This window comes from uncultured Kriegella sp. (genome assembly GCF_963975415.1).
Classification (GTDB): domain Bacteria; phylum Bacteroidota; class Bacteroidia; order Flavobacteriales; family Flavobacteriaceae; genus Kriegella.
Genome location: NZ_CAXBGN010000001.1, coordinates 519,043 through 749,728, shown reverse-complemented (window position 1 = coordinate 749,728; position 230,686 = coordinate 519,043). Strand labels below are relative to the sequence as shown.

The following is a 230,686-nucleotide window of genomic DNA, read 5'->3' as shown; positions in this document are numbered from 1 at the left end:
ATAAGAAGTACCAAAGAAAAGTTATTCCCATTCAAAATGAAGCGTTTTTTATGGGAATTGAAGAACATAGAAATTTTGTTCCATCGCATGAAGATGATCTTATTCATGCCGAAAAAGCCAATGAAAAAAGTGTGAAGTTGGTCGATGCTCTGAGTACACTTACCAAAAAACAAAAAAAAGGCTTGTTTTTGCGTTTCAATCAAGACCGGCCTTACGAAGAGATAGCCGAAATTATGAATGTCTCCGTTGCTACGGCCAGAACTATTATATATAGGGGTATCAAATCTTTAAGAAAATACCCACTTTCCCTATTGTTTTTATTCAGTATACTCTTCTTCTTATAAAAAGTCGCTTTTTTTTGTCTATAAATAGTAAATCGATTACTTATTGAAATTGAAGGGCTTGTTGAGTACCATTAGGTAATCTCAAGAAGCATGAAAATTTCGTTTGGTTTGAACTATTCTCTCAAATTTGTCAAAATACCGGCAATACTGGCCATATGCTGTATCTGTATGTCTTTCATTGTACTGGAAAAGAGTGCTAAAAAAAGGGTAGAAAAAGCGTTTACAGCTTATATAAAAGATTCGGTGCAAGTTGAGGTGGCTTTGATGTACAATCGAGAGAATCTGCCCGATCGTTATTTTAGTCCTGTTGTAACGCCTGTTTGCGAAGAGGGTATTTGCTATGAGCTAGTGGTCGATGTCTATTGGGACTTGTTAGGCAATTTCTTGGAATATAAAGAATCAAAAGAAGACCCTTTTACCAAGTTTGACCACATTCGGTTTACAGCTTCTGATCATCAAAAAATGAAAGATATCTTGGCAGATAAGACGTCGCTGTTGGCGAATTATGAAGCTAAGGATTTGGTGGACCCTAGGGTTGAGATTAAATCCGACGTCATTGACGGGGTGACCGGTGCAACCTACAAATCACTCAGTGGGGCGGTTGTTAAGGGAGCCGTATATAGTTCGCACACCTTGTGGCATATTGTTAATGGTATTATTTCAGCTAAAATTTTTGAACATACCGAAAAATTGCTGAATGATGATTTATTAGTTCAAATGCTACAATCGAGCAATTACAATCAGCAATTTTATGCCTTGAATAAAATCGATGTAGAAAAAAAAGAATTTCAACCTTATCTTTTTGATTTGCTTGCCAAAGGCGAATCATATGTTCCATTTTTTGCCATCGAAAAATTACCTGAAAGTATATGGTCATCGGCCGAATATCAAGAGCGGTCGGCAGAACTTCTGCCAGAATTGGAATTTAAAATGCAAAATGAGGTGCTCAATAAACTAATGGGTAAGGCTGTGGTAAGGGAGGCCTTAAGGTCTTTGATTAAAAATAGTAAGGGGCTGAGGGATAATCAAATTGAAAAGGTCTTTACTATCCTTCGTGAAAACCGAAAGAACCTTGAAAACAAGGAGATGGATAAGTTGGCCGATATATTGTACTCTGAAAACACAACATTGTCAAAAAACGCTTACCGAATATTATCCGAAATAAAGCCGCAAAACAAAAAGGTAAATCAGAAGGTTAAAAGCTACGAAAGACGAATAAACTAACATCAAAATAATTCAAATGGCAAAAAGAAGAGATTTTATGAAGGCTTTGGGGCTAGGCTCCGGTACTTTTTTAATGAGCCCTATTACCCTATTTGGGAATTCTACGGAAGATGAAATTCAAAAATTCATTGCGAACAATGGAAAAGACCCCAAAGATTTTACTATTGATAAAGATGTTTATCATAAAAAAGAATATAAAACCGACATTTTAATTGCCGGTGGTGGTATGGCAGGTATTTGCGCGGCATTGGCCGCAGCAAGAAATGGAAGTAAGGTTATCTTGATGCAAGATCGTTCCCGTTTGGGCGGAAACGCAAGCTGTGAAATACGAATGCATATTTCTGGGGCAAGCCAGCTGAAGCAAGTATGGCGCGAAACTGGAATATTGGAAGAATTGGTATTGACCGAAGCGGTGACCAATCCGCAACGATCCTATGAAATGTGGGATTATGTCTTGTACGACAAACTAGTTTCGGAAGAAAATATCACCCTACTTCTTGATACTGCCCTGTACGATGCCGAAGTTGTCGATGGTCAGATTAAAAAAGTGTGGGGCCTTTGTTCCCCAACTGAGGAAATTTCGATTATCACAGCCGATTTTTTTGCAGATTGTACTGGTGATGCAACCTTGGCCGCTAAAGCAGGGGCAGAGTATATGAGGGGCAGGGAGGCGAAATCACTGTGGGGAGAATCACTTGCCGTTGATGTTGCCGACCAAAAAACAATGGGCAACAGTTTGTTGTTCATGTCTAAAAAGTATGATAAGAAAATGCCGTTTACACCACCGAAATGGGCAAGGAAATATACCACTAAAGATTTTATCCATAGAAATATACAGACCTATGAATATGGGTATTGGTGGCTTGAGTTGGGGGGCGAAATTGATATCGTGCGCGACGGACAACAAAATAGGCATGATTTAATGAGTGTACTCTTTGGAGTTTGGGATTATATCAAAAATTCAGGAAATCATCCCGATTCTGAGAATTGGGCATTGTCGTGGGTAGGAATGATTCCAGGTAAACGGGAAAGTAGAAGGGTTGTAGGTGACTATATCATGAAACAAGAAGATGTTCAGGGGGCCAAGTTATTTGAAGATCGTGTGGCCTATGGCGGATGGCCTTTAGACGACCATCCACCTGGAGGTATGGATACTACAGGAGAAGTACCCTATGTTTCTATTCCATTAAAGGGGCCGTACTCCATACCTTTCAAAACCTTGTACAGTAAGAATATTGGTAATCTATTGATGGCCGGTCGTAATATTAGCGTGTCGCATGTGGCCCTTTCATCGACCAGGGTAATGGCCACTTGTGCTACTTTGGGGCAGGCAATTGGTACCGGCATGTTCTATTGCAAACACAAGAATCTGCTTCCTTCCCAACTTGGCAATGATAAGACGCATATGGGGAATCTTCAACAAATATTGCTAAGGCAAGATCAAGCTCTTTTGGGCGTAGCTAACACCGACACAAATGATTTGGCAAAATCAGCGACGGTAAAGGCATCCTCTGAAACCGAAGATGGTAAGGCTGCCAACATACTTGATGGCATTAATCGAGAGATTAACGACGGCAAATCACACAAATGGTGCGGTGATATGAATAAAGGGAAACAATGGATTGAACTAAGTTGGAAAAAACCTGTAAAAATTAACACCGTGCAGTTGACTTTCGATACGGGCCTAGAGCGGTTTTTGCGTCTTTCCGGACAAGATTGGGTCAATGATCAACAGGTTAGGGGGCCACAACCAGAAACCATTGCTGACTATACCATTGAAGCCATCTTGTCAGATGGTAAAAAGATAGTTGTCGAAAACGAATTTAACTTTTTGAGAAGGGTCGAACACCGTTTTGACACTTTAGAGGTAAAAGCTATAAAATTGAACATACAAAAAACACATGGTGATCCTTTGGCCAAGGTTTTTGAAGTGCGCTGTTATCAGGAGTAGGAGCTATTATTTCTGAAAAAAGGCCACAGTTTCACCGTATGTTTTAAAGAAAATTTAAAAAAACATATTTTTTTGTCTATAAACGCAGAAGTGACTACTTATCTAAGTATAGAAGTGTTTTAGCAGTTCAAAAAATTGGGTTTTTAGGAAAATGGAATTCCCCTGATATAGTCTAAAATTGCGAATGGCTAAATAATAATAGATATGAAAAATAAGAAAACAACCAACATAGATTTCACTTCGCTCAGCGATACCGAAAAGGTTGCCTTGAAGGGTAAAATCTATAAGTCCGTTGACAGGTTGAAACAAAGAAGATTGCGTATTCGCTATGCAATGGGCACGGCTGCTTCGATTGCCTTTTTTTTAGCATTGGGCCTGTATTTTTTTAATAGTCCTGTCGAGTCTTCGATCACCGATTTTGTGAAGTCTGCCAAAAAAGTAGATGTTAACGCTTCTGACAAGGTGGTATTGATTCTTGACGAAGGTGAAAATGTCAAAATTGATGAAGACTCAACGGACATATCGTATTCTGCCACGGGACAAAAAGTAAATGTGGGAGGGTCTAAAGTTGTTGATCAGAGAGCTTCTTCAGAAAAGGAAACAGTGTATAACACTGTCTTGGTGCCCTACGGAAAACGATCGAACCTTAAACTTTCTGATGGTAGTATGGTTTGGTTGAATTCGGGTTCAAGATTAGTATATCCCACTGTTTTTAGAGGGGAGAAAAGAGAAGTCTATTTAGAAGGAGAAGCTATTTTTGAGGTGGCACATGATGCGAACCATCCGTTTATGGTGCTTTCCGAGAGTCAGGAAATTGAGGTTTTGGGTACGGTGTTCAATGTGAGCAACTATTTAGATGACAACCAAGTAAACACCGTATTAAAGAGTGGTAGTGTTCAAATTCGGTATAAGCCCGATACTGCGGGTGCTACTACGAACGAAATGAAAATAGCCCCTGGTACTTTGGCCAGTTACGATAAGAAAAATAAAACGGTTACTTCTGAAAAAGTGAATGTCGACCACTATTTTTCATGGCGAAAGGGGGTCTTCATCTTTAAAAACAACAATCTTGATCATATTATGAAAAGACTTGCGCGCTACTATAATGTGAACATTGAAATAGAAAATCAAATCTTGGCCGAAGAGACTTTTTCCGGTTATCTCGACCTGAGGGAAGACGTGGAAAAGGTTATAGGCATTATAAAAGAAACAACACCCTTACAATACACGAAAATCAACGAAAGAAGAATAAGTATTAACTAAAAAGCGGAGACTATATGATATAATGATCAACTAACCAATTTTAAAAAAAGCCAGAAGATGTTGGCCCATCTCCTGGCCGGAAAATTAACATGCCAAATACTTTGGCATTATTAACTCAACTAAAAACAAAATTATGAATAAAATCGTCAGTGGCCCTGCTCTCGGGGTCAAAAAGACACCGATATGTAACCTTTTCACCCTTATGAAAATATTTGCTTTGTTTATTTGTATCGGTCTTGGTTCGGTATATGCGAACAATACCTATGCCCAGACCAAAATAGATATAGATGTTAATGAGGTGACCTATGAAGAATTGTTCGAAGAAATTCAAGAACGCAGTGAATTCATATTTTTCTATAAAGATGAAGTGTTGGATGTAAATAGAAAGGTGTCTATTCGATTAAAAGAGGCAGAACTCTCTTCCATTCTAAATCAAGCTTTTCAAAATACAGATTTAGATTATAAAATTGACGACCGACAGGTGGTTATCAAGAAAAGACCCAAATCACCAGTTGGGGTCGACGGTACCAAATTGCAAAATGTTGTTCAGGAGTTTATGGTAGCCGGTACGGTTACCGATGGTGACGGAGTTCCGCTTCCGGGGGCCAGTATTGTTGAAAAAGGAACTTCGAACGGAACACAGACCGATTTTGATGGAAATTTTTCCTTGGCTGTTGATAATCAAAATGTTTTATTGACAGTGTCTTATATCGGTTTTGCCACTGAGGAAATATCGGTCAACGGACAAGAGAATCTAAAAATCGTACTTAAAGAGAGTGCAGCGGGTCTCGAAGAGGTTATTGTTGTGGGTTACGGCACGCAAGCTAAAAAAGATCTGACTGGTTCGGTAAGTGTTGTCGAGGGTGATGAAATTGCTGCACGTAGCACCACAAATGTTTCCAACGCTCTACAGGGAACCGTTGCTGGGGTCAGCGTTACAAGAAGTAATTCAGAACCAGGTTCTGGTAATGAAATACGGGTAAGGGGCGTAACCACATTACAGGGGGAAAGTGCGCCACTGATATTGGTAGACGACGTACCAGTTTCAAGCATCAATGATGTAAATCCAGATCAAATAGAAAGTATTTCCGTGCTTAAAGATGGGGCCTCTGCCGCTATTTACGGATCAAGGGCCGCAGCCGGCGTTATTATCATAACAACCAAAAGGGGTAAAAGTGGCGTCTTTAATATGGGGTACAGTGGTGAGTATATTATCAACACACCTACCGAAACAAGACAAACTGTAGGAGCAGTGCGTTATATGCAAATGGATAATGAGAAAGCATGGAACGACAATGGCAACGATAATAATGAATATCCTACTTGGTCAGAAGATCTGATTGCCAATTATCCTACAAATAGTGTTTTGAACCCTGATCAATTTCCCGATACGGATTGGCGCAGTTTAATACTTCGCAAATCAGCTACAGGGTACCGTCACAATATCTCTTTAAGTGGAGGCTCTGATAGATTGAAAACCAATGCGAGCTTCGGTTACGAATATCAAGATGCACTATATGACGGGCGCGATTGGAAACGTTATACCGCTAGAGTAAATAACGATATCAAGATTTCCGATAAAATGGGAGCCAATTTAGATTTCGCACTTAAGATAACGAGAGATGATCGCCCCACATTGGATCCAACGGAAAGAGCGATACGCTCAGCACCGGTTTATGCGGCTTTATGGCAAGATGGTAGAATTGCCGAGGGTAAATCTGGTGATAATGTTTATGCTGAATTACAGCAAGGAGGGTATAGCAATAGTGATACCTATCTGTTCTATGGGAAGGTTGGACTATTTTATAAGCCTATTGAGGATTTGAAAATATCCGTAAATATGGCACCGAATTTTCAATTCAACAAGTACAAGCTCTTCAATAAATCGATTCCTTATTGGGCCTTTAACGACCCGGAACAATTGGCCAATCCTAATTACATCTCGAGTCATAATGCCACACAAACTTATCTTAATGAGGTACGAACGAACGACAACACGTTGACTACCCAGGCCTTGGTCAATTATGATAAAATTCTAGGTAACCACAATATTAGTGGTGTTTTGGGGTATGAGGAATTCTCTGCGGAATATGAAAGACTAGACGTTAGGGGTACCGAGTTTGTCACTGCCGACTATCCGTTTTTAAACCAAGCTCCCGTCGATAAAGTTTTTGACGATGGATCTAGTATTTCAGAAAATGCCTATTCTTCCTATTTTGGTAGGTTGGCCTACAATTACAATAGCAAATATTATATACAGGGAACGGTTCGTCGAGATGGCTCTTCGCGTTTTGGTAAAGAGTATCGATGGGGTTCTTTTCCTTCGGTGTCTGCCGGCTGGGTTGTTTCAAACGAAGGGTTTATGGAATCATTAGAGTCGACAATTTCATTTTTGAAGCTTAGAGCTTCCTATGGTAGCTTGGGTAACGATCGTTTGGGTAATTACCTGTACCTCTCTGTACTGCAGTTCAGTAATACCTTAATTGCCAACGGAAACGACGTAGAGGCCGTGAGGTCTTCTGCACAACGATTTTTAGCGATTGAAGATGTAACCTGGGAAACCACTACATCATTGAACTTGGGTCTCGATTTGAACATGTTCGATAGCCGTTTATCGTTCACAGGTGATTATTTTAAAAAGGAAACGACCGATATGTTGCTCGATTTGAGTATTCCGGCATTCGGCGGCTATGATGATCCGACGGTAAATGTAGGAAGTATGGATACCGACGGATGGGAGATGTCTCTTTCATGGCGAGATAATTTAGGCGACGTTAAATACGGAGCCTCGGTTAATGTTTTTGATTCCAAATCGATCATTGGGGATGTCAATGGAAAACGTCTTTTTGATGGTAATATCCTTTCCGAAGAGGGTAGTGAGTTTAGGTCGTGGTACGGCTATCAATCCGATGGTATTTATCAAACCCAAGCTGAAGTAGATAACTCTGCGGTAACCAGTGACGTAGTGAGTCCGGGAGATATAAAGTACAAAGACATTAGTGGGCCTGATGGAATACCAGATGGCGTCATCAATGAATTGGACAAAACCATTTTAGGGGGGTCGTTGCCCAGGTACCAATATGGCGGTAACCTGAATTTGGAGTATAAGAAATTTGATTTTGGCCTCACTTTTCAAGGGGTGGGTGAACAGAATTTTTATCTGTCCCAAGGGTTTATTAGACCCTTTCAAGAAAGTTGGCAATCGCCTTCGTTCTTATATGCCAGCAGCTATTGGAGTACATATAACTCCACTGCGCAAAATCAAAATGCCAGTTATCCCAGGCTTTCCGAAAATGCGGTGGGAAACAATTATACTTTCTCCGATTATTGGCTGATCAATGGAGCATATCTTAGAATCAAGAACATTACTTTGGGGTATACCTTACCCACCGATATGCTGGGCGATAGTGGTTTTTCAAGACTACGGGTCTATATCGCGGGTAACGACTTGTTCACATTTGATAACCTTCCTAAAGGCATAGATCCCGAACAAGGTAGCGGATACCTGATCACCAAGTCTTTCTTAGTTGGAGTAAAAGCTAATTTCTAAACGTAAAACAATGAAAAATACTATATATAACATAATTGTCGGGATTGCTATTTTGCTGACCGGCTTTTCATGTACCGAGTTAGATCTTGTGCAGGAAGATGCGGCCAGTTCCGCTACTTGGTACCAAAATAAAGATCAATTCAGACAGTCGTTGAACGAGGGCTACCGTGAAGTTTTTTGGCCCACCGATGAATCTGCGGCCGGTCTTACAGATGACTGGCAACGGAGAGACGCATTAGATGCTATAAAGGCGGGTACGGTAAGTTCTGAATACAGCAAAGCGGAAGACGATTGGGAAAATGTATATAAGGCCATTACTCGAGTGTTGGTTGTTATCGAACAGTTGGAAAATCAAACTGTACTATCAGACGATGACACCGCGCTTTTTATGGGCGAAGCCAATTTTTTAAGGGCATCGTATTGGTCATACCTTATTTCCCATTATGGCGACGTTCCGTTTTATGAAAAGGAGCTTACCGTCGATGAATCTTTTGAAATGGGACGTACCGACAAGGCTGAAATACTCCAAAAAATATATGGCTATTATGACAATGCAGCACTAAATCTTCCAGTGTCTTACAATGGTTTAAAATACGCCACCAAAGGTGCTGCCTATGCCATGAAAGCTCGAATAGCACTATATATGGGCGATTTTGCCGTGGCCGCCGAGGCTTCCGAAGACTGTATGGACTTAGGAGAATATGAGTTGCACTCAGATTTTGCCGAGTTATTTCGTTCAAGCACTAAAAATTCGAACGAAACCATATTTCATATCCCTAGAAGTTCAGATTTAAATGTAATCAGGAACGATAATGTTAGAGATTTTCTACCTCGAAACCATGGAGGTTGGGGTGCAAGAAACCCTACTTGGGAACTCTTGGCTTCTTTTGAGTGTACCGACGGATTGCCCATAGACGAGTCACCGTTGTTCGACCCTCAAAATCCATTTAAAAATAGAGACCCCCGATGTAACATGACCATCGTACCCTTTGGCTCTTTGGAAGATGGCGATGGTTTGTCTTCGGCCGATGGATCCAATTTTATGGATATTGAATATACGCCCCATCCAGAGAAAAAAGAAGTACTCGATTTTGCTTCCGGTGATTTACGTCGAAATGACGATACGCCCTCAGTGGCCGCCTTTGCATCTTTCAACGGGTTGGCATGGAAAAAAGGCATTGACGAAGATTGGAAAGATTATCGCACCGATCCCGATTTGATTGTCATACGCTATGCAGATGTATTATTGATGTACGCCGAATCAAAGATCGAACTCAATCAAATCGACCAAAGTGTATTGGATGCTATGAACCAAGTACGGGACAGGGCTTACGCCAATTCAGGAATACCAAATCCTGAAATAGTAACTACCGATCAGACCGAACTGCGTTATAAGGTGCGCAACGAAAGACGCGCTGAACTAGCCTTTGAAGGGCGCAGGTATATGGACTTGATTCGATGGCGATTGGCACAAAAAGCACTGACCGGAAATTCTTATGGCATGCTCAACGTATCGACCGATGCAAATGTTGGGGCTGCGCCAACCGGGCCGTTGGTAGATGACGTGGTCGCACCAGGGCTTTGGTTTTGGGGAATGACCCCTGAGATAGGGGCAGATGGGCTTCCTGATTTTTCTGCGTTATTGAATGCAGGACTCTGTCGATCCCTGAATACAATCAATTTTCCCGAAAGACAATATTTATGGCCCATACCGGCGTCTGAACGCTTGTTGAATCCAAACCTCACACAAAATGAGGGGTACTAATAGATAGTTTTGAGTTTAGTTAGTTTTTGTAAAGCCCCGAAAAGTAATTTTCGGGGTCTTACAATGCATGAGCTTTAAAAATTTATAACTAGTGCAAATTTTAGAAGAGATGAAAAAAATAGTATTGTCGCTTTGGATACTGGTCTTGGCAATGGCCTCCTGTAAAAATCATGAAGAATCAGCCGTGGCACCCATGCAAAAGTCCGCAGAGGTTACGAGCAAAGACGGCGAAATCACCCAAGTTTCCGGAGATTTGAAAATAAGCGGGGTCTATCCGCATTTGACCACCTATGCCCACGGCAGATTAGATGGAACGTATGGCTTCGGAAACGAATGCGGTATCGGTGCCTTGGCCGAATGGAACGATAAGCTATACATGATCAATTATGCAGCACATCAGCCCAAAGGCAGTGAGCATAAGCTCTATATTATCGATGAGGATATGAATATGGAGATTTTTGAAGGCAGTATTGGAGGTACTCCGACCGCTAGAATGGTTCATCAAGAATCAAATCAGTTGTTGTTGGGCCCCTATGTTATTGATAGCACGGGAAATATTAGGGTGGTACCTTATAGTAGAATGGAAGGTCGCCTGAACGCCTATGCCCGTCATTTGAAAGACCCCGAGAATATGGTCTATATGTATGACATGGAAGGAATGCTCTATGAGTTGAATGTAAATACCTTGGAAGTGAACAAGCTTTTTGATGATCCGTTGCCCGGATGGCATGGAAAAGGAGGCTATACGAGTCAGGGTAGATTGGTGGTCTCCAACAATGGGGAACATGCCAGTGAAGGCAGGGTGACACATGATACACAAGACTGGGCGAACGAACACTATAAGTGGGAAGAAAGCTGGAAGGTGGAAAAGGAGGGCATATTTGGTTCGGATAATTTGGGTATTCTGGCTGAATTCGATGGAGATAATTTTAAAGTTATCGAACGCAGTCAGTTCACCGATATCACCACCAAACACGGTATTTACGCCGTTCCCAATGATGATTCTCCACTATGGGCCATTGGCTGGGATAAAAAGTCGCTTCGCTTAAAAGTGCTTGACCATGGTGAATGGCATACGTTTCTGCTTCCAAAAGCGACCTATAACAATGACCCTCCACATGGTTGGTTTACCGAATGGCCTAGAATCAGGTCGGTCGGTAATGATAAAATGATGATGGATATGCACGGAATGTTTTATGATTTCCCTGAAAGCTTTTCTGCATCGAACACGGCAGGCATTAAACCTATGGGGTCACATTTACGATATATTCCTGATTTTCTGAACTGGAACGGTCAAATTGTTCTGGCTACGGATGAAACCAGTATTCAGGGAAATCCCTTGGCTGGGCAACCACAATCTAATCTTTGGTTTGGCGATTATGAAGAATTGTCCGAATGGGGACCTTCATCGGGGTACGGAGCGGTGTGGTTAAAAGAAAAGGTATCCGCAAGAACACCCTCCGATCCTTACCTAATTTCCGGATTCGATAATAGAATTCTACATCTTCAAAATTCTGGTAACAGTCAGGCGACCATCACTCTTGAGATTGATGAAAAAGGGGATAATAGTTGGAAAAAACTTGCGACAATAACACTTAAAAAAGGAGAATATGCCAACCATATTTTCGATAAAGCCCTCAAAGCGGAATGGATTCGGTTAACTTCCGATAAATCATCTGAATTGACGGCAGCTTTTCATTTTACCGATGATAATTTAAAAGATGGTTCTGAAGGGGACCGTCTGTTCGATGCTTTGGCAGATATTGATTACACGGGAGCGGTAAATCATGCAAAACTGTACAGTAATAAAACTAATTTTAACCTTAGTGTCTATGCCGGTGCGATAGAGAATGGTAAATTCACGAAAAAAGAAGGTCTCGAGTTTACGAAATTCGATTTCCAATTTGTAAAGGGTATAAAAGATACGACTTCGCAAGAGGCCCTAACGATTGAAAGTGTTGGCTCGCAGGTAGATTTTAATAATAAAAAGGTTGAAAACGATGCGCTTTCGGAAAATGTAGATCGCCATGTTTGGTCAGAAGACAAGGCTTCAATAATCGTACATGCCGAAGAATATGATTTGAGGTTGCCAAAAGGAAAAGTTGATTATCAAGATATTTTACCTCCAGGAACTACACGGTTTCGAAGAGAAGTGGAATCGGAGCGTGAATTGGCCAATGTGGGCGGAACGTTTTACGAACTTCCCTTGTTCAAAGTGGGGCAGGAGCCACGATACAAAATGATGAGGCCAGTAGCTACCCATAACAAACAAATATCCGATTTTAATACGTGGAATGGTTTATTGGTGTTGAGCGGAATAAAGAATGAGGCATCCGATTCAAAACATATTTACCAATCGGATGACGGAACAACAAGTCTTTGGTTTGGTGGTATTGATGATTTGTGGAGTTTTGGAAAACCGGTAGGGCAAGGCGGCCCTTGGAAAGATTCAGTGGTGAAAGCAAATGAACCATCCGATTTATATTTAATGACAGGCTATGATAAGAAAACGCTTAAATTAAAGGCTGATAAAGATGCGAAAATTACGCTCTTGATTTATGTGAATCACTATCTTGACGAGCCAATGGAATATAAAACTTTTGAGGTGAAAGCAGGTGAGGAACTAACCTATGAATTTCCCGATGGTTTTAGCGCGCATTGGGCGCAAATGAAAATAGATAAAGACGCTACCGCAACAGCTTGGTTTGTATATGAATAATCAAAAAAATAAGAACATGAGATATTTGCTTTCAATTTTAGTACTAATGTGTTGTACCATAACGGTAGCTGCCCAAGACCTTTTGGTAGAAGCCGAAAGTTTTGACAATCCGGGGGGGTGGGTCGTTGATCCACAATTTGTAGAACAAATGGGGTCTCCCTACCTAATGGCACACGGCATTGGCAAAAAAGTCAAGAACGCTAGTACTGAAGTGACTTTCGAAAAAGGAGGACAGTACCATATCTGGGTGCGTACCATGAATTGGGCTCCCGGTGAATGGGACGCTCCTGGTCGTTTCAATTTAAAGGTCGGTGATTTGGCTTTTGATAAAACTCTGGGACTTCGTTCAGGCTGGGGTTGGGAATATGTAGGTAAAACTAAAATAGGAAAAAAGGAAAGTGTCGCTCTCGAACTCATCGACCTTACCGGTTTCAATGGAAGGTGTGACGCCATTTATTTTTCTACGTCTCAAAAAGAACCTCCTTCATCACCTAAGAAATTGGCTGAATGGCGTAAAACAATTACTGCCGAACCCAATGCACCTAAAGAAGAGAATACATATGACCTTGTAGTCGTTGGGGGCGGTCTTGCAGGTTGTGCTGCGGCTATTGCAGGTGCCGAACAGGGCCTAAAAGTAGCACTTATTCATGATCGCCCACTTTTGGGCGGTAATGCCAGTAGTGAGATAAGGGTGCATACCTTGGGTATTTATGGGCATTTTGAGCGCATTTTAAAGAAAATTGATACCGAGCATTACCCCAACGGTTCTGCAGAGGCCGAATTGGATCAAGTAAAACGGGATAATAATGTAAAAAGTTACGATAATATTGATTTGTTTCTGAATTGGAGGGCTTATGATGCCAAAGCGGAAGACAACACCATAAAATATGTTGATGCCAGACAGACCGCAACGGGAGAGCGGAAAAGGTTTACAGCTCCTTATTTTGTAGATTCTACTGGTGATGGATGGATCGGTTACTGGACAGGGGCCGAATTCTCGTACGGTCGCGAAAGTGTTGATACCTACGGGGAAGCTTGGGAAGAACATGGTGAACTTTGGAGCCCCAAAGAAGCCGATAATGCCGTAATGGGGTCTTCGGTATTGTGGGGTTCCAAGAAAACCGAGACACCACAACAGTTTCCAAAGGTGCCTTGGGCCAAGCCCGTGGCCAAAGAACATGAGGCCATAAATGGCGAGTGGTATTGGGAGTTCACACGAAACGATTTAAATCAAATAGACGATGCTGAAGAAATACGTGATCATATGTTACGCGCTATTTTTGGGTCATTTAGCAATGCGAAGCAAAATCCCGAGAACGATAATGTAGCTTTGGAATGGGTTTCTTATTTGGTCGGTAAACGGGAATCTCGAAGACTGGTCGGGGATCATATTTTTACTTTTAACGATGCCAAAGAAGGAACAAGGTTTCCTGATGCGGTAGTTATAGAAACCAGAGAGGTCGATGTACATTATCAGACCGTGCTCACCGATGAAAAGAATCCTGATTTTATTTCAAAGGCCCTTTTCTATAAAACCCCGGAATATTACATTCCATATCGAAGCCTTTATTCCAAGAATATCAACAATCTTTTTATGGCCGGGCGTAACTTTAGCTGTTCACATGCCGGTTTAGGCGGTCCTCGGGTTATGCGAACAACGGGTCAGATGGGTGCTGCCGTAGGTTTTGCCGCTGCACTCTGCAAAAAGTACGATGTAAACCCACGAGACATCTATAAGGGATATTTAGACGAATACCTAGATTTGATCGAAGAACAAAAATATCCTAAGATCCCAGAGTCAAAACAATGAGAATCGGCCTTGTGGGCATAGTGTTTTTTATGTTGGCCGTGTGCAGGGCGCAGATTGGGTCATCCATCCATACATTGTATGAGAACAATGAAAATGGAGTCTTGAAGCATCCCCCAGAGTTCTATTTGCTGGAATGGGAAAAGGACGGCAAGCTTCAGGAAAAAGAGACCCCCCTGTCGATTGTGGTAGATTCCATGGGGCGACAAGAAGTTCGTATGTTGGTCAATGAAGCGTCAAACCCTGTGCTGTACACATCGAATATCGAAACACCGGTGTGTGCAGATGGGGAATGCCGTTTAATGCACATTCGGTTGTATTGGACCCTCTTAGGGGAATATGCAGGTTTTGACCGTTTCCCCGGTCTTCCTTTGACGAAACATGACCATGATGAATTTTTACAGGCAGACTATCTTAAGTTACACCATTTGTTAAGTGATAAATTGTCTATACTGGAAAGAAGATCGATAGACGAACTTGTTGAGAAACCCAAACAACCTGAGGTAGAAGGTGCCGATGCCCTTTCTGGAGCCACAATAAAAGAAGTGAAGGAGTCCGTAGTCGGTGGGGCGCTCTATTCGTGTTATGTAGCTTGGCACTTGGTTCATGGCGCTATTAAAGAGGATATTAAAGAACATACCATGTCATTGATCAATGATGCTATGGTGAGGGAAATGTTAAATAGTAATTCTGTAGATTATCAAATGTTCGCATTGAACCAATTGGAAATGGAAAAGTATGCCGAACAGGTTGATCGAATAAGCGAAATTTTTGAATCGAGTATTCCCATGGTCCGCACTTTTATTATCAAAAACCTGCCCGATGTTTTTTGGAGTACCGAAAAGTTGCAACGCCCTTTTTGGAATAATTTTGCAAAAGTTGACATCAATAGCCGCAGTCTCTTGCTCGACCATTTGCAGTATGCGTCAAAAGACACATTAGAAGACTTGTCTTCAGAACTTAGCGTAATGACAAAGAACCAGCTGAGGGCCTATTTACAACATTTGGAAGAACACAAAATGACAAGCAAAAGCCTTCGTAAAAATCTTGAAGCTTTTTCAAAAAATGATTCTGAGAAGTATGCTTATCTTGTAGCACAATATTTGGAGGAATAATACAATTAATAGGAAGCAACACCATGATTTCATTTATAATTTCAATACTGGTTTTGATTTTGGGTTATTTTACCTACGGTAAGTTTGTCGAAAAAATATTCGGCATTGATCAAAAAAGGGAAACTCCGGCGGTTCGACTAAGAGACGATGTAGATTTTATGCCTTTACCCGCTTGGCGTATATTTTTAATCCAATTTCTAAATATCGCAGGATTGGGACCTATTTTTGGTGCTATTGCTGGAGCCATGTTTGGTCCGGCTGCTTTTTTATGGATTGTTTTGGGAAGTATTTTTGCAGGAGCCGTTCACGATTATTTTTCAGGAATGTTGTCGGTGCGTCATGACGGACTCAGTATTAGTGAAGTAGTTGGTATCTATCTCGGCCCCAATGTAAAACAGGTAATGCGCGTGTTTACCGTAGTATTGCTGATTTTCGTAGGTACGGTATTTCTCATGGGTCCGGCCAAGATAATCGACGGTATGACCGGTGGAGTTTGGAATCTTTGGGTGTGGGTCGGTATCATTCTGGGGTATTATGTGTTGTCTACCTTGCTTCCTATTGATAAATTGATTAGCAAATTATATCCCATTTTCGGAGTGGCCATGCTCTTGATGGCCGTAGGCCTTCTGATTGCGTTGGTCTTTGGCGATTATGCCATCCCCGAGATTGTACCTTCCAATTTGAGGAACATGACTTCGAATCCGGAAGAAACCCCGCTTTTTCCCATCCTTTTCGTCACCATTGCCTGTGGTGCTATTTCGGGTTTTCACGCAACGCAATCCCCATTGATGGCACGCTGTATGCAGAACGAAAAATTAGGAAGGAAAATTTTTTATGGCACTATGGTCACCGAAGGAGTCGTAGCCTTAATTTGGGCCGCCGCCGCCATGACCTTCTTTGGTAATGTAACCGACTTAAATGGGGCGATGCTGGCGAACGGAAATAATGCCGCTTGGGCTGCTAATGAAATATCATTAAATATGTTGGGGGGTGTTGGCGGAATTTTAGCGCTATTGGGTATTGTTGCCGCTCCCATAACTTCGGGCGATACTGCGTTTCGGTCGGCACGATTGATTTTAGCGGATATTTTTAAGGCGAGCCAGAAAAAAATAAAGAGTAGACTGTACATCAGTTTACCCTTGTTCGTAATCGCATTCGCATTGACACAAATAGACTTCGGAATTATTTGGCGCTATTTTGCATGGAGCAATCAAACCTTGGCAACTGTAGTATTGTGGACAATAACTGCCTATTTAATTTATGAGAATAAGGCTTATTGGGTAACGCTCATACCCGCACTTTTTATGACTATGGTGTGTAGCACCTATATACTTGTCGCCCCCGAAGGCTTTGGTCTTGCAAATGACATTGCGTATATCGGAGGTGGTCTTACAACAATTGGGGTATTGGTCTTGTTTTGGATCTATGCGACCCAACGTAAAAAAGTTTTGGCATCAATATGATCAAGAAAAATAAACGGAAACTATTTCTAAGTATCTTTCCTTTTTTTTTAGTGCTTGCTGTGGCCTGTTCCGAGAAAAAACGGCAGACCCATGCAGACAATATCAAAGAACCCTTGTTTACGGTTTTAGATGCCAATGATACTGGACTCAATTTTGTGAATAAATTGGAGGAGTCCACCACCATGAACGGATTCTACTACGAGTATTTTTATAATGGCGGCGGAGTAGGGGTAGCCGATTTTAATAATGACGGCCTTCAAGATGTCTATTTTATTAGTAACCTTCGTACAAACAAGCTATACCTGAATCAAGGCGGACTGAAGTTTAAGAACGTTAGCGTGAAAGCCAATGCCCAAGGTAACGGAGGGTTTCCGACCGGGGTATCCATCATAGATATCAACAATGATGGTCTAAAGGATATCTACATCCTTAAATCGGGTCGTTTTGAAACGGACGATTTACTTCGAAATGAACTGCTGATCAATAAAGGTGTCGATGCCGAGGGTGTTCCCGTATTTGAGGAAAATGCCGCGGCTTATAACTTAGATTTGCCCCATTATTCCACTCAAGCCGCTTTCTTTGATTATGACAAGGATGGAGATCTAGACATGTTTTTGATCAACCATAATATCGAAATGTATGGTATTGAAGAATTGGATAAGGTGGCAGAGGGCAAGTCGGATAAAATAGGTGAAAAACTGTATCGAAATGATAACGGGAAGTTTATCAACGTAACGGAAACTGCAGGAATTATAAGTAACAATATCGGGTTTGGCTTGGGCGTCGCCATTGGTGATGTCAACAACGACGGGTGGCCCGATGTTTATACCAGTAATGACTATTACGAAAAAGACCATCTCTATCTGAATAATTCCGATGGAACATTTACGGAAAGCGCTTTAAAGGCCTTTAACCATATTTCGACCTTTTCTATGGGGAATGATATGGCCGATATCGATAACGACGGTTTTCTCGATATTGTTTCTTTGGATATGATGGCGGAGGATAATTATACCCAAAAGACGAGCATGAGCGGTATGAACGTTGCCAATTTCTATAAGATTGAAAATTTGGGGTTGCACCGACAATACATGTACAACGCCCTGCAAATCAACAATGGGGTCTATCCTGGGTCAACGATTCCAATTTTTTCCGATGTTGCCCAATTGGCGGGCGTATCAAGTACCGATTGGAGCTGGGCACCGTTATTATTTGATATGGATAATGATGGCCATAAAGATCTGTTTGTAACCAACGGCATTAAAAGAGACTTCCGAAACAACGATTTTTCAATTTATCTGGAAGAGAAATACCAAGAAAATATTCGTCGGAATAAAGTCGATTTGGCAAAACATGTAGACGATTTGTTAGATAAAATGCCAGGACGTAAAACAAAGAATTACCTATTTCTAAATAATAAAGACCTGCGTTTTCGTCCATTGGAATTGGAGCAGCCGACATCCTTCTCCAACGGTGCCGCCTATGCCGATTTTGATAACGATGGTGATTTAGATATCATCGTAAACAATATCGATGATTTCGCCCATCTGTATCGAAACAACTCAAAAAACAACGCGTATATTGATATCGATCTTAAGGGTCCTAAAGAGAATAGGGATGGTTTGGGAGCTCGAGTTGTGGTAACAGCAGACGGTAAGGAATATTTGAGCGAGAACTATTTTAGCAGAGGTTTTCAATCGGCCATGGCCGTACCCTTGCATTTTGGTTTGAACGATATTCAAAAAATAGAGACCGTTAAGGTCATTTGGCCAGACGGGAAAAATCAAGTGCTTCACAATGTAATGGCGAATCAAGTTTTGGATGTTGTTTATGAGCCTTCCGGAATAGCGGAAATAAACGCTTCAAAGGGCGATTTTTTATTTCATGATATCACTGAAAGTTCAGACATTTCATTTAGGCATAAAGAGAATATGTATAACGATTTTGAAATGGAGTCGTTGTTGCCCCATAAAATGTCACAATTCGGTCCGAGCTTGTCCGTTGCGGACGTAAATGGTGATGGTCTTGAGGATTTCTTTATTGGAGGGGCCATGGGCCAGCCAGCAGCGCTTTTTCTTCAGTCGAACATAGGGAAGTTTGTTCGAAAACAGGTAGCATCCTTTGAGAAAGACGGCCATCACGAAGACACCGCTTCACTTTTTTTTGATGTTGATGGCGATGGCGACCAAGATTTGTATGTGGTCAGTGGAGGGAACGAAAAACCGACAGATGATGAATACTATCGAGATCGGTTGTATCTGAACGATGGTTCTGGCGATTTTAGGCGTGATGTGCAAGCACTTCCGGCTATTGTCGCAAGCGGCCAGGCAGTCACGGCGGCCGATTATGACAATGATGGTGATCTTGATTTGTTTGTTGGATCTCGGGTACGCCCGTTGAATTATGGTGTACCTGTTAAAAGCTACCTCTTGGAAAATAGATATTCTGATGGCGAAGCGAAGTTTGTTGACGTTACTGAAACCCTTTGTCCAGATTTATTGGAGCACGGTATGGTGACTGATGCACTTTGGGCCGATATCGATAGTGATGGTAATTTAGAACTTGTAATCGCCCAAGAATGGGGTAGTATTGAAATATTTAAAAAGACAGACGGGCGGTTCATAAACAAATCGGAGCAGTATGGCGTCGCCGGTCAAATTGGCTGGTGGTCGGGCCTTGCAGCCGATGACATCGATAATGATGGGGATCTGGATTTGGTTGCCGGTAATCTTGGGTTGAATTATAAATACAAAGCTTCCGAAGCTGCACCCTTTCATTTGTACGTAAACGATTTTGACAAGAATAATTCCAACGATATCGTTTTGGGTTATGAGCAAGACAGTGCCTTGTATCCCCTAAGGGGAAGGGAATGTACGTCAAATCAAATGCCGTTCATTAAGAAGAAGTTTAAAACCTATGATGCTTTTGCTAAAGCAGATTTGAAGGAAGTCTATGGAGAGGGATTGGATAATTCTTTACACTACGCCGCCAATAACTTTGCCAGTTGTATTCTTGAAAACAAGAACAACAAAACATTCGAATTCAAACCATTGCCGAACCGGGCTCAGATTTCATCGGTTAACAAGATATTGGTATCCGATAGCGCTGAAAGTACAAAGAAAGATTTAATTGTATTAGGTAATTTGTATGCATCAGAAGTAGAAACCCCAAGAAACGATGCGGGTTACGGACTCTACCTAAAAAATAATGGAAAATTGCAATTCAGTGCGGTAGCCCCTGCTGAATCAGGGTTATATGTTCGAGGTGATGTACGGGGAGCTTCCTTTATTGGGTTAGGCGCCGAGAAAAAGAAAGGAATACTGGTGGCACGTAATGACGATACCTTGATGTTATTGCAAATGTAGTGTGTCAGTACTGAATCACTTGAATACCTCGATTAAAGATTATATAGGTTAAATACGAATGGGCGGTATGTTGAAAACATACCGCCCATTCGATTAGGTGATAAACATTTGTTTTACGATGAGGAAACTACCCCGAGCGTATACAATTGCTCCAGCGTTGGTGATTCGCTACCCCCGGCAGGTTCTAAGGTGATTCCGAAAGCTTCGGTATCGTTAGGGTTTGCTAGTGCGAAAACCTTGTTCTCATCCGAAATAAAATCTTCTAAAAGCCCCATACTTGTAGGGGTAAGAGGATCCAATTTTAACGACCAGACTTGGTATACGAAACCATCGGGTGGTTCGGGCAAGCCTTTTGCATCGATATAGACTTTTTCTTCCGTCTTGTTCCAATAGGCCTTTGCATAAGATTCGGGAGCGACTTCCTGACCGCCCAAGGCAACAACGGTAACGTTTTGATCGCGAAGTGTCTCGAGTAATTCTTGAGATTTCTCAAGCGACGAATCTGAATCGGCTATTTGCTGCTCCAACTGACTGTTGGTCTGATTTACAACTTCTATTTGAGATTTTAAGTCTTGATTTTGGGTGTACATCCATACAAGACCGGCAATTAATAAAAGAGAAGCGGCCCATCCCACATACCATATTGGGTTCACCTCTTTTTTAGTCATTGGAACTACCTTGGTTTCGGAGCTTCCCATTCCTATTTTTCTTTTAACACCATTAAAGCCGTTTGTAAGGCCTGGTGAGAGGGCTTTGGTCACCGCTAATATAGATTTTTCGATTTCTTCGATTTCTTGTTTTATCCTAGGGTACTTTTGAGCATTCTCATACACCTCTAGATTTTCTTTCGCTGAAAGCAATCCGGCTACGTAGAGCTCTAAAATGCCTGATGCTATGTATTTTTCTTCGTCCATATTACAACTGCATATTTTTCCTGAGTTGAGAGATGCAACTTCTATTCCTAGTTTTTACAGTTCCCAACGGAATCTCCAATTTTTCTGAGGCTTCCTTTTGAGTGAAACCTTTAAAATATAGCATATCGATTAGCTGTATACACTTATCTTTAAGCTCTTTGATCAATTTGGTAAGACCAATACTATCAATATTGCTATTGGCGGCACTGTCATCTTCAAGCATACCTACGAAGTAATCGGCAGACAGGTTTTTTTTGTTGTTTTTATAGGATTTTGAGCGCACTTCATCGATCGCAGCGTTGCGGGCAATGTTCAAAATCCATGTAAAAAAGCGTCCTTTTGAAGAATTGTAACTTTCTGCATTGTTCCATACTTTAACAAAAACATCTTGACAAATTTCTTCGGCAAGGTCATTATTACGTACGATGGTATTAATTACGCCACATATATTCTCAGAATACATGTGGTGTAATTTTTCAAAGGCGGATAAATCCTTTTGCTGAAATCGTTCCACTAGGGGGTCTAGTTCCATAGAAAATTTTAGGGTTATGAGACTGTTCTGAATTGCATGACCATCGTTTTTATCAATCGGTTTTGATACAAAATTTTTTAACATAGCCGTAGCCACGGATTATCCCGAACGTTCGGGATAAGCAAAATAATGTATCAAAAAGGAGCATCAAAAAATAATCGGTATATTTCAAAATGGACTCTAGGTTAAATATAAAAAATAGCGGTCTAAAAAGCCGCTATTTTCTCAACTATTATTCGGTGCTATTGAATTATACCAGTACAACTTACACGTGTGCCTGCATCACCACTAGGCTGTGAAGTGTAATCATCAACGCCATCGTGTACTATGACCGCTTTGCCCACAATATTCTTGGTAGCGTCGTCACAATCGATACACCATTGATTTGTTTCAAATTCAACAGTGGCGTTACCCTCGGCATCAGCGGGGAAATTACCAATGTCACCTCTGTGATATCCTTTTGAATCGCCCCATTTCCCATGGGGTTCATTCGTGGGATTCCAATGCCCGCCCGTTGATTTTCCGTCATCCGAAGAACAGTCCGCTTTTTCATGAATATGAATAGCATGTTCGCCTTCACTAAGTCCAGACAATTCGGCTATCATTTTTACGCTCCCATTTTCTTCGGTGAAATTGACAACGCCCTTGACGGTACTGCCACTTTTGGGTTCCATAGAAAATTGTAGTGATTCGGCGCTGACCTCTTCGTTCATTTCACTCATGGTCTGCTCCATTTCACCGGTCGTTTCCTTAGTCTCTTTTTTTTGGTCTTTGCAATTGTAGGAGAGACTTACCATCAATGCAATTACCCAAATACTTATACTTCTCATTTCTTAGGTTTTTTTGATGAATTCTAAACGTACCAATTAATTTAGGGGATATCAAATTCAGAAATGATATGCGTCATCTTTTACTTTTATTGGGTTAAAAATGGTGGGTAGGAATAAAAAAATCCCGATTTTGACCGAAATCAAAACCAGGAATCTTTTTTTCTATAACTGTTTTCTAATTTTCTTCTACCTGCATATGCCGGATTTAAATCAGAAAATCAAACCTTTGAAGTAAGCGGAAAGATGATATTAGTTTTTTTGTAAAAGTACATCTGCTTTTACGGCAACTTCATTCCAAGTCTTGCTCACACCATCAGGACCGGTATGTAAGACTTCACAAGCTTTATTGATGGAAGCAACGGCATCTAGCGCATCCCAGTCTTCCAAATTCATTATACCGGCAAAAGAAAAGTTGTTTTCATCGATAACTGTCCGGTTCAACGGAATTGTACCGGTTTGTCCGTTTAGGGTAACGTCGATGGAATACTTATCGTCACCTGAAACTTTGAAAACCCCGGAAATGAGCTCGGTGTCTTTCATAACACCGAAGAAGAACTCCAAGATTTTAGGGTCTCTCGTTCCGGTCGCATCATTGGTAAATAAGCTGCTAACAGGAATACTGAATTTGGTGCCATTAAGGGCCTCCATGGCCGTACCGCCTTCATTAGAATCAGTAATGTTTATTGTTGTGAATTTGCCACCAACAGGAAGTTTTTCAGTGGTCTTGTAAGCCGTGAAACTAACTTTGGTAGAATCTTTGACTAAATTAAATTTTTCTGAGGATGCTGCCTGAACCGTTGTGGCTTCTCCTTCTTGCCCTTTCTTTGCATCTTTACAACTTACCCCGGTAATTAAAAGTAGGCCTAAACATGCAAAAGCTAATTTTTTCATGATATTCTTATTTTAAATTTTAGGTATAAAGTTACATATAAAATGCCACCTCGAACAATTCTTAAAATGAATTAATCCAAATTTTAAATGACATCTTACTTTCCGATTTTATAGGAAACAGGAAGCTATTTGTTCAAAAGTGAAGTGATAACCCTGGTTTCGCTATGTAATGTTTTGTGTACAGGGCATTTATCGGCAATTTCCAAAACACGCTTGATCTGTTTGTCGTCTAATTTAGAGGTCAGTTTTATCGCTCGGTTAAACGTGTCAATTTTTGCATTCGGATTTTCACAATCCAAACAATCTTCCGCATGTTCTTTGCTATAAGAAGTGTGTACTTCAACATTATCGATTTGCCAGCCTTTTCTTTTGGCATACATTTGAATAGTCATGGCCGTACAGGCCGATAAACCCGCCGAAACGAATTCGTAGGGTGATGGCCCGAATTCATTGCCACCAACCTCGCTGGGTTCGTCGGCTACCATATAATGGCCACCTACTTTCATTTGTGTGGTGAATCCGTCTTTGGCATCAAGACTTGCCACGACTTGATGTTTGGTTTTCGGTTCTTTTTGAACAAGATCAATATGGAGGTATCGCTGTGCCCAACCTGCTATGACCTTACCAACATACATCGAATCTTCCTTTTTCATCAGTAGGTGGTCGGCCCCATCTAAAGAAACAAAGCTCTTAGGATGATGTGCCGCGACATAGATTTCCTCTGCATTTTTTATGCCTACGGTGTCGTCTTGTGGCGAATGCATGATGAGTAGTGCCTTTCGCAACTTTTTTACGGTTTCAGGTAGGGGATTCGTCTCTAGGTCATCTAAAAATTGCTTTTTTATGGTGAAATCTCGACCACTTAGGTTGATCGTCGCTTTTCCTTCCGAAGCTATTTCGTCAAGACCACTTTTAAGTAAATGGCGTATATGGGTAGGGGTAGCGGGAGCCCCAATGGTTGCCACTGCTTTTACCGACGGTATTTCGGCTGCTGCAAAAATGGCCGCAGCACCGCCCAAAGAATGCCCGACCAAAAGCGTGGGCGCACTAAAATTCTGTGCCAAATAATCTGCTGCCACAACAAGGTCTTGTACATTGCCTGAAAAATTGGTATCGGCAAAATCACCTTCGCTTTCCCCAAGTCCGGTAAAATCGAAACGTAAAACTCCAAAGCCATTCGAAGTCAGCTCTTTTCCGATATTCCGTATAGCCGATAGGTTCTTATTGCAGGTAAAACAATGGGCAAACAGTGCAAAGTTGTGTGGATGTTGATCGGCGGGCAATTCTAACCGACCGACAAGCGTCTGGCCTTCTTCGTTTCTAAAAGTGACTTTTTGTAAGCTCATGTCTTTTCCTTTTTGAATATACCTCTTAAGTCGGGATTATAAATAACTCCTATCTGTAGACGGTCAAAATTTGCATTGGGGAAATGGTTTTTCATATAACCGACCTGAGCACTAAGGTTACTGGTGACATTGATTCCCAAGGCCCCATACAATCGGTTTTGGCCGAATACGTCATCTTGCAGGTTCAGAAAAACTTCGTCATAAAAATTCAAAAAGAAAATGTCGGTCAAGGGCAAGGTCACCTGTAGTCGGTATCGCGCTCGATGCTGTGTATCGGTTCGATCACCAAAATCGATAAAACGCTGTTCCAGTCGATACCGATGCTCGAAAAGGAATTCCCCAACCTTGTTTTTCAGAATAAATTGTTCAAAAATTCGATGTTCTATCGAATTGGTTTCGTCCGGGAATTCTTCAAAAGTGCCGTCAGTGGTAATATGACCATACCCTAGCGTAGCAATCGCATGCGGATTGATGTGATAGTTCAGGCCTGTACGTAACAACAGTTGGTTGAAATTTTTTCCGTTTTCGTAGTACCGTAATTGTGCTTCGGTATGTATGCTCAATTTGTCGGATATCTTGTTGGTGCCAAAATACATGTGCCAAGAGCCTAGGGAATTTTCACCCGTTTCTTGGGCCATACTTAAAAATGATGAACAGAATAGGATACTAACAAGTAAGCTTCGAATCATTGCGATTTTTTTTAGGATTTTGGCTAAATATACCAAAACAAAAAAAAAAGAATAATCCAAAAGATGTTATTTTTTATTGGAAATGGATTGTAATCTTTCATCAATCGCTTCCTTGCTCAACCATTTTCCCTGTACCATAACCCCAGAAACTTGCTGTAGCGCCTTTAAGTTTTCCAATGGATTGCCATCGATTAAAATAAAATCGGCCGCCAACCCTGCTTTGATTTCACCAAATTTATCTTGCATATCGAAATATCGGGCCGGGTTTAGGGTGCCCGATTGAATGATTTCCAAGTTCGTCATACCGGCATCGGCCATATCCTGCATTTCCTTATGGATCGAGAATCCGGGTACATTGAATAGTTGGGGGGCATCGGAACCCAGTAAAATTCCATGACCGTTTTCACTTAATTTTTTAAGCAATTCTTTACGAATGGCATCAAAATTTTTCCATTGTTCCGCATCAAAGCTGCTGTCTTCGCCTGTCGATGCTATTTTCCGCCGTTTCCAATCTTCAAGTGTGCTTGCGGGCATGTATTTCATTTCAGGGAGTGCTAACAAGTCATCAACATCGGCCGGAGCAAACCACTTGGTAAAAAGACTTTGTGTCGGTACGATCCAGACCTCTTTTTCTTTAGACAGTTGTACCAATTCATCAATTTTGGAAGTATCTGCCAAGGGTGTGAAGTTATAGCCGAAAAATCCGTTTTCGTTTGGCTTTACATTTTCAGATTCAGGTACAAGGCCTTCTAAAAATCCATCAACATGGTCGATAGAGGCATATCTGCTCTCCAAGGCATGACGGATGCCGACAGCTACAGGTACGTGGCCGGCAAAAGGAATGCCCACTTCATTTGCGGTCTTTACCATTTGGTCAAAGACCTCTCGTTGAACGCCCGGATGGATTTTTAAAAAATCGTACCCCTCGTTCTTATATGCCGTCACCATTTCAATCGCTTCTTCTTTGGTCTTTACCGAATTACCGTTAAATGACGGACTCGAAGTAAAAATACGTGGACTCAAAACCGCACCGTTTTTAGCCTTTTCCCGAAGTTCTAAATGGGTCGGGTGGCCCAGCATCCCCCGTATTGTGGTAATTCCGTTCGAGAGATATAAAAAAAGAACATCTTCAGTTCGCTCCGGGGAGGTTGGCGGTTGCGGAATATGGGCGTGCATCTCTGCCAGGCCCGGGACTACATATTTGCCTTTCCCATCGATTTTAGTTGCATATTTATCTGCATTTTCAATGGCTGTTGAAAGCTGCTTTATTTTTCCCGAATCAACGACGATTTGCCGGTCATTCAGAATTTCGCCGTTCGTTACATCGATAATGGCCACATCGGTAATCAGTGTGGCCGTAGTACTTACAGTATCTTGAGCCTCATTACAGGCCAAAAACAATAACATTGCCAGACAAGTGATACAGCTTTTCATAATAGTGGTTTTAATTGCGTGATTTTATATTTTGTGCGCATAGTTGAATAATTTCTACGATGCGCTTTTTTCGAGTCGCTTCCCGTTTAGCCTGGTTTAGCCAAGCCAAATAACCTTTTTGATAGCTCGAGCTGAAGTTTTGATAATTTGAAAAGGCAATTGGGTTAGCATCGAAAGCCGCTTGTAAATCGGTCGGTACAATACCATTTTCGACATCATCAAGTGCTGCCCATGACCCATCATTTTTGGCATCTTCTATTTTGGCCAAACCGCTTTCGTGCATGAAATCGTTGGCTATCAATTCTTCAATATGGGTTTTGTTTACTTTGCTCCAAGCACTTTTGGCATTGCGCGGGCAAAAGTACTGCCGACGTTTGCCTTCGCCCAAACGTTTTACGGTACTGTCGATCCAACCATAGCAGAGTGCTACTTTTACGGCTTCTTCCCAGCGCATGCTTTCTTTTTCGTGGTCGACCTTATAAAAAATCAAGTAGACGCCTTTTTGCTTGTCATGGTTTTGATGCAGCCAATTGCGCCATTCCGAATCGGTTTTAAAATAGAGCATGGGCATTTCCTCCATAAGGGTAAAGTTTATCTAAAATTACTATTTGGTCAATAGCACAAACAATGCTTACATTTATAGGCTTGGATTTTTACGGATTAAATAAAGATAAAATATTTAGATTAATGAAGAAGCATTTTTTGTTGACGTTTACCGTCATTGCCCTTGTGTTTAGCTTTTCTTGCACCGATAAATCAAAAAGGGAGGGGAAACCGAAAGTGTTGGTTTTTTCAAAGACTATGGGGTTTAAGCACAGCTCAATTCCAAAGGGAATGGCAGCTTTACAGCGGTTGGGCGCCGAAAATGGTTTTGAAGTAGACACCACAAAGAATGCCGACCTTTTTAACGAAGACAACCTGAAGCAATATTCCGCTATCGTATTTTTAAATACGACGGGCAATATACTTGATGCGCAGCAAGAAGCTGCCTTTGAACGCTATATGCAAGCCGGGGGAGGTTTTGTCGGCATTCATGCGGCAACGGACACCGAATACGATTGGGGCTGGTACAATAAATTGGTGGGTGCCTATTTTTCGGGCCACCCTGCAGGAACTCCTGAAGCCGATTTTGTGATTAAGGATAAAAACTTTGCCGCGACCAATTTTTTTACAGATTCCATCTGGCACAGAGCCGATGAATTGTACAACTTTAAAAAAATCAATCCGGATGTCAACGTTTTGATGACTGTCGACGAATCGACTTATAAAGGGGGTACAAATGGGGATTCGCACCCAATGAGCTGGTATCATGAATATGATGGAGGGCGTGCCTTTTATACCGCTGCCGGACATACCGATGAGAGCTACGCCGAAGAAAACTTTCTAAAACATGTTTTGGGTGGAATTCAATATGCGATTGGCGAAAATAAAAACTTAAACTATGAAAAGGCGGTAACTCAAATACCACCCGATGTCGATCGTTTTTCGAAAAAGGTATTGGTCAATGGTGAATTTTTTGAACCTACCGAAATGGCGGTGCTTCCCAATAACGACATATTGGTTTCCCAAAGACGAGGTGAAATAGTTCATTATGATGCAGAGACCAAGGAACTTAAAGAAGTTGCAAAGCTCGATGTATATCACAAAACGCTGAACACCCCGGGGGTGAATGCCGAAGAGGGATTGATGGGACTTCAGAAAGACCCTGATTTTGCAAATAATCATTGGATTTATGCGTATTATGCCCCAACAGGTGACAAATGGGTCAACCGTTTGTCCCGTTTTAAATTTATTGATGACACTTTCGACTTGGCTTCGGAGCAAGTGATTTTAGAAGTGGATAGTCAACGTGAGATCTGCTGCCATACAGCAGGTTCCATAGCTTTCGGACCCGACAATATGCTGTATCTGTCGACTGGCGATAATTCAACACCTTTTAATGAAAAAGGCGCGAAGTATGTCAATAATGGGTTCGCACCGTTGAACGATCTACCCGGGAAAGAGCAGTACGATGCACGACGATCTTCAGGTAATACAAATGATTTAAGAGGAAAAATTCTACGGATAAAAGTAAATGAGGACGGAAGTTATGATATTCCCGAGGGCAACTTGTTCCCCGAAGGAACCGCTAAAACCCGTCCTGAGATATTTACGATGGGACACCGAAATCCGTATCGCATTTCCGTTGACCCCAAAAAAGGCTGGGTCTATTGGGGCGACGTCGGGCCCGACGCACGCGAGAATAAATGGGATACCCGCGGAACTCGGGGCTATGATGAAATGAACCAGGCCAGGGAAGCCGGAAATTTTGGTTGGCCATTGTTCGTAGGTGGTAATTATGCATACCGTGACTATGATTATGCAACTGGAGAGTCCGGTGATTTCTTTGACCCCGAACACCCGATCAACGATTCAAAAAACAATACGGGACTTACCGAACTTCCGCCCGCGCAACCGGCGTATGTGTATTATCCATACGTCGAGACCCCGGATTTTCCACAAGTTAAAACAGGAGGTCGAAATGCGATGGCCGGTCCGACGTATTATTCCGATATGTACCCCAATGGCGGAACTTTGCCGGCGTATTATAATGAAAAAGTCATTATTTACGATTGGATCCGTGGTTGGATGATGGCCGTGACCCTGTTCGAAGACGGCACTTTTAATAAAATGGAGCCTTTTGGATCCGATATCGACCTAAACAACCTGATCGATATGGAAATGGGCCCCGATGGTACGGTTTATCTTTTGGAATATGGTAGCGGTTGGTTTTCGCAAAATGACGATTCGGCATTAAGTTATATCGAATACAACGCCGGAAATCGACCTCCATTGATCGATAATATTATTGTAGACCATACAGCGGGAAAATTACCGTTGAATGTTACCGCCAAGGTCGAGGCTCGTGATCGCGAGGATGATGCGATTACTTATCTCTGGGACTTTGGTAACGGGGAGACCAAGGAAACATCGACTCCCGAGGTATCTTATTCGTATACAGAAGCTGGCGATTATAAAATTTCGGTGGAAGCCAAAGATGCTAAGAATGCAATGACCAAAAGCGAGATTGTTTCCGTGGTTGCCGGAAATTCACGACCTGAAGTTGCTATTGATTTAAAAGGAGGGGATGCTTTTTTTCAAGAGAATGTTCCTGTGGCGTATGCGGTTTCTGTGACCGATGCAGATGGCAGTGCGATAGACCAGAAGAATATTTTTGTCTCTGTCGATTATATGGAAAGCCTGGATGAAGCCAACAAATCGTTGGGGCACCAACAGGTTTCGGCCGCGATTACGGGTAAGGCGCTTACCTTGGGTATGGACTGTAAGACCTGTCATAAGGAAAATGAAAAGTCCATCGGTCCAAAATATATCGATGTAGCGAACAAATACCAAAAGGATAAAAAAGCCAAATCATATCTGCAAAAGAAAATTGCAACTGGAGGTAGCGGTGTATGGGGCGAGGTAACGATGCCTGCCCACCCGAATATTACAAAAGATGAAACCCGGCAGATCACAGAGTATATCATGTCATTGGCGGCCAATACCGCCAAAGAGAAATCATTGCCTGTGGCGGGAACCATTCGCCCCAAACCGACCAAAGATGCCAATGTAATGGTGCTTACGGCTAGTTATACCGACAATGGGGAAGAGGGAACCATACCGTTGACAGGCGTAAAATCGATTGTTTTAAAGAAAAATAAGGATAAGCCTCAGGGCAAATAGAAATGTATCCAGTTGTATTGTTATTGTTGGTTTTATGAAAAGATTTCCGCTTAACGTAGTCTTGCTATGTGTGGTGGGCGTCTTATCGATTTCTTGTAGCACGCCAAAATACACCTATCTCTTTGATACGGGAAAGCACTTGGATTTTAACGAGGGAAAATGGATATTGAACAAAACGACCTCCAACTCAAAAATTTTTGATACGGAATTAAAATCGGCCGTAAGAACGCATTTTAAAGCAATTATTGGCGATTCACTGTTGGAAATCAACGATTTGCGATAAACCAAATTGATCGGGCCCGATATCGCTTTTGAGTTGAGCCCGGCTAAATTAAAGCAACTAAAAGCAGATACCGACTGTGATTATCTGATAAATGTCAAAGGAAATATTATAAACGAAGGTATCGGGGGACTTTCAATACCCTCTGACGAACCTGATTATTATGCGAGCAACGAATCATCGGTGTCGATAGTTATTTACGACTTAAATAGTGGTATTTTGATTAGCTCGTCGCAGGTATATGCGAAGTTGACCGAAGAGGGTTCCCATTTCGATAATGCAAGCAAGGTGCCCACTCTGGCCACCAGTGCCCAAACGGCGATGCTTGTAGGGGCAAAAAAACTAATAGCGAAATACGATAAATATCGTTTGGATAACTAAAGGGCTATCGGACCATTAGCGTAAAGGCGAAGTAGCGATAGCCGGAAGTTGTACTTAATTTAATCAACTTTTAAAGACAAATGACAGTTAATTAAAGTATGCTGGTAAAAAAGAATTCTATTTTGAGGCACTTACCTAATATGGAAGAAAAGCAATTACTGACTTTAGACTCTTTGCGGTTCACCTTAGAAACAATTGACTATTCGTATCATAATATTCTTAAACATGTTACACGCATTTCCAAAAACCCAAGTCAAAGGAACTATCCACAACTTTTTCATTACACTTGGACTTTTTTAGATAGTATTAGAAGGTTTGTAAAATTATACAAAGTTTTGCCCTCAAATAATGGACACGCAATAATAAAATCAATAGAAAATATAAGTTCACCTAGAAATACTTACCAGCACTTGGATGAACGAGTTGATGAATCTATTATTAACTCCCGAAGACCGTTCTACGGTGCTTTAAAATGGACATATCATGATCCTGATGCTAATGATGCTTTTACATTTGTAGCAATAAGTGGACTGCTCTACGGAAATCCCGGAGTAGTGAATTTTGAGGATTTCGATAAATCTAAGCCTATCGACTCAATAATCTTAGAAACTGTTGATAGAAAAAAAGAAATGGACATAAACTTATCCGAGGCATTTAATAATGTTTCCAAAGTTGTTGAAAATTTGGAGAAAGAAATAATGGAAAAAGTAGCAGAAAACAATTATCAATTGGTAGACTGGGAATCGAAGCGGGACGTTATTCTTAAATTAAAAAGAAATATACCGGAATAAGAACTAAGTACAACATTGGCTATACTCAATGCGCGCGTAAGTGAGTAAACCAAAGGTCTGGGCGTGTCGAGCCGCACCGCAAAATCTTTTGGATTTGGCAATTAAAAAAGATAAAATAATTACAAAACAAAAAGCTTTGGCTCGCAGACCAGACGGAAACGAAAAGGTTTCCTTACTGCCCTACTTGCCGAGACGTTAGCCTTTATGAAAAAAACAACCCAAATGGAAATAAACTATCGGAATTTAGGTTACATTTTTTTATTAATTATTCCTTTAACCGTTATCGGATTTTACCCTAGTTATTTTGGTTTATTCCCAGAATTTAATGAACATATTGACACTCTTGTTCATTTACACTTTTTCTTATCTGCATTATGGATTGCTATATTAATTACGCAACCGTTTCTTATTGTAAATAAAAAATATAAATGGCACAAAATTATTGGAAAGAGCACTTATGTAATTTTCCTATTATGGATATTGAGCTTTCTCGTAATGATTTATAAAGTCATTGAAAAGGAAGATTATGATTATTTGGTTTTTCCAATTGGAAATATGCTCATTTTGATTGTTCTATATTTTCTGGCTATCAAGCACCGAAAAAAAACTGCTAAACATATGCGATATATGATTGCGTCAGCAGTGGTTCTTATTGACCCAACTATTGGAAGGTGGACATTTAATATTTTTGGAAATGACTTAATAGCAATGCCAATTACATATGCTATTATGAATTTAATATTAATAGGCCTAATTTGGATGGACAAACGGAATGGGAAGGATTACAAACCTTATGTTGTCGCTTTAATATGTTTCTTATTATACAACATAGCCTTTTTTATTGTGTATCTGACTTAAAATTATAATGAAAATAATGAAATAACAAAGGCTAATACCGTATATAAGCTATGGCTTGGTCTGTGTCCACTTGGAAAATCCGCAGGATTTTCCAAAGCCAGTTTTTATTTGGCGAGGATTGTTGCGAGACACGCCACAGCTCATATACATTAACGTTGGCAAAAATTTGGAAAGACCTTATGAAAAAAAGAAAAATTATTTCATTATTGTTTTTGCTGTTTGGCGTTGTTTTAAGTGTTGCCTTTATATTAGGGATTGAATTTCCTCAAGGATTTGAGGCCTATTTTAAAAGGGAATATTATAACCAATTTGGTCCTTTGGCCATAAGTGTTGAACTTTTAATAGCAGGTTACTACTTCTTTGTAGGCCATTAAAAACGAATTTCGCTTTAGCTATTTTTGGATTTACAGCCTTGCTAGACCCTCTCTTTGATCAAATAGGTCTTTTCGACAGCATCGTACCTTTATACGGAACAATAATTTTATCGCTTTGTGGGCTGTTATGTATATGGCTAGCATTTGCAAACCCATTTGAATTAAAACGTTTATCTCGTTTGGTAGCCATATTAAGTCTTGTCCTTGGTATTTTTGTTGAGCTGTTCTTCAACTATTTCTGATAAAAATATTTGCTAAGATAGTAACCGTTGCACAAGCCGTTAGTTCATAAAAAACGGATCCATTCAAGCCTCTTTAAGAGGCTTTTTCGGTGTCAAGTCAGAAATGGAAAGCTAATTTTCCGTTTTTATGTTTATCAACTAATATGAACATCATAGATATAAATGTCAGCGCGAAATCTTATAATCTCCTTGTTTTAATATAAAAATTACGATCAACGGTAAAGGTCGATAGATTGCCATCCAATTTTTCTGTTTTCCATTCCGAAGTAGGGCTGAGCCATTGTGGTTTTTTATCCACAAAAACCCGAAGGGGGAAATATAAGCAATGAAAACAAGCTAAAAATTAAAAAAAGTTACCAATTCGGTAACTTTTTTTGTTATCTTTGTTTCAAACTAGGGTAAAGTGAGGGTAATTGCAAAACGGACCTTACGAGATTTTTGGGAAAAACACGCAGATTGTGAAGCGCAATTAAAGTCGTGGTATAGTGAAACCGAAAAATCCGAATGGAAAAACATAAACGATTTAAAGAAAGAATATCCCAGCGCGAGTATTCTAAAAAACAACAGAATTGTTTACAATATCAAAGGGAACAACTATCGCTTAATTGTAAAATTCAACTTTGAGTTCCAAATATGTTGGATACGATTTATTGGGACTCACGCAGCATATGATAAAATTGACGCAAATAACATTTGATTATGAATATTGTACCTATTAGAAACGAAAAAGACTATCAAAATGCCCTCGACCGACTTGAAGGGATTTTTGATGCAAAAATGGGCACGGTAGAAGGAGACGAACTCGAAATACTTTCCATTCTGATAGACCGATATGAAAACGAAAATTTTCCGATCGGCATGCCAGACCCAATCGAGGCCATTAAATTCCGTATGGAACAAATGGGAATGAAGCAAAAAGATTTAGCTAAAGTTGTTGGGTTTAAAAGCAGGGTAAGCGAAATATTGAATAAAAAACGAAAACTTACTTTAGATATGATACGAAAACTAAATACGACGCTTCATATTCCGACCGAAGTTCTAGTTCAAGAGTATTAAAAAAAGGCGCGTAACCCCTCCACGAACTGGTTTGCTAGAAATGTTATAACCTCCTTGTTTTAATATAAAAATTTTGATCCACGGTAAAGGTCGATAGATTTCTTGCGCCCTTCCCTAAAATTCGTGGCCTCAATTAAACCTTTTACAAAAGCATTCGTCTAAAATATTACAATAAAAGAGCAGATTGGGGATGCCTAAAATTAGTCTATTTATACTTTCTTTTCTATTTCTGGGTTTTACAGCCCAAAGCGATTTAGGTATTGCGGACGAGAACTCAAGTACCGCAGAGATTCCTATCCATGACTTTGAATCGTTGGAGCCCTTGTTATATACCAAAACCAATAAAACCCATATCATAAATTTTTGGGCCATGTGGTGCGCGCCTTGTATCAAAGAGCTACCCGTTTTTGAACAGTATCAAAAAGACCATCCAGAGGTAGAAATGCTATTGGTAAGTCTCGATTTTCCCGAAGATATTGAAACAAAGCTAAAACCTTTTTTAAAGAAAAGAGGCATCACCACAGACGTGGTCTTATTAGACGATCCCGATGCCAATAGCTGGATCGACAAAATTGACCCCAATTGGTCGGGTGCCATTCCGTTTACCATAATTTTCAATAATAAAGAGCGCGCCTTTTACGAGCGCCCATTTGATAACAATGAAGATTTACAACAAGAAATCAATACTACAATACATCCAAAAAAATGATTAAAAAAATGAATGTCGCTTTGACACTGTTCCTATTGTGTGGTTTTTTAACCACTACGACCATAAATGCCCAAGACAGAAAAGGGCCACCGCCGAACGGCGAACGTAAAGGCCCTCGAGGTGGCGGTCACAGTCCCGAACAAACCAAAACACTGGATGAAATCGGGGGGTATAAAATCGGAGATGTCGCTACCGATTTTAAACTCAAAAATGTAGACGGTTCAATGTTTTCGTTGTCGGATATTAAAAATGCCAAAGGGTACATCGTAGTCTTTACCTGTAATGAATGCCCTTTTGCCAAAATGTATGAAGACCGTTTAATTGCAATTCATAACGAATATGCCGCACAAGGGTACGCTGTGGTTGCCATTAACCCCAATGTAAGTGAAGGTAGTCAAAGGGAAAGTTTTGAGGCGATGCAAAAAAGAGCCAAAGAAAAGGAGTTTCCATTTGTCTATCTAGCCGATGAAAAACACGAAGTATTCCCAAAATATGGCGCCGTACGAACACCGCATGTTTTTCTGTTAGACCAAGAAAGAAAAGTACAGTATATCGGTACCATAGACGATAACGCACGCTCTGCCACTGATGCAAAGGTCAACTATCTTGAAAACGCCATACAGGCACAGCAACAAGGCGAAAAGCCCGAAATTACTTTTACCAAAGCTATCGGGTGTCCGGTAAAAGCGATTTAAAACACGTGAGGGTTTTGCTAGAAATCTTATAGTCTCCTTGTTTTAATATAAAAATTTTGATCGACGGTAAAGGTCGATAGATCGCCTTCCAATTTTTCTGTTTTCCATTCCGAAGTAGGGCTGAGCCATTGTGGTTTTTTATCCACAAAAGCTCGAATGGGTATGGCAAAACCTTCTACGCTATCGGTGTATCGATATTTTATGGAATTGCCATCCAATTTATATTCCAAAAAAGGAATTTGATTTGTGCGTAGGTATTGGTCAAAGAAAACCGAAAGGTCTTGCCCCAATTGCGCACTGATATAATTTTCGATCTGTGCTGTAGTTACGGTTTGATGGTAAAATTCTTTATTGAGTCCGCGTAGGGTCTGCCGCCATTTTTCGTCATCGTCGGCCAGCTGTCGTAAGGTATGTATCATATTCGCCCCTTTATAATACATGTCGCCAGAGCCTTCCGCATTTACATTATAGGTTCCTATGATGGGTTTGTCGTTTTTGATATTCTTACGTGTTCCGATAACATACTCCGAGGCCGCCTCTTTTCCGTAATAGTAATCTACAAATAGGTTTTCGGAGTAAGCGGTAAAACTCTCATGGATCCACATATCTGCCACATCCTTATAGGTAATATTGTTGGCAAACCATTCATGCCCTGACTCGTGAATGATGATAAAGTCAAATTTTAGACCCCAACCGCTTCCGGAGAGGTCCCTGCCCAAATAGCCATTTTTATATTGGTTGCCATAGGTTACCGAACTCTGGTGTTCCATACCCAAATAAGGCACTTCTACCAATTTATATCCGTCTTTATAAAAAGGGTAGGGGCCAAACCAATGTTCAAAAGCCTTCATCATTTTTTTGGCATCTAAAAACTGCTTATGGGCCTTATCGAAATTTTGTGGAAGCACATAATAGTCCATCGTCAACGGCCCGGCCTCACCTTGATATACTTCATCGAAATGGGCATAATCGGCGATGTTTACGTTGACGCCGTAATTGTTGATAGGGTTTGCCACAAACCAATGGTAGGTTTTGGTATCAGCGTTTTCCTCTATACTTCTCAGTCTTCCGTTGGAGACATCCATCAGGTTTTTGGGCACGGTCACACTGATGGCCATACTATCGACTTCGTCGTACATATGATCTTTGTTGGGCCACCATACACTGGCGCCCAGGCCTTGACAAGAGGTAGCGACAAAAGGTTTGCCGGTACTGTCTTCTTTCCATGAGAAACCACCGTCCCAAGGGGCACGTACCGCTTCTTTCGGGTGACCGGAATAGTGTACGACGACTTCGTTGAAATCCCCTTTATGCTGGGGTTTTTCCAGTTGCACAAAATGGGCATTTCCGTTAGACCGTACTTTTAACGTCTTTCCATCTTGCGTAACTTTTTCGATGTTCAGCGGAGGTTGCAAATCGACCTGAAGTACCTTATTTTCCTCCAAAACCTTATACCGAATGGTATTGCTGCCCGAAATAAACTTTTCGTCAGGCTTTATTTCAACATTCAAATGATAATAATTAAGATCCCACCAGGCACGCTCGGGGGTAATACTACCACGAAGGGTATCTTGTTCGGTGAAACTTTGGCCGAAGGAAGCTATCGATGATCCTACGGTCAATATACAGGCAACAAGTACTTTCCTTTTCATAGTTTTCAATTTCAAAAGCTAAATCTATCTTTTTAATGGACCAAATTCCAAAGAATAATTGAAATTTAGAATTTTTTTAGCAGCATTTAACGAAAAACCCCATTGGGAAAGACTACCGGACTTTCAAATCCGTCTTTTCCCACCGCGGCCACACCAAAAAAGAAATTATCAATAACCACGCCAGTCAAGGTGTGTTCCGTTACATCGCCAACATACCTGCTGTGGTCCCAGGTGGGTGCCGTCGTATCACGCCAATATATCTTATAGCCAATGACACCGTCGACTTTACTCCATTGCAATTTGGCCGATGGCGCTACGATGCCGCCTATTTTTACTTCTTTTGGTGCCGGTGGTGCCCATGCCAAGGAAGCCAGATTAATGGCGTTGACCGCAGTCAATTTTTTGGCGTAAGCAAAATTCACATGTTCCAGCACATCACCGTAATCGATTCCGTTTTCAGAACGAATGTCTTGATGCTGCTGCGTATAATTTTCATGGGCTTCCATAATACGAATCCCTGCAAAGCCTGCATCGTTGAACGGTCGATGATGTCCACCACGACCAAAGCGGTCCAGCCGATAAATAAGCATCGGGTTCATTTCAGGCATATAGGTACGGGTGTTTTTGTGCACATACCGGGCGAGCTGGCGTGAAATACCATCGACTTCACCACCATAAAACCGTCGGGCCCTGCGCTCTTTTTCTGTTTCGGTAGGGGGAACAGGTTCGGAGAAAATTCTAAAATCGACGTTGCTGACAATGCCATCGACCCCGGAAATATTGCCAATCATATCATTATTAAAAATGCCGATAATATCCCAGCCCTGTTCTTTGGCATAGGCCGCTAAACCTTGGCCGCCATAAAGGCCCTGTTCTTCCCCAGAGAGTCCTAGATAGATAATACTATTCTCGAATTGGTATTTTGAAAGCACCCGCGCAGCTTCGAGAGTACCTGCCATTCCACTGGCGTTATCGTTGGCCCCGGGCGAATCGGATGTAAAATCGTTTTCGTCGCTGACACGTGAGTCGATATCCCCGCTCATAATGATAAAGCGATTGGGGTGGGTTTTACCGCGCTGAATAGCGACCACATTGACAATTTCTACATCTTTTACAATGCGGTTACTGTGTCCCTTTTTTATAAAATTCTTTTGATAAGATACCTCCAAACAGTTACCACAGGATTTTCCTATTTTTTCAAATTCCGATTTGATCCAACGGCGTGCCGCCCCGATGCCCCGGGTTTGCGAAATCGTATCGCTTAATGTATGGCGGGTACCAAAATTAGCCAATTGGGTCACGTCTTCCTTTATCCGTTTCTCCGATACGGCGTCGATAATGTCGTAGATTCTAGAATCGGTTTGAGACCAAATCGAAGTAGTTATAAAAAGGGCGAGAAGGTTGATTGATTTTTTCATTTGTATCACTGATAAATATTAGAGATAGGTGTTCTTTTTTAAAAGGTAGGCGGTTCCCAATGCCGGTCCTACCAATAAAATCAAAAAGACGTAGCTAGGATTGATTTTCTCTGCGCTAAAAGACAATAGTTGAATACTGACAATACTTATCGCAAAGCCGATGCAATTGACCAAGGTTAGGCCTGTGCCCTTAAACTCTGGTGCCACCGCAGAAGCGACCATATTGGAAAACTGGGGAGAATCGGCGGTTACGGCCATTCCCCATATACACCATCCGAACAAGAATAGGAGGGGAGGCAATTGAAACAGTAAGGGAGACAATAAGCAAAATGCACCTGAGACCACTAGCGAACTTGTGGCGACTTTGTAACTTCCGAACTGTTCCGATAAAAAACCTCCTAAAATACAGGAGAGGCCACCTAAGGCTATGGTAATTCCTGTCCACATTGGAACGGATAAGGAAGCCTCGTTGAGATTATTGAATGTTTGGATGGCCAAGGGGGTAAACGCCCAAAAAGCGTATAGCTCCCACATATGGCCAAAATAACCAAGGGTCGCTTTTCGAAACCCGGCAATCTTAAAAAGTGCTGGCCCGGCCTTTAATTGCAGTTGTTTGGATGGCTTTCGAAAGGGACCGTTCGGTACGAGGATCCACAGGAGAAATCCTCCGAATACGGCTAGGCCAGAGGTAGCTTTGATAATGACCGTATAATTGTTTCCCCAAGTTGTACCTCCCATCAAATAGGGAAAAGCCGTACCGAAAACCAGGGCACCAACCAGAAAACCTAAAGCTTTTCCCAGCCCCGATTCGTAATAATCGGCTGCAATTTTCATTCCGACAGGATAAATTCCGGCCAAAAAGAAACCTGAGCCAAAACGGCCCAGGATCAACAGTGAGGTCGTAACGGTATTCGATAAAAGCAAAAGGTTGCAGGCCGCAGCCAACAATGCACAGATCATAAAAACCCGTGATGGAGGATACCGATCGGCTATCATCAGGGCCGCAAACACCAAGGTGCCAATTATAAACCCTAAATTAACCGATGAAAGTACATAGCCGATAATCTCGGCACCCAATCCTGTTTTTATGGCAAGGTCATCAACTATTGCATTGCCTGCAAACCATAATGAAGTACAGGCAAATTGTGAACTAATAATTGTGGGCAGAATATAGGGTCTTCGTTTCAATTAAAATTGCTCGGGAGTTCAAATGATTGCTTTATCTATCTATTTCAAAGACACATGGTCAATAACGACATGCTGTTATTTCAGTTTCGCAAAACGGCCTAAAAGTTCCCGAACTTTCTGCGTATTCTCAACATAGTACTTCGCATGGGTTTTTTGTCTACTGACCTTTACCGTTACCGTACTTTCAGGAAGTTCTTGGAACATGAATTCATCCGTCCAATCATCGCCAATCGCAAAAACGAAGTCGTAATCATCTTCACCTAAAATCCGTACAGAAGCGCGACCCTTGTTGACATTACTACTTTTAACCTCCATCACTTTATTTCCGTTGAGAACACTAAGGTCATCAGTGCCTATCAGACTGGTTAGCACTTCAGATAGCTCTGTCGCCCTTAAACTCCCAAAATCGGGATCTGTCTTTCGGTAATGCCAGGCAAGGGAGTAATTTTTTTCTTCAATGAAACTTCCCGGTGTACGGTCAACAAAAGATTCCAGCACAGGACGAATTTTTACCATCCAATCGTTTTTTACATTCTCCAACAGGTGAAAATCTTCCCCGCCTGTTGATATCCATACCCCATGCTCCACGATCATATTGTATTTTTTTGGAAGAAACCACTTTGTAAAGGTTTCCTTATCACGGCCGCTGATCAAGTAGACATCTGTGCCCGGTTGATTACTCAGTGTATCTAGCAACTCGTAGAGTTCTTCATCGGGACCCGCTTTTTGGGGGTCGTTGTGAAAGCCTGCCAAAGTACCATCATAATCAAGAAACAATAACCTTTTCTTGGCCTTCGAGTAATCTTCTAAAATGGAACTCAAGCGATTGTCGGTCAACCGTTTTGATATATTTTCAGAATCTCTTTCCTTTTGAGCTTTCAATGAATTCATAAAGCTATTTGCCCATTTTTCAACATTGTATCGCTCCAGTCTATTTTGTAGTAGTTCGTTTCTTGACTGTTGTTCTTCCCTGGGCATATTAATCGCCTCGTACAGTGCGTCGGCGATTTGCTCGAAGTTATTGGGGTTTATTAAAAGTGCCTCGTTCATTTCATTTGCCGAGCCGGCCATTTCACTTAAAATAAGCACCCCGGTCTTATCGGTACGGGTAGCGATATATTCTTTGGCAACAAGGTTCATACCATCACGTAATGGGGTCAACCAAGCAATATCGCTCGAAGTATAGAGGTCGATAAGGTTCTCGAACGGCATAGATCGGTAGAAATACCATATGGGTGTCCAATTTACCGTTGAGAATTCACCGTTGATACGGCCTACTAATTCGTCGATTTCTTTTTTTAGCAATTGGTACTGTGGTACGTTCGAACGCGATGGAACTGCAAGAATAATAAGTCTAACCTTCTCTTTGTATTGCGGATATTTACTCAAAAAATATTCAAATGCATACAACCTTTTAGCGATACCCTTTGAATAATCTAAGCGATCTATCGATAAGAAAAACTTCGCTTCAGGGTCTGATTTTTTATGGGTGTTCAGGCGTTGTTGCAGTTCCGATTGTTTCGATGCCGGCTTTTGGTAATGTTCTTGTGCCGCTTCACTGAATTTTTTGTAGTCAATACCCATTGGGAACGAGTCGACTTTGATGACCCTATTGTCAAGATAGATTTCATTAAAGCTCACTTCAAGACCCAATAGTCGGCGAACCGAACTTAGAAAATGGCGCTCATAATCATAGATGTGGAAACCAATAAGGTCTGACCCCAATAATCCCTGGAGAATTTCCTCACGCCAGGGCAGGGTTCTAAAAATTTCAAAGGAAGGGAATGGAATATGCAAAAAGAAACCTATCGATATGTTCGGGCGTTTTTCCCGAACCATTTGTGGTACCAACATCAATTGATAGTCATGTACCCAAACAATGTCATCATCATCCGCTTTTTCTAAAATGGCGTCGGCAAATTTTTGGTTTACGGTCTTGTAGATATTCCAGCTATCCAACTCAAACTCTGAGTATTCTAAAAAATAATGAAAAAGTGGCCATATCGTTCGATTGCTAAAACCGAAATAGAAGCCTTCGACCTCTTCGGTAGTTAGATTTACTTTTGAAGAACCGTGTTTGGCAAGTGCTTTGTCAATTTTCGGAACCAACTCTTCGGGAATCTCCTCGTCGGTAAGTCCGCTCCAGCCAATCCATACGCTATCACTGCCGGAGTGTACCGATTTCATTCCAGTAGCCAACCCTCCAACACTTGGAATCGCAGTGATGTCGCCATTGCTAATTTGTAACTGAACGGGTAGTCTATTTGAGATTATGATAGTTTTGCCCATAAATCGGAAATTTTACTTGGTTTTGAATATTATTTCTCTAAATTTCGTTAAAACAAAGGGTAAAAACAATTGTAAAAGTAATTGTGTTAAGATTTTTATTGAATGGATAATTTAGACTACGGAATAATAGGGAATTGTAGAAGTGCTGCATTAATTTCAAAAATGGGTGCGATTGAATGGTGTTGTTTGCCCGAATTCGATTCGTCTTCTGTATTTGCGAAGCTATTGGACGAGGAGATTGGGGGAAGTTTTGAAATTCTTGTCGATGATTCTTATACAATTACGCAACGGTATAAAAAAAATACGGCACTATTGATTACCAAGTTCTCCGATGGTGAGCATGTGTTTGAAGTTTATGATTTCATGCCACGCTACCATAAAGAAAAAGGCGGGCACCATTCTCCGCCAGAGATTATTAGGTATGTTAAGCATCTTTCGGGAAAGCCCAAGTTTCGTGTTCTTTACAATCCAAAGTTGGAATACGCCCTAGGACAGACCAAATCATATATCAAACATAATTTCGTAGCAAGCCTTACACATGCAGAAAAGTTTGATACCGTATTCTTATACACCTCCTTTAATAAGAATGCCGTGGTCGAAGGTCGTGAAATAGAATTGGATGATGATGGCTATTTTTTAATCGGTTATAATGAAAAGATCTTTTTGCCCTCGACGAAGAAAGTCTATTTGGAAATGGAACGTACCAAGGTTTATTGGCTCAACTGGAGCAATAAAACACCTGCCTATCGAAAATATAATGACGAAATAAGACGTAGCGCAATTACCTTGAAATTGTTAAGTTATGACAAAACGGGAGCGGTATTGGCCGCTCCGACCACTTCCTTGCCAGAAACTATTGGGGAAGTACGTAATTGGGACTACCGCTTTTGTTGGATACGTGATGCCTCAATGGTGGTCAAGGTCATATCGGAACTTGGTCATAAAAATGTGGCCAGACGATATTTACAGTTCATAATCGACCTCATTCCTGATAAAGATGAAAAGCTGCAGATCATGTACGGGATCAATAAGGAGAAAAAGCTTACCGAAGAGACCTTAGAGCATTTGAGTGGTTATAAAGGGTCAAAACCGGTTCGTATCGGGAATGCGGCCTATGCCCAAAAGCAGAATGACATCTATGGTATTTTAATGGATGTAATTTACGAACAGTTGATGAAATTCAGCACCGATATTGAAAATGGTGAAGAATTATGGACGATTACCAAAGGCATCGTTTGGATCGTGTCAAAACATTGGCAAGAAGCAGATAAGGGTATATGGGAATTTCGAACAGAAGATCGTCATTTTACTTTTTCGAAAGTATTATGTTGGGTAGCATTGGATAGAGCCATTAAAGTGGCGCGTATTTTTAAGAAAAACCATAAACTTGAAAAATGGACCAAGCTTGAACAGGAAATAAAGGCCGATATTCATGACAATGCCTGGAACCCCGAGGTCAATGCATTTGTTCAGTCGTATGGATCATCACATTTAGATGCCTCGGTGCTTTTAATGGAATCATACGGATTTATACCAGCCAAAGACCCCAAGTTTATCGGAACGGTAAAAGCGATAGAACGGGAATTGAGCAATGACGGCCTTCTTTATCGTTACAAGAACGAGGATGATTTCGGGCTACCTTCTTCCTCTTTTACAATTTGTACATTCTGGTTTATTAATAGCCTCTTCAAGATTGGGGAAGAAGAAAAGGCAATGGACCATTTTAATAAACTTTTAAGCTACAGTAACCATTTGGGTCTTTTTAGTGAAGACATCGATTTTAAGACCAAAAGACTACTAGGGAATTTCCCTCAGGCCTATTCACATTTGGCCCTGATCGAATGTGCCATTAATTTTTCTAAAAAGCATACTGAAGAAACGATTTTGGAATCGATGCGATAAATAAACGATTTTGGGCTGGGAAATATAAACCCCGACTGATTCGACGATGAGTTAGGGAAGCTAAGATTCTCGATTGCCGTAAATTGAATACAATAAAAAAACCGTCCAAAAATTGGACGGTTTTTTCTGTCGAAACAGCACTATTGATCTGAGTTAGACATTCTTTAATTAATCGAATGTGTACTTATTATCCGTAGCAACCTTATTGGCAATTTCTTCGCGTAGCGCTACCACGTTCGGATTGTTTGTATATTTTGTAAATCGTTTTAAGCCCATTAACATCATGCGTTGCTCGTCTCCTTCGGCGAAAGATGTAATAGCCTCTTTTCCCTTTTGAATAATCGTATCGACGGCATTGTACAAATACAACTTCGACATAGCGGTTTGAACGGCCTGCGATTCTTCCCCAAAACGTTTGGCATTTTTCTCGGTTCTTAAAACGGTCGATTCGGCCATATAGATTTTGATTAAAATATCGGCAGCCGCCAGCATTAACTGTTGGTGTTGCTCAAGTTCTGGACCAAATTTCTGTACTGCACTTCCGGCTACCATCAAGAATACCTTCTTCAATCGGGATATCAAATCCTTTTCTTCAGCAAAAAGTTCAGAAAAATCAGGCGTGTCGAAAGATGGTATTCCCATCAATTCTTCCCCGACTGCGGTTGCAGGCCCTAACAAGTCAACATGGCCTTTCATGGCTTTTTTGACCAGCATGCCAACCGCGAGCATCCGGTTGATTTCATTGGTGCCTTCATAAATTCGTGCAATTCTAGCATCGCGCCATGCTTTTTCCATGGGGGCGTCGGCACTGAAGCCCATGCCTCCAAAAATTTGAATGCCCTCATCCGTTGTTTCTTGTACGTCTTCAGATGCGGCAACTTTTAAAATGGAGCATTCTATAGCATATTCTTCAACACCTTTTAACTCAGCTTCTTGATGTGAATTTCCCGCTGCTTCGCGTATCGCAATCCTATCTTCGATATTTTTTGCGGCGCGATAACAGGCCGATTCATCAGCATAGGCATTGGTGGCCATTTGTGCTATTTTCGACTTTATTGCACCAAAATTGATAATCGGTGTCTTAAATTGTAACCGCTCATTGGCATAGTTAACGGCCTCGTTGATTACTCTTCGTTGTGCTTCTAAACAGGCCGCGGCTAGCTTAATACGACCGATATTTAAAGCATTCATCGCGATTTTAAACCCATTGCCTCTTTCTGAGAGCATGTTTTCGACCGGAACTTTCGTATCATTAAAAAACACTTGACGCGTAGAGGAGGAGTGAATGCCCAATTTTTTTTCTTCCTCTCCAAAACTAATTCCGTTCTCGGGGTCGTTCTCTACAATAAAACCGGTAATATATTTATCATCTTCTATTCTGGCAAAGACAATGAACATATGGCAGAAACCTGCATTGGAAATCCACATCTTCTGTCCAGTTATGCTATAATGCTTGCCATCTTCCGATAATACTGCTTTGGTTTTGCCCGAATTGGCATCGGAACCCGCGCCAGGTTCGGTTAAACAATAGGCACCAAACCATTCGCCCATAGCCAACTTGGGGACATATTTTTGTTTCTGCTCTTCGCTGCCATATAGGGTTATCGGCATGGTACCTATTCCCGTATGTGCGCCAAAAGCGGTACTAAAGGAACCAGTAGCCCCAGATATATAATCACAGACCAACATGGTAGAAACAAAGCCCATTCCCATACCACCGTAAGCTTCGGGTACGGCCACGCTCAACAGACCGAGTTCACCTGCCTTTTTCATACATTCTTCGGTATAGGCATAGTCTTTTTTCTCAAAGCGTTCCCAATGTGCCCAAAGTTCACGATCTACGAATTCTTTGGTACTGTCACGCATCATTTTCTGCTCTTCCGATAGGTCTTCCAAAGTAAAAATGTCTTCACATTTGGTCTCTTTTACAAGGAACTGCCCTCCACGCAGGATATCCTTATTCGTAGTTTCTGTACTCATGTTGATGATTTATTATACTAATTTAAAAATTCATAGATACCTGCGGCTCCCTGCCCTGTACCAACGCACATAGTGACCATTCCGTACTTTCCCTGCATATTTCTTTTACGCATTTCATCGAAAAGCTGAACGGATAATTTAGCCCCTGTACAACCTAGCGGGTGCCCTAAGGCAATTGCACCACCATTGACGTTTACGATATCAGGATTTAGTTTCAGTTCCCGTATTACGGCGATGGACTGCGATGCGAAAGCTTCGTTAAGTTCGATCAACTCGACGTCATCTTGCTTCAAACCAGCTTGTTTTAATGCCTTAGGAATTGCTTTGACCGGTCCAATCCCCATAATTCTTGGGGGCACCCCGGCAGCGGCATAATTGACCAGTCGGGCAATAGGTTCTAATTTTAGTTCTTTGACCATCTCTTCACTCATGACCATAACAAATGCGGCACCATCGCTCATTTGCGACGAATTACCGGCGGTTACACTACCCCCGGCAGCAAATACGGGTCTTAGTTTGTTCAACACTTCGACCGAGGTTCCTTTTCTTGGTCCCTCATCTTTGGTTACGGTGTATTTTTTTGTGGCCCTTTTCCCATTTTCATCGACATATGTCTGTTCTACTTCAATGGGCACAATTTGGTCTTGAAAACGGTCTTCCGCTTGTGCTTTTAAGGCTTTCATATGAGAGTTATAGGCAAACTCGTCTTGATCTTCTCGTGATACCTTAAATTCGTTTGCTACGGCCTCTGCCGTATTCCCCATTCCCCAGTAATAATCTTCATGACCTTCATGAACCAAATCATAGTTCAATTCAGTTTTGTAGCCCGTCATGGGGACGGCACTCATACTTTCAGCTCCTCCGGCGATGATACAATCGGCCATCCCGGATTGAATTTTGGCCGTTGCTATACCAATGGTTTCGATTCCTGAAGAACAAAAGCGATTAACGGTTACACCAGGTACATCAACGATATTCAAGCCCATTAATGAAATGAGCCGGGCCATGTTAAGGCCTTGGGATCCTTCGGGCATGGCATTGCCAACAATAACATCATCGATTCTTTTTTTATCGAAATCAGGCAGTTCTTTCATCATATAATCGATGGTTTCGGCTGCCAGTTCGTCCGTTCGCTTAAAGCGGAATACACCCTTGGGAGCTTTTCCTACGGCCGTTCGATATGCTTTAACTATATATGCAGTTTTCATTTTTTTAATTTCTTAGCGGTTTACCTGTTTTTAACATGTGTTGAATACGCTCCAATGTTTTTCTTTCGGTACAGAGTGATAAAAATGCCTCGCGTTCCAAATCCAATAAATACTGTTCGTTGACCAAAGTGGGTTCCGATAAATCTCCACCTGCCATAACATAAGCTAGTTTATTGGCGATTTTTTTATCGTGTTCACTTATGTAGTGACTAGCTTCCATAGAATCGGTACCTACTAAAAACATACCTAGCGCCTGTTTTCCCAAGACTTTAATGTCTTTGCGTTTGGGCGGTTGTGTATAGCCCGCTTCCGCCATTAATTTGGCATGGGCCTTAGCGGTTGCTATTTGTCGGTCTTTATTGATGACGACAATATCTTTTCCGTGCTGAAGAATTCCTAAATCATAGGCTTCGTGGGCAGAAGTTGATACCTTTGCCATTCCGATGGTCAAGAAATACTCTTGAAGTACGTTCAATTCAACATCATTTTTTTTGAACGTATCCTGTGCCCTAAGAGCGAATTCTTTTGATCCACCACCACCTGGGATTACCCCGACTCCAAATTCCACAAGTCCGATATAAGTTTCAGCTGCAGCCACTACTTTGTCGGCATGCAATGAAAGCTCACAACCTCCTCCCAAACACATGCCATGAGGCGCTGATATAGTTGGAATTGCCGAATAGCGCATTCGCATCATGGTGTCTTGAAACATCTTTATAGAATGATTCAATTCGTCGTATTCTTGTTCGACGGCCATCATAAATATCATACCGATGTTGGCGCCCACCGAGAAGTTGGCTCCTTGATTACCTACGACCAACCCTTGAAAATCTTTTTCAGCTAGGTCAATAGCTTTGTTCAAGCCGACCAAGACATCGGCTCCTATGGTATTCATTTTCGATTGGAATTCAATATTCAAGATACCGTCGCCCAAATCTTCAATAACAACTCCTTTGTTTTTAAAGACTTCGTTTGATTTTCTAATGTTATCTAAAATAATAAAGGCATCTTGGCCAGGGACTTTTTCCATAGAGTTACGAGGAATGTCGTAATAATACGTTGCTCCCTCTTTTACTGTATAAAACGATGAGGTACCTCCGGATTTCATTTCGTTCACCCAATCGGCTACTTGTAAGCCTTCCGCTTGTATGAGTTCCAATCCTTTTTCTAGTCCAATGGCGTCCCAGATCTGAAAGGGTCCATGCTCCCAGCCAAAGCCAGCTTTCATGGCATCATCGATTTTATAGAGCTCGTCGGTGATTTCAGGAATTCTATGTGAGACATATGCGAACAACTGGCCGAAGCTCTTTCGGTAAAATTCACCGGCTTTGTCTTTTCCTTTGACGAGCACAGTAAAGCGATCAACTACCTTGTCAATAGTCTTGGTAAGTTCTAAAGTAGCAAATTTGGCACTCTTCTTCGAACGATAGTCCATCGTGTCCAAATCCAATGTCAAAATTTCGGTTTTACCTTCCTTGTCTTTTGATTTTTTATAAAAACCTTGTCCTGTTTTACTGCCTAACCATTTGTTGGTCATCATGGTATCAATAAAACCAGGAAGTTTAAATAATTCTATACGTTCATCCTCTTTGCAGTTTTCAAAGATACCGTTGGCCACATGTACTAAGGTGTCTAAACCTACGACATCAACAGTTCTGAAAGTAGCCGATTTTGGTCGACCGATAACCGGTCCTGTTAATTTATCAACTTCTTCAACGGTCATTTCCAAGTCTTTTACCATATGGAAGAGACTCTGAATGCTAAATATGCCAATGCGATTTCCTATGAAAGCAGGAGTATCTTTAGCGACAACCGATGTTTTTCCCAAAAATTGCTCCCCATAACTATTAAGGAAGTCCAATACTTCCGGGGCAGTTTCCGGTCCGGGGATAATCTCGAACAATTTTAAATAACGGGCAGGATTAAAGAAGTGGGTACCACAAAAATGTTTTTGAAAATCTTCGCTTCGTCCTTCGGACATAAATTTTATAGGGATACCGGAAGTGTTCGAGGTAATCAAGGTGCCTTTGGTTCGATACTGTTCAAGATTTTCAAATACCTTTTTCTTGATATCCAACCGCTCTACAACAACCTCAATAATCCAATCTACGTTGGCGATTTTAGAAATATCATCTTCCAAGTTTCCGGTAGCAATTCGATTGGCGAACTTTTGATGGTAAATAGGGGAGGGCTTTGACTTTAGTGCCGCTGCCAACGAATCATTTACCAACCGGTTGCGCACCACCTTGTCTTCGAGTGTAAGCCCTTTGGCCTTTTCCTTGTCGTTGAGTTCCCTGGGCACAATATCCAATAGCAATACTTCAACTCCAATATTGGCGAAATGGCAAGCTATGCCACTGCCCATAATACCGGAACCTATTACCGCTACTTTTTTAATATGCTTGTTCATTGATTCTATCGTATTAGGTTGTTAAGTTTAAAATGCTAAGAAATTACTATACTAATGGCTTTTGTTTGCTAAAAACGTGTAGTGGAATTATTTGAGGAGTTCGAGTGTTGAAAAAATATTCCAACCCTTTTTTACAAACAGTTTCTATATATTTCAAGATTGCTTTCATGATATTTCTATTGATTTTCTAATTTTTTTCTAGTTTCAACCGACCGACACCCTGTATCATTTTGAAGCCATAAACACTACTCATTAATTTCACTGTATATTTTTTTCTCACTTATGAGTTGTGTAATTACCTCCATAACCTCAAAAAAGACCTCTATTTGTTCTGTATTGATATTTTCTCGAATAGCCTCGTTGAAACGAAGCACTGCCGCTTTGGAGTCATTTCGTTTTTCTAAGCCGAAATCAGTCAAATGTATGAGCACTCCCCTGCCGTCTTTCGGGTTTGGCTTACGCTGAATAAGTTCTTGTTCTTCCATTCTTTTTAATATGCGGGACAGACTGGTAGCTTCCATGCCCATTTTCGGCCCTAAGGCCGTTGATGGCGTACCGGTTTTAGGGTCAATACTCAATAGGGTAAAACCCACGGCCATGGTCGACCCGTAATTCTTAGCCTGTTCATTGTACATTCGTGCAACTGCCTGCCAGGTAGCACGCAATGCATAATCTATGGTCATCTCTTTCATCAAAAGTGGTTATTCACTTTCAAATATAAGAAAATATATTATGCACGCATAATATATTTTAAAAAAAATAGCGGAATTTGTTTTTAATTTCTTTGATTGAAATAAGGTGTCAAGTCAGAAATTATTAGAATTTAATGACCATAAATATCATTATACAGTGCGATGTAAATTTCCTTTATAACCTTGCGCTTAAGTTTCATGGTGGGGGTAAGGTGGCGTCCTTCAACGCTCCATGTGTCTGGTGTAAGACGAAATTGTTTAACCTTCTCCCATTTGGCAAAGTTCTCGTTCGCGACGTTGACCTCTTCTTGGAACCGATCGTGTACTTTTGGATTTTTTATAAGCTCTTCATCGGATGAATACGATATTTGATGTCGTTCTGCCCAACTCCTTAAAAAATCAAAATCTGGCTGAATAAAGGCCGCTGGCATTTTTTCTCCCTCCCCGATAACCATTATTTGTTCGATAAAACGTGACTGTTTGAAACGGTTTTCAAGCAATTGTGGAGCCACATATTTACCGCCGGAAGTTTTGAACATCTCTTTTTTACGATCGGTTATTTTAAGAAACCCGTCCGCATCGACTTCACCGATATCACCAGTATGAAAATATCCATCTATTAGTACTTCACTTGTTTTTTCTGGATTCTTATAATAACCGATCATTACCTGAGGACCTTTTACGCAAATCTCACCGTCATCGGCTATTTTCACCTCGGTTCGGTCAAGAAGTTTCCCGACAGTGCCGATACGGAATCCGCCATCCCGCATGTCGTTTACTGAAACCACTGGTGAGGTTTCTGTAAGGCCATAGCCTTCCATTACCCCGAATTCAGCTGCATTGAATATACGGGCCAATCGAGGTTGCAGGGCTGCACTCCCGGAGGAAATTAACGAAAGGTTTCCCCCAAGACCCTCTTTCCATTTACTGAAAATAAGCTTTCGCGCCAATGCCAACTTTTGTTCGTACCACCAACCGTTTTGTCCGTAGGGTTCATATTTCAATCCTAATTCTACCGCCCAAAAGAATAATTTCTTTTTGATACCTGATAAGTCAGTACCTTTTGCTATGATCTTATCATAAACTTTTTCCAACAAACGGGGTACGGCAGTCATTACGTGGGGTGCCGCTTCTTTTAGATTTTCACTGATTTTATCCATTGATTCGGCAAAATATATCGTGACGCCGGCATATTGATAGAGGTATATCATCATACGCTCATAAATATGACAAACCGGTAGAAAGCTTAGGCACTTGGTTTTGCCGTAATCAATGGCGAGTCTTTTGGCACTTTCAAGTGCATTGCTGACAACATTGCTGTGGGATAGCATTACTCCTTTCGGCCTGCCCGTTGTACCCGATGTGTATATCAAGGTGGCCAAATCATCAGGTTTCACCTTTTCTTTAAGTGCCTCCACTTCGTTTTGATTCGATGGATCGGCGCCCAATTCAAGTATTTCATTCCAATTCTTACAATCATGTAACTGATCGAAGGAGTATACCTCTACCAACGTAGGAACCTGATCTTTTACGGCCATTACCTTTTCGTAGACTTCGGCACATGAAACAAAACAATATTTTGATTCGGAATGATTAAGTACATAGGCATAATCATCTTTCGAAATCGTGGGGTATATCGGTACGTTTTGGGCACCCAATTGCAGAATACCAATGTCCATGATGTTCCACTCGGTTCTATTTGTCAAAGATATTAGGGCAATTTTGTCATTTGGCTCGATCCCTAATCTTAGTAATGCTCGACTGATTGCGTTTGCCTTGTCGATATATTCCCGTGTTGATGTGGCAATCCATTTTCCATCGTATTTGGTAACTAGGGATTTTTCCAAATTATATTTCTCCAATTGATAATATGGGAAATCGAAAAGACGAGTGATATTTTGCATAATCGAGTTTTGATACGTTCTTGCAAAATATGAAAAGCAGATGGATTTTAAAATAAGATCACTAAAATTAATCGAGGTCTTTTGTCAAATCATTAAAAATTAAATGCCAGCGCCAGTACCTTTACCTAATTGTGACCGAGGATTACAATAAATTAAGCGTGAACTAGTTATATCTATGAATTAGTTAGACGTAAGAAAAAACTTTAGCTTTTTTTTGCTATAAACATCCCAAATGTTACTGTTCACCTTGATTATTTTATATTATGGCCAAAAACTACTCAAAACGCTTCTCTTGGATTAAAAATATTAGTTATTTAATGTTTTTGCCAGGGCTTATGTTACAGGCACAATCAGATCCTTTTGAATGTGATTACAATGCCTACCTTTTTCAATACAACGATATTTATGCCTTAGATCTGGCTTCTGGTAGTTCGTACCTTGTTGCTGAAAATATTACCAGTGGAAATGTAAATGCTGCTGCCTATAATTCTTTGGATGGCTATATTTGGGGTTATTTGTCCAGTCCCCAAAAATCAATTGTGCGGATCGGAAAAGATTTTAGTGCCGAACAATTTACCATACCCGAACTGCCTACTGGCAATAAGTATGTTGGCGATATCTCAACTGATGGTATTTACCATTTTAAGGCTGGGGGGGCTTCTTACTATAAAATCGACCTAAATCCTGAATCTGAGAATTACCTCGAATATCTTGGGAAGTTTACATTGAGTAAAAGTCTCAGTATACACGATTGGGCGTTTAATGCCCAAGACAATAAATTGTACACTGTTGAAAAAGGTACGAACATACTTTATAGAATAACGGGTGAAACAGGTGAAGTAGAGGCGCTTGGGGTAGTACCCATTCTGCAAGGATTAAACTATACTTTTGGCGCTGTCTATTTTGATTTAGATGGTAATTTTTATGTTTCGGCCAATCAGACAGGTTCCGTTTATAAAATAGAAAGAGCACAAGACATTTCCCTTGGCATCATACAGTCGAATATCTTTGCTTTCGGGCCCGCAGCATCAAGTAATGATGGTGCGAGATGTCCTACGGCTCCTGTTCCCCAGGAAGATTGTATCAATGGCTTGGATGATGACGGAGACGGTCTTGTAGACTGTGACGACCCTTCTTGCTCCGGGGTTGCGACTTGTCCTGAAATAACCCTGACCTCAGGGGCGAACAGTGGAGGGTTGGAGAGTAATGACCGTTTGTCAACTCTGATAAGTAATCGCAACTATAATAGAGCTAAGAACAATTATGTTTTTGATAAGAACGTCGCTAAGAAGCTTAAAAAGGGTGCAACCTATGCCAAGAAAAGTGGTAAAGTTTCCGTAAGTGCTATTCCGCTTTCGAGTTTGGTTCCTTTGGGTGTAGTAGGGGAAACCAGTACCATTGAATCTTCTCCCAGTGATTTATTGGATTTGACAAATGCTTCGGATATTTATTCGGTAGATTACCTCAAAGATTCAGATAATATTGGAGCCTTGATGGTTATAAAGACCGATGAGAAGGTCTATGAACATAGCAAGTTTATTTGTGATCGATTTTTGGGGGCGCAGTTATTATCTGTTTCAAACCTACAACTCCGTGAAAAGGATTTTATAAAATCAATCATTAAACAGCCCGATGGTAATACCGAATTTGCATTGACCTTTTCTGCACGATTGGATGCAGATGATAAGTTTATTGTCGAGTCGCATTGGAATATTGATGCTTATGCCGACAATACATCGTATTACAATTTTCAGATTTGGTCGAACACGATCGATGATTTATTGGCCCTAGCCGATGAAATATTGAATCTTTTGGAGGTGTATTCTCCAATCGCTACATATAAAGGGTCTACCCCGCCGCCTGTATTTGTGAAATCGGCAAAATACGAAAAAGGAGAGGTCTTGTTGAATTTGGTGAACAACAATAAATCTGAACAGATCAGCCTCGAAGGCGGTATGAAAAAAACCGAGACCAGTGACACTGAAAGTATTGGTTTGGCAGCGCCTATTGAGGGATATTTAGATGCTGTATCTCTAAAAACCGGCGGTATTTTTGACTTCGGTTTCAGGGTCAGTAATAATAACGGTGATACACCCGATGATTTATTTGTGGCAGATGCTCCCTGGGGTCTTGATGATTCTGCAGAAGGTACATTAACTCAGACCTATCAAGTTCTAGCGACTGAAACTCCTTATACAGAGAACGGTTACCCGGTCGAACGTAATATAGAATTAAGTGGAACTACCTCCAATTATATAGGAGTATATAGGGCTATGAGTCCGAGATTTACTCCCGTCGATTTATCCGATTATAAGAAATTATCTTTTGAAGCCTCCGGCACGGGTACTTTAGAGGTGAAATTAACTACAGGTGATGGGGCGATTTTTACAACGACCGTTAACCTGACTTCAGATACCGAGATTTTCGATATACCCGCTGCGGAGTTTAAAGACATCAATGAGGCTGCCACTGATTTTTCGAGTATAAAAGTTATTAATTTTAATTTAATAGCTGAAAATGGATATGCGGAAGAAAAACAGATGAAATTATCGAATGTCTCCTTTAATAATAAAGAGGAATCGGCCGCTTTTCTAAGCGATGACCTCACAAAATCTTTTCTATACCCCAATCCTGTGGATACGGAGGCGAAACTTTATTTTTACGAAGAATCTGCTGGAAAATTCACGTTTGAACTGTTCAATATTACAGGTAAAAAAATGATATCACATGATATGCAGGGCGACACTAAACCAGGGCAGAATATGATTGTAATAGATAGGAACAACCTGTCTTCTGGACTGTATTTCTATAAATTGAAAAGCACGAACGATAAAATTTGGAGCAATAAGTTGATGATTAAATAATCTTATTCTCTGGTTCCTCTATTAACGTCGATGCAGTGTTTATAGTTAAGTAGGAATATTATAGATGCAGCTTTAGCCCTTCATGGGTAGCCGAAAAACCTATGTTTTCATAAAATCGAATCGCATCGGGGCGTTGCTTGTCAGAAGTTAATTGTATGACATGAGCGCCCTTTTGCTTGGCCCTTGCTACAATCCACTCGAACATTTGTTTGCCGATACCCTTCCTAGTGTAATCATCCCTGACCCTTACATTTTCTACTTGGCAGCGTATGCCGCCTTGGTAGGTGAGATAGGGAATAAAACTCAACTGAAAAGTGGCTATAGGCTCTTGATCCTCATTTTCTACGGTCAGCAGTTCTTGATTTTTATCCGCGACAATGCGTTCAAAGGCTTTATAGTATACTTTGGGCAAAGGAGTTTGAAAATCTTCCCGAAGGCGGCCCAGTTTGTCATTGGCCAACATTTCAACGATAGCGGGAAGGTCTTTTTCAGTGACTGGTCGGATATTCATTTATATTCTTAAAAAACTAGGTAGTTTTGTTAAATGACTTTCAATAAAGAGTTTTGTAGTATTGGAATTTTTTTCATAGATCGAAGTTATAAAAGTGCCAATCGCGAAATAAATTGTGCTCAAATACGTTATAAAAAGCCAAAAATTTAAATGGATGAAAACCAAAATGTTCAAAATTATTTTTACAATATTAACGTGTTTGTTTCTAGGGATCTCTATTTCCGGCTGTACCGCTGAAGATGGTGTGGACGGTATCGATGGTGTAGACGGTGTCGATGGTACGGACGGTGTCGATGGTGCGGACGGAGCAGATGGTATCGATGGTACAGACGGTGCGGATGGTGAGGTTAATTCAGGGAAGACCCACATTGTATTGACAGGCAATATAACCGATTCCGAGGCTAGCCAGATTATATTGGATGATTTTGGAAGTAATACCCAATATGTTACTGTTCAGAATACAACAAATCTGACCAACCTTGACCTAAGTATGGTTGGTGATTCCATAGAGTTAATAAGTTTGGTAATTTTTGAAAATTCTGCCCTCACTAGTGTAACGATGCCAACTTTGACTGAAGTTAGGCAAGATGTCCGGATTTTTGATAATCACGCGTTGCTCTCAGTATCTTTTGGCAATTTAAATCGGATTTATGGGTTTACTACTATCACTGGTAATGTGGTGCTAAAAAGCATTGATTTTCCCTCATTGGAAAACTCTGGCTATATCAATATTTATGGAAATACGGCCTTGGATAGTATTGATTTTTCTGTGCTAAAGACCTCGTACGCTATTGGAATCTCGGAAAGCAACTTAACAAGTGTAGATTTTCCGATGTTGATTGAAATTACCAATTTTTTTAGTTTTTATAAAAACGATAGCTTAGTAAGTATTAATTTTCCATTATTGGATGCCGGGGGGCACATGGAAATTACATTCAACCCCATAATTACAAGTATAGCATTCCCTCAATTAGCGGCTCTAGATAATCTAGATATAGCCTACAATGACGCATTGCAAACTATCTCTCTGCCCGCATTGTCCAGAATAAGTCCTCAAAGCCAATATATTGACCTTAGTTCAAATATGCTCTCCGTGTCAAGTGTTAATGGGCTTCTAAGTCAATTAGCGGGCCTCACCCCTTCTTTAACCGAAAGGATAATATTCATTCAACAAGCCCCTGCAGCTGCACCCACGGGTCAGGGTATTACCGACAAGAATACGCTGATATCAAACGGAAACACGGTTAATACGGACTAATTGTTTTAGGGTTTAAGGCAATTATTGAATTAATAATGGCTGTCTGAAAGCTGGCCTTTTTAAGTTCTAGTATGGTTACTGATACCAAAATAAGCTACCCATTAAGCGTCTGAAGCTAAATTGCCACGCAGGTACCCCTGTAGTATAATCCACCGTATTTGCCTGTGCGGCATCTCTAAACATGAGATTTCAATACTTGTAGTTTCGCACCTCGCTAAAAACCTCTAGGGGGCTAGATGGAGTTTCATTCCTTCATGTGAAGCTGAAAATCCTAACTTTTCATAAAATCGAATCGCATGAGGGCGCTGTTTATCAGAGGTTAATTGTACGACATGAGCGCCTTTTTGCTTTGCCCTTTCTATAATCCATGCGAACATTTGTCTGCCGATACCCTTCCCTGTATAATCGTCCCTGACCCTTACATTTTCTATTTGGCACCGTATACCGCCTTGGTAGGTGAGATAGGGAATAAAACTCAACTGAAAAGTGGCTATAGGCTCTTGCTCCTCATTTTCTACAGTCAACAGTTCTTGATTTTTATCCGCTTTAATTCGTTCAAAGGCTTGAACGTATACTTTGGGCAAAGGAATCTGAAAGTCTTCCCGTAATCGTCCCAGTTTGTCATTGGCCAACATTTCAACGATAGCGGGAAGATCTTCTTTGGTTACTTGACGTATTGTCACTGTATTATACTTTATTACCTTCAATCCATTTTCTGGCATTAATAAAAGCTTCTAGCCATGGCGAAACATCATCAGTGTTATCTTTCGGATAATATGCCCAGTTCCATGGGAAGATAGAACGTTCGATATGGGGCATTGTCACCAAATGTCGCCCCGTTTTATCACAAAGCATAGCGGTGTTAAAGTCACTGCCATTCGGGTTGGCGGGATAGTTTTCGTACCCATATTTACCAACGATTTCATAGTTTTCTTCGGAAAGTGGTAATTGAAATTTACCTTCTCCGTGGGAAATCCATACCCCTAAAGTGGTACCTGCCAAACTGGAAAGCATTACTGAATTGTTTTTTTGGATCTTGACCGAGGTAAAATTGCTTTCGTGTTTGTTCGAGTCGTTGTACGTCATTTTTCCATGGACTTTATGCTCGGGGTTGATCAGATCCAACTCCATAAACAATTGGCAACCATTACAAATGCCAATGGATAATGTATCAGGACGTGCAAAAAAGTTCCTTAAAGCGGTATTCGCCTTTTCGTTATACTTAAAAGCACCTGCCCAACCTTTGGCACTGCCCAAGACATCGGAATTTGAAAATCCGCCAACGGCACCAATGAATTGAATATCTTCCAAAGTTTCACGCCCCGAAATAAGATCGGTCATGTGTACGTCTTTTACATCAAAACCCGCCAAATACATGGCATTGGCCATTTCCCGTTCCGAATTACTTCCTTTTTCCCTTAAGATGGCCGCTTTGGGCCTTGCGGTTTGAGTAGGATATACAGGGCGTTCATTGACAAAGTTTTTAGGGAAAGTGTACGCAAGCGATTGCTGCTTGTAATTTTTGTAGCGTTCTTTGGCTAGTCCGTTCGCCGTTTGTTTAGCATCCAACAAATAGGAAGTTTTAAACCAGACATCACGTAGCGATGCAATGTTCAAGCCCATTTCCATACCCCCATTTTTAATGGTCAGCGTACTCTCGAAAACTACTTTTCCTAATTTTTTGAAATCTATCTGGGCATCAGTTAAAACTGTTTCAACGGACTCATTTTGAGCCTGAAAGACAATACCTGCATTTTCGGAGAATAATAGTTTAATGGTATCTTCTTCACCCAAAGTTGTTAAATCAAGGGTCGCCCCCAAATCGATGTCTGCAAAGCATAACTCCAATAACGTAGTTATTAAACCTCCGGAAGCAACGTCATGACCGGCAACGATTGCTCCGTCTTTGATTAAATTTTGAAGCGTATTAAAGACTGTTTTGAAATAGTCCGCATTGGTAATCGTTGGTGTTTCTTGACCAATTGAATTTCGTACTTGCAAAAAGGAAGAACCTCCTAGTTTATAAGCATCTTTGGATAAATTGATATAATAGATGGCCCCACCGTCTTTCTGAAATACCGGCTCTACGACCTTGGTGATGTCATCACAATTTCCAGCGGCTGAAATAATAACGGTTCCTGGCGAGATTACATCGCCATCTTTGTATTTCTGTTTCATGGAAAGTGAGTCCTTTCCGGTAGGTACATTGATGCCGAGTGCGATGGAAAAATCCGAAACGGCCTGAACCGCCTCATAGAGTCTGGCATCTTCCCCTTCATTTTTACAAGGCCACATCCAGTTCGCGGAAAGGGACACGGATTGTAATCCGTCTTTTAAGGGTGCCCAAATAATATTGGTCAAAGCTTCGGCAATACTGTTTTTGCTTCCGGCAGCAGGATTGATCAATCCAGAAATGGGGGAGTGGCCGATACTGGTCGCAATTCCTTCCTTCCCTTTAAAATCTAGCGTCATCACGCCACAATTGTTTAGCGGAAGTTGCAAAGGACCGGCGCATTGCTGCTTGGCGACCCGGCCACCGACACAACGATCTACTTTATTCGTAAGCCAGTCTTTGCAGGCGACAGCTTCAAGCTGTAAAACTTGTTCTAAATAGTGGTGAAAGAATTCCAAGGTGTATTCAGGGTTCTTATAGTCCCTCTTGATGGTTTTATCGGTCATCACTGTTCTTGGAGAACTTCCGAACATATCCTCCAAATCCATATCCATGGGTTTGTCACCTTTGCTTTGTGACTCGAAAGTAAATCTATGATCGCCTGTTACATCGCCTACCTCATACATCGGCGACCTTTCCCTATCAGCGATACGGTGTAATAAAGCAACATCTTTTTTGCCGATTACGAGCCCCATTCGTTCTTGAGATTCGTTACCGATAATTTCCTTTGCAGAAAGCGTAGGGTCGCCCACCGGTAATTTGTCTAGGTCTATTTTTCCACCTGTATCTTCGACCAATTCAGAGAGGCAGTTAAGGTGACCGCCTGCCCCGTGATCGTGAATGGATACAATCGGGTTTGTTTCACTTTCGACCATACCTCGCACGGCATTGGCTGCCCGTTTTTGCATTTCAGGATTGGAACGTTGTACGGCGTTCAGTTCAATGGCAGAACTGAATTCCCCCGTGTCTGCACTGGAAACGGCCGCTCCGCCCATACCTATCCGATAGTTGTCGCCACCAAGAATCACAATTTTATCACCGTTTTGAGGCGTGTCTTTAAGGGCTTGGTCCGTTTTGCCGTAACCGATACCACCGGCCTGCATGATGACCTTGTCGTAACCCAATCTACGTGCTTGTGCTGCGGTACTAGAACCACTATCATTAGCTTCATCGTGTTCAAAGGTAAGTACCGAACCTGCAATTAACGGTTGTCCGAATTTATTGCCAAAATCAGAAGCTCCGTTTGACGCTTTTATCAAAATGTCCATGGGGGTTTGATAAAGCCATTCGCGTGCATCCATTTGTTTTTCCCAAGGCCTATCTTTTTCTAGTCGTGAATAGGCTGTCATATAAACAGCTGTTCCTGCGAGTGGTAGAGAGCCTTTCCCTCCAGCCAAACGATCTCGTATTTCACCACCGGATCCCGTAGCGGCACCATTAAAAGGTTCGACCGTAGTAGGGAAGTTGTGCGTCTCCGCTTTTAGAGAAATGACCGAATCAAATTCTTTTTCTTGATAAAAATCAGGTTTATCGGCTGTTTTTGGAGCAAATTGCACCACTTTCGGACCTTTTACAAAAGCTACATTGTCTTTGTAGGCCGATATAATGTTGTTCGGATTTTCTTGTGAAGTCTTTTTAATCAATTTGAAAAGCGATGAGGGCATTTCTTTTCCATCGATTACGAATGTGCCATTAAAAATTTTATGGCGACAATGTTCGGAGTTTACTTGACTGAACCCGAATACTTCCGAGTCGGTCAATTTTCGTCCAATTTTTTCAGAGAGTTTCTCTAAATAGAGAACTTCTTCTTCGTTCAGGGCCAGTCCTTCTTGCGAATTGTAGGCCGCAACATCATCGATTTGACGTATCGGCTCAGGGGTAATTGCTATGCTGAAAATCTCTTGGGAAAGTCCGTTGTACTTTTGGGATAGCATGGGGTCAAAATTTGATGAGTTTTCCTTTGCAGGTTCGAACTCTTCAATACGTATGATTCCCGAAACCCCCATGTTTTGGGTGATTTCAGTGGCATTGGTACTCCAAGGGGTTACCATGGCTGCCCGTGGCCCAATAAAAAAGGCGTCAAGTGACGCCGCATTTATTTTGGGTTGGTTGCCAAACAACCATGTTAATTTTTCTGTGTCTATTTTTGAAAGTTCTTGGCTCGTTTGTACTGCAAAAACTTTGGTATCTGCATCCCCGAAAAAGTGAATCATTGACTTTTTGAATTACTAGGTTAAGAAAGCGCAAATTTACGGCTTTTTGGTCAATCTTTTTTGTTGAATAATCAACATGTTTCTGGCGACATTGTTGATAATCTTATTCAGGCCCAGCAAATTTTTAATCCTAATTTTTATGAAGTAAGGCCATATAAAATCCATCAAAACCGCTTTTGGAAGCGTAAATTTTCTTTTCCTCGACCAATTTAAAATCCTTACCCTCTTCCGAGGCCAAAAAGGCGACCACTTGATCGCTGTTTTCCTGCGGAAGGATAGAACAGGTGGCATAAACCATTTTTCCACCTGGTTTGACTATTTTACTATAGCTACGAAGAATTTCCTGTTGTGTCTTGGTAATTTTTTCCAGAAAATCGGGTTGTAACTTCCATTTCGTATCCGGATTTCTTCGAATAACACCAAGTCCCGTACATGGGGCATCGATTAGCACCCGATCTGCGGTGCCATAGAGTTTTTTAAATACTTTTGTGGTGTCAATTTCCCTGGGTTCGATGTTGTGGGCGCCATTTCTTCGGGCCCGACGTTTTAATTCTTTCAATTTACTGCCATAAATATCCATGGCAATCAATTGACCTTTATTTTCCATTAGGGCGGCCAAATGCAGTGATTTTCCCCCTGCACCAGCACACGTATCTACAACACGTTGGCCGGGCTTCACATCTAAAAATTCAGCGACCAATTGCGATGAGCCATCTTGTACCTCAAAAAAACCGTTTTTAAAGGCTTGGGTAACAAAGACATTGGCCCTTTCGGGTAATTGTAATGCCAACGGGTATCCTTTCACGGGTTCGGCAACTATTCCCTCTTCCAAAAGTGCCTTGCGCAGTTGCTCTTTTTTAATTTTCAACGTATTGGTACGCAAAACAACTGAAGCAGGTTCGTTTAGTGCCGCTATCTCTTTTGACCATAATTTATCGCCCAAAGCCTTTTCACAAACTTCGTCGATCCAATCAGGAACGGCTTCCCTGAACTTTCTGATTTTGGAAAGTTCATCAAATTTACCCTTGATACGTCGCTCTGGTGTCGGTTCGATTTGTTTCCAATCGGGAAGCTTGATACCTTTTAACACTGCCCAGACGGCCCACATACGAAACAAGTCAGGCCTGCTGAAGGGTGCTTTTACGTCGGCGATTTCGGCATATAACCTTTTGTAGCGTACCATTTCATAGGTTGTCTCAGCAATAAACCCTCGATCGCGGGCGCCCCAGCGCTTATCAAATTTCAATACTTTTTGTACGACCTTATCGGCATATTCTCCCTCATTGAAAATCAAGTTCAATGCATCGACTACGGCAAATACTAAGTTTCTATGTAATTTCATTAAAAAAAAATTAAGGATGTAAAGGTATGGTATTGCTGCGGAATCCCTTTATTTTTGAAGAAATTTATACGTATGCGCTACTTCTTGATTGCTCTAATACTTTTAGCGGTTGTTTCTTGTTCCGTGGATAAGAAAAACGAACCGTTTACATCGGTACAGGTTGAAACACTTTTCGAAGACTCCTTAAGTATTCGTGCTATTGAAATAATGGGGAACAGTCTTGCTTTTGCAGCCAATAAGGGGGCATTCGGCACTATTGATCTTACTACAGGAAAAGTGAGGCTGAATATTCAGAAGTACCATACCAATATTCCAGAATTTAGGGCGGTTGCGCATACTTCGACAGATTTCTTTATGCTTTCAATCGCCAATCCGGCCTTACTCTATAAAACGGGGGACAGTGGGAAAATGGAGCTTGTATATAAAGAGGAGGATGAGGGGGTTTTTTATGATGCCATGACCTTTTGGAATGACAAAGAAGGAATCGCAATGGGGGATAGCATGAAGGGATGTCTGTCGATCATTATTACAAGGGACGGTGGAAATACATGGGAAAAAGTGCCATGTTCCCAGTTACCAAAAAGTGGGGAAGACGAGGGGGCTTTTGCCGCTAGCAATACCAATATTAAAACGGTAGGCGAAAAGACATGGATAGCTACGACAAATAGCCGTATTTATTTTTCGCCGGATAAGGGAACGACCTGGCAGGTTTTTGAAACCCCTATTGTTAAAGAGCACCAGACCCAAGGGATATATTCTATAGATTTTTGGGATGAAAATTTAGGAATTGCCGTGGGTGGTGACTATACCAAACCGAAAAGTAACAGGGCCAATAAGGCCATGACAAAAGATGGCGGGAAAACTTGGCAGCTAATTTCCGATGGTCAAGCCCCAAATTATAAGGGTTGTGTTCAATTTGTGCCCAATACCAAAGGGAATGGTGTTGTAGCTCTAGGATTTACTGGTATTTCCTATTCTTTCGACATGGGGGGTAGTTGGCAACAGCTTTCCGAAGAAAGCTTTTTTACATTTCGATTTTTAAATGACTCTGTAGCTTATGCTGCGGGGAAAGGTAGAATCGCAAAGTTGACATTTAGTGCAAAATAACGTAGTGTTCTGTCGCGTAGAATGGAATTACCTGCCCTTGCCGTCACCTTTTTTTTGATGGTACCGTCTTATTAGTTGTCTTTTGAATTCTTCCTCGGAACGAATTAATAGCAATGATTTTTTTGCAGAAATTATTTTAGCTGCTTTTTTAAGGAATATTTTGTCCAATTCTTCCTCTTCTTCCTCAAAACTAAGGTATTGATCCAATAGCTCGGAAGCAGCCTTTTCCGAAAGGTTCGAAGCATCTTTTATTTTATCGCGTATTTGGTTATGCTCTTTTCGCCGTAATGCATATCGGCTTGCTTCATATTCATTGTATAGAGGCCAAAACGACTGCGCTTCTTGACTTGTTAAGCTTAGCTGTTCGGTAATAAAGGCAACTTTTAAAGCTTTGATCTTATCCCAGTCTTGCTGGCTCTTTTGGCCATAGAATAATGATACGGTAAGCAAAATGGCAAGTGTTGTTATTTTTTTCAATCTATTCATTGTTTTCAAGATTTAGTGCCTCAAAATCATCAATATTGTCATTAAGGTAATCTAAAACATTTTCTTGGTCTAGATGACCTTCAAGCATATCTCCATATTCCAATTCATCAACGGGAATCAATTCAGCAAGTTCATAAGTGGATAGCCCCAAATCGGTATTCTCAAAATAATTTTCAATATCTGAATCGGCAATATTATCAAAACTAACTTCGTTCGCGGCGTTCCAATTAAATATAGAGGCCAGCGTTACTATAGCTGCCACTGCAGCTGCGGTCGCATAATACTTTTTAAAAGACCTTAGGTGAACTATTTTTGTTTCAGAATGAACTGATTTTTCAAGAATACGTTGATTAACTCCTTCGAAATAACCATCGGGAACTTTAAACCCCTCATTCTTGGGAAAGCGGTCATTCTGGGCAGATTGATTATCGGATAACCTGCCCAAAAGCCGTTCGGAAAAGCTTTCGAAATAGCCTTCCGGGGTTTTGAAATCGTTATTTTGGTTATCTTTTTTCATTCTTTTTATTTGACTATCAATGTCTTGAAAGGTTTAATCGTTCTTTAAGTATTCTTCAATTTTCTTTACTGCTAAGTGATATGAGGCTTTTAAGGCTCCAACAGAGGTTCCTAATATCTCTGACATTTTTTCATATTTAAGCTCTTCAAAATATTTCATGTTGAAGACCAATTTTTGCTTTTCAGGTAGCGTGGCAATTGCCCTTTGTAAATTTAATTGGATTTCATCCCCTTCGAAATATATATCGGCTTGAAGGTTATTGATCATGTTGTTTTGTAGCTCCCCGTCGCTGATTCCCAATTTTTTCGATTTACTCTTAAGAAAACTAAGGGCTTCATTGGTGGCGATACGGTACATCCAAGAAAACAATTTGCTATCTCCTTTAAATCCATCTATATTTTTGTAAACTTTAATAAACGTATTTTGCAATACGTCATCGGCATCGTCATGATTGAGTACAATTCGGCGTATATGCCAATATAACCTTTGTTTATAGGTGTCTACCAACACTTCGAAAGCCCGTGATTGGGTTTCTTTCGACTGTAGTTCTTCTACTAAAGTTTTTTCGGCAATCAATAGGTCTTACTTAAGTTATTTCTTTGACTAAAGTTAGGCAAAAAGGTTTAAGTGACCGTTGAAAAATAATCATCTCCCAACAGACGATTCTCCCTTTTTGGGGATAGAGGATCTTTCGTATAGGTGCGAATTCTAAGAGGCTAGTGACTGCAAGTCGACAAGTTTTTTATATGCTCCTTTTTTAGCAAGTAATTCGATATGGGTACCCTGTTCTACAATTTTCCCTTTTTGGAGTACTACGATGGTATGGGCATTTTGAATGGTCGACAAGCGATGGGCAATAACGATTGATGTTCTACTTTTCATCATCTTCTCCAGCGCGTCTTGAACCAAACGCTCACTTTCTGTATCCAAGGCTGAAGTTGCTTCATCCAATATCATAATGGGCGGATTTTTCAGTACTGCCCTGGCTATTGAAAGACGTTGCTTTTGTCCCCCGCTCAATTTATTACCGCTATCTCCGATATTGGTATTATAGCCTTGCGGAAGCTGTGAAATAAAATCGTGCGCATTGGCAATTTTGGCCGCTTCTATAATTTCTTCTTGAGAAGCATTTTCTTTTCCTAATGAGATGTTCTTTGCCACTGTGTCATTGAACAGAATGGAGTCTTGTGTTACCAGCCCCATTAAATTGCGCAACGATTTTTTTGTAAATTCCTTGATACTTGTACCGTCGATTTTGATATCGCCATCGTTAACATCGTAAAAACGGGTAACGAGATTGGCTATCGTGCTTTTGCCACTTCCCGACTGGCCCACCAAAGCAACTGTCTCACCTTTAGGAACGTTCAAACTGAAATTTTTCAAGACCAAATCATCCTCATACTTAAAGGAAACATTTTCTATGGAAATACCATTGACAAAATCGGTTTTTACCAAGGCATTTTTCTTCTCGACTATCGGATTTTCAGTTTCAAGTATTTCAAGCACCCTTTCTGCCGCTGCATTTCCCTTTTTGACTCCATAAGAGGCTTTGCTAATAGCTTTAGCAGGGGTTAGAATCTGATACGCGAGCCCCATGTAGGTGATGAAGAGTTCCGGTTGCAGGGTTTTTTCGACAAGAACCATTTGCCCACCGTACCAAAGAATGACGCCAATTGCGGCAATACCAAAGAATTCACTCGTCGGAGATGCCAAATTTTGCCTGTTGAGCAGGCTGTTCGAAAAATTGTAAAATCTTTTGGTAGAATTCTGAAAAGTCTTTGCAAATCTAGATTCTGCATTAAAGGCCTTGATTACCCTTAGTCCCCCTAAAGTTTCTTCTAAAATGGATAAAAATTGACCTTGCTCATTCTGAACTTTATCGGACTTTCGCTTTAGGGATTTTCCGATCAATGAAATTAAAAATCCGGAAAGAGGTAGAAATAAAAACACGAACAATGTCAGTTTCGGACTAATGGACAACATGGCCGCGATTGTGAAAATAATTGTCAGGGGCTCCCTTACAATAAGTTCCAATATAGATAAAAAGGAATGCTGAATCTCGAGTACATCAGACGTTATACGCGCTATAGTATCACCTTTTCTTTTTTCCGAATAATAGGAAATAGGCAGGTCTATAGTTTTGTTATATAGTTCGTTGCGCAGATCTTTCAACACACCATTTCGCAAAAAAGTAATGAAATACATGGCAAGATAGCCGAAAAAATTCTTCAAAAAGAACATGGTGATTACCAGTACTACCATGAGCATTAATGCATCACCTGGGCTACCGCCTTCACTTCTTTCGGTCACAAAAAAATTCAGGTATTCCATGACATACTCCTTGCCTTGGGAGAGTCCGTTCCATTGCGGTTTTTCAAATACCGGCTCTGTTTGGTTGAAAAGAACGGCCAACATTGGAAACAACGAAACCATTGCCAACGTAGAAAACAAAGCGTAAAGAATATTCGCTAGAATATTTAAAATAGCATATAGTTTGTAGGGCTTCGCAAAGCGAAGAATCTTTTTAAAGTAATTCATTAACCCAAGTTCAGTTCACTGAGAATACGGTCAATTTTAGCATCAAGTTCTTGAGAGACCTTTTTGAAATCTTCCGCTTTTCCCAATTTGGCATTGGTGCTGATATAAAATTTAACTTTGGGCTCTGTTCCACTGGGTCTTGCCGCGATTCGGGTGCCGTCTTCGGTTTCATAGATCAAAACATTACTTTTAGGTATGTCAATGGATCTTTCTTCCCCGGTCATGACGTTTTTGGCAATGGAAGTATTGTAATCTTCAATCCATTTTACCTTGGAGCCCGCAACCGAAACCACAGGATTTTCCTTGAAATCAACTAGCATTTGTTTGATCTCTTCGGCACCTGACATTCCTTTCTTTGTCAAAGAAATAAGTTTCTCTTTATAGAATCCATATTGTACATAACAATCGATAAGATCCTTGTAGAATGAACTGCCATTGGCCTTGGCCTGTGCGGCTATTTCACATGCAAGTAGGGTAGAGGTTACGGCATCTTTATCACGCACAAAGTCGCCGACCATGTACCCAAAACTCTCTTCCCCTCCACCGATAAAACTAGATTCTGGGAAGTCTTTGATCATTTTTCCGATCCACTTAAAACCGGTAAGTGCCGTTTTGAATTCAACGCCGTAAGCGCCCGCCATCACTTCCATCATTGGGGTGGATACAATGGTAGTCGCTACAAATTCGTTGCCTTTAAAACCTTTTTCCTTTTGTTTTTCCAATAAGAACTTGGTCATTAAGATCATCGCTTGATTACCGTTGACGATTTCCATTTCTCCCTCCAAGTTGCGAACGGCAATACCCAAACGATCGCTGTCGGGATCTGTACCTACAACCATATCAGCATTGATTTCCTCTGCTTTTTTTACTGCCATTGACAAAGCTTCGGGTTCTTCGGGATTAGGTGATACCACAGTAGGAAATGCTCCGTCAGGTTTAGCCTGGGCTTCAATGACGGTTACGTTTTTGTATCCGGCGCGACTCAATACTTCGGGAATAGCGGTAATCGATGTGCCGTGAAGTGAGGTGAAGACGATTTTAAAATCATCTTTGCCCTTGGCGTCAAAGTTTCCATTGGCGATAGAGGCTTCAATAAAGGCCTCATCGACATCTTTGTCGATCAATTCAATTAGAGCGTCGTTCGAATTAAAATTGATATCCTCAAAAGAAAGCGCATTGATTTCAGATATGATCTCGCCGTCTTGTGGGGGCACAATTTGTCCGCCATCTGTCCAGTATACTTTATAGCCGTTATATTCAGGCGGATTATGGGACGCCGTCAAAACAATACCGGCATGGCAGTTTAAATGCCTAACTGCAAACGAAAGTTCAGGTGTAGTGCGTAATTCAGAAAACAAGAATACTTTTATACCATTGGCGGCAAATACTTCTGCCACAATTCTGGCAAGGGTATCACTGTTATGTCTACAATCATAGGCGATGACTACCTGTAAATCTTGGCCGGCATATACCTTTTTTAAATAATTGCTCAAGCCCTGAGTACTTTTTCCTAGGGTATACTTGTTGATTCTATTGGTGCCAACTCCCATAATACCGCGCATTCCCCCCGTACCGAATTCCATATTCTTATAGAAACGATCTTTCAGTTCTTCAGTGTCGTTATCGATTAAGTTTTGAACTTCCTTTTGAACTGCTGGATCGAAAAAATCGGTTAACCAGCTTTTGGCGGTGTTTAGTATGGCATCCATATATAGTGTATTATTTTAAAATTTAAATTTATGAAGAAATTTGCTCTTCTTTGGGTTCTAGGTTCATTTCTTCGGATATAAGATAGCGTGATTCATTTTTTCGTGAACGCACCAATATTTCTCCTAAAAAGCCTGACAAAAACAATTGGGTACCTATTATCATGGCTGTAAGTGCAATAAAAAACTGAGGGCGCTGGGTAATCAGTCTCCCTGTAGGATTGATAAAAAGCTTATCAATGCCCAAATATACGGCAAATCCGAAACCGATAATAAACATAAGTACTCCCAAAGCCCCAAATAGGTGCATGGGGCGCTTTCCAAATTTCGAAACGAACCAAATGGTAATAAGGTCTAAAAATCCGTTGATAAATCGTTCCATGCCAAATTTTGTTTTACCGTGTTTTCTGGCCTGATGTTGAACGACTTTCTCCCCAATATTGCTAAACCCTGCATTTTTTGCCAAAACGGGTATGTAGCGATGCATTTCGCCCGAAACCTCAATGCTCTTAATTACTTCGTGGTTAAAAGCTTTCAGTCCGCAATTGAAATCGTGAAGTTTTACCCCGGAGGTTTTTCGTGCCGCCCAATTGAAAAGTTTCGAGGGCATATTTTTAGAAAGTACAGAATCGTACCTTTTTTTCTTCCAGCCAGAAATAAGGTCAAAACCATCAGCCGCTATCATTTTGTACAATTCGGGAATCTCTTCGGGATTGTCTTGCAAATCGGCATCCATAGTAATGATCACATCACCTTGAGCCGACTTGAAACCTGCATGAAGCGCTTGTGATTTTCCAAAATTCCGTTGAAACCGAATACCCTTTACATTGGCGTCTTGCTTTGCAAGTCTCGCAATGAGTTTCCACGAGCCATCGGTACTGCCATCATCAATAAATAGAATTTCATATGAAAACCGATTGGACCGCATTACGTTTGCGATCCAATCGTATAATTCTTGTAAAGATTCTTCTTCGTTAAGTAATGGAATTACTATTGATAATTGCATGAAATACTTCTGAAATGAGCACTACATTCGGCAGGGCCAAATGATCTAATGTTCGTCAATCACATTTTCTCCTTAAAATCAAATATAAGGAATGGGGTTAAAATCTGTTCAAAAGTACGAATATTAATAATCAGGTTTTTGTTTTTTGGCAATAAGCCCAGTGATTAATCCGATTACCAAGCCTATAATAATTTGCATCAATAGCATTATAGGGTAAGTGATCCAAGCAAAGTCTTTTTGCATGGCAATACTTTTATCTATTTGTTCTTCGGTAAGTTTCGGGTTGTCGACCAGGGCTTTCTGTTTTCCGATTTCATACATCTTATCCATGAAATCCGGTTCGATCACATTGGAAAGTAAAAAGAAATAAACAAGCCCAATAATACCTGCGACGAGTGCGGTTCCCGCCCCAATTTTGAGGGCTTCCGAGATTTTTAGATAACCTTGGTTGGCTTTCTTGAATTGTACAATACCTAGTGCGATTGCCACGGCAGCCAAAGCTATGTTTACACCTTGTATGGCAAAACTTTGTTCGTAATGCATCTCCATGGAAAAGAGCATGAGCGCGAATAAAACGTATGCCCCACCTAATAATAGGCCAAAGTTTAGGGCGTATTTTCCTGTTTTTGGTTGAATGTCTTCCATCTTTAAACTTATTTTTTTTAGGTTGTTATTAATTAGTTGGTTTCAAAGTTAGTTTGTTACATTTGAATGCGATAAGTTTTTCATTTTCTTTTTATGATTTTAGATTGTGGTTTAAATAAAAATAATTAAATTTGCAGGCTTAAAATGAGCGCCTGTCGGAATGGGTGCGTTAAATTTGTTATAATGAAAAAAGGGATTCACCCAGAAAATTATAGACTGGTAGCTTTTAAGGATATGTCTAACGAAGATGTATTCGTTACCAAGTCAACAGCGAATACCAAGGAGACTTTAGAGGTCGATGGTGTTGAGTATCCATTGGTAAAATTGGAAATTTCAAGAACTTCACACCCTTTCTATACTGGTAAGGCTAAATTCTTGGATACCGCCGGTCGTATCGATAAGTTCAAGAACAAGTATCAAAAATTCAAAAAGCCCGCTCCTGCTGCAAAAAAGGAAGAAGATAAGGCTCAGAAGACAGAAGCAAAAGGAGAGTAAGATTTCCTGATAAAATATAAAATTGCGCCTCCGATGACCTCGGGGGCGTTATTTTTTTAATTTTGTTCAAAATCTGACTACAAGATGAACTACATCCTTTTTGACGGAAAGGTTAGAAACAATCTTTTGCCATTTACCTTTACGAGGCCCGTTGCCGATATTAGAGTGGGAATTTTAACCATTCGCGAAAAATGGGAAAAATATTTAGACCTAAAAACTTCGACGCTAACAGAAGCCTATCTTTCTGAGAAATATCCATTAATCTTAAAGGATTCGAATATATTCATCAACGCTTCGTTTTTACCTACAGCTAGATCTGTTGAGCTTATTCAAAGTTTGCGTGAAGGTCAAGTAGCTTATTGTGGAAAAGAGGTGCTTGCTTTTTCTTCGAAGACTGAGCCGCAAGATTTTGATTTTGAAGCATACGAACGACTTGATTTTGAATATAGTATGCTTCGAATTGTAAACACTTGGGATATCTTTTCTAAAAATGAAGAAGCCATACAAGCTGATTTTGACTTTATTACAAAGGGTAGGAAGAGTGCTCCTATTTCTGCGACCAACACGCTTATTAATCCGGATATAATTTTTGCGGAGGAAGGTGCAACGGTTGAGTATAGTATTCTCAATGCTACAGACGGCCCTATTTATTTGGGAAAGGATTCTGAAGTTTGGGAAGGAAATTTAATTCGTGGCAATTTTGCACTCTGTAATAATGCGGTGGTGAAAATGGGAGCGAAAATATACGGAGCGACTACTGTGGGGCCGCACAGTAAAGTATGTGGAGAAATAAGTAATGCCGTTATTTTCGGCTATTCGAGTAAAGGTCACGAGGGGTATTTAGGAAACGCCGTATTGGGGGAGTGGTGCAACATTGGCGCCGATTCCAATAATTCAAATCTAAAGAACAATTATGCCAAAGTACGTTTATGGAATTACGCTACCGAAAGTTTTGAACAAACAGGGTTGCAGTTCTGTGGACTTATGATGGGAGATCATAGTAAAAGCGCCATTAATACCATGTTCAATACCGGTACGGTAATAGGGGTAAACTGTAATATTTATGTGCCGGGCTTTCCTCGAAATTTCGTGCCAAGTTTTAGTTGGGGTGGTGCCTCGGGGTTTTCGGCCTACGCTACCTCCAAGGCTTTTGAGGCGGCTAAGGTGATGATGGCCCGAAGAGGAGTCGAGTTTGATGATAAAGAAGCCCGTATTTTAGAACATGTATTCAAGCTTACTAAAAAGTGGCGTAATTATTAATATTGAATAACCGGTGAAACAGCATATGAAGAAAAAAGTGGCGTTTTATACTTTGGGTTGTAAACTCAACTTTTCCGAAACTTCTACCATAGCACGAGGTTTTGTTGAAGAGGGGTTTGAGCGGGTTGATTTTTCTGAACCGGCAGATATGTACGTAATCAATACCTGTTCGGTTACGGAGAACGCCGATAAACGTTTTAAGACGATCGTAAAGCAGGCCCAAAAGAAAAACGCCGATGCCTTTGTTGCCGCCATTGGTTGCTACGCCCAATTGAAACCAGAAGACTTGGCTGTGGTTGATGGTGTCGACCTCGTTTTAGGGGCTACCGAAAAATTCAAGATTACCGACTATATCAATGATTTAACGAAAAATGATTTTGGAGAGATACATTCCTGTGAAATAGCAGAAGCTGATTTTTATGTCGGTAGTTATGCTATCGGCGATCGTACGCGAGCTTTTCTTAAGGTGCAAGATGGTTGTGATTATAAATGTACGTATTGTACAATTCCCTTGGCACGTGGAATTTCGCGTAGCGATACCCTTCGGAACGTTTTAAAAAATGCCGCTGAAATATCAGCTAAAGATATTAAGGAAATCGTTTTGACCGGTGTAAACATTGGTGATTATGGCAAAGGGGAGTTTGGTAACAAAAAACACGAACATACCTTTTTAGACTTGGTGCAGGCTTTAGACAGGGTAGAGGGTATTCATAGGTTGAGAATATCATCTATTGAGCCTAATCTCTTAAAAAACGAGACCATTGATTTTGTGGCACAAAGTAACTCTTTCGTTCCTCATTTTCACATTCCTTTACAGAGTGGTAGCGATGTGATTCTAAAATTAATGCGTAGGCGTTACTTGACGCACCTCTATATTGATAGGGTGAATAAAATAAAGCAGGTGATGCCGAATGCCTGTATCGGGGTTGATGTCATCGTGGGGTTCCCAGGAGAAACGGATGAACACTTTTTGGAAACCTACCATTTTCTTAATGAACTCGATATTTCCTATCTTCATGTATTTACCTATTCCGAACGTGATAATACTCCGGCCGCTAGTATGGAGGGGAGGGTTCCAAAAAACGTGAGAAACAAGCGAAGCAGAATGCTAAGAGGGTTATCGGTCAAAAAGCGAAGGGCCTTTTATGAAAGTCAAATAGGCACTGAGAGAACGGTGCTCTTCGAAGGAGAGAACAAGGAGGGTTATATTCACGGATTTACCGAGAATTACGTAAAGGTAAAAGCACCTTGGAATCCGGAGTTAATAAATACCTTGCACGAAATTGTGCTTACCGAAATCGATGAAGATGGGCTTGTACGGTTCGATTTTGTTAAAGAGGATGTTGGAATATAGGCTGTATTTCCTATTTGTTATAAGACCATAAGAAAGTGAAGAATCAATGGTTTTTGTTGCAATATGGTCTTGTATTCTAAATAGATACTACGAAAAGAGAAAGCAAAAAAAACCCTAACATTTGTTAGGGCTTGATTCTTTTTAGATTCTGATGCCGACGGGGAGCATCTCTTTGTATTGTCTGTTTTTTCTTAAAAATCCAGCAATCTGAGGACTTGTTGGTACCACACGTAGATTTTGATCTTGTATGTGGTGAAGTACTGATTTAATAAAATCTTCCTTAAAACCGGCCTGAGTGATTTCTTCAGGTACAACCAATTTTGTCAAAAAAACCTTGCGTTCTTGAGAAGAATATTCAATCTTAGCAAGGTGCCCGTCAACCCTTGTTTCAAATTGGCGCAAAAAACTGTTGTCGTTAATCTCAACTTCATTCATATTTGTTTGATTTTAATATTGGCTTTAAACAAAAAAAATTACGATGTTCCCAATCGCAATTTTATGACACTTTTATAGAAAGAATAGTAATTGTACACATTATCCACATGATAGTTTACAAAAGTAGTAAAAAAAAAGCTTATTTCCCAACAAAATACAAATATAGGGCGTTATGACTGAAGATATTATACATGTCTATTTTATGCCGGGAATGGCTGCCAACCCTTCAATTTTCAAAAATATAGTATTGCCCGAAGAAAAGTTCGAACGTCATATGCTCGAATGGTCGATTCCTAAAAAGAACATGACCTTGTCAGAGTACGCCATTGAAATGAATAAAAAAATCCTTCATAGAAATCCAGTGCTTGTGGGTGTATCATTTGGGGGGATATTGGTACAGGAAATGGCCAAATTCATCGAAGTGAAAAAAATAATCGTGATTTCAAGTATTAAGCATGAGTCTGAATTGCCCAAACGTATGATTTTTGCCAAGTACACCAAGATTCACAAACTTTTGCCTACGGGATTGGTGAATAATATGGAGCTTTTGGCAAAATATGCTTTTGGCGAAACTGTTAACAAACGTTTAGAGTTGTATGAGGAATATTTGTCTGTAAAAGATAAATATTATATTGATTGGTCTATTGACCAGATTGTAAATTGGAAACAGACTGAAAAGCCTTTAGATTATCTTGTGCATATTCATGGTGAAAAAGATCCTGTTTTTCCTATGGTCAATATAAAGGATTGTATTTCGGTTAAAAATGGTACGCATACGATGATTATTCACCGGGCAAAATGGTTTAATGAAAACCTGCCCACAATTATTTTGCAATAAGACAGTTATTCAAGTGAAGTGTTTCTTCACTATCTTTGAATTGTAAATAAATCTACAGACATGAAATTTTTAAAGAATATTCTGATGCTTTTGGGCGTTGTTTTGGTCACAAGTACCTTAATTTTTGCCGTACAGGGAAGCGGTACGGAAAGTAGCCAAATTGATACCGAGAATGAAGTTGTTGAAAATGATGTGATTGATAAAAATGTGGCTGAAGGATATCGAATATCTGCTATCGATATTCCTGAGAACCTGAATTTTGCGGGTGAATCGGTACCTCAAGAAGACCCGGAGATCATGGAGCGTATCGACCGAGAGTTTCTGGTAAATACTTATTGGCAATCGAATGCTGTTCTACTGATCAAACGCGCCAATAAATATTTTCCTATTATTGAGCCGATTTTGGCGAAGAACGGGGTCCCCGATGACTTCAAATATTTGGCGGTAGCCGAAAGTGGACTTCAAAATGTGGTTTCTCATGCCGGGGCCGCCGGTTTTTGGCAGATTATGAAAGGAACGGGAAGGGAGTATGGCTTAGAAGTCAATAGCAATGTTGATGAACGGTATCATTTGGAGAAATCTACCGAAGTAGCCTGCAGGTACTTGAACAAATGGAAAAAAAAATACGGTAGTTGGACATTGGCTGCGGCATCTTACAATGCCGGACCTGGTGCTATAAACAAATATTTAGGCATTCAACAGGTCGAGGGTTACTACGATTTGTTGTTGGGGCAAGAAACCGGTAGGTATGTTTTCAGGATAATGGCCATAAAGGAAATTTTATCCAATCCGGAAAAGTATGGTTTCGATATTGGTAAAGAAGATATGTACAGCGCTGTACCCACATTTAAGGTTGAAATTGACGAACCGGTTTTCAGTTTTGCAGATTTTGCCCAGAAGTATGAAATCAACTATAAAATTCTTAAAAGACACAATCCGTGGTTACGTGAGCCTCATTTGAACAATAGTTCAAAAAAGAAATATACCATTGAAATACCTAATAAGGGGTATTATAGAATTGGTACATAATGTGGGCGTTTGTTGAGCAGAATATATGGTTGTTTCTAATTGGTATCAATTATATTCTGGTCATCTTTTTTTCCGGACTCATTCTTTTAAAGAATAAAAACCCGGTAAAAACACTATCTTTTCTTTTCGCCCTGGCAGTACTTCCATTTTTAGGAATGCTGGTCTATTATTTTTTTGGCCAAGATTATAGGAAATCAAAAATTTTTGAAAAGAAGTATATTTTTGACAACGAGAGAATTAGAACTTGGCGCAAAAACTTCCGTTTAGACCAACAAGCAAGGGAAGATTTTGTCGGTCAATTCGGAGAAGGTGTTTTTAAAATATACAAGTTGTTGAAAAACAACGAGAAAGCTGTTCTTACCTTCGATAATAAAGCGGAAATTCTGGTCAATGGAGAACAAAAATTCGAACGGCTGAGGACGGATTTGAAAGCGGCTAAAAATCATATTCATTTAGAATATTTTGTGCTTTTTGATGATGAATTGGGTAGTGGAATTATCGATATTCTATGTGAAAAAGCAAAAGAAGGTGTTGCTGTTCGATTAGTTTATGATGATGTCGGGAGCAATATATCTTCAAAAAACAAAAAGAAACTAACTGCTAACGGTGTAGAACACTTTCCCTTTATGCCGGTCCTTTTTTCAAACTCGACCAGTAAGTTGAACTATAGGGATCATCGAAAGATTGTGGTTATTGACGGGGCCATAGGTTATGTTGGTGGTATAAATTTGGATAAAAAATACGATAATACCTTTAAAAACGAACGATTTTGGAGGGATACCCATTTGCGTGTGGAAGGGGGTGCCGTTGGTTCTTTGCAATCGTCTTTTCTTTTAAGTTGGAATTTTGCCTCGAATGACGAGATGAAAATCGAGGAAAAGCTTTTTCCGAAAACACCACCTGAAAATGAGCGACCTGTGGCAATACAAATGGCTGCAAGCGGTCCTGATACCGACTGGGCTAATATTATGGAAGCCATGTTCTGTGCGATAAATTCGGCTCGAGAACGAGTTTATATCACAACTCCTTATTTTATGCCGAACGATGCCATATTAACGGCTTTGACTACTTCGGCACGTAGTGGGGTAGATGTACGGGTAATCGTGCCTTATGAATCTGATTCTTGGGCTGCCCAATATGCATCTGATTCTTATATAGAACAATGTTTAGAATCGGGTATACGTATTTATCGCTATACCAAGGGGTTTGTTCATGCGAAAACGATGGTGATCGACGATAGGCTTACCATTATCGGAACTGCAAATCTTGACTATAGGAGTTTCGCCCTTAACTTTGAAATCAATGCATTGATTTACGACAGAGACATCAATGAACAAATGGAGGCAATTTTTCGATCTGATTTGATCGAATGTGATTTGGTCGATTTTGAAAGGTGGAAAAAGCGGGGCTTAAGACGTAAGCTAGTGGAGTCGTTCAGTCGGCTCTGGGCCCCCTTGCTATAAAATTCGAATTATAAATCTTTCAAAAAAGAGAAAATATAGAAAGGGGTTGAACCTTTTTCCCTATATCTTCTTCATCTGTTGCTGCATCATTTTGATCTGTTCGGTAAGCATATTGTTCTTATCCAACTTTTTTGCTTCATTTAAAAGTGTGGTAGCCTCACGTTTGCGTCGTTTTTGCATAGCAATGCCCGCAAGGCTTAATTTGGCCATAGCAACATCATAATCCATTGTCAAACCAAGCTTTAGCGCCTTTTTAAAGTATTTTTCCGCTTGAGTAAGGTTTTTTTGGGAGTGTATGATGCCGTGAAGGTAGTTGTAGTATCCTTGCTGTTTGGTTACCAAGGCAGCTTCGGGATTCTTAATTTTAGCAAGCCATTTTTGAGTACCCTCCAAATCTTGCTTACGCATTCTGAGAAAGGCTAGTAAAATCATCTCGTTTCTGAAATAAAGGAAAATAAAAATAAGGGAAAGTAATATTAAAAATATTCCGTTCCCGATATTTCCCTCGACAAATTGGTATCCCGAATAGGCTAAAATAAGTCCGGCAATGATTAGTTTAAAAATTTTATTGAACATAATTGTTAGTTTATTAATTCGTAGGTGATTGTTGATTTTATATGCGTTGGTATTTGCTGGTCCCCCATTTGTACGATGGTAGAAGTGCCTTCAGATTCTCCTTCCACTTTCATTTTCTGAATAAATCCCGAGGTTTTGTCCGCTGTTATTTGGGTTTCCTGCTTTCCGGTAAGCTTCATCGTAGTGGTAGGCTCTTTAATATCCATAGTTATTTCCGATTCTCCGGTTATACTGGCACTTGAAGCGGTAAGTTCTTTCAAGGTCCAATTGTTTTTCGTGCTTAATTTTCCGGAATACTCATTCTCCCAGGTATCGCCTACCTTTATTTTTTTTGAAGGATAGATATAGGTAAGCTGCTTGTAGCTATTGGAAAGTGCTTCAGAGCCAAATTCTTTCTCAAGTGATTTTTTCATCATGTTCAATGAGAATTCATCGGTAAGCCCAGAAGCATTGGTCATTTTTAAAACGAGACTATCGCCTCCACGAACCTCAAGTATATCGCCCGTTTTAGAAAGCGTCATTTGTACGGGATTGTTAAGAAGACTATTGAAAATTTGCGATTGAACATCCTCGGCAGTGACTTCTTTGGCATGAACATTCATTAACTCTCCTTGTATACTGGAATTTATTCTTAGGTTTAGGTCTTTGAAGATGAGTTCCATATTGTAATTGTCTTCCTGTTGATCTAGTACCTTAAATTGCAAAATTCCATTAATGGTATTGGTCAATTCATGGGTCGCACCGTCTAAATTTTGCGTGATAATTTGTTGGGCATTCTGTTTTATGGTAAAAATATCACCTTTATTTAGCTTGTATCCCAACGTCGATTGACCAAAAACAGTGTAGTTCAGGGTAATCAAGACGAAAAGTGTCAAAGCCTGTTTCATATATTTGCTGTGGTTTTTAAAATGTTCTGACCTGCCGTTCTTCACAACAAGTGCTTGTGTTTTTGATTGTTAGAGCAATCATTTACGCTAGATATACCAATTCCCTTAATGGGAAAATCACGTACTATTTTTGATTCGATTGCCCTGCGGCCGCAAAAGTAATAAAAACAATCTAGAACATTTTTTTGATTAGGTTTGCCAAAGCAAAAACTCTTCGTATATTTGCGCCCAGATTTTGTAAAAAATCAGACTAATTTTTTAATTAAAGCACCTTAAAGGTTTTCAAGGATGAAAAGGACATATCAGCCATCAAAAAGAAAGAGGAAGAATAAACATGGGTTTAGAGAACGCATGGCAACCGTCAATGGCAGAAAAGTGCTATCAAGAAGAAGGGCTAAAGGAAGAAAGAAATTATCTGTATCTTCAGAGCCGAGACATAAGAAATAATGATTAGATCATTTAAAATAACGGTGTTACTTTTTCGGAAGTAACACCTTTTTTTTGCTCATTTTCGATTGCCGTTGGCCAAATTGATCGGATATGCCGGTTTAACAAGTATAAAATCACCATAATATAGTACGTAAAGAATGCCGAAAAGAAAAGATTTAAAATCCATTTTGATTATAGGTTCAGGTCCGATTGTTATAGGTCAGGCCTGTGAATTCGATTATTCAGGTTCTCAAGCACTTCGTAGTTTGCGCGAAGATGGTATCGAAACTGTTTTGATCAATAGTAACCCTGCTACGATTATGACCGACCCCACCATGGCCGATCATGTATACCTAAAACCATTAACTACCAAATCGATTTTAGAGATATTGAAAGAACATCCGCAAATTGATGCGGTATTGCCGACTATGGGTGGTCAAACCGCATTGAATCTTTGTATCGAAGCGGATGAAAAAGGTATTTGGGAAGATTTTGATGTGGAAATAATTGGTGTTGATATCGATGCGATAAACATTACGGAAGATCGTGAGAAGTTTCGTGAACTGATGCTGAAAATAGGCATAGGGATGGCTCCACAGGCGACGGCAACATCTTTCTTGAAAGGAAAGGAGATTGCCCAAGAATTTGGTTTTCCCCTGGTTATACGTGCTTCATATACCTTAGGAGGTGCCGGAGCCTCCATCGTTTACAAACCTGAAGATTTTGATGAGTTATTGAGTCGTGGCCTTGAAATATCACCAATTCACGAAGTGATGATCGATAAGGCGCTGATGGGGTGGAAAGAATATGAGTTGGAGCTCTTACGTGATAAGAATGACAACGTTGTTATTATCTGTACCATTGAAAATATGGATCCGATGGGTATACATACGGGAGATTCAATAACCGTAGCTCCTGCGATGACATTATCTGATCGTACTTTTCAAAAAATGCGCGACATGGCCATCAAGATGATGCGCAGCATTGGTGATTTTGCTGGAGGGTGTAATGTGCAATTTGCGGTGAGTCCTGATGAAAAGGAAGATATTATTGCCATTGAAATTAACCCAAGGGTTTCGAGATCATCTGCATTGGCTTCTAAGGCCACGGGGTATCCCATAGCCAAAATAGCTTCAAAATTAGCTATTGGTTATCATTTAGATGAGTTGGACAATCAAATTACCAAGTCAACATCAGCTTTATTTGAACCGACTTTAGATTATGTAATTGTAAAAATTCCACGATGGAACTTTGATAAGTTCGAAGGCTCAGACCGTACTTTGGGGCTTCAGATGAAGTCTGTAGGTGAGGTGATGGGTATTGGCCGATCTTTTCAAGAAGCATTGCATAAAGCAACACAATCTCTTGAGATTAAAAGAAATGGATTGGGTGCCGATGGAAAGGGTTACACAGATTACGACCAGATTATCAGTAAGTTGACCATTCCAAGTTGGGATAGGGTCTTTGTTATCTATGACGCCATACAGATGGGAATTCCACTTAGTAGAATTCATGAGATTACGAAGATAGATATGTGGTTCTTGAAACAATACGAAGAATTACACCATCTTGAAAAGGAAATTTCAACGTATACTATCGCCTCACTTTCAAGGGATTTAATGCTAGAGGCAAAGCAGAAAGGCTTTGCCGATCGCCAGATTGCGCATATGCTTGATTGCTGGGAAAGCGAAGTTTATAACAAGCGTGTCGAGATGAATATCAACCGGGTTTATAAATTGGTAGATACTTGCGCCGCTGAGTTTAAGGCTATGACACCTTATTATTATTCAACTTTTGAAGCTGAAATTGAAACGGCTGATGGCGAACGTTATGTTGAAAATGACAGCATTGTCACGGAGAAGAAAAAAATAGTAGTTTTAGGATCTGGGCCTAATAGAATAGGGCAGGGTATAGAGTTTGATTACTGTTGTGTGCACGGTGTTCTGGCAGCTGCGGAATGTGGTTACGAGACGGTAATGATCAATTGTAATCCCGAAACCGTTTCTACTGATTTTGATACGGCAGATAAGCTTTATTTTGAACCTGTTTTCTGGGAACATATCTACGACATTATTCGACATGAAAAACCAGAAGGTGTAATTGTTCAGTTGGGTGGACAAACAGCTTTAAAACTTGCAGAGAAACTTGACAAGTATGGTATAAAGATTATTGGTACAAGTTTTCAATCTCTTGATTTAGCTGAAGATAGAGGAAGTTTTTCAGAGTTGTTGAAAGATAATAACATTCCTTTTCCAGAATTTGGCGTTGCAGAAACTGCGGATGAAGCCTTGACTCTAGCCGACCAATTAGATTTTCCTTTGCTGGTAAGACCATCCTATGTTTTGGGCGGACAAGGCATGAAAATCGTTATCAACAAAGAAGAATTGGAAGAACATGTAGTAGACCTACTGCGTAAGATTCCAAACAACAAATTACTTTTAGATCACTATTTAGATGGTGCCATCGAAGCGGAGGCAGATGCTATTTGTGATGGGGAAGACGTGTATATTATCGGTATTATGGAGCATATTGAACCTTGTGGTATTCACTCAGGGGATTCAAATGCCACTTTACCCCCCTTTAACTTGGGTGAGTTTGTAATGCAGCAGATTAAAGACCATACCAAGAAAATTGCCTTAGCCTTGAAGACAGTAGGCTTGATCAACATACAGTTTGCGATTAAAGACGATATGGTTTATATCATCGAAGCAAATCCACGGGCTTCTAGAACCGTGCCTTTTATTGCCAAGGCGTACAAAGAACCTTATGTGAATTATGCGACAAAGGTAATGTTGGGTGAAAAAAAGGTAAAAGATTTTACTTTTAATCCTGAACTTCAGGGATTTGCCATTAAACAACCGGTGTTCTCTTTCAATAAGTTTCCGAATGTGAATAAAAATTTGGGACCGGAAATGAAAAGTACCGGGGAAAGCATCTTGTTTATTGATAGTCTGAAAGATGATCAATTTTATGATTTATATACACGTAGAAAGATGTATTTGAGTAAATAAAAAGCATCTGAATAAGTGCTGCTAAATGTAGTTGTTTGAAAGATTTTTTTATTGTTTGGAAGGAAATTGGATGTGCTGGTCAAGGTCGACCGTTTATCATTTGAACGAGTTTCAGTCGACTGCTAATTCCAATTTTCGTATAGATTCTGTGTGTGTGGTCTTTAACGGTTTGAAGGCTTATAAAAAGGGTATCCGCTATTTGTTGGTTGGTCTTGCCTTGACACATCTGTTCTATAATTTCCTTTTCCCGTTTTGTGATTTGGTATTTCTCGAATAGTAGTGTTTTTTTCTCATCGCTAGGGTGTTTCGCATAAACTGGTACAAATGCAATATCTGCAGTGCGGTATAAGTATAGTAATGGACCAAAATTAGTGAGAAAGTAAAGCAATACTAAAGGAATAAGAAGCCAAGGCCAAGAATCTATGAACATAAAAAGAAGGACAAATCCTCTTATAAAGCTTCCTAAAACCATAAGTGCCATAAATTTTTTCGCAATTTTTTTCTTCGGCGTATTTCCCTTTTTTGAATACCGTACGATTGTTCTAGCGAAAAAGAACATATAGGATAACTCTATTACAGTCATTAACCCGATTTCACCATATATCAATCGTTGAGGGAGTATTTTGGTATCGGTATCCCATAGAAAATAGAGGCATCCTATTAAAAAGAGGAATAGTGCCAAAATACCAAGATGAATTTGTACTTCTATTCTCTTCGTTTTGATTTCTGTTAGGGAATAGCCCATTTTAATAAGCATAACCCATGAAACAATTAGGAATGGAGTACTCAATATGGGAAGAAAATTCACAATCGTACCAATGATTTTTTTATCCGAATCAATAAAGGGCAGTAGGGTGTGGATTAAAATCTGAGACAGAATGCCATAAAATGCAAATGCAAAAAATGTAATAAGGTAATAAAAATAATTCCTGTGAAATTCGGCATTATAGGTGTTCGTAAACTTGTGGCCAATCAAAAGACTTGCCACGGCGATGGCCAGGCAGAAAATGAACAGAACAATAAAGGTTAGGCTAATCAAGTAGTAAAATTTTGTTGGTTAAAAGTATAAAAATGTAGGCCAAGCAACCTCCTACCTTAGTAGTGAATTTTAAAACACTACTAAAGTTGGAGCATTCTTTTGTGATGTCGTTCTACATTTACATTACAGAATTTCAGAATTTAAAACGATAGTCAATGGAACTCATAAAAGAAGAACGGAAACCGAAAGCAACCTTGTCAGGAAGTTATCGATATGCTTGGCAGCAAATGTGGAAATACTTTCTATATTTATTTCTTATCGCAATTATTGTGGGGGTTTCGGAAAGTCCGACATCCATTTTAAAACAAACGGAAAATGTCGATCCCACGGCAACAGCGCTTGTGTTACAGCTTTTAGCTGCGGCCTATATGTTGTTGTTTCTTCCTGTAATTAAGTACGGAGCTGATTTGTTGGAATTGCGTGCCATTCGAAACGAAAAAATGGATATCGTTGAAATTTTTGATGGCTTTAAAAGAAAATACCTCAATATTATTCTTGCCAATTTACTCACGTTCGCATTGATTGGTTTCGGGTTCGTTTTTCTAATTGTACCCGGAATTATCTTAGCGTGTAGGCTTGTGTTCGTTTCCTTTTTGGTAATGGATAAAAATATGGAACCCATAGCCGCAGTTGAGAAAAGTTGGGAAATGACCAAAGGTCATGGGTGGCGCATATTTGGAATGGCGCTGTTCGCAATTCCTGTAATTATTGCAGGGCTGCTCTTTTTTGTCGTGGGTATAGTTATTTCGTTGATGCTTATCTCCCTGGCTTTTGCAGCACTTTACCATGCCATCGATTCAGACCCGAATGACGATTTACTGATAGACGAGTCATAAGAAATCATAACTGATTTCATAAAGAGTGGAATAAACAAAATGGCGGGGACAAAGGGGTTATTGATTCTCCCCGTCGGAAATCTCAGTGTTTGCTTCAGTTACTTCTTCGCCTTCTTCAAGCTCTTTGTTAAGGTTGTTTTCCATTATATTGAGCTTCTTTAATTTGGCTTTCCAAGTGGCCAGGGCATCTTTGTGGTTTTCTACTTTTTTAATTACTTCCTGAACCATAGGATTGTCTTCAGAGGCATTTGAGAAGAACTGTAGATTGGTCTCTAATTGGCGGACCTCATTTTTACTCTCGTCGATTTTCTTACGAATGAAACTGCGCTCTTTGGAAATAGCATATTCGTCATCGGCATTGGCCAAACGTTGAATTTTATTTCCGTATTTTAAAAGTTCTGCCTCTTGCCGACTTATTTTCAGCTTTTTGAAAATTGCATCTAAAATTTTGTCGAACTTTTGGTTGATGTGTTTTTTATTAAAGGGCACTCTGCCGTATGAGCGCCAAGTCTCAATAAAAGACTTAAGCGTCGCTAAATCTTTTTCGCGATTTCCCGTCAGTTCAAAAGTTTTCAATTCTTCAAAACAAGCGACCTTTTTTTCTAGGTTTTCTTCCTCTTCCTTATGACCTTTGTTTTTTAGTGCATGCAAACGATCAAAATAATGATTGCAGGCATTTTTGAATTCTTTCCAGATTTTATCGGAATATTTTCTAGGAACATGACCGATTTTTTTCCATTCGCTTTGTATGCGCTTCATCTCGGAGGTTGCCATTTCCCATTCCTCACTGTTCTCTAGCTCATGCGCCAACTTGATCAATGACCTTTTTTTATCAAGATTATCGTGCTGCTCTTTTTTTAGGTTTTTATAATAAGCATTTTTACTTTGGTTAAAGCTTCGTGTAGCCTGTTTAAATGCCGCCCATGTCGGGCCATTATCTTTTTGAGGTATTCTGCCTGCATTGAAGAAAGTTTCACGCAGTTCTTGAACCTGTTTGATCTGCTGCTGTAAACCTTTGTGATTATCAGAAACATGCTCGGCTATCGCATTGATTTTATTTATAAGCTCTTTCTTTTTCTCTAAATTTTGTTCGTACAGTTTGTCAAGTTCCTTGAAATGCTCTTGGCGTCTTTGATGAACAATTTTTGTGGCGTTACTAAAACGTTCCCAAATCTCTTCTCTGTGTTCTTTGCCCACGGGGCCGATATCTTCTTTCCAAATTTTGTGCAATGCCTGTAATTCGCGAAAAGCCATGGACAAATCTTCATGGTTGGCCAATGCCTCGGCCCGTTCGGCCAATTTTTGTTTCTCTTCTAGGTTGTGCTTGAAATCAAGGTCACGAAGCTCGCGATTGAGATGTAGAAAATCATAAAATATTTCGACATGGTGGTGGTATGTTTTCCAGACATTATTGTAGTGGGCACTGGGAACCGGACCAGCATGACGCCACTGTTCTTGAATGTCTTTAAAACTTTTGTAAGTGGTGTTCATATCCTCTTCAATGCTCACCAAGCCTTTTAACGACTCTATAAGGGCCAATCTTTTAGCTAGATTATCTTTATGGCTTTTATCAAGGTTTTTGTAGTGTTGGTTGCGTTTTTCCCGGTAATCGGCATATACTTCCTTAAATTGTCTTTTTGCCACGGAATTATAGCGAAAATCTATTTCATTACCACCGTTGGCGATGAACTCTTCTTTTTTTCCTTCTAAAAATTCTTGAAATTTTTGATCGAATTCATATTTTATACCATCGACATGGCTTTTGATAGCTTGTACTTTCTCGTTACGAACCAATCGCTGTAGTTCACCGACCAAATTTTCCATTGACATGGCATGGTAGTCCAATATAGGTATTCGGTGTCTATGATGGTTATCTGCATCTTCTGCATCTTCGGCATTGGATTCGTCAATTTCATCAAGAACGTCTTCTTCCTTTTTTTTAGGATGTGCTACGGGCTTTTTAGAATCAACAATCGTTTTCTCATCGACGAGACCCTCCGTAACAGTTTTTTCCTCAGAATTTGCAACGACTTTTTCGGTACCGGGTTTATGGGCCTCAACTTTTGTGACGATATCTTTCTTGTTTTCAGCTATTTCAGAATCTAAAGGAGCATTTTTACTCACATCTTCTTTTTCAGGTGTTGTAAGCTCATTTTTCTCTATTTCCGCTGTTGACCTAGTGTGCTCTAAATGAGCTTTTTCCGATACACTTTTTTCAAGGTCTTGTTCTTTTTCTTCCAACATTTGTCTAATATTCGGGTAAATGTACATGGTAAGATAGCAACAACCTTATTAATGGCAAAATTATTTGGGAAATAGGGTGTACAATTCAATATATATTCAAGCACATCAACAGCGGCACTATGGTATATTTTGGTGCTATTAATAGCGCTACAAATAGCGAATTACGAGCGTTTCCGGGGGGGCTATTCTTTACACCATATCTCCCAGGCCTTTTCTGCCTGATATTCCAACATTCGCTGTCCATTGCCTATTGAAGCCCCCTGCGATTCTCCAGCTGCCAAAAATGCAGTTTTAGACGGATTGTAAATCAGATCGTATAGGAGATGATTTGACGTAAGGTGTTCATAAGGGATGCTTGGTTTTACCTTGACATTGGGGTGGGTGCCCAATGGGGTACAATTAATTATCACGGTATGTGCGAGAATCACTTTCTTGGAGAGCTCTTTATATGATAGTTGGTCTTGATCAGGATTTCGAGATACAAACGTATGGGAGATTCCTAATTCGCCAAGCACGAAAGCTATTGCCTTTGATGCGCCCCCTGTACCTAAAATCAATGCTTTTTGATGGTGCTGCTTTAATAAAGGCTCCAAAGACTTTTGAAATCCGTAAGCGTCCGTATTATATCCTTTTAGTCCGTTTGAAGTTACCTTTATGGTATTCACCGCCCCGATTTTTTGCGCTTTTTCATCCAGTTTGGCTAGATAGGGCATAACCGCTTGTTTGTAAGGTATGGTTACATTGAACCCCTTAATATCGGTATTGGTTTTTATAAGTTGTTCAAATTCTTCGATTTTGGGGAGGTCAAAGTTCTCGTAACTGTGATCGTTGAGTGCAAGGTCATTGAACTTTTTGGTAAAGTAGCCCTTCGAAAAGGAATAAGAGATATCTCTTCCTACAAGTCCGAACCTAACCCTTTTGTTTTCTGCGTTTTCCATACCAATCCAATCCCAATAAAATTAATATTCCAATTCCAATAAAGAAAAAAGCCCACCAAGTCTCCAATTTTCCCAAATTGGGAAGGTATCGCTCATAGTTCATTATAATCTCTTTGCCATTCGAGTCTAAAATTACTTCACCCGAACTATTGCTTTTGTAAATTGTTTTTTTCCAAGGCCATACTACCCCGAGCGAACCTGTGATAAACCCTATGATTACGGCCGTGCTGATGTGTCTGAAATGTTTTAGCACATAAGAGAGGATGTGGGATAGACTGACCAGGCCTGTTGCCGAACCAGCGGTAAATACAGCCAATATTGTCAAGGTGTCAAGTCGTTCTTTATTGTTGATAAAGGTAAAGTTTCCACTAAAAATTTCTGCAAAAGTATCATATAGTGCATTTACCGAATCGACCAACAGTAGTACATAGTTGCCCAAGAGGATAAGAATAAAAGATCCGGAAAGCCCGGGAAGCGTCATTCCAGAAACACTAATTATTCCGCACACAAAAATAAACAAGAGATTGTCGTTTTCTTTGGCCGGATTCAAAAAACTAATAGATATACCGACAATCAATCCAATAATACCGGCTGGAATGGTCCTTTGGTTCCAGTGTTCAAAATCTTTGGAGATGTAATATATCGAGCCCAAAATCATTCCAAAAAAAGCGGCCCAAACAAAGAGTTCTTTTTGCTCCAGAAAATAGTCGAGCAGTTTTGAGATGCTAAAATAACTGACCAACATGCCGAAAATGAGCAAAGCAAGAAATTGACCGTTGATATAGCGGTAAAAGCTCCTTAGCCTCCCATTTAAAAGCAATTTAAAGGCCTTTCCGTTTACTTTTTGTAACGAATAGATAAATTCTTCATAAAAACCACCCACAAAGGCAACGATGCCACCTGATACGCCTGGTACTTTGTTCGCGGCTCCCATGAATAACCCCTTGATCACAAGGAAGAACTTATCGGAAAATGTTCGCGGGTCGTACATCGGAGCGGGACTTATTTTTTTGAAGCCGTTCTTTCAAGTATGAAAATAAGTGAAAAGCCAATAATGGCGGCAACCAGCGCATAGGTGATCTGGGCGTCGCCATCGAAAGCCAAAGGCGAAACATTTTGCTCTTTTACAGTAATTATTTTATCACCAAAGGTCCTGGTTTCCAATACCTCTTTCCAAGGCCAAATTTTATTGAGAGACCCCAATATAAAACCCGTCAATAAGGCTAACGTAATATTTTTATAATGGTTGAACATCCATTTCAGCAATTTTGCAAAACTAAGTAGACCGAAAATAGCACCCAATCCGACCGTAGCAATAATTTGGATATTTCTCTCGTGAACCGCGTCTAAAATGGTCTTGTAAGAGCCTAGTAGTACCAAAATAAAGGCCCCTGAAATACCTGGCAGAATCATGGCACATACGGCCAAAGCCCCTGAAAGGAATAAAAAAGGAAGACTTTCCACATTTTCGTTGGGAGGAAGAATAGTAATGTAATAGGCCAGAGCAGCGCCCATCAGAAGTACTACAATTGTAGCCAAGTTCCATTTTTCGATCGCCTTTCCAACAAAAAAGATGCTGGCTACAACTAGACCGAAGAAAAAAGACCATAACAATATTGCCTCATTGACCAATAACCAGCTGATAAATTTAGCCAGGGAAAGAATACTTATTGCAATGCCCAGAAAAAGTGCGGACAAAAAATTACCGTTCAGCTTTTGCCAAAAAACTTTAAAACCGTCTTTTTTCCAAACTTTGAGCAAAGAAGGTTCAATATTGTTTATCGAGGTGATGAGTTCTTCGTAGATGCCAGAGATAAAGGCGATAGTGCCGCCCGAAACTCCAGGTACGACATCGGCGGCACCCATGGCCATACCTTTAAGGGTTACTACGGCGTAATGTAAAAAGTTTTTAGATTTCATAAGACAAAAAAACAAAAATAGTTTTTTTATCTGGAAGCCCTTTTAATATCTGAGATTATGTTTTGCACCCATTCGGCAACTTCGAACTGGGGGAACTCATCGGTGAACAGATGTAGTTTCTCCATATCATTTTTAAGGGCATCGATTAAACTGATTCTTCCGTTGATTCGGTCTTGCTTCAGAAAATAAAAACCTGCCATTTTAAACTGAATTCTAACACTTTCAGGATAAAACTCCTTGCCTTGGGTCAAAATTTGTAGCGCTGCTTCCAAATCGTCGTTTTGTCTGGCAATATCGGCCCAATTGAGCCAAGTGCTCAACTCATAATTACCGAGTTCTACAGTTTGTTTGTATGAGAAATCAGCTTGTGGGTAATTACCAAGTACGGTATAGATTCGCGCACATTTTTTCCAATAATGGGCATTTTCACCATCAATGTTCAAGGCTTTGTTTATGTAGAACAAGGCCTTTTCATAATTTCCTCTACGATAATAAAAATCGGTAATGGCCAACCAGCCCTTGTCAAGTAAAGGATCTTCGTGCACGGTTTGGTAATAATAGAATTTGGCCATGTCATTGTTCTTTAATTTCTCATGACATTTTCCAAGACGAAGATACGCATGTGAGGTAGGGTCGTCCATCGCGATCGTAGTCTCGTAGTTTACTATGGCCTCGCCGTATTTACCCAATTTCTCAAGTACTTTACCCTTTTCGAAGTAGGCTCCAATAAAAGAATCGTCTGAAATAATTGCGAAATCAAAGGCCGTCAATGCTTCCTGATACATTTCTTTGGTGAAATACTGTTTTCCCAATTGGTGCCAAGCTACTTCACAATATGGGTTTCTTTCGAGGTAGTCGTTGAGGTAGTGAATGGCTCCCTCAAAGTCTTCTAAAAATTCGAAGCAGTAGATTACATTGTATAGTGAAGAATAATCTTGTTCATCAAATGACACACACTTCATAAAACTCTCTTTGGCGAGTTTGAAATCATCCATAAATAGATATTCCATGCCCAAAAGTGAATGAATATCGAAACTGGTATCAGCGAGCTCTAAAGCTTTGTTCAAGAGCGTGATAGCCGCTTCATGATTGTCTTTTTTAGAATAAATATTGGCCCTTTGAATGTAAATCTCTTCGTTGTTGCAGTCTAGTAGTTGAAGTTCATCAAGTAGATTTTCCGCTACTTCGAAATTATTTTCAAAGACCAGTACCTCGACATCAAGAAGTTTGAGTTCTGTGGATGCTGGATGTTGCTGTAGCCCAATTTTAATGGCTTTTTTAGCCAATGCAATTTTTCCATGATTCAAGTAGTGATGAATAATATCCTCGAAATCCTCAGCGTCAAAGAAGTAGACGTCGTCGGTTTTGAGCATGGACTCAAATTTGGCTATGGGCCGATTTGATTTTCCGTTAGGTTCTAACGCCATAGAAAGTTTTTGGTTACACTATGGATTTAAAAGTAGTCTTTTGTGGCTGCTTTTTTTTCCAAGATGGAGCTATATTATTAACAAATTAGTTAACATCTTATTGTTGGTACTGGTCTAAAACGTGCATTATCGTTTCGCAACCTTCCTTGATTTCGTCAATGGATATGGTCAATGGCGGCGAAATTCGAACCGCTCTGGGCTCAAACAAAAGCCAAAATAATACCAAACCTTTTTTTGCGCATTCCAATACCACATAATTGGCCATCTCCTCATTTTTCATAATCAATGCGAGTAATAATCCTTTTCCCCTGATTTCGGAAATCGCGGAATGTTTTAGCAATTGCCTGAATATTTTTTCTTTTTCCAAAGTATCTTGAATCAACCCACTTTGGGTGATTTCTTGCAGGGTTGCCAGACATGCTGCGGCTACTACGGGGTTGCCGCCAAAGGTAGTGATGTGACCCAATTTTGGTTTGTTCATCAAAACTGACATTTTCTCTTCGGATGCTACAAAGGCACCCACGGGCAATCCTGAGGCCATACCCTTACCGATGACCAGAATATCGGGAATGCAAGCATAATGTTGAAAGGCAAAAAGCTTTCCTGTTCGGCCAAATCCTGGCTGTATTTCATCTAAAATCAAAAGTGCCCCGACTTTGTCACAGCGTTCCCGTATTTTTTTAAGGTAATCTGGGTTGGGAAGTATTAAACCTGCGCCTCCTTGTATGGTTTCGAGAACTACTGCTGCCGTTCGTTTTGTTATTTTTAAAATATCGGTTTCAGCGTTGAAATGTATAAAGGATACATCGGGAAGAAGGGGACGAAAGGCGCTCTTGCGTTCTTCAAAGCCCATAATACTTAAACTTCCCAAAGTATTTCCATGATAGGCCCTGTGGGCGGAAATAATTTCTGTTCTTCCGGTATAACGTCGCGCTAATTTTAAAGCTCCTTCAACAGCCTCGGTCCCTGAGTTTACCAAATAGGTGGTTTCCAATTGTTCGGGAAGGAGGGAAGCCAATAGCTTTGTATACGCTACGGCAGGTTCTTGTATATATTCCCCATAGACCATAACATGCATGTATTGGTCGACTTGTTGTTTGATAGCTTCGGTAACTTTCGGATGGCAATGGCCTAGACTACAGGCCGAAACACCGGCAACAAAATCGAGATGGGCATTGCCCTCTGTGTCGTAAATATAGCTTCCGCGGGCATGCGAAATTGACATTCCCAAGGGATGTTGACTCGTCTGTGCCTGATATTTAAGAAAGTCTTGTTTCATTATTGCCGATTGATTTGGATAGAATCGTCAGATTTAAAACCTGTCAAATATTTACTGATTCGCCTTTACCTTCTCAACTTTCGGACGTTTCTTGGGCTTCGATGCTTCATCGTTGGAATTTGGTTTACCATCTGTCGGCAATGGAATTTTGTTTATAGGGTCACCCGCATTTTTGCCTCGATCTTCTTCCTCGGCATCAATATCAATAGGATTGTTGATGCCTTGAATAGTCACCAATTCAATATTATTGTCATCTTCATCAAAAATATCATCTTTTGTAAGAAGGCGTTCGTCACCACGCCATATAAACCCTTTTAGTTTTCGGCTCTCTTTTGGAAGGTCTTTTTCTGGAAAGATGTCTCCATCAGGATTTGTAAAAAAAGTAAGGTCTTCAACATCGTTATTGGCCATGGTAATTCGTATGGCACTACAGATGGTCTTGTTTATACCAATAAGTGCATCGTCATCATCGTACATATAATAAATAACTTCGGTGTTTTTGACCAAGTCAATAATGCGAAGTTCATTGTCCTCAAACTGTCCGAAGAGGTCTTTGCCCTTCGCTTGATTATAACCTTTATTGCTGATACTGTCTAAAGATACAATAAAGGCGTTGTTCAAGACTTTTAAAGAATCTAGCTTTTCGGTCTTTAAGTTTGATATTAAATGAATACTATCTCCTGTCATTTGATTGACCCCATTCCATAATATGGGTTCTTTTATCAATTGAGTAACTCCTGTTTTTTGAGCGGAATGAATGGAATCACATTTTCCACTCATATTTGTTTTAAAAAATTTAGCATTCCGAAAAGCTCTAATAATACGATTTTCGGGCTTTCCTGTGACCATTAGGGTGTCACCGTGCATATAAAGCGAGTCTTGCTCAACAAGCGAAATGGAAACCGCGCGTTTGGTGGCAAAAACAGAGTCTTTAGCTTTATAGACCTCGGCGTAATGAGCCCGTATGATGCCATTGTTTACGGTATCTGTAACGATAATGTTATTGGTGGCCGAGGCAAATTCACTGGCCTTGTCGAAATAAACGCTGTCGCCTTCTATAATTCTATTGTTATAATCGATGCGGGTGTTTTTTATGCCGTAACCACTTTCAATCTTTGTATCGTAAAATCCGCGTTCGCAATATATTTTATAGGTATCCCCGGTTATGGTCGAAGCCCCGTACATATATGCATTGTCGCTGCCTGTGTAATAATCAAGTTGTTCGGAATCTAAGGTGTATTTTGGGTTTTGAATGTGTACGCTATCTAAAAACTGGTATTTTTTTAATTCCATAAAATACCGTCCGATCTGACTGGTCAAAGTGTTTGATGAATCGATGACCGTTCCGAAATCTTGATAGTATGATTCTTGTTTTTCCCGATCAAAATAGAGGGTATCGGTGCGCAGGGTCATTTGACTGTTTTTTAGCAATACATCTTCCCATGCCTTGGCCAATTTTGTTTTACCGTCATAGTCAATTTTTCCACTTGTAAGTACTACCGAATCGCCCTGTTGCAAACGAATGTTGCCTATGGCCCGAAGTCTGTTTTCTTTGAGGTAATGAATGGCAATATCACACCACAAATCTGCACCTTCATGTTCGAACTGCACTTGCCTACCGTCTTCACTGAAAATAGAGGCGCCCGGAAACCGCTCTTCATCTTTTGTGAAGTTGGCACCATGAACAATGTTGATCTGCTTGGCCTGTGTAGGTTCTTCTTGTGCCACAGTCGTCCAAGTGACAAAAAAGAAAAAGATGTATAAGGTGTGTTTAAACAAGTGTTCAAATTTTGCCCAAAAATAGGATTTTTTAAGGGAGCGTACTACGCTTTAGGATAGTTTTAGTAATCACTGCCCGACCCATGGGAACCTAATCCCTTTGCGTTAAATTAGCCTTTAAGATTTGTAGGGCCAAGATTTCTGTTTCCATTGGCCTATCACGTAATTAAATACACATGCTGTTATCTTAGTAGCGAAAGATTTTTGCATTATAACAATTTTAGTATGCCGCGAAGATAACCAACAGACTCTGTTAATCCGTAAACGGCATGGTCACCATCTTTTTCGTATTCTACACCTAAGACTCCGTCGTACCTGATTTCTTTCAGTGCTTTTAAAATACTCGGTATGTCCATTTTTCCTCGACCGATTTCTACGCTCTTGCCTTCGGGTATCTGCTCATCGATATCTTTGATGTGTACGTCATAAAGGCGGTCTTTGTATTTTTTTATTTCAGAGGCGACATCAAGGTTAAGCCGAAAGGTATGTCCGGTATCGATGCAAAGTCCAATGCGTTTGTCGAGATGTATAATTTTATCATAAATGCTTTTTGGAGATGGAAATATTTCATCTTCGGGGCCGTGGTTATGTATGGCCAGAAGAATGTCGGTTTCTTTAACTTTCTTCTCTATTTGAGGCAACAGGTCGTGTTTGGGTGCCCCGATAATCATTTTAAGTCCTGCAGTTTTAGCATAGTTAAAATAGGTTTCTACATCTTCCGGTGTCTTCATGTACATTACCCCGCCGCCATAAAGATTGAGTCCTCTCGCCTTTACTTTGGCACTTATTTTACGTAGTTCTTCATCTGTCGATTCGTAGGGCAAATGGAAACTTTTAAAGGCAACATCTTTGATATTCAACCGCTGTACAATTTCAATAACCTCGTCAAGACTGTATTTGCGTAAGGTGTATGAGGCTAGCCCAATCGTCAGTTCATGATCTTCGATTGCCTTATTTGTGGTTTTGCCGATTGCAGCAAATGAAGAAGTACCGGCCGCTATAGCGCCTAGGCCCATAGTTTTGATAAAATTCTTTCTTGTTAGATTCATGACTTTCCAATTATATAGTAGTAAGTAATAATAGATCCTAAAGTACTATTTTATTTTTCATTAAAACCAAGCGCTGAAAAAGGGTGTCGATTGCTAGTTGTTTTCAAACAGGGTAATGGTGTAATCAAGTAAGTCGTTTCCGCCAACATTCCCATGCCCTGGAACTATAATACGTGCTTCACCATATTTTATTTTTAACTTTCGTACGGTCGATGACCAGGCTTTAACATTGGCGTCTCCCAAATATCCTTTTCGGGCATGAAGTGATTTGATAAGACATCCACCGAAAATAACTTTTTCCTGAGGAAAATAGCCTATGATGTTATCTCTGGTGTGTCCTTCTCCAAAATACTCGGCAAATACTTTGCTTCCACCGACCATGAGTTCAAGCTGGGTGTCGAATCCGTTTTTTGGTACGGTTTCCCCATTGGCCCGTGCATATTCAATCGTTCGGTTATGCGCATATGACGGAATATTTCGGTCATGGAAACTAGCTATTCCACCTAGACAATCGGAGTGAAAATGTGTCGGTAATACCGCGGTTATTTTACAGTTCAAACTGTTTTCGACCCAATTTATCAATTCGGTTGAAGTTGCTAGGTTAGTGGGTGTGTCAAAGAGTATGGCTTCACTACCGTCGGCGACAATCATGCCATTACAGGCCACCCTGCCAAAACTCTCGGTATCTAAAAAGGAAATGTGCTGGTAAACCTTATCGGAGATTTTTTGAATCTCCAAGTTCTTTGAAATGTAGTTTTCGGGACTTTTATTTTTGCATGCAAAGAAAAGTATGGGAATAATCAGGCTAAAAAGCTTTTTCAAGGACGGTTATTTTTTGGCTTACTTTACCATTCATATATTCCAATACACTTAGAATGACGCCCGCTATAATTACGAATATGCTGAAGGTAAAGGCCATGTTTCTTCTTTAGTTAACATCTAAAAATACTGGTTTTAAATGAAGAAATGGTTCTCTGTGATTGAAATATGCCCATGAGCAAAATTATTGAACAAAAAATAAGCTAATTGGTAGGAAGTCTATTTTATTATTTGGGTTTAAAACCCGACAAACCTAAAAATGCATACATCACAGTTGTCACTAAAATAGAACCAAAAAAGACAAACATCGATTCGCAGAGATCTTCATCTGTACAGCAATCTTCATCTATAAAATAAGTGCCGAAAAAGAAAAAGGCAGAACCCAGTACACCTGTAATAATAGCGTAATTTATGTACCGTTTTTTTTCTTTTGCGACCAGACCTCTTATGAGTGATAATATGATAAGTGTACTAATAACAACGTAAAAAGGTATTCCTGCAAAGGGTAGTGATATTAGTTCCTTTTTAACGGCTATCGCATTTGTTGCCAGCCAACCGGATGAAAAGATCAGTGAAGCACCTAGCGCCGTATAGATTAGCACCTGAAGCTGAAATAATATACGCTCATTGGCGGTGGGAATCTCGAACGAAATAATTTTTCCTAGCCCTAGCACATCGGCATCCCAGTTACGATCGGAAATTGTAATGGCATTATAGTCTAAAATCGGGCGCAGATATTCAGGTAGTTCTGAGATTCGAGGAAGTACCGTACCTTCTATGAGTACTGGAAATACCCGAATTCCGTTTTCGATGGCAGTAACAATTTCTTTAACGACCCAATCCTCAGGATCATCAATCCGCCTTTTGCCGTTCTCGCCGGCCACAGATAACCAAGCGGGACCAATTAGTATAATAACGGCATCAGCTGTGCTTAATTGGTTTTCAATATCCTTGGCATATTTAGAGCCTCCCTTAATATCTTCAATATCCCTAAAAACTCTCTTTTCTCCGAAATAGGCTTCAAGAGAATCAGACAATCGGCCCGCATAGCCCTGTGAATCGGAACGTCTATAGCTTATAAAAATTCTGCCTTGCTTCTTTTTTTTCCAAATCATTGACAATTGGTGTATGGATTAGGTTGATCAAGTCATCGTTTATAGTCGAAATGTGTCAGTCACGTTTCGATGTTATTGGTTTAATGACATTATCAATAGATCTTGGGGGAGAAAATGAAGCTAACAAGGTCGTAAAAAATTATTTTAAAATCCTTTATTTCTTAAAATTACTCGTAGCTGTGGACTTTTTTGTTCTATCTTAACAAGATATTCAGCCCTTCTTTGTCAAAAAGTACGCGACCTACTTTTACTTCGGACCACCCCTTTTTTAATTTGTAGGTGAAGGTCGGTCTATCATTAACCAATTTACATTCGATGTAAAATGTATCAATATCGTCGTACGATACCTTTTGAAGCTCTTGGATATGTGTTGAAATAAAAAAGTATGAATTTTTGAATTTGCGTAGCCCGTTAATGGTTGTTTTACAGATTTCCAAGGCATCTTCGACATTCGTTCCACTAAACAATTCGTCAAAAACAGCAAAACAATTTTTTTCTTCGAATGCTTTTTGTACCACCTTTTTAAGGTTTATAATCTCTGTCATAAAGTGACTATAACCATTCAGAATATCGTCTCTTCTGTTGATTGCTATAGAGAATTCAGTGAAAAATGGAAATTCTCCGCGCGCCGCCGGAATTCCCAAGCCTAAATGACCGAAGTAAATACAAAGGCCGATGGCCTTAAGGAAAGTCGATTTTCCTGACATGTTCGGCCCATTGAGAACAACTACGTTGCACGAAGTTCTAAAATCATTTTTAACCGGATTATCGATCAATGGGTGAAACAGTTGGTTGATTCGAATGCCTTTTTCGGTAAATGAGGGAAATACAAACGCATGTTTCTGTAAGCCTTTATGAATAGATACATATGCTTCAAAAAGAAACAAATCCTCCCAAAATCTTGTAATTCTTTTTTTTCTCCCGAGGTCGGCAATTATTTTTGTTAGATTCATTACATGAGTATCTTTCAATTGGTGTTCCCGCACAATATGTTCGTGTTTGACCAATTGGAACTGCGAGAGGAAATCTATGATTCTAATAATGCTCTGTCCGTATGCCTCTGGAAAAACACTAACATCGATTCTAGAGAAGTAATAGGTCTCTAAACGGTGAAAGAGTAATATAAGTTGATTGAATTTACTTGTGTATCTTGCCTTTGCCCTTCTCGACGTAAAGAATCGGTATGCAATTTTTTTCTCGGTTAAATCTTCAAGTTTGGTGTTGTTTATAAAAAAGTGGACCTCGTTAAGGTAGAGGACTGTGTACGAATAATTAGTGACTATGTCTTTATTGGCAGCGAAGCCTTTAAGAATGTTCTGTCTAAATACGATTTGATTACGTGATGAAAGCGGAGTTTGCAGGATATCAAGAATCTTCGCCTTTGCAAACATATTAAGAGAATAATCGAAAAGTGGCAAGATTTCAGTTTTTATATTTAAATCTTGTACGTTATTCATTCTTAAAGTTACAATATGAGGTTGCACCTCATTAAAAATACAAGTTTCATTTGTAACTAGGCTGAATGACAGCCTAAGAACGATTATTTTTATGAAAACATTAGGGTATTAGTACTTTTAATTCGTATTTGCCGGTTTGGTAGTTTTTAGGAATTCGTCGGCAAATCGTTTCCCCATTTCTCGTTGTGATGCTCCGTCAAAATGTACCTTATCGCCCTTTTCGTTAAGACCTTTAGAAGAAATAACCCCGATGTACGCATTTTTTTCCGCATAGTCGTATATGATCTTATTTATAGTCTTCCATTGCCGTCTTTTTTTGTTCGGTTCGGCATAAAGGCCCAGTTGCCCTAAAATTATGGGTAAGGTGTCAATGCCAATAATTTGACGAAATTGCTGGGTTAGTTTGTCTAAATTTTCGAAATACTCAGGAATGCGTTCCACGTTGGCATCACTTTCGCCCTGGTGCCATAGTACGCCCTTGATCGTGCCTTTTTTTTTCGCGATAGCGACCTTGCTTTTAAAGTTCGTTAATAAGGGCACCCCTCTGTGCGTATCATCGTTCAGCCACTGTTCAATAGAACTCCCACCAACGGCACAAGGAAGTATAGCGATGGTGACGTTATTGGGTACGTCTTTTAGTAAGTGTCGGGCAAATGATAATCCGCAGTCAAGACCGGCCATTTTAGGTTCATAGAAATGTAGTGGTTCTTTGGCATAGATCCATTGCCCCGCTTTATCAATCGTTAAAATTCGTTTGTTCGCTATTGTGTCTTGTGGCTCTACAAAACCACGGCCTGCCATATTTGATTGTCCGGTTAAAAGAAATATCCATAAATTTTCAGCTTCGGGTAGCTGGTCGACATATGTAACTGTCGTTGGGAAATTTTTGGTTCTCGATTGACCATTGACATTAACAAATAAGAGTGAAAGAAATAAGATTGAGAAATATAGATGTGTTTTCATATGGCAGAAAGATACGCTGAAAGTTGTCAAGATGGCATAAAACAATGATTCGCTTGGCTAATGTAAATATAGAAAAATCACTTAAGCATATACTTTTTAATAGGTAGACGGAATTCGATTGCCGTCATCCCGACTTTAAATCGCCCATTTTATTCTGAAAAAAATCAATCAAAAGTAGTTTACGAAAGGAGCGGTTGAAATATTTGAATACGGTGTCGCTATAATTGTAAGTTTGCTTAAAAATTATTCATGGCTCTCATTCAAGGGCAGGGTAAATTTGAAATCACTTCCTTTGTCTCTTTCACTTTCCACCCAAATAGTGCCGCCTAGTTTTTCTGCAAACTCTTTACAAAGAATTAATCCGAAACCTGAGCCTTTTTCATTAGCCGTACCTCTCGTTGTAGTTGACGTTGTGCCGGTAGAGAATAATTTTTTAGCTGTTTCTTTGTCCATTCCAACTCCGTTGTCGGAGATACAAATTTCAATTTGATTTTTTTGGGCGGTTGTTATTATATCAATATTCCCCCCAGGATGCGTAAATTTTATGGCGTTTGAGATAAGATTTCGCAAAACGGTTTTTAACAACTTTTCGTCTGAATAGATCTCTATTGTTTCAGATTCGATTTGATTCAACGTTATGTCTTTGGTTGCGGCGATCGAATTTGAAAGGTTTACTATTTCAGCTATGGTATCGGATAAGTTGATTTTTTCGGAATAATAATGAATTTGTCCTGTTTGGGTTTGTGCCCAACCCATTAGATTTTCGAGTAAAAGAAGCGTGTTTTTGGCAGTAGAATTAATTAGCTCCGTATATTGCTCACAGGTAGCAACATCCGTTTTTTTGATACTGTCGGTTAATAGTTCTGACAAAACCAATATATTATTGAACGGATTTCTTAGGTCGTGACCTATGATTGAAAACAGTTTGTCTTTGGTGCTATTGAGTGCCCTGAACTTCGCTTCGCTTTCTTTTAAATCTTGTTCCGCTTTTTTTTGTGCGGTTATGTCACGTATTGCACCAACAAGAAATTTATTCCCATTTCTGTCGATAAAACGAGATTTTCGTGTTGAGATCGTATGGCATTGATCACCAACTGTAAGCGTTTCTTCGTTTATGTTCTCAATTCCATCTTCGATTACCTGCCGATCAATTTTGAGAAAACTTTCCCGTTCTTCCTTTGGGACATGTTCTGCAAGTGTTTTTCCCAAGATTTCTTCCCGGGGAAGCCCAAATAGTTCACAAAAGGCATCATTCACCAAGAGTAGTCTGCTCTGCTCATCTTTTATAAACACAGAATCGCCCATATTATTTAATATAGAATGGTTGTATTTCTGGTCTTGCTCTTCTTGGTTCTTTAAGGAATTTGACTGAAGAAGTTTATTCTGCTTTTTAAGCGCATTAATTTGTTCCTCCAATTCCTGGCGCGTTGGTTTCTCATTCATTTGCCTAAAATTGCTTATAACCTAATCCTGGGGGGAACTCATTAAAAATTAAAAATAAGCAAACAATCGAGATTTGACACTATCACCGAAATTTTATTCGTTGAATTGCGGGAGGAGGTGGTGGTTATTGGTAGGGGTGGGGAGTAACTAATTGTAACTGATGGCTGATAAAATACCAATAGGTTGTATAAAATTTTCAAATTCTTCAAAATTTTAAATAACTAGATGTTGCTATACGAACTTTCTAGTTCTACACCTTATTGTTTTTAGGCTTGGCATTGTTCATTATGTACTACAAGTGCAAAAAATTGGTTGGGATTATAGAGTGAAAATTGGGGGTGAGCCTATTAATAGCATAGAAGATGACACGAATGGGAAGAGGAGGAGTTATCGCTTTTGCTGGTGACAGACGTCATCTGACTACCGTTGATTCACGCTTAAAAATGACATCATGTCAGTTTTGTCCGCTTGGCATATTGTTTGTCGTTCAGTAAACGACATTAAAAATAATAAGCACTAATATTTATTAAAACATAACAGATGAGCAAAATTATAGGAATAGATTTGGGTACGACCAACTCCTGCGTCTCCGTAATGGAGGGTAATGAGCCAGTTGTGATTCCGAATGCTGAAGGTAAAAGAACAACTCCATCAGTTATCGCATTTGTCGATGGTGGTGAGATTAAGGTAGGTGATCCGGCAAAAAGACAGGCAGTGACCAACCCGGAAAAAACAGTCTACTCGATTAAACGATTTATGGGTAACAAATACTCAGAATCTAATAAAGAGGCTGAACGAGTACCTTATAAAGTTGTTAAGGGCGATAATGATACCCCACGGGTCGATATTGACGGACGATTGTATACACCACAAGAATTATCAGCAATGATTCTTCAGAAAATGAAGAAGACTGCTGAGGACTATTTGGGGCAAGATGTGTCGCGGGCTGTTATTACGGTACCGGCTTATTTTAACGATGCACAGCGACAGGCTACCAAAGAGGCTGGTGAAATCGCCGGACTTACGGTAGAACGAATCATCAACGAGCCTACTGCAGCTTCATTGGCCTATGGTATGGATAAAAAGAGCACCGATCAAAAAATAGTAGTTTTTGACTTTGGGGGAGGTACACATGATGTGTCAATTCTAGAATTGGGCGACGGTGTTTTTGAAGTTTTGTCTACTGATGGAGACACTCACTTGGGGGGTGATGATGTTGATCAAAAGATTATCGATTGGTTGGCAACAGAGTTCAAAAATGACGAAGACATTGATTTACGTAAAGATGCCATGGCATTACAACGTTTACGCGAGGCTGCGGAAAAGGCAAAAATTGAATTGTCATCTTCGGCACAAACTGAAATCAATCTCCCTTATGTAACGGCGACCGCTTCAGGACCCAAACATTTAGTACGCACCTTAACAAGATCGAAATTCGAGCAGTTGATTTCCGATTTGGTAAAACGAACCATCGAACCTTGCCAGACTGCACTTAAGGCCGCAGGACTTTCAAAAAGTGATATCGATGAGATTATCTTAGTGGGTGGATCTACCAGGATTCCTGCTGTACAAGAAGCTGTGGAAAAATTCTTCGGTAAAAAACCATCAAAAGGCGTGAACCCTGATGAGGTAGTTGCTGTGGGTGCTGCTATTCAAGGTGGCGTATTGACAGGTGATGTTAAAGATGTACTGTTGTTAGATGTAACCCCACTTTCACTGGGTATCGAAACTATGGGAAGTGTATTTACCAAATTGATCGAGGCGAATACCACCATACCCACTAAAAAATCACAGGTATTCTCTACTGCGGCAGATAATCAACCTTCAGTTGAGATTCATGTGCTTCAAGGGGAAAGACCTATGGCTGCCGATAACAAAACTATCGGGCGGTTTCACCTAGACGGCATTCCACCAGCACAACGGGGAACACCACAGATTGAAGTGACCTTTGATATCGATGCCAATGGTATAATCAAAGTGTCGGCTACCGATAAAGCGACCAATAAGACGCAGGATATTCGTATTGAGGCTTCTTCAGGACTGACCGAAGAAGAAATCAAGAACATGAAAGCAGAGGCTGAGGCTAATGCAGAATCTGACAAAAAAGCGAAAGAAACTGCAGATAAGCTGAATGAAGCGGATAGTATGATTTTTCAGACTGAAAAGCAATTGAACGAATTTGGTGAAAAGTTGTCCGATGACAAGAAAAAGCCTGTCGAAGATGCTTTGGAGGAGTTAAAAAAGGCATATGAAAGCAAAGATTTGGCTATTATCTCTCCTGCTTTGGATAAGATAAACGAGGCTTGGAAAGTTGCTTCCGAAGAGATGTACAAAGCTCAGGCCGAGGCACAGCAAGGAGCACCTTCACCCAACGGTCAGGATACCGCCGAAGGAGGAGCTACAGATGCCAAGGAGGGTGATAATGTTGAAGACGTAGATTTCGAAGAAGTGAAATAAATAAAGTATTAATGGCTAAAGCTCCGTTAGGTTATATAACCTAACGGAGCTTTTTTTTGGCACATGATTTGTTTTGTGTTGTAGGAATAACCCGTATTTTTGCATCATGTTGAAAAAATATGCTTTACTAATACTATTTTTATTGGGAATGCAACCTGATTTGTTTTCACAAGAAATCAAAATTTTTAAACTTGCCGATTTTGATTTACGTGGGAATGTTAAATCATGCTTGGTACGTACCGATTACGGTAAGGAAGAATTTGATTTCGATAAAGAGGGGCGCTTAACAAAATCAGTAACGCGTTACAGTGATCAAGATTATGATATTACTCGTTACCGTTATGAAAACGAAGAACTTATTGAGAAAAGGGTTGAGAACTATCGAGATAATGTTTTCGATAAAAGTATTTCAATAGCCAATTTTTATACGATAGACTCCTTGCCGAAACGTAAAATAACCGAAGAAATAATTTCGTATACGAAAGAATTTTTAGAACGAAATGAATACCACTACGATACCGATGGTAATTTGGTGAAAATCGTACATACCGATAATGATGGTGTTGATGAAACTGCGGTAACCTATGAAACAATCAATGAAGAAACGACGCAGACCTTTACTTTGAACGGGGTAGTTCAAAAATCGGTACGTACATCTTCGCGTACAACTGAAAATGATTCGATAGAACGACTGGTTTTGACCAAAAAGTTCGTAGATGGGGCTCCTTATACAGCTACGGAAGAGATTTATAACGCTGAACAAAGACTGGTGTCGCAAACCGAATTCAAGTATGATGAAAAAGCAAAACAGTTGATTGCATCTAAAACCATTGGTTATGATTATGATGCTCTGGGAACACTTGTGGGAACAGCAACCCGAATAGGAAATACTTCCTCATCTAAAACCTATATCTATCAATTCGACAATGGCCAGGAAGGGGAGAATGCCAACTGGATAAAACAAATAATAACACCTGAAAACGCCTATAGCACACGTCGTGTCAAATATTATCAAATCACACCGACGAGCGTAGTGGTGGAATAGTTTCCCTTGAAAAAGCGTAATTGAACCATCGAAATGAAATAGTTATTTTGGTTCAATGAGGTCCCAGAGATTCCCGTATAAATCTTTAAAAACGACTACCTTGCCATAAGGTTCGTTTCTTGGACTTTCGGTGAATATTACGCCTTTTTTACGCATTTCGGTATAGTCTCTCGAAAAATCATCGGTGTGCAGAAATAAAAAAACACGATCACCGGCCTGATTTCCAATGGTATCTATTTGTAAATCCCCATGCGCCAGGGCCAATAAAAGAGCGCTTCCCGTTTCATTTTTTGGTGCAATTATGACCCAACGCTTCGTTGTAGACAATTTAACGTCTTGCATGAGTATAAAACCCAGTTTTTGGGTGTAAAAATCGATGGCCTCGTCATAATTTTTAACCAATAGGGTGATATAAGCTATACGTCGCTGTTTCATGATAAGTGGTTAAATCGCTCTGTTTTAATATCCTTCCACTCTTCTTTTAAAATGCCATAGCAGCATGAGCTTCTTCTAAAACCGTTTTTAACGATTATATTTTTTCGAAGAATGCCCTCTAAGGTTGCACCTAACTTTTCTACGGCCTTGCGAGAAACTACGTTACGTTCGTCGATTCTGAATTCCACTTTTTCAAATTGCATAGTTTCAAAGGCGTACCGAAGCATCAAAAATTTCATTTGATGATTAAATCCCGTGCCACGTGTTTCGGGTGAAATCCACGTCCAGCCGATATGTAAGGTTTTGTTTTTGGTATCGATATGGCCAAACCGCGTACTACCCACGTATTTTGAAGTTTGTTTGTTATAAATAGTAAACGGAATCGATTTGCCATCTGAAGCCTCCTGCAGTGCATTTTTAATATAATCTCTTAATTTTTCTTGGCTAGAGACGTCAGTGGAACCAAAACGATAAAGGTCTACTTGTTGGGCAATAGGCCATAGTATTTGATCATGTGACGATTCCAAAGGTTTTAAGAGCACAAGGTTGTTTTCGAGAATGACATGAGGTAGGATCATAACAACTTTTTTAATAATTCCTTTTTGATTTCATGTCCACCCTTAAATCGTATTTGTTTGGCATTGCCATCGAACAAGATGCTTATTTTTTTTTCTTCCACCTCAAGTCGCTCTGGGGTTATGTACTCATCGTTATCACCAATAATAACGGTGACTTGTGTATTGTTTTTCTTTAAAAAGTGAAAGTCTTTTGCTTTTAATTCATTGGGTATTCCACCCGCATATAGCACCAATTGATTACATTTCAATTGGGTTTTTGCCACCCATCTTGTCGCTATGGAAACCCCTTGTGAAAAACCGAAAACAATAAGATTGCAATGCTTGGGTACTCGCTCGGCTTCAAAAACAGCATTGAGATATGCCATAATATTTTCAGTTTCCAAAGATGTCTTTTCTTTGGTCAGCCAACTGGCGCCCACATGTTTGTAAGAACCATTTAGGTAGTATTTTGAAGGGGCTTGTGGAGCAATAATGTAGTTGGTTTCGGAGGGAAGTTGATCGAAGTACTTCAGAAAATAGCGACTTAAAAACCCGATACCATGAAGTACGATCCAAACATTTTTCGTGCTGTCCGTCAAGCTGTTGAGGGTCTCGTAGGTATTAGTTGTGTTATAGGTGAGTTGTTTTTCATGTGTTTCCATAAATTAGAATTTACTGATTGGTTCGCATGGTAGCATTTCTGAAATGTAATTTTCGAGAATACGGAAATTTGAAAAAAAGCATTTAAATCTATTCAAAAGTAATGGCTTTTATTGCTAACGTAATGCTTAATTTTACAAAAAAAATCGGAATGAACGATTTCAAAGAGAAAATATTAAAAGTTTGTAATGCGTCATCAAAAAATACTTTGATGGAAACCTTACAAATTGAATATATTGATGTGGGAGAAGATTTTCTGGTGGGTAAAATGCCCGTAAACCCTAAAGTACACCAACCAGACGGGGTACTTCACGGTGGAGCGATGGTAGCTTTGGCGGAAAGTGTAGGAAGTATGGCCTCATATATCTTTCTGGATGCGCAAAAATTTTTTGTTCGCGGAATTGAAATCTCTGCCAACCATATTAAAAGTGTACGTGAAGGGGATGTTTTTGCGAAAGCCTCAATACTGCACAAAGGGCGAACAACCCAACTTTGGGATATTAAAATTACAAATGCCGACGAACAACTTATCTCCGTTTGTAAATTGACCACGATTTCATTGCCGAAAGAATAATATGTTTTCAGAATTGATAACAAGGGCGATGGCCCAACTTGATAACGAGCTGCCGTTCGTTGTTTATAGAAAGCCCAATGAATCTTTAGTACATGCTATTTTCCAAAAGGATGCCGAACTGCATCTGGTCGACGATTTTTCGGAAACTGGTTTTGTATTTGCACCATTTGATTCAAATAGTAAACCCGTTTTATTGCCTGCGTACGAAGTATGTAGTGAGACTTTTGTGGAAGGAAAAGGCTCAATCTTAAACAGGATTACTGAGAATCTAGACCAAAATGAGCAACATGATTTTTATGTTGAACTGGTAAAGAATGCCATTGACGAAATTCAAAACAAAACCTTTAAAAAGGTGGTCTTGTCAAGAAAACTAGAAGTAGCATGTAACTTACTGCCGTTAGATTTGTTCGAAAAAATACTGGCTACTTATGAAAATGCTTTTTGTTATGTGTGGTATCACCCCAAGGTAGGGTTGTGGTTGGGTGCTACCCCTGAAATTTTATTGCGTACCCATGGGCTTCGATTGACCACTATGTCATTAGCGGGCACTAAACCATACCTAAAAGGTGAAATGCCCATTTGGGGTATTAAGGAAACGGAAGAGCAAAAGATGGTTACTGATTATATTTTTAACGCAATAGAAGCAAAAGTAGATGACCTAAAGTTGTCTGAAACGAAAACGGTGCGAGCCGGAAATTTATGGCATTTACGAACTGAAGTCTCAGGTACCTTAAAGAAAAATGGTCTTTCGGAAGTAATCAGAGTCTTACATCCTACACCAGCGGTTTGTGGTGTGCCTTTGTCAAAGACAAAAGCTTTTCTTCTTGAAAACGAAAACTATGATCGAGAATTCTATACCGGATTTTTAGGGGAATTGAATAGAGGGGGAGAACATTTTGAACTTAAAGATGAGGTTAAACAAACGGCTACCCTTAAAAAAAACGCTGAAAAGGCCACTGAACTTTATGTAAACCTCCGCTGTCTTAAGTTAGTCGATGCCACGGCTCAAATTTATGTGGGGGGAGGGGTAACCCATGATTCCATAGCAGAAAAGGAATGGCAAGAGACGGTCTCCAAAAGTAAAACAATGTTGAGAGTACTGTTCGACCATTAGTATTTAAGGTTGTTGTTGGGTTAAGAATTTCGGGTGTTGTATTTTTGCTCTAATGACACATTCAAGTATACCCTCGGCCCAAACTGTTGTATTACATTGCAAGACAAAGGGCGTTAAAAATATTGTAATTTCCCCTGGTTCTCGAAATGCTCCACTGACTTTTGGCTTTACTGAAGATTCTTTTTTTTCATGTTTTAGCATTGTTGACGAACGGTGTGCGGGCTTTTTTGCCTTGGGCATTGCCCAGCAGTTAAGAGAGCCGGTGGCCTTGGTCTGTACTTCCGGGAGTGCACTTTTGAATTATTATCCTGCAATTGCAGAGGCCTTTTTTAGTGATATCCCATTGGTGGTTATTTCTGCGGATAGGCCAATCTACAAAATCGATATTGGCGACGGGCAGACAATTCGGCAAGACAATGTTTTTCATAGACATATTGGGTATTCGGCGAATTTAAAACAAGATGTAGTTCATGCGAAAGAAAAGATAAAGCGCTACGGTTGCGCATTACTTGCTGAAGATACCATTCAGATAGGCCAAGAAAAAGTACAGACTTTTAACGATAACGAGCTAAATAAAGCCTTGAACATTGCATTGCAGAATCAAGTTCCTGTACATATCAACGTTCCTTTTGAAGAACCTTTGTATGACTATATTGAAAATTGTACAGTCAATCCAGAATTTGTATTTCCAGAAACGGTAAAGAAAGAACTCCTTTCAGAGATTAAAGATTTTTCCGCTATTTGGAATAGTTCAAAAAGGAAAATGATTCTTGTGGGGGTTAATCCTCCGAATTCTGTCGAGGAGCAATTTTTGAAGCAACTTGCCCATGACCCGTCAGTAATAGTGCTCACTGAAACGACGTCGAACCTACACCACAATAATTTTTTTCCGAGCATTGATAGTATAATTGCACCAATTGAGAAATCTCACCGGAAAGATGAGTTTTTTAGGGCATTACAACCTGATGTTTTGTTGACGTTTGGAGGGTTGATCGTATCGAAAAAAATAAAGTCGATGCTACGGAATTATAAGCCAAAGCATCATTGGCATGTGAATGAAAAAAAGGCATATGATACTTTTTTTTCACTAACCCATCATTTTAAAATGGGTATTAATGATTTTTTTGCTAAGCTTTTGCCCAATGCCAATAATATCAAAAGTGATTATTTCAATTATTGGAACAGCATTAAGCTAAAGTACGAATCACAAAGGAAAGAGTACATCGCACAGATTCGCTTTTCTGACATGTTGGCTTTTTATCATGTGGCCAATGGTTTGCCTGATGACTGTCAATTGCAATTGGCAAATAGCTCTACCGTTCGGTATATGCAACTCTTTAATCAAAAACCATCAGTATCGGTTTTTTGTAATCGGGGTACAAGTGGCATAGATGGTAGTACCTCAACGGCTGTTGGAGCGGCAATTTATGGTGAACCTCCAACTGTATTATTGACAGGCGACCTTAGTTTTTTCTATGATAGTAATGCTTTATGGAACAAATATATAAGAAATGATTTCCGAATTATTCTGGTAAATAATGGTGGTGGAGGTATCTTTCGTATACTACCGGGAGACAATGAACGAGATAATTTTGAACTGTTTTTTGAAACAACGCACGGTTTCAATGCCCAAAATTTGTGTAAAATGTACGGCTTTGAATATCGAACGGTATCGGGTTCCGATGATTTAAAAAATTCTTTAGCCGATTTTTTTAAAAAATCATCGGCACCCAGAGTGCTGGAGATTAAAACTCCAAGAATATTGAATGATAAAATTTTGCTCGGTTATTTTGATTTTATATCTTCGGAATATATAAACCATTAATACATATAACACTGACTATTATGAGTAAAAGAGATGATTTGATTGCAAAGTACGCCGAAGACATTAAAGATAAATTTGGTGAAACGCCTGATATGGATTTACTGACAAAGGTTGCGATCGGCTTAGGACCTGCCATTTACAATTTGGATGCATCTAAAGTTTCTGGTGCAGACGACAAGGAATTAGAGACTGTAAAAAACAACTATTTAATCAAAAAATTAGGATTAAAAGATAGCCCTGAATTAATGGAAGCCATTAAAGGAGTGGTTGCCAAATACGGTTCTGCTAACAAAAATAAGCATAGAGCGGTCGTGTACTATATGTTATGTAGACACTTTAAAAAAGCTAGTGTGTATTAAGATACAAAGACTGATATATAAAGAGCCGTTCCACGTGGGACGGCTTTTTTTGTTTCTCGAAAAAAATGGATAAGAATAAAAAAATGAAGTGGCCTGAATCTCAGCACGGAAACAGATCATATAAATACCTTAGACCATATTCTTTTATTTGTATTTTTGCGGTATGATAGAATTGGGGAAATTTAACACGCTTGAAATACTAAGGGACACTAGCGTAGGCTTATTTTTAGGGGATAAAGAAAGCAATGAAATACTATTGCCTAATAAATATGTACCTGCGACATACGAAATTGGAGGTGAAATTACGGTCTTTTGTTACTTGGATCATGCTGAACGGCCTGTTGCGACTACCCTAGAACCGCTAATAATGGTAAATGAATTTCAATTGCTACAGGTGGCCGAGGTTAATGAATTCGGGGCCTTTATGGACTGGGGATTGGAAAAGCACTTACTTGTTCCATTTCGGGAGCAACGTACAAAAATGAAGGAAGGAAACTGGTATGTTGTCTATTGTTATCTCGATCAACAGACAAACCGTCTGGTTGCTTCTAATAAATTAGACAAATTCTTGAGTAATGACAGCTTGACCGTCAGCGAAGGAGAAGAGGTAGAGCTTGTAATAACAAGATTGACTGATTTGGGATGGGAAGTAATCATAAATGATCTTCACAAAGGATTAGTATATTTCAATGAAATCTTCAAAGAGATTGCGGTTGGAGACAATACCAAAGGTGTTGTAAAAAAAATACGTCTTGATAATAAGGTTGATATATCACTGCAACCCCTGGGTACGAATGTCTTGGAACCCGCAGCGAATAAGATTTATCAAACGTTAATGGCAAATGGAGGGTTTTTAGGCCTTCATGACAAATCGAACCCCAAAGACATTCAAGAAGAGCTTCAAATGAGTAAAAAGACGTTCAAAAAAGGAATTGGTACTTTATATCGTGAGCGTCGAATCAAGATAGGGAGTGATGGAATTTATTCTATTTAAAAAAGAGGTCTTTCCATTCGTCGAGATAACAGTAAATGCCTAATAAGTGTCTTGAGCAAGTTTCCAATACTAAAACCCGTTCTATTTTGATAGACGAAATTTTTGAACCAGATTTTCCTTAAGAGTGAACTTACAAGTTTTTGAAAATCGTTATTTATTTAGGTCAATATTGTTTTAACTACTGGTTTTTATTGCTTTACCACTGAAAAGAATAATTTTGCAACATTGGTGATTCGTATATTGTTAACATTCGTTTATTTTGGTTAACTTTAAATTATATACCTCCCCTAAACCTGATAAAATATGCCTTTTATAGAAGAAAGTGATTTGCTCGAACTGCATAAGGACATTGACAAAGCTCAGATTATCAACGAGCGTCTATTGGATCAAATAAAGTTTAAGAACAAAGAATTAAAAAGAAGTAAAGTTCAACGCAATGTTTTAGCGGGCGTTACGGGTCTCTTTCTTGTGGTTGTGCTTTCCGTCACGTCATTTACAGCCGGTTTAAGCAGTTCTTCGGGTATTGATAAACAAGAGAACCTACTTGTCTCAATTGATAGTTTAGATGCGATAAAAAGCAGGATCGATAATTTGAGACAACAAAACGAAGAACTTAGCGATGTAAAAGAGTTTTATTTGGCCAAGCGATTTTTAGAAAAGGAAAAAATATATTCCGTACAGGTCAAGTCTTTTGTAGATAACAATATTACGTTGGCCTCGGAAGCACTGGCTAATACCGTATTCGTAAAAACCAACCCATTTTATTCGTATTCTTTAGGAAATTTTGGAACGCTCCAAGAAGCACAGTCCTTTAGGGCGCAATTAGTAGATTTAGGTTTCCAAGATGCTTTTGTGGCATCATACAAAGAAGGAAAACGAATTCAAATCGAAGACCCCTATTAGTTTGCGAAAATTATCAGCTTTGATCAAGGCGGCGAGGTTAAGAACACTACCGCTTTCAATATCAGGTGTTGTCGTGGGTACGGCTCTTGCCAATTTTTATGATAACATCGATAATACACTACTTTTTGTCTTGGCACTATTGACTACAATAGGTTTTCAGATCACTTCTAACTTTGCAAACGACTACGGAGATGGTGTCAAAGGAACTGATAATGAAAACCGAATAGGCCCAAAGCGAGTCCTACAGAGCGGTTTGTTGACCCGGGCAGAACTTAAAAAAATTATAATCGTCTCGATCATTATTAACTGTCTTTTAGTCATCGCAGTGGTTGAACTAGCTTTCGGACTTGAAAATTTGGGATATTTTCTGTTGTTTATCCTTTTGGGAGCGGCAAGTATATGGGCATCGGTGAAATATACAGTTGGCAAATCTGCTTACGGCTATAGAGGGTTGGGAGATGTTTTCGTTTTTCTGTTTTTCGGACTTTTGGCCGTTTTAGGCTCAATGTTTTTGTACACTAAAAGCATTACACAACTGGCCATTCTTCCCGCAATTACGATTGGACTGTTGAGCGTTGGCGTATTGAACTTAAATAACTTGAGGGATCATGAGTCTGACAAAATTTCAGGCAAGAACACACTTGTGGTACTAATGGGGTTTTCAAATGGTAAGAAATACCACACGCTGCTTTTAATAGTTAGTTTTTTAAGTATGCTTACTTTTATCATTTTAAGTTTTAAAACTTGGAAACAATTCATACCTTTAACTTCATTTGTACCAATTTTCTTACATTTGATAAAAGTTTGGAAAACAAAAAAACCAGTTTTATTGGATTCTGAGCTTAAGAAATTGGCTCTAAGTACATTTCTCTTGGCGCTGTTATTTTACATCTGTTTTAATATAATTTTGTAACTTTGAATACTAACCTTCTAAACAACAACTACCTTGGAACAACCCATTAGAATCCTTATTGTTGAGGATAACGTCATAATTGCCGACGATATGCAATCTATGTTAGAAGAGATTGGTTATGAAATCGTTGATAATGTAATAGTTTACGAACAAGCGGAAGAAGTATTGAAAACCAAGCAAGTAGATCTTGTATTGATTGATATTATTCTTGCCTCTGATAAAACGGGTATAGATTTAGGAAAACACATACGTGAAAATTACGATATCCCCTTTATTTTTGTGACCTCTAACTCTGACAGGGCAACTGTAGAGAATGCCAAGACCGTGAAGCCAAATGGCTACTTGGTGAAACCCTTTGAGCAACAAGATTTATACACTTCGATTGAAATAGCACTTTCTAATTTCACCTACGGGGTTGAAAAACAGGAAAATGACAAAGGAGCAGAAGAGGAAGCACCTATGTCTAGTTCTATTTTAAAGGATTCTATTTTTGTGAAAAAACAGCATTTATATTATCGAATTCAATTTGGTGATATTCAGTTTATAAAAGCTGACAATGTTTATCTTGAGGTTAATACGGTCGATAAGAAATTTTTGGTAAGGTCTCCTTTAAAAAATTATTTGGAGAAATTACCTAAGAATAAATTCTATAGGGCGCACAAATCATACATTGTCAATGTAGACCATATTGATGCTATTAACTCTAAAGACATTATGATAAATAATACTTTGATACCTATTTCTAAAGATTTTAAAGAATTTATTATTTCGTCTATGAATTCTTAGCCATTTATGTATATCGGTATATTCAAGGTGCAGCAATGCACCTTTTTTTAATCAGAATGCATGGGTTAATATTGAGCGTAAAATACTACAAGTAAGTGTTTGGTAATCAAAGTTATAACTGGTTTGTATAGACTAACGTCAATTTGACAACAAAATTCCAACTTTATACAACATTCTTCCAGTATATTAATTTCTAAATGATATTTTTGAGTTGATTAGTAAGATGCCTCAGAGATTAATAAATTGACCGTTCAAGCGTAAATATACTTGACCTACATTTTCAACGTCTACTTTTGGATTTTTTTTGCTAATCTAAAGCATCTTGACTTTCTTAGTGTTTTAGCACAAATACATGTAGGGGCCTTCGTTGGTAAAACCTGAGAGAGTATTTATTTATAATAAATCGTTCCAAACCGATACAGAACCTACAACAAAACTTTGCAAAGCCATTTCTAAATTATATGATTGGTTTTGTTGTTGAATATGATATGAAAAAATCGATTTGTAAAATTTATTATACGATTGTCCTTGTCGCCCTTGCGACTAGTGGAATAGTTGCTCAAGATATGGGTGACGGTACTGAAAACATCTTAGAAACATTTGTTAACAAGGAAACCCCCGACGAAAAGTTCCTTTTCTTCTTTGACACCCCAAATCGCTACCGTGAAAATTCTGCATATGATTGGCTCGATAATGTAAATAAATATTTGATCAATGCTAGGCAAAGTGAAGATTCCGTAGCTTTAAAGCGCTACCTCTTAGTGCAGGCCCAGATATATTTTGACCTGGGAGACTATAAAAGAAGTCTGGCCATTTCTAAAGAACTCTATCAAGACAAGGAAAATTTAGAGGAACCGTTAATGTCGGCCTTACTGAATTTGAAAGACATGAATTTTTCCCAGTTGGAGCTTTATGACGAGCAAATCGAAGTTAGAAAAGAAAAAAGAGAATTAGGTATAACCGAAAACACGGCATTTTACGATATTTATTCTAATCTCGGCCTCCACAATAGGGCGATGAAGGAGTATATTGAAAAAGTAAAGAAAGATATTGATGACAAAGATTATTATGCAATAGCGGAGTTCAACAATAATATAGGCAACTATTTAAGGTTGGATAAATCTACCCCTACGGCGTTGAGCAAATACAAGGAAGCAAGAGGTTTTGTTGAGGTTTTTATGAACGATATTACAAAGGAAAAAACCGAAAAAAATATTGTAGAAGGAAATATATTGAAGGGCAAGATAGAAGGTAATATTGGCAAGTGCTATGTACAGCTCAAGCAATATGAAGAGGCTATTCCTTTTTTAGACAGCAGTATTACGAGAATGAAAGAATATAGCAAGGGAATGTTCTCTTCTGAAATAGTAGAGAATACCCTTGAAATCGCAGAATGTTATTTGTTCTTGAATAATTTTGAAAAAGCCACCGATTACCTGAGTAGTGATCCGCGACCGGTAAACATAGACAATATCTTAAAGAAAAACCGGTTAATGGCCTTGTACTATGAGAAAACTCAAGATTTTCAAAATGCCTCTTTATACCGCAAAATATACATCAATATCCGGGATTCTATAAATTTGAACGATTCTGAGATCAAGAAGCAACAATTGGCCACTGTAATGGCCGAAGAATTGGCTGATACCCGTAGAATGTTGGATGAGCAGCGTAAAGACCTCGAGGAATCGGAAAATAAAAATATAGAAAAAGACGAACGTATAAATTTGGTATTTATATCGTTGATATTTACCCTTTTAGGTTTTGCCGGTTTGGTATACGCGTATTTAAAAAGTATAAAAAACCAACGTTTGATAGCTGAGCAAAAGTATATCATAGAAAATTCGTTGGTTGAAAAAGATTCGTTGTTAAAGGAAATACACCATAGGGTAAAAAACAATTTACAAATGGTTTCGAGTCTTTTGAGCTTACAGACAAAGAACACGCGTAGCAAAGCCGCAATTGTAGCCCTTGAAGAGGGTAAAAGCCGAGTCAAGGCAATGGCGTTGATTCATCAAAAACTATATCAGAACGATGATTTGTCAGTAATCGAAATGCAGGGCTATATTGAAAGCCTAATCAATAGTGTACAATCTGTATATAAAAAAGGAGGGCATAATATTAACGTGACAATCGACGCAGAGGGTGTTGAACTTGATATTGATAGGGCAATTCCTTTTGGGTTAATGCTGAACGAACTGGTCTCCAATTCGTTTAAATACGCATTTCCAAATGACGAAGAAAATGGAAATATCTACATTCATATACGAAAGAATGTTGGTCAAGATGGATATTTCGAATATTCCGATAACGGCATCGGTTTGCCTGAAGACTCAGACGAAAAGGCCAATGCTTCAATGGGCATACGTCTTATGAACCGTCTTGCAAATCAACTACAGACTACTCTAAACAATGATAAAAGTGTGGAGGGTGTTCGTTTTTGGTTCAATTTTAAGTAATATGAAACTTGTTAGCGAACTTCACTTTTAAGTACAACTTTATGAAGTAGTTTGGGAAAAAATCGTTTAAGATAAACGCCCAAGATTTCCTTTTTACCAATATAAGCTTCAAATTTATTTCGTTCAATTGCCCGAATAATTTTTCGTGCACCTAGCTGTACCGGTAGACCGTTCTGGGTAGCGGCATCTTCTGAGTTTTGAGGATTTCCATTACCCGTAAGTGCATTTTTTGCAACATTTGTCCGTATAAATCCTGGACATATTAGGGTTACTTGTATACCGTCTTTCCCATGTTCCATACGCAACACGTCAAAAAAACCGTGTAAGGCATGTTTTGCCCCACAGTACCCTGACCGGTAGGGTGACCCAAATTTCCCCATTAGGCTACTTATCGTTACAAAACATCCTTTGTTTTGACTCACAAAATGGGGCAGCAAAGCCTTGGTTAAAGCTACAGTACCCAAGTAGTCGATATCGATTAACCTTTTATACACCTCGAAATCAGTGTCCAGGATTAAAGAGCGCTGGCTTATTCCGGCATTGTTGATTAAAACATCAATGGCACCGAAGACGGAAAGGGCTTGAGACGTTTTGTCTTCCAGTTTATCGAAAGCTTCGAGGTCTAACGTTACTATCCCAATGTTTTCAGGATGTACACATTGGTCTTTTACTTTTTGCAACGCAGTTTCATTTCTTGATGAAAGTATTAGTTTACAGCCCTTTTTAGCGAGTTCATAGGTGAGTGCTTCACCAATGCCCGAGGAGGCTCCTGTAATCCATACTGTTTTACCGTTTATCTTCTGCATTTAATTGCTTTTAGACTCAAAATATAGCTAAATTTGACGGCAATCGATGAAGGCATTTTATAAAAAATATATTCTTGAATTCAAACGCCCTAGCGGAACTTCCAGAGGGATATTAAAAACTAAGGAAACTTGGTTTTTGATTTTAGAGGAGAATGGGAAATACGGAATCGGAGAGTGCGGGGTTTTTAGAGGCTTGAGCGTTGATGATGTGCCCGAGTATGAAGAAAGGCTCAAATGGGTCTGTGCCAATATTCTTTTGGGTAAACATGAATTATGGCAAGTTCTTATTGACTTCCCTAGTATCCAGTTTGGAGTAGAGCAGGCATTTCTTTCATTGGCTTCCAACAACCCGCTCATCTTATTCCCATCCAATTTTACGGACTATAAAAGCGGTGTTCCGATTAATGGCCTGATTTGGATGGGGGAGGCAGAGTTTATGCGAGAGCAGATTCGGCAGAAATTGAAAGACGGTTTCAGCTGTATAAAAATGAAAATAGGTGCGCTTGATTTTGAACACGAACTATCTCTCTTGGCTTCCATACGAAGTCGGTATGCTACATCGGAAATAGAAATACGAGTAGACGCCAATGGTGCTTTTCACCAGAAGGATGCCTATGAAAAACTCCGCCAATTGGCTGCATTCGGTATTCATTCCATAGAACAACCTATAAAACAAGGTAATGTGAGTAAAATGAGTGAGTTGTGTACAAAAACTCCGTTACCTATCGCATTGGATGAAGAACTCATAGGAATCAAAACAATAGAAAAAAAAGAAGAGCTGCTCCAAAACGTTAAACCGCAATATATTATATTAAAGCCAAGTTTAGTAGGAGGCTTCAAAGGTAGCAACGAATGGATAAACTTAGCTGAAAAATACAATATTGGCTGGTGGGTTACCAGTGCGCTTGAAAGTAATATAGGATTGAACGCAATAGCCCAGTGGACGTATACCCTGAATAGTTCCCTGCCTCAAGGTTTGGGTACGGGCGGTTTATTCACCAACAATTTTGAAAGCCCTCTCGTAGTCGATAAAGGGGTTTTGTATTACCATAATAATCGGGAATGGGAAACAGATTTAATTTATAATTTATGTACATAGAACAAGGGTATAAAGGAGATATCGGCATTTGGAAATATTTCTTGATTCCACTAGGTTTTATTGGTCTTATGACCTTGAACTATGCGGTTATGAAATTTCTTAACCTCGACATTGAGGCTATTATGCAAGCGGAAATTGGTAGAAAAGGAGCCAATCGATTTTTAGTAGAAATGTTGATGCCTTTCGTAGTGGGTTTGGCACTGCTTTTTGGGTGGGTTAAGTTGATACACAGACAGACCCTGACTTCACTCACCACATCAAGAAGACAAATTGACTGGAGACGTATCATTTTTTCTTTCACATTGTGGTCGGTAGCGACCATAGTAATTACTGGCATTGGTATTTACCTTTCTCCGGAAGAGTATGTACTGAACTTTAGGTGGGAGCCTTTTTTGTATTTATTCGTTATAGTGTTGTTTTTGATTCCCATACAAACCAGTTTTGAAGAGTATCTTTTTCGAGGGTATATGATGCAAGGTATCGGTATAATGGCCAAAAATCGGTGGATGCCTTTGGTCGTTACCTCTGTGTTATTCGGATTAATGCATATGGGGAATCCTGAAGTGGAAGAAATGGGCATGGGTATCATGGTCTATTACATCGGCACGGGTTTTTTTCTGGGTATTTTGACACTAATGGATGAAGGGCTTGAACTTGCTTTGGGTTTTCATGCGGCCAACAACATGATAACGGCACTTTTAGTGACTTCAGAAGGTACAGCCTTTCAAGTTGATGCCATTTACAAAAGTGTTGTTGAACCCGCCTTGGGGTTTGATGTGTTTGTACCTGTGTTTGTCGTATTTCCAATACTCTTGTTTATCTATTCCAAGAAATATAAGTGGACCAATTGGAAAGAACGATTGACCGGAAAAGTCATGTCTAGGGAAATTTACCTAACAAACGATTCTGATGACGCCAATATATAGTGAAATACATTCGAAGTTTAAACTGAACGGAAATTCCTTTTCAAGGGAAGACTTAAAGGAAGTTGCCTATAGCTTGATTAAGGAAGGTGCGCATTTTGAACATAGTATCGGTGATTTTTTGTTGGACTGGCTTAACGATAGTCCGGAGATTTCGGTACGTTCTTCGGGTTCGACAGGAACCCCAAAAAATATAACTTTAGAAAAGCGGTTTATGGTCAATTCTGCCATGTCAACAGGACAGTTTTTCGGGTTGGAAGCAGGTCAGTCGGCCCTACTTTGTTTGCCTGTTGATTATATAGCAGGTAAAATGATGTTGGTGCGTGCTATGGTTCTGGGGCTAGAACTTGATTATGTTGCTCCCACTTCAAATCCATTGAAAGGTATTCGGAGGACATTTAATTTTAGCGCTATGGTCCCGCTACAACTGGAAAGTTCCTTAGATAAAATCGAACGTATTAAAACACTGATTGTTGGTGGGGCCACTATTTCAGCTTTGTTGCGAAAACAGGTGCAAAATAAATCGACGGCAATCTTCGAAACTTACGGTATGACCGAAACCATAACCCATATTGCCGCTAGAAAGGTCAATGATTTGCAATCGGTCTCAGCAACTGATAAAAGTAATGTTCCCGAGCAATACCCATTTAAAACACTACCGAATATTTTAGTTTCCAAAGATAGTAGGGGGTGTTTGGTAATTGATTGTCCCAAGGTGTCTCAGCAACCTGTTGTTACCAACGATCTGGTAGATATGGTGTCCGATACCGAATTTCTATGGCTGGGTCGCTACGACAATGTCATCAATTCTGGGGGTGTAAAATTGATTCCGGAAAAAATTGAAGCCAAATTGACTGAAATTATCGAATGTCGGTTTTTTGTAGCGGGACTTCCCGATAAAAAGCTGGGTCAAAAACTGGTTTTAATTGTTGAGGGAGGTGTGAATTCAAAGGAACTGTTCAAAAAGTTTAAGTCGTTTAAGAACCTCGAGAAGTTTGAAGTGCCTAAGGAAATCTTTGTACTTCCAAAATTCAAAGAAACGGAGAACGGAAAAATTAAAAGAACGGCAACTATTCGTTTGATATAACACCTTCTGTTAGTTTAACTTTGTTACTACATTTAGAAATGTAAGCAGTTTAAATGGGAAAAAGTTTTCAGGCAAACGGTTTTCTTATAGGGTATAGGAATCATTCCCTCCTTAAAATATGCCTCTTTTTTTGATTTTTTTTGGTGGTATTTTTTCCGGTAATTCCCAAGAAATTGAAAAATATATTGGTGGTGTTGTCACTACGGATGGACGCCCACTAAGCAATGTAAACATCACCATCAAAGGTAGTACGAAAGGGGTGAAGACCGATATTGAGGGTCGTTTTGAAATTGCTGTAAAACCCAAAGACATACTTGTTTTTTCTTTTGTGGGGATGCATTCCACAGAAGTTCCAATTTCGGAAGAAACTGGGTTTTTAAGGGTTAAGTTGGTACCAAAAGTAGAAGTGCTCGATGAGGTAACGGTCAAAAAGCGAAAGCGCAAAACACAACAAGAGCTGTTGGCAGAGTACCCTACAAATAAAAATTTGTTGAAGACATCTTGGGGTATTCTAGATAAAGACCGTTCCTCTTTTTCGATGCGAATGGTTGATGGGGCAGATTTAATCCCTGTGGGAAACGATTTTTTGCATTCTTTGCAAAACTTTATCCCACAAATGCGGGTTGCTCGAGATGACCCGGGGGAAATAAAGGTTTATTTACAAAATTTTGGTTATAGTCCTCCCCCACAGGCGATTTTTGATGTGGATGGTTTTATATATGAAAATCCACCAACTTTTATCGATGTACATGAGATCGATCGTATTGCGGTACTTACTAGAAATGGAGCCTTTATGAGGTATGGTCCGCAAGGGGCAGGTGGGGTTATCATTATAAATACCAAAGAGCACACGCGAATCGATGATCTTGGAGTCGAAAGTCGGTACAATAATTCTGGTTTGCGTGACAGTATTTATGATGAGTTTAATGCTCCGGAAGTTTTTGAGTCTAAAATCCCGGTTTATATAAAAAAGTTAAATAAGGCCAGCTCCTTACAAGCGTCCTATAAACTGCTGGATATTCAAATAGAGGAAAATAAAAAATCGCCTTATTTCTTTCTAGAGGTTTCTAATTATTTCAGAAAGCGATGGGAAGATGGAAAAAAAGCCGACGAACTCTTACAGCAGGTAGTGGACAAATTTCCGAACGATGTTCCGGCGCTAAAAGCCTTGTCATATGTTTATGAAGAACATGGGCAATTCGATAATGCCCTGAAAATTAATCTTAGAATTTTAAAACTCAGGTCAAGGGACGCGCAATCACATCGTAATGTCGCCTATGCCTACACTCAAAGCGGCAATTTTCAAAAAGCGCTGAGTGTATATGCACGTTATGAATTGGCGATTAATGAATTGGATACGATACCATTTGACAAGCATGGTACAGATATACTTATGACCACGGAATCTTCCAATATTATACGAACAAAAGGAAAAGAACTTTCAATAGATAAGAGTATACTAGAAAATGAAGCAGATGTACCACGAACTAGAATAGTTGTTGAATGGAGCAATGCGAATGCTGAATTTGAACTTCAATTTATAAACCCTCAACAATATTATGATGATTGGATGAATACCCCACATCTCGATGACACCTTATTGCATAATCAAAAAATAAAAGGCTACTCGAGCAAACAGTTCTTTTTAGATGACGACATACAGGGAAAATGGCAAATAAAGGTGCGGTATTTAGGAAACAAAACCGAGTTGCCAACCTACCTGAAACTAGCGACCTATTTTGATTACGGCCTTCAGACCCAAACGCAATATATTAATGTGGTAAAACTTGAGGAAGTAGAGGTGTCGAGATACCTGTTATCGGTTGACACCGCCACTAAAACAATCTTTCATTAAACCTGTAAAACCCCCATATTAAATGGCTTTTCAATAGGCGCATGATTAGCCGCCTCGATACCCATTGAAATCCACTTTCGGGTGTCTAAAGGATCTATAATTCCATCGGTCCATAAGCGTGCAGCCGCATAATATGGCGAAACCTGGGCATCGTACCGTGATTTTATCTTGTTAAAAAGTTCTTGTTCTTTTTCCGGGGTAATTTTCTCCCCTTTCTTCTTTAAGGAGGCTGTTTCGATTTGTAGCAACACTTTGGCTGCTGAATTTCCGCTCATTACAGCCAATTCTGCACTGGGCCAAGCAACGATCAACCTAGGGTCGTAGGCTTTACCGCACATGGCATAGTTACCGGCGCCGTAACTATTTCCAATAACAACAGTGAACTTGGGTACGACAGAATTGCTGACGGCATTGACCATTTTGGCCCCATCTTTAATAATGCCACCGTGTTCGCTCTTACTGCCCACCATAAACCCCGTAACGTCTTGTAAAAATACCAAGGGAATCTTTTTTTGATTGCAATTGGCAATAAAACGGGTTGCCTTGTCGGCAGAATCGGAATAGATCACACCACCAAATTGCATTTCGCGTTTTGCATTTTTAACTACTTCTCGTTGATTGGCGACAATGCCTACGGCCCAACCATCGATTCGGGCATATCCGGTAAGTATGGTTTTTCCGTAGCCTTCTTTATATTGTTCAAAATCTGAATTATCGACCAACCGATTAATGATCTCCAGCATATCATATTGTTCGGTACGAGAGCTGGGTAGAATACCATAGATATCTTCGGGGTTCTCTTTTGGTTTTATTGATTTGACCCGATTAAATCCGGCTTTGTCGAAATCGCCGATTTTGTCGACAAGGCCCTTAATGGTATCCAAAGCATGGGCATCATCTTTGGCCTTATAGTCGGTCACTCCACTAATTTCGCAATGGGTGCTTGCACCTCCTAAAGTTTCATTGTCGATATTTTCCCCAATGGCCGCCTTTACCAAATAACTTCCTGCTAGAAAAATGCTTCCGGTCTTTTCGACAATCAAGGCCTCATCACTCATAATAGGTAAATAAGCCCCTCCGGCAACACAACTCCCCATAACGGCCGCAATTTGTGTGATTCCCATACTGCTCATAACCGCATTGTTTCTGAAAATACGCCCGAAATGTTCCTTGTCGGGAAAAATTTCATCCTGAAGCGGAAGGTATACTCCCGCGCTATCTACCAAATAAATAATGGGCAACCTATTTTCAATGGCGATTTCCTGGCCCCTTAAATTTTTTTTTCCAGTAATCGGAAACCAAGCACCCGCCTTTACGGTAGCGTCGTTGGCAACAACCACACATTGCTTGCCAGAGACATAGCCTATTTTTATGACAACGCCACCCGAAGGGCATCCACCATGTTCTTTATACATGTCTTCGCCAACAAAAGCTCCTATTTCTATACTGTCTTTGTTTTTATCCAATAAATAATCAATCCGCTCTCGGGCGGTCATCTTTCCCTGGGCATGCAATTTTTCAATGCGATTTTTACCTCCCCCCAATTTTACTTCAGCCAATCTTTTTTTAAGATCCGATAGTTGTAATTTATTGTGGTCCTCGTTTTTGTTGAATTTGATGTCCATTCCGCTGTGCTTTCCTTAATTGGCATTAAAGATAAGGAGTAAAAATGATTACATTTGGGAAATTTCAAAATCAATATGGAAGATAAGATACGATGGGGCATTGTCGCACCAGGACGCATAGCCCACAGTTTCGCGAACGATTTGAAGCTTGTTGCAGATGGAGAGGTAAGCGCCGTGGCATCGCGCAGTCTTGAAAGGGCTGAAGCTTTTTCAAAAGAGTACAATGTCCCACATGCATTTGGTAGTTACGAGGCATTATTTGACTGTGGGGAAGTGGATGCCGTTTATATCGCCACCCCACATACCTCACATGCTGAACTGGCGGTAAAGGCTATGGACAAGGGGAAACATGTGCTTTGTGAAAAACCAATGGGGCTGCATCGAGGTGATGTAGAACAAATGATTGCCGCAGCAGAACGCAACCAGGTTTTTTTAATGGAGGCCATGTGGAGTAGATTTAACCCGGCTATTCGAAAGGCGAAACAAATTGTCGATGGTGGTGAACTTGGCGAAATCGCCTATGTTCATGTAGACTTTGGGTTCTACGCACTCGATAGGGATGAGAAGGGACGATTGTTAAACCCTGAACTGGCTGGCGGCTCATTGTTGGATATTGGCATCTACCCAATTTTTTTGGCCTACCTAATGTTGGGGTATCCCGATAAGGTTTTGGCCGCCTCCAATTTTTATAAAACAGGGGTCGAGATACAGACCTCGATGATATTTCAATATGCTGAAGCCCAAGCTATTTTATATAGCGGACTGAAGAGTAAAGCGGAAATGAAAGCACAAATTTCATGTAGCAATGGCAGCGTCTTTTTGAAACCTAAATGGCATGAAGCCCAGGGATATATTGTAGAACATGATGGCCAATTAGAGAATTTTGATCTACCTACCTTGGGTAGGGGGTATGCCCATGAAATAATCGAAGTTCATGAATGTCTTAAAAGATGTGACCGGCAAAGTAACCTTTGGAGCCATAAAAATAGCCTAGACCTGATGTCTTTGATGGACGAGGTGCGAAGGCAAACAGGAATACGATTTCCAATGGAAGCCTAAAGTTTGCCGTATTGCGATGAAAATCCTCTAATTTTTACGATATTTGAGATTCGAATCAAACCAACTAAAATATGGGAATGAACAAGAACACTGTACTGGCATGGGCAACTTTTATAATGATAATCGTAGGACTCGGACTGATTGCGCTGGGAGCCTTTAGATATGATGATGTAGCCGGTTGGGGTTTTGCTTCCGTAGGAATTGGTTTTTTTGCCATTGCCTGGGTCTTTAACGCGCTAAAGGGACGTGTTTGATTTTTTGTTTCCGCTTGAACCAACTAAAATTCAAGGAGGCTGTCTTTAATAAACTTCTCAATTAATTAACTCATAAATCAAGAAAATGAGCGACGATAAGAAGGTCATCTTCTCCATGTCTGGAGTGACCAAAACCTATAAAAATGCCAATACTCCGGTATTGAAAAACATTTACCTCAGTTTTTTCTATGGAGCCAAAATCGGAATTCTTGGTCTCAACGGATCTGGTAAATCTACCTTGTTAAGAATCATTGCCGGTGTCGATAAAAACTTTCAGGGCGATGTAGTTTTTTCACCAGGATATAAAGTCGGGTATTTAGAGCAAGAGCCGCAGTTAGATGAAGATAAGACCGTCTTGGAGGTTGTTCGGGAGGGAGTTTCAGAAACGGTAGCTATCTTAGACGAGTATAATAAAATCAACGATATGTTCGGGTTGCCCGAGGTGTATGAAGATGCCGATAAGATGCAAAAGTTGATGGATAAGCAGGCCGAGCTTCAAGACCAAATCGATGCTTCAAACGCTTGGGAACTCGATACCAAGCTTGAAATTGCGATGGACGCTTTGCGGACACCTGAGCCGAACAAAAAAATTGGTGTGTTATCAGGAGGGGAAAGAAGACGTGTGGCCTTATGCAGACTATTGCTACAAGAACCCGAAATTTTATTACTTGATGAGCCGACCAACCACTTAGATGCCGAATCGGTTCATTGGTTAGAGCATCATTTGGCACAATATAAAGGAACCGTGATTGCCGTGACCCACGACCGTTATTTTTTAGATAATGTTGCGGGATGGATTTTAGAACTTGATAGGGGCGAAGGTATTCCATGGAAAGGAAATTATTCCAGTTGGTTGGATCAAAAGTCAAAACGGTTGGCACAAGAGAGTAAAACCGCATCCAAAAGACAAAAGACTTTAGAACGTGAGCTAGAATGGGTAAGACAGGGTGCAAAGGGAAGACAGACGAAACAAAAAGCGCGTTTGAAGAACTACGACAAGTTGATGAGCCAAGACCAAAAACAGCTTGATGAGAAACTTGAAATATACATTCCCAACGGTCCTCGTTTAGGAACCAACGTGTTGGAAGCGAAAGGAGTGAGCAAAGGTTATGATGATAAATTGCTCTATGAAGACCTGAATTTTAAATTGCCACAGGCGGGAATTGTTGGAATTATTGGACCGAACGGTGCCGGTAAGACCACTATTTTTAGAATGATTATGGGAGAGGAAACACCTGATAAAGGTGCTTTCGAGGTAGGTGAGACGGCAAAGATCGCCTATGTAGACCAAAGTCATTCGAACATTGACCCCGAAAAAACTATATGGCAAAATTTTAGCGACGAACAAGAATTGGTGATGATGGGCGGCCGACAAGTGAATTCCCGTGCCTATCTAAGTCGGTTTAATTTCTCGGGGAGTGAACAGAACAAAAAAGTGAATATGCTTTCAGGTGGTGAGCGCAATAGACTTCATCTGGCTATGACCTTAAAAGAAGAAGGCAATGTTTTGTTATTGGATGAGCCGACCAATGATTTAGATGTTAACACGTTACGAGCTTTGGAAGAGGGACTTGAAAACTTCGCCGGTTGTGCGGTGGTCATTTCCCACGACAGGTGGTTTCTAGATCGCATATGTACCCATATTTTGGCTTTCGAAGGTGATTCCCAAGTGTATTTCTTTGAAGGTTCTTTTTCCGATTATGAAGAGAACAAGAAGAAGCGTTTGGGTGGTGATTTGATTCCGCAACGCATTAAATACAAGAAATTGATTCGATAGCTTTTATAGCTACAAATTCAAAATAAAAAAAGCCCTCGACCGAGGGCTTTTTCATAAGAAAAAATCAGTCTTATTGTTTTAGTGGTTTTTCCAAGGTTTCCTGAATTTGATTTTCAATTTTTGCCTTATCTCCGACGACAATCAATGTCATATTGTTCGGTTGTATATATTTCTGGGTCATTTCCGAAACTTTTTCAGGAGTTACGGCGTGCATGTTCTTTACCTTGTCTGTCAGAAACGATTCATCAAGGTCATGAGTATCTAAGAATATTAATTGACCAATAATTCCGTTTGGGGTAGAATTTTGAAGGACATAAATTCCTGATTCGTAATTTATGATGCCATCCATTTCTTCTTGATTAGGTGGCTCATTTTGTAATCTCTCGATTTCTTTCACGATTTCTTTCAAAGATGCCCCGGTATGCTCAGTAGTAACATCGGCTGCTTCGTACCAGACCCCGGTTTTATAGTTGTCTTTTAAATTGCTATAGGGCGAATAGGTGTACCCCTTATCTTCTCTAATATTGCTAGTAATTCTAGAGGCAAAAGATCCTCCTAAAATAGAATTAGTGACATCTAAGGCAATAAAATCTTCACTTGACGGACCAATTACGGGCAGGCCGTAATAGATCGTAGACTGGGGTGCTCCAGGGCGATCGATAATTTTTATTTCCCCATTGGTAACTGGTTGCGCAAGGGTATAATCTGAAGGTTCTCCACTTTTCCAGTCCGATAAAGAAGATTCAACAGCTTTTTTAACTTCCTCTGCATCAAAATTACCGGCAATATAGATTGTGGTTCTAAGAGCGCCAAAATTCTCGTCATAGAACTGTTTAATGTCTTCTACAGTATATGAATCGATCATTTCATCATTCGGAAATACCCTGCCATAAGGGTGGTCAGGGTATATGGCAGCAAAAAAATCTCTGCTTGCTTGTGCTTGTGGCCCCGCCAGTTGCACCGATAAATTACGCTTCATATCATTTTTCAACCGATCGAGTTCCTCCACGGGCCATTTCGGGTTTTTAAGCACATCAGCCATAAGCATAATTGCCTTTGGGGCGAATTCATATAATACAGAACTACTTAAATACGAAGTATGAACACCCACACCGATGTTCAAATTACCACCCATACCCGCCATATCGTCTGCAATTTGTTTGGCACTTTTAGTAGTACTCCCTTCTTTTAGCATATCGGCCAGAAGGTCGGCCAACCAAACTTGATTTTCTTTTTCATTGATATTACCGGTTTTAATACTAAACTGTATTGAGGCCTTTGGAATGGAACCGTATGGAATCATGACCAAGGTAAGTCCATTGTCAAATTCGACCACTTCTTTTTCAGGAAGTGTAAAATCTTTTGGTTCGCCACCTTTAGGCGGCTGTTCTTTTTCTTGAGCGGTAAGCACGGTAAAGGAAAATGTGAGGCTCAGAGCATACGCTAGTAAAGTTCTCATAATCATTGTGTTTTTTCGTTATCGGCCAATAAAGGGTTTACGGTCAAAATGGTACGGTTGGTAGCGACCAAATATGCATCGATGGTTTTCTTGACAATTTCAGGAGTTATTTTTTTGAATTCATCCTCAAGGGTGTTAATTCGTTCGGGATTGTCATCAAATAAGGCAAAACTGCACAAGAGGTCGGCTCTGCCCAAACCGAAAGTGCCGCCTAAATCGTCATACAGTTTGGATCGAATCTTGATAATAGCTTTATCGATGGTCTCTTGTGTTATATTTGTCTTCAAATTAGTCATCACCTCGTCTATCGCCCCGAGAATATCATCTCGTGAGGTTTCAGTATCGTAGGTTAGATTATACATCCATAACATCGGGCCTTTGTAATTGAACATATTTCCCAGATAGTTGATACCCCCACTTACACTTGAAGTGTATCCTTTATCTTTTTCAAGTTTTTGGGCTAGCAAACTATTGTCTCCCTGTATAAGAATTTGGTCAAGAAGTCCCATGGCATAATACTCTGGAGAATTTCGCTCTGGCATATGATACGCCAAGGCAATGGCAGGTTTGTTTGCCAGGGAATCATTTTTTACAAATGCCTTTTCTTTTTCCTGTTTTGGTTCGGTAATGTCAGGTTGTGGCGGAAGTTTGGTGGAAGGAATATCGCCAAAATACTTTTGTATCCACGCTTTCGTTTCTTCGGTTTCAAAGTTGCCGACAACGGATAAGGCAGCATTATTGGGCGAATAATAAGTTTTGAAGAAACTAGCAACATCTTCGAGATTGGCGGCATCTAAATCTTCTAGATCTCCGTAGAAATTATGGGCATTATACCAATTTGAGTTGGCATATTGCGGCATATCCAACCATGGGAATCCGCCATAGGGTTGATTGAGCACATTTACCTTAACTTCGTTTTTTACGACACCTTGTTGGTTGGTAAGGTTATCTTGGGTAATTTCGAGGCCTCGCATTCTATCAGCTTCTGCCCATAACATGGTTTCCAATTTGTGCGAAGGCACGATTTCAAAATAATTGGTAAAATCGAAACGAGTAGATCCATTGAGTACCCCACCGTTTTGTTGCACCAGTTTGACAAATTCCATTTTTCCCAAATTTTTAGAGCCCTGAAACATCATGTGTTCGAACAAATGCGCAAAACCGGTACGTTCTTTAGGTTCAATTCGAAAACCGATGTTATAGTATACAGCTACGATTGCCGTTGGAGAGGTCTTGTCTTGGGATAGGATTACTTTTAAACCATTGTCTAGTTTATAATACTCTACGGGGACCTTAAATTGGGCCGTTTCTTTCTTTTTATCTTCTTTATCGGCGCAGCTTAATGCGAAAATCGCCAAAATAAAGAAAAAGAACCTTTTGCATGTTGTTTTCATTTACTATTTCTTTTAGGTTGTTCTATTGGATAATATTCTGGGGAACGCTTGTTTCAATAATCTTCGGCAGGATACCAATCTAACTGCACCACTTCGATATCTGCATCCCCGGCATTGACCAGTTCTTTAAATTTGTTCACATCACTGACGTTGGGATTTCCCCTATAATGATAAGGGTACACCTCTTTTGGCTTGAACTCCAATACGGCGTCGGCGGCACTTTCTTCGGTCATGGTATAGGGTAGGTTCATACAAATAAAGGCTTTATCAATATTTTCTAACGCCCGCATCTCAGGAATATCTTCTGTATCGCCTGAAAAATAGATTCGTTGGTCATCAAAGTTGAGAACATATCCATTGCCCCGTCCTTTTTCATGGAACTTCAAAGCTTCTTTTCGCAGGTTGTACATGGGTATTGCCTCGATGGTAATGCCATATCGTTCTTTTGATTCCCCATTATTCAGTACGTCGATTTGCGGCGTGAATTCTTCGGGTAATTTGTCAGCAACCGCTTGTGGAGCCACAATTTTGGCCTTATCGGTATTCAACGCCTCTAAAGTCTCTAGGCTGAAGTGATCGCCGTGAATATCAGTGATCAGAATTAAATCAGGTGCTTTTTTTTCTTGAAATGCTTCGGCTCCTCCGACGGGGTCAACATAGATAACAATATTTCCCCACTCCAAAACCGCAGTGGCATGTTCGATAGGGCTTATGATGACCTCAGTATCTTTATTTATTTTGATCGCTTGGGGTTGATCTGTTTCTAATTCAGGCGCAGCGTCAATTTTGGCGTTCGGCTTTGTTTTTTCTTTGCATCCTAAGAATAATAATCCTCCAAAAACAAGAGATAAGATTAAATGTTTCATATAGTATTTAATTTTAGTTATTTGTCCGTAAACCTATTTATATTTTACCGGTGATCCATTAGAACCACTTTTTCGACTTAGTCAGATTTGTTCTAATGAGCGTTCCATTTTAATATCGCTACGCTTATACTGACTATCCGCATCCATTGGCACCTCCTTAAATCCAAACTTTCTGTAAATATGTAGGGCTGTGTTTAGGCGGGTGCTTGAATATAGAACGAGTTTTTGCCAACCTTCATTTTTTGCAAAATTAATGGCGAAATCCAGTAATTTCTGACCAATCTGTAATCCCTGATATTTGGCGTCTACCGACATTTTACCTAATTCATAAGCCTTGTCATTCAATTTGATAAAGGCGAAACAACCCACAATGACATCATCGTACTTGGCGAAGAAAATGTGGCCACCGGGTTTAATGATATTTTCTTCACAACTTTCCAACAAGTTGCTATCCTTAGGTTCTACAACAAAATGTTTCTCGATCCACTGTAAATTAAGGTCTCTAAAACGCTCAGCGTACTGATGTTTAAAAGGGATTACTTTAAGTGCCATTGTTATAACCTCTGTTGTTTATATAAAGTTACTGGTATGAATCTTCTTTAACAGGGTTTTACTTATTTTTTTTTGCCTAAAAAATCTAAAAGTAAAATTGAACCGTATATAAGACTGATACAAACAAATAAATGATTTTATTGAACTTAAACAAGTTAATTAATTTTTGAGTTATGACTGAAACAAAAAATAACAACGGATTGAAGGTATTGGCCGGCTTACTAGGTGTATTGCTTTTGGGTACTATCATATATACCGTAAGTCTTTTTCAGGAAAAGAAAAAAACAGAGGCTATACTCTCACAGGAGAAGCAATTGGTTGTTGAAGACCTCAATAGCTTAAAATCTGAATATGATAAGGCTATTTTGGAAAGCAATGCAACCAATGAAGAGTTGGTGTCAGCCAGAGACAATATTGCAAAGTACATTGATTCTGTAAAAGCGATGAAGTCTGATATTACAGCACTTTCGCGATACAGAAGACAAGTAGGGGTACTGAAGGCTGAAAGAGAACAATTGTTGAAACAAGTAGATTCGCTTACGCGTTCCAATAGTATGATAGCCATGCAACGCGACAGTACCTATGTTGAATTGGAAAAGCAAACTGTTTTTAATGATTCTTTGGTGGTTCAGAACACACAATTGGCTGACGTAGTCGAAAAGGGATCAGCCTTGAATTTATCTAAATTCAGTATAGATGCGGTAAAAGAGCGTGGTAGCGGAAAACTAGTTTCTACATCAAAAGCGAAAAGAACCGATAAACTTAAAGTTTGTTTTACTGTTGCCGATAATATTATTGCAGATGCAGGTGACCGGGAATTTGCGATAGAAGTATTGGATCCTCAAGGAAATGTACTAGGGCAAAGTTCTACTAAGACTACTGATGACGGGGCTTCTATTACCTATAGTAAGGGAACTGGTTTTTACTATGAAAATAGAGCACTGGATGTTTGCGATTATATCGATAAGCCAGCAGGAGATTTCCAAGAGGGAAATTATATGGTAAACGTCTATGATGACAAACTCAAATTATTGGGTACAAATAAGTTTGAACTGAAGTAAAATAAACACTATCCATTTAAAAAAAAGGGGACAATCTGAAAAGATTGCCCCTTTTTTACTTTTATAAATATGGCAAAGCCTTTCTTTATAATTATTTCAACGACCCGACCATATCTTCAGGTTTTACCCATTCGTCGTAGTCTTCGGCCGACACATAACCCAAATTAATAGCTTCTTCTTTTAAGGTCGTTCCATTTTTGTGCGCTGTATTGGCAATTTCGGCAGCTTTGTAATAGCCGATTTTTGTGTTTAAAGCGGTGACCAACATCAATGAGTTATTCAATAATTCTTTAATTACCTCGTGATTTGGTTCTATTCCCGAGGCACAATTGACATCAAAACTAACACAAGCATCACCCAAAAGCTGGGCAGATTGTAAAATGTTAGCGGCCATCATAGGTTTGAAAACATTCAATTCGTAGTGGCCTTGGGTTCCGCCTATGGTTACAGCAACATCATTGCCCATAACTTGTGCGCATACCATAGTAATTGCCTCACATTGTGTTGGATTTACCTTTCCGGGCATAATGGAGCTTCCTGGCTCATTGGCAGGAATTATGATTTCCCCAATGCCAGAACGAGGTCCTGAGGCCATCATTCTTATGTCGTTAGCAATTTTATTCAATGATACCGCCAATTGTTTTAGCGCTGCATGGCTTTCAACAATGGCATCGTGTGCGGCCAAAGCCTCGAACTTATTTTCCGCTGTTTTAAAAGGAAGGTTGGTGAACTTTGCGATGTATTCGGCCACAAGCACATCATAACCTTCGGGTGTATTAAGGCCCGTGCCCACTGCGGTACCGCCCAATGCCAATTCACTAAGATGATCCAAAGAGTTTTTTAGGGCCTTTAAACCGTGGTCTAACTGCGATACATAGCCTGAAAACTCTTGTCCTAAGGTTAGGGGAGTGGCGTCCATCAAATGGGTACGTCCTATTTTTACCACTTTTGCAAATTCCTTCCCTTTTTTGTGTAAAGTTTTCCGAAGTTGTTCGATGCCAGGAATGGTCACTTCCACAATTTTTTTATAGGCCGCAATGTGCATACCTGTAGGAAAGGTATCGTTCGATGACTGTGATTTGTTTACGTCATCGTTCGGCTGAATTGTTTTTTCTCCCTCCCCAATTACTTTCCCTGCAATTTCGTGTGCCCGATTTGCAACGACTTCGTTGACATTCATATTGCTTTGGGTGCCAGATCCCGTTTGCCAAATCACTAACGGAAATTGATCATCGTGTTTACCTTCTAATATTTCATCGCAGACTTGAGCAATCAAATCTCTTTTTTGCTCGGTCAATACGCCTAAGTCACAATTGGTGTAAGCGGCAGCCTTTTTTAAATAGGCAAAACCATATACCACGTCTATAGGCATGGATGCCGATGGGCCTATTTTGAAATTATTTCGAGAACGCTCGGTCTGTGCGCCCCAATATTTATCGGAAGGCACTTCGACCTTGCCCATGGTATCTTTTTCTATTCTGAAACTCATTTTGATGTATTTTTGTTACCATGGCAAAGGTAAGGCATTGACGAAATTATTTTGGGAATGCCTAAATAATTTGTCTTTTTTTTTAATTTGATTTGTAGGTTTCCCATTTTTCAAACTATCTTTGTCATATTAAAAAATTAAGCAGATGTTCGATTTTGACCAGTATTTAGGATTTATAGCCTTTTTAACCATTTTATCCATTGGTTTTTGGCTGATGATTTTTTTGTTGATGTTTGTCGTTCCTTATTGGTTGGGCGGTAATCTGTTGGAATTGTACAAAGAGAAGCGCGAGGCGAAAAAAGCTAAACGAAACGCATAAAAAAAAAGAAGCCTTTAAGGCTTCTTTTTTTTAGTCCAATTTCTTTTCTATCCTTCGAACTCATCATCACCACCATTATTGTCATTTCCACCGCCTCCACGTCGATTGCCATTCTTTTCTTTAGGTTGATTGAAGCGATAGACGAACGACATGTTGACCGACCTTCTTCTGAATTGGAATTCACTACGTGAGGTAAAAAATTCCGTTTCGGTATAAGACCGTCTCTTGCCTGAATTCAAGAGGTCACTAACGTTTAAGCCTACCGTTCCATTATCTTTCATAATATCTTTGCTAAAGGCCAATGAGAGCATAAACATGCTTTTATTCTCCGTTTGTGAGTTTTGAGAGGGCCCTCTAAGGAAAGCATTCGTCTGCCATTCAACTTTGGCCGGTAAAGAAACTTTAGAACTGAAACGGCCAAACCAACTGGTATTATCGGTACCATAATCAACCCCATTAAAGATGCCTTCGGTAGAAAATTTAAAAAAGTTAAAGCTTGTATTCAAACGCAACCACTTTTCAGGATTATACATCAGGGCAGCTTCGGCACCAATTCTTTCATTTGTCGAAAGGTTGATAGGTAAAGAACGGATGATTTCTATACCATCTGTTGTAGTTTCACCTGTACTCTCCTGGATTCTTTCGAAGGAATCCGTTTCCTTTTGATAATAAACCGAAGAAGTCAATGTTAATTTATCCCAGCGTTTGAGATACCCTAGGTCGAATGCATTGGAGAATGCAGGATTCAAATCGGGATTCCCCTGAAAAATATTGGTTCGGCTAGACCGAGATGGAAATGGGTTTATATATCGTCCTCTGGGTCTATTGATCCTGCGATTATATCCAAGGGAAACATTTTCCATTTCATTCAATTCATAGATTAAATTTAAGGTAGGAAAGAGCCCCAAATAATTTTTGTCAAAATCAAGGTCGACATCTACACCATATTGTTCTTCGATGGCATTGCTATCAAACTCCGATTCTACCTTCCCTTTTAATTGGGTGTTCTCTAGTCGTAATCCCAATAAAAAAGAGAATTTACCCATTTTATTACCATACTGTGTATAGAGCGCATTGACATTTTCGGTATACGAGAATTTATTGGTAAGCCCTTCATTGGTCACAAATTGATTGCTGGCCTGATCCAAAGAATCTAATTTGTAATCGGTTACCTGATTTTCAAAATTACCGCGGTATCCGGCTTCAAACTGGGCGTCTTCCATGGGTAGCACATAATCGGCCTGGATCAAAAATTCATCTTGAACTTCATTTTGGTAAACATCTTCTAAAACAATGAGTTGCGTATTGGGAAATGTGTTTCGCTCTTCTATAATCGAGGTTTCGACCTCTTCTTCGTTGGAATACTGAAAATCGGCAGTCAGTTTATGCCCGTCATCATCAAAATTGTTCACGTAATTTAAAGAAAGTTGATAACTATTGTCATCTTCCGTTTCGACTTCCTCTCTAAAAGTGCGGCTTTCCAATTGATTATCATTGAATCGTTCATTGGTGTTTTCGGTAAGATCATCGTCATCAGAAAATCGCATAAAGACGCTTCCTGTAAGCGAAGATTTTTCGGTCAAAAAGTATTCCATACCCAAGTTTACGTTAAACCCTCTACCAAGTCTATTGTAAATTCGATCTTCATACACTCTGTCAAAACTACCTGAAGTGTAGGTGTTGTCAAAAAATGCATTCCCTGGAGCATCTCGGTAGCGATATCCCAAAGTATTGAAAATATTGTATTTGTCGGTACGCAGGTTGCTGTTCAATGAGATACTGCTGCTAGTAGGGTAACCTGCATTTAGATTTAGGGAGCCGTTAAAGCCCAACGTCTTTTCTTTCTTAAGTACAATGTTTAAAATACCTGCTGTTCCTTCAGCGTCGTACCTTGCCGATGGGCTAGTGATGACTTCTACTTTTTCAATGGCGTCAGCGGGTAATTGACGTAACGCATCTGTCGAACCAAACCCAGCTATCGCTGAGGGTTTTCCATTGATAAGAATTCGTACATTTTCGTTACCTCGCAAACTAATCGCTCCTTCAACATCAACACTTACCGAAGGCACATTGTTCAGGGCATCACTGATAGTGGCGCCGCTGGTGGTAAGATCTTTACCTATGTTGTAGATTTTTTTATCCAAACGCACCTCTACGGTGGTCTTCTCTCCAACGACTTCAACGGCATCAAGCTGTTCTACGTCTATACCCAGTCTAATGGTGCCTATATCTGTAGATGCAAGAAATTCTTGTTCGTTCTTTTGATACGTTTTGTAGGAGATGTATTCAACCCTTACCTGGTAGGTGCCAGGGTTTACTTCCACCTCGAATTGACCTTTTTCATTAGTTATACCACCGGTTACCTTGGTAGGGTCATTCGTTGCTTGTAGCACTAGGGTAGCATACTCTAAGGGGTCTCCATTATCTTTGTCTAAAACTGTTCCGGTAATTTTTATGGATTCTACATCTTGTCGTTGGGGTCTTTGAGCAAGGGTTGTAATGGTAATCAATAATAATAAAAATGGAAACAGTTTTTTCATATTTTAGTTCTTAGGTTTTTTCTTTTTTCTTTTTTTCTCTTTTTTCTTTAATTTATTTGTCTTCTGAACTCCGTTTTTTTGAAGTTCGACAAACGCTTCATACTTTTCTTCCGACAGACCTGATTTCAACTCTGCCGTCTGCTCTTCGGTAATCTTTTCCATCGCTTCCCGAGTTTTATCAGGAGTCAGTTCCAAGATTTGCAGTTCGATTCGTTTTTGAATGTACTTTTTCAAGATCGAACTTAAAACTGCCGTTTCGAAATCATTCAATTCTAAAGCCGCTGTTATGGCGGGCATCTCGTCATCGACAATTTGACCAGCGGTTTTTGGCTCAGGTTCCTTTGGTGCAACCTCGGCTTGCGGAATGGCATTTCGCTGTCGTCCATAACCATATCCATAACCGCTACCATATCCATAGCCTCCTCCGCCATACCCATATTGGGCCTGTAATTCGGCTCCCATAAATATGAAAGCCAAAATTGTAATTATAAATTGCGCCTTTATCTTCATAACGCCCTGGTTTAATTGATTAATAAAATAGATGAAGGTTTAACCGGCTTTGGTTAAAACTTTGTTAAATGAAATTTGCCGTTAAACTTGCAACAAATGTACCAATTTATATAGATTGAATGCTTAATTCATTGCAGAGTAACGAATTAGATAATTTTATTGATATTCTCAACAGGCCTTCCGATAACGGCTTTGTTACCGTTAACGACAATTGGCCGCTCGATGAGTTTTGGATATTGAAGCATGGCATTCAATATTTCATCATCGGTTAATGCTTTTCCACGGAATTTTTCTTTCCAGATAACTTCGTTTTTTCGTATCAAAGCTTCTGGTGCAATACCGAGATAATCGATAATTTTTTGAAGTGTTTCTTTAGAAGGGGAGTCTTCTAAATACTTGACCACTTCAAAATCTTTGCCCGAATTTTTCAAGAGTTCAAGACCTTGTCTTGATTTACTGCATCGGGCGTTATGGTATATTTTTATCATTTTCTCTCTTTTAACAGTTGAAGTTTCAGGGAACTTAATTGTTTTCAATACGTAGTACGTGTAATTCTTGAATTTATTCTTCTTCTTTTTGGCCCATCATCATCAAATATGCTTTTAGAAACTGGTCTAGGTCTCCATCCATTACAGCATCGACATTGCCTGTTTCTTGTGCGGTTCGAACATCTTTCACCAATTTATAAGGATGCATAACGTAGTTGCGTATCTGTGATCCCCATTCAATTTTCATTTTAGAAGATTCAATCTCTTCTCGAGCCTCCATCTTTTTGCGCAGTTCGATTTCGTACAATTGAGATTTGAGCATTTTTAGGGCTGTTGCCCGATTGTCATGCTGACTTCTAGAGTCTGAACATGAAATCTGTATGCCAGAGGGTTTGTGCACAAGTTGCACTTTGGTTTCTACCTTGTTTACATTCTGTCCGCCTGCACCGCTCGAACGGGCAGTCGTAATTTCGATATCAGCAGGGTTAACATCAATTTCGATACTATCATCTACCAACGGGTATACGTAAACCGATGCGAATGAAGTGTGGCGTTTGGCATTGCTGTCAAAAGGGGAAATTCGCACTAGGCGGTGTACACCATTTTCACCCTTAAGCCAGCCAAAGGCAAATTCACCATCAATTTCAAGCGTTACGGTCTTTATGCCTGCGACATCACCCTCTTGATAATTAAGTTCCTTTACTTTATAGCCGTTCTTTTCACTCCACATCATATACATGCGCATGAGCATAGCTGCCCAATCACAACTTTCGGTACCACCGGCACCAGCCGTTATCTGAAGAACAGCGGTCAGCTCATCACCCTCTTCTGAAAGCATGTTTTTAAACTCAAGCTTTTCAATAAGGTTTAACGCTGTTTCGTATTGTTTGGTTACTTCGGCTTCGGAAATTTCTCCTTCTTGTTGAAATTCGAGCAATACTTCAAGGTCTGTTATAGCGCTCTTGGCCACACTGAAATCATCGACCCATTGCTTTTTTGATTGGATGAATTTCATTTGTTTCTGAGCTTCCTGCGGATTGTCCCAGAAATTGGGAGCCAAGGTTTTCTCCTCTTCGTTCTCTATTTCTATTAATTTGGCATCAATGTCAAAGATACCTCCTTAACGCACCAAGGCGATCAAATAGACCTTTGTATAGGTCTGTAGTAATTATCATACTCTAAATTTTGCCCAAAAATAGCTTTCTTTTTTTGTATTTGTAGCCTTCTAGGCAAATGTTTTATTTTAGTTATTGTTGACTGGAAACTTGTATGGAGTGAATGGTTTTGTTTTCACCAGTGGTATGCAAAACCCCTTTGAGCGGGGAGCAGTCATTGTAGTCTTTGCCGTGTGCTACTTTGATATGGTTTGAGTTGGCCAGTAGGTCATTGGTGGGGTCGAAACCTACCCAACCGACCATGGGTATGTACGCTTCCGCCCAAGCGTGCATTTGTGAATCACCGAAATAGCCATTTCCCTGATGGAGGTAGCCCGATACATATCTACAAGGAATACCGTTGCGTCGTGCCAAAGCACAAAATAGGTGCGTGAAGTCTTGGCATACCCCTTCTTTGTTTTTAATAATTTTTATTAGTGGGGTACTTATGTCGGTAGTACCTGTTTTGAAATGAATGAGTTTAAAAGTCCAATGGTTTAGCCCTTGCAGATTTTCAAAAATTGATTGTTTTAAGTCAAATTGGAATAAATCTTCGCTTGTTGAAGGTATGGTTGTTAAAGGGGTGTTGCGTAGAAATTGCTCAAAATCGACCCTAAAATCTAAAGTTTTAGTTTTTTCATACCCTTCTTTTATAGTGCTTGTGATTTCGAAATCGAAAGGGTTTATTTCTCTTTTTATTAATTTAAAGGAAGCTTCAAAGGCTACTGTCTTGAATTTTTCTTTGGTGTGTATGCGTATGGTTTTAAAACCATACCCATTAATAGAATATTCGATTGGGGCCTCAAGTGAGTTACTGAAATCAATCCCAACAAACTCTTGGGTTTTATTTTCTTCAGGAATAATCAAGAACTGCCAGTGAGCACCATTTACCCAGGTTTCGTACTTGTTTTCTGCTTTGTAGATAATCGAATATTCTAAATTCATTTTGGTTGTAAAGAAATACTAAGATAAGCTATATCATGCAGTTTAATAATTAAAAAACTCTTTTTCCATCTTCTGACTGATCTTTGTTAGGTTATTTAAAATATTTTCAATGAACGATTGTATGTCTTCCTCGATTTCTTCTATGAATTTATATTGAAATTCGCATCTAACCTTACCCACCAAAAAGGCAGTTGTCTTTTTATTATAGGCTTTGCTCGGGTCTAATATTTTGATGTGGCTATGTACTTGATTGAGACTGTTCATTATTGATCTTGGGCAATTCGGGTTCAATATCAAGAATTCCAAGGTCGAAATACTGTTGGGTGATTTTTTGTAAAAGCGCCGCATCATATCATACGATTCAGCACATTTCAATAGTGTGGTCCATTCAAAACTATTGCTGAATTTATCCCCATAACTGCCTTGTGCCAGCAAGGCGTCATTATATTTTGCATTGATGATACGTATTATTTGGGTGGCACGTTCAATATTAATGCCCATCATGATAATGGCATAAACGGAGTCGTGTAATAAGGTGCCTCGTATTTTTCCGCGTAGAATGGCCGTCATTTCCGTTACGTTCACGGTAAAATCATACAGGCCATTTTTTACAAACTTTTCTACAGGATAATTGACCACAAAATGATAGAATTTATTTATAGATTCATACAATTCAGTGGAAATAAGGTCACGAGCGCTATTCGCATTTTCCCTGGCATTTTTTATATTGTTGATAATGGAATATGGAAATTCGGAATCCAATCCGATTTTATGAAGTGTATTTTCTTCGTTTAATTGTTCTGAGGTGTCCTCTACGGGGTCACCGACCATAAACAGCATCGAACGCAACACGAACTGTCGAGAATGCGATAGCTCGTGTGGGGCATCTAATGAAGAAAAATAATTAACGTTCATAAAACGTGCAATATGTTCAGAGCGTTCAATATAACGCCCCATCCAAAAAAGGTTGTTTGCAACTCTAGCCAGCATATGTTTTTATTTTTTTAGTACCCAAGTATCTTTTGAACCTCCTCCTTGTGATGAGTTAACGATAAGGTTTCCTTTTTGCAATGCGACCCTTGTTAATCCTCCTTTTAAAACAAACTCCTTGTCCTTTCCCAAGACTGTGAAGGTTCTAAGATCGACATGTCGTTGCTCAAATGATTCATTGTCTTCAATATAGGTCGGATGAACCGAGAGCGACATTATAGGTTGTGCCACATATTTTCGAGGGTTTTCCTTTACTTGTTCCTTTACCTCCTCTATTTCTTTTTTAGTTAACCTGTTACCTATGGAAATACCGTATCCACCTGCCTCATCTACTGGTTTAATAACCAGTTTATCGATGTTTTCCAGTACATAATTCAACTCATCGGGCCTACTGCAATGATAGGTATGCACATTGTTCAATATAGGTTCTTCATTTAAATAGTATTTAATGATTTCAGGCATATACGTGTATACGGCCTTGTCATCTGCTACCCCTGTCCCTGGGGCGTTAGCTAGTGTTACGTTACCCTTTTTATAGGCAGCGAACAGGCCTGGCACTCCTAAGGCCGAATCTGCCCTGAACTCAAGTGGGTCAAGAAATAAATCGTCTATTCTTCTATAGATTACATCAACCTTTTGCGGACCATGAATCGTTTTCATGTAAACAAAATCATTTTCTACGAAAAGATCACGTCCCTCTACAAGTTCTACCCCCATAGTTTTTGCTAAATACGAATGCTCGTAGAAAGCAGAATTGTACATGCCAGGGGTAATCACCACACAGTTGGGGATATCAACTCCTTTAGGTTTGGTGGTTTCCAATAAGTCTAAAAGATTTTCAGCATAATTGGTTACCGAATAAGTCTGGTAGTGGTTAAATACACCGAATAATGCCCTTTTTAACGCTGTTCGGTTGCAGATGACATAACTGACCCCTGAAGGACATCGAATATTGTCTTCAAGTACATAATATGCTCCGTCATTATGTTTGATAATATCTGTTCCCGAAATATGGTTGTAAATTCCACCCGGCGGGTCTATATTGATCATTTGGTGTAAATAATTGGCCGAAGAACTAATAAGCTCCATTGGTATTATTCCTTGTCTTATGATTTTTTTTTCATGATAAATATCCCACAAGAATAAATTTAAGGCCTTGCTGCGTTGAATGGCACCGCGTTCAATAATGTCCCACTCTTCCGGATGTATTATTCTTGGGAAAAGGTCAAAGGGAAAAATTTTTTCCTGCGTCGTTTTTTCATTGTACACTTGAAAAGTGATGCCTTGATTAAAAAATGATGCCTTCGCTTTTGAATTCAGGTTAACATAATCTTCAATGGTATGTTTGCCATAAAGGTCAAAAAGTGTTTCGTAGGTCTTTTGCACGTTGCCATTTTTATCAAAAATCTCATCGTACAAAGATGGGTTTCTTTCATAAGAAGAAAAGATTGTAGTATCGTTGTGTTTCATCTTTATTCCTTTTTACAAAAGATACAGGTTTTTGTTGGATTTATTCGTGGATATTTGTCAATAAACTATTACATTTTTAATGTTTCGTGTAAAAAAACCAATACAATATTGCCGATTGTTTAGTTTCCTTCTTAAAACACGATTAATATAACATTTCGTTAGTTTTTTCTAATTTTGAAATCGTAGATTTATTCAAAGAAGTTCGAACGGTATTAATTTTTGCAATTGAAAATAAATTTGATCAGCGATACGGTGACCCGGCCGTCACAGGGAATGTTGGAAGCCATGATGAGTGCCAAAGTGGGAGATGATGTTTTTAAGGAAGACCCATCAGTAAACGAATTGGAAAAAAAAATAGCGAATCTGTTCGGTAAAGAAGCTGCCCTGTTTTTTCCATCGGGTACAATGGCGAACCAAACAGCTATCAAATTACATACTCAGCCGGGCGAACAATTGATCTGTGATAAATATGCACATGTTTACAATTTCGAGGGTGGTGGCGTAAGTTTTAATAGTGGTGTTTCATGTAAACTGGTCGATGGGTCTCGAGGAATGATGACATCTGATCAAGTGACGGAGGCAATCAATCCCCCTGATTTTTACCATAGTCCGCTGACTTCTTTAGTCTGTATAGAAAATACGACCAATAAAGGCGGAGGAGCTTGTTGGAGTTTTGAAACGCTAAAAGAAATAAAAACCGTTTGTTCTAATAATGACCTTGCCTATCATTTAGACGGCGCGCGGTTATGGAATGCGCTAATTGCCAAAGCAGAACCCCCGGAACAGTACGGTGCCTTATTTGATACGATAAGTATATGTCTAAGTAAAGGGTTGGGATGCCCGGTCGGTTCTGTCTTGGTAGGCTCTAAAGAGATGATGGATAAAGCCCTAAGAGTGCGAAAAGTATTGGGGGGAGGAATGCGACAAGCAGGATATTTGGCCGCGGCCGGAATTTATGCACTAAACAATAATAGGCTTCGACTAAAGGAAGATCACAGACGTGCTTCGGAAATAGGAGTTGCTTTAAAGGAGTTGTCTTTCATTAGAAAAATAGAACCCATTGAGACCAATATCATTATTTTTGAAATTGATGAGGCTAAGATGAGTGTGGGCACATTTCTTCAGAAGTTGAAGGAAAAGAATGTTTATATCATTGGAATGGGGGAAGGTAAACTTAGAATTGTTACACATTTAGATTATACGGAGACCATGCATGACATGTTTCTGTCTTTTTTAAAAGGATTATAGCTCTTTTAAGGTGTCGATTGTATCGATGCGGGTTTTTAAGTTTTTGATACCATTCTCCATGCCCGCTTCAGAGGAATACAATTGACTTTGCCCGATTATTTCGGCATTTGTATTCTTTAGGTTGAAAAGAAATTTTCCTTCATGGTTGGTTTTTCGTTCAAAGACATTTTGTGCCGCAATAATTATAGGTAGCTCTTTTGCCACATTTTTTGCCATGATTGCATCAGAAAACAGTATGCTATTAAGTAATATATGGCCACTCTCCGATGTTACCCGAAATCTGTATCCACTACCATTTTCTTTTGTAAGTTCTATCATTTGAGCAAAAGCTTTTTCTAAAGATATTGTTTATTGAATTCTTAATCAATAGTCTGTCCGTTTTTTATAATTATAGGCAATTGGACTTGATTTTTGTGAAAGAAACTTTAAAAAAAAAGGGGGATTCTCTACTAAGATAAATCCTTCTACGCTACCCTTTTGTATATCAACTGCCTTTTCGGTACTTATCGAGTAGTTCTAGATGCTTGCTTATTTCCCCGTTCATACTATAGCCCGAATATTCGTCTAATTCGTCTCCATCTGGATTTAAAATTTTAAAAAGAGGAAACACCCCCCGTTTATTGAATTTGGGCAATAATTCTTTATTGTGCCGTAATTGCTCGGGAGTTAGAAGATTTTTATTTCTAGGCAAGTCAATATATAAAAGAATATAATCTGCTGCCACAGTTTTAAAATCCGCAGTGCTAAACAAATCCTTCTTTAACATTTTACAGGGATGACACCAATCACTTCCTGTAAAATAGACCAGCACATTTTTATTCTCCTTTTTTGCTGCTTCGATTGCGCTGTCGTAATTGGTGCCCCAATCAGTGCCCGCAACCGAAGATAATTCAGCTTGGGCCATTAGTGCAAAAGGCAATACGATTAAAAACAGAGTCAATTTCATTTTTTATTTTTTTTTGATAGCTGCAACAATCGCGCCGATTTATTTGAACAGGGAATCCATTCCGGGGATATTCGGCATGCCCTCTTTTGCTACGGCTGCAAGTTCGGTCTCGTTTACTTGGGTAGCCTTTTCAATGGCTTTGTTCAGTGTAAGTATCAAAAAGTCTTCCAGTTGGTCTTTATCTTGCAAAAGGCTATCGTCAATGGCAATCTCTTTGATTTGTCTATTTGCGGTTATGGTAACTTTTACCAGTTGGTCAGCTGAACTTTCTTCTATCGTCACGGTGTCCATTCTCTTTTTTGTTTCCGCTACTTTTTGTTGGGTTTCTTTGAGTTTTCCCATCATTCCCATCATATCTCCGAACATATTCTTTTTTTTTAAAATTGTGCTTTTCAAAATTACTAAATTGAAGTGATAAATCCATTTTTGAAATGCATTTTGGTAAAAGGGCGACCGTTTTTGTTTTAAATACTACTTTTGCAGATTCTTGCCAAAATCGAAATAGCGATACTATGAAAATAATACCTCCTTATGCCAAAAAGAAACCAAAGAAGTTAGTTGTACATAATGATCAACGTGTCGACGATTATTATTGGTTGAATGAAAGGGAAGACGAGGAGGTGTTGGCCTACTTGGGAGCCGAGAAGGCTTACTATGAAGAATTGACCGCTGACACCAAAGACTTCGAAAAAAACCTTTTTGAGGAAATGAAATCACGGATAAAAGAGGATGATTCGTCAGTACCCTATAAACATAATGGGTATTGGTATGTTTCTCGATACGAAACCGGCAAGGAATATCCTATTTATAGCAGGCGCAAGGGAACCATGGATGCCCCCGAGGAAATACTTTTCAATGGAAACGAAATGGCTGAAGGCCATGAATATTTTAGTATAGGTGGTATCGCTATTAGTCCTGATAACAAATTGGCTGCCTTTGGGGTCGATACTGTGTCGCGAAGGCAGTATACCATTCGAATCAAAAACCTCGAAACAGGAAAAATCTATGACGATAAGATGGCTGATACCACCGGAGGCGCCGTTTGGAGCGCAGATAATAAAACGTTGTTCTACGTGAAAAATGATTCGGTAACACTACGCTCTGACAAGATCAAAAAACATAAATTGGGTACGGGCGATAGTTTTGATGAAGTAGTTTTTCATGAAAAAGATGCTACTTTTGGAACGTATGTGTATAAGACCAAATCAAAAAAATATATCATTATTGGGTCTTACAGTACATTGACATCGGAATATCGGATACTTGAATCCGAAAATCCTGATGGTGAATTTAAAATGTTTTCAAAAAGAAAACGTGGTCTTGAATATTCTATTTCCCATTTCGATGATTCGTTTTATGTGTTGACCAATAAGGATGGGGCAATCAATTTCAAATTGATGAAAGTGGGCGAAGATAATACGGCTTCAGAATATTGGAGGGAGTTTATTCCGCATCGGGAAGATGTTCTTTTGGAAGATATTGATATTTTTAAGGAGTACTATGTAGTTTCCGAACGTGCGAACGGATTGAATCAAATAAAGATCAATCGTTGGGATGCTACAGAAAGTTTTTACCTTCCTTTTGAGAGTGAGACTTATACGGCGAATGTGGGCCGAAATCCCGATTTCGACACAGATATACTGCGATATGCCTATAATTCAATGACTACTCCCAGTTCGGTAATCGACTTTAATATGCGAACCAAAACAAAGGAGGTTAAAAAGGAGCAAGAGGTACTCGGAGGTAACTTTAAAAAGGAAAATTACAGCTCTGAAAGAATTTGGGCTACTGCCGCTGATGGTGTTAAGATACCCATATCGATAGTACATCATAAAGATACAGTAATAAATGCTGATACCCCTGTGCTACAATATGCTTATGGTTCGTATGGTGCAACTATTGACCCATACTTTTCCTCTGTGCGCTTGAGTCTTTTAGATCGTGGTTTTGTTTATGCCTTGACGCATGTAAGGGGTGGTCAATATTTGGGAAGAAAATGGTATGAAGATGGAAAACTTCTGAAGAAGAAGAACACATTTACAGATTTTGTTGATTGTTCAAAGTTTTTGATCAAAAAAAAGTATACCAGTGCGGCTCATCTATATGCCATGGGTGGCTCTGCAGGTGGGTTGTTGATGGGCGCAGTTGTGAATATGGCGCCCGAGCTATATAATGGTGTTATCGCTGCAGTACCTTTCGTAGATGTTGTTACTACAATGTTAGATGATTCTATACCACTGACAACGGGTGAATATGATGAATGGGGGGATCCCAATAACAAAGTATATTATGAATATATGAAATCGTACTCGCCATATGATAATGTAAAACCTCAAAAATATCCGAATATGTTGGTTACCTCCGGTTTACATGATTCTCAGGTACAATATTTCGAACCGGCCAAATGGGTTGCTAAATTGCGAGAGTTAAAAACAGATACAAATTTATTGTTGTTCGATATCAATATGGATGCAGGTCATGGCGGTGCTTCCGGACGCTTTGAGGCTCTTAAAGAGGTAGCCAAAGAGTATGCTTTTTTATTGAATTTGGAGGAAAAAATCGACTAATAAAAAAAAAACATTAATTTTGTTGCTGAATTTGGTCTAGTTCTCAGCTAGGCAGTTTTCAAAACCTAGACAGCTTTTATGGAACATAAGATCAATGCTTATAACAATATCCTAGAACTCATAGGCAATACCCCCCTCGTCAAATTAAACAGAATCACTTCAGAATTAACGGGAAATTTTTATGCCAAAGTCGAGGCATTCAACCCCGGACATTCCTCGAAAGACCGAGTAGCATCCTATATTATTGAGGAAGCTGAACGCAAGGGCATATTGACTGAAGGTAGTACTATAATTGAAACAACTTCTGGAAATACGGGTTTTAGTATTGCCATGGTTAGTATTATCAAGGGCTACGATTGCATCTTGGCAGTAAGTTCAAAATCATCAAAAGACAAAATCGATATGCTCCGTACCATGGGGGCCAAGGTTTATGTTTGTCCGGCCCACGTGAGTGCCGACGATCCACGTTCGTATTATCAGGTTGCTAAGCGACTTCATGAAGAAACGAAAGGTTCGATTTATATCAATCAATACTTTAATGAATTAAATATTGATGCCCATTATAGGTCTACGGGTCCCGAAATTTGGGAGCAGACCAATGGTAATATTACGCATCTCGTAGCTTGCAGTGGAACAGGGGGTACAATCTCGGGTACTGCGCGTTTTTTAAAGGAGAAAAATCCGAATATTCGTATTATCGGGGTCGATGCTTTCGGTTCGGTATTGAAAAAATACCATGAAACAGGAGAATTTGATTCTAATGAAATATACCCTTACCGTATAGAGGGATTGGGTAAAAATTTAATTCCTGGTGCGACCGATTTTGATGTTATCGACGAGTTTATCAAGGTGACCGATGAAGAGAGTGCCCATACCGCAAGAGAGATTGCCAAAGAAGAAGGGATGTTCGTTGGATATACTAGTGGGGCCGTTATGCAAGCAATTAAGCAATTGAACGGGCTAGGTGAATTCGATAAGAACAGCAATGTAGTGGTTATTTTCCCAGACCACGGATCGCGCTATATGAGTAAAGTGTATAGCGATGCCTGGATGGAGGATCAAGGTTTCTTTGATAGCAATAGAGTAGAGGAAACCCAACGAGTACAATTTGTAAAATAAGTATTTGAAGATATACCTTTAGTAAGAAAGCAATGCTGAAAAGAGTCATTGCTTTTTTTGTACGTTACAAATAATATTATGAATGCTTGTCAAAAATCTATATTTTTGCAGCACGAAGCAACCCAAGTTACATGAAAGATTTATTTGATAGAATAGTAGAAAACAAAGGCCCTTTAGGAAAATGGGCGTCGCAGGCAGAAGGTTATTTTGTTTTTCCTAAGTTGGAAGGTGAAATTTCCAATAGAATGAAATTTCAAGGGAAGGAAGTCATTACTTGGAGTATCAACGATTATTTAGGCTTGGCAAATCTGCCCGAGGTCAAAGCAGTGGACGCCGCCGCCGCCGCCGAGCACGGTTCTGCCTATCCTATGGGGGCACGAATGATGAGTGGTCACACCGATTTTCATGAACAATTGGAGCAAGAATTGGCGGCATTTGTTCAAAAAGAATCTGCTTATTTGTTGAATTTTGGTTATCAGGGTATGGTGTCGGCCATTGATGCGTTAGTCTCAAAAGACGATATCATTGTCTATGATGTAGACTCTCATGCCTGTATTATTGACGGCGTGCGTTTGCACATGGGGAAAAGATTTACTTTCAAGCACAATGATGTTGAAAGTTTGGAAAAAAATCTTGAAAGAGCGGCAAAACTTGCAGAACATACAGGTGGAGGTATTTTAGTAATTACCGAAGGTGTTTTTGGAATGCGTGGGGAACAGGGAAAGCTAAAGGAAATAGTAGCACTTAAGAAAAAGTTTAATTTCCGGTTGTTGGTTGATGATGCGCATGGCTTTGGAACTTTGGGGAAAACAGGTGCCGGGGCAGGAGAGGAGCAAGGCGTGCAAGACGATATTGATGTTTACTTTGCCACCTTTGCCAAATCAATGGCCGGTATCGGAGCTTTCTTGGCTGCCGATAAAGAAATTATCGACTATTTGAAATACAATTTACGCTCTCAAATGTTTGCAAAGTCTTTGCCGATGATTTATGTCAAAGGAGCTTTGAAGCGTTTAGACATGTTACGCACACAACCGGAACTCAAGGCAAAACTTTGGGAGAACGTAAACGCACTTCAAAACGGACTTAAAAACAAAGGGTTCAATATTGGTAATACCAATACCTGTGTAACTCCTGTTTATCTTAATGGAAGTATTCCGGAAGCGATGGCTTTGGTGAAAGACCTACGTGAAAATCATGGAATTTTCTGTTCTATAGTAGTTTATCCGGTTATACCAAAAGGATTGATTTTGTTACGGATGATTCCGACTGCAACGCACACTTTGGATGATATAGAAAAAACTTTGGAAGCTTTTTCTTCGATTCGGGAGCGTTTAGAGAACGGTACGTACAAAAAGTTGTCTGCGGCCGTGGCGGCCGCCATGGGCGAATAATTAAATTGACTTATTTATTCTCAAAAGAAGTAAAGTTTTATTGAAAGCTTTACTTCTTTTTTGGTTATTAATCCGCCTTTAGTATTGGCGGAACGAATACCCTATAAGTCTTTGCGGTAGGTAGCCCTGCGTTTGTAAACTACCGGGTTAAAATGTTTCCACATTTGTCGAATAGCAATGTTTTCTTCAAGTTCGGGGGTTCTAATACAGTTTATGATTCCTTTTTCATTAAAAGTCTTGTAGTATTCATTGAAAATGACCGCCGTAACACCTTTATTTTGATATTCAGGATGTATTCCGATTAAATAAAATATAACATCTTTGCTGCTCTTTTTAGCCTTTAAAAGGTGAAAAATCCCAAACGGGAACAGTTTGCCATTCGCTTTTTGTAAAGCTTTTGAAAAAGAAGGCATAACAATCGCAAAGGCTATCAAGTTATCTTCTTTGTCAACGATAAATTTAATATACTCCGGATTTATAAAACTGATATATTTCTTTTTAAAATAGGTTTTTTGAACTTCGGTAATAGGAACAAATGACGAGAGTTTTGAATAAGTCTCGTTAAAAAGGTCGAACATTTTATCGGCCATGGGTAGTACCTCCTCGGTTTTTGTGAAATTTATTTCCCGAAGTCCATAGCGCTTTTTTACAATTGCTTGCAATTTTGTAAATAAAGCCGGATCGGCACTACTGGCTAGAAACTTGTTTTCTAGGTATCCTTTTTCCTTTGTAAGGCCAGCATGTTCGTAGTGCTTTACATAGTAGGCGTGATTGTACCAGGTGATCATGGTACCGATATGGTCAAAACCTTCAGTGAGCACGCCAACCTTATCGAGATTGGAAAACCCTACGGGACCCTCCATAAATTTTAGTTGATGCTCTTTCCCTATTTCCACTACTTTATCAAAGAGGGTCTGTGAAACTTCTAAGTCGTCGATAAAATCAAACCAGCCAAAACGTACTTTCGGAATTTTTTGTCGATTAACTTCTAGGTCGTTAATTATAATGACCACTCGACCGACCATACGATTATTTTTAAAGGCCATGTAAAACCATGCCCGGGCATTTTTAAATGCCGGATTCTTACTTTTATTAAAGGTTTCCAGTTCATCCTTGATGATGGGGGGCACCCAATAAGGAGAGCCTTTGTAAAGTGAAAAAGGAAATTTTACGAATTGCTTGAAATCAGCCTTGGTGACTGCTTCTTTTAAGGAGACCATACCGTACGATTTGTAAGGCCAATATTAGGGATATTAATCAGTATTTAAAATTGTTATGTGCAAAATTATTTTACGTCAGTTACGTGCTTCTAGCGAGTGCGTTAAAAATCAATGGCGCCGTTGTTTTGCTTCTTTTTCTCTTTTTTCTTTAATTGGCGAAGTTGCTTTTTTGATGGTCCCAAGTCAATGTCTTCGGCTCCTGAACCTTTTTTAGATTTCTGTTTTCTGCCTTTTTCCTTCTTTTTCATGGCATTCTTTTGAATAGGTCCGCCATTTTCACCGGCATTCTGATCTTCAATGGCTATAGGGGCATCTTTATGAAAATCGAAGCGATATGAGGCACCCATACTCACGAAAACACGGGAGGGCGTGTTTTTAAAACTAGCACCCATATTGACGTCAACTTGCAATTCTTCATTTAATAAATGGGCTACACCTCCACGCAGCAATACGTCGGCGTATCTATCGCTATCGATGCCCTGATGCTCTACAAAAGCACTCCATTTCGGATTTCTAAAGGCGTGCGATAACGAAATAATATAACTCAGTTCAGGATAATCCGTTCCGATCCTGTCATAAGCGATGTTCGAAATTAAAACGAACCGAGGTGTAAGTTTACTCTGTGTAGCAACCATTCCGCGATATGAGATGGAAGGGTCTCCCAAATAATAGGGGTTATCCCCAAGATTGAAGGTGGCACCACCATAAAGCGCAACAGAGGGTATCAAATTTTTAAACTTAAAACCGTAATTGGCTTTCCAACTATACAAATTTGGCTTGTTTCGTTCCGGGTCTTTGTAACGGTCGTAGATTAGAAACTTGAGTCCTAATCGGTTTCTCGAGAAATCAGTGTAAGTGGCTTCTGTGGCCGTATTCATAAAATCAATGTTTTGATTCTGATAAGTGCCCTCATAATTAATTTCCAATTGTTCTAATAAAAGTCCGTAACGCAAAGAGAAATCTCCGCCCCAAATATTTGATTGGGTATTCAGTAAGGTGTGGTCTTGTTGTTCGAAAAAAGCACCAGCTTCGAGTTGCAGAACATTCTTGCCGACGGCATAAGCTCCCACAGATAGCCCTGGGCGATTAGAATTTATAACATCGGTGTATTGTGAGAAACCAAAAGCGGTTATTGCCAAGCTGATGGCAGAAAGAATATTTTTCATTTTAGAATCACTTAAGAAAAAGTTCATGAGTGGTAAAAAAAGTTAGTGCAATGCTTACATAGTTTCCTATTCGTCTCGCCTAGCTATTTGTACGACCTTAGCGATAAAACTAGCATCTTTAAATCTGATTTAAGTTCGAATCGTGCTTAACAAAACATTATGTTACCTTTTTAAAAAATGCGTTTTAATATTATTTTAGGACTTTTGCCCTCATTATACAACGTGAGAATTGTATTTTTGATATATATAATTCAAAATAATATGGCTTTTTTAAAGACGATATTAATTATCTTATTGGTATACTACCTTTTCAAGACGGTTGTAAAATGGTTCGGACCAAAATTGTTCAGTTATGCCGCAAAAAAGACAGAAGCACATTTTAATGAAAAGTTTGGCCAGTTTGTAAATCAAAATAGAGCGGAAGAGGGGCAAGCAGGGGATATAATAATTGATAAAAAAACTGCCCGCAAGGGAAATTCTTCAAAAAAAGTTGGTGAATACATCGATTTTGAGGAGGTAGATTGAGTATTTTAGCACTTCCAACCACCAAAATTATTCATGAAAATAGGTCTTAAAGCTTTTTTTGCCCATTTTTTCGTTACTGTCTTTTTTGTAATTGCCGCATTGGCATATTTCAATCCCGTACTTCAAGGTAAAGTAATAGAACAGTCAGATATACGACAGTTTACGGGAATGGCCAAGGAGCAAAATGATTTCAGAAAGAAAACCGGAGGAGAAGAACCGTACTGGACGAATAGTGCTTTTGGTGGAATGCCAACTTACCAACTGGGCGCCTACTATCCCCACGACTATGTGAAAAAATTGGATCGTTTGATTCGATTTTTACCACGTCCGGCGGATTATTTATTTCTCTATTTTATCGGATTTTACATTTTATTATGCTGTTTAAAAGTTGATTTTAGGCTGGCGGTATTGGGGGCATTGGCTTTTGGCTTTTCTACTTATTTGATTATTATTCTGGGTGTAGGTCATAATGCTAAGGCCCATGCTATTGCATATTTGCCCATGCTATTGGGTGGAATAGTTCTTGCTTTTAGGGGAAAATATTTTTGGGGATTTGTTTTGACCGCCATCGCCATGGCTTTAGAGGTAGGAGCGAATCATTATCAGATGACCTATTATTGTATGTTGTTAATTTTGATAATGGGTTTAGTCTATTTAGTAGACGCTATTAAAAAGAAGGAATTAAAACATTTTTCAATAGCGGTGGCCATTCTTATTGGCGCCGTAATTTTAGGGGTAGGTGCCAACGCTACAGGACTCATGGCGACGAAGGAATATGCGGATTGGAGTACGCGTGGAAAATCAGAGTTGACTATTGATCCAGAGGGCAATGCTAAAGAAAATTCAGGAGGGCTTGATAAAGGGTATATCACGCAATACAGTTATGGCATAGCGGAATCACTGAATATATTTGTTCCCCGACTATTCGGTGGAGGTAGTTTTGAAGATTTAGGTGAAGACTCCAAAACCTATAGTTTTCTATTGGATCAAGGGGTATCAGTACGACAGGCACTTCAATTTTCAAGTCAATTACCTTTATATTGGGGGGCACAGCCTGGCGTTGCTGCTCCCGCTTATGTGGGGGCAATTATACTCTTTCTGTTCCTACTCGGCCTACTCCTGGTAAAGAACAAGGCTAAATGGTGGCTTTTAGGTGGTTTTCTCATGTCGCTGGTACTTTCTTGGGGTAAGAATTTCGGTTTATTGACCGATTTAATGATCGATTACTTTCCGCTATACGATAAATTTCGAGCCGTATCTTCAATTCAAGTAATTTTAGAGCTTTGTGCCCCGGTTCTGGCCATTTTGGCATTGCGGGAACTATTTAGTTCCGAGACGGGCGAAAATCACAAAACCAAGGCGCTCAAATATTCCCTGTTTGGAGTATTAGGGCTAGGTCTTCTATTGCTTATTTTTAAGGGACAATTTGATTTCACCGGAGCAAGCGATCCAATCTACAAAAGGAATTTCGGCGACGAAGTGGTTTCGTTGATACAACTGGATAGAAAGGCCGTATATAACAGTGACCTTTTTCGTTCTTTGATTTATGTTCTTTTGACGGCATTGGTACTTTGGTTCTATCTCAAAGGGAAACTAAAGGAAACCTTGACGATTATCGTGCTGGGTATTCTGATAGTCTTCGACTTGGTAGGCGTAAATCGGCGCTACGTCAATGAGGATGATTTTGTTGCAAAGCGAAAAATGACGCAACCCTTCCCAGAAACACCTATGGATCAACAAATATTAGAAGACGACGGTGTTTATCGAGTTTTTGATCCTTCTGAAGGCGTAAATGGCGCCCGCACTTCATACTATCACAAATCTATTGGTGGTTATCATGCCGCAAAACCTGCGGGTCTTCAAGATCTTTTTGATTTTTATATTTATCAAGGAAATATTGGAGTTTTGAACATGCTTAATGTAAAGTATGTCATACAACAAGATGAAGAGGGCCAAAGCTATCCGGCAACGAACCCCGATGCCAATGGAAATGCATGGTTTGTTCAAAAACTTGTGCCAGTAAACAGTGCCGATGAGGAGATAAAGGCTTTGGGAAGTTTAGATACCAAAGAGGAAGCGGTATTCAACACCCGCAGTTTTTCAAATATAGAGACATTTGATTTTGAAATAGATTCTACAGCCTCGATTTCTTTGCAACGGTATGAACCGAATCACCTGACCTACGAATCCAATAATCCGAATACGGGAGTTGCCGTCTTTTCCGAAATGTATTATGCCCATGGATGGAATGCTTATATCGATGGACAAATCACTGGTCATTTTAAAGTTGATTATGTGCTTCGGGCACTTGAAATTCCTGAAGGAAAACATACGATTGAATTTAAATTCGAACCACAAATTGTGGCTACCGGTAGCAAGATTGCCCTAGCATGTTCATTGGTACTGGGTCTGATTGTTTTTGGAGGTGTCGGATTCGCTTTTTGGCGCTCCCGAAAGGAAGAAAAAACAGACGCTTAATGAAAAAGGTGCTGATCATCACCTACTATTGGCCACCTGCGGGCGGCCCTGGTGTGCAGCGATGGTTAAAATTTGTAAAGTATCTTCCTGAGTTTGATGTCGAACCTGTCGTATATATTCCTGAAAACCCACATTATCCTATTCAAGATGCATCGTTGATGGAGGAAGTTCCGGAAGGAATTTCAATATACAAACAAAAGGTTTTTGAACCCTATCGCCTTGCAGGACTTTTGTCTCCAAAAAAAACAAAACGCATTAGTTCAGGGATTATAAAAACAAAAGATCCTTCAGTTTTGGAAAAAGCCATGCTCTGGATTCGTGGTAATTTTTTTATTCCTGATGCCCGGAAATATTGGGTCACCCCGTCGGTAAAGTTTTTGTCAGATTTAATCGTAAAGGAACAAATCGAAACCATTATTACTACTGGGCCGCCGCATAGTGTTCATTTGATCGGACAACAGTTAAAAGAAAAGCACGCTTTGAAATGGGTGACCGATTTTCGTGACCCATGGACATCGATCGGGTACCATAAAAAATTACGTTTATCGGCTGCTTCCCAGAAGAAACATAAACAAATGGAGCATTTGGTATTGAATACTGCCGATCAACTTATAGTCACTAGTGAGATGACCAAGAAAGAGTTTGGAGAGATCACGAACAAACCTATAACGGTCATAACAAACGGCTATGATAACGATTTTAAGGGCAAAGTAGTGCTTGATAAGAGCTTTACCATTGCCCATGTAGGATCATTACTTAGCGGTCGAAACCCCAATAACCTTTGGAAAGCACTTTCACAACTCGCTTCTGAAAATGAAATGTTCAGGGCTGAATTGCAGTTGGAGTTTTTAGGGGTGGTAAGTGAAGATGTGCTAAATAGCCTAAGTCGGTATGAATTAGTGCCCTATATAAAATTAAAGGGATATGTTTCGCATGTCCAAGCCGTTCGTAGGCAACGGGGCGCCCAAGTGCTACTTTTGGTTGAAATTGATTCTGAGGAAACTGAGGGTATCGTTCCGGGGAAAATTTTTGAGTACATGGCGGCAAAACGTCCTATTTTGGCCTTAGGTCCAAAAAATTGGGAGGTACGAAACATGATTCGCGAGACCCAGACAGGAGAGGTATTCGATTATGAAGCGACAACCCAATTAAAAAATGTACTTTTAGATTGGTTCAAGGCATATAAGAAAGGAGTGTTGACTGTTAATTCGGGAAATATCGAAAAATACAGTAGAAGGGAGCTCACCCGAAAATTGGCCCAAAATCTTTAGGCTTTTATGGGAATCGTTTTAAAACAATCACTTAAAAACACTTTGGTAACGTACCTCGGCTTTGGAATAGGCGCGGCGAACGTCTTGTTTTTGTATACCAATTTTTTGACTGACGAATATTATGGGTTGGTCAATGTGATTTTATCGGCCTCTACTATTCTGATGCCCCTTTTGGCCTTTGGAGTTCCCAATACCCTAGTCAAATATTATAGTAGTTTTCAAGACGGCCGAACTTCCGATGGCTTTTTGACCTTGATGCTTTTGTTGCCGCTTGCACTCATACTTCCTGTAGCCCTGATAGCTTGGGTATCCAATGATGCCATCGGTGATTTTTTGTCTAAAGAAAATGCGTTGGTCAAGGAATATGTTTGGTATATTTTTCTCATCGGTATGGCCATGGCCTATTTTGAGGTTTTTTATGCTTGGGCACGCATTCGAATGAAATCCGTTTTCGGAAATTTCATGAAAGAAGTTTTTTCTAGGGTAGGGGTGACACTCCTCTTGGTTCTGGTCTATTTTGATATTATTTCGGTTCTATTTTTTCTAAAGGCCTTGGTCGCACTTTATTTTTTGCGAACAATCGCTATGAAGTTGTATGCATATAGTGTTAGAAAACCTCGATTGGTGTTCAATTTTCCGAAAAACACTAACCAGATTATCCTTTACAGCGCTTTAATTATATTGGGCGGGTCGGCCGCAGTGGTGCTTTTGGAGATTGACAAAGTAATGATTAACCAATTTATTGAAATTGAGAATGTGGCGTATTATAGTGTGGCAGGTTTTATCGCCACGGTAATTGCCGTGCCTTCACGGGCGATGCATCAGATAACGTATCCCTTGACCGCAGAACTGCTGAATAACAACGATGCAACAGGACTTAAAAAGTTGTACCAAAAAAGCTCGTTAACATTATTTATCGTATCGGGACTTTTGTTTTTATTGATACTCTTGAATTTAAACGATTTGTACGATATGCTTCCACCGGCGTACCGAAACGGATTTATGATAGTACTTTGGATAGGGCTCGCTAAACTTTACGATGCGGTTTTAGGTAATAATAATTCCATTTTATACAATTCGGAATACTACCGTACGGTTTTGATTATGGGAGTGCTATTGGCTATTCTGACCATTTTATTTAATTTATGGCTTATCCCCAAATACGGTTTAAATGGTGCTGCCATTGCCAGTTTTTCTGCATTTTTTATCTACAATACCGCAAAACTGGTCTTTGTGAAATTTAAATTCAATATGCATCCCTTTACCTCGGAAACGTATAAAGTGATGACCCTTTTGCTATTGATAGGAGGCCTTTTTTACTGTATACAGTTTTCGTTTCATCCCATCATTAACATAGCACTTAAGAGTTTTCTGATGGGTGCCATGTATATTGGTATTTTGTACTGGTTTAAAATTTCAGAAGATGTTTTTGGGGTGTTGTCAAAGTTTTTAAAAAGATAATAGAGACTTAGTTTTTCATATTTATAGCATGATTTATCGACTTAATGATAATGATATGTTCAAATACCTAGAGTATTGAAAAATGAAAAACTATCTAGTTTCAGAGGCTTGATTATGTTTTATATCTGTTTAGATTTTAAACAAAGATTTAAGCCGATAGCGATGTTGGTGGTTCCATAATCACCCAAGTAGTTCCTTCTTTTTGAAATTTTATTTTTAAACTGCTTAACTTTATTGTGCGGTCTTCGGGAGAAGAAAAAATATTGGCGTTTAAGGTGAGTAAAAGAATGTTCCCATCTTCTTCTTCAGACTGAAATTCAAAATAAATGGTTTTTCCTCTTTTTGCTTTGATGAAGTTTATAGAAACTATTTGAACTGGCTTATTTAACCTTTCTATTCGAATACTATTCTTTATCTTTTTATCAACCAAAAAAATATCAGGTTGCGTCAATACAAAAGGTAAATCGGCAAATCGTAATGCGAAATTGCTTCCGGGAAAAACATGATTATTAAGAACAGAATTGAGCACATTTACTTTTAATTCCGACAGTTCTTTATCACTTATGGGAGTTTGAATCGGCATGGTTTTCTTTTTTATTGTTTGGGAAAATAGTTCAGAATTTTAAAATGAATAGTGAATGTTTTTTGCCATAGCCTTTTATAGTTTTTTCGAAAGTTGAGAACCAAGGGCGGCCAGCCGTCCTTGGTTCTCAACTTTAAGATTAATTAAAGCCAAAAAAGATATTTTATGAGGTAGGATACCATTTGTGCCATAGTGCAGCATCTGTACCTTTTGCAAAAACATCTATTCTTCCGTTGCCCCATGAAACGGCTTCGGGATCCGAAGATAATGTGCCGCCCAATCGTTCCCAACCAGACCATCCGCTATTATACCATTTGTGCCATAATGCCATATCATTGCCCCTTACAAAAACGTCTAGCCTACCTGCAGACCATGAACAAACTGCGGGTCCGGAAGAAAGACCCCCACCTAGCCTTTCCCAGCCAGACCATCCATTGCTATACCATTTATGCCATAAAGCGTTATCACTTCCCCTGACAAAAACATCTATTCTTCCATTACTCCAGGATACAGCTGCAGGATCGGAAGTCAGAACACCGCCTAATCGTTCCCAACCAGACCATCGACCGTTATACCATTTGTGCCATAAAGCCATATCATTGCCCCTGACAAAAACGTCTAATCTTCCGGCAGACCATGAGCAAACTGCTGGCCCGGAAGAAAGTCCGCCCCCTAATCGTTCCCAGCCCGACCATCCGCCGCTATACCATTTGTGCCATAGGGCCATATCTGTCCCGCGGACAAAAGTATCGATCCTTCCATTGCTCCATGACACGGCAGCGGGATTTGCGGTTATTACTCCGCCCAATCGTTCCCAACCAGACCATCCGCCACTATACCATTTGTGCCATAAAGCCATATCTGTTCCTCGAACAAAAGTATCTAATCTACCCGAGGCCCAAGAACATGCACCGGCACCAGAGGTAAGTACCCCACCCAATCTTTCCCAGCCTGACCACTGGGTAGCTGCACCGTAAATTGACTGTATTCCTGCAACATCATCAGCTTCAAGGTTTCTGTGGGGACCACCATAATAGGGGTACATCAAAGCTCCTGAAATTGTTGAATGTGCCAGCCCTAGTGAATGACCAAATTCGTGGGCGGCTACTGTAACTAAATCAATACCTGATGCAGGCAAGTTCACTGACCAGGTTTCTGCTTCGTCAAAATGTGCATCGCCTGCAATATCCCCGCCATTTGGTGGAGGGTAATAAGCATGTGCCAAAACCCCGCCAGGACCATCAAAAGTATTTCCGTCGCCATGGGACCCGCTTTCAAAACGAATTTTTATGTGTGGATTGTTCGAAAAAGGAACTTCGGTGAAGGTTAAGGGGGTCACCGCGCTCCATAAGCCTAAGGCTTCCGAAATTGCCGTCCTTACTTCACCTTGTGTCAAATCTGAAGAAAAGTTTTGAAAACCGTAGGTGAGGGCATTTGTGGGCCATTTGTTCCCTTGTGCGATAAATGCTGCCGTGTCGGTAAACCCACAACGAGGTTTTTTCATGAGTTCTAAGGTCGATTTATCCAATTCCCCAGTAACCTTCAATCCATTTAATTCTTGAAACTTCTCAAGCGCTAGCTCGGTATTTTGATCAAACTGTTCTTTGTTTTTTGGAGAAGAAGGTAAATCTGTTTTTAGCGCTACCCCAGAAAACTCGGCGCTTATGTTATCTTCAAAATAACCAAACTTCGTAAGATATTGATGTAGACGCTCAACGTTTATACCCTTTGACCCTTTTTTTAAATTACTTGTTTGAGGTACGTATGACTTCGTGGCGGTATCTAAGACCGCTTGCTGAACCGAAATATTTTCCTGTTTTTTCATTTTAATATTTTTAAGTTTATGTTGTTTTCTTTTTAAGATGAATGTGTCAACTGAAGCTTCCACGAGCCCGGAATGTCAATGGTCTTTAAGTTATTTTTTTCCGCTTTGATAGCCGCCGATTCATCGTTCATGCCTCCTGTGGGCATTTCCTCGTGAGTATGGATATCAATTTGGGACTCAACAGAGGTTGATTGCATCCCATTTCCCATGTTTCCTATTGGCATCTCACTATTGCTTGAAGACATCTGCGTGCTCGAATTATCTTGCATGTCATTCATATTGCCTAAGGGCATCTCATTGCCTGACGCTGGCATTTCGCCGCTGAAATTTTGTGGGTTGTCATTCATAGTACCCATGGGCATTTCTCCATCTAATGATGGCATTTGACCATCGTTCATGTTTCCCGAGGGCATTTCGGACCCTAGTATTTCATTTCCTGAATTAATCATTTTATTGTTCATTCTTTTGGATTTTAAATTGATGGGATTAAAAAGTTTCAGGTATTGTTTTACCTGCTAAGCCACCATACATGGGCTCTTAGAATTTGTTCCGTAGCAACAGTTACACTTGAAGGCAGGCCTTTCGGGGCTTTTAATCGGGAAGTATAGGGTATAGCGATTCTCTAATACAAATTCCTACTAAAGTCAAATTCCTATGTGGCTAGACGGGTATTTGTAACTGCTCTAATTTTGTAATATCAAGAAGTTTTTAGGAAGTCGGGGGGTAACCTATTTCTAAGTTTTTTTCTCTCCTCATACGCACGATGTTTTTAGGTTGAACAATAGTTTACATCGAAATTCGTGAGTGCCCAGCGAATTCATCTTGTCAAGACTTTCAACAAGGAAATGTATGCGTGTATAGGCACTAACATAATAGTATACGCTCTATCTAGGGGACTTTCAGTGTTTTTAAGATGGTATTGGTTCGACTTTTAGGGAGAAGAGCCGATTGCGCGCGTAATTTAAGTTTATTCTTTTTAATTTGACAGAAAAAATGTATGTATTGTAGGTTATTATGTATAAACGGTATGGTTTTGACGCTGCTTTTCTTAAGACCTAACTGGAGTTTTCCGGTTTGTTCATACTTCTAATGAAGTACTATTCAAATCGCTATCGTTTAAATAAGCAATAGGCCGTCTGACTTTTCAGAATTTCAAAAATTTTTTTAAAAGTTATTTTTGGCTTTGGAATCGAAGATCATGCCTAATTAGATCTAGACCCGATTTTTTCTTTATCCAAAATATTTTTATGCTAACTTTATCAGCCTATTTTGAAAATATATGGGTTTTTGTATCAAAGGCAATTTTAGTGGCTCGCTCTGTCTTAATTTTCATGAGCCCTTAAGTAATATTGTTGTGAAAGTCTATCTTCCTGAAGAATCCATTGCCAACAATAGAAAAACAAAGTATACTTTTGAAATCTTGAAAGACGAGGCAGTTAAGAAAAAGAATAAGCTTCTATTAGGGTTAGGAAAAACAGATGCTTCAGGAAATTATGAAATAAAACTGTCAGATCAATATAAGGGAGGACCCGTAGCATTTGACATTGAAGTAACCGAAGTACCCAACCAGAAAGTTAAAATTACCAAGAAAATTCAGTTTACGGTCACCACCTTACAACCGGTCTGGAAAGAGGTAGATGGTGAATCGCATTATAGTTGGCACTATTGTTTGCCTTATCATTTCTGGGGTGGTATACGCACAGCTTTCGATGCTTGGTTAATTTGTGGGCATGTGAAATCATCCTCAGATAATAGAACCCCCATTGCGGGAGCAAAAGTTTCCGCTTATGATTCCGATTGGATAAAAGATGATCTGCTGGGAACTGTATCGACAGACAGTTCAGGATACTTTCGAATTGATTATAGCAGTATCGATTTTAAACAAACATTTTTATCTCCTTTAGTTAATGTCGAAACACCCTTTTCGGCAATACCCGGGCCTGGGGTTTATTTCAAAGTAGTATCCCATGAGGGTATTATGTTATACGAAGAAGGTAAATCTGATGGTAAGAAAATGTCACGCCTTAATATTCCCAATTGCTTTGGAATTGAGCTTTATGTTGATTGTAACGCATAAATTTTTATAGGAAACCATCAAAAAGTAAATGTTTAGAAACTTTAAAAAAAATAAAAAGAATACGCATGAATAGAACAATGAAATCAAATCAAGACGCTGTTTTATCACTATTAAAAGCGACACTGGTGAACTGGCAGGCAGTGTTGGCGAAGGTTGTTGCCAATTTTGATTGTACCACAGGCACTATTCATTTTCTAGAGAAAGGTACCCAAGTTTTGAAGTTACAGGCATATCAGGGTATTCCTGAATTTCTACTCCCAAAATTATCGGAGATACCTATTGGAAAAGGAATGGCCGGTATCGCTGCCGAACGTCGGGAGCCGGTAGAAATGTGTAACTTGCAAACCGACAGTTCTGGAGTGGCAAGACCAGCTGCCAAAGAAACCAAGGTAGAAGGTTCAATTGCCGTTCCTATGTTACTCGATAGTACTTTATATGGGGTTTTGGGCATAGCAAAACCCCTTCCCTATGATTTTACTAGTGAAGAAAGCAGCGATTTATTGGCTATAGGAGTGGCCATTAGTAAAGTTATCGAAGCGGGCCAAAAATAGCAATTCCCCAATGCAATTTAAGCTCTAAAATTTGCAGATGAGAATCAAAACACCCTTATTTTGGGCTTACATTCAAAACCTGTATTATTTTTTGGAAAATCATATGGTTGTCATAAACACCTGTGAATTCGTTTGATTGGGGTCCGTAAGCAAAAAGCGGAACCATAGTTCCTGAATGATCGGTAGATGCGAAGTCGCCTTCTATAACATGATCGCTATTTGAACCGTGGGGCAAGCTAAAACCAGAAGTTTCGTGATCCGCGGTTATTATGACCAGTGTGTTTTGATTCTCATCTGCAAATTTTAGAGCTTCACTGATCGCCTTATCGAAAGAAATTCCCTCGGTAACAATACCCCCAACCGAATTTTTATGACCGTAAGAGTCAATGTTAGCACCTTCGACCATCAAGAAAAATGGCTTACCTTTTTGATTTAAATGGGCAAGACCCTGCTCGGTCAACAATGCAAGAAAATCTATTGATTCTATTTCATCAGCATAGAAAAATGCCGTGCGATCAATTGCCATCCCACCTATTTGAGAAGGAGCTTTGGCAATTTTAAAAAAACCTTTATTATCCTCTTTATAGTCGCCCTTGCCCACAACTAAATTCAGAGGGCTTTTAAAAAGGTCTTTTAAAATACCGTCAGATTGTGATCGATCGATTTGATGCGCATAAAAAGAACTAGGTGTGGCGCCTGTTACGTCATCGTTAGTTATGATACCTGTCGAAAAGCCTTTTTTAGAAAGTATTTCGGTCAGGTTATCTATTTTTTTTCCATCTTTATCAGTGCCAATGGCCCTGTTGTTGGTCTTTTTTCCAGTTGATATGGCGGTTGCCCCTGCGGCAGAATCGGTAGTGAAGTCATCGGCCGATTGTGTTTTTATAAGCCCGATATTTTTTAATTGGGTAACCGATAGATTGCCTTTGTTTGCATGTTGGGTAGCGGTAATTTGGGAAAGTCCGTTACCATCGCCAATTAAAAGAATTACATTTTTAACCGGTTTTTTCACGCCATCTGAAGCAAAGGTTGGCGTATAAACCGTTGAATAATTTTCACTGATGCCGAAAGTTCGGTCATCTAAGGTTTTTACATAATCGAAACATTCAAAAGGTTTGTCGGTGTTGATGAAATCGACCCCCATACTTGTAAATGCCTGCCATGCCGTTTTAGTATCTGGTGTTCCCCAAAAACGAAAAGGCTTTTTTAAGGCATGTCCCATTTTTATGGTATTGATTACTGTGGTGCTGTCGGTTTTGGTCAATCGACCGAGTCCGTTCCATTTCGAGAATTTCCCAAAACTTAAACTTACAAGAGCAATTTTGTCGGCTATTTGCACATCATTGACAGGGTCCAAACTTTGATAATCGAACAAAATAAATTCGGGATAGTTTACATACTCCTCAGGCATGGGGCGATTTCCGGAGATGACAAATGAGATATTACCATGTTTTGTAAGTGTCGGATAATTTTGCAAAAGCTTGGTTATCGCCTCTAAAGTAGAATAGGCCTCAGATTTTATGTCTATAAGCAATTGTAATTTGGTGTCGGTCACGACCCCAAGCGAAATGCTTTGTTGCAGCGGTTTGATGTAAAGCACTTCAAGACTTCGATCTTTTCGAATTTCATTTGCAGAATGCGCTACATAGAGTCCTCCGTCCCTTAAAAATACATCAGCTTCTATTGAAGTTGCTCCAGATGCTAAAGCATTCCAAAATGGAATGTTACGATAATAGTCATTGTGTGAGTGAATTCGATATTGGGTTAAATCTTGGGCCATGATTGTTTGACCAAATACGAGGAATAGAATAAGAACATGCTTCATTGTGAAAAATTAAAATTGTAACATTAATTGTTAAGGTGTGGTTTCCATTTTTTTTAAGATAGTCTAATTTGTGAGTAAGCTAGAATAAAATATTAGAATGAGCGATTTAATTAATCCGATGCAAGTTTTGCGATAGGATATTGCAAATTATTCTGACTTCCGCTCTGAAATAAGATGGTATTACGCGTTGCAAGATTTTATTTTTAAGTGTGATTTAAATTACTAAATTGTAAAAAAAATATAATTATTGTTAATTTTTCGTAAAATTATCATAATTATCTCGGTTAAAGTATAGCAATTCTTTTACATGGAATTAAGTTTTGTTTGCTCGAGTACTACGTTCTTTGAATCTTTTTATTAATTAACTCAACACTTATGAAAAAACTGAAATTTTTGATGTGTGTCCTTTTGATTGGTTTCACTACCCTCTCATGGTCGCAAACTACGGTATCCGGAACCGTTTCCGATACCCAGAACGTACCTTTGGCGGGTGCTACGGTTCTTGAAAAAGGAACATTGAACGGTGCAACCACCGATTTTGATGGTAATTTTACGCTAGAAGTTTCTGATGGAGATGCCGTGCTAGTGGTTTCCTATCTGGGCTACGCAACACTTGAAGTACCTACTAACGGGCAAAGTAGTATTGACGTTCAACTTCAAGATGATGCTTCGCAATTAGACGAAGTCGTCGTCGTGGGTTATGGAACCCAAAAAATCAAAGATGTAACAGGTGCCGTTAAACGTGTTACCAGCGAAGACTTCAATAAGGGAGTCGTCAATAATGCTGGCCAGCTTATACAAGGTAAGGCTGCGGGCGTAAATGTTACCTCGTCTAGCGGTGAGCCTGGTAGTGGGCAGCGGATCGTTATACGTGGTCAAGGAACCATCCGTCAGGGTTCTGGACCACTATTTGTTTTAGACGGGTTTCCCCTAGGATTGGCCGGAACTGGCTCCGGTGGAAGTCCTTTGAATTTTATAAATTCCGATGACATCGAATCTATCGACGTTTTAAAAGATGCCTCTGCAACGGCAATCTATGGATCAAGAGGTGCCAATGGGGTGATTATTATTACAACCAAAAAAGGAAAAGCGGGCGTTTCCAGAGTCTCGCTTTCTTCCAGCCTAGGTGTCTCGACATTAGCGCGTAAATTAGATGTGTTCAGTGCTGATGAATTTCGTCGAGAAGTGGCTGCTATTCCTGGAAACGAGCTAATAGATGGTGGAGGAAGTACCGACTGGCAAGAAGAATTGACCAGAGCGGCCATCACGCAAAACTATAATCTTGTTTTATCGGGCGGCACAGATAAACTAAATTATTATGCTTCTTTAGGACTACAAGATCAAGAGGGGATTGTATATAATTCCGATCTAAAAAGAACAAGTGCCAGGATCAATGTAACTCAAAAATTATTAGAGGATCGATTGAGAATTGATTACAATTTAAACACGACAATCACTGAACAATCGAGAAATAATAATGTAGGATATTCAACAAACCCGACATTTAATGCCTATACGGCCGATGGGGAAATTAATAATCCGTTAAATTGGAACAATCCCTTGTTAAGCAATAAATACAATGGAGACTTTTCAGAATCTCGAAGAATTATTTTCAATGTATCGCCTTCTTTTGAAATTTTGGATGGCTTGGTTTACAAACTCAATTTTGGTTACGAGAATAACTCGACCGACAGTGATCAACAGACAATTGCAAATACAGAGCGTAATGATCTGGGTAGCTTAAGCCAAGGTTTTGGGAAATATAGAAATACCCTTATTGAAAACTACTTGACGTACACTTTCGATGTTGGAGAACACAATTTAAGTATTTTAGGGGGGCACTCGTATCAAAAAACCTTTTCTAGAACCAGCAATTGGTCTATTGATGAGTTTCCTGCAGATACCGGAATAGATCCTCGTAACAACCCGGGATTGGGCGGTGATCTTAACCTTACTGATAATCGTCCTTCTGGAAGCACTTGGGAGAACGAATTGCAATCTTTCTTTGGAAGGGGGAATTGGAACTTTAAAGACCGTTATATGTTTACCGCAACGGTCAGGGCCGATGGTTCTTCAAAATTCGGGGAGAACAATAAATACGGCGTATTCTCTTCTTTTGCCGGATCCTGGAGATTGATTGAAGAAGATTTTATGGACGGTTCGATTTTTAGCGATTTAAAATTAAGAGCAGGTTGGGGACAAACAGGAAATCAAGAAATTCCGAATAAAATTACGCTGGAATCCTATTCGGTAAGTAACTCAAGCAATGTCAGTTATCCGATTGATCAAAATGGGGCATATCCTGTTGGGTCAGAGTATACCCGTTTCGCGAATCCTGATATTCAATGGGAAGTTTCAACACAATCGAATGTCGGTCTTGATTTTGGATTGTTTGATGGTAGTTTGACAGGTACGGTCGATTATTTCCATAAAGTATCCGATAACATTTTATTGGAGGTTGTTCCGGTAGACCCCATTGTCCCTGCTCCGACGTATTGGACCAATGTTCCTGACATGACCATTACCAATAAAGGGTTAGAAATTGCTCTGGATTATTCCAAACGTAACTATGAAGGTTTCTCCTATGCCTTTGGAGGAAATGCCACTTTTATTGATAATGTGGTAGAAGATTCTCCTTTTACGATTGTAACCACGGGATCTGCTTCCGGTCAAGGGCTTACCGACGCCACTATCAATGGATTTGTGAGCGGTGAACCCATTGGTTCTTTTTATATGCAAACGTTTCTAGGTATTGACTCAGATGGTCTTTCACAGTTTGCCGATAGTGATGGTGACGGTGATATTACCGAAAACGATCGAACAGTTGTTGGAAGTGCCCTACCGGATATGACTTATAGTTTTTATGTCAATTTAAGCTATAAGCGGTTAGATTTAAATATGAATTTTAACGGGGTAAGTGGCAATGAAATATATGACCATACGGCAATGGGGAGTTTTTACAAAACACTATTGGCCAAATCAAACAATACAACGCCCATAGCAACTGAATTTCCAGAAGAAAGTATCATAAATTCGGCGGCGGTTTCAACACGTTATTTAAAAGATGGTTCGTACTTAAGGCTGAATAACTTGACGTTGGGGTATTCGTTTGATACACAATCAATGGCGTGGGCTTCAAACTGGCTCCAAGAATTGCGACTGAGTTTCACCGGTCAAAACCTATTTGTAATAACCGATTACGATGGGTATGATCCTGAAGTAAATCAAGATAGTTCAACGAATGGAATTCAATCTTTTGGTATCGATAAGTTCGCTTATCCAAAAGCCAAAACATTTGTATTCGGTGTCAATGTCTCCTTTTAATAAAAAATATAAATAGAATGAAAAGCAAGATAAAATTAGCATTGTTGTGCAGCGGCATGTTATTAGGTTGGAATTGTACAGATCTTGAAGAGAACGTTTTAGACGAATCTTTAAACCCAAGTACCGAGGGTATTGATGAAGCAGTGGCAGCTTTGGCACCTGTGTATGCAAATGCAAATAATGACATATGGCGACATACCAAATACTTTGCCATGCAGGAAATCTCTACAGATGAAGCCATTTTACCGTACAGAGGAGGTACTGATTGGGGTGATGGCGGGAAATATTCGGATTTATATCGTCATGCCATGACCCCTGGTAACGCTATTATGAAAGATGTTTGGGAAGGAACCACAAAACATATCGCTAGAGCTGTTAGTGCAATCAATGCGTTAACACCGTTGATTGAAACAAATCCACAGGCGGTGGTTTATTTAGCGGAAGCTAGGGCAATGAGGGCTCTTTATAACCATATTTTGTTGGATGCTTTCGGATTGGTTTTTGTAAAGGATAATATCGATGATCAATCGGTAATCTTAAGAGGAAGTGAAGCGGTTGATTATTTGATAAGTGAATTATTGGCTGCCGAACCCAATTTATCGACAACTACAGAGGTGGGCCCAGGTAGAATAACAAAAACTGGTGTTTGGGCACTATTGGCAAGGATTCATTTAAATGCACCGGTGTACCGAGATCCCTATGGTACCCCTGATTTCACTGATGCTGATATGGACGCCGTTATACAATACACAAACCAGGTCATTAATTCTGGCGAGCACACCCTTTCGGCTGAATATTTTGAAATATTCGATGATGAGAACCATACAAATACAGAATTAATTTTTGCCATTGATCAACGGGAAGATTTAGATGGTCATAATCGTATGGCTTATTTCTCAATGTCTGGAGATTTTTACCCACTTCCAGAATTCCCTAGTGCGAATGGTACTGATGCTGCAGCCATAACATCTGATTTTTATCAGACATGGGTTGATGCCTATGGCGATGTAGACCCTGCAGATGCAGATCCCCGGTTTCATAAAGATAATTTAATCAATGAACCTGGATGCGTAAGTGCAGAAGATTTTGAAATTGACAGAGGTATTTATAGAGGGCTCTTGTATGGCTTGCAGCACGATCAGGGAGGAGACCCCTTTGAGCGATGTGAAGGGGATAAATATGTGGTGGATTTGGTCGTGAACCGTAGATCAGAGGTCGGTGATCCGGTCTTCCATTCTTTAGAAATTGATTTTACTGCCAATAGTTCACATAGTAGTGGCTATCGCGTAGAAAAGTATGAATTCAGTAAAACTTCCGATTCAGGTAGAAATAAAGGACAGGCCGATTTGGTAATACTTCGGTATGCCGATATGTACCTGATGCGTGCAGAAGCCATGCTTAGAAAGGGAGATGTTGGTGCAGCTCTTGCCGATGTGAATTTTGTTAGGGCCTCAAGAACCGCTAGGCATACTGCCCCGGCACTTGACGCAATGGATCTCGATATCTTGTATCGCGAGCGTGGCTTTGAGTTTTATTGGGAGTTTCAAAGACGAACCGATATGATTCGATTTGGGAAGTATGAAGATTCTTATACTGAAAAAACCAATTCCGATCCACAGAAACGTGTTTTTCCAATTCCTCAAAGCGCGGTTGACGGCGCCTCTATTCTTGAAGGATACTTGGTGCAAAACCCAGGGTACTGATAAGTAGTGTATTTTTGAAATGAAATTTGAAAGGCTGGGAACTATATCCCAGCCTTTACTTTTTTGATTTCATTGAGAACGATTTTTAATATTCCGAGAGTGCAAAAGTTAAAACCCCGCAGTAGACGAATCCACTACGGGGCTAAACAACTAACCAACCTAAAAACTATTTTTAATATCTTCTTGAACTTCTCGAAACTGATTTACTACTTGAACTTCTATTACTTCTAGCAGGAGCCTTGCTTACCGAACTCCTCGAAGAACTTCTTGTTGATACACTTTTACTTCTACTAGGAGCCCTGCTCACTGAACTCTTAGAAGAACCTCTTGACGAAGAGCTTCTTGAAGCAACGCTACGCTTTTGATTTGGCGCTTTACTTACAGATGATCGCCTCACAGAACTTCTACTCGAAACGGTATTACTTCGTGATGTTCTTGAACTTGGGGCTTTTGAAACTGTTCGCGTCGTTCTTGAAGTACTTCTTATCGATCTGTTGTTCACAGGTTTTTTTATCGTGGTAGTACTTCTTGTTACGGTTCGTCCTTTAGGAGATGAACTGCTTACCTCTCTTTTTGTAATTGTTCTACCTGAAGGGGTATTCGACTTTCGTATAGTACTGCTTCGTACGGTTCTTCCAGTTTGATTTGAACTTCTATTGGTTCTACTTCTTACGTCAGAAGTTCTGGTAGTCTTACGACCAAGATCCCTACTTGACTTTCCAGTACTTCGCTGCGTAACGACTCTTCTGCTTCGAACAGCGTTGTTACGTGTGGTCACTCTTTTATCGTTACGATAAATCGAAGCTCTTTCGCGACGTGGGCTGTTATATTTATGTATTTTACCGACTTTGGCGTAAGCCTTTCTATAATTATGTCTGTAGGGGTGAAAATAGGTATATCTAACGGGGCTGTAATATCTTCTATAAGGGCTATTGAATACTAGGGAGAATCCTATAGCCGGTCTTAAGAAAAACCTGTGAAATGGTCTATAAACATAATGTCTATTGTAAATATTGATATATCCGGTATGATAGTCATAAATACCATTGTGATTGTAATAAACATGCATACCGCCCAATCGATAAACTCTTCCGTTTCTATATGATATTTGAACATCTCCAACCTGAGATACACGACCATAATAGTCATAATAAATTGGAATATTCTCTACCTGGATTACGGCACCATAATCATCGTATTGGGCATAAGGGCTGTAGTCAAAACCTGAATTGAATGTAATTTTGTTTCGACGACCGTTTATATAATTATCGATATAAAAGTCAAATTCACCGTCAGGAAATACAGAAAACGTTACGTTGTTCTCAACAAAAATAAAAGCGTTATTGTTATATCTATAAGTATTGCGTTCTGCAACCTTATCTTCAGTATTTACGGCCATGGTACTCGTAGTACTAAAAACTAGCGCTGTAAAGAGGAGTAGTAAATTTCTCATGATGTAAGGTTTTATGTTCCTGAATGCAACTATTTACATTCGCTTAGTATATACCAAACAGCGTGCCAAAAATACCAATAACATCATATATAGTTGATTATCAGTATTTTGTATATTAAATTTAGGGGGTATAGAAGTTGTGAATGGAGGGGTTTGTCTTCTTTATCCAGAAAAAAGAACCAAGCTTAGACCAAAAAAATCAGCTATTTTTAAGGGTTAACTTTATACCCTGTCAAGAACAGAAGTGCCTAGTGGACCATTAACTTTTCCTCTAAATATCGTGCGGTATATGAGGTTTCATTCTTAATTATTTCCTCTGGAGTGCCTTGAACGATAAGTTGGCCACCGTTGGCCCCTCCCTCAAGTCCAAGGTCAATAATATGGTCGGCACATTTAATAAGTTCGATATTATGCTCGATTACCACAATAGAATGACCCTTTGAAATCAGGGCATCGAAAGATTTTAATAATTTTTTGATATCATGAAAATGGAGTCCGGTTGTTGGCTCATCAAAAATAAACAAAGCTTTATCCTTAGTAGTACCTTTGACCAAGAACGAGGCCAACTTGATGCGTTGCGCTTCACCACCGGATAGGGTAGAGGAAGACTGTCCCAACGTAACATAGCCAAGACCGACATCTTGCAAAGGCTTTAGTTTGCCTGTTATTCGTATTTGCCCATGCACTTCGAAAAATGCGATAGCATCGTCTATAGTCATGGTGAGGACATCGTCGATAGATGCATCTTCGAATTTCACCTCAAGAACTTCTTTTTTAAAACGTTTTCCTCCGCACGTTTCACATTCAAGATGAACATCGGCCATGAACTGCATTTCCACGGTTATTTCGCCTTCTCCTTTACATTTTTCGCAGCGACCTCCATCCACATTAAAAGAAAAATGCTTTGCTTGGTAGCCTCTGATTTTACTTAGTTTTTGTGAGGCAAACAAATTTCGAATGTCGTCATAGGCCTTAATATAGGTTACCGGGTTTGACCGTGAAGACCGCCCAATGGGGTTTTGGTCGACGAATTCAACATGTTTAATAGACTTATATTTACCTTCAACCGATGTATATTGACCAGCTTTTTCACCATAACCTCCAACTTCTTTAAGAACGATAGGATATAACAATTTTTTTACCAGGGTACTTTTTCCACTTCCAGAAACTCCCGTGACGACGGTGAGTACATTTAAGGGAAAGGTGACATCGATATTTTTGAGGTTGTTTTCGCGTGCTCCCTTTATTTCGATAAACTGTTGTGAGGTTCTCCTTTTATGTGGAATTTCAATTTCTTTGGTACCGTTCAAATAGCTGGCGGTTAGTGATGAAGACAGTAAAATTTCGTTCAAAGTGCCATGCGCCACAACTTCACCACCATTTGTGCCTGCCTCAGGACCTATGTCTATTACTTCATCGGCCGCTTTCATAATATCTTCATCGTGCTCCACGACGATTACTGTATTGCCCAGATCGCGAAGTGATCTTAATACTTCAATAAGGTTTTCAGTGTCCTTTGGGTGCAGACCGATACTGGGTTCATCAAGTATATACATGGAACCGACAAGACTACTGCCCAAAGAGGTGGCTAAGTTGATACGTTGACTTTCACCGCCCGACAAAGTATTCGATTTTCTATTCAGAGTGAGGTAGTTTAAGCCCACATTATTCAAAAATCCTAAACGTGTTATGATTTCTTTTAGAAGGCGATCTGCTATTTGCCCATCGTGACTCTCTAAAACAAGTCCGTCAAAAAAAGCTGTGAGATTTGAGATAGGTAGTTCAACAAGATCGGAAATTGATTTCCCCCCAACCTTTACATAATCTGTTTCTTTTCTCAAGCGCTTACCTTTACATACATTGCATTTGGTCTTTCCGCGATATCTAGAAAGCATTACCCTGTTCTGTATTTTGTAACTTTTCTCTTCGAGCATTCCAAAGAAATTGTGCAGCCCAATAAAATGATCGTTACCTTCCCAAACCAATTGTTTTTGTACTTCTGAAAGCTCAAACCAAGGTTTGTGAATCGGAAAATCAAATTTGTAAGCCGAATTTACGAGCTGGTCACGGTACCAGCCCATACTTTCACCGCGCCATGGAAACACCGCGTTTTCGTAAACTGAAAGTGAGGTATTGGGTATGACCAGGTCTTCGTCAATACCTATGACATCTCCGTATCCTTCGCATTTCGGACAAGCCCCATAGGGATTATTAAAGCTGAACAAATGAACATTTGGTTCAAGAAATTGCATTCCATCCAATTCAAAATTATTACTGAATGGTATTTGTTTTTCGGTTTTTAATTCCTCAATAATACATTCCCCTTTTCCTTCAAAAAATGCCGTGTCAATAGCATTGGCCAACCTATTGTAAAAATCTTCATCGTTTTTAGTAATGATACGGTCGACCACGAGATAAAATTCCCTTCCTATGTTTTCGGGGGCCGCATCGATGCGCAATACCTTTCCTTTATATTTTATTCGGGCGTAGCCTTGTTTGGCAAACAACTGTAATGACTTAAAGGGGTCTCTTTCTCGCTTGACGGTAATTGGGGCCAAAAGCAATAATTTAGTTTCCTGATTGTAAGTTTTGATATAACTTACAACATCGGATACGCTATGCTTCCTTACTTCTTGACCTGAAATTGGACTGATTGTTTTTCCGATTCGCGCATAAAGAAGTTTTAAATAATCATAAATTTCGGTTGTCGTGCCTACGGTAGAACGGGGATTGGTCGAATTTACTTTTTGCTCTATGGCAATGGCCGGGGCTATACCTTTAATATAGTCAACCTTCGGTTTGTCAAGTTTCCCCAAAAATTGTCTTGCATATGACGAAAGGCTCTCAACATACCTTCGTTGCCCTTCGGCATATAGGGTGTCAAAGGCAAGACTGGACTTTCCCGAACCCGAAAGACCTGTAATCACTACCAGTTTATTTCGGGGAATAACTACGTCTATATTTTTCAAATTGTGCAGATTGGCACCTTTGATAATAATATTTTCTTTAGGACTAACATCTAGAATCGTCGACATACTCGTATTTAAGTTGGCAAAGATACAATATGTACATTTTAATAACCAGAAATGTATAGATGGCACCAATATTGTATGTATGGTATCACAATTTTTTTGTGACCATTTAAAATTTTCTATATTTGAATTCTATAATTTACTAAAGCATAATCGCCTATAGCATAAACAATTACTTTTTAAAAATTAGATTTTAACCCCAAGAACCTCTACTTCCGATAACTATCGGAATATGAGAACACTAGTTTTAACCAAAAAGTAATTGATATGGAAACACAGGTAGAAGATTCCTTACTTATTAAGAAATATATTAACGGAGACGAAAAAGCTCTAGAGACTTTGATCGATCGGCATAATCAACGTATTAGTTGTTTTATATATTCTAAAGTGAATGATCGAACAATTACAGAAGACATTTTTCAAGATACCTTTATTAAGGTTATTCGAACCTTAAAACGAGGAACATATAATGAAGAAGGTAAGTTTCTTCCTTGGGTAATGCGAATTGCCCACAACCTAATTATAGACCACTTTAGAAAAAGTAATAGAATGCCTATGTTTCATGGAAACGAAAGCTTTAGTATCTTTTCTATCATGAGTGATGAGCAACTGAATGTTGAAGGACAAATTATAAAAAATCAAATTGACTCTGACTTGGGGGTGCTAATTGCCGAGCTGCCTCAAGACCAAAAAGATGTACTGATGATGAGAATCTATAGAGATATGAGTTTTAAGGAAATTTCAGAAAATACAGGGGTCAGTATCAACACGGCACTTGGTAGGATGCGTTACGCACTAATTAACTTAAGAAAGATAATTGAGCAAAACAATATTGTTTTAACGAATTAATAGACAGTACATCGAACGAATTGACTTCTTCTGCTTTAGTGACGTTATTTAGCCAAACAACACTGAAGTACGTATTATGGAAGAGATTTACATTAAGAATTCAGGAAAAAACGAACTTGTAAAAGCCAAGTCAGAAACCATTCGATTTTTATTGAACTATTCAAAGTCTTTAAATATTACGAATATAAAGGGACATAAGTTCGAAAGTAATTTGAACTAACAACCTTACTTAATTCTTTACCTATAACCTTAAGACCTTTAGTGTCTTAAGGTTTTCTATTTTAAATGGTAAGCGGATTCTAAACCGTTTACGGTTTTTTTATGTTTCCTTAATCTCATTTGTTGGTAAAAACCTACAATAGGGATACTGAAAATTCTACCAGTATCATAGATTGTCCAAATTCTTATCGGTTTAGATATTTTTGAAAAAGAAGCTCTTCATCAATAAATTAGGGCGGTTTATTTATTTATCATAACAATTTTGACATGCAACAGATAAAAACTTGAATTATTGTTGTCAAAAATAGAAAATGATGGTTTCACATCAAAAAGTAGCCGTTTGACAACATACTTTTTTTCTGTCACCCCCTTTTATCTAGTTTTAGATCATAATTAAGAAATCAAAGCTAATTAACCGCTTAAAAATTAATCTAACAACTTAAAATCAGCTTACGGCAAAGTAAGCCCTAATCTTAACCAAAAAAAAGTAATCGGCATGGAACTACAAATTGAAGACTCAGTATTAGTAAGAGATTATATCAGTGGAGACGAAAGATCTCTTGAAATTCTGATTAACCGTCATAACCAACGAATTACAAGCTTTATATACTCAAAAGTTTTGGATAGGGATGTTACGGAAGATATTTTTCAAGATACCTTTATTAAGGTTATCAAGACCTTAAAAAAAGGTACTTATAGTGAAGAAGGTAAATTTTTGCCTTGGGTAATGAGAATCGCACACAATCTTATAATCGATCACTTCAGAAGAAATAAAAGAATGCCTAAATTCGAAGGAAGCGACGATTTTAATATTTTTTCTGTGATTGGCGACGATAAGTTAAATGCCGAAAAACAAATTATAAAAGACCAAATTACGGAAGATCTTAAGCACCTTATCGAAGAATTACCTGAAGACCAAAAAGAAGTGTTGGTCATGCGTATTTACAAGGACATGAGCTTCAAAGAAATTTCAGAAAACACAGGTGTTAGCATTAACACGGCACTTGGAAGAATGCGATATGCCCTTATTAATCTTAGAAAAATCATTGACAAAAATAGTATTGTATTGACCAATTAAAAAGTGGTCTTTTGAAGAGTAGACAATAATTTAATTTTAGTTGCGTTATCTTATACATAACAATACTATAAATATGGAAAAAATCTACTCTCAACACGAAAACAGATGTCAACTTGTGGCAACGAGCTCTGAAACAATTCAATTTTTATTGAATTATTCAAAATCTTTGCATATTGTCGAACACAAAAATTTCAAATTCGAAAGTATTTTGAATTAAGTAATGACCCGTTTATTTTCGGGTCTTTTTGTTTTTAAAATATTCATCCAGAACCTTCTTCCTTCCTATGGTTCTGGTTATAATATCTTTGTCCAAATTCCAGCCTCTTGCGGGAGAGTATTGGCGTCCGTACCAAATTATCTGTAAATGCAGGTCGTTCCATAAGTTTTTTGAAAACAGCCTTTTAGCATCCTTTTCGGTTTGAGCAACATTTTTTCCATTTGAAAATCCCCATCGGTACATTAGGCGATGTATGTGTGTGTCTACTGGGAATGCAGGTATCCCAAAGGCCTGTGAAACTACCACGCTGGCAGTCTTATGGCCCACTGAAGGCAATTCTTCCAGTAAAGCAATATCTTGGGGTACTTCACCATCATATTTTTCTATTAGAATTTTTGATAAACCATAAATCCCTTTTGCTTTCATGGGAGATAAACCAACAGGCTTTATAATTTCCCTGATTTCGTCTACTGTTAAATTTACCATGTCGAACGGATTATCGGCTTTTTCAAATAAAAGCGGGGTAATCAGGTTTACACGAACATCGGTGCTTTGTGCGGATAGTAGTACTGCAATTAATAAAGTGTATGGGTCTTTATGCTCAAGGGGAACAGGAATAGTCGGATATAGTTCTTGAAGTTTTTTTATTGCAAAATCAACCTTTTCGGCTTTTGTCATTTTTATGTAGTTTCGCTTAACAGTTTATGGAACGAATTTAAATAAATTTAAGCAATGACAACATTGAAAGAAGGAGATAAGGTACCTGATTTTTCTAGTACTGATCAAGATGGCAATAGTATAGGATTGAAAGATTACAAAGGAAAAAAATTGATTGTTTTTTTCTATCCACGGGCAAATACGCCCGGGTGTACTTTAGAAGCCTGTAACTTGAGGGATAATTATAGTGAATTGAAGGCTCGCGGTTTTGAATTATTAGGTGTAAGCGCCGATTCTGAAAGAAAGCAGGGCAATTTTAAGAAAAAATATGATTTACCATTTCCTTTGTTGGCTGACGAAGACCACTCGGTAATCAACACCTTTGGGGTTTGGGGTCCGAAAAAATTTATGGGAAGAGTATTCGATGGTATTCACCGAACCACTTTTGTAATTGATGAAAAAGGAGTCGTCACGAAGGTAATTTCCAAGGTCAAGACAAAAAATCACGCCGCACAGTTGCTTGAATAGCTTTAGCAAGTTCCTAGGAGGTATTTCACTAGAAAATTTAAACTTTATCCCTATTAAATCTCGAGAGAATTTTTACTCAAATTTTAATAGGGATATTGTTTGTCTAGATTTTATCCTCTTGTTGCTTGAGCAATTTTCGAGTGAATAATTTCTTCTCTTTAATTAATTCGGGTAGTCCTTCAGGCAACATTTCTTCCCAGCCATCTTCACCATTAATTAACTTTTTCAAAACATCCCTTGAAAAAATATGCATGATTTCGGGGTCGTAATCAATAATGTCCATCACCTTGCCGTTGTATTTAAAAAATTTATACAATTCTTTCATTCTAGGATGAACTTTGATATTGTTACTGGTCATGATTTGCCCTGTATCGGGATTTTTCATAGGATATAAGTATACCTGCAATTCTTTGAAAAATAATTTCCCGAAGGCCTCGAGTATACCCCCGCTTAGATGGCGGTAATACTTCTCATCGAAAATATCCACTAGGTTGTTGACTCCCATGGTCAATCCAATTTTGGCTTTCGTATAGTTATTGAAATATTCGACCAATTTATAGTATTCCTGAAATTTAGAAATAAGAACCGTGTGCCCTAAAGAACAAAGCAGTTCAGCTCTGTCCATAAAGTCGCGCTCATCGATTTCTCCTGCCGCTTTAAGATTTGACAGGGTTATTTCGAAAATGACTACGGTTTTCTCCTCATCGACTGCTGGATCTCTAATAAAAATATCATATGATTTTTCAAACATATCCATATTTACCTTGGTCACAGGCCTGAAACTTCCGCGCAATGCTAAAATGTTCTTCTTGTAAAGCATTGTTGCCGGAAGTAGGTTATTTCCGTCAGGGCCGAACATGATGGCATCGGTCATATCATTTTTGATAAGTTGTAGGCTCATCAGTCTATTGTCGACATCCTTGAAATTCGGGCCAGAAAAATTAACCATATCTATTTCGATAGTATCCTTGTCGATATGATCATACAAATATTTCAGAAGTTTCCGAGGTTTATGGTATTTGTAGAAAGCTCCATAAATAAGGTTAACTCCGACGGTTCCAAGTGTTTCTTGTTGTAACCGCGCTTCATTTTGTTTAAATCGAATATGGAGAATTATTTCGTCATACTCCTTTTGATTGGGATCCAATTGATATCGGATGCCCAGCCAACCATGACCTTTGTATCGCTTAGAGAAATCAATGGTAGCAACGGTATTGGCATAAGAGAAAAACAATCTTTCCGGATGTGTTTTTCTGCTGATCCGTTCTTCCATCAATCGCATTTCATGTTCCAACATTTTTTTTAATCGCGGTTGACTTACATATCTACCATCTTTTTCGGTACCATATATGGCATCGCTAAAGTCTTTGTCGTAAGCGCTCATGGCCTTGGCAATGGTTCCCGAAGCGCCTCCAGACCTGAAAAAATGTCTGGCCGTTTCTTGACCTGCGCCTATTTCTGCGAAAGTTCCGTAAATATCAGGGTTCAGATTAATTCGTAGGGTTTTGGCCTTTAGAGAGGGAATGTTCTCAAATGCGGTATCCCTTTTTAGGACTGATGTCATTTTCTTAGCTGGATTTTTCTTTTAACAAAGTTACTAAGAACGATGAAGCTATTAAACTAATTAGTTATAAATTTGAAATTAATGAACAAAGGATTGAAAATTACTTTTTTAGGCACCGGAACATCTCAAGGAGTGCCAGTTATAGGAAGTGCCCACCCAGTTTGTCTTAGTACCGATAGTAGAGATAAACGACTTCGTGTATCGGTATTGATTTCATGGGACAACTATAATTATGTTATTGATTGTGGCCCGGATTTTAGACAACAAATGCTAACAAACAATGTAAACCGGCTGGATGGCATATTGTTTACCCATGAGCATTCAGATCATACCGCGGGCATAGATGATATTCGTCCCTACTTTTTTAGACAAGGAGATATTCCCATATATGCACATAAACGGGTAGTGGCTTCACTTCGTAAGCGCTTTGATTATATTTTTGCCACAGAAAACAGGTATCCTGGGGCGCCGTCGGTAATGGTTAATATAATCGCGGGTATTCGTCCCTTTAAAATCGGGGATAAGACCGTTGTGCCCATTGAGGCGTATCATAACAGATTGAAAGTTTTGGGGTTTCGTGTCGACGATTTTACTTATCTAACCGATGTGAAGACCGTAAGTGAAATAGAACAGGAAAAAATAAAGGGAAGTAAAATACTTGTAGTGAATGCGTTGCGCGAAGAACCCCATCACTCCCATTTCAATCTGGAAGAGGCTTTGGCGTTTGTAAAAAAAATGAAACCCGAGAAAGCGTATTTGACGCATATTAGCCACCTTTTAGGTTTCCACGCCGAGGTTGAAAAAAAATTACCAAAAAACGTACATTTGGCCTTTGATAATTTGGTCGTTGAATTATAATTTAACAAAAAATGAAAGGAAAAATATTTTTGTATCTGTTTCTATTTATGGCCTTAATCGCATTGTATCTTTTTATGAGCAACGGCAAAATGATAGCGGCTAAAGATGCACAACTTGAAAAGTTAGATGCCAAAATCGACAATCTGCAAGATTCGGTACAACAAACTCAGCTGAAAGTACTCGATATGCAATATTTTTCTTTGGAAAACAATGATGATGCCCTTGTATATTATGATCATCTGCAATTGGAAGATCCTTCCCGTTATATTGCCGATAAGCTGCTCGAGACCAATGAACAGAAAGGTGATAATCCGTTAATTCCCTATGAGGGAATGGAAAGTGATTTCAAGATAAATAAAATAAAAATACTAAATCATAAGTGGATTATTTCCGATTTTTCTGATGGGAAATATTGGGGCGAACTCTTAATTAAATACGAGCTCAACGATAACTTGGGTGTAGACTTTACCTTAGTCGATCATCTATTATACACCAGAAGCCAATAGTTTTTGGCTAAAATCGAAAGCTCCGTAATTTTAGTATGCTTTAGAATTCTTTCGATTGAAAAGTTAGATTCTATTTATTAGCCATTGCTTAAAAGAACGGAAATTTTGTGGAGAAACTCCGTGACCCACAGGAAATTCTTCGTAGGTATGGGAAATTCCCAATTTCGTTAAAAATGCAGGTGCCTTTTGGGCCCATTCTGGAGGTATTACTTGATCTACTTGACCATGAGAGGCATAGATTTGTAAGTTTTCGTGTCGCTTATCAGCATAGCCATCGACTAAGATATTCTTATTGATATACCCGCTCAAAGCGATTACATTCTTAATTTTCTCAGGGAAGGAGAGTGCGACGGAATAGCTTAAGATTGTACCTTGACTAAAACCAAGTAACGAAATATTTTTTGAATCTAAATTGTAGGTGGCGCAGGCTTCGTCAATAAAAGTGGCAATTTTGTTCCTCGAAATTTTGGCCTGTTCGTCGTCGCTCCATTTGCCTTGTTCGGCATCAAAATTTATCGCATACCATGCATATCCAAAGGGCTCTAACGGGTAGGGGGCACGAACTGAAATAATACAAAGAGTTTCGGGTAGTTCAGGTGCGAAGGAAAATAGGTCTTCTTCATTACTTCCATAGCCGTGGAACATGAAGAGAACGGGTGCTTTTCCTTCTTTCAGGGAAGATGGGCGAATCAGGTGCTCGAGTGATAGTGGGGCTGTTGTCATGTTATCTTATAAAAGTAAACCATTTTTGAAAATAAGGCCCGAGAACGGGCACAGACTGTTTTTTTCCATTCAAAGCGGCTAAAAAACCATAAAACCAAAGAACGATATAAAAAACATAAAGGCCGTACCAAGCATATTCATTGAACCAAACGCTTAAAAAGATGGCAAAACCTAAAAAAATAAGATGAAGACCAAATGCCTGCCTAATGTGAAAACGTGCAAAATCATTTTCCGGTTCTGAGTTCATACTAATGGCAATAAGGGCGCCGATCATTGTGAGATATGCAACTATGGCACTTGTTTTACCTTCTTTGATAGTGTTCGTGCTCATTTTTAATCGTTTAAACTGATACTGTTATTATTAATAGTGCCATAAATACAACCTTTCAAAGTACTTTCCAGAAACATGCTGTTTTTTGAAGTGGAGAAAAGTTGCTTTTCCGTAAAAGTATAGTTCTTGTCGGGATCGAAAAGCGTCAAACAGGCTTTTTCTCCTTGCTTTAGTAATGGTGTTTCGAGACCATAGCGATTCCTTCCCTTAGATAAAATTTCGATACATTTTTCCATACCGATAAGTTGATTTAGTGCTCCAAAAGCACTTTCCAACCCTAGGGAGCCAAAAGCCGCATTGTCAAACTCTACATGCTTTTGTTCAATATTCATGGGAATATGATCTGAGGTCACAAAATCAATAACTCCATCGGTAAGACCCTTCAGAAGGGCCTTGACATCGCTCTTCGTACGAAGCGGAGGCATTACCTTAAAGCGGGAATTATATTCTTCTAAAGCTTCATCGGATAGAAAGAGGTTGTGTATCGCCACACTACAACTTACATCCAAACCTTTTTTCTTTGCATCGGAAATTAATTTTACCGAATTGGCGGTCGAAATGGTGGGAATGTGCAGTTTTCCACCCGTATAACCAAGGATAAATAAATCACGGGAAATTTGAAGCTCTTCGGCAAGTGCGGGAATTCCCTTTAAGCCTAACCGGGTCGAAACCACGCCTTCGTTGACTATTCCTTTTCCTGCAATTTTCGAATCAAGAGGGAACGAATAGATAAACCCATCAAAATTCTGTGCATACTGCAGGGCTATTTTTACTAGGTTTGAATTCTTCAGGGGCCGTTTAAAATCGTAGAAGGCAACTGCACCAGAATTCTTCATGTCGTATAATTCAGCGAGTACCTCACCTTCACCTTTCTTCGTTAGAGTTCCTATGGGGTGTAAATTGGTGATTTGATCTTTAGAAGCATTTTTAAGAAAGACAATTGCCCCATTGCTATCAGGTACAGGATTGGTGTTGGGATTTAATACGATATCCGTAAAGCCGCTTTTTGCAGCTGTTCGAAGCCCATTTGCTATGGTTTCCCGTTCTTCGTAACCCGGCTCGCCAAAGCTTACGCCACTATCGAACCATCCTATGGACACATGTAGGTTTTTAAAGTCGACAATTTTGACCTTACCCGTTGCTTCTACTTTGGTTGCTATTGTGTCAATTGTACCATTTTTAATAAGAATATCCCTTTTTTTTAGGTGGTACTCTTTATTGGAGGCATCTATAATTTTGGCCGATTTTAAAAGTATGTCCATTTCGCTCAGATGTATCGAATCATTTTTTGTCTAAAAACCCTAAATCATATTAGGTTCTGTGTTATTTACTTAAAGTTATTTTAAAAACCGTTGGATAAGAACTTCCATCAAGATGAAAACTATGGCTAAAATAACAAACCATTTCCAAAGCTCCCGTATACGATTGTCGTTCTGTATATCTTGAAACACAGAAGCAACGGACTCCTGCCGTGTTGCTGGACTGATATCCGCCAAATCTAAATAATCGACTCTGCTCTCGTTCCTAGCATAATTAAAACTCAAACTTTTAAGTGAAATCTCTTTATGCATAACCTCATATATACCATCTTCGTAGGGCGCGTCGTCAAATGACAATCGAACTTTATTGGCCATTGACCGTTGTCTTGGAATAAACTCGGTCGTTCCCTTTGAAACATGAAGAATATTATCTTTTGTCAGTTGCACTGGAATATCTATTTCTGCCGAATTTCCTAAAATATAATATAGCTGGTTTAGTTTGAGACTGTTTTGCCCGATATTATAAAAACTGGGAACGATTAAAGGCGAATTTTGAAAATTTGAATTTTCTATTGATAGTGGTGCTGTAAAAATGTAAAGACCTCTGTTGCCAACTAAAAAAGGGTCTTTGTTATCAAAGGATAGGGCGGTCGGCAAAGTGGTTTTTATGGTATAATAGCTCGAAACTTTTGGGTATTGAAAATTGCTAACATTTTTTTCGAATACATTTTGGTATAATGGATGTGAAAAGTTGATGCCTGTAATGTTTCGCTCTAATAGGTTTTTGTTTGCAAAGAAAGATGAAGAATAGGAGGATGTCAGTTGGTTGTATGCGGTTATATCGATTTCTAAATTAGGCACTAGAATCAAGCTTCCGCCGTCATCGGTAAATGAATGGATACTGGTGGTCAGTGAAGTGGGTATGGTTGCCAATTCATCAAGTATAATCAAGTTTTGAAGCGGTAAATCCTTATAGTCTAAATTCTTTAAAGTGAAGGAGGAAAAAATAAACTCATCTTCAGAAAAAATACGTTCGAGGTAATTATTATCTGATGTCTTGATGGCAAGAACTTTAATTTTTTCTTTTTCGTCTATGTTAAAATAGAATTGATTGTCATAGGTCAGGCCAACATCCGAAATTTCTATTTCCCCCCTGATTGGCTCGTTTTTAGGAAGTGAGAAAGTTACTTCGGCTTTATTTTCGACATTAAATACTGCGGAGGTCTTGGCTATCAATTTATCTTCATTGAAAAGGGATACTGCAACATTCTCTGCAGCACCTACCTCGGAAAGTAAGGCATTGACTTCTATATTTTCTGTAGTGGTTGGCGCAAAGAAAACAGAGTCTATCGATACGTTGGCGGTCTTGTCGGGAAGAAGTTGCACATAATGGGATGAATTTAACAATACCGAATCGATGGTTGGCGATGGGTGTCGACCTTGAAAATCTGAAATCAAGATTAAATTTTTTACCGAATTCTTAGAATCACTTAAAAACGTACCTGCCTTAAGGTATATCTCATTCAATTTCAATTGATCGGGCGAGTAAGTAAGGGACAGTAATTCGTTTTGAATGGCGTTCAATGTTACGTCTTTAAAAACCTTTTTATTGGTGAATAGATTAAAAACTTGATCTTTTGGTATTTGTTTGATCAACTCTTGAACGGCATGTTGTAGTAATGTTTCATCGCCTATTTTTGCCTGCATACTAAAAGAATCATCAAGGTATATAATGGTTTCTTTCTCTTGTAGGGCCGAGTTAGCGGCAAAAAATGGTTGGGCAAATGCGAGAACTAAAGCTGAAAGTAATGAAAGCCTTGTAATCAATAGCAACCACTTTTTCAAAGTTTTACTGCGTCGTGATGCCGCTTGTACTTTTTGCAGAAGTTTTACATTTGTAAATGGGGTTTTCTTAAATCTGCGAAGTTGAAAGAGATGTATTAAAACAGGAATCAGCAGTAGCAATAGGCCCCAAAGTAATTCCGGATGTTTAAACGCCATTTACTGAAAAAGATTTGGCAAATATACTTAATTCGAGGTTCAAAAGTTCAAAGAACGGGTTCAAAATTTGGCAGTAAGTCAGTTGGCCTGATAAAACCTATAAAGTAATGGGCTGGGCAGAAAATCAACAAAAGAAAAAATAATCTGTCATGCTATTTTGCCCCTTTTTTGAAAAATAGTCATGAATTATAGTCTGGGCCTGCTCGTTAGCAACCGTAATGATGCTTTGCGGATTTTTTAAGCTCTTCAATACCGAAAAATGCTGCATTGTTTTACCGTAGATATCTTTTCCTATTTTTTTCGGGTTGTCACAAAGCCAAACATAATCAATGTCTTTTTTCTTTAATTTTTTGGCTATCGTTTTTCCTTTGTTTCCAGCACCCCAAATTACCAGAGGTCGAGAAATGTCCCGATCAAGTTTGAGAAAATAATGCAGTTTGATATCCAAAAAGTAATTTTGGGCGTAGTGCTCGCTGGTTCGAGATGTTCGTGTGTCATAATCGCGCCAAAAATGCAATACTTGATGGCACGGAATACATTTTAGCTTTTTTTCATAAAAACGAAATGCCAAATCGTAATCTTCAGGGTAACGGTTGGGGCGAAAAGCACCACAGCTTTCCAGGTCTTCCTTGTGCGCCATCCAGCAAGGGGAAGGAATAACACATTCCTTGTATATCTCCGTGTAGTTGGATCCTTTATCTGTTAATCTATTCAGCCATTCCTCATAACGGGCGTAACCATTACTTATACCACGTTCAGAAAAATACCGCACTTGTCCAAGGGCTAAATGCCCAGGGCCATTTTTTAGCAGTGCATCCACCATAGCTTGTAGTTTGTTTGCAGGCATGATGTCATCAGAATCCATTCGGGTAATATATTGTCCGTTGCACAGTCCATAGGCAGTTTTAAGGGCATCGATTATCCCAAGACCATTATTGTCAAAAACCTTTATGCGCAAATCTTGTTTTGTAAAAGTCTCGACAATGGTTTTGCTATTGTCCGTAGATTGATCGTTAATGGCTAAAACTTCCCAATACGCATAAGTTTGCTTTGTGATAGACAATAAACACGCTGTAAGAAAAGCTTCAGTGTCTTTAAAAGGCATGAGAATACTGACCAATGGTTTTTGCATGTTGCAAAGTAAAAAAAGATAAAAGCCTTACAAAACAGAAAGATCTATTTCGTATGTTTTGAAAAGTACTCTGAGACACTTTTCCGAAGTTTGATTTTTTAAGGCATCGGAATCAAACAATTAGAACGACTTATTCGAAATAGGGGAAAATTGAGCATATAATTCGTTTAAAAGGTAATTTCCTCCCTGAATTATCATCCTAATTTTTAAGATTAATGGCTTAAATATTCGACGAACGGTCAAATTTTAGGTAAAAAAAGCCAAAAAAGGTGAAAACCTATGAATTATTACTAATAAAAGGTCCACAACATTTTTTGATCTTTGTACTTGAAATAATTTAAAATGATATCCCTATGAAGAAAATCTTAACCTACAGAGTTGCCTTCGGATGTTTTGTAACATTTTTTTGTTATTCGATGTCGGCACAGGATTTGAAAAATTCAAGTTCTGAAAAAACAAGTTCGTATGAGCATGTTAAGAGGCAAGAAAACTATCAGCAATTAAAAAATTCAGGATACACTGACAAGGAAATTTTCGAGGATCTCGGAAATGCCAACTTCCTGGCAAAAAACTATGAAACCGCAGTGTTTTGGTATTCAAAACTAAAGAAGATTAGTAAGACCGGTACGTTAGGTTCTAGTTACAGCGAGCGTTACGAGTTTGCTCTTGCCAAATCGAGCAATACCATTGCTTCAAGCGACACACAAAAAGATTGGCTGGGTCAAATCGAAGCAGATTATAAAGTAGCAGCGGAAGTCCCCGATAATTCCAGAAAGTTTAAAGAATTGGACTTTACAAGTAGGGAAGCCCCGCAATCACTTAATGAACTGGTGCAATCTGAAATAAAGGAAGTTAATGGATTGGAGGACCTTCATACAGGAAAGCCAGAAGGTGAGAATATCTATAAATCACCGATTGCATTGACCGCCGATGGTAAAACAGCTTACTTTACTAAGGCTGTATATGAAAAACCCTTATATGGACTTTTTTCGAAAAAGGAATTGGTTCATAAAATATTCAAAGCTGATAATTTAGGTGATAAATGGGGTAATGTACAAGAAGTAGCTTTGTGCCCCAAAAACTTCTCAGCGATGCACCCTGCGGTATCGAATGATGGAAAACGGTTGTTTTTTGCATCAGATATGCCAGGTACTTTTGGCGAGTACGACATTTACGTATCCAGCATTAAAAGTGATGGAACCTATGGTGTGGCGAAGAACTTAGGTCAAAAGGTGAACACCAAGAAGAACGATCTCTACCCTAACATTGTAGGGGTGAACACACTCTTTTTTGCGTCGGAAGGACGAAAGGGCCATGGTGGAATGGATGTTTATATGGCGCAGGTAGACGAAAGAAAAGTAGGCTTGGCAGTCAACCTAGGCGACCCTATAAACAGTGATAAAGATGATTTCTCTATTTTTTTAATGACAGAAAAAGATATGGGTTATGTAATGTCTAACCGTGGCAGAGATAAAGATACCGTGCATCGTGTAGCCTTCTCTTATGGTGATAAAAAGAATGTTGAGTCTGAAGAAAAGCTGAGCAGTAATTTTTTAGCCTCTTTGAACAACGATCTAAATGTTGATTATTCCTCATCTGTTTTTGAAGATGAATAAGAAGCTTGGCGAAGTGTCGTAGGTGAAAATTTTACGACTTACGATGCTTGAGTGCCCAGGCTAGTAAATAAGTGCACATATATTTAAAGATTACCCAAAGTATAACGTTAATCCCCCCAAATTATGAACTCTAATAAAGCTAAAACAAAAAAATGTCTGCTGCTTATGTTCTTTGTGGCCTTGAGTATACAGACAACCTATAGTCAAGAAGTGAATCCTGCTCCTAGTTCGAGTAATTCGTATCATAATCAATTGTTCTTCAATAGATTTTTGATTAACCCGACATTCTCATTGGTTAGGGAAAATAAATCATATTTGAACATTCTTAATAGAAACCAATATGCTACATTCGAAGATAATTATCAGAATTATTATGTAGGTTTCAGCAATAAATTGAATGACCATACTGCAGTAGGTATCGGTGTTTATAGTCAATGGTCTGGAGTGATACAACAGTTTGGATTTAATGCCAACTACGCCACTTCGGTAAAATTAAGCGATAAGAGTAAATTGACATTTGGAACAAATGTTACTTACTTTAATGAAGGTCTCGATAAAAATCGTGTTACTGGAGCAGAAGACGACCCTGCAATTCAGGAAGCTACTAAAGAAAGTAAGCTTGCAATTCAGCCGGGCATTACCTTGTCAACAGGTAAATTTGATTTCGGTTTGTATGCCCAAGACTTATTTAAATACAATCAATCTACCGATGATTTTACGACATCTTTGAATGATAAAAGCATCAAAGCTTCAGTTCAGTATACCCATTCTTTCATGGCAACACGGGGTTTATTTGCAAATGGGAGGCTAATGCCACTTGTGCAAATAGGTAGAAATGAAGATAGTTCTTTGTCTTATGTTGGTGCATTGCTATTAGATTTACCCAAATACGGGTGGGTACAGACAACTCTTGATGATCAATTCGGAATGTCTGCAGGTTTTGGTTTTAACCTTAGCAAAAAAATGTCTTTGGGTTATTTGATGGAGAAAGATTTATCAGAAGGAGATGTTGATCTCGGTTGGAACCATGAATTGACTTTGGCATATACTTTCAAAGATAATAGTGGGGTAGGTGCATTCGCAGCAACTTCAAATGATGACAAAATCGATCGTATCGTAAGAAACTACGAAGAGCAGATTTTGCAGTTGATGGAAGAAAAGAATAAGAGTGACAACAATGAGGGTAAGAAAGAAATAGAGCGAATGGTCGAAGAAGAAGAAAAGGAGGTAGAATACGATGCTAATTCGCTTGCCTATCAAAATCGAATGATTTTAGATGAATTGATATTAAGACAAGATTCTATTGAGTCGGCAAGGAAAAAGGAATTGGCAGAAGGGTTCGAAGCTATCGTAGAAATCTTAAGAAAAGATATAAAGGAGAACTTCAAGGCTGCCTCGGAAAATTATAGGGTGCCAGAAAATACTGTATTGGCACAAACTGAAACAACCCCTGTAAAAGAAGTAAATTCTTCGATATCTGATCAAAAATCATATGTGAAACTTCCGATAAAAGTTCTAAATCAATCAGATATTATTGGTGTTGAGTCTGGGTATTATGTAATAGCCAATGTCTACAAGAACAAGAAGTATTTAGATGCCTTTATGCACAGCCTAAACGAACAAGGTCTGGATGCAAAACAATTTTATAACAAAGAGAACGGACTTCATTATGTGTATTTGGCTGATTTTAATTTTAAGGAAGATGCTGAAACAGCATTTGTGTCAAATTTAGATGGTAAGTATAGAGATGAAAAGTGGATCATGCAGGTAGATAATTCAATGGCTACCGCTGCCAATATTTACGAAGATTAAATAATATTGAGAAGAACCTTATAATTAGGTTCAGTTATCTAAAGATGTTTTTAAACAATTGATGATTAAAAATATATGTGTCTGAAAAAAAGGAGGGGAAATCCGGGGGGATATCAACCCCTCCTTATTCCAGAGGAGCGCAAGTTCCTAGCAACAAAAACTGTTTGACCACCGATTAAAAAATATGTGTCTGAAAAAAAGGAGGGGAAATCCGGGGGGATATCAACCCCTCCTTATTCCAGAGGAGCACAAGTTCCTAGCAACAAAAACTGTTTGACCACCGATTAAAAAATATATGTGTCTGAAAAAAAAGGAGGGGAAATCCGGGGGGATATCAACCCCTCTTTTTTATTGTGTAAGACACAGCATGAACGTAATTTTTACGCTTAGTACAACCGATGTTCTTAAAAAGACGGACTGCAGCAATGCTATAGGTATTTACGTTTTTTAATAAAAATAGAACAATCTAGCTCTTTTATTAACGATTTGATAATCACTAATGCATTTGAACGAATAGTCTTGTTAAAATTATTTGAAAGCGTATGGGTTTTATATATTTACATTATAATTTAACCTACATTACGTTAAACCCCAAATCCCCCCAAATCATGAGATTAAATCTTAACCTCAAAAATCACCCATTAGGTAAAGTAAGTGTTGATTCTAAATTCAACCACAGGTTCAATATACCTATATTGGATTATTCCTAATTAGGGAGTAAACGCTACCCTATTTTTTAGCTTTCGCTTTGAGAGATTTTTATTTCCAGCAAAACGTGTAAAGACGGTTTATCTATAAACCTTTTGGCATGACTCAAACATTTATTGTTTTGGTCAAGGCGCCATAGGGTTTCCAGTGACCCTGTCAGCTCATTTTGAAGATTATTTTATACTGTTTTTTTGAGATAGTTAAGATTTCTTTCAAGAGATTGCTACACCCCAAATTTTTCAGTTTAACATTTGGTGTTTATGCCTTATTTAAAAAGGTTGAATACTGATTAAAATGCCATGAGCTATGGAGCCAGACACCCTAAAAATTATTATCATTGATAATGACCCGGTATCTCACGCCGTTTATCAACACTATTTTGAAACTTATTCGGATTATTCTTTGGAAGCCATTTATTCGTCCGTCAAGGATGCCCTTAAAAATTATGATACGACTAAACCCGATATCATTGTATCTGAAGTTAATATGCCGGAAATCGACGGAATCGAAGGCATTCGTCTTTTTCGTAAAAAGGATCCCCAAGTGAAAATCATAATGGTCAGTGACGAATCTGATTTTGATTTTATTAAAAATGCTTTTAAAAATGGTGCAAATGGTTATATGACCAAACCCATAAATGGAAAAAGGCTATATAATGCACTGGATTCGATTCGGCATGAAGGGGCAGCTATGAGCAACGATATTGCCAAAAAAGTTATCTCAATGTTTCAAAGAAAATCTTATAAATCATTCTCTGAAAGGGAGAACCAAATTATTGATTATCTATGTCAAGGTGCAACCTATAAAATGATTGCCGAAAAACTTTTTGTAACTACCAGTGCCATAAACTTTCATATTCAGAATATATACTTGAAGCTGAATGTGAATTCAAAAGCAGAGGCTATTACGAAGTTAGAGCAATTGGAATATGCATAGACCGCAAATCTAAATAATTTTGTGCAGCGCTTTTTTCAATAGAATAATCTGAAATGGACTGAGACTGCATCATCAGGTATAGATATTGGTTATCAATAAGTTTTCCATCTTTTGGTAATCAATTCCTCCTTTGCCAACAAAAGCCCATAACCTATGTGTTGTGGGCTTTTACTTGAATTCATATTCTTTAAATATGATGGTTTACAGGAATTTTTTCAACTGCTTTATACCTTATATCTGTCATAGCGTTTTTTGAATGCCAAAGGAGAACTACCTGTTTTCGATTTGAATACCCGTGAAAAATAGGCATAATCCTCATAACCTAGTAATTCTGCAATGGTTGTCAAAGAATTATTCGAATGTACTATAAGACGCTTTGCTTCTAGTAGTATGCGTTCTGTTATTAGCTCAGTTGTAGTTTTATTTATAGTGGTTTTGGTAATTCTATTTAGATGTTTCGGCGTAATATTTAGTTCATTGGCATAAAACTGAGCTGATTTTTGAGTCTTGTAGCCCGTTTCTATTAGTTTGTCCAAAACCTCTATGGTTTTCAAATAGGTAGGAGATGAATTTTTTTTCGAGTCTCCAAAATCAGCGTAAAGTCGACTCAGGTCGATATAAATAATAGTTATAAGGCTGGCTAATTTTTGTTCTTTATAGATTGATTCCTGATGATACTCTACATTGATTTCATCGAAGCATTTTGCAAATCTTAAAACTTCACTTGTGGTTAAGGACAGGTGCGGGGGATTTTTGTATGAATAGTAAAATGGAAATTGTGTCAATTTTGTGTTTGAAAAACTAAATTCATAAAAAGATCGAGTATGAAAAAAGATATAGCCTTGGGGCGGGCTATGAAATTCCCAGCAATGGGTCTGGCCTGGTTGCAAGAAAAAAACACTTCCTCGTTCGATTGGGTAAGAATTAAAATCAACTTCGTGTACTCCTGAACCTTTTAAAAATAGGACACAAAGAAAGAAATCATGTTTATGTGGTTTATAAACAATAGTTTCATTTTCTTTCAAATGTTGTTTCAGGTTGTTGCTATAAAAACTTGTTGTCGATTCTTCGTGTTCAAATTGTTCAATATTGAGTATAGGTACAATTTTCATCGCTTGTGTTTATGTCCTAAAAGTACAAATAATGGCACTAATTTTATAAGTGCCTAGAAGGCTGATGTTAATACCTTTGTCTTAAGAGATTTTAAAATTGATAGATTAAACAGGAATATAAGTTTTGTGTTTTTTTAGTTGGATTTAATATGTGACTCCCCCGTTAATGTGGTATTTTATATTATTTCACTGAAAAAATATAGTTTAAACCGACTTTGTTTTTAATGATTTTGAGATTGATGAAATTACTTGGAGTACAACATAAATAAGAGTATATGAAACTGTTAAAGGGAACCAAGGTATATAGTATCTTAACTGGTAATTGTCCTGTTTGTCAAAGTGAAAGTATGTATTCGGTACAGAACCCATATAAATTGTCAAGCACCTTGAAAATGGAAGAGCGTTGTAGCCGATGCAGAACAAAGTATAAAATTGAACCTTCTTTTTTTTATGGAGCCATGTACGTGAGCTATCCTGTAGGGCTTATCTTTGCCGGTACAGCCTTTGTCTTGACATACCTGGCTTTTGATTTTAGTTTAATTGCCACCTATGCCGTTATTGTTGCAGTTATGGTTCTTTCTTTACCTATCATTCTACGAATTTCTAGAAACATTTGGATCAACTTCTTTATGCATTATGGTAGCCATAAAGTGCCTTTAAAAAAATCGAATACCCGGTTTTAGATTCCGATAATAATTCACTCTTGAATTGATGTATGGGTATTAAGTTGTATCTCTTAGGAAAGTTGAACAGTAGAAGGTTCATTCCAATTCATTTCGTTCTTTGAAAAGTTGGTAGATCCACTGTTTTTCTTCCAATGAAAATTCCTTGGTCTCAAACCAGTCATTAGCGGCAATTTTTTGATTTTCAATTTGCGCGTTTCGTATGGCTTGTATAGACACCAAATGCCAATGCACTCCTTTTTTTCTAGAAACCGAATATCCAATATCTTCAGTGATATAGGAGATTTTCGGTATATTTATTAATCGAGTTCCATCTTTTAAAACGGCTAGGGTCTTCGTAGTTTCTACGACTTCAGAAAAGGTATAACGGATAAAATCGGCAAAGCCATTTTGCCTCGCATTATAAACTTTATCACCAATTTTTAATTTCTCCATAGGGCTCAAAAGTGCACAAAAATAATAGCTGCGTACTATTTTAGAACTATGATCGACTTAGAAATTATTAACAAAGTCCAATGCCTTGATTCTAAGGCGTAATGGTAATCGTTGTGTTATAGCAGTCCAATTAAACAAGAGGGGACGGTCCCCATCTATAACATTGGAAGTTTCTTTTACTTTTTAGATAGAGCCTTGTTTAAAAACATCATAGCATTTGACCCTGTTTCAGAAAAAATGTAGTGTGCCAACTTGTTTTGTAGTGGGGTATATGGGAAGAGTTTATGAAACTTCGTTTAAAACTTGTACTTTTCCTTCGAAAATACAAATCCTAAAAATGAAGTTTTAAGCGATAAAACTAGAAGGGGGAATAATAATATAAAAGTGATTACGACCATGAGAATACCAATTCATTTTATACTTTGTTTTTGCTTTACGCTAGCTGTGCACGCATCAAGTGTTGATACACTAGTAGTTTTAAGCAAAGCCATGAATAAAGAAATAAAGAACGTGGTGATCAAACCTGATTCATATAATGCTACAGGCAAAGACTATTCCGTGGTGTATTTACTGCATGGTGCTGGAGGAAATCATCGAGATTGGCTGGGTAAGGTTCCTGATATTCAACAATATGCAGATGTCTATAATGTTATGATCGTCTGTCCCGATGGCAGTAAAACCAGTTGGTATTTTGATAGTCCTATAGATGCCAAAATGCAATATGAAACTTATGTGAGTAAGGAACTCGTTGCTGCAATAGATAGAAAATACAATACCAACATCACAAAAAGAGGTCGCGCGATCACAGGCTTAAGTATGGGTGGCCATGGTGCTTTCTACTTGGCCTTTAAACATTCGAATGTTTGGGGAGCTGCTGGCAGTATGAGTGGTGGAGTTGATTTTAGACCATTTCCGAACAATTGGGATATTGCGGAGCGCTTGGGTAGTTATGCCGAAAACAAAGAAGCTTGGGAAGCTAATACCGTAATCAATATGGTTCACCTAATTACTGATAAAAGCCTGAAATTGGTTTTTGAATGTGGCGTGGATGATTTTTTCTATGACGGCAATAAGAGATTGCATGAAAAACTATTAGAAAGGAATATTCCACATGATTATACCGAACGCCCAGGAAAACACGATTGGAACTATTGGGAAAATGCCATAAAATACCAGATGTTATTTTTTGATGATTTTTTTAAGGAGTAACCGTTTCTACGTATTAATGCCTTTTTGAAACTGTGCGTTCATATTTAATTACGACTCATTTTTTTTCGAATTTTAAAGCACTTTCGAACAGGTTTAGTATTTCTAAATTTCCTTTTCGATAGATACAAGCGCCGCAATGCTCTAAAGTTAGCCCTGCATATTTTTTAAAAAAGATTATGACATGTTTTTGCTGTTCTTCTAGATCTAGCAAAAACTGGAAAACGACCCTGTCCAAGTCCATTCTGAAGGGCATGTGTTGGTTATTTTACAAAGACGCGGTTATATTTACGTTTTCTCTTCTTTCATTCACTGAAAACTTTCAGCCATTCACTGAAAGGGGTTCAAGCGCATTCGATCATTGTTGATATTTGCTATGATAATGATGAATTGTTGACCAAGGATAAATTGTAGAATCCCCTAAACCTAAGACACTGGTACCCTATAGGTGGTGAATATAAGCATCCGTCAAATAGATAAAATATAAATGATGAAAAAAAATGAAATCACTTTAAAGTATATTCCTTTAATGACATTGACAGCGATCATTAGTATGGTTTTATTGGCTTGCAGCACCGATAGTACAGATGATACGCTCGAAGAAGAGAGCGAGGAAACAATTCCTACAGAACTTCATGCAGCTTTTTCGGCTTTTAATACAGATGCTACCACCATATTTCTCGACGGGTCAAATGTAGTTATAGAAACTACAGGTTTGCCAGACCATGAAACTGTTTACTGGGGAGAGGGCAATAGTCTCTATAGGGAAGAACCTAATGTAGCTACTACGCCGAGTATTATGACCAGTAACAATAATGCCACAACCATTACAGTTGATGCGACTCCAAATTTAACTGGAAATACGGTTTCTACTCAATTAAACACAATAGGTATAGCAGTTAGTGGGGCATCTATATTTAATGATCAAGAGGGAAACGGTGCATTGGATCAAGCTGCAGCGAGTTTAGATTGGACAGGAGCCCATATCGGTCCTGGTGTTTATCACTATCATCTAGAGCCAAAGGCTTTCACCGATGATGACGATAAATTATTGGGGATTTTATTGGATGGTGTTTTTCTTTATGGTCGAAAGTGCAATTCGACAGGAAGCTATCCCACAGACTTGGATAGTTCTGGCGGGCATACCGCTACAACGCAATACACCGATGGTGAAGAAGAATATCATTATCATATTATAAACGAATTGTACTCGACCACGGGCTCTTATCTAGCTTTTGCTGGCCCATATCAAGGGTATTAATTCTGAAAATATGAGACTGTTTCTAGCTTTTATAGTGGTGATACTTCTTCTTACACAATGTAAGGAAGTTCCTGTTACCGCAACGGTAACCGAGAAAGTTGTTATTATTGACAACTTAGAAATACCAAAAGAGGATCTTGTTCTGAATCAGGTCGAAGGCAAATGGTACTATCAGGGGCAACCCTTCAATGGCTACTCCTTAAAACTCCATGAAAACGGAACTTTAGCTGAGAAGCTAGGTTATTTTAATGGTAAAAGGGAGGGTGTTGCGAGAAGATGGTCAGAGAACGGCACACTTCGTATAGAATCATACTATAAACAAAACCGTTTAGTAGGAACCTATAAAAGCTGGTGGGAAAACGGCGTGTTGGCCCAAGAATCCCAATATACCGAAGGGATTCTAAATGGAACTGAAAAAAAATGGTATCCCACGGGAGAATTGGCCAAGATGCGGCAATTGGTTGATGGTAAAGAAGAGGGGTTGCAAAAGGCTTGGTTGCAAAATGGAAAGCTATATGTGAACTATGAGGCCAAAAATGGACGTATTTTCGGTATGCGAAGAGCGAATTCATGTTATAAACTAGAGAATGAAGTTGTTGTTAGGGATAAAAAAATATAGTCTTCTTTTGATTCTTATGTCGGGAATCTTCACGAGTTGCAAAGTCGAGACAAAAAAAGAAAATAATAAAGTAACGCAAACTAGTCGGGTAGTGCACTTGCCTTACTATAATGATGAATCTTTTACCCCTCATTGGTTGACCCCAGACAGTGAAGAAGAGAAGGCCTTTCATAAAATCCCTGATTTTAAATTGGTCAATCAATTGGGGGATACCATTTCACAAAAAACCTTTGACAACAAGATTTATATTACCGATTTTTTCTTTACGACCTGTCCGGGTATTTGCCTAAAAATGACAGGGAACATGCAAAAAATACAGGAAGCGTTCAAAGATGATTCTGATATATTACTAGTATCACACTCGGTAACGCCCTCTATAGATTCCGTTTCGGTACTTAAGACATATGCCGATAAAAATGGGGTTATTGATAGTAAGTGGCACTTGGTTACTGGTGACAAAACAGAAATCTATGACTTGGGTAGAAACCAATACTTTGTTGAAAATGACTTGGGAATTCCCAAAGATATAAATGACTTCCTACATACCGAGAATTTCTTACTTATAGACAAGGATAAACACATTCGCGGTATTTATAATGGACTGAACAGGGCATCCATAGCGCAATTGATAACCGACGTAAAAGCCCTGAAATCAGAATTAAACTAGCCTTATCTTACCTAGAAGTACTATTTCTGATCAACTGATGATAAAAACGAATAGAGTTTTTAAAATCGCTTACTGGCAACCTTTCGTTTAACCCATGAAAAGACTTTATATTCCCTTTATTCAGTGTGGTGGCCGAAAATCGATAAATGTTGTCAGAGATATCATTAAAATGTCGGGAATCGGTGGCCCCGACAACTAAATAAGGAGTAATCAGTACTTCGGGAAAAATTTCCGATATCGTTTTCTTCAGGGTTTCAAATCCGAAAGAATGGGTGCTTGAGACCTTTGAGGGATTAGAATTAAATTCACCATTAGAGATAGAAATACGTTCATCATTGATGAGCCTTTCGACTCTGGCCGTTACAGTTTCAATTGTTTCTCCCGGAATAACCCTGAAATTTACAGTAGCACTTGCCGTTTGCGGTATAATGTTGTCTTTTACCCCACTGTTAAAAACTGTAGGTGAGGTGGTCGTTCGAACAAGTGCGTTTCCAGAAGCACTTTTTTCGTAAATGGAAGTAATTACGGAACTGAACAGCGACTGGTTGGCAAATACCAGTTTATTGACAAATGGCATTTCAGGTCCCAAATATTCTATAAAACCTTGGATGGGTGGAGAAATTGTTGCAGGAAAAGGTGTTTTTTTTAGTTTGACAATAGCATTGGATATAACATCTATCGCCGTTTCTTTTTCCGGCATTGAAGAATGCCCGCCTTCTAATTTCACCGATAATTTTAAAGAAACAAATCCTTTTTCTGCGACGCCTATGAGCGCTACATCTTTCTCAATTCCGGGGACCATTTTTTGCACAATACTTCCACCTTCGTCGAGCACAAATTCTGCTTGTACTTTTTCTTCCTTTAAAAACTTGCCTATTGTCTTGGCGCCTCTTAAGCCACCGATTTCTTCGTCGTGACCGAGGGCTACATAAATACTACGTTGAGGCTTGAAGTCCTCTTTGAGTAACAATTCTAGGGACTCCATTATTCCGATTACTCCAACTTTATCGTCTATTGTTCCTCTGCCCCAAACGGTGTCGTTTATGATTTCGCCACCAAAAGGCTTATGCTTCCAATCCGGTAAATTTTCTTCTATTACCGGTACCACATCAAGATGCGCCATTAAAATAATGGGTTTTAAAGAAGGGTCAGAACCCTTCCATTTATAGAGAAAGCTATAAGAATTAAAAGTTTTCTTTTCCAATATAGAATCAGCTAGGGGATAGGTAGTTTTTAAAAAGTTTGTGAAATCCTGAAATTGAATCGAATCAAAATCGATCTCATTTTCAGGGGATACCGTTTTGATTTTTATGGCATTGGAGAAATTCTCTATAGCAGTGGTCTCAATATCAAGAATTTCAATAGGCTCGGCATCTAACTGCAGGGACTGGAAGGTGAACATGTTAAATAGTAAATATGCTATGAAAAGAATTAGTAATGCCGTTAGGGATAGAATGGTTTTTTTTAGTCTTTTCATCATTTAATAACTTTTAAGCTGTTGAGGGTCGATAGGCCTTCGTAATTTGAACCAATCAAAATTAGCGTGTCTGGACAAATGGCACATTTTTTACCTGTAAAAAAAAAGCAATCTCTGCAATAAGCCTCTTTTAAAATGTTCATGACTTAATTTATGCCTTTCTATAAAATCCACTAATTTACGGGACATTAATTGGAGCTAATGAAAAATTCAAAGAACACGATCAACGTAAAGATAATAGCAATTCTTTCTATGGCAATAGGGATGTTAGGTTTTAGTTGTATAACATCGAATTCTTCTACGACACTACATATTGTTGCGGATCAAGAAAATGACCTTTTCAAAGTGTTGTCAAAAACACCGTATAGCATAACCCGGTATGGAGATGTGAACAAGGCTTTGTCGAATGTCCCCGAGAATGGTAGATTGATGGTACTTTCGCAAAATTATCCAAAAGAGAAAACAGCGCTTCCTCCCGATTTTTATGTAAGGGCAAAAGCCAAGAAACTAAAAGTGTATGTTGAATTTCCGAACCTTTTGGATGCCGAGGATACTGGTGATATCATAGAAACGAAAAAAGAGCGTCTTGTGGTAACCTCAGCTATATTTGGAGATCACTTGTCCCCAATGAGCATTTTAGATGCAGGCCTGTTTTCCTATGTGTCGATTCCGAGTAGAACGGCCCTACTTCAGGGGGCGAAAGTAGCAGGTTTTAAATCGGCGGTTTATGGTCTGGACGAAACTGATTATTTTCCCATACTTTTTAAGAAGGATGATGTGCTAATTGCCACTACCAAATTAAGCAATATGGTGCAGGGAAGGTATTCGCCGATAAAGGAATGGAATATTGTGATCGGTCACATACTCTCTTTTTTGATAGACGATTTTGACACAGATATGATTCAATGGAATCCATTGGTAAAGCCTACATATTCAAAAGAACAACAGTTGCCTGAAAATGCGTATCGACTAGCCGTTGATCGCGGAAGCCAATGGTACGACAAAGGTAGATTTTTGATTCACCCTGAATGGAAAGGGCTTTGGCAAGCCATTGATACCTTGGCACTACCTGTGGGGCCGCCTATGGACCTTGACCGGCCTTCGGGCGATGGCTCGTTAGGGGTCATGGAGGGGCATTATTCTTATATAAATCCAGATGGTAGCCAACCCTACCGCTATTGGTTGAGAGCCGATTGTGTGGCGGAGACGGCAATGACCATGGCCATGTCGAATTCAGTTCGTGAACGCGAAGGGCATTTGCAAACGGCTGAAAATTTAATGGATTTTCTTTTTACCACAGATACATTTATGACCGACAACAGTAAAAAGCCCGATGGACCATCATATGGGCTTATCGGTTGGGCCGATACAGCTCCCCATAAATATTATGGTGATGATAATGCTCGGGTGATTTTGGGTGGACTTTTGACGGCACAGCTCCTTGGAAATAAAAAATGGGATCGATCATTGGAAAAACTAATTCTTGCAAATTTTAGAACTACGGGGGAAACTGGTTTTCGAGGGAATGCCTTGAACGGATATAAAATAGAGCCACTGGGTTGGCGAAAGCTGGGTGAGGGCCAATTAATCAACCCGGCCCCGCATTACGAATCGTGGTTGTGGGCGACTTACATTTGGCTGTATGACAAAACGGGCTTCAAGCCTTTGTTGGAAAAGGCTAAAAAGGCAATAGCAACTACAATGGATGCATATCCTGATAAATGGATATGGACGAATGGACTTCAACAAGAAAGAGCTCGAATGATTTTACCTTTGGCTTGGTTGGTACGTGTCGAAAATACCGAGCAGCATAGGCGCTGGCTTCGGCAACTCTGTGACGATTTACTGGAATACCAAGTAAGCTGTGGCGCGCTTCAAGAGGTTATGGGCGATCAACAACAAGGCAAGTATGGTGCTTCAAAAAGTAATCAGGCATACGGCACCTCTGAGGCACCGGTCATATTTTCAAACGGGGATCCTATCGCAGACATGTTGTATACGACCAATTTTGCGCTCTTTTCATTAAATGAGGCCGCTCAGGCAACACAAGACGTAGGATATTTAGAAGCTGTCGATAGGCTTTCAGACTTTTTGGTGCGTATTCAGAGTACTTCTTCTGATAGGGCCGATCTAGATGGTACTTGGTTTAGGGCTTTTGATTACGAAAATTGGGAATATTACGGGTCTAATGCCGATCATGGCTGGGGCGCTTGGGGAACGCTTACCGGTTGGACCCAAAGCTTTATCACAACTACCTTGGCCTTAAAATTAGAACAGACCAGTTATTGGGACAAGACCAAGAATTCGAGTGTCGGAAAGGGCTTTGATCAACTAAGGGCCACCATGTTACCGGGGCTTTAGACTATAGCGTAATACTTAAATACAGTTGCCCTACCTATTATTGTAAGTATGTCTGAATTCGTGGATGTTATTCTTTGTTCCTAAAGATTTTGTGCAACATTTTGGCTTAGATATTCAGTTTTTGTGCTGCTTTTTAACTGGGGAATATACAAGTCTACTAAAAATGAATTAATTTAACTTACAGTATTTGAAATACGCGTTATGAAATTTGTGAGTAGCCAATTGGCCTATTATTTAAAAGATAGTGCATTTAAACGAAACGCAAGAAAGCTTTTGAGGTACGTCGCCCTTTTAGCTGTGGTTGTTTTAATACACTCGATTCTTTTCCATATCATTATGATGACGGTGGAAGGTCGTTTTTATTCTTGGGTAACAGGTTTTTATTGGACACTTACAGTTATGAGTACCCTGGGCTTTGGGGATATCACTTTTGAATCTGACATTGGTCGTCTTTTTAGCATTATCGTTTTACTTTCTGGAATAATTTTATTGCTGGTAGTTTTACCGTTTGCATTTATAAGATTTTTCTATGTACCCTATTTAGATTCAACGAATAAGAACAAAGTGCCACGTCAAGTACCGGCAGGAACTAAAGACCACATTATCATCTGTTCCTTGGAAATGATAGCGAGGGACCTGACAGAAAAATTGGGTCAAGAAAAAATACCCTATTATATTATTGAAAGTGATTCCCAAATTGCACTGGAGCGACACGATAAAAATATTCCTGTAATCTTAGGGGAATCAGATGAAGAGGAAACCTTTCGACTGGCTAATATTGACCAGGCAAAACTGGTCTTGGTGAATAAGAACGATACAGAGAACACTAAAATTATTCTCACCATACGGCATGCAGCACCAAATGTACCTATAGTAGTTATAGCCAATGAAGAAGAGGCAATTCACGTATTGCAGCTGAGCGGCGCCAACCATGTTTTACCGGTAAAAAAATGGCTGGGTTCGCAATTGGCCAATAGGGTAAATGCGCAACATGCCAAGTCTCATCCTATAGGGGAATATGAAGATCTTAAAATTGCCGAATTGGCCGTTCATAATACTCCTTTGGTTAACAATACGATCCGGGAGACCAATTTTAGGCAAAAATTTGGCGTAAGTATTGTGGCAGTGTGGAAAAGAGGGAGGTTGAAGCCCGCGCTAGCTCATGAAAAACTTACCGAAGATAGCGTTTTGATGATAATTGGAAATGAAGACCAGCTTCAAGGTATCGATGAACTTTTTTACAACTATAATGTGAATCCGAATCCTGTGTTGGTAATTGGTGGGGGAAGAGTGGGCAAGGCTGCAGCGGAGACTTTAAAAGAAAACGGCATCTTGGTAAATATGATTGATAAAGATTCCAATGTATGCAAAAAGGTAAAATATTTATGTAAGAAGGTTTTTGTAGGAAATGCTTCTGACTATGATTTGTTAAAAGAAGCTGGAATTCTTGAGACACCTTCGGTTTTATTATCGACCAATGATGATACCATGAATATTTATCTTGCTTCTTATTGTCGTCAGCTAAATAAGAATGTAAGAATAGTGAGCCGAATCTCAGACACCCGCAATATAGACATTATACATCGGGCAGGGGCAGACTTTGTTTTGAGCTATGCTACTTTGGGTGCCGTAGCGGTCTTGTCTATTGTTAAAGGTCAAAAGCTTACAGTTTTGGGAGAAGGAGTCCGGCTATTTATTTCTTCCATCCCAACTTCATTGTTTGGCAAAACCCTCGCTGAATCAGGAATAGGGGCCAAGACTGGTCTTTCTGTGATTGCCATCAATCAAAATCAAACGGTAATTACGCAGTTGCCGGCCAATACCCTACTTTCTCCTGGAGCGGAAATTGTAATGATCGGAAATGCTGAAATGAAGCAAAAATTTAATTCGATATTTGGTGCGGGTAATTGAAAATAAATTCTTAAATATCGGCGACAGGCTTAAATCTAAACGTACCTCAGTTTGTTTTTGTTAAAATAATAATAAACGGTATTTAACACTTGCTCAATATTTCTTGTTTAATTATATTTATATAATATCAGACAAAAGACAATAATGGATATTTTAAAAGAGGCAACAATTTTTGAAGAGACTAAAATGACTCATATGTCTACCAGTGATAGGGTGACAGCATCTAGGGAAGCAAAACGACTTATTTTAGAAATCAATGAGATTTACAAGAAGACACAAGATACCAACTTGATGGATGTAATGAAGCGGTTGACCGCAAAGAAAAAAAAGATTGATGTTCGCTTAAAGGGTAGGCCCAATTCCGGAATATAAGTATACTCGAAATCTAAAGATAAAATGTTCTCGGAAGGATTGAAATCTTCATTGTAAGCACCTTGTCTACGGAATATTTGTTCGATTACTTGGCAAAATATTCTATCAATATATGATTTGCTTTCCTTCTCAGGGATGAAGTTACCCTAAATATTATTCATAAGAGTTTTATAGGCTTTTATCTTCAGATTTTTTTACCTCTATCGATTCATTTACTTACGGAGTTCCATAAGCTGTATAAACTGCTACCTTCATTTCAAGTGATATGAATAAGGTTTATGGCAAGTTAGACGACAGGCGCATATCGGAAATTTTCGAAAGTACTAGTGCAAAGTTTTTCAGTTTTGTGGCTAAAGAGGTGCTCTGCCGTATTTCATTGTTCCATTTCTAGAATAGAAAGACCATTATCAATTATTTTTAATGTTTCCTCAATTCCACTCAAATTTTTCTAACATTTTTACATTGAATTGATCCACTTTAGATTTGTGAATAGAGATCAAGATTCAAAAATCATAAACGCTTTTGCTCATCTGTCGTACCACTTTTTTCTTTTACAAGATTACCCCCCAAATGGTAAAGTAATGTGAGTCCAAACCTTCTTGAATCGGGTTTGTTGTTGTAGCGATAGTCGATGATCTCACTTAGTGAATGGGCCTGATAACGGTTGGTATTGAAGATGTCGCTTATGGTAAATCGGGCGATGAGCTTCTTGTTTGAAAACGACTTTTTAATGCCGAAATCAACATAACCTGTGGGTTGCGAACTATAGATACCAAGTAGTTCAGAGGAGAACCATTGGGCGGAAAGATTGATTTTATATTCCTTTGGCAATGAAACATCCTGTTGCAACATTAGTGTTGCCGCCCATTTTGCTAGCTGTTTTTCACCTGAAAGTTCTGATATAGGATACTTGGTATAGCTTATGTCAGAAAAGAAAAGCACATCCCAAAATGTGCATAGCTTAAAAGGTGTTGATATTGTAAAATCAAAACGATGGCGATTGCCAAAATTATCGCTTTGACTTTTAATCGTTGTACCATTATCATCTATAGATAGCCTTCGGTTCATGAAATTGAGGCTTCGGTTATAAATAGCAGAAAAAAAATATTTGTTTTTTAGACTGTAGGTCAGTGAATAAATCCAAGCTAATTCAGGAATCAGATCGGGGTTTCCAGAATAATAGAAATATTTGTCACTGTACCATCGAACAGGGTTTAAATCACTATAAGACGGGCGGTTGATACGCCTGCTGAGCGAAAAATCCATTTTATTGTCTTCATTGATGATTTGCCCAATAGAAAGAGATGGGAACAGCTTTGTATATTGCCATTTATTGGCAATGTCCTGTTTTACGGTGTAGCCTTGAGCACGGGTATGCTCCATACGTAAGCCAGCATCAATTGTTGTTTTGTTGATTTTTTTTGAACCCGACAAATAAGCTGCGGCAATATGCTCCTTATATTTAAAATGGTTACTTAAATCTTCTATTTCAATATAATTTCCCGATTGCAATGAGTCAAAACGGTACTGATTATCATTTTCTACTTCGGCATATTTAATACCTGTTTTAATCGAATACTTTTTAAAGGGCAAATCGGCATCAGCTTGAGCAGAAACAATTTTGACGAATCCGGGCTGGTTCGACTTGAGTACCTCTGTATTCTGTCTGTTTTTGTTTGCATCATAAGTATCGGTTTTTAGCAATCCATCGGAGTAATTCCGGTAAGATGTATAATTGGCATCGGCAGTTATTCTTTTTCCTAGGGAATCTATATCAAATGTGTAACGCGTGCTTATCGCATCGTAGTGATAAGGCTCGATGATGTTATTATCTGAAAGAATATAAGATTGCAACTCTCCCGAATTATCAACCTTTTTTACTGTAGAATAATTGAAGCTTTTGAAATCGTCAAGATAACCATGATAGCTTACCCCTATATTATGTTTTGGTGAAAATTGCCAATCGGTTCCAAGACGCCAGGTATAATATTTAATTTTAAATGTTTTTTCATTTTCACGGTTGAGGCGAAAAGTGTTTCCTTCTTCATTTATGGTGTTTTTACTGTTGTTTTGAGTAAACCGGTGTGGTGTGTTGTAGTCAAAAGAACCATACAGGTTCATTTTTTTTGTACTTAGGCTTGCCGATATGTTTTCGTTGGTCATCCAATATTTTCCTTTTGAAACCGCGGCACGCAAATCGACCGCATAGCCCTTTTTTAGATTTTTTATAGGTATAATATTAATAATTCCCGAATTGCCGGCTGCATCAAATTCAGCCGTAGGTGAGGTGATTAGTTCTATCTTATTGATATCCTCTGCACTCATTCCTTTCAATAAGTTCGATAGCTGGCTTCCCGATAAATACGTCATCTTTCCGTCAATCATTATATTGACCCCAGAAGCTCCTCTAAATAAGATATTATTATTTTGACCTACGCTTACACCCGGCAATTTTTTAAGCATATCAAGCGCTGTTTGCCCAGTTGTTAATGCTGAATTTTTAAGGTTGAAGGTTAATTTCCCCTTGTCGGCCTGAACAAGGGGTTCTTTAAAAGTAACAACCACTTCATCCAATGATTGGGGATTTTCCTTCAATGTTATATCTAAATTTGCTTGGTCTTTTACTTCTTTTTCTTCAGTTTTCATCCCCACATAGGAAAATACCAAGACACTTCCTGTAACGGTTTTTATAGAATATTTACCGTCTAAATTGGTAAGTGTTCCTTGATTAGTTCCTTTTATAATAATAGTGACTCCAGGTAAAGCGTGGTTTTCTATATCGGTAACTATTCCATGGATTACCTGTTCCTGTGAAAAAATAGAACAAGGAAAAAATCCTAAAAAATATAATAGGATTGTTTTGAGATAAGGGGCCATAATTATAGAGGAATATTTTAAAATTTGTTTTCGATCTCAGCCGCTTCAAGCATGAGGTAATGTAAATCAGTGTTTTTAATGAAGGGTTTTAACAGATGACTTCCTGGCCCATACATTGCCAATTCGACATAATCCGCTGAATGCTGCATACTTATCCACCCGACGGAGTTGTGTCGTTGCTGCATTTCGGCCAAAACCTTAAAAGGAAGTTGCTTTGGGTTGTATAGGCCATCTTGGGTTCGTAGGTCAGTATAGTAACTCAACAATTGTTTGCATTCTTCATCTGTAAGGGCAAAATTGTTGGCATAGTGCACTCTTTCCTTTAATTGGGATATGGAAGTTTCTTTACCTACCCCAGTTAAAACCCACTCATTGGTGTGCCTATATTGCTGAATAGAATCGAAATTGTCATTTGCCTCTTTTCCATAAATAAGCCCTGGGTTGGCATTACCGTGATCTGTAGTAATAATAACTAAAGTTTCGCCATCTTGTTCTGCAAAATCCATGGCCACTTGTATTGCCTCGTCATGTGCCACTTGGTCATACATTAGCCCGGCAATATCATTGCCGTGTGCGGCCCAGTCCACTTTGCCTGCTTCTACCTGTAATACAAATCCATTGGGATGGTCTTTCATCGCATCAATAGCTTTATGGGTCATTTCGGCAAGTGTGGGTACTTTTTGAAGTAAATCCTTATTGTTCTCCCTGTCAATTGAATAAGGAAGCCCACTATTTTCAAATACACCTAAAATGGGTTTGTCAATAGCAGCGGAAAACATTTCGTTTCTTGTTTTAGCCACCTCGTAACCGTCTGACGTAAAAGCTTTGTACATATCCTTTTTATCCTTTCTCTTCTCAGGAGAAAAGTAAGTATCGCCGCCACCCATCATGACATCAAACTTTTGTTGCAAGTACTTCTCGGCAATTTGTTCTTGGGCGTTTCGGGATTTAGAATTTATACAGAAACCCGCAGGCGTAGCATGGGTAATAGGGACAGTGGTCACACAACCTGCCTTTTTGCCCATTTGTTTGAATTTTTGCCAAATAGGCATGTGCTCTTCCCCTTGTTTACTTACATTCAATGCGCCATTATCAATACGTTTTCCTCCTCCCCAAGAAGAACTTGCCGCAGCAGAGTCAGTGACAGTAGAACTAGCGGAAGCCATATCCATTAAGGCTCTGCTTACCCTGTTATCTTTGTACAGCTGTAACCAGTTAGAACATTTACCGGTCTTTCTTGAAAGGTATAGATCGGCCATATTCAAGGTGCCAATGCTCATTCCATCACTGACGATAACGATAATGTTCTTTGCTTTTTTGTTGCTATCTTCAGTATCATATTGAACAATACTGGCCGTACCCTTGAAGGGATGTAGCAAAGTTGTTCCGAGGGTTAATAGCGATCCGTTTCTAAAAAATTTTCTTCTGTTCATTTTTTTTGTTCATTTTTAAATTAGCCGATTATTTCAAGCGAAAACCAGAACAATCGGTAAGAATGTAATTAAAGTGCTCTACATCGTCTTTATTAAGTTTTAATGTACCGGTTATAAGGACTACATCGTCTGTTTTAAAGTCGGGTTTGGATTTAAATTGGAGTTCGACTGCTGTTTCCGGTCCGCCATTACCACAAAAGAAGCAGGAGGCCAATGGATTTTTAGATAGTATGAGGAGTTCCCCATTGGGGTCTACATCTAAATAATAGCCTGATAGGGTTACTTCTTTACCCTCAAGGTTAATTATTTCTTGGCTGAACTCTGGATACAGAAACTTGGAATCATAGGCGGGGAAATATTTTTCGGTGTAATCTACTTTAGCCAAGTCATCCCATGTAAGGTCTACCTGCCCCACGGCAGTCATTGAAACGAATAAAAATAGCGCGTATAAAAGGTTATGCTTCATCACTTAAAATTTTTGAGATATTCATTTTTAACAAAGGAGTAATGGCCAAAACAATTGAAACCACAGATATAACTATTACTATGAGCAGCGTTCGTAGCATTTGGTCAGTGGAAAATGTGAGAATGATATCTTGTTGAAACTGCGATTTAAATAGGTTGACAAAAAAATGTAACCCAATCAGGGAAAACAAAAAGCCAAAAAATAGGGATGCCAATACCATTAGAATGCCTTCAAAACCTATAATACGGAACAACTGAAAATTACTGCCACCATAGGTACGCATCAAGGCAAGGTCAAAAGCACGTTCTCTCACCATTTTGTATAGGCCGATAAAAATAGTGACACAGGCTATGAGTAGAATAATATAGGCGATCCAAGAAATTGCTTTAACCCCAACGCCCGTAAAACGGAACAGTCTTTCCAGTTCATATTTGGGCAAGGCTGCTTGCATGTCGGTATTCGCATTAATATTTCTAGGCATGGTCATGAGCCCCATGGGATTTCTAAAGGAAACCAGTATAGCCGTTATTTCCCTGTCATCTGCTTCCTGCAAATCATGTTCATGGTCATCATGTTCTTGTTCTTCATGCCCACCGTGTTGGTGAACATGCCAGATACTCGCTAGGTTCGTTACGATAAGTCTATCGATTACTTTGTACGTTGGCTTGTAAATACCGACAACCTTGAAGGATTCGTTATGTTGTTCGATTGAGTTTTCTGTTAAGCCGTGCGAACTAACAAATGTATCGCCCACTTTTAAACCCGATTGTTGTGCTATATCATTGCCTAAAACAGCTTCCATAGCGTTTTCGACTTCTCTTCCTTCTAAAAGATTGGCATTGTACACTTTAGCAAAACCCAGGGTAGACCCCACAATACGATAGCCTTTATAGTTATCGCCATAGGATATGGGTACTACTTCTTTTACCAAAGGATTTTTTTTCATTTTTGCCACTTCGCTATACGCAATATTACCCGTTGGGTTATCTATGTGTAAAACAGAGGAAAGCACCAATTGTAAAGGGCTTCCCTTGGCACCTACTACCATTTCTATAGTACCCAAACCGTTTTCAAATTGGTTTTGTATGGAAGTGTCCAACTGTTGAATGCCCAGAAGTAAACCAATACTGATGGATAGGGAAAATATACTAAGAAACGCATAGAGCGGTTTATGGATAAGGTTCTTAAGGCTTATTTTCCAGTTGTTCATAGCGTAATCACATTTTTAAACGCAGACTTAATTCGGTTATCGTGGGTAATAACTACCAAATTCGCTCGGTTTTTCTCTGCCTGTTGTTGTAACAATCGTAATACGGCCATACAGTTTTCATCATCTAGACTAGAGGTGGGTTCATCAGCTAGAATGACTTGTGGGTTATGTACTACGGCCATAGCGATTCCTAAACGCTGTAATTGTCCTTCGCTGAGCTCATTGATTCCCTTCTTTTTAGTTTCGGTTAAATCCAATTGCTCCAACAAAGAATCGATTATAGTATGGTTGATGGATTTTTTGCTAAAAAAAAGACGGGCCTTTAGGTTGTCTAAAACATTCAAAGACTTGACTGCATGATTTTTTTGAAATACAAGCCCAATATTTTGTCCCCTGAATTTATCCAATTGTGGATGGGATAGCGCGTTGATGTCTACGTTAGCTACCACTAGCCTTCCACTTGCAGGTTTTAGGAGGCCGGCCAAAAGATGTAGTAAGGTTGTTTTTCCTATTCCCGATTTTCCTAAAATCAGTAAACTCTCTTGCTCTTTTAAATCTATGTTGGGAAAGCGGAACGTATGTTCCGCTTTCTTATAATGAAATGTGAGATTGTCTGTTTGAACCATCTTAAAGTTGTATCACTTGTGTATTACTACGTTATGGGCCATTGGTCTTGTTGCGGAAACAATTGTTCTTTCCATACCTGTATTTCTGGTTCCGTGAGCACACAGTCTTCCAATTCAGACATCATTTTTTCTTTATTTATATGCTGCCCGATAAAAACCAATTCTATTTTCCGATCACCAAAAAGAACATCCCAATCTGATTCAATTTGATCTTGGTTTTTACAAAATGAGGCATAATTAATTCGCTCTGAAAATGGCATGGATGTCCACCAGACACCGGCCGAATCGGCTTTGCAAGAACCTCCTGCAGAGCTCCATAACAATGCTTGGTCAGATCTTGATGCCAACCAAAACAACCCTTTGCTTCTAATGATGTTTTGAGGGAAGCTTTGGTTGAGATAGGTTAGAAAACGTTCTGGATGAAATGGTTTTTTACTTCTGAAAACAAAGGAGCCTATTCCGTATTCTTCGGTTTCAGGTACATGTTCATTTTCCAATTCTTGAATCCACCCTGCCGAAGCCTCTGCTTTTTCATAATCGAACAAACCTGTATTGATTACATGCGCTAGTTCAACTTTAGATTCAGTAGCTGTAATAATACGGGCTTCTGGGTTTAATTTGTGAATAATAGCTTGAAGTTCTTCTAGTTGATCCGGTGTAATTAAATCAATTTTATTGATGATGATAACATTGGCAAATTCAATTTGATCGGTCAGTAAATTGACAATGGTTCTATGGTCTCCCTCAATATCTGTTAAAGACCTGGTAGTAAGATAGTCAGGGCTGGAAAAGTCTTTTAAGAAGTTAAACCCATCTACTACGGTTACCATGGTGTCAACATAACTGAAACGACTCAAATCAATAGTTCCATCTTCACTTTCGAAGGTAAAGGTCTGTGCAACGGGAATAGGTTCGCTAATCCCCGTACTTTCTATTAATAAATAATCGAATTTGTTTTGGGCAGCAAGTTTTTCCACTTCTACCATAAGATCTTCGCGAAGGGTACAGCAAATACATCCATTGGACATTTCAACTAATTTCTCTTCGGTTCTAGAGAGTGTATTTTCATTTTCAATGAATTGTGCATCGATGTTTACTTCGCTCATGTCATTGACAATAACAGCTACTTTTAAACCTTCTTTGTTGTGCAATATATGGTTGAGCAAGGTGGTTTTTCCTGCACCGAGAAAGCCACTAAGTACGGTTACGGGGAGTTTTTTCATTTATTCTGTGTATTAGTTATGCAGTAAACATTGTGTTTTAGGTTTTGATTTTTTAATCAAAAGGAAAAAGTAAAGAGGTGTAAGATCTTTTGAAGTACAAAAGTTTATGGGCATTATTTCTATAATCGACCCTAAAAGAGGCTGCCTATAGAAAAATTAAAATGTTAATTGAATCCCGTGTCCACACTATGTAGCAGTACCATCATGAACATTTAAGTTATTAAAATCCGATATGATTATAAATCGTAATTTTCACCAATAAGGGGTAGATAGCCCGCTTAAAGATCAATGCAAATTAAAAATATGGAGTATAACTTTTTCTTTACTTAATAAAATTGAAATTTATAGGAAAGAAGGAGGGGGGCGAGAAAAAAGTTGGCCAGAAACAAGGTCGCTTAGAGCGATAAAATTGTAGCTTTTGAAGCGCTCTTTATGAGCAGTAAATTCAGTATTTTCAATTGTGAAATCCTGGAAGTCAGGAGTAATCGTCGGGGTTAAATTATTCGTGTTTACATGAATACAAATGGCGCAATCTACTGCATGATTTTCTTCATCAGTATGCGATAATACATGAAGCCCTGCCATTTTCATTGAAAGGAAAAGGACAAGGAACAGATAGGGAATGCTATTTTTTAATCGACCATTTTTCACCAACACAAACTTACTAAAATAAACTAAAAATTATATTGATATAGTCTGAATAAAAAGGTTTGATACTTGCTTTTTATCCTCTTAAAGACGTTGTGGAGTTCAATAGCAGCATAAAAGAAGTAAATTAGTCGAAGAACAACTTTCATTGTCTGAAAAAATGAGTCCTAATCGAGCTTTTAGTGCGTTTTAAAGGAAATTTCTTTATAAGAAAACTAAGACTAAAAAGCGTTGAGAAGAATGGCGAATATCGTAAAATAGATATTTAAAAAATGGAATGTAATAGAACATTTCATAGTATGGCATTAAAAAGGATTACTTCATTATCTTTATTTCTTATTATAGATGAATTGCAAGATGTGGAAAACACATTATGATAAAATAAATAAAGAAAAACATCCTCTGGCCAATACCTTGAGCCAAGCTTTGAATCTCATTTCTAGCAGAGATGGTCTAAAGGAGTTTCAGGCCATTGATTTGGGATGTGGGAATGGGATAGATACTTTTGCAATGCTAGAAAAAGGATTTAGCGTATTGGCAATAGATAAGAATCCCGATGCTTCATTACTCCTAAAAAAACGTATAAATCCTGAACATTTGGTACGATTAAGTTTTCAAAATTTATCTTTTGAAAGTTTGGATGAACTCCCTTCCGCTGACTTGGTCAACGCTTCTTTTTCTTTGCCTTTTTGTCATCCGGATCAATTTGAAAAATTTTGGTCGAATATCAGAGGCTGTATCAATTCCGAAGGCTTTTTTTGTGGACACTTTTTTGGGACAAAGGATTCATGGAGTTCTAATAGTACTATGACCTTTCATAATCTGGAAGCCGTAAAAAGGTTATTTGAAGGTTTTGAGTTATTATATTTCGAGGAAACTGCGAAAAATGGCAAGACTTTGTCGGGAAAAGAAAAGTTCTGGCACGTTTTTCATGTTGTTGCCAAAAAACTTCATTCAACAAAATAACTAAAGTAAATCACTTCTATTAAAGCCCTGCCCGTAACAATGTTATCCGTTGAAGTATTTTTCTTGAAATAGTCCATAAAACCAAAGCATAAAGCACGTTTTCGAGCGCAAGACCATAGTATATACCTTCAATCCCGAAATATTTGGTCATCAGTAATATAATAGGTGCAAATAGAAACAGTTGACGCCCAACAGGTAACAAAGTAGCCAATTTTGCTTCCCCAATTGATTGAAATAGAATGATGCTACTTGAAGAAATTGGAATAACCAGTAAGATTCCCATAATCATTCGTACATTAAAAATTTCAGTTTCGTTAAGTGCCTTATTTGGTAACATTATATTTATAATAGTCTCGGGGAAAATCAGTACGGGAATTATCATTGCAATACCAAGCACAATACCGGCCAATCTATAGACAGATACCCCTTTTAGGCACCTATGTGGTTTATTAGCACCATAGTTGATTCCAATAACCGGTTGCATAGATTGGTAAAGCCCTAGGAGAGGAATTGCCAAAAATGTGAATAATCTAAAAGCGGCATTGAAAAAAGCCATAGCCTCAAGCGTGCCATATAAAACCACTAACCTGAATAATAGAAATTGCCTGAACAAATTGGACAATTGCATTGAAAAAGCCGAAAATCCAATACTTAAGACATTTTTGAGGATTTTATATTCCAACTTTATTCGGAAACGACCCGTGTGAAAGGTTGCCTTCCCTCTTATAAAATATAATGATGTCAATAAACTGTAAATAAACATAGCTGCGATACTACTCCAGGCAGCACCTGCCACACCCATATTAAAAATACCAATGAATATAGGTGTTAGTAGAAGATTTAGAATTACCGAAATCAGAGTGAAACGCATAGCCTGTTCTATTTTGCCTTCAGCCCGAATCAAACCGTTGGCCGATAATCCGTAAATGCTGAATAGTGCACCCAATATATATATCTGATAATACTCTAAAGCGTAGGTGAACAATTCTTCTGAAATTCCCAAAACAGAAACTATCTCTTTTGAAAAAATGATTCCTGGGATGGTCACAATAGCTGCCCCAATAAGGGACAAGGCCATCATATTTGGGATGATTTTTCTTTGAATTTCGTTCTGACTTGAACCTATGGCCCTACTAAGGACAGATGCAGAACCTGCTGCTACAAAAACGGTGACACTGGTGACAATCAACATTAAGGGGAACAACAGAGATATACCTGTAAAGGCTTCTGTTCCTATAAAATAACTTGTGTAGAAAATATCAACTAGCCCATTGATAGATATCACCATCATTCCTAAAATACTAGGTACAGAAAGCTTCAGTAGAAGTTTCCAAAGATTGTCATTGATGTAATCGGGCTTTTTTTTCAAGTTTTCGTATTGTAAATTTTATATGTATGTATTTATTCGTTGAATTTTCAATACTCCTTTAGAAAGCAGTTTTGTTGAAAAGCACCCATGATAAACCAAAAAGCGCAAAAGAGGTGACCATGACCTCCATTAAACCATTCCTTATTTTTTGGTTTCTTTCAGTCTCATCGATAGTTAAATGAAATTTCGGAAGTGTGTCGTAATCCTTATTTGTTATTTGTTTATTCAAAAACAGTTTGTCAAAATAAAAACTGGTAATATCGTTATGAAAGCCCTCAATTGACTGGTAAAAAGATTGAAAAATTTCAGAATCTGTTTCTACAATTTCATTAAGAATTGCTTGGGTATTTACTGCGGGGTTTGCCCATTTAAATAGTGACACCCACTTTTGTCTTCGCCTAATTTGGTCAAAGTAGTGCAACACTTCATTTTTATGGTGATTATCATTAAGCGCCGTAAAAGCAGCATAAGCTTTGGCCATAATATTTACGTCGATCAGTGAATGCGCTCCCTTTAAGTCTTCCCGATTTTGTAGATATTCTAAGATTACAGCTTTAGACTCGTTCACGTCATCTTCATTTTCCAAGCCTTTTCTTCTTGTGATTTCGGCAAGTGATGTATTATCGATTGGATATATGAGGTTTGCATATACGTTCAATACGGCCGGGAGAACAATTAGAAAAAGAAGCCATAAGCTAGCGGCACTTATTGCGGTCAAGGAAGAATTTTTTTTAAGACTGATCAACAAGAACATCAAAGCAAACCAAAAACTGAGATAGCATAAAATGGCAGATATCCATAAGATAATGGACAAAACATCGAGCGCTGTGGAAACCATAAAGGCAATTGACGACAAAAGAATTCCCAATCCTACAATCAGAAGATAATAAAAAGCAATTCGAATCAAGAGTATTCTTCTTAACCCTATGGTTTGCAACCTTAGTAAGGGAAGCATTCCATTTTCCTTTTCTTCTGCATATAATCCGTAGGTGAAAGCTATTATAAGCAATGGAAATAAGTAAATGAATACAAATGAAATATCAAAATTTCCAACATATAGTTTAAGGGGGTTGGCCAGTTCACTTTCAAATAATTGGTAGTATAAGCTCATTCCCGTCAATTTGTAGTAATAAGGCTCAATATCCCTTTGTCCTAAAGACATATGTGCCAAACTATGAGGATGTAGTATGGCATGGTAGCTATGTCGATACCATGCATAAGCGGGTTTTGAGGCTATATCGAATAGTTGTTTTTCCTTGACCGAGGTATGGTCGCTATAAAAGCTCTTTTTATACTTTTCAAATTCCTCCTTTTCAATTATTTCGACATTCTTTATTGTTTTATGTTGTTCTGTTATTTTTGAATGTCCATAATAGATTGCGTACATGCCCAATAAAAAAATAGTGGACAACATGATTATTTGAAAGGTATTTCTAACAATGGAAATACCTTCACGTTGCCATAACAATAAAATCAATTTCATCTGTTTGAAATTTTGTAGTTTTCTGAAAATGATGAGACTAAAAAATTACGCACATTCAGTAATTCGCATAAAAAATATAATTTACGTCGGTTGATATGCAACAAATTAATTTTTCGTAGGCTCATTTCATTTTAATTTATTTTTGGAGGAAGAAGGAATGAGAATGAGTATTGTCAAAATCCAAAGCGACAATGAAGCAAGTTCCATTAAATAATATTTGAAGATTATGGTCACCTTAGGAGTTAGATACTTAAAATCGGATATGGTCTCCCATAAATTCTTTCCTGCTTTGTATTCATAGAATTCTCCATAACGTGAATTCTTCGCCATATCATTGTTCATGGTACGTATGAGATGTCGACGATAGGTGTTGGTCTTTTCTTGAAAATCGTTAAAACTATACCAATCGGTTGCAGCAAATGCCATGGAAAGGTTTCTTAGCGCTATATAGGGAGCAACAAAACTCATTAAGCTTCCCGCTCTGTTTTGAAGTTCAAATTTTTTGTAAAGTGCTGCGCCATGAAAATCATACACCTTATTGGCATATTCTTCCCCTTCTTGCATTTGTATCCCTTCAAAGTTCAAAGGCAGTTGATTAAGGGAATCGACCCCATATTTTTTTAAATAAAGTTCTTTTAACCTTTCCAATCTTTTTTGCTTGGTATCATTGGGCTTCATGCCATTTGTAATATCTCTTTGTATAGCTTCCTTATATATTTTCATTGAGGGCAATGGGTGTAAGGTTTCACCAAGATTGGCAGAAGTCTTTGGTATAATGATTCCCGTTGTAATCCAGAATATCAATAAGGTCAAAAGAGCGTTTCTTGCATTCGAAGACTTAAGGGATATCCAAACCGAAAAATTCGTAAAGGCCCATAAATATCCAACGTAAACAAAAAAAAGAAGTAAGATGCGTACCCCTAAATCGCTCAGCACAGAACTAGTTTTTTCAACAACTCCCACTATATATAAACCTGTAAAAAACGGAACCATTATCGCAAAAACAATTACGGAATACGCCAAGACCTTGCCCAAATAAATAGACCTTATTGAAACTCCTTGACTGACCAATAATTTTAGTGTTCCTGTTTCCTTTTCTTTAGTAAAAGTTTGAAAAGTGATAAATATGATGAGTAGGGGTACTAATAATTGAAGTACAAGGGCAGCACTTAATTCCCCAAAACGAATCATATTGCCATATCCTTGTACAGGTCTGAACATGAATTCATGTGGATGGTGTGCCTCTAAGTAAATAGATGTTCCGGTATAGGTGTCCAATCCAAAATCAAAAAGACTAAGAAGTGTCTTGGGTTTGAATACATAAGTACCATAATGGGCGGCAATATGAGGATGTTTGTTTCCTTGATCTAGCCATTCAGCCCTTCTATCTTTATGAGCCGTTTCTACCATTGTTCCTTGCTGTTTATAAGCTACATGCCCGGCATAGAGCGCAAACCCTAGGAGAATTATAATTATGGCTAATAAAATTTTTAAGGAGTTTTGTCTTGCCAGACCTTTAAGTTCCTTTCCTGCAATTAAAAAGACTTGACGGTTCATATTATGTATGCATGTGCCTTAAATATTTTTGTTCCAAATCATGAAAAGAAACTTGACTTGATTCCATCTTATCGACCAAGACGCCTTCTTTCATGATCCCGATATGAGTCCCGGTATCCTTAGCCCGAAAGAGGTCATGGGTAGCCATTAAAGTGGCTACTTTTTGTTCTTTCATTTCGAGTAGAAGTTCAGAGAATTCATTGCTTGCTTTGGGGTCTAATCCGGAAGTAGGTTCATCTAAAAGCAATATTTTAGCTCCCCTGGCCCTAGCCAAAGCAATGCCTACTTTTTGTCGCATTCCTTTAGAGTAACTGCTTACCCTTTTTAAGACAAAATCTTTTTGCAAGCCAGATTGTATCAATAAGGACTCCAATTCTTCCTTATTTTGACTACCCCCTTGAAGACCACAAAAAAAGCGAAGGTTTTCAAGCCCGGTCATGTTCTGGTATAATTGAAGATTTTCAGGGATATAGGATAGCCATTGCTTTGTTTTTTGAGGATTCTTCCCTACATCCAAACCGTTGATGAAAGCTTTTCCAGCGGAGGGTTCTATAAAGTTCAAAAACAAGTTGATGGTCGTCGATTTTCCAGCTCCGTTGGCTCCGAGCAGGCAAAAAATATCGCCAGCTCGGATGTTTAAGTTCAACGTGTCTAGTGCGGTAAAATCACCATACTTTTTTGTAAGGTCTTTAGCTTCTAGCATATTTGTTAAAAATTACGGATTTAGATCTTCCAATCCACTTATATACCCACCGGTCGAAGTAAATAACTTGCTTGAGGTATTTGAACTACTATCAAATCTAAAAACAGCATTTTCATCATTAGTTGCAGTGGTAAAAAGAAAGCTTTCATCAGTATAAGGTAGAATTAACATTCTACGGGATCCATAAGTTGTAGGTAAGCCAGGTACAGCACCTAAACTTGATCCAGTTTCTAAATCAATTTCATAGTATTTAAATTGCGGCTCACCTGTCAGGTATTCAAAGAAATCAGTCTCATCTTCAACCCGGGTTGTGAAAGTCCGCCCATTTGGTACTTGATAGATTCCGTAACAAACATTGCCTGTAGCATCTTGCATATCCATAAAATAGTCTGGGTCAAAGGAGGTCTCTCCATTAGGTATTTTCAATAAACCGCTGGGGCTATTACCTCCACCCATGGTAGTGCCTAGACCCTGTACATAAATATCCCCGTTACTGGTTTTGATCATTCCTTTATTTACTGCATGGCTGCCAAATAACATTCCTGTTCTGTGATCGGCAATTACTTTTTCTACTGCTCGGCTATTTAAATCAATTACCGCAACATAGGCCGAATCGTTAACGGGAACGAAATTATTTTCGTAGTGTACACCCATGAACAGTTTGTCATCCCGTTCCATCATATCCAGATAATACGTTCGTGTAGCTTCAGGAAACCTACTGGTAATAGATGTTAACGAAACTTCATCAGTAATGCGCATAGTGGTTGGGTCAAAAACGATAAGTTTAGAAATACCACCGGCAACAGAACCATAGGCTACAGTTTCACTTTCAAAATATATGGTGGAAAAGGTATTCGCGCCTGGCACTACAATCCGTTCTTCCTCAACTGTATCTCCATCATCGTTGAATGAATATTTTACAAGAGTAGCGGGCGCACCGAAAGGGGAGGCATACAATGCGCCATTGTACGAGGTCGTATTTGCACTTCCAGTCAATTCTATTGCTTTGTCGTTTTCTATGGTTGAAAAATCCAAGTCCGTTACACCTTGAACGTAAGAAGTTTGGTTGGGCCATGCACCACTAACCATAGTAATGCCGTAGTTTACCTCGACCGGGTCAGTCGTTTCTTCAGGAATTTCTTCATTAGGATCTTCTGAATCTGGTTCTGTAGTAGCATTGTCATCACTACTACAACTTACGACCAGAATACAGGTCATTATTAAAAAGAATAACCTTGATTGATTACTAAGAAATTGTTTTTTCATTTTCATTTTTTGTTTACGTGTTAATATTTAATTTATGAAGGTTCTAAGGGTTATGTAAAAAGCCCGTCCAGGGCGTTGCACACTGAAATTGTCAAAGGCTTTTTCGTTGAGTATATTGGTGACTTCTGCAGTAATGGCCCAACGGTTTTGAGGATGGGAAAAGGTAGCTCCCAGATTTTGGATGAATTGGGATGGAACCGTGTTCTTGAAATCCTTGTTGCCATCTACTGCCCAAAAAAGATAGAACTCATTAACGTAATTTCCGGACCACCAAGCTGAAATGCTGTTTTTTGTATTTAGGAATTTGCCTTTGTGATAGCGTATTTCCCCATTCCCAAACAAATATGGGATATTGGGAAGTCTTGCGTTGAAGTAGCGATCATCCACGGTTCCCGTAATGTTTTTGGGTGAACGGTTTCTCAAATCTTGATAAGTGGCATTTGCCTTTATATCCAGAAAATTGAAGGGGCGATAACGCCATTCCATATCCACACCAAGCGTACGTGATTTTAATAGATTTTGGTATTGGGCGTAAAACTGGGAGGTTCGAAGCCAGATAACATTGTCCGTTTCCCGGTAAAAGAGATTGGTATCCCAATTAAATTTTTGTGTATTCAGTTGAAAGCCCAAATTAAAATTGTGACTCTGTTCCGGTTCCAAAAACGGGTTGGGTCTTACCAATGTAAAATCTCCAAAGAGTTCGAATTCATCAGGTAGCCTGGTTGCATATTCATAGGAAGTTTTTAAAAGAAAAGATTTTGTAACATGATAACGTAGCGCTTGAAGAAAGCCAAAATTGGATGCTTCTTGTTGGTTGGGAACGAATTCAAGATTTTCTATGGCATATCCATCGGCATTCAACCAAAAATGTTTGACGGCCGTATAGCTTGTTAAATCCTGTGAAAAACCGTGTTCATAGGAAAGCCCGGTAGCATTCTTAAAAAGCTGGGTCGGATTGGCAAAAAAATCTTCTCCATAAAATTCGGCCGCAACAGGATCTTCACCGATTCTTCTAAACCACGCGGTAAAAAGATTCAAGGTAAATTTTCCTTTCTCCCAGGGCTTGTAGTTCAGGTTGATACGGTTCAATAAATTTTGAGAAGTAAGCTCCAAAAGATTACGCGAAGTTGAGATTTCTCCGCCATCGGTTCGTCTATCGTAAACCTTACCGTCCCATGTGTATGCATTGAGCGTGGTATCGATAAAGTGGCCTCGAGTACGATTATAGGCACTGTACCACTTTATATCCGTTTTCTTTAGAATCTTCTTTTTTTCATATTCTAAAGAAGCACCTAGAGTTGATTCATCATAGGTTACTTGACCATAGGGCTGGGCCATAATGGCATTGTGCTGAACATCATCTTCGAGTCCTGAATAACGTGCGCTAAAAACCAAACGATCTGCATAATTTTTGTCATAGACTCCTGTGTAAAGATTCACGAGATAGTTAGAGAATTTATCGTGAAAGCGCTTGACAGTTGTCGGAACTGGATTTCCGAATTCATCGGGAATCTCAACATCTACCTTATAATTGTTATCGGAATGATTAAAAAATGAATGTACCCCAAACATCCAATGCGTGTCAGGGTTTACCAATTGTGCGTTTAGGTTTGCCTTATGGCTATTAAACGACCCCGTAGAATAGGAAGCATCTAAATAGTCTGAATAGGATTTTCGGGTTATGATATTTATGCCTCCCCCAAGGGCATCTGCACCTAAATCAACCGGTACAACTCCTTTGTAGACCTCGATTTGTGCTATTAGGTTTGCTGGTAATACGTTTAACCCTAGTCCTGAACCAAAATATGATAATGGGATACCATCGAGGAAAAATGGCACGGATTTTCCGGTCATTCCGTTTACATAAATTTCGGCATTACTACCAAAACCGCCTGTTTGGCGAACATTTACCCCGGAAATTTGCTTTACGATATCACTGGTATTTGTATTTCTATCACGGAAATTCTCTGTCTGCAATACCGATACATTGGCTGTACTTTCCCTTAACCGTTGGGTTTTTGACTTTGCCACGAGCGTTACTTCGTCAAGTTGGCTCTGTTGGGGTTTCAAATTTATATTAATTTGAACCTTGTTTTTTTTCGTTGAAATATCAGTGGTGTAATAAATCGTTTCGAAGCCTATGTAAGAAATCTCTAGGCTGTATTTTCCATAGGAAAGTTTATCGAAACCGAAAGCACCATTTTCATCCGTAACCGTACTCTTGTTTAGTTCAGTAATTTGAATATGAGCCCCAAGTAAAGGCGCTTTCTGATCGTCTGTTATGGTTCCTAAGATTTCTGCATTTTGGGAATAAAGGAAGCAACTCGGAAATAAGCTTATAAATAAGATACCTACAATTTTTACAGAGCTTGTGATAATTAGCTCTTTAATGAGGTATAGATGCGTTATTTTGTTTTGTTTTTCAGCCATTATAGATTAGTTTCTTTTATGAGCCCCTGTTTCTCCATTTCCTGTAGTACATCCTTTTCTTTTTCGGATAGGCTATGCTTATTAAGCAATCCATCCGCTTTATCCCATAGATCTTTAGTCTCGGGGGAAAGCCAATAAGCTCCATCACCCTCTTTTTCTATAAGGCAGTCCATTCCGTTTTTCTTACTTATTGATATTATTTCATGATTTTTTATTAGGTAAGTAGGGAACTCTTCTGTCAAAGCCACTATTTCCCGTTCCTCATTATAGAGTAAAAAGGCCTTTTCTTCAGAAATTGAAATAGACTTGGAATCTTTTGGATTCATTTCAAAAGCCTCCATTTGGGTTTCCATATGACCATTGACATCAATGGAACATCTGACTATTTTTACTGGAGTTGGTTCTTCGGAGTGGTTACAGATTATAGCGGTTTTTTCATTTTCTTTGGCTATTACATTGACGAGCGAAATTTTTTCGACCCAAAAATGATCGTCAAGACGGGTTTTTGAGTACTTTATATTGCCATTATTATGAACCTCTGAGATTAGGGAATATTTACCCAATGGTGCGTCATTGGGAATATCATATGTGAAATAATAATGACGACCAGACTGAATATTGGTCAAAATTTCAACTAGCTTTTCCCGCTTACAAGGCCCTTCAAGATAATCGGCCAGTACCAACAGCGGGATATTCTTGTTTAAATATTTTAGTTTTTGAGGAGCCTCTTCCTTACTTTCCTTTTGGTCTGGAAAAGCGATAACATGCTCTTTAAAGAGCATGGTAATATTACCTTTGGGGTCTTTTACCCCGATTTTTACCAAGGGGAAAAGGTGGGCGCCATTTAAATGTGACGTGTTGAAATTCCAGTGTATGGTGACTGTTTTGCCAGGGATGGTTCTTTTTGGGAAAATGCTCATTCTTATTTTCTCAATTTTTTAATATTTTCTTTGCTATATTTTTCTGGATATACTTTGAACCATTTTTCAACCGTTTCCGCTCCTAAATAATCGTAAGTAGTGGATAAGAGAAATTCCAGTTTTTCGAGGTACTTTTCTTTTGCCTTGTCGGGATTGATTCTCATCTCCTCTTTTCTTTGGTCTTTTTCCGCTTTTGTGGCAGGAAGGTGATGGAAGTAAGGTGTATTAAAATATTCCTCGCTGAATTTATGGTAGAGGGGAGTAAACAGAATGAGGTTGTGCCACATCTCGTCCACGATTAATAAGTCATCTGGAATGAATATCCCTGGGATTTGACTTATATATAAAAACTTCAGAGTTTCCAACAAGATATCGTCGGCCTCGGTTTCTGAAACATCGTACATATCCATAAACCTTGATATCACATTCTCATCTGTGAAGGATAAGAGTTTGTTCAATTGAACTTCAGTAATTTGGTTCATCTTCTGGTGGTTTTTACTTTTTTGCATTGGGTAGTAAATAGCGGTAGGAATTATTTCCTACCGCTATAATTCTTAAACTATAAGGTGCTGGAGCAGTGTCCGCAATTGCTACAATGCGTACTTCCGCTAGGTTGCTTTGCCTTATTAGCTAGAATTTCTGAAATCATGGATTCCTTAGTTTTCATAACTATAGTATTTTAAGGTTATACCTACTCTATTTACAAGGTTTTCGGTTTCCCCTTTCGTTGCAACATTTTTAAGTATGAAAGACATTTAAATTAGGGCACACATGCCTACTCCAGGTATCATCAGAAATTTTCAAAAAAGCATTTTCTTAATTGAAAAAAATCAAACGACTTCCATGGAAATTCTTTGAATGTCCATATTTGATTAATATCTCATTCTGCCTTTATCGTCGTAAAAGCAAATCAGATTGTCAAAATAAAATTGAAGTATGGGAAGAGTTTTGAAAGCTACATCCTCTTTGAACCTTATTTAAGGCGTAAATACGGAGTTGTAGACCTGTCATTTACAAAATGCATCCATTTAGAGTCAATACTCTAAATGAAACTTGTGGAGTCCGAAAACCCAACAATGAAAATAAAATGTAAACGAAACTCTTATAATAGAAAAGGAGGAGGCCGGGAAAAGAGCTGATCCGTAGCAATAGTGCTTGAGATAATAAAACTGTAGTTTTCAGTTATCTCGCTCTGAACAATTGGTTCAGTATTTTCAATTATGAAATCCTGTGAGTCAGGAGTAAGTGCCGGAGTTAAGTTATTTGTAATGGCATGGTCACAAATAGTACAATGAACTGCATGGTCTTTGTCATTTGTATGGGACAACACATGAAGTCCTGCCATTTTCATTGAAATGAAAAGGACAAGAAGTAGGTAAGTGATGCTATTTTTTAGGCGACCATGTTTCATCAAACACAAACTTACTAAAATAATCCAAATGCTATGTTAATATAATCTAAATAAAAGTTCATGATTGTTATTGTTTCTAGGTATACTATTTTTCAGTTTAAATAATGGGCAAGTGGCACTTTAAAGGCCCCTGTGACCGTATTGATAATTTTCCATAATTCAGTTAAGTCTTGCCATTACAATCAATGCGAATCTTAATGCGGCATAAAGTAAAGGTTTTATTTGACGGTGAGCTTTTTGTAGCTCAAAAAGCTTGTCTGGATCTAAATCCTTTAACTATTGCTATTTTATAAATAGAAGCACAAATGCATCGGCAGAATCGTTCCATGCACAAATAAAAGTCTTTAGGGCGCAATTTAGAGGTGTAAAGAATCTGGAATTTTTCCTTTACAGGTTAACAACAATTTTTGCATAAACACAACAATTGTTCTTGATCCCATAGTAGCGTAAGCAGAAATTGACACCTATAAATATAAAGCCCCGTAAACATAATGATTACAGGGCTTTTAGCGGAGAAAGAGGGATTCGAACCCCCGGAGGTGTGACCCTCAACAGTTTTCAAGACTGCCGCATTCGACCACTCTGCCATTTCTCCAGTCGATACATCTATAAAGATTTTAGCAAATTTTTTCTGCTAAAGCAACACTAGGTTGCGTAGGCGGGTGCAAATATACTAACCTTTTTCAATTCTATAAAAGGATGTGGAAATTTATTTTTGGATAAACTTACATTTATCATATTCTAGCATGTATTTTTGCGCCATGCAAGAATGGTATCACTATGTTTTATTGGCCCTATTAGGGGTTTTGGTAGCTTTTATAAATACGTTGGCAGGTGGTGGGTCTTTACTCACGTTACCTATTCTTATTTTCATGGGTTTACCGCCCAGTGTTGCCAATGGCACCAATAGAATTGCCATACTTATTCAGGGTTTCGCAAATGTTGTAGGCTACAAAAGCAAGGGAATGGAGATCAGTTCCCGCTTTATTTGGTATTTATCGGCTTCTGCCATTGTAGGTACCCTAATCGGTTCAAAATTGGCCATTGAAATAGATGAGCGCCTTTTTAACCGGGTGCTGGCTATCGTTATGATAGTTATCGTTGCTTTTATGGTACTTCAGCCCAAGCGGTCAATAGCTGATATTGCGGAAAGATTGACAGGTAAACATGTGCTTTGGGCAGTCGTCGCTTTCTTTTTTATCGGAATTTATGGAGGTTTTATTCAGGCAGGAACGGGTATTTTTATACTTTTGGCGTTGTCCTCCATCAGTAGAATGACGTTGATTAAATCAAATGTTATAAAAGCTGTGGTAATGACCTTATATACGATTGCCGCTTTGGTACTTTTCGGACTTAATGGTAAGTTGGATTGGGAAATCGGACTTACCTTGGCATCGGGTCAAGCAATAGGAGGGTGGATTACCAGTAGATGGTCTGTAAATAAGGGTGATGGAATTGTCAAGGTTTTGCTTGTCATCATGATAACGATCATGTCAATAAAATTGTGGTTTTTTAATTAGAAGGTTTATGTACGACAGTATCGAACATTTAAAATGGCGCTATGCGGTCAAAAAATTTGATTCCGAAAAAGTACTGTTATCTGCGGATATAAAAAAACTAAAACTGGCATTCAACCTTACGGCTACTTCTTACGGCTTACAACCTATAAAATTGGTCGTTATAAGTAACAAAAAACTCCAAAATCAGCTGGTCTCCCATTCCTTTAACCAGCAACAGGTAGCCCAGGCATCGCATGTTTTGGTGATTTGTATTGAAAATCACGTTGATGATGAATACATCGCCCGATACTTTGACCAGATCAAAAAGATACGTGGAACCAGTGACGAAATACTGAATCCGTTTAAAGAGGCAATGGTCGCCGATTTTTCAAATAAGAAGATAGAGGAGATTCGCCAGTGGAGTATTAATCAGGCCTATTTGGCAATGGGTAATCTGCTAACAATATGCGCTCTAGAGAAAATAGACTCTTGCCCGATGGAAGGCTTTGAATCGGAATCATACGACGAAATATTAGGCTTAAAGGAAAGAGGGCTGACCTCCGTATTGGTACTTCCAGTAGGGTATAGGGCTTCCGATGACATGTTTTCCAATTTTAAAAAAGTACGAAGGCATATCGATGACAGCATTATCGATATTTTTTGAGAACGATTTGTTGATATCGGCAATTTAGTAAATAGTATTATTTTTCGATAACCAACACCAACAACCAACACTATATTTATGCCAGGATTTGAACTATTTGGAGACAAAGAGAGAGCACAGGTAAACGAGGTACTCGATTCCACAGTTTTAATGCGATATGGCTTTGATGGTATGAGAAACGGCCATTGGAAAGCTGTTGAACTTGAAAAAGCTTTGACGCGACGTATGCAGGTCTATTATGCACAATTGGTCAGCAGCGGTACTGCCGCCTTGACGGTAGCTTTGGCGGTTGCGGGAGTGGGAGCGGGAGATGAAGTAATTATCCCCACTTTTACTTTTGTGGCCAGTTTTGAGTCTATTCTCGCTATTGGTGCGGTGCCGATTCTTGTCGATGTCGATGATACACTGACTTTGGACCCAAAAGCTGTTGAAAGTGCAATTACTGAACGAACTCGTGTGGTAATGCCGGTACACATGTGCGGTTCAATGGCCGACCTAGCAGTTTTAAAATCCATTTGCAAAAAGCACGGGCTACTTTTATTGGAAGATGCTTGTCAGGCGATAGGGGGTACTTTTAATGAAAAACCATTGGGCAGCTTTGGTGATTTGGGTGTTTTTTCTTTCGATTATGTTAAAACCATTACGTGTGGTGAAGGAGGAGCTATTATTACCAACAATAAAAAATTTCATAAAAATGCCGACCATTATTCCGATCACGGTCATGACCATGTCGGGAAGGATAGGGGAGCGGAAACACATCCGTTTTTAGGGTACAATTACAGAATATCTGAATTGCATGCCGCTGTAGGATTGGCACAACTAGATCGTTTAGATGAATTTTTATCCATCCAAAAAAGAAATTATACTATTCTAAGAGGTGTTTTAGAGAAAATTCCGGAAGTCACCTTTAGACGCGTTCCTGAGGGCGGGGTTGAAAATTATTCTTTTCTCAGTTTCTTTTTACCTTCAAGGGATTTGGCGGAAAAAGTTCACGCCGCAATGGGGTCTGAAGGGGTCGATGCCTGTTTCTATTGGTATCATAACAATTGGCATTATTATCGAAAATGGGAACATTTGGCCGAAAGGAAATCTTTAGGAAAATTGCCGCAAGAAACACTAGAAGGACTTCAAGATTTGGAAACCTTTGATTTTTCTAAATCCGATCATTGGGTTAGTCGTAATATCTCCTGTTTGATTAAATTGGGATGGAGTGAAGATGAAGTCCGACAGCGAGCCGAAAAAATTGCCCAAATCATCAAAAGTAGTTCGTGATTATCGTTCAGTCTTTTGTGTATTTAAGGCTATTTTCTGAAATAAATATAGGGTTAAGTGTAATATTTTCGACTTTTCTGTAACTGATAGGGTAGCGGCTTTCATATAATATGCATAGAATCCGGAATTGTTAATCTTAATACCCACGGTGATGATAAAAAGAACACTAGTGACACTCCTCACTTTGCTCATTGTTTTTACGACGGTTGCACAAGACATTACGGGAAAATGGAATGGCTTATTGGAAGTTCCTGGAAGCCCTTTGCGGCTTGTATTCAATATTTCCGAATCCGATTCGGGGTATTCGTCAACCTTAGATAGTCCTGATCAAGGTGCATTGGGTATTCCTGTAAATTCAACCATCTTTAAAGCGTCTAAGCTAGATATAGCCGTAACTGCGTTGGGGCTTACGTATGCTGCCGAGTTTATCGATGGGAAATTTGAGGGTACCTTTACGCAAGGTGGATTTACTCTTCCGTTGGCATTATCACGGGAAACAATCGAAAAACCTGCACTCAACCGTCCGCAAGAACCTAAGGAACCTTATCCGTATTATTCCGAAGAAGTAAGTTTTAAGAATAACCAGGAAAATATTACCCTGGCGGGTACTTTAACATTACCAGAAGAAACCGGAACCTTCCCCGTTGTGGTTATGATTACCGGAAGCGGTCCGCAGAATCGAAATGAAGAACTTGCGAGACATAAACCTTTTCTTGTTATTTCCGATTATTTAACTAAAAACGGGATTGGCGTATTACGTTATGATGACCGTGGTGCAGGAAAATCGACAGGTGATTTTGCCGCTGCGACTTCGGTTGATTTTGCATCAGATGTAGAAAGTGCCATTGCCTATCTTAAAACTAGAAAAGAGGTCGATAAAAAAAATATTGGCTTGATCGGACATAGTGAAGGCGGGGTAATAGCTCCAATGGTAGCATCTCGGTCTAAAGATGTAAAGTTTATCGTATTAATGGCTGGAACGGGTATACCGGGCAGTGAATTATTGTCCCTGCAAGGAAGACTGATAGCCCAAGTCATGGGGGATTCTGAAAGCGAAATCGAAAAGTCGGCCGAAATACGGGATAAAATGATTGCTATGACCGTAACTTCAAAAGACTTGCAAACCTTGCGAGATGATTTGAATGCCTATCTTAAAGGCGAAGCCCAGAATGATGAAGCGCGTGCCCTTGTTCCTGAAGGTACCAATGTTGAACAGTTTATAAAGGCTCAAGTAGATTTTATGGCTACACCCTGGATGGTGTATTTTTTAAGGCATAACCCTGCTAAAGTACTTGAGAAGGTAAGTTGCCCTGTTTTGGCCATAAATGGTGATAAAGACCTGCAGGTACCTGCGGAGGAAAATTTATCGGCCATGGCCAAGGCCTTAGAAAAAGCAGGGAATAAAAATGTGACCTTGAAGACTTTGTCCGGCCTCAACCATTTGTTTCAAGAAAGCGAGACCGGTTCACCTGTGGAATATGCAGCTATTGAACAGACTTTTTCTCCTAAGGCATTAAAGGAAATCTCAGATTGGATTTTAAAACAGGTTGAATAATAGTTGGAAAGGCCTCTAGTAGCCAACATACTCGACAATCTCTAAACCATACCCTACAATACCCACACGTTTGGTTTGCGGTGAATTGGATAATAAGCGCATTTTTACAATGCCGAGATCGTGCAGTATTTGGGCGCCGATGCCAAAATCTTTTGCATCCATGTCAATTTTCGGAGCTTTATAGATGCCTTGTTTTTGTAATTCTTTCAATTCGGCCAGACGCGATAACAAGTTAAGCGATTCGGAATCTTGGTTGATAAACACTATAGCCCCTTTTCCTTCGTCGTTAATCGCTTGGAACATATCATCCAATTTTTTATCGGGATTGTTCGTAAGGGTACCCAAAATATCATGGTTGACAAAGGTGGAGTTTATACGGGTCAAAATCTTTTCGTCTTTTTTCCAGTTGCCTTTGGTCAATGCGATATGTACGTGATTGTTGGTCGTTTGTTTATAGGCCCGCAATCTGAAATCGCCAAATCGCGTTGTGATCTCAAAATCGGTCTCTTTTTCAATTAAACTATCATGTTCCATGCGATAGGCAATAAGGTCTTCGATGGAAACAATTTTTAAATCGAATTTTTTGGCAACTTCGACGAGTTGTGGTAGTCGGGCCATGCTACCATCTTCGTTCATGATCTCAACGATGATTCCGGCAGGCTGTAACCCGGCCAAACGAGCAAAATCGATGGCTGCTTCGGTATGTCCGGTACGTCTTAAAACGCCCCCTTCCTTGGCAATGAGGGGAAAGACATGTCCTGGTCGCATTAAATCTTGTGGCTTGATATCGGATTCGGTCAATGCTTTTACCGTTTTGGCCCTATCAGAGGCAGAAATTCCCGTGGTTACCCCGTTTCCCCGTAAATCTACAGAAACCGTAAAAGCGGTTTCCAATGGGTCGGTATTGTTGGTGACCATCATGTGAAGTCCTAATTCACGACAACGACCTTCGGTAAGCGGAGCGCAAATCAAGCCTTTGCCATGTGTGGCCATAAAATTTACCATTTCTGGCGTAGCAAGTTCAGCCGCAGCCAAAAAATCACCCTCATTCTCTCGGTTTTCATCATCGACCACAATAATGACCTGGCCATTACGAATAGCTTCAATAGCCTCTTCTATCGTATGTAACTTAATATTTTTTTCCACTTTTGTTATCATACCATCTCCTTTTTTTCCTTCTTTGGAAACTTCCTTTTAAAAAAGTCAATTACATTTCCAAAACTCATTAATCCTTTGTCGGCCGTAGCCCTTCTTGTTAGAAATACCCCCAAAGGTAACATTATCAGCGTAGATAACCATGCTCCCAAGATGGGGTGTATGTTTCCTTCCTTGGCGTAATTGCCTGCAAAAACCCCTATAAAATAATAGGTAAGAAAGAGAACAATGGCAATAACCATAGGTAATCCCATGCCTCCTTTACGAATGATAGCACCCAGCGGTGCACCCACAAAGAATAGGATGACACAGGAGAGGGCCAGCGCATATTTTTTATGTAAAGAGAGAATATGCATGTTGTATATCTTATAACGCTTTGATAGCTCCTCTTTTTTACCCTTAATCGAAGTCAGAATATTAGATACCGAAGTTTTGGCCGAATTCACAACTTGGGTACGCTGCCAATCTTGAAAGAGGTCTTCAATATTTATTACTGATTCTTGAGCACTGGTATCAGTCGTATGCCTTAAGTTTTCAGCAGTCGAGACACTTGAGTCTATTTTTATTTCCATGTTTTTCCGGGCAAGACTATCAACCCTGTCGATTTTTGGTACCGGAACAAAGGCCCCCATTCTATTGGAAATATTCTTCGAAAAGGCCCCAACAATTTTTAGATTATCGTTTTTAAGCGAATCGATATCTTGAATTAACCTTGAAACGTTCTTCATTTTATCGGTGCGCACATTTCGTTCTTCCTCAAGATCGACATCAGTGAAATCAGGTACCTCGATATTCATGGTATATTCTTCGAAATAAACCTTGGCAAACGGATATAGTCGCTTTTCGTTATTTGATTTGGTGGTAACATCTTCGTAATAATGGCCC

At 39.2% G+C, this 230,686-nt stretch carries 187 protein-coding genes, 1 tRNA gene and 1 pseudogene (2 of these 189 running past the window's edge); 88 read left to right on the top strand and 101 right to left on the bottom strand.

Going from position 1 to position 230,686, the window contains the following annotated elements; translation table 11 throughout:
- The 11 genes from AACZ88_RS03065 to AACZ88_RS03015 form a co-directional block, all read left to right on the top strand.
- Positions 1–344: the 3' portion of a sigma-70 family RNA polymerase sigma factor gene (locus AACZ88_RS03065; RefSeq protein ID WP_339705990.1), read on the top strand. 274 nt of this gene lie to the left of the window's left edge; only the last 344 of its 618 coding nucleotides appear in the window; its start codon lies beyond the left edge, outside the window; the stop codon is at positions 342–344.
- Positions 345–434: 90 nt separating this feature from the next.
- Complete coding sequence (locus AACZ88_RS03060) at positions 435–1,568, top strand: hypothetical protein (RefSeq protein ID WP_339705987.1); 1,134 nt, start codon at positions 435–437, stop codon at positions 1,566–1,568.
- A gap of 16 nt (positions 1,569–1,584) precedes the next feature.
- Positions 1,585–3,519 (top strand): FAD-dependent oxidoreductase, encoded by a 1,935-nt coding sequence (locus AACZ88_RS03055; protein WP_339705984.1) that lies wholly within the window; start codon positions 1,585–1,587, stop codon positions 3,517–3,519.
- Positions 3,520–3,723: 204 nt separating this feature from the next.
- The gene (locus AACZ88_RS03050; protein WP_339705981.1) at positions 3,724–4,782 is read left to right on the top strand and encodes a FecR domain-containing protein; all 1,059 of its coding nucleotides are present in this window, start codon (positions 3,724–3,726) and stop codon (positions 4,780–4,782) included.
- 133 nt (positions 4,783–4,915) lie between these two features.
- Positions 4,916–8,332 carry a TonB-dependent receptor gene (locus AACZ88_RS03045; protein ID WP_339705978.1) on the top strand — a complete coding sequence of 1,139 codons (3,417 nt, stop codon included), beginning with the start codon at positions 4,916–4,918 and terminating at the stop codon, positions 8,330–8,332.
- 10 nt (positions 8,333–8,342) lie between these two features.
- Positions 8,343–10,097 (top strand): RagB/SusD family nutrient uptake outer membrane protein, encoded by a 1,755-nt coding sequence (locus AACZ88_RS03040; protein WP_339705975.1) that lies wholly within the window; start codon positions 8,343–8,345, stop codon positions 10,095–10,097.
- A gap of 109 nt (positions 10,098–10,206) precedes the next feature.
- Positions 10,207–12,816, top strand: a complete 2,610-nt coding sequence (locus tag AACZ88_RS03035) for a hypothetical protein (RefSeq protein WP_339705972.1) — start codon at positions 10,207–10,209, stop codon at positions 12,814–12,816.
- A 16-nt stretch (positions 12,817–12,832) separates the two neighbouring features.
- A complete protein-coding gene (locus AACZ88_RS03030; RefSeq protein WP_339705969.1) occupies positions 12,833–14,626 on the top strand; it encodes an FAD-dependent oxidoreductase in 1,794 nt (597 codons plus the stop codon).
- Positions 14,623–15,738, top strand: coding sequence for a hypothetical protein (locus AACZ88_RS03025; protein WP_339705967.1), 1,116 nt, complete (start codon positions 14,623–14,625; stop codon positions 15,736–15,738). Before AACZ88_RS03030 ends, AACZ88_RS03025 begins: the two co-directional genes overlap by 4 nt.
- A 23-nt stretch (positions 15,739–15,761) precedes the next feature.
- Positions 15,762–17,201, top strand: coding sequence for a carbon starvation CstA family protein (locus AACZ88_RS03020; RefSeq protein WP_339705963.1), 1,440 nt, complete (start codon positions 15,762–15,764; stop codon positions 17,199–17,201).
- Positions 17,198–20,566 carry a VCBS repeat-containing protein gene (locus AACZ88_RS03015; RefSeq protein WP_339705960.1) on the top strand — a complete coding sequence of 1,123 codons (3,369 nt, stop codon included), beginning with the start codon at positions 17,198–17,200 and terminating at the stop codon, positions 20,564–20,566. Before AACZ88_RS03020 ends, AACZ88_RS03015 begins: the two co-directional genes overlap by 4 nt.
- Positions 20,567–20,679: 113 nt before the next feature.
- On the opposite strand, the gene AACZ88_RS03010 is transcribed toward AACZ88_RS03015, so the two are convergent.
- The 8 genes from AACZ88_RS03010 to AACZ88_RS02975 all read right to left on the bottom strand — a co-directional run bounded on the left by AACZ88_RS03010 (position 20,680) and on the right by AACZ88_RS02975 (position 27,782).
- Positions 20,680–21,480, bottom strand: a complete 801-nt coding sequence (locus AACZ88_RS03010) for an anti-sigma factor (RefSeq protein ID WP_339705957.1) — start codon at positions 21,478–21,480, stop codon at positions 20,680–20,682.
- 1 nt (position 21,481) lies between these two features.
- The gene (locus AACZ88_RS03005) at positions 21,482–22,012 is read right to left on the bottom strand and encodes an RNA polymerase sigma factor (RefSeq protein ID WP_339706454.1); all 531 of its coding nucleotides are present in this window, start codon (positions 22,010–22,012) and stop codon (positions 21,482–21,484) included.
- Positions 22,013–22,254: 242 nt separating this feature from the next.
- Positions 22,255–22,842 (bottom strand): superoxide dismutase family protein, encoded by a 588-nt coding sequence (locus AACZ88_RS03000; protein WP_339705954.1) that lies wholly within the window; start codon positions 22,840–22,842, stop codon positions 22,255–22,257.
- A 249-nt stretch (positions 22,843–23,091) separates the two neighbouring features.
- Positions 23,092–23,733: a hypothetical protein gene (locus AACZ88_RS02995; RefSeq protein ID WP_339705951.1), complete on the bottom strand. Its 642-nt coding sequence runs from the start codon at positions 23,731–23,733 to the stop codon at positions 23,092–23,094.
- Positions 23,734–23,858: 125 nt separating this feature from the next.
- On the bottom strand, positions 23,859–25,079 hold the full coding sequence (locus AACZ88_RS02990; RefSeq protein WP_339705948.1) for a bifunctional alpha/beta hydrolase/OsmC family protein: 1,221 nt from the start codon (positions 25,077–25,079) through the stop codon (positions 23,859–23,861).
- A complete protein-coding gene (locus AACZ88_RS02985) occupies positions 25,076–25,768 on the bottom strand; it encodes a DUF2490 domain-containing protein (RefSeq protein WP_339705945.1) in 693 nt (230 codons plus the stop codon). Before AACZ88_RS02985 ends, AACZ88_RS02990 begins: the two co-directional genes overlap by 4 nt.
- A 66-nt stretch (positions 25,769–25,834) precedes the next feature.
- Positions 25,835–27,202, bottom strand: coding sequence for an amidohydrolase family protein (locus AACZ88_RS02980; RefSeq protein ID WP_339705943.1), 1,368 nt, complete (start codon positions 27,200–27,202; stop codon positions 25,835–25,837).
- 10 nt (positions 27,203–27,212) lie between these two features.
- The gene (locus AACZ88_RS02975) at positions 27,213–27,782 is read right to left on the bottom strand and encodes a YdeI/OmpD-associated family protein (RefSeq protein ID WP_339705941.1); all 570 of its coding nucleotides are present in this window, start codon (positions 27,780–27,782) and stop codon (positions 27,213–27,215) included.
- 107 nt (positions 27,783–27,889) lie between these two features.
- Here AACZ88_RS02975 and AACZ88_RS02970 point away from each other — a divergent pair, with 107 nt between their 5' ends.
- From AACZ88_RS02970 to AACZ88_RS02925, 10 genes are all read left to right on the top strand, one after another.
- The gene (locus AACZ88_RS02970; RefSeq protein WP_339705939.1) at positions 27,890–30,925 is read left to right on the top strand and encodes a ThuA domain-containing protein; all 3,036 of its coding nucleotides are present in this window, start codon (positions 27,890–27,892) and stop codon (positions 30,923–30,925) included.
- A gap of 34 nt (positions 30,926–30,959) precedes the next feature.
- On the top strand, positions 30,960–31,208 hold the full coding sequence (locus AACZ88_RS02965) for a hypothetical protein (protein ID WP_339705937.1): 249 nt from the start codon (positions 30,960–30,962) through the stop codon (positions 31,206–31,208).
- 33 nt (positions 31,209–31,241) lie between these two features.
- Positions 31,242–31,586: a hypothetical protein gene (locus AACZ88_RS02960; RefSeq protein ID WP_339705934.1), complete on the top strand. Its 345-nt coding sequence runs from the start codon at positions 31,242–31,244 to the stop codon at positions 31,584–31,586.
- Between the two features lie 335 nt (positions 31,587–31,921).
- Complete coding sequence (locus tag AACZ88_RS02955; RefSeq protein ID WP_339705931.1) at positions 31,922–32,377, top strand: hypothetical protein; 456 nt, start codon at positions 31,922–31,924, stop codon at positions 32,375–32,377.
- Positions 32,378–32,581: 204 nt separating this feature from the next.
- The gene (locus AACZ88_RS02950; RefSeq protein WP_339705928.1) at positions 32,582–33,235 is read left to right on the top strand and encodes a hypothetical protein; all 654 of its coding nucleotides are present in this window, start codon (positions 32,582–32,584) and stop codon (positions 33,233–33,235) included.
- Positions 33,236–33,414: 179 nt separating this feature from the next.
- Complete coding sequence (locus tag AACZ88_RS02945; RefSeq protein WP_339705925.1) at positions 33,415–33,609, top strand: hypothetical protein; 195 nt, start codon at positions 33,415–33,417, stop codon at positions 33,607–33,609.
- 645 nt (positions 33,610–34,254) lie between these two features.
- Positions 34,255–34,548 carry a type II toxin-antitoxin system HigB family toxin gene (locus tag AACZ88_RS02940; RefSeq protein ID WP_339705923.1) on the top strand — a complete coding sequence of 98 codons (294 nt, stop codon included), beginning with the start codon at positions 34,255–34,257 and terminating at the stop codon, positions 34,546–34,548.
- A 2-nt stretch (positions 34,549–34,550) separates the two neighbouring features.
- On the top strand, positions 34,551–34,907 hold the full coding sequence (locus AACZ88_RS02935; protein WP_339705920.1) for a helix-turn-helix domain-containing protein: 357 nt from the start codon (positions 34,551–34,553) through the stop codon (positions 34,905–34,907).
- Positions 34,908–35,097: 190 nt separating this feature from the next.
- Positions 35,098–35,616, top strand: a complete 519-nt coding sequence (locus tag AACZ88_RS02930; RefSeq protein ID WP_339705917.1) for a TlpA disulfide reductase family protein — start codon at positions 35,098–35,100, stop codon at positions 35,614–35,616.
- Positions 35,613–36,311, top strand: a complete 699-nt coding sequence (locus AACZ88_RS02925; RefSeq protein WP_339705915.1) for a thioredoxin family protein — start codon at positions 35,613–35,615, stop codon at positions 36,309–36,311. Before AACZ88_RS02930 ends, AACZ88_RS02925 begins: the two co-directional genes overlap by 4 nt.
- A gap of 26 nt (positions 36,312–36,337) precedes the next feature.
- Here the strand turns inward: AACZ88_RS02925 and AACZ88_RS02920 are convergent, their stop codons facing one another.
- The 4 genes from AACZ88_RS02920 to AACZ88_RS02905 all read right to left on the bottom strand — a co-directional run bounded on the left by AACZ88_RS02920 (position 36,338) and on the right by AACZ88_RS02905 (position 42,858).
- Positions 36,338–37,963: a M1 family metallopeptidase gene (locus AACZ88_RS02920; protein ID WP_339705913.1), complete on the bottom strand. Its 1,626-nt coding sequence runs from the start codon at positions 37,961–37,963 to the stop codon at positions 36,338–36,340.
- A gap of 86 nt (positions 37,964–38,049) precedes the next feature.
- Complete coding sequence (locus AACZ88_RS02915; protein ID WP_339705911.1) at positions 38,050–39,381, bottom strand: M28 family metallopeptidase; 1,332 nt, start codon at positions 39,379–39,381, stop codon at positions 38,050–38,052.
- Between the two features lie 18 nt (positions 39,382–39,399).
- Positions 39,400–40,569 carry an MFS transporter gene (locus tag AACZ88_RS02910; protein ID WP_339705909.1) on the bottom strand — a complete coding sequence of 390 codons (1,170 nt, stop codon included), beginning with the start codon at positions 40,567–40,569 and terminating at the stop codon, positions 39,400–39,402.
- A 75-nt stretch (positions 40,570–40,644) separates the two neighbouring features.
- A complete protein-coding gene (locus tag AACZ88_RS02905; RefSeq protein ID WP_339705906.1) occupies positions 40,645–42,858 on the bottom strand; it encodes a bifunctional alpha,alpha-trehalose-phosphate synthase (UDP-forming)/trehalose-phosphatase in 2,214 nt (737 codons plus the stop codon).
- Positions 42,859–42,960: 102 nt separating this feature from the next.
- On the opposite strand from AACZ88_RS02905, the gene AACZ88_RS02900 reads away from it, so the two are divergent.
- Positions 42,961–44,760 (top strand): glycoside hydrolase family 15 protein, encoded by a 1,800-nt coding sequence (locus AACZ88_RS02900; RefSeq protein WP_339705904.1) that lies wholly within the window; start codon positions 42,961–42,963, stop codon positions 44,758–44,760.
- 168 nt (positions 44,761–44,928) lie between these two features.
- Here the strand turns inward: AACZ88_RS02900 and AACZ88_RS02895 are convergent, their stop codons facing one another.
- The 5 genes from AACZ88_RS02895 to AACZ88_RS02875 all read right to left on the bottom strand — a co-directional run bounded on the left by AACZ88_RS02895 (position 44,929) and on the right by AACZ88_RS02875 (position 52,954).
- Complete coding sequence (locus tag AACZ88_RS02895; RefSeq protein WP_339705902.1) at positions 44,929–46,740, bottom strand: acyl-CoA dehydrogenase family protein; 1,812 nt, start codon at positions 46,738–46,740, stop codon at positions 44,929–44,931.
- Positions 46,741–46,757: 17 nt separating this feature from the next.
- Positions 46,758–47,948, bottom strand: a complete 1,191-nt coding sequence (locus AACZ88_RS02890) for an acetyl-CoA C-acyltransferase (protein WP_339705899.1) — start codon at positions 47,946–47,948, stop codon at positions 46,758–46,760.
- 4 nt (positions 47,949–47,952) lie between these two features.
- Positions 47,953–50,358, bottom strand: coding sequence for a 3-hydroxyacyl-CoA dehydrogenase/enoyl-CoA hydratase family protein (locus AACZ88_RS02885; RefSeq protein ID WP_339705896.1), 2,406 nt, complete (start codon positions 50,356–50,358; stop codon positions 47,953–47,955).
- A 245-nt stretch (positions 50,359–50,603) separates the two neighbouring features.
- Positions 50,604–51,050 carry a MarR family transcriptional regulator gene (locus AACZ88_RS02880; protein ID WP_339705893.1) on the bottom strand — a complete coding sequence of 149 codons (447 nt, stop codon included), beginning with the start codon at positions 51,048–51,050 and terminating at the stop codon, positions 50,604–50,606.
- A gap of 131 nt (positions 51,051–51,181) precedes the next feature.
- Positions 51,182–52,954: an AMP-dependent synthetase/ligase gene (locus AACZ88_RS02875; RefSeq protein WP_339705892.1), complete on the bottom strand. Its 1,773-nt coding sequence runs from the start codon at positions 52,952–52,954 to the stop codon at positions 51,182–51,184.
- Positions 52,955–53,217: 263 nt separating this feature from the next.
- On the opposite strand from AACZ88_RS02875, the gene AACZ88_RS02870 reads away from it, so the two are divergent.
- On the top strand, positions 53,218–55,818 hold the full coding sequence (locus AACZ88_RS02870) for a T9SS type A sorting domain-containing protein (protein ID WP_339705890.1): 2,601 nt from the start codon (positions 53,218–53,220) through the stop codon (positions 55,816–55,818).
- A gap of 58 nt (positions 55,819–55,876) precedes the next feature.
- On the opposite strand, the gene AACZ88_RS02865 is transcribed toward AACZ88_RS02870, so the two are convergent.
- On the bottom strand, positions 55,877–56,329 hold the full coding sequence (locus AACZ88_RS02865; protein ID WP_339705887.1) for a GNAT family N-acetyltransferase: 453 nt from the start codon (positions 56,327–56,329) through the stop codon (positions 55,877–55,879).
- A gap of 154 nt (positions 56,330–56,483) precedes the next feature.
- On the opposite strand from AACZ88_RS02865, the gene AACZ88_RS02860 reads away from it, so the two are divergent.
- Positions 56,484–57,587 carry a collagen-like protein gene (locus AACZ88_RS02860; protein ID WP_339705884.1) on the top strand — a complete coding sequence of 368 codons (1,104 nt, stop codon included), beginning with the start codon at positions 56,484–56,486 and terminating at the stop codon, positions 57,585–57,587.
- Between the two features lie 224 nt (positions 57,588–57,811).
- Here AACZ88_RS02860 and AACZ88_RS02855 read toward each other — a convergent pair whose 3' ends face one another.
- The 3 genes from AACZ88_RS02855 to AACZ88_RS02845 form a co-directional block, all read right to left on the bottom strand.
- Positions 57,812–58,270: a GNAT family N-acetyltransferase gene (locus AACZ88_RS02855; RefSeq protein WP_339705881.1), complete on the bottom strand. Its 459-nt coding sequence runs from the start codon at positions 58,268–58,270 to the stop codon at positions 57,812–57,814.
- 4 nt (positions 58,271–58,274) lie between these two features.
- Positions 58,275–61,973, bottom strand: coding sequence for a phosphoribosylformylglycinamidine synthase (gene purL / locus AACZ88_RS02850; protein WP_339705878.1), 3,699 nt, complete (start codon positions 61,971–61,973; stop codon positions 58,275–58,277).
- Between the two features lie 130 nt (positions 61,974–62,103).
- A complete protein-coding gene (locus AACZ88_RS02845) occupies positions 62,104–63,315 on the bottom strand; it encodes a methyltransferase domain-containing protein (protein ID WP_339705875.1) in 1,212 nt (403 codons plus the stop codon).
- A 72-nt stretch (positions 63,316–63,387) separates the two neighbouring features.
- Between AACZ88_RS02845 and AACZ88_RS02840 the strand changes: the two genes are divergently transcribed.
- A complete protein-coding gene (locus tag AACZ88_RS02840; protein WP_339705873.1) occupies positions 63,388–64,422 on the top strand; it encodes an oxidoreductase in 1,035 nt (344 codons plus the stop codon).
- A 27-nt stretch (positions 64,423–64,449) separates the two neighbouring features.
- Here AACZ88_RS02840 and AACZ88_RS02835 read toward each other — a convergent pair whose 3' ends face one another.
- From AACZ88_RS02835 to AACZ88_RS02805, 7 genes are all read right to left on the bottom strand, one after another.
- Positions 64,450–64,908, bottom strand: coding sequence for a hypothetical protein (locus tag AACZ88_RS02835; RefSeq protein ID WP_339705870.1), 459 nt, complete (start codon positions 64,906–64,908; stop codon positions 64,450–64,452).
- Positions 64,901–65,425 (bottom strand): hypothetical protein, encoded by a 525-nt coding sequence (locus tag AACZ88_RS02830; RefSeq protein WP_339705868.1) that lies wholly within the window; start codon positions 65,423–65,425, stop codon positions 64,901–64,903. The genes AACZ88_RS02835 and AACZ88_RS02830 overlap by 8 nt, the downstream gene beginning before the upstream one ends.
- Positions 65,426–65,458: 33 nt before the next feature.
- Positions 65,459–66,001: an RNA polymerase sigma factor gene (locus AACZ88_RS02825; protein ID WP_339705865.1), complete on the bottom strand. Its 543-nt coding sequence runs from the start codon at positions 65,999–66,001 to the stop codon at positions 65,459–65,461.
- Positions 66,002–66,133: 132 nt separating this feature from the next.
- Positions 66,134–67,963, bottom strand: a complete 1,830-nt coding sequence (locus AACZ88_RS02820; protein ID WP_339705862.1) for an ABC transporter ATP-binding protein — start codon at positions 67,961–67,963, stop codon at positions 66,134–66,136.
- The gene (locus AACZ88_RS02815) at positions 67,963–69,672 is read right to left on the bottom strand and encodes a phospho-sugar mutase (RefSeq protein WP_339705859.1); all 1,710 of its coding nucleotides are present in this window, start codon (positions 69,670–69,672) and stop codon (positions 67,963–67,965) included. The genes AACZ88_RS02820 and AACZ88_RS02815 overlap by 1 nt, the downstream gene beginning before the upstream one ends.
- Positions 69,673–69,700: 28 nt before the next feature.
- Positions 69,701–70,675, bottom strand: coding sequence for a glycosyltransferase family 2 protein (locus tag AACZ88_RS02810; RefSeq protein WP_339705856.1), 975 nt, complete (start codon positions 70,673–70,675; stop codon positions 69,701–69,703).
- A gap of 123 nt (positions 70,676–70,798) precedes the next feature.
- On the bottom strand, positions 70,799–71,320 hold the full coding sequence (locus AACZ88_RS02805; protein WP_339705853.1) for a DUF4199 domain-containing protein: 522 nt from the start codon (positions 71,318–71,320) through the stop codon (positions 70,799–70,801).
- A gap of 183 nt (positions 71,321–71,503) precedes the next feature.
- On the opposite strand from AACZ88_RS02805, the gene AACZ88_RS02800 reads away from it, so the two are divergent.
- The 3 genes from AACZ88_RS02800 (at position 71,504) to mtaB (ending at position 74,429) form a co-directional block, all read left to right on the top strand.
- Positions 71,504–71,815 (top strand): type B 50S ribosomal protein L31, encoded by a 312-nt coding sequence (locus AACZ88_RS02800; RefSeq protein ID WP_339705850.1) that lies wholly within the window; start codon positions 71,504–71,506, stop codon positions 71,813–71,815.
- 84 nt (positions 71,816–71,899) lie between these two features.
- Complete coding sequence (locus tag AACZ88_RS02795) at positions 71,900–73,075, top strand: GlmU family protein (protein WP_339705847.1); 1,176 nt, start codon at positions 71,900–71,902, stop codon at positions 73,073–73,075.
- A gap of 25 nt (positions 73,076–73,100) precedes the next feature.
- On the top strand, positions 73,101–74,429 hold the full coding sequence (mtaB, locus tag AACZ88_RS02790) for a tRNA (N(6)-L-threonylcarbamoyladenosine(37)-C(2))-methylthiotransferase MtaB (protein WP_339705844.1): 1,329 nt from the start codon (positions 73,101–73,103) through the stop codon (positions 74,427–74,429).
- 141 nt (positions 74,430–74,570) lie between these two features.
- Here mtaB and AACZ88_RS02785 read toward each other — a convergent pair whose 3' ends face one another.
- Positions 74,571–74,864 carry a GNAT family N-acetyltransferase gene (locus tag AACZ88_RS02785; RefSeq protein ID WP_339705841.1) on the bottom strand — a complete coding sequence of 98 codons (294 nt, stop codon included), beginning with the start codon at positions 74,862–74,864 and terminating at the stop codon, positions 74,571–74,573.
- A gap of 172 nt (positions 74,865–75,036) precedes the next feature.
- On the opposite strand from AACZ88_RS02785, the gene AACZ88_RS02780 reads away from it, so the two are divergent.
- From AACZ88_RS02780 to cls, 3 genes are read left to right on the top strand one after another with little or no spacing between them, the layout of a single operon-like run.
- On the top strand, positions 75,037–75,702 hold the full coding sequence (locus AACZ88_RS02780) for an alpha/beta hydrolase (RefSeq protein WP_339705839.1): 666 nt from the start codon (positions 75,037–75,039) through the stop codon (positions 75,700–75,702).
- A 60-nt stretch (positions 75,703–75,762) separates the two neighbouring features.
- Complete coding sequence (locus AACZ88_RS02775; RefSeq protein WP_339705837.1) at positions 75,763–76,731, top strand: lytic transglycosylase domain-containing protein; 969 nt, start codon at positions 75,763–75,765, stop codon at positions 76,729–76,731.
- Positions 76,731–78,194: a cardiolipin synthase gene (cls, locus tag AACZ88_RS02770; RefSeq protein ID WP_339705834.1), complete on the top strand. Its 1,464-nt coding sequence runs from the start codon at positions 76,731–76,733 to the stop codon at positions 78,192–78,194. Before AACZ88_RS02775 ends, cls begins: the two co-directional genes overlap by 1 nt.
- Before the next feature lie 60 nt (positions 78,195–78,254).
- Here the strand turns inward: cls and AACZ88_RS02765 are convergent, their stop codons facing one another.
- Complete coding sequence (locus AACZ88_RS02765; RefSeq protein ID WP_339705831.1) at positions 78,255–78,770, bottom strand: DUF2892 domain-containing protein; 516 nt, start codon at positions 78,768–78,770, stop codon at positions 78,255–78,257.
- Between the two features lie 5 nt (positions 78,771–78,775).
- Positions 78,776–79,657 carry a DUF6263 family protein gene (locus AACZ88_RS02760; RefSeq protein WP_339705828.1) on the bottom strand — a complete coding sequence of 294 codons (882 nt, stop codon included), beginning with the start codon at positions 79,655–79,657 and terminating at the stop codon, positions 78,776–78,778.
- A 288-nt stretch (positions 79,658–79,945) separates the two neighbouring features.
- Here AACZ88_RS02760 and rpmH point away from each other — a divergent pair, with 288 nt between their 5' ends.
- Together rpmH and carB are read left to right on the top strand one after the other, a co-directional pair.
- Entirely contained in the window at positions 79,946–80,104 is a 159-nt protein-coding gene (gene rpmH, locus AACZ88_RS02755; RefSeq protein ID WP_089887732.1) for a 50S ribosomal protein L34, read from the top strand.
- Positions 80,105–80,244: 140 nt separating this feature from the next.
- Positions 80,245–83,097 carry a carbamoyl-phosphate synthase large subunit gene (carB, locus tag AACZ88_RS02750; protein WP_339705820.1) on the top strand — a complete coding sequence of 951 codons (2,853 nt, stop codon included), beginning with the start codon at positions 80,245–80,247 and terminating at the stop codon, positions 83,095–83,097.
- A gap of 79 nt (positions 83,098–83,176) precedes the next feature.
- Here the strand turns inward: carB and AACZ88_RS02745 are convergent, their stop codons facing one another.
- Positions 83,177–84,136 carry a helix-turn-helix transcriptional regulator gene (locus AACZ88_RS02745; protein WP_339705818.1) on the bottom strand — a complete coding sequence of 320 codons (960 nt, stop codon included), beginning with the start codon at positions 84,134–84,136 and terminating at the stop codon, positions 83,177–83,179.
- Positions 84,137–84,291: 155 nt separating this feature from the next.
- Here AACZ88_RS02745 and AACZ88_RS02740 point away from each other — a divergent pair, with 155 nt between their 5' ends.
- Positions 84,292–84,972 (top strand): hypothetical protein, encoded by a 681-nt coding sequence (locus AACZ88_RS02740; protein WP_339705816.1) that lies wholly within the window; start codon positions 84,292–84,294, stop codon positions 84,970–84,972.
- A 57-nt stretch (positions 84,973–85,029) separates the two neighbouring features.
- Here AACZ88_RS02740 and AACZ88_RS02735 read toward each other — a convergent pair whose 3' ends face one another.
- From AACZ88_RS02735 to AACZ88_RS02675, 13 genes are all read right to left on the bottom strand, one after another.
- Positions 85,030–87,216 (bottom strand): DUF349 domain-containing protein, encoded by a 2,187-nt coding sequence (locus tag AACZ88_RS02735; protein ID WP_339705812.1) that lies wholly within the window; start codon positions 87,214–87,216, stop codon positions 85,030–85,032.
- 182 nt (positions 87,217–87,398) lie between these two features.
- Complete coding sequence (locus AACZ88_RS02730) at positions 87,399–88,154, bottom strand: shikimate dehydrogenase (RefSeq protein WP_339705809.1); 756 nt, start codon at positions 88,152–88,154, stop codon at positions 87,399–87,401.
- Positions 88,126–89,145, bottom strand: coding sequence for a DUF368 domain-containing protein (locus tag AACZ88_RS02725; protein ID WP_339705806.1), 1,020 nt, complete (start codon positions 89,143–89,145; stop codon positions 88,126–88,128). Before AACZ88_RS02725 ends, AACZ88_RS02730 begins: the two co-directional genes overlap by 29 nt.
- A gap of 11 nt (positions 89,146–89,156) precedes the next feature.
- Positions 89,157–90,074 (bottom strand): DUF368 domain-containing protein, encoded by a 918-nt coding sequence (locus AACZ88_RS02720; protein ID WP_339705803.1) that lies wholly within the window; start codon positions 90,072–90,074, stop codon positions 89,157–89,159.
- A 26-nt stretch (positions 90,075–90,100) separates the two neighbouring features.
- On the bottom strand, positions 90,101–91,501 hold the full coding sequence (locus AACZ88_RS02715; RefSeq protein WP_339705800.1) for a tetratricopeptide repeat protein: 1,401 nt from the start codon (positions 91,499–91,501) through the stop codon (positions 90,101–90,103).
- Between the two features lie 97 nt (positions 91,502–91,598).
- Positions 91,599–92,780: an aspartate aminotransferase family protein gene (locus AACZ88_RS02710; RefSeq protein ID WP_339705797.1), complete on the bottom strand. Its 1,182-nt coding sequence runs from the start codon at positions 92,778–92,780 to the stop codon at positions 91,599–91,601.
- A 51-nt stretch (positions 92,781–92,831) separates the two neighbouring features.
- Entirely contained in the window at positions 92,832–94,559 is a 1,728-nt protein-coding gene (locus AACZ88_RS02705) for an OstA-like protein (protein ID WP_339705794.1), read from the bottom strand.
- 209 nt (positions 94,560–94,768) lie between these two features.
- Positions 94,769–95,608, bottom strand: a complete 840-nt coding sequence (locus tag AACZ88_RS02700) for a sugar phosphate isomerase/epimerase (protein ID WP_339705791.1) — start codon at positions 95,606–95,608, stop codon at positions 94,769–94,771.
- A gap of 93 nt (positions 95,609–95,701) precedes the next feature.
- Positions 95,702–96,412 (bottom strand): subclass B1 metallo-beta-lactamase, encoded by a 711-nt coding sequence (gene bla, locus AACZ88_RS02695; protein ID WP_339706451.1) that lies wholly within the window; start codon positions 96,410–96,412, stop codon positions 95,702–95,704.
- A gap of 242 nt (positions 96,413–96,654) precedes the next feature.
- Positions 96,655–97,542, bottom strand: a complete 888-nt coding sequence (locus AACZ88_RS02690) for a toll/interleukin-1 receptor domain-containing protein (RefSeq protein ID WP_339705788.1) — start codon at positions 97,540–97,542, stop codon at positions 96,655–96,657.
- 194 nt (positions 97,543–97,736) lie between these two features.
- Complete coding sequence (locus AACZ88_RS02685; RefSeq protein ID WP_339705785.1) at positions 97,737–98,999, bottom strand: hypothetical protein; 1,263 nt, start codon at positions 98,997–98,999, stop codon at positions 97,737–97,739.
- A 117-nt stretch (positions 99,000–99,116) separates the two neighbouring features.
- On the bottom strand, positions 99,117–99,962 hold the full coding sequence (locus AACZ88_RS02680) for a sialate O-acetylesterase (protein ID WP_339705782.1): 846 nt from the start codon (positions 99,960–99,962) through the stop codon (positions 99,117–99,119).
- Positions 99,963–100,205: 243 nt separating this feature from the next.
- Complete coding sequence (locus AACZ88_RS02675; RefSeq protein ID WP_339705779.1) at positions 100,206–101,405, bottom strand: PAS domain-containing sensor histidine kinase; 1,200 nt, start codon at positions 101,403–101,405, stop codon at positions 100,206–100,208.
- A 540-nt stretch (positions 101,406–101,945) separates the two neighbouring features.
- On the opposite strand from AACZ88_RS02675, the gene dnaK reads away from it, so the two are divergent.
- Both dnaK and AACZ88_RS02665 read left to right on the top strand, forming a co-directional pair.
- Positions 101,946–103,862 (top strand): molecular chaperone DnaK, encoded by a 1,917-nt coding sequence (dnaK, locus tag AACZ88_RS02670; protein ID WP_339705776.1) that lies wholly within the window; start codon positions 101,946–101,948, stop codon positions 103,860–103,862.
- 106 nt (positions 103,863–103,968) lie between these two features.
- Positions 103,969–104,907, top strand: coding sequence for a hypothetical protein (locus tag AACZ88_RS02665; RefSeq protein WP_339705773.1), 939 nt, complete (start codon positions 103,969–103,971; stop codon positions 104,905–104,907).
- Positions 104,908–104,949: 42 nt separating this feature from the next.
- On the opposite strand, the gene AACZ88_RS02660 is transcribed toward AACZ88_RS02665, so the two are convergent.
- The 3 genes from AACZ88_RS02660 to AACZ88_RS02650 are packed head-to-tail and all read right to left on the bottom strand — an operon-like array spanning position 104,950 to position 106,561.
- Entirely contained in the window at positions 104,950–105,342 is a 393-nt protein-coding gene (locus AACZ88_RS02660; protein WP_339705770.1) for a VOC family protein, read from the bottom strand.
- Complete coding sequence (locus AACZ88_RS02655) at positions 105,339–105,920, bottom strand: GNAT family protein (protein WP_339705767.1); 582 nt, start codon at positions 105,918–105,920, stop codon at positions 105,339–105,341. The genes AACZ88_RS02660 and AACZ88_RS02655 overlap by 4 nt, the downstream gene beginning before the upstream one ends.
- Complete coding sequence (locus AACZ88_RS02650) at positions 105,917–106,561, bottom strand: esterase (RefSeq protein ID WP_339705764.1); 645 nt, start codon at positions 106,559–106,561, stop codon at positions 105,917–105,919. Before AACZ88_RS02650 ends, AACZ88_RS02655 begins: the two co-directional genes overlap by 4 nt.
- Positions 106,562–106,710: 149 nt before the next feature.
- On the opposite strand from AACZ88_RS02650, the gene AACZ88_RS02645 reads away from it, so the two are divergent.
- The 9 genes from AACZ88_RS02645 (at position 106,711) to AACZ88_RS02605 (ending at position 116,483) form a co-directional block, all read left to right on the top strand.
- Entirely contained in the window at positions 106,711–107,133 is a 423-nt protein-coding gene (locus AACZ88_RS02645; RefSeq protein ID WP_339705761.1) for a PaaI family thioesterase, read from the top strand.
- A 1-nt stretch (position 107,134) separates the two neighbouring features.
- Entirely contained in the window at positions 107,135–108,247 is a 1,113-nt protein-coding gene (locus AACZ88_RS02640) for a chorismate-binding protein (protein WP_339705758.1), read from the top strand.
- Positions 108,248–108,299: 52 nt separating this feature from the next.
- A complete protein-coding gene (gene menD / locus AACZ88_RS02635; RefSeq protein ID WP_339705755.1) occupies positions 108,300–110,072 on the top strand; it encodes a 2-succinyl-5-enolpyruvyl-6-hydroxy-3-cyclohexene-1-carboxylic-acid synthase in 1,773 nt (590 codons plus the stop codon).
- Positions 110,073–110,092: 20 nt separating this feature from the next.
- Positions 110,093–110,431 carry a DUF2853 family protein gene (locus AACZ88_RS02630; protein ID WP_339705752.1) on the top strand — a complete coding sequence of 113 codons (339 nt, stop codon included), beginning with the start codon at positions 110,093–110,095 and terminating at the stop codon, positions 110,429–110,431.
- A gap of 163 nt (positions 110,432–110,594) precedes the next feature.
- The gene (locus AACZ88_RS02625) at positions 110,595–111,425 is read left to right on the top strand and encodes a S1-like domain-containing RNA-binding protein (protein WP_339705750.1); all 831 of its coding nucleotides are present in this window, start codon (positions 110,595–110,597) and stop codon (positions 111,423–111,425) included.
- 303 nt (positions 111,426–111,728) lie between these two features.
- On the top strand, positions 111,729–112,328 hold the full coding sequence (locus AACZ88_RS02620; protein WP_339705748.1) for an SPOR domain-containing protein: 600 nt from the start codon (positions 111,729–111,731) through the stop codon (positions 112,326–112,328).
- Between the two features lies 1 nt (position 112,329).
- Positions 112,330–113,241 (top strand): 1,4-dihydroxy-2-naphthoate octaprenyltransferase, encoded by a 912-nt coding sequence (gene menA, locus AACZ88_RS02615; RefSeq protein WP_339705746.1) that lies wholly within the window; start codon positions 112,330–112,332, stop codon positions 113,239–113,241.
- 33 nt (positions 113,242–113,274) lie between these two features.
- Complete coding sequence (locus AACZ88_RS02610) at positions 113,275–114,027, top strand: response regulator (protein WP_339705743.1); 753 nt, start codon at positions 113,275–113,277, stop codon at positions 114,025–114,027.
- Positions 114,028–114,515: 488 nt separating this feature from the next.
- Positions 114,516–116,483, top strand: coding sequence for a histidine kinase dimerization/phosphoacceptor domain -containing protein (locus AACZ88_RS02605; RefSeq protein ID WP_339705740.1), 1,968 nt, complete (start codon positions 114,516–114,518; stop codon positions 116,481–116,483).
- Positions 116,484–116,494: 11 nt separating this feature from the next.
- On the opposite strand, the gene AACZ88_RS02600 is transcribed toward AACZ88_RS02605, so the two are convergent.
- Entirely contained in the window at positions 116,495–117,289 is a 795-nt protein-coding gene (locus AACZ88_RS02600) for an SDR family oxidoreductase (RefSeq protein WP_339705737.1), read from the bottom strand.
- Between the two features lie 46 nt (positions 117,290–117,335).
- Here AACZ88_RS02600 and AACZ88_RS02595 point away from each other — a divergent pair, with 46 nt between their 5' ends.
- The 4 genes from AACZ88_RS02595 (at position 117,336) to AACZ88_RS02580 (ending at position 122,253) form a co-directional block, all read left to right on the top strand.
- Positions 117,336–118,388 carry an o-succinylbenzoate synthase gene (locus AACZ88_RS02595; protein WP_339705734.1) on the top strand — a complete coding sequence of 351 codons (1,053 nt, stop codon included), beginning with the start codon at positions 117,336–117,338 and terminating at the stop codon, positions 118,386–118,388.
- Positions 118,379–119,314: a CPBP family intramembrane glutamic endopeptidase gene (locus AACZ88_RS02590; protein WP_339705732.1), complete on the top strand. Its 936-nt coding sequence runs from the start codon at positions 118,379–118,381 to the stop codon at positions 119,312–119,314. Before AACZ88_RS02595 ends, AACZ88_RS02590 begins: the two co-directional genes overlap by 10 nt.
- A complete protein-coding gene (locus tag AACZ88_RS02585) occupies positions 119,298–120,398 on the top strand; it encodes an AMP-binding protein (RefSeq protein ID WP_339705730.1) in 1,101 nt (366 codons plus the stop codon). Before AACZ88_RS02590 ends, AACZ88_RS02585 begins: the two co-directional genes overlap by 17 nt.
- A gap of 118 nt (positions 120,399–120,516) precedes the next feature.
- Complete coding sequence (locus tag AACZ88_RS02580) at positions 120,517–122,253, top strand: carboxypeptidase-like regulatory domain-containing protein (protein ID WP_339705727.1); 1,737 nt, start codon at positions 120,517–120,519, stop codon at positions 122,251–122,253.
- Here the strand turns inward: AACZ88_RS02580 and AACZ88_RS02575 are convergent.
- A complete protein-coding gene (locus AACZ88_RS02575) occupies positions 122,250–123,878 on the bottom strand; it encodes a carboxyl transferase domain-containing protein (protein ID WP_339705724.1) in 1,629 nt (542 codons plus the stop codon). The genes AACZ88_RS02580 and AACZ88_RS02575 overlap by 4 nt on opposite strands.
- Before the next feature lie 54 nt (positions 123,879–123,932).
- Here AACZ88_RS02575 and AACZ88_RS02570 point away from each other — a divergent pair, with 54 nt between their 5' ends.
- The 3 genes from AACZ88_RS02570 (at position 123,933) to ettA (ending at position 126,968) form a co-directional block, all read left to right on the top strand.
- A complete protein-coding gene (locus AACZ88_RS02570; protein ID WP_339705721.1) occupies positions 123,933–124,937 on the top strand; it encodes a Gfo/Idh/MocA family oxidoreductase in 1,005 nt (334 codons plus the stop codon).
- Between the two features lie 71 nt (positions 124,938–125,008).
- On the top strand, positions 125,009–125,191 hold the full coding sequence (locus AACZ88_RS02565) for a CAL67264 family membrane protein (RefSeq protein WP_089887647.1): 183 nt from the start codon (positions 125,009–125,011) through the stop codon (positions 125,189–125,191).
- An 85-nt stretch (positions 125,192–125,276) separates the two neighbouring features.
- Positions 125,277–126,968: an energy-dependent translational throttle protein EttA gene (gene ettA / locus AACZ88_RS02560; RefSeq protein WP_339705712.1), complete on the top strand. Its 1,692-nt coding sequence runs from the start codon at positions 125,277–125,279 to the stop codon at positions 126,966–126,968.
- 70 nt (positions 126,969–127,038) lie between these two features.
- On the opposite strand, the gene AACZ88_RS02555 is transcribed toward ettA, so the two are convergent.
- The 4 genes from AACZ88_RS02555 to AACZ88_RS02540 all read right to left on the bottom strand — a co-directional run bounded on the left by AACZ88_RS02555 (position 127,039) and on the right by AACZ88_RS02540 (position 131,239).
- Positions 127,039–128,427: a pitrilysin family protein gene (locus tag AACZ88_RS02555; protein WP_339705709.1), complete on the bottom strand. Its 1,389-nt coding sequence runs from the start codon at positions 128,425–128,427 to the stop codon at positions 127,039–127,041.
- A gap of 2 nt (positions 128,428–128,429) precedes the next feature.
- On the bottom strand, positions 128,430–129,821 hold the full coding sequence (locus AACZ88_RS02550; protein ID WP_339705706.1) for a pitrilysin family protein: 1,392 nt from the start codon (positions 129,819–129,821) through the stop codon (positions 128,430–128,432).
- A 53-nt stretch (positions 129,822–129,874) separates the two neighbouring features.
- Positions 129,875–130,687, bottom strand: coding sequence for an MBL fold metallo-hydrolase (locus AACZ88_RS02545; protein WP_339705703.1), 813 nt, complete (start codon positions 130,685–130,687; stop codon positions 129,875–129,877).
- An 81-nt stretch (positions 130,688–130,768) separates the two neighbouring features.
- Positions 130,769–131,239, bottom strand: a complete 471-nt coding sequence (locus AACZ88_RS02540) for a GNAT family N-acetyltransferase (RefSeq protein WP_339705701.1) — start codon at positions 131,237–131,239, stop codon at positions 130,769–130,771.
- A gap of 173 nt (positions 131,240–131,412) precedes the next feature.
- On the opposite strand from AACZ88_RS02540, the gene AACZ88_RS02535 reads away from it, so the two are divergent.
- Positions 131,413–132,300, top strand: coding sequence for a hypothetical protein (locus tag AACZ88_RS02535; protein WP_339705699.1), 888 nt, complete (start codon positions 131,413–131,415; stop codon positions 132,298–132,300).
- A gap of 91 nt (positions 132,301–132,391) precedes the next feature.
- Here AACZ88_RS02535 and fumC read toward each other — a convergent pair whose 3' ends face one another.
- A complete protein-coding gene (gene fumC / locus AACZ88_RS02530) occupies positions 132,392–133,789 on the bottom strand; it encodes a class II fumarate hydratase (protein ID WP_339705696.1) in 1,398 nt (465 codons plus the stop codon).
- A 145-nt stretch (positions 133,790–133,934) separates the two neighbouring features.
- Between fumC and AACZ88_RS02525 the strand changes: the two genes are divergently transcribed.
- Positions 133,935–134,108 (top strand): hypothetical protein, encoded by a 174-nt coding sequence (locus AACZ88_RS02525; RefSeq protein WP_339705693.1) that lies wholly within the window; start codon positions 133,935–133,937, stop codon positions 134,106–134,108.
- A gap of 47 nt (positions 134,109–134,155) precedes the next feature.
- Here the strand turns inward: AACZ88_RS02525 and AACZ88_RS02520 are convergent, their stop codons facing one another.
- The 7 genes from AACZ88_RS02520 to AACZ88_RS02490 form a co-directional block, all read right to left on the bottom strand.
- The gene (locus tag AACZ88_RS02520) at positions 134,156–136,648 is read right to left on the bottom strand and encodes an outer membrane beta-barrel family protein (RefSeq protein WP_339705690.1); all 2,493 of its coding nucleotides are present in this window, start codon (positions 136,646–136,648) and stop codon (positions 134,156–134,158) included.
- A 3-nt stretch (positions 136,649–136,651) separates the two neighbouring features.
- Positions 136,652–137,158, bottom strand: coding sequence for a hypothetical protein (locus AACZ88_RS02515; RefSeq protein WP_339705689.1), 507 nt, complete (start codon positions 137,156–137,158; stop codon positions 136,652–136,654).
- A gap of 146 nt (positions 137,159–137,304) precedes the next feature.
- Positions 137,305–137,646, bottom strand: a complete 342-nt coding sequence (gene arsC, locus AACZ88_RS02510; protein ID WP_339705687.1) for an arsenate reductase (glutaredoxin) — start codon at positions 137,644–137,646, stop codon at positions 137,305–137,307.
- A gap of 73 nt (positions 137,647–137,719) precedes the next feature.
- A protein-coding gene (gene prfB, locus AACZ88_RS02505; protein ID WP_339706448.1) for a peptide chain release factor 2 occupies positions 137,720–138,818 on the bottom strand; the annotation gives its coding sequence in 2 pieces (ribosomal slippage) (positions 137,720–138,754 and positions 138,756–138,818; 1,098 coding nt in all).
- Positions 138,819–138,893: 75 nt separating this feature from the next.
- Entirely contained in the window at positions 138,894–139,745 is an 852-nt protein-coding gene (locus AACZ88_RS02500) for a transglutaminase family protein (RefSeq protein WP_339705685.1), read from the bottom strand.
- Between the two features lie 42 nt (positions 139,746–139,787).
- Entirely contained in the window at positions 139,788–140,735 is a 948-nt protein-coding gene (locus tag AACZ88_RS02495) for an alpha-E domain-containing protein (RefSeq protein WP_339705683.1), read from the bottom strand.
- 6 nt (positions 140,736–140,741) lie between these two features.
- Complete coding sequence (locus AACZ88_RS02490; RefSeq protein WP_339705681.1) at positions 140,742–142,205, bottom strand: circularly permuted type 2 ATP-grasp protein; 1,464 nt, start codon at positions 142,203–142,205, stop codon at positions 140,742–140,744.
- A gap of 225 nt (positions 142,206–142,430) precedes the next feature.
- On the opposite strand from AACZ88_RS02490, the gene AACZ88_RS02485 reads away from it, so the two are divergent.
- A complete protein-coding gene (locus AACZ88_RS02485; RefSeq protein WP_339705679.1) occupies positions 142,431–143,453 on the top strand; it encodes a GntG family PLP-dependent aldolase in 1,023 nt (340 codons plus the stop codon).
- Here AACZ88_RS02485 and AACZ88_RS02480 read toward each other — a convergent pair.
- The 3 genes from AACZ88_RS02480 to AACZ88_RS02470 form a co-directional block, all read right to left on the bottom strand.
- Positions 143,448–143,771 carry a YegP family protein gene (locus AACZ88_RS02480; protein WP_339705677.1) on the bottom strand — a complete coding sequence of 108 codons (324 nt, stop codon included), beginning with the start codon at positions 143,769–143,771 and terminating at the stop codon, positions 143,448–143,450. The genes AACZ88_RS02485 and AACZ88_RS02480 overlap by 6 nt on opposite strands.
- Before the next feature lie 166 nt (positions 143,772–143,937).
- Positions 143,938–144,399 (bottom strand): thioredoxin family protein, encoded by a 462-nt coding sequence (locus tag AACZ88_RS02475; RefSeq protein WP_339705675.1) that lies wholly within the window; start codon positions 144,397–144,399, stop codon positions 143,938–143,940.
- A 39-nt stretch (positions 144,400–144,438) separates the two neighbouring features.
- Positions 144,439–144,765 (bottom strand): YbaB/EbfC family nucleoid-associated protein, encoded by a 327-nt coding sequence (locus AACZ88_RS02470; protein WP_339706445.1) that lies wholly within the window; start codon positions 144,763–144,765, stop codon positions 144,439–144,441.
- Between the two features lie 146 nt (positions 144,766–144,911).
- Between AACZ88_RS02470 and AACZ88_RS02465 the strand changes: the two genes are divergently transcribed.
- The 3 genes from AACZ88_RS02465 (at position 144,912) to AACZ88_RS02455 (ending at position 149,476) form a co-directional block, all read left to right on the top strand.
- Positions 144,912–146,966, top strand: a complete 2,055-nt coding sequence (locus AACZ88_RS02465; RefSeq protein ID WP_339705673.1) for a S9 family peptidase — start codon at positions 144,912–144,914, stop codon at positions 146,964–146,966.
- A 78-nt stretch (positions 146,967–147,044) separates the two neighbouring features.
- Positions 147,045–148,085 carry a cysteine synthase family protein gene (locus tag AACZ88_RS02460; protein ID WP_339705671.1) on the top strand — a complete coding sequence of 347 codons (1,041 nt, stop codon included), beginning with the start codon at positions 147,045–147,047 and terminating at the stop codon, positions 148,083–148,085.
- 131 nt (positions 148,086–148,216) lie between these two features.
- Positions 148,217–149,476 carry an aminotransferase class I/II-fold pyridoxal phosphate-dependent enzyme gene (locus AACZ88_RS02455; protein WP_339705669.1) on the top strand — a complete coding sequence of 420 codons (1,260 nt, stop codon included), beginning with the start codon at positions 148,217–148,219 and terminating at the stop codon, positions 149,474–149,476.
- A 101-nt stretch (positions 149,477–149,577) separates the two neighbouring features.
- Here AACZ88_RS02455 and AACZ88_RS02450 read toward each other — a convergent pair whose 3' ends face one another.
- Positions 149,578–150,696, bottom strand: coding sequence for a GTP cyclohydrolase (locus AACZ88_RS02450; RefSeq protein ID WP_339705667.1), 1,119 nt, complete (start codon positions 150,694–150,696; stop codon positions 149,578–149,580).
- Between the two features lie 101 nt (positions 150,697–150,797).
- Positions 150,798–151,862 carry a transporter gene (locus AACZ88_RS02445; RefSeq protein ID WP_339705664.1) on the bottom strand — a complete coding sequence of 355 codons (1,065 nt, stop codon included), beginning with the start codon at positions 151,860–151,862 and terminating at the stop codon, positions 150,798–150,800.
- 261 nt (positions 151,863–152,123) lie between these two features.
- Between AACZ88_RS02445 and AACZ88_RS02440 the strand changes: the two genes are divergently transcribed.
- Genes AACZ88_RS02440 through AACZ88_RS02425 form a run of 4 tightly spaced genes read left to right on the top strand, consistent with a single transcriptional unit; the run spans position 152,124 to position 157,597 of the window.
- The gene (locus AACZ88_RS02440) at positions 152,124–152,387 is read left to right on the top strand and encodes a DUF4834 family protein (RefSeq protein WP_339705661.1); all 264 of its coding nucleotides are present in this window, start codon (positions 152,124–152,126) and stop codon (positions 152,385–152,387) included.
- Between the two features lie 33 nt (positions 152,388–152,420).
- Entirely contained in the window at positions 152,421–154,865 is a 2,445-nt protein-coding gene (locus tag AACZ88_RS02435; RefSeq protein WP_339705658.1) for a YfhO family protein, read from the top strand.
- Positions 154,865–156,136 (top strand): glycosyltransferase family 4 protein, encoded by a 1,272-nt coding sequence (locus AACZ88_RS02430; RefSeq protein ID WP_339705655.1) that lies wholly within the window; start codon positions 154,865–154,867, stop codon positions 156,134–156,136. Before AACZ88_RS02435 ends, AACZ88_RS02430 begins: the two co-directional genes overlap by 1 nt.
- Positions 156,137–156,142: 6 nt before the next feature.
- Positions 156,143–157,597, top strand: a complete 1,455-nt coding sequence (locus tag AACZ88_RS02425; protein ID WP_339705652.1) for an oligosaccharide flippase family protein — start codon at positions 156,143–156,145, stop codon at positions 157,595–157,597.
- A gap of 148 nt (positions 157,598–157,745) precedes the next feature.
- Here AACZ88_RS02425 and AACZ88_RS02420 read toward each other — a convergent pair whose 3' ends face one another.
- The 3 genes from AACZ88_RS02420 to AACZ88_RS02410 form a co-directional block, all read right to left on the bottom strand.
- The gene (locus tag AACZ88_RS02420; RefSeq protein WP_339705649.1) at positions 157,746–158,180 is read right to left on the bottom strand and encodes a hypothetical protein; all 435 of its coding nucleotides are present in this window, start codon (positions 158,178–158,180) and stop codon (positions 157,746–157,748) included.
- A 163-nt stretch (positions 158,181–158,343) separates the two neighbouring features.
- Positions 158,344–160,005: a matrixin family metalloprotease gene (locus AACZ88_RS02415; RefSeq protein WP_339705646.1), complete on the bottom strand. Its 1,662-nt coding sequence runs from the start codon at positions 160,003–160,005 to the stop codon at positions 158,344–158,346.
- Positions 160,006–160,037: 32 nt separating this feature from the next.
- Positions 160,038–160,466, bottom strand: coding sequence for a hypothetical protein (locus AACZ88_RS02410; protein WP_339705643.1), 429 nt, complete (start codon positions 160,464–160,466; stop codon positions 160,038–160,040).
- Between the two features lie 893 nt (positions 160,467–161,359).
- On the opposite strand from AACZ88_RS02410, the gene AACZ88_RS02405 reads away from it, so the two are divergent.
- Entirely contained in the window at positions 161,360–162,082 is a 723-nt protein-coding gene (locus AACZ88_RS02405) for a hypothetical protein (protein ID WP_339705641.1), read from the top strand.
- Between the two features lie 65 nt (positions 162,083–162,147).
- On the top strand, positions 162,148–162,633 hold the full coding sequence (locus AACZ88_RS02400) for a GAF domain-containing protein (protein ID WP_339705639.1): 486 nt from the start codon (positions 162,148–162,150) through the stop codon (positions 162,631–162,633).
- A gap of 55 nt (positions 162,634–162,688) precedes the next feature.
- Here the strand turns inward: AACZ88_RS02400 and AACZ88_RS02395 are convergent, their stop codons facing one another.
- A complete protein-coding gene (locus AACZ88_RS02395; RefSeq protein WP_339705637.1) occupies positions 162,689–164,458 on the bottom strand; it encodes an alkaline phosphatase in 1,770 nt (589 codons plus the stop codon).
- 375 nt (positions 164,459–164,833) lie between these two features.
- Here AACZ88_RS02395 and AACZ88_RS02390 point away from each other — a divergent pair, with 375 nt between their 5' ends.
- Complete coding sequence (locus AACZ88_RS02390) at positions 164,834–167,782, top strand: TonB-dependent receptor (protein WP_339705635.1); 2,949 nt, start codon at positions 164,834–164,836, stop codon at positions 167,780–167,782.
- Between the two features lie 17 nt (positions 167,783–167,799).
- A complete protein-coding gene (locus AACZ88_RS02385) occupies positions 167,800–169,485 on the top strand; it encodes a RagB/SusD family nutrient uptake outer membrane protein (RefSeq protein ID WP_339705632.1) in 1,686 nt (561 codons plus the stop codon).
- Positions 169,486–169,657: 172 nt separating this feature from the next.
- Here AACZ88_RS02385 and AACZ88_RS02380 read toward each other — a convergent pair whose 3' ends face one another.
- Positions 169,658–170,938: a hypothetical protein gene (locus AACZ88_RS02380; protein WP_339705629.1), complete on the bottom strand. Its 1,281-nt coding sequence runs from the start codon at positions 170,936–170,938 to the stop codon at positions 169,658–169,660.
- 248 nt (positions 170,939–171,186) lie between these two features.
- Positions 171,187–173,973 (bottom strand): excinuclease ABC subunit UvrA, encoded by a 2,787-nt coding sequence (gene uvrA / locus AACZ88_RS02375; RefSeq protein WP_339705626.1) that lies wholly within the window; start codon positions 173,971–173,973, stop codon positions 171,187–171,189.
- 264 nt (positions 173,974–174,237) lie between these two features.
- Here uvrA and AACZ88_RS02370 point away from each other — a divergent pair, with 264 nt between their 5' ends.
- Together AACZ88_RS02370 and AACZ88_RS02365 are read left to right on the top strand one after the other, a co-directional pair.
- Positions 174,238–174,819: a sigma-70 family RNA polymerase sigma factor gene (locus AACZ88_RS02370; protein ID WP_339705624.1), complete on the top strand. Its 582-nt coding sequence runs from the start codon at positions 174,238–174,240 to the stop codon at positions 174,817–174,819.
- Between the two features lie 715 nt (positions 174,820–175,534).
- Entirely contained in the window at positions 175,535–176,116 is a 582-nt protein-coding gene (locus tag AACZ88_RS02365) for a sigma-70 family RNA polymerase sigma factor (protein WP_339705621.1), read from the top strand.
- A gap of 229 nt (positions 176,117–176,345) precedes the next feature.
- Here the strand turns inward: AACZ88_RS02365 and nth are convergent, their stop codons facing one another.
- Entirely contained in the window at positions 176,346–177,011 is a 666-nt protein-coding gene (gene nth, locus AACZ88_RS02360) for an endonuclease III (RefSeq protein WP_339705618.1), read from the bottom strand.
- Positions 177,012–177,065: 54 nt separating this feature from the next.
- Here nth and bcp point away from each other — a divergent pair, with 54 nt between their 5' ends.
- Positions 177,066–177,518, top strand: coding sequence for a thioredoxin-dependent thiol peroxidase (bcp, locus tag AACZ88_RS02355; protein WP_339705615.1), 453 nt, complete (start codon positions 177,066–177,068; stop codon positions 177,516–177,518).
- A 103-nt stretch (positions 177,519–177,621) separates the two neighbouring features.
- Here bcp and AACZ88_RS02350 read toward each other — a convergent pair whose 3' ends face one another.
- Complete coding sequence (locus AACZ88_RS02350) at positions 177,622–179,082, bottom strand: TonB-dependent receptor (protein ID WP_339705612.1); 1,461 nt, start codon at positions 179,080–179,082, stop codon at positions 177,622–177,624.
- A gap of 81 nt (positions 179,083–179,163) precedes the next feature.
- On the opposite strand from AACZ88_RS02350, the gene AACZ88_RS02345 reads away from it, so the two are divergent.
- Positions 179,164–179,940, top strand: a complete 777-nt coding sequence (locus AACZ88_RS02345; protein WP_339705609.1) for an MBL fold metallo-hydrolase — start codon at positions 179,164–179,166, stop codon at positions 179,938–179,940.
- Positions 179,941–179,951: 11 nt separating this feature from the next.
- Positions 179,952–180,446, top strand: coding sequence for a hydrolase (locus tag AACZ88_RS02340; protein ID WP_339705606.1), 495 nt, complete (start codon positions 179,952–179,954; stop codon positions 180,444–180,446).
- Positions 180,447–180,509: 63 nt separating this feature from the next.
- Here AACZ88_RS02340 and AACZ88_RS02335 read toward each other — a convergent pair whose 3' ends face one another.
- From AACZ88_RS02335 to AACZ88_RS02315, 5 genes are all read right to left on the bottom strand, one after another.
- Positions 180,510–181,169: a phospholipase gene (locus AACZ88_RS02335; RefSeq protein WP_339705603.1), complete on the bottom strand. Its 660-nt coding sequence runs from the start codon at positions 181,167–181,169 to the stop codon at positions 180,510–180,512.
- 1 nt (position 181,170) lies between these two features.
- Positions 181,171–181,500, bottom strand: coding sequence for a hypothetical protein (locus tag AACZ88_RS02330; protein ID WP_339705600.1), 330 nt, complete (start codon positions 181,498–181,500; stop codon positions 181,171–181,173).
- A gap of 2 nt (positions 181,501–181,502) precedes the next feature.
- Positions 181,503–182,762 carry a dihydroorotase gene (locus AACZ88_RS02325; RefSeq protein ID WP_339705597.1) on the bottom strand — a complete coding sequence of 420 codons (1,260 nt, stop codon included), beginning with the start codon at positions 182,760–182,762 and terminating at the stop codon, positions 181,503–181,505.
- Between the two features lie 75 nt (positions 182,763–182,837).
- Positions 182,838–184,760, bottom strand: coding sequence for a BatA domain-containing protein (locus AACZ88_RS02320; RefSeq protein ID WP_339705594.1), 1,923 nt, complete (start codon positions 184,758–184,760; stop codon positions 182,838–182,840).
- A gap of 124 nt (positions 184,761–184,884) precedes the next feature.
- Positions 184,885–185,892 (bottom strand): glycosyltransferase, encoded by a 1,008-nt coding sequence (locus AACZ88_RS02315; protein ID WP_339705591.1) that lies wholly within the window; start codon positions 185,890–185,892, stop codon positions 184,885–184,887.
- Between the two features lie 353 nt (positions 185,893–186,245).
- Between AACZ88_RS02315 and AACZ88_RS02310 the strand changes: the two genes are divergently transcribed.
- From AACZ88_RS02310 to AACZ88_RS02300, 3 genes are all read left to right on the top strand, one after another.
- A complete protein-coding gene (locus AACZ88_RS02310; protein WP_339705589.1) occupies positions 186,246–187,508 on the top strand; it encodes a cell envelope biogenesis protein OmpA in 1,263 nt (420 codons plus the stop codon).
- A gap of 123 nt (positions 187,509–187,631) precedes the next feature.
- A complete protein-coding gene (locus tag AACZ88_RS02305; RefSeq protein WP_339705586.1) occupies positions 187,632–189,320 on the top strand; it encodes a type IX secretion system membrane protein PorP/SprF in 1,689 nt (562 codons plus the stop codon).
- 1,014 nt (positions 189,321–190,334) lie between these two features.
- Positions 190,335–190,964: a response regulator transcription factor gene (locus tag AACZ88_RS02300; protein WP_339705583.1), complete on the top strand. Its 630-nt coding sequence runs from the start codon at positions 190,335–190,337 to the stop codon at positions 190,962–190,964.
- Between the two features lie 224 nt (positions 190,965–191,188).
- Here the strand turns inward: AACZ88_RS02300 and AACZ88_RS02295 are convergent, their stop codons facing one another.
- Positions 191,189–192,076, bottom strand: coding sequence for a helix-turn-helix transcriptional regulator (locus AACZ88_RS02295; protein WP_339705580.1), 888 nt, complete (start codon positions 192,074–192,076; stop codon positions 191,189–191,191).
- Between the two features lie 275 nt (positions 192,077–192,351).
- Between AACZ88_RS02295 and AACZ88_RS02290 the strand changes: the two genes are divergently transcribed.
- Positions 192,352–192,759 carry a DUF983 domain-containing protein gene (locus tag AACZ88_RS02290; protein ID WP_339705577.1) on the top strand — a complete coding sequence of 136 codons (408 nt, stop codon included), beginning with the start codon at positions 192,352–192,354 and terminating at the stop codon, positions 192,757–192,759.
- A 78-nt stretch (positions 192,760–192,837) separates the two neighbouring features.
- Here AACZ88_RS02290 and AACZ88_RS02285 read toward each other — a convergent pair whose 3' ends face one another.
- Positions 192,838–193,194, bottom strand: a complete 357-nt coding sequence (locus AACZ88_RS02285; protein WP_339705575.1) for a pyruvate kinase — start codon at positions 193,192–193,194, stop codon at positions 192,838–192,840.
- A gap of 489 nt (positions 193,195–193,683) precedes the next feature.
- Here AACZ88_RS02285 and AACZ88_RS02280 point away from each other — a divergent pair, with 489 nt between their 5' ends.
- The 4 genes from AACZ88_RS02280 (at position 193,684) to AACZ88_RS02265 (ending at position 196,947) form a co-directional block, all read left to right on the top strand.
- Positions 193,684–194,403: an alpha/beta hydrolase family protein gene (locus AACZ88_RS02280; RefSeq protein WP_339705573.1), complete on the top strand. Its 720-nt coding sequence runs from the start codon at positions 193,684–193,686 to the stop codon at positions 194,401–194,403.
- A gap of 484 nt (positions 194,404–194,887) precedes the next feature.
- Entirely contained in the window at positions 194,888–195,661 is a 774-nt protein-coding gene (locus tag AACZ88_RS02275) for a YHYH protein (protein ID WP_339705571.1), read from the top strand.
- A 10-nt stretch (positions 195,662–195,671) separates the two neighbouring features.
- On the top strand, positions 195,672–196,280 hold the full coding sequence (locus tag AACZ88_RS02270) for a toxin-antitoxin system YwqK family antitoxin (RefSeq protein WP_339705568.1): 609 nt from the start codon (positions 195,672–195,674) through the stop codon (positions 196,278–196,280).
- A complete protein-coding gene (locus AACZ88_RS02265) occupies positions 196,249–196,947 on the top strand; it encodes an SCO family protein (RefSeq protein ID WP_339705565.1) in 699 nt (232 codons plus the stop codon). Before AACZ88_RS02270 ends, AACZ88_RS02265 begins: the two co-directional genes overlap by 32 nt.
- 7 nt (positions 196,948–196,954) lie before the next feature.
- On the opposite strand, the gene AACZ88_RS02260 is transcribed toward AACZ88_RS02265, so the two are convergent.
- A complete protein-coding gene (locus AACZ88_RS02260; protein ID WP_339705562.1) occupies positions 196,955–198,427 on the bottom strand; it encodes a M20 family peptidase in 1,473 nt (490 codons plus the stop codon).
- A gap of 198 nt (positions 198,428–198,625) precedes the next feature.
- On the opposite strand from AACZ88_RS02260, the gene AACZ88_RS02255 reads away from it, so the two are divergent.
- From AACZ88_RS02255 to AACZ88_RS02245, 3 genes are all read left to right on the top strand, one after another.
- Positions 198,626–200,785: a hypothetical protein gene (locus AACZ88_RS02255; protein ID WP_339705560.1), complete on the top strand. Its 2,160-nt coding sequence runs from the start codon at positions 198,626–198,628 to the stop codon at positions 200,783–200,785.
- Positions 200,786–200,986: 201 nt separating this feature from the next.
- On the top strand, positions 200,987–202,696 hold the full coding sequence (locus AACZ88_RS02250) for an NAD-binding protein (protein ID WP_339705557.1): 1,710 nt from the start codon (positions 200,987–200,989) through the stop codon (positions 202,694–202,696).
- Positions 202,697–202,840: 144 nt separating this feature from the next.
- A complete protein-coding gene (locus tag AACZ88_RS02245; RefSeq protein ID WP_339705554.1) occupies positions 202,841–203,068 on the top strand; it encodes a hypothetical protein in 228 nt (75 codons plus the stop codon).
- Between the two features lie 510 nt (positions 203,069–203,578).
- On the opposite strand, the gene AACZ88_RS02240 is transcribed toward AACZ88_RS02245, so the two are convergent.
- From AACZ88_RS02240 to AACZ88_RS02210, 7 genes are all read right to left on the bottom strand, one after another.
- A complete protein-coding gene (locus tag AACZ88_RS02240) occupies positions 203,579–205,945 on the bottom strand; it encodes an outer membrane beta-barrel protein (protein ID WP_339705551.1) in 2,367 nt (788 codons plus the stop codon).
- A gap of 17 nt (positions 205,946–205,962) precedes the next feature.
- A complete protein-coding gene (locus AACZ88_RS02235; RefSeq protein ID WP_339705548.1) occupies positions 205,963–207,378 on the bottom strand; it encodes an alkaline phosphatase in 1,416 nt (471 codons plus the stop codon).
- Positions 207,379–207,406: 28 nt separating this feature from the next.
- The gene (locus tag AACZ88_RS02230; RefSeq protein ID WP_339705545.1) at positions 207,407–207,844 is read right to left on the bottom strand and encodes a hypothetical protein; all 438 of its coding nucleotides are present in this window, start codon (positions 207,842–207,844) and stop codon (positions 207,407–207,409) included.
- Positions 207,834–209,054, bottom strand: coding sequence for an ABC transporter permease (locus AACZ88_RS02225; RefSeq protein ID WP_339705542.1), 1,221 nt, complete (start codon positions 209,052–209,054; stop codon positions 207,834–207,836). The genes AACZ88_RS02230 and AACZ88_RS02225 overlap by 11 nt, the downstream gene beginning before the upstream one ends.
- Entirely contained in the window at positions 209,051–209,680 is a 630-nt protein-coding gene (locus AACZ88_RS02220; RefSeq protein ID WP_339705539.1) for an ATP-binding cassette domain-containing protein, read from the bottom strand. The genes AACZ88_RS02225 and AACZ88_RS02220 overlap by 4 nt, the downstream gene beginning before the upstream one ends.
- Before the next feature lie 26 nt (positions 209,681–209,706).
- Positions 209,707–210,903, bottom strand: a complete 1,197-nt coding sequence (locus tag AACZ88_RS02215) for a GTP-binding protein (protein ID WP_339705536.1) — start codon at positions 210,901–210,903, stop codon at positions 209,707–209,709.
- 342 nt (positions 210,904–211,245) lie between these two features.
- Positions 211,246–211,554 carry a hypothetical protein gene (locus tag AACZ88_RS02210; RefSeq protein ID WP_339705533.1) on the bottom strand — a complete coding sequence of 103 codons (309 nt, stop codon included), beginning with the start codon at positions 211,552–211,554 and terminating at the stop codon, positions 211,246–211,248.
- Positions 211,555–211,896: 342 nt separating this feature from the next.
- Between AACZ88_RS02210 and AACZ88_RS02205 the strand changes: the two genes are divergently transcribed.
- Complete coding sequence (locus tag AACZ88_RS02205; RefSeq protein WP_339705530.1) at positions 211,897–212,517, top strand: class I SAM-dependent methyltransferase; 621 nt, start codon at positions 211,897–211,899, stop codon at positions 212,515–212,517.
- A 19-nt stretch (positions 212,518–212,536) separates the two neighbouring features.
- On the opposite strand, the gene AACZ88_RS02200 is transcribed toward AACZ88_RS02205, so the two are convergent.
- From AACZ88_RS02200 to AACZ88_RS02165, 8 genes are all read right to left on the bottom strand, one after another.
- The gene (locus AACZ88_RS02200) at positions 212,537–213,886 is read right to left on the bottom strand and encodes an MATE family efflux transporter (RefSeq protein ID WP_339705527.1); all 1,350 of its coding nucleotides are present in this window, start codon (positions 213,884–213,886) and stop codon (positions 212,537–212,539) included.
- Positions 213,887–213,944: 58 nt separating this feature from the next.
- On the bottom strand, positions 213,945–215,369 hold the full coding sequence (locus AACZ88_RS02195; protein WP_339705524.1) for a DUF3526 domain-containing protein: 1,425 nt from the start codon (positions 215,367–215,369) through the stop codon (positions 213,945–213,947).
- Positions 215,370–215,495: 126 nt separating this feature from the next.
- Positions 215,496–216,926, bottom strand: a complete 1,431-nt coding sequence (locus AACZ88_RS02190; protein ID WP_339705521.1) for a DUF3526 domain-containing protein — start codon at positions 216,924–216,926, stop codon at positions 215,496–215,498.
- 1 nt (position 216,927) lies between these two features.
- On the bottom strand, positions 216,928–217,629 hold the full coding sequence (locus AACZ88_RS02185; protein ID WP_339705518.1) for an ABC transporter ATP-binding protein: 702 nt from the start codon (positions 217,627–217,629) through the stop codon (positions 216,928–216,930).
- 12 nt (positions 217,630–217,641) lie between these two features.
- On the bottom strand, positions 217,642–218,895 hold the full coding sequence (locus AACZ88_RS02180) for a DUF4374 domain-containing protein (protein ID WP_339705515.1): 1,254 nt from the start codon (positions 218,893–218,895) through the stop codon (positions 217,642–217,644).
- 27 nt (positions 218,896–218,922) lie between these two features.
- The gene (locus AACZ88_RS02175) at positions 218,923–221,325 is read right to left on the bottom strand and encodes a TonB-dependent receptor (protein ID WP_339705512.1); all 2,403 of its coding nucleotides are present in this window, start codon (positions 221,323–221,325) and stop codon (positions 218,923–218,925) included.
- Positions 221,325–222,245: a hypothetical protein gene (locus AACZ88_RS02170; RefSeq protein WP_339705509.1), complete on the bottom strand. Its 921-nt coding sequence runs from the start codon at positions 222,243–222,245 to the stop codon at positions 221,325–221,327. Before AACZ88_RS02170 ends, AACZ88_RS02175 begins: the two co-directional genes overlap by 1 nt.
- Before the next feature lie 2 nt (positions 222,246–222,247).
- Positions 222,248–222,727 carry a hypothetical protein gene (locus tag AACZ88_RS02165; RefSeq protein WP_339705506.1) on the bottom strand — a complete coding sequence of 160 codons (480 nt, stop codon included), beginning with the start codon at positions 222,725–222,727 and terminating at the stop codon, positions 222,248–222,250.
- Between the two features lie 1,212 nt (positions 222,728–223,939).
- Between AACZ88_RS02165 and AACZ88_RS02160 the strand changes: the two are divergent.
- Positions 223,940–224,071, top strand: a pseudogene (locus AACZ88_RS02160) (transposase); the annotation flags it as partial.
- Positions 224,072–224,166: 95 nt separating this feature from the next.
- Here AACZ88_RS02160 and AACZ88_RS02155 read toward each other — a convergent pair.
- Positions 224,167–224,251, bottom strand: a tRNA-Ser gene (locus tag AACZ88_RS02155).
- Between the two features lie 166 nt (positions 224,252–224,417).
- Between AACZ88_RS02155 and AACZ88_RS02150 the strand changes: the two genes are divergently transcribed.
- From AACZ88_RS02150 to AACZ88_RS02135, 4 genes are all read left to right on the top strand, one after another.
- Positions 224,418–225,176, top strand: coding sequence for a sulfite exporter TauE/SafE family protein (locus tag AACZ88_RS02150; RefSeq protein ID WP_339705503.1), 759 nt, complete (start codon positions 224,418–224,420; stop codon positions 225,174–225,176).
- Positions 225,177–225,183: 7 nt separating this feature from the next.
- Complete coding sequence (locus AACZ88_RS02145) at positions 225,184–225,819, top strand: nitroreductase family protein (RefSeq protein WP_339705500.1); 636 nt, start codon at positions 225,184–225,186, stop codon at positions 225,817–225,819.
- A 78-nt stretch (positions 225,820–225,897) separates the two neighbouring features.
- On the top strand, positions 225,898–227,091 hold the full coding sequence (locus AACZ88_RS02140; RefSeq protein ID WP_339705497.1) for a DegT/DnrJ/EryC1/StrS family aminotransferase: 1,194 nt from the start codon (positions 225,898–225,900) through the stop codon (positions 227,089–227,091).
- Positions 227,092–227,242: 151 nt separating this feature from the next.
- Positions 227,243–228,646, top strand: a complete 1,404-nt coding sequence (locus AACZ88_RS02135; protein ID WP_339705494.1) for an alpha/beta fold hydrolase — start codon at positions 227,243–227,245, stop codon at positions 228,644–228,646.
- 15 nt (positions 228,647–228,661) lie between these two features.
- Here the strand turns inward: AACZ88_RS02135 and ribB are convergent, their stop codons facing one another.
- Together ribB and AACZ88_RS02125 are read right to left on the bottom strand one after the other, a co-directional pair.
- Positions 228,662–229,804 (bottom strand): 3,4-dihydroxy-2-butanone-4-phosphate synthase, encoded by a 1,143-nt coding sequence (gene ribB, locus AACZ88_RS02130; RefSeq protein ID WP_339705492.1) that lies wholly within the window; start codon positions 229,802–229,804, stop codon positions 228,662–228,664.
- Positions 229,801–230,686 carry the 3' portion of an LptF/LptG family permease gene (locus AACZ88_RS02125; RefSeq protein WP_339706442.1) on the bottom strand. The gene runs 608 nt beyond the window's last position, so only the last 886 of its 1,494 coding nucleotides appear in the window; its start codon lies off the right edge, out of view — the gene reads right to left on this strand; its stop codon occupies positions 229,801–229,803. The genes ribB and AACZ88_RS02125 overlap by 4 nt, the downstream gene beginning before the upstream one ends.

What these genes read in the sequence shown, in the direction of transcription:
- AACZ88_RS03060 (WP_339705987.1), top strand. Translation starts at nt 435, where the DNA reads ATGAAAATTTCGTTTGGTTTGAACTATTCTCTCAAATTTGTCAAAATA.
- AACZ88_RS03055 (WP_339705984.1), top strand. Translation starts at nt 1,585, where the DNA reads ATGGCAAAAAGAAGAGATTTTATGAAGGCTTTGGGGCTAGGCTCCGGT.
- AACZ88_RS03050 (WP_339705981.1), top strand. Translation starts at nt 3,724, where the DNA reads ATGAAAAATAAGAAAACAACCAACATAGATTTCACTTCGCTCAGCGAT.
- AACZ88_RS03045 (WP_339705978.1), top strand. Translation starts at nt 4,916, where the DNA reads ATGAATAAAATCGTCAGTGGCCCTGCTCTCGGGGTCAAAAAGACACCG.
- AACZ88_RS03040 (WP_339705975.1), top strand. Translation starts at nt 8,343, where the DNA reads ATGAAAAATACTATATATAACATAATTGTCGGGATTGCTATTTTGCTG.
- AACZ88_RS03035 (WP_339705972.1), top strand. Translation starts at nt 10,207, where the DNA reads ATGAAAAAAATAGTATTGTCGCTTTGGATACTGGTCTTGGCAATGGCC.
- AACZ88_RS03030 (WP_339705969.1), top strand. Translation starts at nt 12,833, where the DNA reads ATGAGATATTTGCTTTCAATTTTAGTACTAATGTGTTGTACCATAACG.
- AACZ88_RS03025 (WP_339705967.1), top strand. Translation starts at nt 14,623, where the DNA reads ATGAGAATCGGCCTTGTGGGCATAGTGTTTTTTATGTTGGCCGTGTGC.
- AACZ88_RS03020 (WP_339705963.1), top strand. Translation starts at nt 15,762, where the DNA reads ATGATTTCATTTATAATTTCAATACTGGTTTTGATTTTGGGTTATTTT.
- AACZ88_RS03015 (WP_339705960.1), top strand. Translation starts at nt 17,198, where the DNA reads ATGATCAAGAAAAATAAACGGAAACTATTTCTAAGTATCTTTCCTTTT.
- AACZ88_RS03010 (WP_339705957.1), bottom strand. Translation starts at nt 21,480, where the DNA reads ATGGACGAAGAAAAATACATAGCATCAGGCATTTTAGAGCTCTACGTA.
- AACZ88_RS03005 (WP_339706454.1), bottom strand. Translation starts at nt 22,012, where the DNA reads ATGGAACTAGACCCCCTAGTGGAACGATTTCAGCAAAAGGATTTATCC.
- AACZ88_RS03000 (WP_339705954.1), bottom strand. Translation starts at nt 22,842, where the DNA reads ATGAGAAGTATAAGTATTTGGGTAATTGCATTGATGGTAAGTCTCTCC.
- AACZ88_RS02995 (WP_339705951.1), bottom strand. Translation starts at nt 23,733, where the DNA reads ATGAAAAAATTAGCTTTTGCATGTTTAGGCCTACTTTTAATTACCGGG.
- AACZ88_RS02990 (WP_339705948.1), bottom strand. Translation starts at nt 25,079, where the DNA reads ATGAGCTTACAAAAAGTCACTTTTAGAAACGAAGAAGGCCAGACGCTT.
- AACZ88_RS02985 (WP_339705945.1), bottom strand. Translation starts at nt 25,768, where the DNA reads ATGATTCGAAGCTTACTTGTTAGTATCCTATTCTGTTCATCATTTTTA.
- AACZ88_RS02980 (WP_339705943.1), bottom strand. Translation starts at nt 27,202, where the DNA reads ATGAAAAGCTGTATCACTTGTCTGGCAATGTTATTGTTTTTGGCCTGT.
- AACZ88_RS02975 (WP_339705941.1), bottom strand. Translation starts at nt 27,782, where the DNA reads ATGGAGGAAATGCCCATGCTCTATTTTAAAACCGATTCGGAATGGCGC.
- AACZ88_RS02970 (WP_339705939.1), top strand. Translation starts at nt 27,890, where the DNA reads ATGAAGAAGCATTTTTTGTTGACGTTTACCGTCATTGCCCTTGTGTTT.
- AACZ88_RS02965 (WP_339705937.1), top strand. Translation starts at nt 30,960, where the DNA reads ATGAAAAGATTTCCGCTTAACGTAGTCTTGCTATGTGTGGTGGGCGTC.
- AACZ88_RS02950 (WP_339705928.1), top strand. Translation starts at nt 32,582, where the DNA reads ATGAAAAAAACAACCCAAATGGAAATAAACTATCGGAATTTAGGTTAC.
- AACZ88_RS02945 (WP_339705925.1), top strand. Translation starts at nt 33,415, where the DNA reads ATGAAAAAAAGAAAAATTATTTCATTATTGTTTTTGCTGTTTGGCGTT.
- AACZ88_RS02935 (WP_339705920.1), top strand. Translation starts at nt 34,551, where the DNA reads ATGAATATTGTACCTATTAGAAACGAAAAAGACTATCAAAATGCCCTC.
- AACZ88_RS02930 (WP_339705917.1), top strand. Translation starts at nt 35,098, where the DNA reads ATGCCTAAAATTAGTCTATTTATACTTTCTTTTCTATTTCTGGGTTTT.
- AACZ88_RS02925 (WP_339705915.1), top strand. Translation starts at nt 35,613, where the DNA reads ATGATTAAAAAAATGAATGTCGCTTTGACACTGTTCCTATTGTGTGGT.
- AACZ88_RS02920 (WP_339705913.1), bottom strand. Translation starts at nt 37,963, where the DNA reads ATGAAAAGGAAAGTACTTGTTGCCTGTATATTGACCGTAGGATCATCG.
- AACZ88_RS02915 (WP_339705911.1), bottom strand. Translation starts at nt 39,381, where the DNA reads ATGAAAAAATCAATCAACCTTCTCGCCCTTTTTATAACTACTTCGATT.
- AACZ88_RS02905 (WP_339705906.1), bottom strand. Translation starts at nt 42,858, where the DNA reads ATGGGCAAAACTATCATAATCTCAAATAGACTACCCGTTCAGTTACAA.
- AACZ88_RS02900 (WP_339705904.1), top strand. Translation starts at nt 42,961, where the DNA reads ATGGATAATTTAGACTACGGAATAATAGGGAATTGTAGAAGTGCTGCA.
- AACZ88_RS02895 (WP_339705902.1), bottom strand. Translation starts at nt 46,740, where the DNA reads ATGAGTACAGAAACTACGAATAAGGATATCCTGCGTGGAGGGCAGTTC.
- AACZ88_RS02890 (WP_339705899.1), bottom strand. Translation starts at nt 47,948, where the DNA reads ATGAAAACTGCATATATAGTTAAAGCATATCGAACGGCCGTAGGAAAA.
- AACZ88_RS02885 (WP_339705896.1), bottom strand. Translation starts at nt 50,358, where the DNA reads ATGAACAAGCATATTAAAAAAGTAGCGGTAATAGGTTCCGGTATTATG.
- AACZ88_RS02880 (WP_339705893.1), bottom strand. Translation starts at nt 51,050, where the DNA reads ATGAAAGAGATGACCATAGATTATGCATTGCGTGCTACCTGGCAGGCA.
- AACZ88_RS02875 (WP_339705892.1), bottom strand. Translation starts at nt 52,954, where the DNA reads ATGCAAAATATCACTCGTCTTTTCGATTTCCCATATTATCAATTGGAG.
- AACZ88_RS02870 (WP_339705890.1), top strand. Translation starts at nt 53,218, where the DNA reads ATGGCCAAAAACTACTCAAAACGCTTCTCTTGGATTAAAAATATTAGT.
- AACZ88_RS02865 (WP_339705887.1), bottom strand. Translation starts at nt 56,329, where the DNA reads ATGAATATCCGACCAGTCACTGAAAAAGACCTTCCCGCTATCGTTGAA.
- AACZ88_RS02860 (WP_339705884.1), top strand. Translation starts at nt 56,484, where the DNA reads ATGAAAACCAAAATGTTCAAAATTATTTTTACAATATTAACGTGTTTG.
- purL (WP_339705878.1), bottom strand. Translation starts at nt 61,973, where the DNA reads ATGATTCACTTTTTCGGGGATGCAGATACCAAAGTTTTTGCAGTACAA.
- AACZ88_RS02845 (WP_339705875.1), bottom strand. Translation starts at nt 63,315, where the DNA reads ATGAAATTACATAGAAACTTAGTATTTGCCGTAGTCGATGCATTGAAC.
- AACZ88_RS02840 (WP_339705873.1), top strand. Translation starts at nt 63,388, where the DNA reads ATGCGCTACTTCTTGATTGCTCTAATACTTTTAGCGGTTGTTTCTTGT.
- AACZ88_RS02835 (WP_339705870.1), bottom strand. Translation starts at nt 64,908, where the DNA reads ATGAATAGATTGAAAAAAATAACAACACTTGCCATTTTGCTTACCGTA.
- AACZ88_RS02830 (WP_339705868.1), bottom strand. Translation starts at nt 65,425, where the DNA reads ATGAAAAAAGATAACCAAAATAACGATTTCAAAACCCCGGAAGGCTAT.
- AACZ88_RS02820 (WP_339705862.1), bottom strand. Translation starts at nt 67,963, where the DNA reads ATGAATTACTTTAAAAAGATTCTTCGCTTTGCGAAGCCCTACAAACTA.
- AACZ88_RS02815 (WP_339705859.1), bottom strand. Translation starts at nt 69,672, where the DNA reads ATGGATGCCATACTAAACACCGCCAAAAGCTGGTTAACCGATTTTTTC.
- AACZ88_RS02810 (WP_339705856.1), bottom strand. Translation starts at nt 70,675, where the DNA reads ATGCAATTATCAATAGTAATTCCATTACTTAACGAAGAAGAATCTTTA.
- AACZ88_RS02805 (WP_339705853.1), bottom strand. Translation starts at nt 71,320, where the DNA reads ATGGAAGACATTCAACCAAAAACAGGAAAATACGCCCTAAACTTTGGC.
- AACZ88_RS02800 (WP_339705850.1), top strand. Translation starts at nt 71,504, where the DNA reads ATGAAAAAAGGGATTCACCCAGAAAATTATAGACTGGTAGCTTTTAAG.
- AACZ88_RS02795 (WP_339705847.1), top strand. Translation starts at nt 71,900, where the DNA reads ATGAACTACATCCTTTTTGACGGAAAGGTTAGAAACAATCTTTTGCCA.
- mtaB (WP_339705844.1), top strand. Translation starts at nt 73,101, where the DNA reads ATGAAGAAAAAAGTGGCGTTTTATACTTTGGGTTGTAAACTCAACTTT.
- AACZ88_RS02785 (WP_339705841.1), bottom strand. Translation starts at nt 74,864, where the DNA reads ATGAATGAAGTTGAGATTAACGACAACAGTTTTTTGCGCCAATTTGAA.
- AACZ88_RS02780 (WP_339705839.1), top strand. Translation starts at nt 75,037, where the DNA reads ATGACTGAAGATATTATACATGTCTATTTTATGCCGGGAATGGCTGCC.
- AACZ88_RS02775 (WP_339705837.1), top strand. Translation starts at nt 75,763, where the DNA reads ATGAAATTTTTAAAGAATATTCTGATGCTTTTGGGCGTTGTTTTGGTC.
- cls (WP_339705834.1), top strand. Translation starts at nt 76,731, where the DNA reads ATGTGGGCGTTTGTTGAGCAGAATATATGGTTGTTTCTAATTGGTATC.
- AACZ88_RS02765 (WP_339705831.1), bottom strand. Translation starts at nt 78,770, where the DNA reads ATGTTCAATAAAATTTTTAAACTAATCATTGCCGGACTTATTTTAGCC.
- AACZ88_RS02760 (WP_339705828.1), bottom strand. Translation starts at nt 79,657, where the DNA reads ATGAAACAGGCTTTGACACTTTTCGTCTTGATTACCCTGAACTACACT.
- rpmH (WP_089887732.1), top strand. Translation starts at nt 79,946, where the DNA reads ATGAAAAGGACATATCAGCCATCAAAAAGAAAGAGGAAGAATAAACAT.
- carB (WP_339705820.1), top strand. Translation starts at nt 80,245, where the DNA reads ATGCCGAAAAGAAAAGATTTAAAATCCATTTTGATTATAGGTTCAGGT.
- AACZ88_RS02740 (WP_339705816.1), top strand. Translation starts at nt 84,292, where the DNA reads ATGGAACTCATAAAAGAAGAACGGAAACCGAAAGCAACCTTGTCAGGA.
- AACZ88_RS02735 (WP_339705812.1), bottom strand. Translation starts at nt 87,216, where the DNA reads ATGTTGGAAGAAAAAGAACAAGACCTTGAAAAAAGTGTATCGGAAAAA.
- AACZ88_RS02730 (WP_339705809.1), bottom strand. Translation starts at nt 88,154, where the DNA reads ATGGAAAACGCAGAAAACAAAAGGGTTAGGTTCGGACTTGTAGGAAGA.
- AACZ88_RS02725 (WP_339705806.1), bottom strand. Translation starts at nt 89,145, where the DNA reads ATGTACGACCCGCGAACATTTTCCGATAAGTTCTTCCTTGTGATCAAG.
- AACZ88_RS02720 (WP_339705803.1), bottom strand. Translation starts at nt 90,074, where the DNA reads ATGAAATCTAAAAACTTTTTACATTACGCCGTAGTAACCCTTAAAGGT.
- AACZ88_RS02715 (WP_339705800.1), bottom strand. Translation starts at nt 91,501, where the DNA reads ATGGCGTTAGAACCTAACGGAAAATCAAATCGGCCCATAGCCAAATTT.
- AACZ88_RS02710 (WP_339705797.1), bottom strand. Translation starts at nt 92,780, where the DNA reads ATGAAACAAGACTTTCTTAAATATCAGGCACAGACGAGTCAACATCCC.
- AACZ88_RS02700 (WP_339705791.1), bottom strand. Translation starts at nt 95,608, where the DNA reads ATGAATCTAACAAGAAAGAATTTTATCAAAACTATGGGCCTAGGCGCT.
- AACZ88_RS02690 (WP_339705788.1), bottom strand. Translation starts at nt 97,542, where the DNA reads ATGATTTGGAAAAAAAAGAAGCAAGGCAGAATTTTTATAAGCTATAGA.
- AACZ88_RS02685 (WP_339705785.1), bottom strand. Translation starts at nt 98,999, where the DNA reads ATGAATAACGTACAAGATTTAAATATAAAAACTGAAATCTTGCCACTT.
- AACZ88_RS02680 (WP_339705782.1), bottom strand. Translation starts at nt 99,962, where the DNA reads ATGAAAACACATCTATATTTCTCAATCTTATTTCTTTCACTCTTATTT.
- AACZ88_RS02675 (WP_339705779.1), bottom strand. Translation starts at nt 101,405, where the DNA reads ATGAATGAGAAACCAACGCGCCAGGAATTGGAGGAACAAATTAATGCG.
- dnaK (WP_339705776.1), top strand. Translation starts at nt 101,946, where the DNA reads ATGAGCAAAATTATAGGAATAGATTTGGGTACGACCAACTCCTGCGTC.
- AACZ88_RS02665 (WP_339705773.1), top strand. Translation starts at nt 103,969, where the DNA reads ATGTTGAAAAAATATGCTTTACTAATACTATTTTTATTGGGAATGCAA.
- AACZ88_RS02660 (WP_339705770.1), bottom strand. Translation starts at nt 105,342, where the DNA reads ATGAAACAGCGACGTATAGCTTATATCACCCTATTGGTTAAAAATTAT.
- AACZ88_RS02655 (WP_339705767.1), bottom strand. Translation starts at nt 105,920, where the DNA reads ATGATCCTACCTCATGTCATTCTCGAAAACAACCTTGTGCTCTTAAAA.
- AACZ88_RS02650 (WP_339705764.1), bottom strand. Translation starts at nt 106,561, where the DNA reads ATGGAAACACATGAAAAACAACTCACCTATAACACAACTAATACCTAC.
- AACZ88_RS02645 (WP_339705761.1), top strand. Translation starts at nt 106,711, where the DNA reads ATGAACGATTTCAAAGAGAAAATATTAAAAGTTTGTAATGCGTCATCA.
- AACZ88_RS02640 (WP_339705758.1), top strand. Translation starts at nt 107,135, where the DNA reads ATGTTTTCAGAATTGATAACAAGGGCGATGGCCCAACTTGATAACGAG.
- menD (WP_339705755.1), top strand. Translation starts at nt 108,300, where the DNA reads ATGACACATTCAAGTATACCCTCGGCCCAAACTGTTGTATTACATTGC.
- AACZ88_RS02630 (WP_339705752.1), top strand. Translation starts at nt 110,093, where the DNA reads ATGAGTAAAAGAGATGATTTGATTGCAAAGTACGCCGAAGACATTAAA.
- AACZ88_RS02625 (WP_339705750.1), top strand. Translation starts at nt 110,595, where the DNA reads ATGATAGAATTGGGGAAATTTAACACGCTTGAAATACTAAGGGACACT.
- AACZ88_RS02620 (WP_339705748.1), top strand. Translation starts at nt 111,729, where the DNA reads ATGCCTTTTATAGAAGAAAGTGATTTGCTCGAACTGCATAAGGACATT.
- AACZ88_RS02605 (WP_339705740.1), top strand. Translation starts at nt 114,516, where the DNA reads ATGAAAAAATCGATTTGTAAAATTTATTATACGATTGTCCTTGTCGCC.
- AACZ88_RS02600 (WP_339705737.1), bottom strand. Translation starts at nt 117,289, where the DNA reads ATGCAGAAGATAAACGGTAAAACAGTATGGATTACAGGAGCCTCCTCG.
- AACZ88_RS02595 (WP_339705734.1), top strand. Translation starts at nt 117,336, where the DNA reads ATGAAGGCATTTTATAAAAAATATATTCTTGAATTCAAACGCCCTAGC.
- AACZ88_RS02590 (WP_339705732.1), top strand. Translation starts at nt 118,379, where the DNA reads ATGTACATAGAACAAGGGTATAAAGGAGATATCGGCATTTGGAAATAT.
- AACZ88_RS02585 (WP_339705730.1), top strand. Translation starts at nt 119,298, where the DNA reads ATGACGCCAATATATAGTGAAATACATTCGAAGTTTAAACTGAACGGA.
- AACZ88_RS02580 (WP_339705727.1), top strand. Translation starts at nt 120,517, where the DNA reads ATGCCTCTTTTTTTGATTTTTTTTGGTGGTATTTTTTCCGGTAATTCC.
- AACZ88_RS02575 (WP_339705724.1), bottom strand. Translation starts at nt 123,878, where the DNA reads ATGGACATCAAATTCAACAAAAACGAGGACCACAATAAATTACAACTA.
- AACZ88_RS02565 (WP_089887647.1), top strand. Translation starts at nt 125,009, where the DNA reads ATGGGAATGAACAAGAACACTGTACTGGCATGGGCAACTTTTATAATG.
- ettA (WP_339705712.1), top strand. Translation starts at nt 125,277, where the DNA reads ATGAGCGACGATAAGAAGGTCATCTTCTCCATGTCTGGAGTGACCAAA.
- AACZ88_RS02555 (WP_339705709.1), bottom strand. Translation starts at nt 128,427, where the DNA reads ATGAGAACTTTACTAGCGTATGCTCTGAGCCTCACATTTTCCTTTACC.
- AACZ88_RS02550 (WP_339705706.1), bottom strand. Translation starts at nt 129,821, where the DNA reads ATGAAAACAACATGCAAAAGGTTCTTTTTCTTTATTTTGGCGATTTTC.
- AACZ88_RS02545 (WP_339705703.1), bottom strand. Translation starts at nt 130,687, where the DNA reads ATGAAACATTTAATCTTATCTCTTGTTTTTGGAGGATTATTATTCTTA.
- AACZ88_RS02540 (WP_339705701.1), bottom strand. Translation starts at nt 131,239, where the DNA reads ATGGCACTTAAAGTAATCCCTTTTAAACATCAGTACGCTGAGCGTTTT.
- AACZ88_RS02535 (WP_339705699.1), top strand. Translation starts at nt 131,413, where the DNA reads ATGACTGAAACAAAAAATAACAACGGATTGAAGGTATTGGCCGGCTTA.
- fumC (WP_339705696.1), bottom strand. Translation starts at nt 133,789, where the DNA reads ATGAGTTTCAGAATAGAAAAAGATACCATGGGCAAGGTCGAAGTGCCT.
- AACZ88_RS02525 (WP_339705693.1), top strand. Translation starts at nt 133,935, where the DNA reads ATGTTCGATTTTGACCAGTATTTAGGATTTATAGCCTTTTTAACCATT.
- AACZ88_RS02520 (WP_339705690.1), bottom strand. Translation starts at nt 136,648, where the DNA reads ATGAAAAAACTGTTTCCATTTTTATTATTATTGATTACCATTACAACC.
- AACZ88_RS02515 (WP_339705689.1), bottom strand. Translation starts at nt 137,158, where the DNA reads ATGAAGATAAAGGCGCAATTTATAATTACAATTTTGGCTTTCATATTT.
- arsC (WP_339705687.1), bottom strand. Translation starts at nt 137,646, where the DNA reads ATGATAAAAATATACCATAACGCCCGATGCAGTAAATCAAGACAAGGT.
- AACZ88_RS02500 (WP_339705685.1), bottom strand. Translation starts at nt 139,745, where the DNA reads ATGAATTTAGAATATTCGATTATCTACAAAGCAGAAAACAAGTACGAA.
- AACZ88_RS02495 (WP_339705683.1), bottom strand. Translation starts at nt 140,735, where the DNA reads ATGCTGGCTAGAGTTGCAAACAACCTTTTTTGGATGGGGCGTTATATT.
- AACZ88_RS02490 (WP_339705681.1), bottom strand. Translation starts at nt 142,205, where the DNA reads ATGAAACACAACGATACTACAATCTTTTCTTCTTATGAAAGAAACCCA.
- AACZ88_RS02480 (WP_339705677.1), bottom strand. Translation starts at nt 143,771, where the DNA reads ATGATAGAACTTACAAAAGAAAATGGTAGTGGATACAGATTTCGGGTA.
- AACZ88_RS02475 (WP_339705675.1), bottom strand. Translation starts at nt 144,399, where the DNA reads ATGAAATTGACTCTGTTTTTAATCGTATTGCCTTTTGCACTAATGGCC.
- AACZ88_RS02470 (WP_339706445.1), bottom strand. Translation starts at nt 144,765, where the DNA reads ATGTTCGGAGATATGATGGGAATGATGGGAAAACTCAAAGAAACCCAA.
- AACZ88_RS02465 (WP_339705673.1), top strand. Translation starts at nt 144,912, where the DNA reads ATGAAAATAATACCTCCTTATGCCAAAAAGAAACCAAAGAAGTTAGTT.
- AACZ88_RS02460 (WP_339705671.1), top strand. Translation starts at nt 147,045, where the DNA reads ATGGAACATAAGATCAATGCTTATAACAATATCCTAGAACTCATAGGC.
- AACZ88_RS02455 (WP_339705669.1), top strand. Translation starts at nt 148,217, where the DNA reads ATGAAAGATTTATTTGATAGAATAGTAGAAAACAAAGGCCCTTTAGGA.
- AACZ88_RS02450 (WP_339705667.1), bottom strand. Translation starts at nt 150,696, where the DNA reads ATGGTCTCCTTAAAAGAAGCAGTCACCAAGGCTGATTTCAAGCAATTC.
- AACZ88_RS02445 (WP_339705664.1), bottom strand. Translation starts at nt 151,862, where the DNA reads ATGAAAAATATTCTTTCTGCCATCAGCTTGGCAATAACCGCTTTTGGT.
- AACZ88_RS02440 (WP_339705661.1), top strand. Translation starts at nt 152,124, where the DNA reads ATGGCTTTTTTAAAGACGATATTAATTATCTTATTGGTATACTACCTT.
- AACZ88_RS02435 (WP_339705658.1), top strand. Translation starts at nt 152,421, where the DNA reads ATGAAAATAGGTCTTAAAGCTTTTTTTGCCCATTTTTTCGTTACTGTC.
- AACZ88_RS02430 (WP_339705655.1), top strand. Translation starts at nt 154,865, where the DNA reads ATGAAAAAGGTGCTGATCATCACCTACTATTGGCCACCTGCGGGCGGC.
- AACZ88_RS02425 (WP_339705652.1), top strand. Translation starts at nt 156,143, where the DNA reads ATGGGAATCGTTTTAAAACAATCACTTAAAAACACTTTGGTAACGTAC.
- AACZ88_RS02420 (WP_339705649.1), bottom strand. Translation starts at nt 158,180, where the DNA reads ATGCCGATTCAAACTCCCATAAGTGATAAAGAACTGTCGGAATTAAAA.
- AACZ88_RS02415 (WP_339705646.1), bottom strand. Translation starts at nt 160,005, where the DNA reads ATGAAAAAACAGGAAAATATTTCGGTTCAGCAAGCGGTCTTAGATACC.
- AACZ88_RS02410 (WP_339705643.1), bottom strand. Translation starts at nt 160,466, where the DNA reads ATGAACAATAAAATGATTAATTCAGGAAATGAAATACTAGGGTCCGAA.
- AACZ88_RS02400 (WP_339705639.1), top strand. Translation starts at nt 162,148, where the DNA reads ATGAATAGAACAATGAAATCAAATCAAGACGCTGTTTTATCACTATTA.
- AACZ88_RS02395 (WP_339705637.1), bottom strand. Translation starts at nt 164,458, where the DNA reads ATGAAGCATGTTCTTATTCTATTCCTCGTATTTGGTCAAACAATCATG.
- AACZ88_RS02390 (WP_339705635.1), top strand. Translation starts at nt 164,834, where the DNA reads ATGAAAAAACTGAAATTTTTGATGTGTGTCCTTTTGATTGGTTTCACT.
- AACZ88_RS02385 (WP_339705632.1), top strand. Translation starts at nt 167,800, where the DNA reads ATGAAAAGCAAGATAAAATTAGCATTGTTGTGCAGCGGCATGTTATTA.
- AACZ88_RS02380 (WP_339705629.1), bottom strand. Translation starts at nt 170,938, where the DNA reads ATGAGAAATTTACTACTCCTCTTTACAGCGCTAGTTTTTAGTACTACG.
- uvrA (WP_339705626.1), bottom strand. Translation starts at nt 173,973, where the DNA reads ATGTCGACGATTCTAGATGTTAGTCCTAAAGAAAATATTATTATCAAA.
- AACZ88_RS02370 (WP_339705624.1), top strand. Translation starts at nt 174,238, where the DNA reads ATGGAAACACAGGTAGAAGATTCCTTACTTATTAAGAAATATATTAAC.
- AACZ88_RS02365 (WP_339705621.1), top strand. Translation starts at nt 175,535, where the DNA reads ATGGAACTACAAATTGAAGACTCAGTATTAGTAAGAGATTATATCAGT.
- nth (WP_339705618.1), bottom strand. Translation starts at nt 177,011, where the DNA reads ATGACAAAAGCCGAAAAGGTTGATTTTGCAATAAAAAAACTTCAAGAA.
- bcp (WP_339705615.1), top strand. Translation starts at nt 177,066, where the DNA reads ATGACAACATTGAAAGAAGGAGATAAGGTACCTGATTTTTCTAGTACT.
- AACZ88_RS02350 (WP_339705612.1), bottom strand. Translation starts at nt 179,082, where the DNA reads ATGACATCAGTCCTAAAAAGGGATACCGCATTTGAGAACATTCCCTCT.
- AACZ88_RS02345 (WP_339705609.1), top strand. Translation starts at nt 179,164, where the DNA reads ATGAACAAAGGATTGAAAATTACTTTTTTAGGCACCGGAACATCTCAA.
- AACZ88_RS02340 (WP_339705606.1), top strand. Translation starts at nt 179,952, where the DNA reads ATGAAAGGAAAAATATTTTTGTATCTGTTTCTATTTATGGCCTTAATC.
- AACZ88_RS02335 (WP_339705603.1), bottom strand. Translation starts at nt 181,169, where the DNA reads ATGACAACAGCCCCACTATCACTCGAGCACCTGATTCGCCCATCTTCC.
- AACZ88_RS02330 (WP_339705600.1), bottom strand. Translation starts at nt 181,500, where the DNA reads ATGAGCACGAACACTATCAAAGAAGGTAAAACAAGTGCCATAGTTGCA.
- AACZ88_RS02325 (WP_339705597.1), bottom strand. Translation starts at nt 182,762, where the DNA reads ATGGACATACTTTTAAAATCGGCCAAAATTATAGATGCCTCCAATAAA.
- AACZ88_RS02320 (WP_339705594.1), bottom strand. Translation starts at nt 184,760, where the DNA reads ATGGCGTTTAAACATCCGGAATTACTTTGGGGCCTATTGCTACTGCTG.
- AACZ88_RS02315 (WP_339705591.1), bottom strand. Translation starts at nt 185,892, where the DNA reads ATGCAAAAACCATTGGTCAGTATTCTCATGCCTTTTAAAGACACTGAA.
- AACZ88_RS02310 (WP_339705589.1), top strand. Translation starts at nt 186,246, where the DNA reads ATGAAGAAAATCTTAACCTACAGAGTTGCCTTCGGATGTTTTGTAACA.
- AACZ88_RS02305 (WP_339705586.1), top strand. Translation starts at nt 187,632, where the DNA reads ATGAACTCTAATAAAGCTAAAACAAAAAAATGTCTGCTGCTTATGTTC.
- AACZ88_RS02300 (WP_339705583.1), top strand. Translation starts at nt 190,335, where the DNA reads ATGGAGCCAGACACCCTAAAAATTATTATCATTGATAATGACCCGGTA.
- AACZ88_RS02295 (WP_339705580.1), bottom strand. Translation starts at nt 192,076, where the DNA reads ATGAAAATTGTACCTATACTCAATATTGAACAATTTGAACACGAAGAA.
- AACZ88_RS02290 (WP_339705577.1), top strand. Translation starts at nt 192,352, where the DNA reads ATGAAACTGTTAAAGGGAACCAAGGTATATAGTATCTTAACTGGTAAT.
- AACZ88_RS02285 (WP_339705575.1), bottom strand. Translation starts at nt 193,194, where the DNA reads ATGGAGAAATTAAAAATTGGTGATAAAGTTTATAATGCGAGGCAAAAT.
- AACZ88_RS02280 (WP_339705573.1), top strand. Translation starts at nt 193,684, where the DNA reads ATGAATAAAGAAATAAAGAACGTGGTGATCAAACCTGATTCATATAAT.
- AACZ88_RS02275 (WP_339705571.1), top strand. Translation starts at nt 194,888, where the DNA reads ATGATGAAAAAAAATGAAATCACTTTAAAGTATATTCCTTTAATGACA.
- AACZ88_RS02270 (WP_339705568.1), top strand. Translation starts at nt 195,672, where the DNA reads ATGAGACTGTTTCTAGCTTTTATAGTGGTGATACTTCTTCTTACACAA.
- AACZ88_RS02265 (WP_339705565.1), top strand. Translation starts at nt 196,249, where the DNA reads ATGAAGTTGTTGTTAGGGATAAAAAAATATAGTCTTCTTTTGATTCTT.
- AACZ88_RS02260 (WP_339705562.1), bottom strand. Translation starts at nt 198,427, where the DNA reads ATGATGAAAAGACTAAAAAAAACCATTCTATCCCTAACGGCATTACTA.
- AACZ88_RS02255 (WP_339705560.1), top strand. Translation starts at nt 198,626, where the DNA reads ATGAAAAATTCAAAGAACACGATCAACGTAAAGATAATAGCAATTCTT.
- AACZ88_RS02250 (WP_339705557.1), top strand. Translation starts at nt 200,987, where the DNA reads ATGAAATTTGTGAGTAGCCAATTGGCCTATTATTTAAAAGATAGTGCA.
- AACZ88_RS02245 (WP_339705554.1), top strand. Translation starts at nt 202,841, where the DNA reads ATGGATATTTTAAAAGAGGCAACAATTTTTGAAGAGACTAAAATGACT.
- AACZ88_RS02240 (WP_339705551.1), bottom strand. Translation starts at nt 205,945, where the DNA reads ATGGCCCCTTATCTCAAAACAATCCTATTATATTTTTTAGGATTTTTT.
- AACZ88_RS02235 (WP_339705548.1), bottom strand. Translation starts at nt 207,378, where the DNA reads ATGAACAGAAGAAAATTTTTTAGAAACGGATCGCTATTAACCCTCGGA.
- AACZ88_RS02230 (WP_339705545.1), bottom strand. Translation starts at nt 207,844, where the DNA reads ATGAAGCATAACCTTTTATACGCGCTATTTTTATTCGTTTCAATGACT.
- AACZ88_RS02225 (WP_339705542.1), bottom strand. Translation starts at nt 209,054, where the DNA reads ATGAACAACTGGAAAATAAGCCTTAAGAACCTTATCCATAAACCGCTC.
- AACZ88_RS02220 (WP_339705539.1), bottom strand. Translation starts at nt 209,680, where the DNA reads ATGGTTCAAACAGACAATCTCACATTTCATTATAAGAAAGCGGAACAT.
- AACZ88_RS02215 (WP_339705536.1), bottom strand. Translation starts at nt 210,903, where the DNA reads ATGAAAAAACTCCCCGTAACCGTACTTAGTGGCTTTCTCGGTGCAGGA.
- AACZ88_RS02205 (WP_339705530.1), top strand. Translation starts at nt 211,897, where the DNA reads ATGAATTGCAAGATGTGGAAAACACATTATGATAAAATAAATAAAGAA.
- AACZ88_RS02195 (WP_339705524.1), bottom strand. Translation starts at nt 215,369, where the DNA reads ATGAAATTGATTTTATTGTTATGGCAACGTGAAGGTATTTCCATTGTT.
- AACZ88_RS02190 (WP_339705521.1), bottom strand. Translation starts at nt 216,926, where the DNA reads ATGAACCGTCAAGTCTTTTTAATTGCAGGAAAGGAACTTAAAGGTCTG.
- AACZ88_RS02185 (WP_339705518.1), bottom strand. Translation starts at nt 217,629, where the DNA reads ATGCTAGAAGCTAAAGACCTTACAAAAAAGTATGGTGATTTTACCGCA.
- AACZ88_RS02180 (WP_339705515.1), bottom strand. Translation starts at nt 218,895, where the DNA reads ATGAAAAAACAATTTCTTAGTAATCAATCAAGGTTATTCTTTTTAATA.
- AACZ88_RS02175 (WP_339705512.1), bottom strand. Translation starts at nt 221,325, where the DNA reads ATGGCTGAAAAACAAAACAAAATAACGCATCTATACCTCATTAAAGAG.
- AACZ88_RS02170 (WP_339705509.1), bottom strand. Translation starts at nt 222,245, where the DNA reads ATGAGCATTTTCCCAAAAAGAACCATCCCTGGCAAAACAGTCACCATA.
- AACZ88_RS02165 (WP_339705506.1), bottom strand. Translation starts at nt 222,727, where the DNA reads ATGAACCAAATTACTGAAGTTCAATTGAACAAACTCTTATCCTTCACA.
- AACZ88_RS02150 (WP_339705503.1), top strand. Translation starts at nt 224,418, where the DNA reads ATGCAAGAATGGTATCACTATGTTTTATTGGCCCTATTAGGGGTTTTG.
- AACZ88_RS02145 (WP_339705500.1), top strand. Translation starts at nt 225,184, where the DNA reads ATGTACGACAGTATCGAACATTTAAAATGGCGCTATGCGGTCAAAAAA.
- AACZ88_RS02140 (WP_339705497.1), top strand. Translation starts at nt 225,898, where the DNA reads ATGCCAGGATTTGAACTATTTGGAGACAAAGAGAGAGCACAGGTAAAC.
- AACZ88_RS02135 (WP_339705494.1), top strand. Translation starts at nt 227,243, where the DNA reads ATGATAAAAAGAACACTAGTGACACTCCTCACTTTGCTCATTGTTTTT.
- ribB (WP_339705492.1), bottom strand. Translation starts at nt 229,804, where the DNA reads ATGATAACAAAAGTGGAAAAAAATATTAAGTTACATACGATAGAAGAG.